Source organism: Paenibacillus sp. CF095 (assembly GCF_900101225.1).
In the GTDB taxonomy this organism is placed as follows: Bacteria; Bacillota; Bacilli; order Paenibacillales; family Paenibacillaceae; genus Paenibacillus.
Genome location: NZ_FMZN01000001.1, coordinates 1,384,114 through 1,614,799, shown reverse-complemented (window position 1 = coordinate 1,614,799; position 230,686 = coordinate 1,384,114). Strand labels below are relative to the sequence as shown.

The window sequence follows — 230,686 nt, the reverse complement described above, 5'->3', positions numbered from 1 at the left end:
AGCTGAGCCGGACCTCAAGTCCATTCACTTACATTGGGATGAAGTGCAAAGCGCTGACTCTTATTCAATGTATAGAGCAGATATACCTGGTGGGCCATACACGTTGCAGCAAGAGGGGATTACGACCATCACCTACACAGATCCCAATCTTACTGTAGGTAAAGCCTATTATTATGCAGTGAAGGCTACGAATGATCATGGCACAAGCTTCTATTCCAATGAGGCTAGTGCAGCAGCGGAAGGAGAGCCCGAGACCATCTATTACATGAATGATGACTTTGAGGATACCGAGATCAATACGACACCAGCAAGTTACACTGGACTACCTGACCCACAGACGAACGATCTTAAAGTTGTTGTTAACCAGATCCCCACAGGAACAACAGGAAACGCGTCTACTAAAGCGCTCATGCTATATGACAATGGAGCTGGGATCGCCCAATTCGTAAGATCATTTCCACCACAACGGGGAAGTTTTGTATTTGAGGCTGATATCATGTCTCAAGGCTGGCCTGGCACCTCAACCGTTCTGCAATTGCAAAATGGAACCGGGAGTCGCACGGCACTTTCCATTGAGCTACGCAAACCTTCTGCTCCGGTAGCAGAGGATCAATATACGCTAATATACAAAAAAGACGGCAAAGATCACAAATTAATGAATGCACCGGTCAATAATCAATGGTACAACTTCAAAATCGTTGGCAATGTAGCCTCGCAAAAAGCGGACATATACGTTGATGACGTGCGCGTCGCAGATGATGTCCCGTTCCAGGCCGATGTGACTGCCGATGGTGTTGGACGTTTGTTTGCCAGAACACCAGGCACGGGTAAAGGCACGTTGTTCTATGACAATGTCAAACTTTATGTTGAACAGGTTAGTTCTCCTAAAGGGCTTCGTACCGAACCAGGCAATGGTATGGTGAGATTACATTGGGAGGAAGCGGACGGGGTTTCTACGTACAATGTAAAGCGTAGTATTCAGTCCGCGAACGACTATGAGTTGATTGCTTCTGAGTTAACTGAGACAACTTACATTGACGAAGAGGTCACCAATGGAACGACTTACACATATGTCGTCACGGCCGTTGGTCCATTGGGCGAGAGCCGCAATTCCAACACGTCTTCAGTGACACCCTCGGAGGATGCTGTACGACCAGAAATGCCTGAGAATCTGAAGGCTGTTGCGAGAAACGCACAAGCAGATTTAACGTGGGATGAAGTCGAAGCAGCTAACTACTACACTGTAAAACGCAGTTTGCAGTCGGAAGGCCCGTATACAACTGTGTCGTCTCGTACAGCTGTTCCTACGTTTCGGGATGGGGGACTGGATAATGGAACGACCTACTATTACGTCGTATCTGCGACTGGTATTGGAGGAGAGGGAGCAGATTCTTCCCCGGTTGCTATAACACCAACCATGGCTCTATCTACTCCCCAAGTCACAGTAGACTCTCTTCCCGAATCCGTTTCTATTACATGGGAAGCGATAGAAGGCGCTTCGACTTATGTGATCAAGCGTGCAACGTCCGTGACTGGAACTTATGATGTCATTGCTGATCAGGAATCAGGAACTTCCTATGTGGATACAGGACTCGTGAACGGTAAGCCATATTATTATAAGGTATCCGCAATTGCTCAAGGTACACGAAGCCTTGACTCCGCAGCCGTTGGTACACGGCCAGCAGTGGATGATGGTAGACCTCAGACCCCGTCAGAGATTCGTGCTGAGCCAGGTGAAAGTACAATCACTCTTACTTGGCAAGAAGCCGACGGGGCTAAGGAATATGCAGTGAAACGAAGTGAATCACCCGAAGGGCCATTCGTTACTGTAGCTTCCAATACAAATGATACTTCATTCTCTGATACACAGTTAATCAATGGCACTGCCTATTATTATGTCATTACGGCATTAAATGAAGTTGGCGAGAGTATGTCGTCCGCTCCAATATCTGAAATTCCTGCACCAGTTCTAACCGTGTCACCTGATGGAAGTGCACAATATGAACAGGTTCAGGAAGCTATAGATGCTGTTCCGGACAATAACACGCTTCCTACCATCATACGAATCAAAGACGGGACTTACCGTGAGAAGCTAGACGTACCGTCCACCAAAAAACATCTGCGAATGATTGGAGAGAGCCGGGAGGGCACTGTGCTGATCTTTGGTGATTCTGCCAGCACATTGGATTCATCCGGCAATGCACTCGGTACCTCAGGTAGCTATAGCTTCCGGGTGCAGACAAACGATTTTACGGCTGAGCATCTGACGATACAAAATGATGCTGGCGACAATGCAGGTCAAGCGGTTGCTCTGCTCGCTCGTGGTGATCGTCTGGTATTCCGGGACGTCAGCCTGAAGGGCTGGCAGGACACACTTTATGTGAATGATGGAAGGCAATATTATGTGGACAGTTATATTGAAGGTGATGTCGACTTTATCTTTGGAAATGCAACGGCATTATTTGAGAACAGCGTCATTCACAGTTTAAGCAACGGTTACGTTACTGCAGCATCCACTGCGGAGGAGAAGTCTGGTTATGTATTCCTGAATAGCCGCATTACTGGCGATTCTAGTCTATCTGGAACTATACCTCTTGGCAGACCGTGGAGACCTTATGCCAATGTAGTCTATATCAACAGCTATATGGATAATCACATTAGTGCATCTGGATGGAATAACTGGAGTAACCCGGATAATGAACGTACAGCACGTTTTGCCGAATTTGCCAGTTACGGGCCTGGAGCGAATCCCAAAGCACGTTTTAACTGGACGACTCAGTTGACGACGGAAGAGGCAGAGAAATATTTGCCTGCCCAGCTCTTTGCCGGAGCGGATAATTGGAATCCGGCCGCAGAACTTTCACTCGTGCAAGAGAGCGCTGATTAATAATCCATAACATTTGAATGAAGGAGAACTTGACGTGAAAACATTTCGCAACCCCGTGTTGCCGGGATTCCATCCAGATCCGTCGGCCATTCGTGTAGGAGAAGACTATTATCTCGTTACGTCCAGTTTCGAATACTTTCCCGGCGTACCGTTATTCCACAGTAAAGATCTGGTTCATTGGCAGCAGCTAGGCCATGTTCTTGATCGTGCTTCACAGCTTAATTTGGATGGGATTATGCCTTCTCGGGGCATTTGGGCTCCAACAATTCGGTATCATAACGGCACATTCTATATGATTACTACATTCGTTGATAACGAAAAGAAGGAACATAACTTCTATGTAACCACTACTGATCCGTCAGGTGATTGGTCTGATCCCATCTGGTTGGACGATGCTCCAGGTATTGATCCATCGTTATTTTTCGACGAAGACGGCAGAGCATACTATACGGGAAACCGGATCCCACCTGAAGGTCAGGAATACCCGAAACATATGGATATCTGGCTTCAGGAGATCGATCTGGAGCAGGGTAAGCTAATTGGTGAGAAAGTAAGTATATGGCAGGGTGCACTTAAGGTGGCTCACGCTCAAGAAGGACCGCATATCTATAAGAAGGATGATTGGTATTACTTGTTGATTGCGGAGGGAGGAACTGGCCATACTCATGCCGTGACCATCGCGCGAAGCCGTAATATCACAGGGCCTTATGAAGGGCATCGCTCCAATCCAATTTTGACGCATCGACATCTTGGAAGAGCGTATCCGATTGTTAATGTAGGTCATGCGGAACTGATTGAAACACAACAAGGTGAGTGGTGGTTACTATGTCTTGCATCCAGAACAGCCGGAGGATACTACCGAAACCTGGGTCGGGAAACATTCATGGCACCCGTACAATGGGAACAGGAGTGGCCTGTTGTTAGTCCAGGGGTGGGCAGGTTGGAGCTGGAAACGAGATCACCTAACCTGCCTGAAGTGCGGTGGCCAAGTACGCCGATTCGGGACGATTTCGAAGAGAATTCTCTATCTCCGATATGGAATTTCCTGAGAACGCCGCGCGGAGAATTTTGGAGCGTGACAGAACGACCAGGGCATTTGCGCCTGCGATTGAAACAGGATCAGCTGACGGAACAGAGCAATCCTGCCTTTGTTGGTCGGAGGCAGCAGCACCTGATGTTCAATGCATCCACACACATGGAGTTTAATCCTCAAAATGAGGGTGAAACCGCAGGTCTGACCTTATTTCACAACCAGAATTACCACTTCCGAATGGAGCTGGCATTGGAGCAAGGAAAGCCTGTTATTCGTGTTGTTGAGAGGGAAGCAGGGGTAGATAAACTTCTGATCTCTCATCCATGGAGCGATCGTCATATTCAATTGAAGGTTGTTGGACATGAACAGGAGTACAGCTTTTACTATCGTGCCAATGAGTATGCTTCGTGGGACGTATTATTCGAAAAAGCCGATGGTCGATTGCTTAGTACTGATCGTGCTGGTGGTTTTACTGGAACCTACATCGGTCTGTACGGAAGTAAGCAAGCCAAACCAAATTCAAATGAAGCATTATATCAAGATGGTATCCATCATGATCTTCCATTTGTTGATTTTGATTGGTTCGATTATGATGAATTGCAAAAAAAGTAGAAATTTCAATTAATATATTAAACACAATATGAAAGCGAGCTAGAAGATGTTGGTCTGACAAAGATCGACATCTTTTTTTTATCTCTAATTCAAAGGTCATAGAGATAAACGCCGTAAAAGGATTGAAGTTTAAAAGCAAAATATAGGACTGAAATTAAATCCTCAGATCTCAGTTTAGCGCATTACAACAAACAATAAGACCTGATTTAAACATAAAAGCAAAGAGTTGAGTTTATATTTGTGTCAAGGGAAGATGAGTTCCACGGGGATGACGGCGTTCTTAGGAGAATAAATATCTTCCATCTGTTCACATAACAGCTTTACGGCTGTTCGTGCCATTTCCTGTTCATCCTGCTGCACATAAGCTACGCCTGAAAGATGTGGATTATCGAAAGATAGTAAATCGATATTTGAGTGATCGTTCAGAAGACTGATCGCGGCGGATGTAAGGCGTGCTGTTTCTTCAGTCAAGGAGAAGGCTGCCGAAATTCCACTGTGGTTCTGCAAGAAGTTGCTCACATAGTCCAATGCTTGCTCGCTGCGTAGAATGTCGAGAGGAATGTGACACCACAAGCTCTTGTCAATCGAGATGCCTTGATCTGTGTACGCCTGCTCGAAGCCGAGCGTGCGGTCCTCGACGGCTGTATTGGCATTTTCAGGTGAGATGAGCGCAATCTGCTGATGACTCTTGGATAACAAATGGGATATAGCCTTATACGCACCGCCATAATTGTCGGATGTAATGGTATACGTATCAATGTTGCGCAGATAGCGGTCGATGAACACACACGGGAATTTATCGAGCGACAGACGCAGTAATGATTCGTTGTACTTCTCATCTTCTGTTGGAAAAACGATCAGCCCCTTCACACCGAGCTCCGTTAGTGTACGAATGACGTTTGATTCGATAGAGGAGGACTCGCGCGTGATGCTTAGTACCATGCTGAGGCCGGCTTCTTGCAGGAAGTGTTCCGTGTAGTCAACGAGCTTCTGAATGACACGGGTTCTCATCGTCGGAATGATGAAGCCAATGAGCGGCATGGAGGACGCGCTGCATGGGGATGGCGAGAAATTGATACTAGAAACAACAAGACTAGAAGAGACGAATGAGCCTTTGCCTTGTACGCGTATAATTAATCCTTCGTCAGCTAGTAGGGTTAGGGCGTTCCTGACGGTAATTTTACTTACTCTGAATTCGTCCATTAGTTCTTGCTCAGAAGGAATGCGATCCGTTGGCCGAAGTTGCCCTGATTTAATTTTCTGTATAATGTTTTCTCGAATTTGTTTGTAGAGCGCCAGCTTTTTCAAAGAGTAGCATCTCCCCATAAACTTTATGATTTTATAATCAATTGGTTATATAAAGCTTATTTCATCTATATTATAATACGGCATGTAAAGCGCTTACAATACGGAATTTGAGAAATTGTTGCGAAGGGGTCTTTTCTTTGAAAGGTTAGAATTATGTTAAGGATGGTGGTGCCAAGGTGTATTGAAACCGCTTAAATTAACAGAACTAACTAGTCAACCGACTTTTCAAATGCATAACAAAAAAAGAGAGGATGACGAACAAATGAAAAAACGCAGTGCTTTAATCTCCATCGTTACACTCCTTATTATGTCACTTGTTTTTACTGCATGTGGTACTCCTTCCGGTTCAAAAACGGAAACGCAGCAATTAGGCGCTAATGCCGGTGAGAATGCAACAGAATTATCATTTTGGACATTCGTAGATTTGCACGGCAAGCATTTGGATAAAATGCTGGGATTATGGAACCAACAGAACCCAGACAAACAGATTAAGTTGAATGTAACGGTTATGCCTTACGATGATATGCACAACAAGCTCTTATTGGCAGTTACAAGCGGAAAAGGTGCTCCTGATATCGCGGATATTGAGCTTGGTCAATTTCCTAAATTCTTGGAAGGTGACAACGTTCCACTGGAATCTTTGAATGATGTATTTGCACCATACAAAGACGTTGTTGTTCCTTCACGTGTCGAGATTTATTCCAAAGCCGAACAGGTTTATGGATTCGATTATCACGTAGGTGCGACGCTTGCTTTCTACAATACTGAAATTCTCGAGCAAGCAGGTGTTGACTACAAGACAATTAAAACGTGGGAAGATTACAAACAAGCAGGTATCAAGGTTTATGAAAAGACTGGCAAGTACTTAGGTACTGCTGATACATCAGCTACGTGGCAAGCATCGCTGCTACTAGCTCAGCAAAACGCTGATTTTACAGATGAAAATGGTAATCCAAAAGTTAACTCGCCTGAAATGATTAAAGCGTATGAAATGTTAGTTGATCTGCAGAAGAACAATGTTATTCATACGATCCCTGGCGGACAACCCGACACAGAAGAAGCAAAAGGCGAATACAACAAAGGCAACTACGCAAGTGCATTGATGCCTGAATGGTACATGTCCCGCTTTGTAAACGAAATGAAAGACCTTAAAGGTAAGTATGCAATAGCTCCATTGCCTGTATTTGAAGAAGGTAATCCTCGTTCTGTTGGCTTAGGCGGTACTGGCACAGTTGTTACTAAGAATGGTAAAGACGTTCAGTTGGCAAAAGAATTTGTAGCCTTTGCTAAGCTTTCGAAAGAAGCTACTACTGAAATCTGGAATACACTTGGATTTGACCCAATTAACATGGAAGTATGGAAAGATGATGCAGTTACGAAAAACCCTGATAATGAATACGTCCAATACTTTAAAACAAATGCATTTGATACTTTGAATGAAATCAAGGACGAAATTAGAGCGATTAAGTCCGTTAAAGCCTCACCAACCATCGGCAATATATTCAATACGGTAACTTTGAATGCTATCTTTGAAGATGGCCAAGACGTGAAGGAAGCTTTGGATGAAGCACAAGCAGCAATTGAACAAGAATTGAAATAAATATAATAAGTAAATGATTTGGTTAAACCTGTCGGCAGGTATAGTAGTCGGCAGGTTTAACCTTAGTCAAGGGAGATTGAGAATATGATAAAGAAATTTGTATACTCTCAAAAAGTTGCGCCTTATGTTTTTGTATTGCCATTTATACTTATATTTTTGATATTCTGGTTTTTTCCACTTGTAAATTCATTCGTAATGAGCTTTCAAGATAGAATGTTAGGACAGGATCCTAAATGGATTGGTGAAGCGAATTATTCGAAATTACTTACTGATAAAGTGTTTTTGACATCTATTAAAAATAGCGTTGTGTACATGTTAGGAACCTTAGTGCTGTTAATTCCTTTTCCAATGTTATTCGCCGTTATGATCAACAGTAAGTTAATGAAGGGAAGAGAATTTTTCAAATCTTCGTTCTTTCTCCCTGCACTGACTTCTGTCGCAGTTGCGGGTACCATTTTCCGCCTTACATTCGGTGAAATGGAAGGTTCATTAATGAATAGTTTCCTAGGTCTATTTGGTATAGAGCCTATTAAATTTTTGAAAGACGGAAATTGGAGTATGGCAGCACTGTTAATCCTCGCATGTTGGAGATGGACAGGTGTTAATATGCTTTACTATCTATCCGGTTTAAAAAGCATTGACAATGAGTATTATGAGGCTGCTTCAATTGACGGGGCATCTGCTTGGCAGAAGTTTAGAACGATCACAATGCCATTATTGAAGCCGACCACGGTATATGTTACGACAATTAGTGTTTATGCAGGTTTAGCCATGTTTACCGAGAGCCTGATGATGTTTAACGGTAACAATTCACCCAAAAATATTGGCTTAACCATTGTTGGATACCTGTATAGACAAGGGATTGAGCAGAATAAGCTGGGTTACGCAGCTGCAGTTGGAATCGTTCTGTTAGTCATTGCTATGGTTATCAATTTAACGCAGTTGAAATTTAGTGGAATGTTCAAAAAGGAGGAGGATTAAAGTGGGCAGAAGTCAGACGAGGAGTGATTTCATCTCTAGAATAGTAATTATTTGTTTATTCATTATACTATTCGTTATAATTATGATCCCATTCTACGCAGTGGCCCTATCTTCCTTTAAACCCGGTGAATCATTAGTTAGATATGGTCTTAACCTAAGTTTGGATTTTGAAATCATGAGTTTTGATAATTTCATCTATCTGTTTACTGGACAACATGATTATTTTGTGTGGTTTTGGAACAGTATGATTTTAACAATCGTTCAAGTGGTTTTAACACTTTTTGTAAGCGCATTTGTTGCTTATGGTTTTGCAGCATATGATTTTAAAGGTAAGAACTTCCTCTTTATATGTGTTTTGCTCATTATGATGGTGCCTTTCGAAATACTGCTGGTTCCTTTGTACAGCCTAATTAATGATTTGGGAATGGTGAATAGCTATTCGGCAATCATTCTGCCCGGTATAGCCAATGCCGCGACGATATTTTTCTTCAGGCAGTATCTACGAAGCATACCCAAAGAGATTATTCAATCTGGGCGGGTTGATGGCGCAAACGAGTATGCGATTTATTTCAGACTAATTATGCCGATTATGAAGCCATCCTTTGCAGCAATGGCCATTCTGAATGGTATGAATAGCTGGAATAATCTATTGTGGCCATTCATGGTGCTCGGAGATCAGAGTAAATATACACTTCCAATCGGTTTAAAAACGTTGTTAACTCCTTATGGCAATAACTATGACCTATTGATTGTGGGCTCCTTCTTCTCCATCATTCCAATTTTCATACTATTTATTGCTTTCCAGAAATATTTCATAGACGGTATGACTGCAGGCGCTGTCAAAGGGTAGTGTATATTATGATGAAACAGGTGATAAGATGGAAATTCAACAACGAGCTTCACACGTCATTCAACCATTAATTGAGCAGAGAGCTGATCCTTTTATTTACCGACATTCGGACGGTTATTATTACTTCGTAGCATCCGTTCCGGAGTATGATCGGATTGAAATCCGTAGAGCCCAGAACCTTGAGGGGCTTGTTACATCAACTCCTGTAGTGATCTGGAGAAAGCGCGAGACTGGTATCCTTAGTGCCAATATTTGGGCACCCGAACTGCATTTTATTGATGACAAATGGTACGTGTATTTCGCTGCCGCACACACGACGGAAACGAATGAAGGCTTGTTCGACCATCGGATGTACGTGCTAGAGAATGAAAATGCCAATCCGCTCGAAGGCAGTTGGACGGAAAGAGGGCAGGTTCGTACCGAATGGGAAAGCTTCGCCCTCGATGCCACTACCTTTGAGCATAATGGCAGCCGTTATTACGTATGGGCACAAAAGGATCCGAATATCGAAGGTAATTCTAATCTGTATATATCCAAAATGAGCAATCCATGGACGCTGACTGGACCGCAAACGATGATTTCGCTGCCGGAATATGACTGGGAAATCATTGGTTATAAAGTGAACGAAGGCGCGGCATTTCTTCGCAAGGGTAATCGGGTATTCCTCTCTTACTCGGCTAGCGCCACCGATTTCAATTATTGCATGGGCCTGCTTGAAGCCGATGCGGATGCTGATTTGCTCGATGCCACCTCATGGCGCAAGTCGCAAACAGCGGTTCTCTCGACAGATGAGAGCATCTCAATGTATGGTCCCGGTCATAATTCCTTCACGGTGTCAGAGGTCGACGAAAAGACGCTATTTGTGTTCCACGCAAGAACGTACAAGAACATTATAGGAGATCCGCTGTACGATCCGAATCGCCATACATTTGTGACGGAGCTTTTGTGGACGGCTGACGGCAAACCCGATTTCCGCGGCTCTGTTGCAGCACTTGCACGTTCTGTACAGTGAACGAGTGTCCCAGCAAGGTTGGTTGATGGATTTAAGTTCGTTTATCCAACTTGCCAAAGAGAGAGAGTTAGAACATCGAAGGCACCTTACTGGGTGCCTTCGACTTCGTTCAATACATAATACGTCGAACCGTAATACAATTAGTGGTAAGTTGCCTTAAAACTTGCCGCTCCAGTTATCCCGGAAAATCATATCAAAAAAATAAAAAAAGTCGCTGATCAATAGGATCGGCGGCTTTTTTTATGTTATCGGTACGAGTTTTATTCCGTGCCAAGGACAAGAGCTTCTATCGATTGCCGGAATGGACAAGAACATTGTCCTATTACCGTTAAGAAGTACATCTAAAGAATAAGATGTAATTTAAATCTTAACAGGCAGCATAAATTCTGCACAGTATTCAAATTTCTTATGGGACAAACAACTCGATAAGATACAAAAACGGGCTTTGAGTCACTTATAGCGAGAGGAACTGTAACGGGCAAGTTTCTGATTTGTTACAAGGTCAGCATATGAACAAGGTTGTAATTATGTAAATTTCAGTTGGAAATGATGATTTCAACCTGATGTAATGATTTGTAAAATAAGCTTATCAAAAAAGAACTAGGAGAGGTTCCCATGACAAAGCCAGACGTCCCGCACCATCCACAGATATCAGGTTATAGCCATAAAATCAATGATCCATTCTGGTCGCATTATATTGAACTGGTCCGCAACGTAGTTGTTCCTTATCAATGGGAAGCGCTCAATGACCGTATCGAAGGAGCTGAACCAAGCCGGGCCATTCGGAATTTCCGCATTGCTGCTGGGGATGAAGAGGGCGTTCATTATGGCATGGTTTTTCAGGATAGCGATGTTGCGAAATGGATTGAAGCAGCTTCGTACCTGCTCTCCGCGAAGCCCGACCCGGAACTGGAAGTCCTCGTGGATTCTGTTATTGAGACCATAGCTCGGGCACAGCAAGCCGATGGTTATTTGAACACGTACTTCACCTTGCGTGAACCTGGGGCGCGATGGACGAACCTCGCCGAGTGTCATGAACTTTATTGTGCAGGACATATGATTGAGGCTGGTGTAGCGTACTATCATGCCACGGGCAAACGCACGCTGCTGGATGTGGTTATTCGCCTGGCGGATCATATAGGCACCGTGTTTGGTACAGAGCCGGGACAATTGCCAGGTTATGATGGACATCAGGAGATTGAACTTGCACTCTTCAAATTGTATGAGACGACAAAAGAAGAGAAATATCTGGAACTGAGCCGTTATTTTCTGGATCAGCGGGGAGCGAGTCCGCATTTTTTTGTAGAGGAATGGGAGAAAAGGGGCCGTACCATACATTTTGGAGAGTTGGATATGGTTCACCGACTCACGTACTCCCAGTCCCATCTGCCTATTAGGGAGCAGTCGACAGCAGAAGGCCATTCGGTTCGACTGGTGTACATGTGCGCCGCTATGGCAGATGTAGCTGCGAAGAAGGAGGATACATCGCTGAAAGAAGCCTGTGAACGGTTGTGGAGCAACATCGTAAGCAAGCGAATGTACATTACGGGAAGCATTGGTTCATCAGCCAAAGAAGAAGCATTTACAGGCGATTATGATCTGCCTGGAGATACCGCCTACGCAGAGACCTGTGCCTCAATTGGCCTGATCTTTTGGGCGAAGCGCATGCTGCAGATGGAGCAGGATAGCCGGTACGCAGACGTTATGGAGCGAGCCCTGTACAACACGGTGATTAGTGGAATGTCTCTGGATGGTCAACGTTTCTTCTATGTGAATCCGCTTGAAGTCGATCCGAAGATGCAACGTGTGAATCCTAATTATGCCCACGTGCGAACACGCCGGCAAGGGTGGTTTGGTTGTGCTTGCTGTCCGCCGAACATTGCGCGATTAATTGCCTCATTGGATCAATATGTATATACCCCGGCCGTGGAACAGGCTACGTTGTATGTACAATTGTACATCGGAGGGGATGGGGAATTCACACTTGAGGGTAGGAGAGCAGCCCTAACCATGGACTCTGACTATACCTCCACTGGAGATGTGAAGCTGATCGTTCGGCCCGATTCCCCAGAGGGAATGCAGTTTACGATAGCTCTGAGAAAGCCGGACTGGTGCAAGATTCCCGAGCTGTGGATTAATGGGGAGAAGAGCGAACAAGATGGTTTTACTTTTGAATACGGTTACATAAAGGTGACCCGTTTGTGGAAAGCCGGTGATGAGATTAAACTTCACTTCCCTATGGAGTTGCTGCGGATGAAAGGACATGATCACATCAAAGCCACTTTCGGAAAAGTAGCCATCCAGCGGGGACCGTTTATGTACTGTCTCGAAGAAGTCGACAATGCCCGCGGATTGCATCGCATTCAGCTGCCCCGGGATGCCAAGTTTCATATCGGTAGCGGGGAACAGATGCCTCTGGGGGTTCCGGCTCTTACAACCATTGGGCAGAGAATCGTATCCCAAGAAGACTGGGGAATACATCTGTATCGCAGTGATGTTCACTGGGATACACAGCCTGCCGAGCTTCGGTTCATTCCTTACTTCACTTGGGCCAATCGGGATGAAGGAGAAATGAGTGTTTGGATTCGCGAAAGCGAATAAAAAGAAGTCTACTAGTGCTGCTGTAAAAAGGTATGCAAAAGGAAAGCGCCCGATAGACCCAAAATACGCGCTGTAGGATAACGTGATCTTTGGTGAGCGTACACTTTTTTCACGGCATCAGTTCTGATTGAGTCAGTTTATTTATCTGAGTTGGTAAACTTGCTGCGGAAGTTGGAAGGAGAGATGCCCTCTTTTTTCGAGAAACAGGAAGAGAAGTAGGATACATGATTGAAGCCGATCTCTTCGGCGATGCGAGCAACGGACCAGGCGGTTTGCAACAGCAGCTTTTTGGCCTGTTCGATTCTGTAATGCAGCAGATATTCCATGGGTGTCATGCCATACACTTTCAGCATGCTGCGTGCGAGATAGTTTGGATGGTAGTTGAGTTCCTTTTGCAGCATCGGATTGGAAATGGGTAGCGGGTAATTGTGGCGGATGTAGAGTTCAACTTTCTCGGCAATCCGGATTGCGGCAACGTCTGACAGTGAAGACAGCCCAAGATCCAGATGCTGCATAAATTGCTGGAAGGTCGCCTGTCGTTTCCAATTGCGCATGGACTGAGGCTCCTGATCAAGCTGAGAGAAATGCTCCAGCAGTTCCATATCTTTGATTGCAATGTGCAAATGTTTGGGAATGAAGATGGAACAGACATCACAGTGGTTCAGATATGCGCTCACCTTATGTGTCTCAATTAGTTCGGCTTGATTGGCGAGACATTCGTCCATGTTGGCAGACTCTCTCCAGCTGCCAAAGGTTTGAAAATGAATCCAGATCATTTCCGTTTCCGCCTTACAGGCTGCGCTGCCGTAATGATGTCCATCCGGCTTAAGGATCAGTGCTTCTCCCTGATTCAGAAGCCACTCTGTCCCGTTCTCGCTAATGGCGAGCGAACCGCGTGTAACAACAATTAGATCAAAGACACCGATGTCACTGCGGCTAATGTGATATTCACCGGCTTCGTAACAAGCACGTCCGCAATCAATAAAATAGGGAATGGGCGGGGTGATGAAATGAAGGATGGGCGAGTCCAATCCGGCACCTCCGAACAGGTTGAAATATTTAAAATTCATGTTGGCATCGAGCATTTATTTTTTATGATACAGCAAGTAACATAGAAAATAAAGCGCTTACGAAATTCAGTTTTAACCTTCAACGGATTCAGGTTTAGAACCTTATCTTCACTCTTTAGAGATTCTACTTTAGACGAAAGAATGAACGTCATTTTCGATGGATCGGTCAAAGGTATTTCGTAGAAGAAACTATACTTGCCGGTTTAAGAGAATTAAACCCCTAATGGATATGATCACATATATACAGGAGGTTATAATGACAATGATTTCGAAGAAGTGGAAGCCGCTCATGATCGCGCTGCTCCTGGCTATTCCAAGTCTGCCGCTACAGGTTAGTGCTTTGCCTGAAGTTGCGGCGGCTGCAGTCAAGACCGCAATCTCCAATGCCAGCCTGTCGGCCAAAGTTGGCGACTTAGGCCAGATTGAAGAGCTCTATATCAACAACAATCCTACCAATAAACAGGGGGAGCCAATCAATTTCGTCCTGCCTAATACTACATCGCCGCAGAATGGTACTCAGCACCAATGGATGGGGGGAATGATCTTCTCTTACCGTACGGGTGCCAATGGACAATTCCCTGATAACAGGGACGGCTTTGTAGAAGTTGATACCAATAAAACATTGGCTGCCGGTGGATCTACACAATATTCGACCATTAATCCGGATAACCCCTATATGAACAAGACCGCATCAGCAGACGGCAAGAAGGTAGAAGTCAACTTTATTGGACAGAACCTAAATTCTACAGACCAGCGGGTAATGAAGGGCTTCGATGTGAAATCCGTTTTTGATATGGAGACCGATGATGGTTCAATGCTTTGGGAAATTACGGTGAAGAACAAAAGCAATCAGTATATCGAATTCGGGGATATCGGCTTGCCGATGCCTTGGAACAACAAATACCAGACCTTATCCGATACCTATGATGACCGTGTGACGGTGCATAATTTCGCAGGTGCTGACAGTGGGTATTCTTATGCCATCCGCACCAGTGGTGAGGGGAACTTCATGCTCTTCACTCCGGTGCCGGAGAGCGGCGCTCGAATCGAGTATGTAGATTATTGGATGCATGAAGCAGGAGAGCGGCGTGCTGCAGACACCTTTAAGAACTGGACAGGAGATAGTGGCGGCTGGTATCCGGGGCTGAACGTGCTCTATATTCACTCCAAAGAAATCCAAAAAACGGGACGCGGATACTTCACTGATGCTTCCAGCCTCGTCCTAGGACCGGATGAGTCCAAGACATATAAGTTCAAATTCTCAGCAGTCCGTGGAGGAGACAACACGCCGCAGGAAAGTGCCCAAAGCCCAAATAACAGTTCGACCTCGATGGAAGACCGTGAAGCCAATCTGCGGTCCATCCTATATAAATCAGGCATGATTGATGCAGTAGCGGTGCCGGGCTTCCAGACAGCGATCAATATGCCTGTCAAGCTAGACCTGCACTATGACGACAGTATCGTTGATGTACAAACCATCGATATTCAAAATTTGGCAGAGAATGATCCGTTTGACGAAGCGCATATTCCGGTTATCAAGCCTGGGAAGAGCAGAAAGGAAATGGTTGACAACTCGCGGGCTGGACGTGGACTGCCTGGCGGAAACCCTGACTACAACGAGTCGGTTGAGTTTGTGGAGACCAAGATCGTAAATGGTGAACAGCATCACATCTATTCGCTTCAGTTTGATTCGATCGGCAATAACAGCGTGCGTATCGAATATAAGCTGAAGGACGGCAACGAATGGGTGGATAAATTCACTCAATTTGAATTCAATGTCCTAGCCGACCTGGATGCAATCTCGGATGCCCATTCCGAATTTATGGTCCAGCAAACACAGGATAAGAATCCAGAAAGTCCAACTTATGGTAACTATTTCGACTGGTATCTTACAAGCGGCATGGATCTCAATACAAGCCATTGGGGAGATGACTGGAGCCATGACAACATCAACTTCATGACGATGAAGAACTATCTGGCTCCAAGTCCCGCTGAAATTCGCTCTATCGAGACATACCTGATCGACTTCATGTGGGAACGATACATGAAGAATACGCAGGATAGCTACATCGTTGCGAACTGGCTGAAAGATTCTGGAGCGTACACTGACAAAGATAAACCTTATACACGTACGTTCTCCGAAATCATGGAAGCTACCGGATTTTTCAACATGTACCGGATTCAGAAGGCTTATCCTAATCTGATCGAGTACCGGGAATCGCCTCAGTTTTATCTGGAGAAAGCTTATAACATCTACTATAAGCGTGTTTCAACCGGGGCCATCGGATTCTATGGCGAGCAGCAAATCCCGCATATGATTGAAGCACTGAAAGAAGAGGGGATGCAGACCGAGTCAGCCAATCTGCAGAAAAAGTTCGCCCTCGACAAGGGACGGAATATGACTAGAGCCACTTATCCTTACGGGTCGGAATTTGAATATGACAATACTGGCGAAGAAGGGGCTTATGCAGCAGCGAAGGCACTGCGCACGTACTATCCAGCAGACGCACTTACAGGTGCAGCTGAGAAAAGTATGGAAATGGCCGATTGGAAAACACGTGCCATGCGCGGGATTCAGCCTACCTGGTTCCATTATTCCGTGCCCGTTTTCCGCGGCGGTGAAGGCTGGTGGAATTTCCAATATACTGCGTCTTTGGCAGGATACATTATGGATGACTGGTTAAGGTATGAGAATGATGGCAGATCGGTGGAGCAGAAAGCCATTGCACAGCAACGAAATTATGCCGCGAAGATTTCGAACTTCAATGCCGTCAATATGGGACAGATTTCGGCTAATTCAGTTGGCAGTACCTCTTGGAGATATTCGATGTATAAGGGAGGCACAGGTACGAAGGACGTATACGATGGCGGCTCACGCGTCATGAGTAACGGCTGGAATGATTTTTCGGGCGAATCGGAAGAAGGCCTCTATGGTTCCCTTCTCAGCATCAGCTCTGATATTGTTACAGATCCGATATTCGGGTTGTTCGGTTATGGAGCGCTGGTGAGTGACGAAGGAGACAGCTACAACATTACGCCGAAAGACGGTTTCGGCAAACGGATCAATCTGATCGATGAGAAAATCTATTTGGAGCTGGAAAGTGATAAAGTAGAAAGCGCTCAAATTCAAAAAGATGGTAAGGGTTTTACACTTCAGCTCCTGAATCCATCAGGGAAAGAGCATACTTCACGGATTTTGTTCGATGGAGTGGGGATCGAGAATGGCTACTATACCATGAAGCTGAATGGTGCAGCTGCCGGACAGTTCTATGTTCAGAACAATGAAGGCGTTGCCATGTTTCAGATGGGTAGCGTGCAGCGTGCTGAATTGATCATTGAAAAGTCAGCCGGCGGCGAAAATGAAGCTCCGCAAATTACTGTAGAGCTGGCGACACAACATTCACAGGCGTTGATTCCATTTATGCTGAATGGGATTGTAACCGATGATGGCGCGCCGAAAGGGACTCTGTCTTATCAATGGGAAGTGGTCAGTGCCCCGGAAGGCGCCAAGCTAACCTTTACTCATCCAAAAGCAAGTATTACACAGGCTACGGGTACCAAAGCAGGCTCATATACAGTTAAGCTTAGCGCAAGTGATGGACAACTGACTGGCTCCGGCCAGGTAATCTTCGAACTGGCTTCACCGCCGGATAAACAGCCTCCAGCAATTGGCCAAGTAACAGCGATTCAGGATGTTGCCAATAACAGTATCGTAGTATTGTCCGGGGAGGCCATTCCTGACCCTGTGCATAGCGAGGCAGAAGAACCCAAGTTGAAGTACACTTGGGCCGTCAAGCAAAAGCCTGAAGGTTCAGCGGACATTTCATTTGTGGATGGTGACAAAGCAGCAGCCTATGCGCGTGTAAGCACGGCAGGCACCTACACGTTTACCTTCAGTGCGGCAGACGGAGACAAGAAGGCCAGCAAGGATATAACGATAGAGATTAAGGAAGATACCGTTGACGTTTACCGGGCACTCAGCGTTATCACCAAAAAGGATATTGAACCAGAACTTCCTAGACAAATGTATATTCTATCAGAGGAAGGGTATCTAGAGCAGGAAATCACTTGGGATGCTATAGATCCAAGCAGCTATGCTAGTGTAGGCCAATTTGAAGCCAGAGGAAAGGTCAATGGAAGTGCTTTGGAGGTTTGGGCTACCGTACATGTCGTGAATACTGAGCTACAAAATGCGGCGCTGACAGCCAAGGCTTCCGCTAGCTTCTCTGGTGGCGACGGATATCCGGAAGCGATGAATAACGGCATTGAACCTAAAAGCTCGGCAGATTTCTCGCCGAACCGCGGTGCCCCCAACAGTGCATGGCATAACTGGGGTAGAGAAGGAGATCCAGCATGGGTGATGTATGAATGGGATCAGCCATTCCTGGCCTCTTCTATGGATGTATATGTCTTCCAGGACGGCGGCGGGAACTTCCGTCCGAAGGATATGCAGCTAATGCTTCGCGACGAAGATGGGAAATGGTACACCCCACGGGCCATAAAGGGATTGGGCAATGAACTTAATAAATACAATACAACGACCTTTGAGCCCACCTATATTACAGGTGTTCGTATGGACATGAAGCCTTCCGTTAATGGCAGCGGTATTCTGGAATGGAAGGTATACGGCTATACCGGAGCGGTAGATAAGTCAGAACTGATCAAGGTCTATAACTATGTAAATACATTAAATGCTTCGAACCTTGCAGATCCTGGTCTTGCGCCAATCGAAGCAGCGAAGACAGAAGCATCTGCTGTGATCAAGAATATGAATGCCACAGACGAGGAAATTGCCCTAGCGCTCAAGAAGTTGCTGACGGATTTGCGTCTGCTGAGTCCGAATGACGGCAATATGGCTTTCCTCGCGAATGCTTCTTCCAGCTACACCTCACCTTGGGAGAGTTTGGCGGCAGTAAACGACGGAAAGAAAGATGGCAACAACATTTCGCATTGGGGAACCTGGGGTCATGAAGGCGCAGAGGAGTGGGTGCAATATGAATGGCCGCAGGGTGCATCTATCCGGAGTTCGAATCTGGTGCTGTGGTCAGATGGCGGCGGAATCAAGCCGCCTACCCAAATTGTATATTCCTACATCCCGGCGGATAGCGGAACTGATGAATGGATAACAGCGGGAACGGTTACGGAGGGAATCAAAGTGGTTGAACATACTCCAGCGGAATCCACCAATCCGTACACGTTTGACTCGGTGCTGAATGTAAAAGCACTGCGGGTTACCCTGACCAAACAATCGCGGGCAGGCGATAACGGTGTAGGCCTATGGGAATGGGAAGTTCACCAGGCCATACCCATTCCTAATCGTGAGGCTCCAGTAACACCGGCCGGTGTGGCACCGTCCATTCCTGATGGAGATGACGGCAAACTGATCGGTGTGACAACAGAAATGGAGTATAAGAAGGAAGGCGAAGAAGAATATATTGCAATTGCAGGAATTGAGGTCACAGGTCTCACCGCCGGTAAATATTATGTCCGGTATATGAAGACCGGTTCGCTGAGCGCCAGCCTGGATAAGGAAGTCGTTATTCCGGAAGGGCAGACACAGGAGCAGGCTGCACCCGATGCGAGTGGGTGGGTGATCTCACACGCCAATTCGGATACCGGCATAAAAGGCATAATTGAGGGTTTGAATGATACGATGGAATACCGGAAACTGGGCGAAGAGGACTACACACCTGTTTCAGGTTCAAGTATCAACGATCTGGAGCCTGGCAGCTATCAGATCCGGTATGCAGCCACAGACAGCCTAAAGGCAAGTACTCCGGTAACTGTGGACATTCGCAATGAAACCAAGGTAGACAGAGAGGCACCAACAGCAGAAGGACTCGTCATTACACCGCCTACAGCGGCAGGCGGGAATGATGGCAGAATTGAAAATGTGACTGTCGATATGGAGTACCGAAAGGCGGATCAAGGTGGTTACATGCCGGTTAGTGGATCCAGCATTGAAGGCCTCGAGGCCGGCAGATATGAGCTCCGGTACGTCGGAACGGATTTGAGCAATCCAAGTCCTGCTATCTTGATCGTTGTGCCTGACGGAACCAAGCAGGAGCAAAGTCCGCCGTCCAGTGCAGAGGTCAAGGCTGTAAATGTCAGTGCAGCTGGGACCAAGGATGGTAAGATCACAGGTGTAAGTCCTGCAATGGAATATCGGCTAGTAGGAATGGACGCTGGCAGCTGGAATGCGATCACAGGCACAGAGGTTGCAGGTCTTGGCAACGGAATCTATGAAGTAAGATATAAAGAGACGGCAACTCATTATGCGAGCCAATCCCTTACTGTCGTTATCAGCAATCCAGTCATCAATCCGAAGCCTACGGAAACACCCTCGTCAACGGATGCACCTGTGTCAGTCACCACACCTTCACCGGTTCCTGAAAACATCAAAGTCGAAGGGAATTGGATTAAGATTGTGGCACCAAAGACGGATACCAAAACCGGTAAAGCTAAAGGAGCACCCATCCGTCAGGAAGACCTTAATAAGGCTCTGGAGCATGTAAAGGCGAATAGCAGTAAAATTAAAACAATCATGGTGGACATTCCGAAAGCAGAGGGAGCCCATTCCTATGCGGTTGAGCTTCCTGCAGCTGCACTAACCGCAGCGCATGCCAACATCAAGATCGAGATTAATACGGAATTTGGAACCGTTGCAGTATCTTCTAATTTGCTGAAGTATGTATCAGGTGCCAAAAATGTGGAACTGTCACTGAGCCGGCTAGATACTGTAAAGCTTCATTCAGATGTAAAATCAGTGATAGCCAGCAGACCTGTTATTGCATTCTCTGTGCAATTAGATGGAGAAGAAATGGCAACCTTGAATGCACCGGTTGAAATCAGACTGCCTTATACTCCTGATGTTGAAGAATTGGCCAATTCCAAATACCTTACAGTTTCGTACGAGGCTGCAAATAGTACATTTGTTCAGCTACTGAATGGCAAATACGACAGTGCTCTACAAGCCATGGTTTTTCCAGCGGCAAATACAGGTCAATATGCAGTTGTTTATACGAAGAAGTTCTTCAATGATGTCATCAAGGATTCGTGGTACGCACCAGCGGTTGAAACAATGGCGTCCAAAGGATTCATCGACGGGACATCAGCAACAAGCTTTAGTCCCGAGCAAAAGGTCACAAGAGGTGAGTATCTAGCTTGGTTGGTAAGGACACTGGATCTCAAAACAGAGTTAAACACCACCTTCAGTGATATGAAGCGAACAGACCTCTATTATGAGGAAATCGGAATCGCCAAAGCACTCGGGATCGCCATGGGTTCAAACGGCAGCTTCTATCCGGAAATGGAAATTGCTAGACAAGATTTGGCTGTGCTGACCATGCGGGCTTTGCGGGCAGTTGGGAAAACCGAGCAGACCCGTACAGCTGAGGATCTCAAGAGATTTACAGATGCGGCAAATGTAGCAAAGTACGCAATTGATGACATGGCTGGAATGGTTAGAATGGGTTTCATAAACGGGCGAAGCAATGTCACCCTGAGTCCTGGCGGAACGACAACCAGAGCAGAAGCTGCTCAAGTTCTGTATAAGATTTTCTTGCAGCTATAATTAAAGAAACCGACCTTGATCCTGTTTTCTGCAGGAACAAGGTCGGTTTCTTTTTTAGGGAATGCTTCAAGCATGATGCCTTGCCAATGTTAAAAAAAAACGTTATTAACTATGTCAACCTGAGGATAATGTGAGCATATTATTGAAGTTTATCTGTTTCGTTAAGCTAACGGGCAGGTAAAAGTGGGTTATTCTTTAGGGAGTGGGTTGTGTAATCAAGTTTATGCGCGCTTTTCAATGTTAAACAACCATATGGATTTGGTTTGAATGACAGACTCATTCTTTAAAATAGGGAGTAATCCCTCTTGAATAAAGGTTCTCCACTAACTTAAAAAATTCTTCTGACGATAAATCCTTTTGACGCTGGAGCCAAAGACGAAATAAAGAAAGGGAAGTTGTCAGGTAAAACTCAATTAAGTATGGCGTTAAGGCATGGTTTTGTGGAACGTTTAGTTCCAATTGGTTCAAAGTGATTTCTTTTTTTAAACGTTTTAAAAAACGTGCATTTCCAAAATCACCCAAAAGGGCATTGAGAACCAGGAGATGTTCTCTACTGTCCAGACAATAGAGCGTATCTTGAACCGTATGCATCGATAGCTCTTTATTCGCCAATTCTTTTTTTATGTCATTTAACAACTCATTTTCAACAGAGTCTAGCAATTCATAAATATCAGTAAAGTATTGATAAAAGGTGCTGCGGTTAAATCCTGAATTATTCGCAATTTCCTGAACTGAGATTTTCTCAATTGGTTTTTGGCTATATAACTCACAAAAAACTTCAACAAATGTTTGTCTTGTTTTCTCCGTTATTTTGGGTTGCTTTTTCATGTTTTCCTCCTACTAGCGAGTAAGAATATCATCCGACAAATCATAAAAAACTGATGGTTGATCAATGAATAATGAAAATTTATAATCACATCATACAACATGTTGTCGGATAATCAAAAAGAAATGTTAATAAGTAGGAGTGTTTTTAATGTCAACAAAACAAGATCGAATTTTAATTTTTGGTGCAGGTGTCATCGGGAGTATGTACGCAATTAAGCTTATTGAAGCAGGTTTTGATGTTACTCTGTTTGCACGTTCTAATAAATATAAATCATTAAGAGAAAATGGCCTGCGATATAAGGGGAAAAGTACAGTTAGATCGATACAAGTGAATGTCATCGATACGCTCGAAAATGATGATATATACGATTTCATTTTCGTTACCGTTCGTTATGATCGGTCCGAATCAGCATTGTTAGCGCTAAAAGATAATCAAAGCAAAAATGTAGTTACGATGACTAGTAATTCAATGGGATTTTCTTCGTGGCTGGATATCGTGGGGGATAGACTTTTACCAGCTTTTCCTGGCTTCGGCGGACAGATTAAGGATGGAGTATTGCATGCTCGATTTCTACCAAAGATTATAGCGGCAACAGCATTTGGAGAAATTAATGGTGTAGTGACAGAACGCATAGAAAATCTCGCAAAAATATTTAAAACAGCAAAGCTTCCTTACGTTATTAAAAAGGATATGCAGTCGTATCTAATCACACATTCCGTATCAGACATTGCCATGCTGAGCGTTTTACAATCCGAGAATAAGATAATGGACAAAAAAACAGCCAGAACCAGAAGGACGGCACGCAAAATAACAGTCACTTTAAAAGCGTATCTGAGGGCAATACAAAAAGCTGGCGTTTCAATTGATCCACCAATGCTTAAAATGGTGCTTAATTTTCCAAACTTAATTTTGGATCTTTTCTTTATGACATGGCTACGAACGAATATGGTTAGGGATATGATGTTGCCGGATTATGCGAATAATGCTAACAATGAGATTGTTCTGCTGAGTAACGATTTAATGAAATTTTTAAATCAAAATGATATCAAATCGGAAATGATTTACTAAACTGATAGGAAATTATAATTAAACAGTCGAACAAGAGTAGCTAATCAATGATCGACTGCTTTTGTTCGACTATTGTGCAGGTTAGTTTAGAGTAAGTTGCCATACCCCGTAGGTGGAAAAGCTTAAAAAGCTACATTATCCCATTGAATCGGCGTAGTTAGGTTGAAATTTGCGGTTCATCTACAGGCTGTCTTCCACTTACCACAAGCATAATTACAGCAACAATAATAAGTATAAAGCAGAAGATAAATGAGTATCGGTAACCCACGATGCTGGCTACTCCACCACCAACAAGACTACCAATCAGCCTGCCGATTGTGGATGAATTCGAATAGAGTGTGGAAGCATATCCCGGCATACTAGGCAGCAGGTCCTGAATGTAGCTAATTCCAATCGCAGAAATGACGGCGACAAAAACAGCGAGCAAAATTTGTGCTGCAAGCATTTGCCACATCTCGTTCGAGATAAGGATAACGAAATAATAAGCTCCTCCAAAAATAGCCCCGCAAAACACCAAGATTCGATTACTATACTTTGCACTAAGTAGACCGAGTACAATCATAAAGGGAATTTCCAGCGCAGCACATATACTGCTGACTAAACCGACATGACTTGTCGTTCCCCCAAGATTTTTTGTAATAAAAAGAGCCGTGTTTATACTGCTCATCCAATGAGCCGTATACATGAGTATCATAATGAGAAAAGGAATTAAAATATCCCGGTTTTGAGCCAGTCGGAAACTTTTTATATTCGCTTCAGCATTACTGCTCTTCATTTCTGTGTTTGATTTGAGAAACAGGAAAACAAGCAGAGCAACGAGTAGGAAAGCTCCGATTGTTCCCAAAAAAATCCCCTTAAATCCAATAGCAGCGAGTAATAAAGTGCCGATTAAAGGACCTGTAATAAAGCCGAGAGAGAAAGCAGAACGCAAGGTAGAATTAGCAAACGCACGCTCCGTAAAATGACTCTTTATCACTGCTTCTCTAGAAATAGCGAACAACTGGGGCATTCCTGTTGCACCAAGGGCAGTAAACACAGTCATGTAAATGAACAAAATCGGAAAATCTTGAATAAACAAGTATCCACTAAAGGCCATAACATTGGAGAGAGTAGAAAAAAGATAAACGCTCTTCCTATTCAAGCCGAGGTCAGAACGTCTTCCCATTAGTGTACTGATCCATATTCCTGCAATTAGTGTAACGGCTAGATAAAGACCAAACATACCAATAGATACGCCAAGCTGTTCCGTGAAATAAATAGATAAAAAGGGGGTACTGAGTGAAATACCCATCCCCTGTAATGCCATACACATAAAGAGTAAAGCATACGAAGGAATGGAAAATAAGCTGATGAATCGATTGATCATAGTGTAAAATTACTCCTCAGAATTTGTTGTTGTGTAATCACCATACATGACCTTGCTTTATCTCGTCTAATTGCATTTTACTGGTGAATGCTTCACATCCACTTTGGGAAGCTAATAGACGCTCATATTCATGGCTGAATAGAATCAATCGTACATCTTTATTATGTACTAGATGACAACACAAACAATATAACATTCGTGCCAAATGCTTGCCTAAACCTACCATAGACTCGTGTGAGTATACAGTAAATCTTTTCACCGCCTGCGCGAGGTTGCTGAACTAGGTGGTGTTCAATATAACCTACTGTAAAGATTAAGCTAACGGGCAGGATAGTTTAAAGGAGCCGAACGCTGTTTTCTTAAAGTGAAAATGCCACCAAAAAAATTAATTCGTAAAATGGTTGCGATCCAGAGGAGAAGAAGTAATATGTGTGACAAGACAACGCAAAAAAGATCACTTCATTAAAGTAGTCTTATTTAGAATATAAGAATTATGAGATGGGCGGGAATTGTACATTTTTTCGGGGAAAGATCTTTATTATGTATATAGGAAAGAATAAGCGGTGCTTATACAATAACATTAGAGATTGTAAACGCTTGCTTCGAATACTGAGGATGCAATCAAAGAATTACCGTAAATCGCCGGATATTTGAGCGCTATTCCTGGACCGCAGACATACCTACATGCTGGACGATGAAGCGCCTCCCTTGTTCGCTTCCTCAGCCAGCTGCTTCACCGGCGTCTACCTGGGGCTGCGCGCCTTGGGCAACGGTACAGAGAACCCAGCCTTAATTATGAAGGATTCTATTATTCCAATACCAAAGGAGATGCCTTATGAATCAACAACAACTACCTAAGCCCCACCAGCCGCTCGTAACCCACATCTTCACTGCGGACCCGTCCGCCCATGTCTACGAGGGCAAAATTTACATCTATCCTTCCCATGACCTCGATCATGACGAGCCGAGCAACGATAACGGCGACCAGTATAAAATGGAAGACTATCATGTCCTCTCGATGAACAACTTCGATTCCCCGGTGGTCGATCACGGCGAAGCGTTGCATCTGAGAGATATTCCGTGGGCCTCGAAGCAGCTCTGGGCACCGGATGCCGCTTATAAGGACAATACCTATTACCTGTTCTTCCCGGCACGGGATCATGACGGCATCTTCCGTCTGGGTGTGGCAACATCAGAGTCTCCGGCAGGCCCGTTCAAGCCGCAACCAAATTATATGGAAGGCAGCTTTAGTATCGATCCGGCCGTACTGGTGGATGACGACAATCAGTCATACATCTATTTCGGCGGACTCTGGGGCGGCCAGCTGGAGAAATGGCAGACCGGCAGCTTCGTGCCAGATGCAGAAGGACCGGCTCCTGACCAGCCAGCGCTTGGACCGCAAGTTGCACTGCTTAGTGACGATATGCTGTCCTTCCAGGGCAAGCCTGCCGAGATATCAATTGTCGATGAAGACGGGAATCCGATTCTGGCCGGGGATGAGGAACGGAGATATTTTGAAGGCCCATGGATGCATAAATATAACGACTATTACTACCTGTCCTACTCTACAGGAACCACGCATAAGCTCGTATATGCGATAGGCAAGAACCCGATGGGACCATTCGCGTTCAAAGGCGAGATTCTCTCTCCGGTTATCGGCTGGACAACACACCACTCCATTGTGCAAGTTGAAGACAAGTGGTATCTGTTCTATCACGACAGCTCCCTGTCGGAAGGCGTCAACCACAAGCGCTGCGTTAAATATTCCGAGCTGAAATACAACGAAGACGGAACGATCCAGAAGATCAATCCTTATCCGGGTGCCGAGTAAGCTGGCGTGGTTAGCGGAAACAGATAAGATTACAAGATAAGGCATAACATGAGGCAGCTCCTGAAGGGGCTGCTTTTTTAATAGGAGGATCAGTTGTGTCACTCAAACCTTAATAAGATCAACATAACGAATAACTGTCTCCTACAGCACAGTCTGTGTTCCCTACAAAATTGTTTGACACCATATTACAATGCCCATAAAAGTAGATGCGATATATTGGAGTACCATTTTATTATATTGGGAAACGACGATTAGAGTCTGCACTCGAGCAGTTCGCCCATCCGAATGAAGTGGTTATTGAATATAAAAGCTTTGAACTTAATCCGCAAGGATCGATGTACTCAGGCAAAAATATGCATCAAATTCGTATAATATTGACCAAGTGAAGCCCACCAATACGTTGGATGCTCATCGTTTAACCCAATATGCCAAATCTATTGGTAAAGATAAGGAATTAGCAGAGAAGCTGTTCTATTCTTATTACACGGACGCCAAGCTAATTAGCGATCATGATACATTAGCAGATATTGCAGAATCAATCGGAATGAATAGGGACGAGTCAATGGAAGTTCTCTATGATCCATCCAAATACGCTAACGAAGTGCATTCAGATGAAGCTACACATTAAGTAAAGCCATTTGTAAGACAGAGATATTATGAAAGTATTGTCGAGAACAATTACAAAGTATTTTAGAACAGCGTGTAGACAGGCAGTTCAAACAAAAGGAAGGGCCGTCCTACAAAGGATGGCCTTTAAATTACATGGACATATATCGAGGGACAAGAACATAGTCCGATTTCTGAATGTTCCTTTTAGTGAAGGGACACTACTAATAATGTAATCAAAATAACGCAATATTTCATGGCGAGACTTTGGTTTTGAAAATTTTTTACTAATTCTAACTGTCAATTATGCTCTTGATATTTTTAATTGTTGCAAAGTGCATTGCTTCATGGTAAATCAGAAAACCCAGTAATTGTTCTACATTTGTAAAGATAAGTCCTGTAGAAGACTTGTAATGAGGATTGATTTCTTCTTTCAATTTGCTTAAAAGTACCGCTTCAACCCTTTCAATTTGTTCGGTTAACAAGTCGATTATCTGAGGCATCGTTGGAGGCTCTATATTCCAGTCAAGCGGTTTAGTTCCTGGAGCAAACAACTTACCAAAATTAGCAGGATATCTGGTTTCTTGCCCAGTAAGTTGGAAAGCGAACTTCTCATGTATAACATACATGTGGCCTAGATTCCATTTTATATTGTTTTTCAAACCTGTTGGAATTATTTCTGAGGCAGAGTCATTTATATTCCTCACATAATCAATTGTCTGACGGCGAACAAATCCCCATTGATCTGCGACAAAATTGCTCATGTTATTGACCTCCCATAAAGTCGCTAAAAGAAAAAATCACTTGTTTTTCGTGTGAAGAAATTCCGCCAGTTTACTAAAAACACTTTTGTGTCAGTGACCAGAGTTGCTTTCAGAAACATAAGTTGAGACTCGCTGTGACAGATTTGCCAACATACGTTCAAAATAGGATTCATCATGAATTGCTCTACTCAGAATTAATCCCCCTTGAATACTAGCAATGGTTTCCTCTGAAATTTGGTCAGCAGTCTCTTTAGAGATGCCTGTTCGAACTAGTGCCGCACTTAATGCTTCAATCCATCTTATAAAATATTGCTGAATTACAGCAGCGAATCGATCCCTTGTTTCGTCCAAAGCGAATGCCCCAACAAGGCATATCCGCTGACCGGATTGAAAATAAATATCGACCTCTTGCCACATATGATCAATGGCTGCCCGGGGTTCATTCTTTTCGAGCGGTTCAAAAATGTTCTTGATAAACCATTGATCAATATGAGTAAGAATTTCAGCAGCCATCTCATCTTTTCCACCCGGGAAGAAATAATATAAGCTACCTTTAGATAGACGCGTACGGGCTGTAATTTTACTCAAAGATGCGCCCTCATAACCTAATTCACGAAATACCTCAGTCACGAGAGGAATGACATCGGATTTTTCAAAGACAGTGCGCGTCATAGGTTTAACTCACTGAGGCTTGGGTGTTCAGCAGGGCGTGTGCCGAGAGGCCAATGAAATTTTCGTTCTTCTTCCTTAATCGGCATATCATTAATCGAAGCAAATCTACGCTTCATCAAGCCGTCGTCAGCAAATTCCCAATTCTCATTCCCATACGATCTGAACCAATTGCCACTATCATCATGCCATTCATATGCGAATCTAACAGCAATACGGTTATCCGTAAATGACCAAAGCTCCTTAATAAGGCGGTAGTCCAGTTCTTTGGCCCATTTTCGAGTTAGTAAAGACACAATTTCTTGGCGGCCTGTTATAAATTCGCTCCGATTTCTCCAATAACAATCCTCAGTATACACAAGGGAGACGCGCTGAGGGTCTCGGCTATTCCAGCTGTCTTCTGCCATACGTGTTTTTTGAATTGCTGTCTCACGAGTGAATGGGGGAGTTAAATTATTCATTAAATCTTCCTCACTTTCTATACCGTTTGTATTAATATAAACCGATCGGTTTATAAGTGCAAGTATACATCCGAAATTCAATACAAATGTCGAATCGGTTCAGACTCATAATGTACCAAGTAGCCATCAATCTTATGCGTAGTGGCTCTTTTTTTTGTACTACCAATGATCAAGAGGGTGTTCATTCTTCATATGCAAATCCTATGAAATAATGAAAAAGCAGGACGTCTCCTAATTTAGGAGGCGTTCTACTTTTTTCAATTTGTTCTTTTAGCTAAAATCATTAATCGAATTAAATTTAACCTTGCAAAAATTCGATCAATGCTGCGTTAAATTGTTCAGAATGGGTCGCATTAAATCCGTGTGGTCCACCTTCAACAACGACCAGACGGCTGCCAGGGATGGATTCATGAGTACGCTGTCCGCTTACCTCCAAAGGCACGATGGCATCTGAATCGCCATGGATAACCAGTGTTGGAATGTTGAACTTCTCCAGATCCTGACGGAAATCAGTAAGGGCAAAGGCAGCTATACAATCCAATGTGCCTTTAGGTGAAGCCAGAGCTGCAATATCCCGATTATAGATACGGAATGGTTCGCTCACTAGGTCTGTACGGTCTCCAGCAGCGAAAAAGTTGTTTGTGAAACCATCCAGGAAAGCTAAACGATCCGCTTTTACCCCGTTTTGGAATTCTGCAATCGTTGCATCATTCAATCCTCCTTGAGGGTTGTCTTCGGTTATATAGAGATAGGGAGGAACCGCTCCTGCAAATACAGCTTTAGAAACGCGATCAGTTCCGTAAGTTCCCACGTAGCGTGCAACTTCGCCGCCACCCATGGAGAATCCGACTAATGTGATATCGCGCAGATCAAGGTGCAGAATCAATTTATGCAAATCTGAAGCGAAAGTATCATAGTCATAACCATCCCAAGGTTGGGAAGACTGACCAAATCCACGACGGTCATATGTGATAACACGGTAACCCGCTTCAATCAGGGCAGGAACTTGCTTCTCCCAGGATCGTCCACTTAAAGGCCAGCCATGAATCAGAATAATTGGTTTTCCCGCACCATGATCTTCATAATACAGTTCAATTGGTTGTTCATTCTCAGAGCCTACATTTACTTTAGACATGGAAAATACCTCCATTAGTTAGTATATTTTTTGTTTATACATAAGCTATTTGGCTCAGAAACATGAATGGGGCTTGTTCATGGATCGCCTCACTTTCTATACCGTTTGCATCATTATAAACCGATCGGTATACACTTGCAAGTTCATATCTTAGCGCCGTGTCGACGCCTCCAAATTTTTAAGTTCAAACCTAATTAATAACAATCATATGGGAGATTAAACATACAGGTTTAAGCATCGAGGGACAAGAACATAGTCCGATTACTGATTGCCGAGAAGAGTTTCACCACAGGGATCAAAGGATGTATTATTTAATATTGGAAGATTAGATGTTGAATTTGCTCTTACAGTGTTTGAGTTTTGATTGGTATAGAGTATGGTTGAACAACAATCTAGAGACTTTTCTAAAAAATGTCCCTTTAGAACTACCTCGTTTGTTATACATATATAAACTTCATCGCGAATACCTGGGAGGTGCCTTAAAGAAACATGGATGAGGAAACTGAATACAGAATTAAAAGAGTACAAGCGGGCGAAATTCAGGACTACGTTTATATCGTTCAAAAATACCAAAAACAGATATTTATGTATTGCTGGAGACTTATATCAAACAAACAGGAAGCCGAGGATGCTGTTCAGGACGTTCTGGTTAAGGCCTATGAGAAAATAAATCTCTATAAGCCTGAGGTAAATTTCTCCGCTTGGCTCTACAAAATGGCTTATCATCACTGCATAAACATAATCCGTCAAAAAAAAATGCAACAGAAATGGAAATTCAGACTAATAGCTCAAGATCAATCTGCCATTAGTCCTGCAGAAATGCTGGATAGCCAACTCTTTAACGAACCACTAAGCCGCGCGCTTGCAAAACTAAATGTAGCTGAACGGAACCTACTGATTCTACGCGTTTTTGAAGAAAAATCGTTTGCAGAAATAGCTGAAATTTTGAATAAAAGTCCCGATGCCGTCAAGAAAAAATTTGCCAGAACCAAAATCAAACTCAAAAAATGGATGAGCCCAAAGGAGGAAGAACTATGCCAAAATTACAACGTACTTCTCAAAACGAAAATCTGAAAGAAATGGATCTCTTAATCGAAGAGGAGTTTCAGAATTTTGATGTCACTGACAAAGTCATGACTCGGGTCCATAAGTTGGCAGTTCACAAGCGAGGCTTGCATGCCAGAGCACGCGTTCGTCAAAGAGTCGTGGTTCCCGGGCTAACAGCAATGTTCGTTCTTGGAGTATCAGTGACAGGGTATGCGGCCTCACAATATATTGAATTCCTTAACCATAAAGGCGAGGTGGTACTAAACACTGCCGCCGCCAAAGAGCCTACTGACTTTGTTACAAATTACACAAAAAGACTGGGCTTTTACACAAATCAGATCAAAGAACAATTGCAACCTGGGGATTACGTAGCCTATTATGTCAAAGATGAGTTAATTAATAACGCGGATAAATCAAATCCCGTAAAATTTGAATATAAATGGATCAAATATTCTAATTTCAGCAGTTTACAAGCTGAAATTAAGCGGACGCAGGCTCCCGTTTTAAAATCAATAACGCACCTTCCTCAAGGGTACCAGTTTGACTACGGATACGTTTATCCTGCCGATCTGTATACAAATCATCTCGCAGATCCTGCTTACCTGAAGTTAACAGACGACCTGAAAAAACAAGCTGAATCTTCTTCGGATGGGCAACGGGTGTATATTCAAAAACTGAATTGGAACACGGCTGACTTCTCTTTGGCACGCTATGTCAATGGGAAGAACATTGTAACTGTAACGGCAACAAAAATACTCCCTGACTCCAAAGTGACCATATTCCAGAACGATGAGGCTAAATCCGAGAAGCTGAACATTCAAGGTAATGAGGTCTATTATATTCAATCCGATACCAGAGATAGAGAAACTAATTCCGTTACTTACCATCGGATTGGATGGAGGGACGATCACAATCATTTGTTATATGAAATATCCAATAATGCGGACAGCAATCTAAGTAAAGAGGATCTGATCAAAATAGCTGAAGAGATGGTTACATCTCATTAGTGTTCCAAACAACAAAGGAATAAACAAGGCTCTTTAGACATTAGTTCTGTTTTACTGAAGAACACAAGATATGCGGCAGCACTGATATGTGAAACTAAACTCCAGTTGTTAAGTACAAATACAATGATTGTTCACTACGCAAATATTAATGCTAGGACTGGTAGTTGCCGTCCACAACACGTGCAATAAGTATAGAAAAGAAACCCCTGAATTTCTCATTATGAGAGATTCAGGTTTTTTTTAAGTAAACTATAAAGAATGACCTGACCGAATTATTATGAAATCTTATTATCGTTGATGTAAGTGATTGGAGTTATTGATTCTTCAAGCCTTCAGGTGTCGATCAGCTGGACGTAACTACAATCTGAGGTCACTGTCTCTGTTAAATAATTTAGCACCATATAACTTGAATATTTGATGCAGGGTAGGGAGGCGTTACAGTGCCAAACTGCTGCCAAGTTCCATAAGGTAGTTCCATCCATCCTTCGAGATAGTATCCCATTCGGCTGCTGTAAAAGACGATTAAATTTGAACACAACTGGGGTAAGAGCAAATACGTTACCTATAAGAAGATTGACCCATTTTCCTTCACAGCCCAAGAGACTTGATATTGGTACGGAGCGCAAAGGAGGGACATCCAGTGGATCATCTGGTTGCTGTCCGTTCGCTACCTGATCAGCATAGTGCTTTAGCTCGCCCTGATTATAGCTCTTTAATATGGTATCACGCTGTCTTATATCTGCTGGTACATCTGTAAACTCAATCGGAAGTGGGGGAACTAAAGCTGAAGAGTTGTCTGATTGCAATACAGGACAGCTTATTATTATGCTTCCTAACTCTTCATACTCAAACATTGGGGGACACTCTTCATTAAGCGGTATCACCTTACAATAAAAAGCTCCTGTTATCAGATACCTGTAAATGCATAGCTTGCAAAGGTTTGAAGAAGAGTTTACATTCGTTTGCTCAGTAATCATGGTTTACCTTCTTAGTTATGCAGTCCAGTTTATGTAAGTTATTCTAATGGGTGTATGTCTAATAACTGATATTTTATTAGGCTAGGTCTACACAGCAAACAGAGTATCTGTAGGAATTTGTGGATTCGATCGATCATTGGACATAGAAACAGACCCATACCAATGTAGTGAATGAGCACATTTCGAACTTGGTAAGTGAATAGGGATTTATATGAAGAACAACGCCTACATTTTAGGTTACGCTCTTGGAGTTATAATTTTTAATCGTTACGTTAATTGTGTTTATCCTTCAAGTTCCCGACGTATTGAGTTTGAAGACATCAGTGCATCACTCATTCCCACAGTTGCAATACCGGTAGGTGTTCCATAGTACTCCTAATCCAGTAGTTTGAAATATGTGTTGCTGATCCTAAATCTGTCCGCTGATCATACGTAATTAGAATTTGATTTGCTGCACTCTGTTTTGCTTCCAAAAGAATTGGATGCGGTATCATCTGACGCTCATTCTGGAATTTAATCAATATTAAATGCCCCCTTAAGTAAACTTAGTCAACAGCCTTTACATTATATTAATGTTAAATTATTTATATACCATTGGGTGTCTTAGCATAAAAGCTAAAATGTACATAAATTCGATTGAATCTAATGAACTGTAATTATTGATAGATCTTTGTGTTATTAAATTATCGGAAAAGTAAGTCATAAGTCCAACTCCATTTTAATTCCGTGGAACAATTCAAAAAAACGGCCGCTGTTCGCATCGTTTGCGACAGGGCCGATTTTTGTTTTTCGTAGGCTAGCTTCAAATTGCTATTCATTCTTGCCAAACACTCATAGGGTCCCATGGCTTGATTTGATTACCATATTTTCCGGCCAAAAAAACTTTCATGTCTTCCAGTTTAGCAGGCACCTCGTTCCAAATTGGAAGGGGTGGTAACCCTAGTTTACTTTTCAATAGGATGTCCACTGTAACATACAAGCGTTCTGGCTGAATCCAATGAAGGAAGCGGGAAATATCAATTTGCTTGGTCAGGGACAAGGCATCAATTTCGTCATTGTAATGCTTGTTGAACTCGCTGATCAGGTTCAGGAGGTAGTCTCTCTGCTCCTTCACGAAGTCCAGGCCGCAAATGGCGCCATGTCCTGGAATAATGATTTCGGGTTTAATTTCATCAATAATGCGGTCAAGCACTTTAACCCAATTGAGGGTTCCCTCTTCGCTGTATGCCGTACACCCGTTAAACACGACATCGCCGGCGAACAGCACTTTTTCTTTTGGCATCCACAGCAGCAAGTCACTGTCAGAGTGGGCCGGAGCTACGTTGTAAATCATGACTTCCGTATCGCCAAGGCGGATGTTGATATCGTCTTTTATCTCAACATTCGGGAGCAACCATTCTACGCCTTCCAGGTCGAATCCTTCAAATTCCGCTGCAAAAAACCGCTCGCCCGAAGTAGAATCCGGAGAATCCTTTCCTCTTCTGATGACGCTGTCCATCCAGGCGATATTTTCGGTAAGACGCTCTCTGGACGCTTCCTTGTGCATAATAATGCAAGCATCTTCAAACACTTTGTTTCCCCAGGCATGGTCGCTATTATAGTGCGAGTTCACCACATATGCGGGAGAGCCGCCGTTGCTTACTTCCTTAAAAGCCTCCCGCATTTCCCGCGCATGGAACAAATCGAAAAACGTGTCATACACCAACCCCTCACCTTTGTTGATGAACCCGGCATTGGCCCAACTGATCCCGCGATACGGCGAAATACCAGCAAAGACGCCATGTGCGACTTCAAAAAATTTAACGCGAGGTTTTTGGATAATACGTCCATACTTCATAAAAATTCTCCTTTGCGTATATGTTTTTGGGTAAGTCATACTGACTATGTCCTCATTATAGAAAATGGAAAACAGAAATGCAAGCATGCACTTGCATGCATTAACTCCATACTGTATGCTACTAACAGAACAACATCACACTACATTGATGGAGGCGCTGCAACATGAAACTAGTAACCTTTCAAACCAATACATCGCAAGAACCTTTTTTTGGGCTTGTAATTAACGAGAAATTTGTCGTGTCTTTTGCTGAAATTATGAAAAAGCAGGGAACATTCGTTGATAGTCTTGAAAGTATGGACAGCTATCTTCATTATTTGCCGGAAAGTTATGATGCCGCTAAGGAATTGATGCAATATGCTGTCGAACAGTTACACCAATTCAATGAAAATGAAATCAGCCCGATTGCAGCGGTAAACCTGCTACCGCCGGTTCCTAATCCGGCTGCGCTTATCGATTTCGGGCTGACGCCAAGACATCTGAGAAATGCTGGCGTAAATCTGCTGCAAAGAGAATATACAGGGCCGGAAAGAGAAGAGCTCACACGTAAAATTCCCAAAAAATTCCAGCAAGATTTGAATAAAGTAACTTTCAGTTATTATAAGTGTAATCATAATGCATTAATTGGCGATGGGGATACGATTCATTGGCCTTCGTACTCTTCCTACCTGGATATCGAGCCGGAGCTGGCCTTTGTTACAGGAAAGGAGAACTGCATTGCAGGTTATGTTATTTTTAACGACAGTACTGTCCGCGATGTGCAGTGGCCGGATTTCCAGGCGATGACCGGACCGACGCGCTGCAAAGATTTCGATCGTAGCAAAGGAATAGGACCATTTCTGGTAACGCCGGATGAAATCGACAACCCGCTGGCATTGGATGTGGATGTACGCATCGGGGAGAGACTGCACTGGAAGGGAAGCACATCCGAGTATTCTGCACACCCTGCAAAAGTGATGGAGGAGGTTCTCAAAGTTTTCACGCCACTCCCTGGCACGATTATAGGAATGGGGACGATACCGGATTGCTGCGCAATCGAGACCGAAGAATGGCTGTTGCCCTCTGACCGAATCCAGATTACATTTGATAAATTAGGCACGCTCACGCAATTGGTGCCTGATCATGTCAAGATTACGGAACCAAGCCGCTGGGAAAGAAGAAGCGATTTACCTTAAATAAACGTTTATCAAAATGATGAACTCTGAATCTGCTTCATCTGCAAAACTTGTAGTAGAATAGGGTTAACATATGCAAAAGGAGAAATACAATGCAAACTTCAGACAGAATCATTGAAGCCGCGACACGGCTCATCAAAAAGAATGGCTATCGGGGAGTAAGCACCAAAACCATTGCAACGGAAGCTAAAGTCAATGAATCTACGATTTTCCGGCAATTCGGAAGTAAGCAAGGCATATTGGAAGCCATCATTGAAAGACATTCGGATATCCCGCAATTTGAGAAGCTGTTAAAAGAGGACGCGACCGACAATCCGGAAGTCGATCTGCTGAATGTAAGTCAGCAGTATCGATTGTTTTTTCATAAAAATGCGGACATCATTTTGATTGGCATCCGCGACAAAGGAATGTTTCCCGAATTGGACAGAGTGCTGTCCGATCCGCCGGTGAAGCTGCACTCCTTGCTGGTTGAATATTTTGAACGCCTGCAGAAGAAAAAAGTTATAGCCAGACAGGATGAGCGCCTTGCCGCCATGTCTTTTCTCTCGATGTGCTACGGATTTCAGATGAGCGAGCTGATTCACCGGCAATATCAGTCCCAACTCGTCACCGAGGAAGATTTTTACAAGCACAGTGTCTCATTGTTTGTAAAAGGAATTTTGTCTCAGTCATAAGCTTTGTTGATTTATTTAAATATGCCAAGTACCTGTCCTACTCTACAGGAACCACGCATAAGCTCGTATATGCGATCGGCAAGAACCCGATGGGACCATTCACGTTCAAGGGCGAGATTCTCTCTCCGGTTATCGGCTGGACAACCCACCACTCCATTGTGCAAGTTGAAGACAAGTGGTATCTGTTCTATCACGACAGCTCCCTGTCGGAAGGCGCAACCATAAGCGCTGCGTTAAATATTCCGAGCTGAAATACAACGAAGACGGAACGATCCAGAAGATCAATCCTTATCCAGGTGCCGAGTAGCTGGCGGGTTAGCCGTAACAGATAAGATTACAAGATAAGGCATAACATGAGACAGCTCCTGAAGGGGCTGCTTTTTTGATAGGAGGATCAATTGTGTCACTCAAACGTAAATTGGATCAACATAATTTTTTATTTAAAGAGGACCATTAAACATAAGAGATCACTTAGAATATTTTGCAGCCCAAATCGTTAGTCATCAAATGAGAAGTGAAGGGGGATTGATAAGAACGCATTATTCTGGATATTAGAAAAGATTGTAGCTCAATTTAGCGCAACCTTTTTTTTATTGATTGAGAATTGCAGGAGAAAGAAGTGTATAAGTAAGTGTACCTCAATGGAACGTAATTGAACAAATAAGAGATAACAGTTTCCCAAACATAGCAATAAAATATTTATGAAAAAATTCTTTATCAAGCTCAATTGAGTTTTATCATCTAGAAGAAAGTGTCGAGGGACAAGAACATATTCCCATTGAAGTCGCTATTTTAGCGGCTTTTTAATTTTATCGGTACAAGTTCGTGTCCCGCACCGAAGACAAGAACCTGTTCCCATTACTGATTAGTTGTGTATCTAATCGGCATGGATCGCAAACTACCGAGCAGCAAAAGATATAAGCAAAGCAAAGATTAAGTAGCGATTGCTTCCGGGAATGGGGGAATCAATCGCTATGTTTTTTTGCGGATATTTTTATTTTTTGTCCGCCACATGTGTACAAAAAATAAAAATGATGATACATTAAAATCAATCTAACCCTTTTTATAACAGGTTTTTCCCAGATAATTATATGTCTCCTGTACAAGGACATGCGTATGTTGAGGAGGGAATGGAATGTCAAGTCAAGCATTGGACCAATTTTTAAAATCGAACATCGAAGATCTAAAAACTAAAGGTCTATATAACGTCATCGATACGCTGCAGGGTGCAAATGGTCCTGTTATTCGTATCGACGGAAAATCCCTAATCAATTTGTCTTCCAATAACTATTTGGGACTGGCAACAGATTACCGCGTGATTGATGCTTCAGTTAAGGCGTCGCAGACATACGGGGCAGGCGCAGGGGCTGTGAGAACAATTAATGGTACGATGGATCTTCATATTGAGCTTGAAGAAAAACTGGCCCGTTTCAAAAAAACGGAAGCCGTTATCGTGTATCAATCGGGATTTAACTGCAATATGGCTGCTATATCCGCGGTAATGGACCAGCATGATGCGATTTTATCAGATGAGCTGAACCACGCTTCGATTATTGATGGCTGCCGCCTGTCGAGAGCCAAGGTGATTCGCTTTAAGCATTCGGATATGAATGATTTAAGACAGCAGGCGAAAGATGCCAAGGAATCCGGTCAGTACCATAAAATTATGGTCATCACCGACGGGGTTTTCTCCATGGATGGTGATATAGCAAAGCTGCCCGAAATCGTGAAAATAGCAGAAGAATTCGATCTGATTACTTATGTGGATGATGCCCACGGTTCGGGAGTTCTCGGAGCAGGTGCGGGAACCGTGAAGCATTTTGGATTGTCCGACCGCATTGACTTTCAAATTGGTACTCTTTCCAAGGCGATTGGCGTTGTCGGCGGTTATGTGGCGGGTAAAAAACAACTGATCGAATGGTTGAAGCTGAGAAGCCGTCCGTTTCTGTTCTCGACATCTCTACCTCCGGCTGCAATTGCTTCTTGCAGCGCTTCTGTCGACATTTTGATGAATGACAAAGAGCTGATCGAGAAGCTGTGGGAGAACGGCAATGATTTGAAAAATGGCTTGAGCCGGCTTGGATATGATGTAGGCCAAAGCGAAACGCCGATCACACCTTGCATCATTGGCGATGAGGTAACCACCCAACAGTTCAGCAAACGGCTTTATGAAGAAGGCGTTTACGCCAAGGCAATCCTGTTTCCGACGGTTCCGAAAGGAACTGGAAGAATACGCAACATGCCAACAGCTGCCCATACCAAGGAGATGCTCGACCAAGTGATCTCCGTATATGAGAAAGTTGGCAAGGAAATGAAGCTGATTTAGCTGCATTCGCGGGAGTACATTTCGGGAGGAATGTCTTATGAACAAGATTTTGGTGACCGGAGCACTAGGCCAAATCGGTTCTGAGTTAGTTGTTAAATTACGTGAAATTTATGGTGCGGATCATGTCGTTGCTACGGATCTCAGGTCATCAGCCCACGAAATTACCCGATCCGGGCCATTCGAGCTGCTGGATGTGACGAATGATAAGGCGATGTTCGAAATTGCCAAGAGGTACGACGTTGATACCGTCATCCATCTGGCTGCGCTGCTGTCGGCTACCGCAGAGGAGAAACCGCTGCTTGCCTGGAATTTGAATATGGGCGGATTGATGAATGCACTTGAAATATCCAGGGAACTCGACTGCCAATTTTTCACTCCAAGCTCCATTGGATCTTTTGGTCCTTTGACTCCGAAAGACAATACCCCTCAGGATACGATCCAGAGGCCCAATACGATGTACGGCGTGAACAAAGTGTCCGGCGAACTGCTTTGTGATTATTATTTTCACAAATACGGCCTGGATACTAGGGGGCTGCGATTCCCGGGTTTGATATCTTATATGACGCCTCCCGGCGGAGGAACGACGGATTACGCCGTGGAAATTTATTACGCAGCCGTGACGGCTGGCCGGTATACATCTTATATCGCCAAGGACTCAAACATGGACATGATGTATATGCCGGATGCCCTGAACGCTATCATCGATTTGATGGAAGCGGATTCATCCCGGTTGATACACCGAAATTCATTTAATGTCACCGCAATGAGCGTGGATCCGGAGGCGATCGCTGCAGCGATTCGGGATGAGCTTCCCGGCTTTATCCTCGATTATGACGTTGATCCGAAGAGACAGGCGATTGCCGATAGCTGGCCGCATTCCATTGATGCAACGGCAGCGAAAACAGAATGGGGATTTCATGCTTGCTACGACCTGAAGGCCATGACGAAGGATATGCTTTCACAGCTAAGCGAGAGACAAATGCTTCGCAAGGCTTAAAGTTATTATGAATTCGCTGTGCAAAGCGAGTAGATATACAAAAGAAGCTGCATCAAGAGGTTTGGCGTTACACGGACCTTTTGTTGCAGCTTCTATTTTCATCCTCCAGCCCAGACACTGATTTAATCTATACCCTGGGAAACAACAGACTCAAAGAAGAGCTTAAACTCAACAAAAAGCCGACAGGCAAAAAGTCAGTGATTTACTCCTTTGCCTTAACCCTAGGTAATCTGGATTATCGCCAGGAACAGGATGGCTCCGTTTCCTTGATTAACCCATCTACTGGCGATAATCATTGATAAACCATAAACAGTCGTCACTTATTATTGCTTATCGCCTAAATTTCCAGTGAATACGCAAGCACCTGTGATCGTGTCATTGATGTGCCTTTACTCCACAATTCCTGCAATTCCTGCTCAGAAAAAACATGCTGAAGATCAAAAATGACCTCTTCATGCTCTGCGGGAAAATTGGGCATGTCCTCCCCGCCAGAGTTTTGGCGGCCTTTCTCAGCAGCTCCGAGAAGGATCGCAGCTTCGGTGAAGGCTTTTTTAGCACACGACGCAATGGCTAATCCTTCAATACCGCGCGATAGAATCCAAGAACCTCTGTAGATCTGGCTTGCGGCGATGCATTTTTTGAAATATTCAATAGAAGCCGCAATCTGCTCAAGCTTCAGGGCGGAATACCCCAGACTTTCGTACGGACCGGATACTTCCCATTGATCCTGGACGGCTTCGAAGAAATGTACACTCTCATTCAGGAGCTTAGACGCTTCAAGATAATTATTCTGCACTAATCGGAGCTTCCCGTAAGCATGCAATGAGGAAGCTAAATTCCACAAATCGCCCGTGGTTCTGGCAATATCAACGCTCATCTGTACCAATGGCTCGGCTTCCCCAAGGCGTTTCTGTTTGATGTGAAGAAACGCGAGCAGCCGAAGGGAGGAGGCAAGGAGAGAGCTTTCTCCCAAATCGCGAGCGAGTTCAACGCTTCTGATCGCCGAATTCATGGCACCTTCAACATCTCCACGGATAAATTGAATGACACCACTTCCATGTAAGGCCTTTGCGGAATCGGTGCCAGGCTGTCCTTCGTGTGTTTCGTTATCCAGAAAGCGATCCAGCCAGAACATTCCTTCCTTCAGCCTGCCTTCGTGCAGCCAAAACCAATAGAGGTTCGAGACCATGTGAAGCCCGAATGAATGGGCATGCGGATTGGAGTATGACCATTCCAGGGCAGAACGAATATTCGCATATTCCCGCCGTACTTCATCAATACACGCTTCGCGTTCACGAGTCCTGAACTTGGGCTCCGCACGGACCAAACATTGACTGTAATAACGAACATGGCGTTCAGAAAGCTGGTGGCTCTTATGTTTGTCAGTTTCGTTCTGCAGCTTCTCGCCTGCGTATTCCTTGATAGCTTCCAGTATGAAATAGCGGATGAAGCGGTAATCCTCGCTGATCTCAATAGATACGAGAGACTTGTTGACCAGGCCGGATAACAGGTCGAGCACGTCTTCGCGGGCGATGCGATCTTGTTGCTCTGGCATTCCAGACTCACAGATGCAGATCTCTTCCACCGCCTCCAAAGTAAACCCTCCCGCAAATACGCTAAGCCGCCTCAACAGCAGACGTTCCTTGCCGGTCAGCAATTCATAACTCCAATTTATTGTGGATTTGAGCGTTTGCTGCCGGGTCGCAGCCGTTCGTTTGCCTGCTGTCAGCAAAGTCAACAGATTTCCCAGACGTTCCTTGATTTGTTCCAGTGTCAGCATGTTCATTCGGGCAACCGCTAACTCAATGGCTAACGGGATTCCCTCCAGCTTCTTGCAAATAGCGCCAACAAGCCTAAGATTGGGCAACGTGGGCTGAAACTGGGGCGCAGTACTATGCGCCCGCTCCAAAAACAGCTGCACAGATTCAAAGGCTATAATCTCCTGTTCAGGTATTTCCTCTAGTAAATGCTCATCCGCAGGAAAAGATAACGGAGGAAGCCGGTAGACAAGTTCCCCCGGGATATTGAGCGGTTCCCGGCTGGTGGTGAGGATTGTCAGCCCCGGCGCGAATGCAAGAAGTGATTCAACCAAAGACGCGCTTGCGTCAATGACATGTTCGCAGTTATCAAAAATAAAGAGCATTTTCTGGTCGGACAAGGCCTCCAGTATCGTTTGAAGGTCGGTCCGGTGTTCTTGGTTCTGCAGCCTTAGTGTCGACAGTAGCAACTGGCCCAAGTCTTGCGGTTCTTTGATAGAGCCGAACTCAATCATCCATATCCCTTGCGGGTACGTCCCCCCAAGCGTTGAAGCCACCTGAACAGCAAGAGACGTCTTGCCTATTCCTCCGGGGCCCACGACAGAGACCAAGGAGTGAGTATTCAGCCGTTCCTCCAAGTCAGCCATGGCCAGACTTCGTCCAACGAAGGGTGTAGGGAGCTTTGGCAGTTGTTGTGTTGCCGCGATTGAAGCACGTGGTGTGGTAATTGTTGGTTTCGGTGTTATCCCTTCCAAAGTAACCAATGTGTCGAACCAGGCACCGTCGAAATCCGGAAACTCCCGCGAGGTCGCTGATCGTGCTTCCGAGAAGCGCTTTACAGTATCCCAGAGATCCTCCGCCTCTTGACGCGGATCCGCTTCCAAGAGAAGTCCTTCTTCGCAAAACGCTTGGATCATTCCTTTGAGACTGCCCACACTTGGGAGCCGGTCTCCATTCTCCCATTGCTGCACGGTTCGCGGATCAACGCCGATCCGCCGTGCCAAGTCCACTTGCCGCATCCGCTTGGATAAGCCGTGCCTGGCAGGTCTTGAACGAATTTTTTTGATCCATTCATGAGGCCAATCTTTTGACAATTTCCCGTCTTCCATCCTATCACCTGAATTCCATAGTTTCCGCTTATTCACACGAACAAACCCGAACTCATGTACATTCGTGTTCTGGATTCTAACAGATATAATTAGCCATATCAACAACAACAGTAACAATAACAAGGAGGTAACATACATGCCATTGACTCGCATTACCACATTGAAAGGTCGCTCCAGCGAAGAGAAAGCCCTTATTGGCGAGGTCGTCTTGCAGACGATTGTAGACAAACTGCACGTCCCCCAGAACGATCGCTTTCTGATTACAGAAGAACTTGACCGCGAGAATTTAAGCTTTGATCCGAATTGCCTGGATATTGATAGAAGTGACGGTTTTCTAATCGTTCAGATCACTCTAAATGCCGGTCGGTCAGCCGAAGTGAAGAAAGAGTTCTATGAGGCTTTAGCCGAGCAGCTGCATCAGCAGTGCGACATTAGAATGGAAGATGTGTTCATCAATCTGGTTGAGGTTACCAAAGAAAACTGGTCTTACGGTAACGGCATCGCTCCGTTCATCGTGTAATACACAAACCATACTTATTTAGAGAGGAAGTTTTAATTATGTCAACTTTACTTTATATTACTGCCCATCCCGGCAACCTTCAGGCATCTTACAGCCTTTCCGTCGGAGAGCAATTCGTACAAGCTTACAAAGAGAGTAATCCGGGAGATGAAGTAGTCCATGTAGACTTGTATCAACGCGACATTCCCCACATTGACGTTGACGTATGGGAAGCATGGGGAACCCTTCAGAATGGTGGTTCGTTCGATCAATTAACTGCCGCACAACAACAAAAATTGACTCAGTTGAATACATTACTTGATGAATTCGTTGCTGCAGACAAGTATGTGTTCGTAACACCGATGTGGAACTTCTCCTACCCTCCGGTAATGAAGGCATACATTGATTCCTTCTGCGTCAGAGCTAAAACCTTCAAATACACAGAGAACGGTCCCGTTGGCCTGCTTGAAAACAAAAAAGCCTTCCATATCCAAGCTACCGGCGGAATTTACTCGGAAGGACCTGTGGCGGATCGGGAGAACAGCAGCCGTCATTTGAAAACCGTCCTGAACTTCGTAGGCATTACCGACTTCGATAATCTGTTTATAGAAGGCGTATCCACTGCAGGAGATCGAGCTCCACAAATCAAAGCGGATGCGATTGAGAAAGCACGCATAGCCGCCAAAAACTTTTAAGACTACATTTAGCTAACACACTGAATATGCTTCACAACATTCTGCCCATCCATAGCTTCCGAAATACGAGCATTGGATGGGCGCTCATGGAAGTGTTCATGTGCTTTCGTATCGAAGGCATATTTGGTGAATTCAAGGAGGGATAGAGCATGACTCAGCTTCAGCCACAAGCAGGGCTGAAGGCAGGTAAAAGAGCAGGGGCGGCGCTCATATTGGGTGCCTTGGCTTCGCTCGCCCCGTTCTCCCTGGACATGTATTTGCCCGCGCTGCCGGCACTAGCCAGCGATTTGCAGACATCACCTTCTATGGCCCAGATTAGCTTGACTGCATGCATGTTGGGACTCTCGTTCGGGCAATTGGCAGCCGGACCGCCGCAGTTATTTGTTACCTCACGTTAATCCGAAGAAACCCGACATCAGCAATTCGATCAAAGGGGGAATAAAAATGAAAGTATCCTATCATGGACATTCTGTTGTGAAAATCGAAACAAACGGCACTACCATCCTGATTGATCCCTTTATTACAGGCAACGCAAGTACCGATCTGGACGCGGCCAGTATACAAGCAGACGTAATCCTGTTGACCCACGGTCACGGGGATCATGTAGGAGATACGGTAGACATCGCGAAACGAAACAACGCATTGGTCGTTGCCTCGGCAGAGCTGGCAGATGTGCTCGGATGGGAAGGGGTAAGAACCCATGCCATGAGTATTGGCGGGGCGTACACCTTCGACTTTGGAAAAGTGAAGCTGACTCAGGCTTTCCATAGCTCTAGTTATATTAACCCGGAGACCCGAACCATCATCTACACGGGAATGCCTACCGGAATTCTGTTCACAGCCGAAGGGAAAACGATATACCATGCAGGTGACACGGGCCTTTTCTACGACATGAAAGTGATTGGGGAACGCAACGACATTGATCTGGCTTTTATCCCGATTGGAGACAACCATACGATGGGACCGGAAGACGCCGCCGTAGCCACAGATTGGCTTCAAGCCAAACAAGTTGTGCCGATCCACTTCAACTCGTTCCCGTTCATTCAACAAGACCCGCAGTACTTCGCCTCGCTCCTTAAGGAAGGAGTAGGGGTCGTCCTTAAACCTGGAGAAACCATCAACTTATCATCCTGAACATCAATAAGACATCGGAAGAAAGAAATGTACAGCCATCACCCTGTATGCTTTGGGAAATGGCTGCAGGATTTCTTCCTTTTGTGTTAATTCGAGAGGTTACATCGCATTATAAAATTAAGATACCAGTTCATCTTCATCTTGCCTTAAAAATAATTTACTCACATGACCAGTCTCTTGTGTGTTTCAATGTTATATCGATAAACTTTGATAGCGCGGGGGAGACCCACTTGTTTTTATGATAAACCATTTGGGCTGAGATCGGTTTATGATCACCTTCGCAAGGAATAACTTTTAATCTTCCATCCTTGATTTCATTATTTACAGTTATTAATGGTAAACAAGCAATACCCAGCCCACTCATTACGCAACGTTTTATCGCCTCAATACTCCAAAGTTCCATCGTGTTGGAAAGTACGATTCCTCTTTCTCGAAGATATCCTTCAAACATGGTTCGATAACTGCATTCTTTCTCATTCGTGATCAGACACTCGTTTAACTTTTGGTTTTCATAGCTTTGATCTAAAACATTCAGCGGGTTGTCATGACTTCCAACAAGGACAATAGGCTCGTCCATTAAAGAATGTACGATGAAATCTGAATCCTGAAACGTTGGCATCATAAGAAATGCAATATCTGCACTTCCATGAAGTATTGCTCTCTTGTTATCTCCGCAAGTAGCGTTACTTAAAATGATGCTCACATGGGGGAACTTATTTCTATATTCTCTTAATATAGGTTCAAGTCGATAAACCGTTAAAGATTCAGGAGCCGCAATCCTTAACTCGCCTCTTATATCATCACCATCATTTGTAATGCTTTCGATTTTCTCGTAAGTATCCAGAATTTCTTGAGTATAGTGCAATAATTTCTTGCCTATATCAGTCAATCTTACCTTTCGACCCATTCGATCAAATAGAGATGCACCCAAATGTTCTTCAAGTGCTTGAATATGAGAAGTGACAGTGGATTGAGTGTAACCTAAATGTTCTGCTGCTTGTGTAAAGCTGCCCAATTGAATAACTTTTCTAAATGTAATAAAATGACGTATTTCCATCAGTTCACCAACTTTCCATGCAATCTCACTCTATAGTATCAAAAAAATCAATGGATAACTTCTATAAATTCAATTTTACTAATCATTAGTTTCGGGTTAATCTTAAGGAAATTTGGCAAATACGGTCACTATAATAGCATTCATTTAATAAAACGGTTGGGGGAGTAAATAAATGATTACAGTTTACGATGATAGATATAAAGAAGAAGTCATTAAATTAATATTGCATGTACAGAATGTCGAATATGAAGTGGGTATTAGTGTTAAAGAACAACCAGACATTCTAGATATTCATTCAAATTATATAAATGATGGCGGTAATTTTTGGATAGCCTTAAATGATAACGGAGAGGTCGTAGGTTCAATTGGTTTGCAAAAGAAAAATAACGAGGTTGCTGTATTAAAGAAATTTTTTGTTTATAAAGACTATCGAGGCAAAGAATTTGGGATAGGAAAAAAGCTTTATGAAGTTTTGCTTGGTTTTGCTAAGGAACAAGGTTTTTCAAAGATCATTTTAGATACCCCATCTAAAGCCACTCGGTCACACGGTTTCTATAAAAAGGTTGGATTTAAAGAGATTGACAAAGAGGATTTGCCAATTAAATATGATTATCCTGACCGCAATTCAATCATATTTCTATTAGAACTATAACAAAAGGAAGAAGGTCTCATTTTTATGGAATAGTTAAATGGAGGGTCTGTCTTTGAAGAATAAGATTATATTGTTTTGTTTACTAAGCACTGTATTACTCGGAGTAATGAATTTGTTTTATTTTTTTATTAGCGACTGTGATTACAAAAGGATTCATGTCGAACAATATAAATACAGCAAAATGGTACTAATACTGAGTGAAACTGAAGGAATTTTCCGATAAATTGGTAAATGGCAGGTTAGTTAATCAACTTTCCAACATAACCTTTTATATTATTCCTTTGAAATAATATTGAACAATGGTAGGAGATAACGCATGATGGGCAGAATCGATGATTCGATTCAAACGATTTGAGAGATCGAACAACTCAAACGTAAAGCGGAGCTGGGGCCTTTACGTCAGCATTTTCTATATAATACGCTGGTGCTGATCTCATGGAATGCACGAAAGGAGAAGGCCCAGGAGACTGAACGAATCTCCAAATTGTCCGCACGTTATTATCGGCTAGCTCTGGACAAAGGTGAGACCTATAATGCATTGGATAAGGAAGTGGCGCTGCTTCATCATTACCTGAGTATCGAATGCTCCCGCTTCGTGATTCAACTAGATTATGACATCCTATCTTTTTAACATTAACTGAGTTTCATACAAAAAAAACAGAATATATCGCCCACAATGTAGAAAGAGTATGGAACCCTTTAATTCAATAATTGAACCGAAAATAAAAAAAGAATTGGGAGAATTATTTCATTCTCTATTATTAAAACAACAACATAATATGAGTTCGGAAGATTTGAAAATTGTTTCAACTATTTTTAGTTGGGGAATTTATGGAGCATCTGTGGATTGGAAAATAATAGTTCTCTTTCAGCAGAACAATATATAAAAAAGGGATTACCTTTTATAGTGTCGGAAAGAATAATTTTAAAGGATAATTAATACCCTCTTTTAATTTTTCACATGCAAAATTACCTCCTACTCGAATCTTTCACGGATGGAATCCATCCCGACAAGAGCGCTCCGCCGAGGTTACTGTTGTCGGCCACAAGTTCGCCCCCATGCCGCCGGATGATGCGTTCGGATATGGTCATGCCCAGACCCGCTGCCACCAGTCAAGCGGTTCCGGGACATCTCTCCTCGAAATAAAGGTTCGAATACCCTATCTATTTCATTCTCTGCAAATCCTGGACCGGTATCGCGGATTGCAAACCTAACTTGGTCGGTTACGCTGCTGCAATCTATTTTAATTTCTCCGAAATCAGGCGTGTATCTGACGGCATTATCCAACAAGTTGCTGATTGCACGTTCTAGCAGATGAGCATCTCCGCCGTGCCCGGTATGGATGGGATTGAACTGTTGAGAAATGCCCGGTCTAACGAGATGATAAGCCGGTTTGTTATGCTTAATTGTATGAATGAGTTCAAATATGCCCAGCAGGCGCTTGAGTACGGGGCAAGCGGATATATTCTCAAGTTATCCATGAGTATGCAATCCATGTAGGATATCCTTGCTAAGGTCGCCAAAGAACTGACTGCTGCTAACGAGCAGAGACAGCAGGTACTTTCGCAAAAATTCAATGTGTTCTATAAACAAATCCTCGATCGGATTAAGGCGGACAGACTGGAAGAGGAGGCTCTTCCGGGTGAGTTCACGGAGTACGAGACTGAATCCGGCTTATCCCGGCAGATCACTGTCCTCAAGGGTGCAACTGTCGCCAACCCGGTCCAACTGCCCTGTAGTCTTATCGCTTGCAGACTCTTTGCAATTGCCTTTAGCCGGTTTTAACTTCGTTTTTCTGGTATCTCTGATGGGAAACTATTCTTTGACTCTGGAGGAACTTTTGAAGCAGAATATGATTGAGGCTAAACTAGGGATGTGGACCGGTTCCTATACGTCAAGCAGCGTAACTTCTTTATTCTTCTGGTTTCCCAGTGAGCCTGCGCTTGATTTGGAGAAGCTTCGTCTCTCCTTGCCATTTAACCACTCACTGGAAGAGGCAGTTTAATCAGGTAAACCAACTATGGTAAAATAGAGATTATTAAGAGACCTATACAAGCAGCAGTAAATGTAAATAGAATTGGCAAAATAGTAAGGAGGTAAGGGCTCTAATGCCTTTACCTCCATTTTAGCTTTTGTCAAAATACAATACGTCTGATAAAGCGATTGCCCAAATTGTTGCTGAGAACCTGCCTGAATGACCCAACACCTTACGTATTTTGGAGCAATGGCTATGAGGGCGCGTCGTAAGGAAGCTGTCGAGGTTATCCTTCAGGATACGACCAGTATGTTATAATAGCATTATTTATATAGTAACGTAGACAAGACAAACAGGAGTTTAGCGGAGGGGATATAGTGGGAACGTCGACTAGTGAAGGTTTGACCCAACAGTTGATAGAACATTTAAATGGGTTGGATTTTATTACCCGAATAGATGTAATTGGAAGTTGTGTTGAACAAACCTCAGACGCTTACTCGGATGTAGATTTATTGCTAACAATTAAAGATGTCACTCCAGATATCGCATTGTTCGAAGTGACCGAAAGTGTAAAAGCGAAGTTCCAACCGGTGTGGTATGATTTTGCAAACAGCCTGATGCCTGATAAATTTTTAGTATCAACATTTATTGGAGGAGACAATCCCTTCGCATTTTATGATGTCAGTATCCTAAACAGTGATAAGAATTTGGTCTATGACAAAACACAGTTTGAAAATGACCAATGGATTCATTTGATGAAGCTCTGGGTGATGAATTTCAAGTATATGCTGCGTGATGCACCACAGTTTGAAAAACGCTTTGCAACAATGATGGAAAAAGCGAACATCTCCCACTATTCCGATTATAGAACAGGTTTTTATCAATTGTTTTTAAAACTAAAAGATAAGAAGACTATTAAGAGTGGTTATTTAAATATGCTTGAGGAGGTATTTAGAAACAGCTGATAACGTTCACTTGACCGGAATTTCCGGTGGTGTCCAACTCAGCATTTTCCCTTCTTAAGTGCGAATTCAATTAACCTGACCGTGTAATGCCCGTTGCCAGTCAACAACTTTAATTTTGACTAAATTATAATTGCTGGGTTCACTTCTATAGGAATGGGTCGTACACTGTACGTTGTACACAGTGCTAATACAACCTTGATACTATAAACTTGAACCCACACTTAGAAGGCTTATTCCACTTGTTGAAGATGGAATGAGCCCTTTTTGCATGCAAAAAATCTAAGGAGATGAACAGACAATGGCAAAACGTGAACAGGTAGAGAAAACGGTGCATTCAATTGCCCAGGCTCAAGCAGATTATGAGCAGTTGATGGAGGAAATAAGGGGCTACTGCCTGCAGGTAAAGCAATTAAGGGAGCAGGCGGTACACCATCGAAATACTATATTAGTGCCTTTACAGAAGGTCTTGCCAAAGATCAATAGATGTTGAACACTGCTAAAGAAATGGCTGGATTCATGGTGGATCTCATGAACATGATAACGTGTCGTAGAAATTTGATCGGTCAGTTCCAGAATAATGTTACATTAATTAAATCCAAACCCCCGAGTTAGCTGTCTATATAACAGGAGGTGAACGACAATGATCGATGTACAGCAACAAATCAACGCCGCACAAAACGGAGATCACGATGCCTTCGTTTCTCTTATAAAGGATCGAACGGATAAGCTGCACCGAGTGGCTCGCCATTATGTACGGGAGTCCAAAGATGCGGAGGATATCGTTCAGGATGCCCTGGTTAAGGCTTATGAGTCACTGCATACGCTGCAGCAAGCCGAAGCGTTTGAGAGCTGGCTTACCAGAATCGTGGTGAACCGGGCGCTCAATCATTTGGAGAAATCCAAGCGTGTTCACCTGAGCGAAGACCCGCAGGCGCAAGAGCCATTAGTCGTTAATGATATCGATCAAACCCTGGATCTGGAGCGTGCATTGGCCAGTCTGAATCCGAAGCTGCGTCAGCTCCTGTTCTTAAAATATAAGAAGGACCTGACCCAGCAGCAAATCGCCCATCTCCTGGATATGCCATTAGGTACTGTAAAAACACAATTACGGAAGGGGCTGGAACATTTGCGCAACGAAATGGCTCAAGATTTTCTCGAACGAGACCTGGATACATTACGCCTGCAGTTAAGACAACAAGCAGAGCACCAGTTTGCCGTTTCACCGGATTATGATCTGATCGTCAATGACTATCAAGAGAACACCATGAGGGGAACAGGGAAGGGAGAAGCGGGCTTCTTATGGGTTAAAACGGGGAGTGATGACGCTGTTTCTGCCACGCTCTCCAGGGACGGCAACTTGCTAGACTATGCCATTTCCTGGGCCTCATTGGACAACGAGACACGGCTATCTGAGGAGGAGCTCAAACAGCAGGCAGAGCAATTCCTGGAAGATCATTATCCCGGCGCACTGCGTGATTTTCCGTATTGTGAGATGGAGTGGATGGAAGGGATGTTTGGGTACACACGACAGCAGAAGGCGATGGGGCTGCCGCTTCCTGAGACGGGATGCCTGATTATGGTTCACCCCAGCGGTCGCGTGGTCGGATTTAGGTACTACGGAACCGTTCCAGGGCCAGCACTCCCAACCATGATCACACCAGAAGAGGAACAGATGGCGTGTATAAAGGCGAATTTTTTGCTACATGTGGAATATTGCGTATTGGACAAAGCCGTGTACACGGATGGTGACGATCAGGTCCATCTTGTTTACGCCCCCCGAAGTAGAGGACTAATCTATACTGCATCATCACAGGAGGAAGTTCCGACAGCCTATAGGGCAGAAGCTGTCCCCTCTGACCCAAGAACTCTGGACGAGTGGCCAGGTGAGTTCCCGCCCGCACGAAGCCTAGAAAAGTGGATTGGCGTAGACAACGACCAATTTCAGTTAGTACAAGACGACAATATTGGCTCGAACACCAAGTTGATGGTGTGGAAGCAACAGAATGAAGAGCGTCCAGCCAAGAATGACTGGTCTTGGAAGGCCTATTGGGCTGATCAGATGGAGGGAGCGGTCAAGGCGCGAGTAGACAGCCAAACCGGACAACTGATTGACTTTGTTTCGCATGGTAAGCCAGATCAACTAGCTCCATTAACCTGGGATCGAGACGCATGTATAAAAGTAGCTATGGACTATGTCCGAGGACTAGCAGCCGAAATGTTGCCGTATCTCAAGCTTCTAACTGAAGAGACCGACGACGAAGATCGTTTGGAAATCATTCGCTTTGGTGTATATGTTCAAGACGTATCTGTCAGGGATGAATGCTATCAACTAGCTGTTGACCGCTCTAATGGGAGGGTCAAAAGTTTGATGTCCCCCTCCATAAGGCCAGAACAGTTAAAGAAGCTGGAGACCGTGCGTTCATTTGATTCCCAGACAGCCATCCTCCGATGGACGGCACAGGCCAAGCTGCGTCTGCAATGGGAACGGATGCACAATGCTAGGGCGGAAGAGGCGAAGTACGAACTAGTGTATCGAATGATTGGTAGCGAGCACGAGCGGACGCCCGAAGTGCTTGATGCGCATACGGGGAAGTTATACGAAAATACTTTTTACTGACAAACAGAAACATCTAGCCCGAAACTAAGGGCTGGAAGGCATTCAAAAGCCTGCGGACGTAGAACAGCATTGGAAGGAAGTTGGTGTCCATTCCAGAATGCCCATCGATGGTTCCTTATGGAAGGACGATCCCATCCTTTCTTCCTATCCACCGTCCCGTGTATACAAGGTCATCGAGCGAGATCATGCAGGAAGAGCGATGGAGTTTTTGAGAAAGCCAGAGAAGCGGCCTTTGCGTTCAACCGTAATATTGCGCGGGGACAGCATGCTGCGAAAGTATTTGTTTTTGGCGTTGCTCCAGCTTGCGCGTCACCAACCGGACTTCAAGCGCTGGTATAAGCAGAATGTGAAAAAGGGGGATGGGCAAGATGCAATCTATGTTAAACTTATTGGACAGCTAGCTCGTATTCTCATTGGTATGGTTCAGCATGGAGAAACGTATCGCAGCCTAACCAGAGCACGCAGCAATAACAAAATAACAAAAACCGCACACATAGAGGTGAGTTCTCTGAAGCAAAAGTCGCTCTAAAAATACGGTGATAATCAATAAACCCTGATGGTTCTTCATTTCTACAAAGAATGTAAATAAACGAATACGAGGGAGTCTCATATTGGGAGATCTCTCGTATTCGTCTTTTTAGTCAGCATACTTGTTTATAATCGTATGAGCAGCCTCATCCGCTATTTGAAAAGCCTGCTCTCGTGAAATACTGAAATCAAGCAGCAACATTTTGGGCCATAGCACCTGCCCAGCAATTAGACTCATAAATTCATTGGCCGTTTTTGACGCATCCGGCAGATTTATATTACCCAATTGAACTTCATCTACTAAATATTGCGTCAATTTCTGATGCACGGCGCCTTCGCCCAGTTCATAATGAAAAAGACTGAGCTCGGGGAATTGCTTGGCTTCTGCAATGACGACCCGGAATAAAGGAGCCATTCCATCACGAGTCAGCACGCATGCGTAGTCTCGTCCGAACTTTATTAATCCTTGCAGGGGAGAGCCGAGCTCCGGTGGAAAGTCCCATTCGGGATCAAGCTCCCAAAAATGCTTGACGATGGTTTCAAAAATCAATTCCTTCGTCGGGAAATGATTGAAAAGTGTACCTGTAGAGAGACCAGCAAGTTTTGAAATCTGAGCTAAAGTAGTCCGCGCATACCCTTTTTCAAAAAACAGTTCTTGTGCAGCGGCAATCGCGCACGCCCTTTTTTCTTCCTTTATACGTTCATGGTAAGTTGATTTAGTTCCCATAATTCCACTCCAAAGTTGGATTTAAGTCTTATCAGAGGGATAGCACCCTCTTCTCTACTATACAACAGTTGATCGTGTTCTAAAAGAAAAAGCTGCCTAAGCACCCTCGGAGGGCTTAAGCAGCAATAGGGCTAACATATTAGAGAATCGTTTGAGCGCCATCCAGAACCAAGTCAACGCCAATGGTGAAGCGTGACTCATCCGAAGCCAGATAAACAACAGCTTTGGCAATCTCTTCGGCAGTACCCATGCGTCCAGCCGGAATCCCGTCACGAATGCGGTTAATAACCATCTCACGAATTTCGTCAGACACGCCTAGCTTGTTCTTATCGTAAAGCGGGGTATCAATCGGTCCAGGACTCACCGTATTGAAGCGAATTCCGTTAGACGATAATAAGTCGGAATTCCAGGCTTTGGTCAGGGTGGAAATGGCACCTTTAGTAGCCGCATAAGCGTTGGAATGTGCATATCCGGCATGAGAGCTGCTCGATCCCATTAAAACGACAGAAGAGGGGTTCGCCATAACAGAAGTTAGTGCCTGCATTAAGAAAAATGGAGCTTTTACGTTGATGGCAAACAATCGGTCAAAGGCTTCCTCATCGATTTGCTCGAATGGACGCCAGTCAGATACACCTGCGTTTAAAAAGGCAATATCCAGTTTGCCAAAATGTTGTTCAACTCGATCAGCCAGTTGACGTTGGGCATTGAGGTCTCGGGAATCTGCCTGAAGCACAAGGACTTGATTTCCAAGTTCCTTTTGCGTTTTTTCTACATTTGCCGGAGTTACTCCGGTGACAATCAATTCAGCACCTTCAGCCAGAAATTGTTTGGCTGTCTCCAAGCCAATTCCGCTGGTGCCACCCGTAATAAGTGCTCGTTTACCATTAAGTCTAGTCATGTTAAAACCTCCATCGCAAGATACTTACAAGGATAAATATAAGACGATAATAATCTAAAGTCAAGTAACTCAACTTTATTTATTTTTTCTTATGTGATAAAATCATTTTAAGGCTGTGAATACAGAGTTAAAAAAGTTTTTTTATTCGTTATAACACTGACAAAAATATGGATCAGGAAATAGGTTTGGGAATATTTATACAGAGTCTTGATCAAGAAATTCATATAGGTATATTATCAAGGTACAATATGGGGGGAGAGCAGAACACAATGAGCAATATGTTTTTGATTGGGGAAATATCAAAGCTTTTTCAAATCGACATCCGGACTTTACGTTATTATGATGAAATACATCTATTAAAGCCCGCCCTAGTAGATGAAAACACGGGCTATCGGTATTATTCTATTGAACAATTTGAAAGTTTGAACACCATTCTATATCTTAAAGCATTAAATATACCGCTTAAAGACATAAAACAGTTTGTGGATCGACGGGGCATCGATTATATATTAGCATTATTAAAGGAACAATTATTTAAAACAGAACAAAAACTTTTGGAGTTTGAACAGATCAAAAAGAAAATCAATCTCCGGATTCATCAGATTGAACATACATCGAAAATGAAAAATCTTTTTAAAATCCATAAAGAACAGCTTGCTGAACGAAAGATTGTCATGTTAAAACAAAGAATTCATCATAGTGATAATTTGGAAATGTGGATTCGTATATTAGAGAATAGTAGTAATTTGAAATCTAGCGTCTTTCTTGGTCAAGTTGGATTAACTTTATCCCTTACGAGCTTACAACAAAAGAAATTTAATGAGTATGATTCTATTTTCCTTTTTGTAGAGCCGGAGAAACACGCCTTTACTGAAACGGCAATGAAGACTCTTCCTCAGCAACAATACTTGATTATTCGATTTGTTGGTACACATGCAGAAGCATCTTACTATTATGAAGAACTATTGAAACATGCGGACGAACAAGGTCTCAACATTTCAGATGACGCGCTCGAAATTACTTATATCGATTATGGGCTAACACAAGACACCTCCAAATTCATCACTGAAATACAACTACCTATAAATGAATCTTGACCCTCCAGTCGCTGGAGGGTTTATTCTATTAAAAAAAGATATTAGGAGAGAAGATCATGATTGGAACAATTGTTAATGTAGCGACAATTATTATTGGTAGTGTAGCAGGAAGCGTATTTAAAAAAGGGCTGAAGGAGTCTTATCAAGATATTCTTATGCAGGCTATGGGTTTGGTAGCTGCTGCGTTGGGGATTAATGCAATAGCTAGTTATTTACCAGAAAGCAAATACCCAGTGTTGTTCATTGTTAGCCTTGCATTAGGCGGAGTTATCGGTCAAAAATTAAATATAGAGGAACGCTTTAAGAAATTGGTGTCCAGATTCTCAAAAGGAAATCTAGCCGAAGGCCTATCCACTGCGATATTGCTCTTCTGTGTAGGAACAATGTCCATTCTAGGCCCTATTGAGAGTGCAATGAGGGGAAATCATACGTATTTGTATACGAACGCGATTCTCGATGGGGTAACTTCAATTGTCTTTGCAGCTACCTTTGGTATTGGAATTATTTGGTCTGCAGTCTTCCTGTTTTTTTGGCAAGGATCAATATATCTAATGGCTAATATCTTATCCGATTTTCTCACGCCTGAACTCTTGAATGAAACATCGATTGTTGGGGGCATATTAATTTTGTGCGCAGGAATAAGCATTCTTGGGATTCGGAACTTCAAAACAATAAACCTAATTCCAGCTTTACTGATACCTGTTTTGTTCATAGGGATCAAGAATATATTCGGCATATAATCTTATTACACTAACATCATCATTGAACAGAAATTATGAAGGTCTGAGGGACCATTGGTATATGATATTACTTTCAATCTGTACTCCTGGATTAACCTCCAAAGTGAAGCAGCGTGGAAAGTATAAGTTTGAAACGATAAAAAGCGGATGTTGTCTTAGAAATCCGCTTTTTTGTCTTAACTATCAAATAATTCAGACAAGAGCAGGTTAGCCTGGAGATAAGGATTAATGACTATGATAACTATGTTATGGTCATTATTTGTCTCATCAATATACACAATAGGCAAAGGGCACACCATTACAAGTGCAGATAGGATGGTTGAAATTGAAAAAATGAGCTTTCGAATTAGGTAGCTATCTAAATAAAAGAGTGATGGGTTATTCATCTGGTTTAGGTATTCTGTTACTGACTTTATGGAGGAGAAGAAGATCTTATAGTAAAATCGATCTATATACATATGTACAAAATACGAGTTTTGTGAAACAGTATTAATAGTTAGTTAGTTAACTCACTGACTGTGCACTGTACTCTGACTGGGTATTAACTTCTTTTTTAACTTTGTCATCTTCTTTTTGATTACTACAATCAAACCGTTGTTCGATCCATTCATATGGATAAATGTAGCTTTTTAAATTTATAACCCCCGAGAACTTTTCAATTTCATATGGATAAATATGTGATCTGTATACAAATCACAATAACATATCTAATATCGCATCTTCACAATTCAGCTATCCAATCTATCCCAATATAATATGCACCCATTTTAGTTTTAAAATGAGCACATATTATATTCGATACTAAATCTGAATCGAATTCTTTTAATCTGATCCTACGTCATTTTTAATCCCCGTGCACCCAAAACTCAATTATGCTGTTCCAGGTGTTGGATTCATTTCCTTGCCCAATATAACGAATGAATTTGGCTTGAACCGGTTCAAATTCAAATGTATCATAGGCAGCCTGTTTTTGACTGGTGACGTTACTTAATACATTTTGGTAATTAGTACCATCTGTTGATATCTCCAAATCAAAATAATTGGATCGCGTATGCCCATTATAGAATTGAATACTTACCTGCCCTACTTGGGTTTGTTGCTCAAGCTCTAACTGCAGGTACTGTCCCTTTCCATCTGCAGACCATCTGGAGTCTGGATCGCGGTCGATCGTATGGATCGGCAGATTGCCATCATCTGCACTTGCCGTAACCTTGGTTACGACAGCGAACGGTCCTTCCGGCTCGGCCATAGGCTCCTTGACTTCAAATTTCTCCCGTGCCTCGACCGTTACTCCATTAAAGACGCAGCTCACGATGATGTCGACATTTCCAGCTTTTATTGCATGGAATGTAGTTCCTTCCGTATATCCGATCGTATCATCACTCGTTGTGTACGTGACAGGAACGTTCAATTCTGCAATGTTTACGATCTCCCCATTATCTAATGTTAGAAACGAAGATAATTCTCCGCTTCCTCCTGCGCTAATCGCATTACCTGCGACTCTCCAGCCGGGTACCGCTTTATTGGGACTTATGGAGATGTTCTCTGGAAGTACCGGTGTATCAGCTACCTTAAACTTCACTCGCACGTTCTGTTTGTGGTCCCGATATGATACAGTGATCTCTCCAGTTCCATTTGTCCCTTGCGGTTGCTTAATTTTAACCTTCCCATTCTTCGCAAAAGGTTTTGCAGAGATGATAGGCGTTTCGGTTGTGCCATAAGGCAAAGTGTGAACGTAATCCGTTCTTAAGAACTGCATACCCCCTATGACTTCGCCATTCACCAACAGGGATTGAAGCCCCAGATGAATATCTTTGATTCGCTTCTTGCTCTGATCCTGATATAAACTTTGCGGGGATAAACGATCGCCCTCCCCAATGCCTTCCGCCATATCAAATGGCTGCGTATCAGCATCCGGAATGGAACCAACAATGTTGACGTTCACGCCGGTGTCCTTTCCTTTTGTTCCAATGACATATCCATTCCCGAATTGTTCTGATTCTATAATAACACCGGATTTACTAGGGTGTGCCGCCTGACCGGTCGTATTCCAGAAGACACTTTCAGTGGTCACCACCCCATGACGATTCGTTTCTGATGATCCATAATCCCGTGTAATGGCAGAGATCCCGTCCCCATTAACTACCAGGTTGTCGATCAGGTTCGCCATGCTCAAATACATATGAAAATCAGTCAATAATGAAGGTTTCTCAGAATACGAACCTTGCAGGACATTTCCGTTCGCAGAGAAGTTGGCATATGTGAAGCTATGTCTAGCTCCTATAGCCTTACTATTCTTAATGAGATTATCATTACCTATAAATTGATATAAATAACCGTTCCCGTTCGCTCCACGATACTGCGGGTACTGCATGGTTACATGATCCACAGTGACGTTCTTCGTACGATCCAGAATAATACCCTTGGATAACAGATGATAATCTGTATTGCCAGCTGGTTTATAAGTGTTAATATTTCGAATCCAGCTGTTGGCCACTGCAATCACATTGACCGCTTTGGCATTATCGGCTTCATATCCAGCAGTCCCAACGACTTTGAAGTCATCCTCACCAAGCCCCGACTTCACATTTTGAATGTTTGCGATCGAAAAATCCTCTAAACCGACTTCGACAATTGGATCTGCAGTCTGACTAATCGTAATATCATCGCGCAGCTTCATTGGATAACGCGTCGGAATGTCTAATGTAATCGTTTTATTATCCGGATCTACGCCCACGATTTGGCGGTAGAATAACGGTTCTACTTTACCAAGACGTGATGACCACTTGTTTTGCATGCCAAGCTCACGTAAGAATCCTGGCGTCGTTTCGAATGAAATGACCACGTAATCATTCACTGCAAACCCGCTTGTATCCTCAACGGACAGCAGGACGGTTGGATCGGTAACGGATTTGCGAAGTTTCGTAGAAATCCCGGTTTTCTTCCAATCTCCGTTACCGATCCGGATAATATCCTTGTTTTTCATATTTTGCTGTGCATTATAGATATGAGTCTTGTTCATCCCGTCACCTTTCAGGACCATACGACTTGCAGGAATGTTTAGTGAATAATCCTTGCCGTCCTGAGGGTTAACCTGATATGTACCCTTGGGAAGATACACGACACCTCCACCCCGCGTCACAGCGGCATCAATTGCCTTTTGAATAGCCTGCGTTGCATCACGGCTCCCTGAAGGATCGGCAAAATACGGTGCTTTCGTAACGTCGATAAGTTTGTTTTTAGGCGTTTTAGGCAATTCTGTCTCCCCACGCCGATAACCGGCATAAGAAAAGTCATGCAGAAACCTTCCCTGTTCATCTTTAAATCCTGGATACCAATCGTTTGGATAGAGCCTGCTTCTGCCATCCGTACCCAGAGACAGATTCTCACCGGCACGATCAATAGATGGCTGTGAGTCGCCCTCTGACGCTCGAACCTCCTGGGTTCCAGGTACAGACAATCCAACAGTCAACGTAAATGCCAACAATAAAAAAGGCCACTTTCTCCGCATGCTTTCGTTCTCCTCCTTTTGGATTTCAGAGTATGTGAGCGGTTTCAAGAAACCCTATAGTCACCTCCAACCCTGCTCAAGCAAGAGTCATGTGCATGCCATCTCAGCATGTCATAACCGATTGTAGAGCACGAGGGAACGAAATTACATCAACAAAAACGACACTCCAATGCCTATTTTATACAATATAAGGATTTATTTAGAGGATATAGCGCGATTATACCGCTCTAACGCTTGCTGCTGAATCTCAATCGCACGATCAATCTGTAATGACTTGATTTGCTTGACGTACGTATCGAAAGCATCCACCGGCTCAATGCCAAAAATGATTTTAAGCGACATCTCGTCCGCCACTTTGTTCACTTCCTGCATGATGACTGACATCTCCGTGCTCTCTTTCTCGGTTTTGGGCAGGGTCGGTACCTGATGGAGAACAGCATCCGTGCTGGACCATAACTGCACCGCCTCTTTCTGTTCCGGTAAAATATAATATTGCTCCATGTATCGCGTATCCTGCACAAATGGACCGAAATAACTCGCTCTGGTGTACATCGCTAGTGCTTGAGCCGGCGACCACTTATCAGGGTTTTTCAAAATAGTCTCGGTATACGTCGGATACCCGTCCTTCATCTCAAAACTGACACCTTCAATGCCAAAGTTGAACAGCAAGTGTCCCTCAGGCCCATACCCGTAGTCCAGCATCCGTGCTGCTTCTTCTACATGATGACTGTTGTTGGATATGGCGACCCCACTGGAACCGATAGCGGGAGCAAGTTGACCAAATTTCGGACGATCTCCTTTGTTCATAACAGGATATGGCGCTGGCACAAGCTTTGCATGGGGATCCGTCTCCCGCAAGATGGGTAGCCATGTACCGATCCCCGCCCCAGCATTCCAGATACTCGCGCCGCTGCGTCCTGTTGTCATGTTTGTATCCTGAGTCTCCGAATCTACGGCAGCCAGATTCTTGTCAATGAGTCCCTCCGCATACCATTCACGAAATAAGGATAGAAATGCCTTATATTCAGGTTCCTGTGCCCCAAACTTAATTTGGCCATCTTCCACGTAAAACCCTTTTTTAATACCAAAAGCGCCAATAAAACCGCCGCCTTCGATACCAAACAACGGATTCGGAACACCTAGAAAAGTAAGCGGGGCGTCAGCTCCCTTTTTGTCCTTAAATGCCTGAAGCATCGTATGCCATTCGTCAATCGTGGTTGGCACATCAAGTCCAAGCTCGTCCAGCCAGTCCTTCCGGATAATCGGTCCTTGATAGGTTCGAAGCTTATCATCTCCTTGAATAAAAGGAAACGCGTAATAACTTCCGTTCGCTGTGCGAATCTGCATATCAATGTCTGGATGCTCGTTCAGGTACTGCTTCAGATGAGGTGTGTATTGATCAATAACATCGTTTAATCGCAGAATATATCCGTCTTTGATCGCTTTCTCCGGCCCACCGGGATAATTGCTCCACTCATATTCAATCATATCCGGCAGTTCCCCGGATGTAAGCAGCACATTAATCGCTTCTTTGGCCTGATTGGCGGGTGGCCGGATGAATTGAAGGTTGACTCCGGTTCTCCGCTGCCATTCCTGAAAAAAAGGCACTTCATTGAAGCTGGACTTAATGCTCGCTGCATTGCCATTCAATTCTGCCCAGTAGGTTAATTTCCCACCGTCATTGGGTGAAGCAATTGAGACGGTCTGGTACTCTGATGAGCCGGAACGTTCATCCAGCTTGGCATCCGAATCTGTCCCGTTCTGATCGCAAGCAGTCAGCATGCCAAGCAGCAGGATGAGCCCTGTCACCTTTGCTATGAATGCCAACTTCCTCTTTACGTTCATGTTCCGGTCTCCTTTCAAATCAACTGATTTCTTTATATTTACCAGGTGTAATGCCTTCGTATTTCTTGAATACCCGGATGAAAGTTGCTGCATCGTTATACCCGACCAATCGAGATATTTCTGTAATGGATTCCTGTTTATGCTCAATCATTTCTTTAGCCTGTCGGATACGGCACTTATGAATGCAGTCCAGCAGACCCTCACCGGTCTGATTCTTGAAGAGTTTGGACAAGTAACTGCCCTTAAGCTCAAAATGCTCACCAATTGCGTTGACGTTCAAATTCACGTCCGTATAGTTACTCTCAATATACTGTGTGACTTGGGTGCTGAGATGACGCAGGGAATCCTCACGTTCTTGTGATACATTCGTTGCGCGCTTGTCAGCGGCATAGGAACATACCTCCTCAAGCAAGTTCTGCAAAGCCTCCTGCATCTCCTGGATGGTATCCCCGGCAATAATGTCCTCAATCCGATGCGGGTATTGGATTAGCGTATGGTTATCCCTGTCCCCCAGATCATTAATAGCCTTTATCATCGTACCTACCAGGTTGAAAATCAGGCAACGTGCAAGTGTGAGCGACATAATCGGTTTATCAAAATTTCGCTCTGTAATCTCGTTCATATAAGCGCTGGCTTGGTCGGTATCTCCCGCTTTGATGAAATTAAGAAGTTGCTGTTCCACTTGAAGCGGATAGTAGTAGCCAAATGGGGCATCCGCCATCGCATCGCTGCGGACATCGCCATAGGTAATGATGCCTTTCTTGCCAAGCACCATTTTGTATTCCATCGCGTCTACTGCTTCCTGGTATGCTTCGGCGATGCCAATCCATGACGTGTGGCGTCCACTGATAGAGATCGTCAATTCCATATCATAGCTTTCCAGGAAGCGCTGCGCTTCTGCCGCAATGTGATGAAGATCATGATTCCAATCCGAAGAATCCGCTTTCATATTTACAAGGCAGACCATCATATCATCAACTTCTGCTACATATCCGACGTGCTGACGCTCTGAAGCCAGTTCTTCAACAACATTGGAAATAATGAGATGGATCAATTTGTTTCGTTCATTGATATCAATACCCGGCAGCTTTCCATAGAGATTCTCTTCATTTTCGATTACAAATAAGATAACAGCAAATTCACTTGAATAGAGCGGCATATGGAAGGAACGGAATGCATCTTCATAGGGCACGAGCGTATCCTGTTTGCCTTTCAGAAGCCGATTAATCATATTGGAGCGCAGTACCTGCTGATGTTTCTGCAGTTGCTGGGCAATCTCGTTCTTTTCTGATCGTGTGTTCATGATGACCTTCTGAATAAACCGAAGTTCGTTCCGATCAGCGGGTTCGTTCTGACTATTTTTGTCTTTTAGTGATTCCACGAGCTGTTGGATTGGGGAGTAATTCCGGCGCATGAAGAACCAAGTCAGTACACCCGCACTAATGAGACTCACCACGATACTGATATACGTAAAATTGCGGACATACACTGCCTTTTCCCAATAAAGGCTGCTGGGAATAATCAATGCGTACTTCAGATCGGATAACGCGGAGTCCATGTAGAACATCTCCGACTTGCCAACCCTGGCGTTATCCAACTGAACCTGATTGCCATTCATGAATGGCTTCAATTCCTCCGATCCGGGATGATTGCTCATCAGAATCTCGTTATTCTGGTTCAGAATCAGCAGCGTGGCATCACTAAAACCCGAAATGCTCTCAATGGCTTTCTGGAATCTTCGCGTATCCGCCATGACGACAACCGTACCGGTCTCCTGACCATTCAAATCATCAGGCAGACGTGTAATGTACGCAATGGAAGACTCCGCCGGAGCTGCATTCTGATGCGGCAGAATGACGAATTGATTCGTCTCTGCACCCAGAACTTGATCCCGCCACGTTTCGAAAGACATTGCACCTGTGTTATGTATGGTATGAAATGCCGTCCGCATATCCCGAATATTGCCTGAACGGAGAATGGATTGGTCTTTTTTCCACACGACGTAGAATTCATCGATGGACGCGTATGATGTTTTATAGAGACGAAGTTCCTTCACCAGTTGGTAGGCCGTATAAGGCGCCTCTTTGGCAGGTTGATTGGAGTACATCAGCGTTTGCAGATTCGGGCTCCACGTCATCTCCATGTTCAACCGTTTCATAAGATCAACTTGTGTATCGATCGTATAACGCATCTGCTTCAATAAGGAATCGTTCGCCCGATGTATTTCACTCTTCAATGTCTCATTCGCTTGCATGTAAATAACCAGACTGATCAGAATCGGCACAATTAAAACAGCACTGTAGGAGACAAGCCAGGTCACGATTATGCTTTCTCGTTTTTGCCACAAATATCGAATGTTTAGCAACAGTTCATCACCCAACTCTTCGTAGATTATCGATGTTTGGATCAGGAATTTATTATAACGTCAAGAGCGCGATTGGGATATAGATAAAAAGTTCAATTCAATTGACAAAAAGGTGCGCAAGCACCGATTTCCCCCGTTAAATCAAGCACAAATAGCCCGAATAGACAGCTTTTGTCTATCGGGCATTCGGTATCAAAACGCGTATTCATTTGAATTCATTTTTGAATAGATGAGAATGTTTTCGGAAATTTTCTCAGAGCATTTTTAGAAAATGCGATGCTTCCATCCGTTTAATTTGGCACTCGCCTCAACGTAAAAATAGTCACCGTATATGAGTGAGACGTTCACGTTCTGACCTGCCGGTTTATGACCGGTTCCCTCCAGGAGCATACCTTCGTGCTCAGGAAGATCCCATGTTCCATAATGATTCCGCAGGGAACTCAGGATACGTTTGGCAACGGTAGCATAGAGTCTGCCCTCCGGATCAGGAAGTACATCTGCAAGCTCAAGCAATCCGGAAGCTGCAATTGCACCAGCAGAGCTGTCACGTGGAACTTCCTCCTCTTCTTCGGACTCTGCACGGAAATCCCAATGCGGAACGTGATCCTCAGGCAGTCTGGAAATGAAGAAGTTCGCCACGCGCTGTGCAGCATCCAGATATGCCGGGTCCTCTGTATACCGATACGTATTCGTTAATCCATATAAAGCCCACGCCGCTCCCCGGCTCCATGCCGAATCCGGTCCCGCTCCCTGTCCACCTATCGCTTCTGCACGTTCACCTGTTTCGGGATCAAATCGAATGATATGATGCACCGAGCCATCTTCCCGGACAAATTGCTTCATGACCATATCCGCATGAGCTTTGGCGATATGGCCGAAACGTGGATCTCCGCTCTCCTCAGACGCCCAGAAGAGCAAGGACAGGTTCATCATGGTGTCGATGATCGACCAGCCCAGCATGTCGCCATTCCAGGCCCGGATGAAGCTGCCTTTGGTATTAAAGCGTCCAGCCAGGAAGTTCGCGGCAAATAAGGCACGCCTTGCGGCATCGGCATCTCCGGTGAGCCTGTATTTGATGACGGCCGTAGGCAGGAAATGAAAGCCCACATCGTGATCAAAGTAGTTGTTTTCGAGAAACCGTGCCGATAGCCGCTCATCCCAATTCCATGCAGCTTCTTTATATTTCTCATCACCCGTCATATCGTACACAATCCATAACATGCCCGGCCAGAATCCTGAGGTCCACCAATCGATTCTCATGTCGTCATAGATGCCATTTGCTCCAGCGACATGCGGAGACTTTTCACCTATGGCTGCTAGCATCTGATCGGCTTTACTTTTAATCTGATCCCACACGTCCTTGTTCACTTCATTTAATACGCTCATGTAACATCATACCTCCTTACCGTTCTTCAATTCTCTGGTTTAACCCTTCAATGAACCAACCATGACACCTTTCACGAAAAAGCGCTGCAAAAATGGATAGATGCACAGGATCGGTATCGTCGCTACCATAATCGTTGCATACTTGATGGTTTCCCCGATCTGGAAGCGATCCCCAGCCGATGCACCAGCCGACATGCTCTCGGTGGAATTGGCAATCAGAATCTCACGCAGCACCAATTGCAGTGGGAACAGCTCTCGGCTTTTGATAAACACCGATGCATAGAACCATCCATTCCACTTATCAACTGCGTAATACAGGATCATCACGGCAATGACTGGCATGGACAACGGGATAATAATACGGAACAAAATGGTGAAGTGATTCGCTCCATCAATCTTGGCCGACTCTTCCAGGCTGTCCGGAATGCCCATAAATGACGTTCGCATGATGATCAGGTTAAACGTGCTGATGGCAAAAGGCAGAATGGTCGACCACAGTGTATCTAACAGGCCAACGCCTTTTACAACCAGGTACAGTGGAATCAAGCCGCCGCCAAAGAACATCGTGAACACGATAAAGAACATGAACACCTTGTTCCACATCACGTTTTTACGGGATAGCACATACGCACCAAGCGCAGTCATGAACAGGTTGACGATAACGCCGAACACAAGAATAAATAATGTATTGCGGAAACCTGTGGCTATACCTGGATTGGCAAGTACGCTCTTGTAAGCTTCCAGACTAAAGCCGACCGGCTTCCACAGGAGCCCCTTGTTTGCTAACAGCTGCGCCGAATCACTTAAGGATGCAAATAACACGTAGAGCAGCGGGTACAATGTGACGATGACAAGCAGGATTAAAAATGTATAATTCAAAATCGTAAAGATTCGGTCAAACCAACCACTTTCCTTAATCAAAGTTACCACCTCACCATAAGCTGTTTTGACTCACTCTGCGGCTGATATAGTTCGCCGAAATCAGAAGAACGAGATTGATCACCGAGTTAAATAGACCGACTGCCGAGCTGTAACTCCATCCGAACTCCAACAATCCCTTTCGATATACGAAGGAAGAGATGACATCAGCTGTTTCATAGGTCACCGGATTATAAAGGAGAATGATTTTCTCGAAGCCGACATTCAGCATATTACCCATCCGGAGAATGAACATGATCGTAATAATTGGCAGCAATCCGGGCAGCGTAATGTGAAACATTTGCTTGAGACGGCTCGCTCCGTCTATCTTCGCCGCTTCATACTGCTCCAGGTCGATGCTCATCAACGCAGCGATATAGATAATGGATTCCCAACCGATCCGTTGCCATATTTCAGACAGAACATAGATCGGACGGAACAGCTCCGGCTTTTGCAGCATCGCCTGACCGTCATATCCAAGCATCATGATAAGGCGGTTGATTAAACCATCCGCGTTCGTGAAGTCCGTAATAATACCGCATATGACGACGAGAGAGATGAAATAAGGCATATACGTTATCGTCTGAACGACCCGCTTGAACGTGCGCTTGCGTACTTCATTGATGAGCAGCGCCAGAATAATCGGCGCAGGGAATTCAAAGACCAGCGTGTACAAACTGATAAGAAGGGTGTTCTTCAGCACACGTAAGAAATAATAACTGTTGAAAAACTCTTCAAAGTGCTTCAGCCCAACCCAATCACTACCCAAAATGCCCTTCATCGGAGAATAATCTTTAAAGGCAATAATTGCGCCGTACATCGGACCGTAATGAAATATTAAATAATATCCAATAACGGGAATCATCATGATATATAAATACTTGTTCATCATGAAGTCCCGCACGAACCGGCTTTTAAAGGATTGACGATTGCTCATGATGTACCTTTTCACCTCTTTTCAATCGGGAGGGTTAGCGCCCTCCCCTTTTACAATTACCGATTGTTGTAGCGTTCGAGTGCTGCGGTTTGGATTTCAATCGCTCGATCCAGATGTAACGATTTCATTTTCGCGACATAGCTCTCGAATTGATCCACCGGTTCGTTGCCCAGAATGATCTTGATGGTCATCTCATCGACGAGTGTGTTGATATCATTCATGATGGTCGCGTATTCGGAGCTCTCTTCAGGTGTAGGTGTGATTGAAGGCAGATTATATTTGGCGGCCTGTGTATTCTTCCATACATCAATGGCATCGCGCTGAGTCTGTAGTGCAAAGAACTGCTCGGCATACCGTTTGTCTTGAACAAATGGACCGTTATAGCTGCTGCGGGCATATAGTGAAATTGCTTGTGCAGGAGCGAGTTTATCCGGGTTCTTCAGCAGCAAATCTGTGAATTTCGGATAATCGCCTTCCATGTTATAGCTGACACCCTCTTCTCCGAAGTTGAAGAACATGTGCCCTTCCTCACTGTAGCCGTAATCCAGCATGCGAACGGCAAGTTCCGGGTCCTTGGCTGCTGTTGTGATGGCAACAGTGCCTTCCGAGGCATAACCCTGGTTAAGCTGGCCGAATTTAGGAATATCACCTTTTTTAAGCACCGGATATGGTGCGGCGACCAGAACGGCATCCGGATCATTTGCTTCTACGAGCGGTTGCCATTTGCCGATACCTCCGCCTGCGTTACCAACACTAGCGCCAGTAGCACCCGAAGCGATGTTACCGTCAACGGATTTGGTATCCGCTGTTGAGATGTTTTTATCAATCAAACCTTCTTTGTACCATTCCTGGAATAACTTCAAGTATTCTTTGAAGCCTTCTTCCGCAGGACCAAATTTGACCTGTCCTTCTTCCTGATAGAATCCACGGTTTACACCGAAGGCACCAAGGAAAGCACCATTACCGGAATCGTTAAAGAATCGGGGCTTACTTACAACAGAGAACGGAGCGGATGCGCCTTTTTTCTCTTTAAAAGCTCTCAGGGTTGTAGTCCACTCATCAATCGTTTCCGGAACCGGTAGTCCCAGCTCATCCAGCCAATCCTTACGAATGATTGGACCCTGGAAGACACGGAGATACTCATCTCCCCGAATGAACGGGAATACATAATAGCTGCCGCTATCCGTTTTGACCATCTTGTCGATGTCTGGATTGTCCTGCAGGTATTTCTTCAGATTCGGAGCATACTGGTCAATCAGATCGTTCAGCTTTAGGATGTAACCATCATTGATGGCTTTCTCCGGTCCACCGGGGAAATCTCCGATGAAATTGTATTCCAGCATGTCCGGCAAATCCCCGGATGCCAGCATCACGTTGAAGGATTCTCTGACCTGCCCTGTCGGTGGTGCCGTGAATTTGAGTGGTACGCCGGTTTTTTCCTGCCACTTTTGAAAGAATGGAATTTCGCTGTGCGAATTTTTGACCCCGATCAGGTTGCCGTTAATTTCACCCCAATACGTAAGCGTCTTATCCGTTTGAATCGGATAGGTTGTTGCTTCCGTTGATCCGCTTGGTGTCCCTTTATCAGCATCGCCCGTTTTACTTTCTCCGGACGAACACCCAAGGATCGTCGTACCTAATAACAGGATCATCAAACTCGTAGATAACACTTTTCTTCTCATGGACCTTATCCTCCACCTTTTGGGAATGTCTGTGCTCTACCTCAGATTAAGGGAGAGGGCACTGTAGCGATATTCGCAAAAGATGAAATGACATGTTGATTTCGTCAGAACAAAATGATCATTTAGCCAAAACGATAGACGAATTCTTTATATAATCAACTGCAATGCCTTGAATTTGCTGTGTTGGCGCGGGTTTGTGACTGTACTTCTGAGATCACAAAAAACAGACCATGAACACTGTTCATAGTCTGTAACGTGGGAGATATAATTGGGTTGGGATATAACGAATATATTGCCCCAGGGCTTACCTTCTCCTTTTTAGTCCCAAACGACTTCGGTACCTGCGATAAAATCATGTATTGCACGTTTGTCTTCTCGTACAGCAACCATGATGACACTTACAATGAAACCAATGCCAAAAGTTATAAAATACAAAAGTCCAACAACTCTCGTAGTAACATTGTACCCAGCCTTGGTGATTCATGTGAATCGTATTTCCGAATCCGAATCCCGCAGATGCGCTTACCGATTGTTCGACCATATCAACCCTGCAATAATTATTAAAGGAAATGTGATAATAATGCCATCCAACAATCCTGCCCCGAATCTGATCCAAAAACCTGCTTTATACAAAAAAATTTTCCTCCAAACTACGTTTTTAAACTAAACGGCTAATTTACTACCTGAGCTCCCTTCATAAAATATCTAACTCTATGTACGCAAATCAGGTAGTATATCAGAAAATTTTACTTATTCACGATATAACTCCTATTTCTTTTCACTTGTACCCTTTGTAAATTTTATAACAAACTATCGAATTAACTTAGTTCATGTTCATTACTTACTCTTACATAATCCTTTCTAATATTGTATTTAGCTTCTGAGTCTCCAATGAAAACACCATAATAATTATGTAAACCAAAAGAGCTACTCAACATTTGTTAAGTAGCTTTCTGTTCGTTCTGCATCTGCCCTCTTCGCCAAATCTTATTCTCCACAATGGCATAGACTAAACCGGCGATGGCAAATATCCATATCGATGTCATTCGGTTCAGATGGTATCCATTCACGAAATATGGATTGTACATGAGATCAAAAACCCACAGCCCGCCCCATCCAAACCCAACCATGTAGATGAAAATCCTCACCATAGGAGAACACACATATTTCCGCAGCAACCATGAGATCGGGCTTATAATAACAACATAAAAAGCGATTAAATAGTGACCGAATCCCAGGATGAGCGACAATATATATATCAAGCCCCCTAAATTACGTAAACCGTAATACTCTGTCGTTGTAATATGGTACCCTTCAACCCTGTCAAGAACGATGAGTGCTGTAAAGAAGATCCCGATAAATATAAATGCTAACACCATGTACCGTTAAACCGCGTTCACCAACATCAGATCACCCCAATGTCTAAACGCAGCCAGAGCCGCTCAAGTTACATGATTTCGAACAAATTACACAATTACAGATAGGCCTCCGTTAGGTTCTGTTAAAAGTTAAAGTTAATCCATCATGAATTGCTATAATTGAACATTACCTTTGCCCTTCCAGAATCATCGTACCCAGGCGGTCCATAAGCTCCATTCTTCCCATCGCTGTCCACTCGACAGCAGAATACCCACCGGAACGATGAAGGTAAACAACGAGATCATGATTACAAAAAACAGCCCGTAGGATGTTTTACACAAATCTGTTATTATCAACGAAATATCCCGATAACGCGTCACCGCCTGTTTAAACGTCAGAAACGAATCAGCTGTAATCCCAAATACTTTCACCGCTGGCATACCTCTCACGTATTCAACACCCGTCGCATTCATCTCTTCAACAGAAAGCTGAAAATCACGATAAGCCTGACGGCCGCGTTCACTGCGAAAGATACGACTTTGCAACCAGAACCCGATTCCGATCGGAACCAACAGCGTCAGCGCCATACGATAATCGAGCCAGAATAAATATCCCAGCAACATCACTTGAATCACGATCGCACTCACCAGATCCGGCAACTGATGGGCGATAAACTTCTCAATTTTCTCCACACTGACTTCAATGATTTTTTTCAGCTCACCGCTTGCCGCCCGGGTGTGATACCCCATCGGTACTTTGGCAACATGCTCAGCAAGTCTAACTCTGAGCTGGTACAAAATGTTGAACGCAGCGATGTGTGAGCACATCCCCCCGATATAGAGCGCAACAAGCCCTGCAATCAGGGCTACGAATGCGACGATCCCCCAATAGATCAACAGATCTTTGTCCATGGCAGATAGTTGGCTCGTATGCGTTAGCAGTTCCTCGACGATCTTATACACTCCGACAAAAGGAACAATCTGCAACAGTCTCGAAAGGGTCGAGAAGATACTTGCTGTAATCAGCAGACCTTTACGCTCCTTCGTCACTTGCATTAACCCGGACACTTCAGATGTGTTGTTCATCTCATAATCATTCTCAATATAGTGCAGTGCTATATACGCACATTAATATCTCACAGGTACGCGGGCAACCGCTACCCCAATCCGGAGCAAAAATACCTCAATACGGATTATAAGTGAATCTAATTCTCTGGAGATACTCTCGCATGTAGAAGATAAACTTGATCCTTTCATCCTGCCACAAGCTGCTTAGTCGTTGTCTGTTTTTCCAGCTTATTAAATAAAAAGAGAAGCCATATTGGACATATGGCCTCATACTCTGAATCTGTTCGATTGTAAGAAGACACTCACTCATGAAAAGCTCTCCAGAACGAACCTTCTGTATTAATGATATCCTTGATCTGAACAAACGGAATTGTAAACGTTGGAAACCCTGCCGCATAGGGCGCGATGTCATATGGATTGAAGTAGAGATGCAGAGCATCCGCTGTGACATAAAACGGCTGATCCGCACTAATCCCCGTATAGGTGTCCGGAAACACATACGAGTATTGAGGATCATTTTTGATCTGATCCCCCACAATCTGGCTTAACACTTTTACGTAGTCACTATCCGGTTTAAATAAATCCTTCAGCTCATACAACTGACCATTCGTCAGATTAATGATCGCATAGATCATCGTAGGCATACCATGCGCTGCACCTGCCGGGTAGTTATAACCTGTGAGTTGCAGTTGCAGCAATTGCTGCTGATAGAACGTAATATCAAAATCCCCTGTATACGTGTAATCCAGCTGTTGATCAGCAGGAATCGGTTTAACCTGGGAGAGTTGCTTCAACTTGGCATTCAGTGCAAGCTGCTCCGCTTGGTTCGTCAATCCCTCCACCTGCGGATAATATACGAGATAGTCCCTGTTTGGTTTGTACTTCACTTCGCGTACACGGTACGGTGGATGAAGCGGAACGATTGTATTTTGCCGCCAGATGATCTGTCCGGCCCGATTCACATAAGATAAGCGCTGGTCTAGATAGGCCTTAATCAGATCTGGTGCCACGACCTCCAGCGTACCCGAACCTTCTACATGCGGATACCCAGCGGCAGGTCTTCCACTCAGATCCAGCAGATAGGTTTGTCTTCCGTCCGATGCGGAAGCAAGGCCGTTTTTGTAATTACCTACTTCGCGATATAGGAACTCCGTAAGTCTTCTGCCATTGGTATCTGCAATCGCGTATACAGAGCCAATGTAAGGCTGCTCCGGATTAATTGCTTGCCCCAGCGCATAACGATGTTCGCCTAGTTCGCGGATGTCATTATACGAGGGTTGAATAACAAATGATCCTTGCGTGTTAATGACACCATAGATCGATTTGTAGTCCTCCGCTGTATTGACAATCGCTTGCCCGCCGCTAAAAGGAAATGCCGATGAAAATTTGGGCTGAATGCGAATATTACCCCGTTCGTCGATGTACCCATATTTGCCCGAGGTTTCTTTTTGAAAAGCAAGCAGTCCATCCCCCAGTGGTCCCACATAGGCATATGGATACGTTGCGAGCCGATGTCCATTGCGATTAATGAGCGCATATTCATTGTCCTTAATCTGCACAACCGCTTTGCCATCTTGAAAATCATTCGCAGAAGCGAACTGTGCAGGTATCACCTCATTGCCCGATGCATCCAGATAACCATACCGACTCACCGATCCATCTGCCTGACCAGGATTAGAATCGTAAAATAATGCTCGACCGTCGTTCATATTTGAGATATACGGGTACGCCCGTTTGGTCAGAACCGTACCTTGTTCATTAATCATCTTAAATCCTTGAGAATCAATGGTTATCGCCCGTTCTTCGGAAAAGGAGTTGATGGAATCGTATACAGGTTGAACGACATACTGCCCCTGAAGGTTAATAACGCCGGCACGACCATCCTTCACAACCACAGCCAATCCATTGGGCTGAAACTCTTGCGCGTCATCCAGTACCGGCTCAAGCCGAATGTGGCCTTGGGCATCCATATACCCCCAACGCGTCCCACTCGTAGTTCGAACGGAGATTGGATATAACCATGTCGTTACCCGGGCATGGCTTATAGGGACCATCGCCTGCTTTATTTTCTTTTCCAGCTCCTGTAGTACCTCTCTGGAAGGATACGCTTCCGGGAAACTGAGTGCCTTCTGAACTGAAGCAAGTGCTGCCGGATACTGGCCCGCATGGTACTGAGCATCCGCAAGGTAATACCAGTAAAAGATATAATCAGGATATTGCTGGGTTAGTTGCTCGTAATATTGCACCACTTTTGGATAATAGGTTGCATATACGTCCGGTGCAGGAACCCATTTCCCATTCTGCCATCGGATAATCTCCACACGATATGCTTCACCTGTGTCATGTATCCAGAGTGCAATCTCCACTTTCCCATCTCGACCATGCGGACCAGGCATATCTATAATCTCTGCATAGCTATAGTATAGATCGTCAGGCGCCAAATCTTTGAGCCCTGATTCCGTCCACTCATATACGGCAAGCTTAGACCAAATAGAACCAATCCGCCAACCGATAATGAGATTGTTCCTTGCCGTTGAAGTTACAGGGGCAGCAGTCATTAAAGTCACCCCATACCCCAATCCCTTAATTAGTGCCATCTTGATCCAGTGTCCTTGAACAAATTTCAGAATGAGCAAATACAGCTCACCGTTCAACTGATAGACTGCAGCAATCTCCGGCATACCGTCACCGGTAAGATCTGCCGCATAGATCGCTGGATGTTGAACAGGTTTATCAATATTGACGACCGTTGCACCAGCCGGAATATGTTGATTCACAATCTGCGTTAACAGCGGTTCGCTCATGGACATATCAGTTTCCTCCCTTATGACCGCATTCGCCTAATGGTATGCGTCATAAATCGGGATATGACATGTAATTCATTTTATATAAGTTGAACTAAAGAATATTCACACTTACCACTACGATGACAGAACAACCTTCTGATTGCACTTATCCCCCGATTCTTTGATTCACTTTTTATATTATCTATCTTGCAAAGTTACTTTCTCTCCATTGATTAGCAGGTAGCTCACATCATTCACCGGAATGGTCTTAGGGGATATCCACTTAATGAGATCCTGATCCAGCTGGAGGAAACCGGATGCGCCAGAAAACTTTGTACCATCCTTCAGGTGAACTTCAATACCCAAGTCCTCCACCCGAATCTTGCTCAGTGCCTCACCTGTAAGCGTGACGCCAACTGCGGAAAGGGTTACATTTGCCCGTGAGGCTCCATTTGCATCAAGCTGAACGTTTCCTGTTTTGCTCAAACCATTTTCACTCAAGTTAAAGGTCGTTTTCCAATTTCCCTTTACAACTTCACTAATACTCGTAAAACTGCCTTGAAGTCTCAGCTTATCTAAATCGTCAACAGCAGACAGATCATACACAAACTCCTCATAATCTCCTCCATACCCGACCCCATCTTTCATATAATGTCCATAGCTAACGGAATATTCAGGTATATCGCGCTTTCGACCTTGCTCATCGGTGAAGTAGAAGTATCCATGATTATACTCGCCAATCTCATTATCCGGATTAATCTGAATGTGTAACTTGCCATCCACAAAACCCATATTGGAAATATGCATCCAATCAATACCCTCAACAGGGATATTCGTTACATCCTGATGCAATACCGGAATTGGATCAGTATCCAATTGAATATCGGTTTTACCTCCCAAGCCACTTATACGATCTTGATCCAGAATATCATAGCTATTGATTTTTTTTTCTTGTAACAACTTCTCCCAGTCCACCTGTACGTTGTAACCATCTTGAAGGGTTGTACCCGACATCAGCGTATTAATCTGAACTGTAATTCGATTTTTGCTGACTTTTCCTTGAATAAGGAATCGGACAATAGCCGTTTTGTTAGCATCATCATAATGAATAATCTGAGCGTTGTTTGCATTACCACCGGTTACCCTGTAATCATATACATCCATTGTATCGTCAATGCGATGACCCGTCAGATCGGATAATGAAACATAGATTTCCGTTGTATCTCCGTCCCTGACAGCACCTATAACCTCCATTCGAATCCCTTGATCTTCACTCACCTGGTGAACAGGCTGAAGAATGCCAATCCGATCTGCACCTATAAAATGAAGAACAGTAGACAGATCAATGATCCCAACTGATGCAGCTGCCCCTGTAACCAGACATAACGATAACGCAGCGGTTACAGGAATATAGATGGCTTTGCGATACCTTTTTCTTTTATTCATGGACTTCTTGGTCTGTGCGGATGGATATAATACAGGTGGATAAAATGATGAATCTGATCTCGTAACGGTTGGTGGTTCATTCAGCGCCAATTTATCATAGAACAACTTTTTAATATTAAAGAGGTTCTGCTCAGTGAATTCTTTCTCGGATTTTCGCATTTGATCGCCTCCTTTATTTCCTGTTCATCCACCATGTCCTCAATCGTTGCCTGGAGCGATAAAGCTTGTTATGGACTTGCCTAACGTGTAGGGACAATGCTTCTGATATCTCATGTGGTCTCTGTCCTTCGTAAAACCGACGTTTCATAATCTCCCGTTCCGGTTCTGGAAAAGATTCAATCATTTGATTAAGTTCCGTATACATCTCTTTACTGATCACCTGAACCAACAAATCCTCCGTTTGCACCGAATGAATCTCCTCTTCATATGTAAGTTCAGTTCTTCGATTGAGTTTCCGGTAGCGATCAATCGCTTTATGTTTTGTGATTGTTGCAAGGTAATTTTTCAGGCTACTTCGCCCAGATTGGAACGCATCCGGATTTTGCCAAAAAGCAAAAAATGTATCTGCTACGCATTCTTCAATCTCTTCTGTCGATGCATGATGTAGGATGGAATAAGCAATCTTCCATAACAAGCCTGCGTAGTGATTCATCACCCATTCCATGGCCTCAGGATCACGATTCGCTACTGCCTTCCGTATCTGTTCTTCTTCCACGATTATGTATCCCTCCCTTCCATACTCATCTGAATCACGAATGCTCGTGTTGATCCGTGCTCCCTACCTATATTCGTTTGGTAGATGACATTTACTTACTCCACGATAAAAAAAGATTTGCAGTGACCTTATGGCCTTCTGCAAATCTTCTTATATTCTATACTACCATCTTATTTGTTACATCATATCGCTCTCATAGGCCTTCGCTTGGAATACTAACCAATATCAAGCCTCTTTTTGCACACTGAGCTGTACATATTGGGTGAGACGACAATACTGAAATAACAGCAACTCTTCATTACCTTGTCCAAGAGCCACGCTACGCCCTTCCTTGATGAGGTGATTCAACAACTCATCGAGGAAACTCATCTGCAACCGCAAGGATTCCGCTGCAAGCTGCTCAAGTACCTCAATATCCCGGGTCGTAAACTGAGATAACCCGCGCAGGAGCAACTCTTCTGACCAGCCGTTAATTCTCTGCATAAACTGATTATATTCTTCCAAGTCTGCCCATCCTTCCATTACCGATATCCAGTTTCAGACTGAGCACCGTTTGACCCTTCAGGAAACTGATTGGGCTAATCCGTTTTGGTTCCACACGCACAAAGGCATAGAAGTGTTCAAGTGATTGGGAACCATATCCTGACTCCAGTCTTTGGATCATCGTCTGCCAGTCTGTTGAATACGGGAGAGTGAGTGCCAATCGTTCTCCTTCGATACTCTCAACCGTCAGGACAAGCTCCTGTGTTTGTTTGACAAAGTTATGGTCCACGATTCGAGCAACTTTAATCACAGCCAATCGTTCTTTGGGAGCAGCAAACAAGTCGAATGTTCGCGATTCCTCTTGAAGTACAGACGTTACATTTTGCATGATTTTGCCCAGATTCAACGTTTCCACACCCGTTCGTGGCAAAATCGCAAGCTTGGCACCTTCGCCGGAAGAGATCCGGCGTTCTTCATTCACTTTAACGGAATGGAATTGAACTTCTTCACCCACGAACTGGCGAAAGGTCAGATTAGGCAGCCATGGTGTGAATGCACCATAATGCTCTGTATATGAGAACTGCTGATCATCGTAATATACAGCACGTACATCGCTATAGGTGTAGATTTCCTCATCATCGAAACAATAGAAATAATAGGTGATTCCACGGAAACCGGATCGTGTCTCCCACGCGTCAGCTCCCAGTCCATACAGATGAAGTGAAGGCACCGTATAGTATTTACTTCGAAAACTGCCAATGAGCTGACTCTGCTGAATGGCAGACACCTTTTCTTCTTCAAGAACCTGGAGTGCAAGATACAGCTTGCTTACCCGATCCAACATGGATTGCATGGAGAAACGTATATGTCTGTTGAAAAACAACTGTAGTTCTCCTTGAATCCCTCGTAAACTGCGTTCTATGTCAGGCAGGTTGCCACTATGAGCTGCAATTGCCAAAGTCTCCAGTTGTGCCATAAAGGACTGAGGAAGGCGGGCCAGTCCCGTCTTCAACAATCCTGCCAGCATAACCCGACATTCCTGTACTGTCTGAAGAGTGAACTTGGCTTCGTACACCCGTCCACTTAATGCATCCCTATCATCTAGGCCTTTTAGGTTCCGATACCGTAATAACGCTTCAAGCTTGGCCATTTTCCCAGCAGTCTGTTGCACCTTACATAGTGCTTTTGCAAGGTTCGGTTCCTCAGTAAAAGACACCTCGATATTCTGGGTGGTCAGATGAACCGTAAGAAGTGAATCTTCAATGATCTTAATTCCCTCTGGGTATCTCAATCGGAAAACAACTTCCTCAATCATGGAAGAACTATACGATTTAATTAACACGGGAAGGTCAGACTCCGTCAACCAGCGGAAGCGAGACTCGATCTCACGTGACACCGTATGCGGAATTTCGCTTGGATCGTCCACATTTGATACTAAGTTTGATGCTGATTCTGTTACTGATACGTTTTTTGGTACGTCCAACGGATCATTATCCGATATCCCTGAGTCCTTATCCAGCGCATGCTTCTCGTCTGCATTCATTGAATCCTCTGCCGTATATTCCCGTTGATCATACAGAATTGCAATCAGCACATGCTTGCAGATATGATCGGCCGGGCAGGAGCATTCCCAATGATCCAGTGTATCTTCAAGCGTACAGTGTGTCCCGTCACTTAACTGGCAACTCACAGATGATTCATTCCATGTGTACGTTACACTTACACCATTGTCCAACTCTTTCAAAGACCTTTTGTACAACCCCTTGTTGGCATACCGAATCAAATAATCCTCCGTACACAGCTTCGAAAAAATCCGGAATTTTTCCTTGAATCCACTCACGTCATCAACGCCCCGTTGCTCTCAGAATGTCGTAGATCGTTTCACTGAACACGCGACCTGGAACGTTGCCTAGAGCAATGGGTTTGTTGTCACCATAGTAATAATATTGCTTGTTATTCGGTTTGAAGAAATGAAGGGATTCCAGGGTAATGTCATCTAATCCCTCGTAATACGTGATGCTCGTACCGCTGAATTGCAATTCCGCAACAAGATCTCCGTACTCTTTATAAAATTCATGATACCAGCCGCCGTCCTGAGCCGGTCCTTTGATCCAACCGTATTTCTCCAGTGCTTTGGGGAAAGCCGTTGGTGAAAAGTCAGACTCGGGCAGATGATCGTATTCATTCTTCATCTTGTCCTCATCTTCTGGCTGGTAAATCTCACGATTCAATTGCTCAAATGGCTGCTTGATCTCGTAATCCTCCAACTGCGTTGTCCAACCTTCAAGCGTTGCCTGATCCAATTCCAGCGGGTGTATAAGTCCCACTTGTGCACCTGAAAGCAGATCAACCTCATCTTCATCCACAGAATTGAAGGTGCCATCCTCCATATAACGGAATGTGCTGATCAGAGCGCCATCCTCATACGTTCCCCAGATCAGACCAACAGCAAATTTCTGCATGATTACATTTTGTACAAACAATGCTTTCCACTCATCGGCAGACCACAGACGTTGCTTGGACAATGACTCTTCCAGACGCTGCGCCTGAATGTTAACCATGGATTTGAGATCTTTTTTCAGCTGTGTGAAACGTGCCCTGGACTGCGCTGCCAATTCAGGATCATCTTTCTGTGCAGGAGCAGGCAGACTCTTCACGGATTTGCCCGTTTCTTCATTGAGTACAACGACTTGTAAGTCTCCATTTACCTTAATCAGGAAGGAACGTTCTCCGTAACTCAGCTGCATGGTTCCTTTTTCATCAAAACCAAGCGTGGTGACTAACCGATCCTCCAATTGTTCCGGGGTAAGTCCCATATTATCCGCTGCAAGCTGCAACGCTTCTTCAGCAGCACCTTTCACCTGACGGTTCTTCACACCACGTTTAATCTTGTCAATCGCCATTAGAGCAGATGGATCTTTCAGATAAGCGAGCACTTTTACAGCATCTGCTGCAATCGCGCCGCGGCTGTTTTCTGTCCATTCCTTAATTTGCGGAGTCAGAATATTCACAATCTGAATATCGCCAAAGAGTGCTGAAACATACATCACCCACTTTTCTTTCGCGGGGGCACCTTCTTGAATCCAGACCTGAATCAATTCACTTGCAAAACGAGCGAGCGATGCCTCACTTACGTAATCCCGTAATTCATTCAACCGTTCATTAGGACCGGATGTATGATCCAATGATTGGACCAAAGCATACTGTTTAATCCGGTCATCTAAAGGCTGATTGTCTTCAATACGTATCAGTGAAGGGAGATCTTTCAAGGACAACCAGCTCAGTCTCGACAACTTTTTGGCATCCGCCTGATCAGCGAGTGCAGCATGGGCATACTCTGGACTTAGATCTGCGGTATCCAGCAGAATTTGGATCAAACTCTTCCACTCATCGGACTTCTCTTTCTTCAAAAGCTCACCATACAGCTCCTTGCTGTTTTCCAGACTGCGGATTGCGGTCAGAGCCATCTCTTTGATTCCCACTTTTTTCTCGGAGAGGTATACGAGCGTATACAAGTCCTGATCAGGAATTCGATTGAATTCCGCTAACGCCACGCCGTTGGCCTTCTTGGACGAATCCTGCAATCCGGCACGAATCGCTTCAGCCAATATTTTCTTCGATAACTCATCACGCTGTTCAAAGGTTATCTCCAGAATTAAAATGCGCGTATCCGTTGGCAGTTTCTTGTACTGTGTCAGTGCATAGTCCAGATTCTGCTGAATGATTCGGCGGTATTCGTCATGCGGCATGGATTTGTATCTATAGTCGGTCATGCCATTGAGTGAGATCAGGCTGGTTAGCAATTTCTCACGTTGCACCTCAGGATCTTGCCCATAACGTTGAAGCAGCTGCTCTCCACTAAACGCGTATGAATTGTACATGTCCGAGATAATATCCAGTGTCCAATCGGGATGAGTGGTCAGGATTGCGAACCTGCGCATTGCCTCCGAGTCCAAGGGCAGAAAACTAATACTGATGAGGTTGTGAACACGCTTCTTATCCCGATTCAGTTGATTAAACAACCCACGACTATTCGGGTCCTCCCAATATTCCTCCAGGGTGTTTTCCCCACCTAAGTATCTTGCAATCGCAAGTCCTTGACGTCCCCCGTCCAAAGGATGCCGAAGAGCGTTAAATACCGCTTGCTCCAGTGAGCCCTCCGCATTAGGCAATGTCATTCCTTGATCCTCCATGAATTTCTGAATGCAGAGTTTCAGGAATGGCGGTTTTATAATCTCGTATGCTCGAATCGCTTGTTCAGGACGATTCGCGATCGCGGATTGTAGCATGTTCCAAGATACCGTGTACGAATTAAGCTCGTCCCGCAACATTTCAACCAACTGATAAGGCTCATCCAGAGGCACAAGTCCAGCAAGCAGATCATTTGGACTTTTTGCTCTAGGGTCCATACTCAGCAAGTAACGGCGAACTTCAAGTGGATAAATCTCATGTAATTGATGTATTGTGTGAAGCAAAACATGTCCAATCTCACTATTCGTATCAAGGAACCGTTGTTTACCCCCACTAATGTTAATCAGGTACAACAAGGCACCACTCACAAGTACCATCGTTTGATGGAATACTGTGTTTGAACATTGCTCTTTTGAAGAGAAAGACGTATTGGGATACAGTTCAGCTATGAGCTGACTACGCTTCTCCTTGAGGAATTCATCTTTCAATTCTTGGGAAGATCCGTTATGTTTTCCTTGAATATTACTGACCACTACAGGTTCAATCAACGTATGTAGCTCATCCCGCAACTTATCTGCATCATTAGCCATTACATGTTGAAACAACACTGGTAACGATTGAACAGAAGATTGAACCTCTGCAAGATGAGAAGCCGTGTCACTTACTCTTGAATATAGTTGCAGCAGCATTAATGCATTAATTACATCCCGGTAATCCCCTTGACTGTCCGCTTTTTTGGAATCAAAAAGCCACTGGGCACGCTTTAATTTACTCTTTAATTCAGTCAAAATTTCGTTCTCGCCTGCAAACTGTTTGATCTTCTCCAACCGGGACAACAATCCATCCATGCGATCAGCGCTCTTGCTCTTCCCGCTTAATCCGTAGGCTTCGGAGTCATTTCCCATACAGACAGTAAAGGCATCCGTTCTCCATGAACTTCTTTTGGAATAATTGGATTCCAGATATATCACAATAGCCCCTGCACGGTAAAAGATATCTCCATCGTCTTTTTTAGCGAGCTTCATGAGCAGATCAATCGTTTGATACACATAATGACTCGAATTTCCCATCATATCCGGGAACTTGTCTGTCGTTCCCAAGACATAATCAATAATTTCGGAGCTTCGATCTGTTTTTAATGAGTACTCGTTTGAACAGGTTACTGCGAATTTCTCCACCAAAGTTTCAACTGCACGGTCTGCGGTAAGCATTACACATTCCTCCTTGAATTTAAGTGATGATCTCGCCAATCCAATCCGCGAGTTCGTTAGGCGTAATTGCTGCTACATGTGCCCCCATATTGGTTAATGTCTGTGCGGCATGTTTGTTATAGACTGAATCCCCGTTAAAATCGAGCGCGGTGAGGATCAGTAATTTGCATCCTGCATCGATAATATCTTTACAGGCTTTGTACATTTGCGCGATCGGGTACCCTTCCTCCAGATCACTGACCAGAATAAAGATGGTTTTGCCTGGATTATCGATTAACGTCTCGCCATATCGCAACGCTTTGGTAATATGTGTCCCCCCACCGAGCTGTACATTCATGAGCACGTCTACGGGGTCTTCCAGTCTGTCGCTCAGATCAACAACCTGCGTATCAAATATGAATAATTTCGTGCGCAACGCATTCAAGCGATAGAAGATGCTGGCCATCACCGAACTGTAGATGACTGAATCCAACATACTGCCACTTTCGTCTACACCAATAATGATGTTCCACTTGTTATGGGGCTGTATATTCCCGTCGAAATACAGACGATCAATCACAAACCTGCGCTTGTTTTTATCGTAATTCTTCAAATTCTTGGTGATGGTTCGCTTGAAATTCAGATTGCGCAAGGATCGTACTGAACTGGAAGTATAGCGACTGCGCTTGCCCATGATACTCGCTCGGGTCTGAGACTCCAGCTTGCTGCGTAGCTCTTCAACCACGGTTCGAACGATCTCCTTGGCGCTCTTTAACACCTCACCTTTCATCCGTCCTTTGAACTGCATAATGTTCTTGAGCAGATTCATGTTGGGTTCTAGGGATTCAAGCAACTTTTTGTCTGTTAACAATTCTGTCAGCCCATAGCGGTCAAGCGCCTGTTTCTCCAATATTTCTACCGTTGGTTTGGGGAATAGGTCCCTGACTTTGTGCAGCCATTTTGGTACAGTCAGGTTAGACGCACCGCGTCCTCCCTCTTTTCGGTAACCTTGTTCTTCACCGTATTCACGGTTATACAGATACCCCAGAATCTCATCGATTTCCGTATATTGAAATTCGCCCGAAGTATATTGCTCTGTATTGCACAGCCCCTCTTCAGCCGATTCACCGAGAATCAGACGCCAGCGATTTAAGGTTTCAGCAGAAGGTTGATCCCCTCGGTTGCTTCCATCCGGATTGGAACTTTCATTGATTTCTCTGATATCGTCCGTTCTCCGATTCGCTTCATTCATATTAGCTTCCATGCGGCAAACTCCTTTCGAAGCGCTTCGTCCCATGCTTTGGACTGAGTCAGCATCTGCTCATCAACCGCAGGCCTTAGCATCTCCTCTGGCTCAACCTGATGCAGACTCGCCACCCGTTCGGCAATCAAGCCCGTTTCCATTGGTGTAAAGTAGGTGAATGCCAACCGCAATTCCGGTACCATACTGATGAAGTCGTCGTATGAAAGCTGTTCAATCAGATAATTCAACTCGGACAACAGCTGATCTTCATATAAAAAAGCGTCACGTGCTACAGTGAATACTCCCTGTAAAAAAAGTGCGGTTTGACGGGTCTGATCCGGTGTACCATGGATATAACCACGAGCACGATCAACAATCTCATCTCTGGGCCTGTCACCGAGCCCTGAGGAAATAGCCACACATACACCCTCCAGCTGAGCCGGAAGCTGGTGATCCGACAGAAGCTCATTCAGCTGTATTCGGAATGTCTCATCCTGAAAATACCCCTCCGATGACTCTGCGAGCATGGCTAGCAGCTTCAATCCCTGAATAATGGCTTCATGTTCATCCGGGTTAGCTCTGGAGAGCTGTAACAACTTGTCCACGGCGTTCCTATAAGCTTCGGATACCAGGTCAGGGAGATGTTGCTCGTCAGATAATCCCAGCAACCTGCGGTGTTGATGAATTCGGTTCAAGACATGCAGGCTGTTACATAAGGATAGGAAATTCCCGTCGGTTCTCAGCGCCGAGCGCACCTGTTCATAGAGTTTCATCGCAGTGTCCTGAAGCCCCATGAGTAACGCTTGAAGCATGAGTCGGGCAAGTTCACCGCTATGATGATCCGGTATTTCTTGCATCTGTTCTTCCATTTTGCGTGTAGCCGCTCCAGCAAGCGTTCCGCCATAGAGAGAGTTCTCTATCAATCTGGCTTCAATACGGGATGAGTACATATAAACCCAGGTTTCGCGAACAAGATTCATGTCACGCTCTGCGATCCAGTCCGGCCCCGATTGCCGTTTCGCGAATTCCGGAACCAGATAGGTGATGCATTGAATCAATTGGCTTATCTGACGATGCTCCGGTTTCGCATACAGATCCAGAACTTTCTTGTGTTGACCTGTTGTACGAATCTGCAGTTTGTACTCTGTACAACGCGCCTTGAAGTCCTCCACGATGGGAATACTGAATGAATTGGGAGCCACGCTTCCAATGACGTCTCCAGTCAATAACTGCTGCAGCTCTTGCAGCGGTTTATCGGTCGCCAAGGTAAGCTCCCCCTTCACAAAGGAAGAGAGTGCTGCATCCATCAACTCATAGACGCCGCCTTCCCTTTTACCCCGAAGCCCGGCAAGACCTTGAATCATGCTGTACGCCTCAATCGCATCACTCGTTGATACATATTCGTGACCATCCCTTAATTGGCGCATCAGCCGGGATAACAAGTCCAGAGCCGTTAGATTATACGGTGTACTCTTTTTGCGAAGCAGCTGGTTCCAGATCTGATCGTAATAATTTACATAAGGCATGCCGCTCGCATATCCATTGAGCCGATCCGCTTCAGCAAAGGTATAGACCATCGGGTACATTTGTTGGTGAACCGTGTCTGGATTAACCGCACTTTGTTGAGACGTTCCTGGTTTACCTTGTCCATCCAAACGTCGGTCTGTATGCCGTTTATCCATTTCTGGCTGTTCCAATTCCGATTCATGTTTCTCTGACATCAACAGTCCATACGTATGAAATCCACCGGTAATGACAAGCACACGGTCATGCTCCCGCACCGCTTGATTAATATGTTGTTTCATATATGCTTCTCTTGCCAGATCACCTGAAGACTGTAATCGTTCCGTGGAATAACACATTCGGGATAAGGTACAATACGTGAATACATCCTGCACGAATTCCTCAGTAGACTTCTCCAGGCCACCGATCTCAAACACTTTTTCCCACAATTCATCAAAACTGCGGCAGTTTGTTTTTTGACACAAACGGTTAATGAAGTCAGAGCCCGCAAGCAAGGTTTCGTCCTGAATGGAGATCTCCTTTTGTTCTGTCTGGCCGGATTTGGATGCACGAGTGGAGAAGTGTTGATAGTCCAAATCAATAAACTTCGCCGGAATGTTCAGGCGTTTTGCTTCTTTCAAAGCTACATATTCAGGTGAATACCGAAGCATCGGATAATAGCAGGCTTCTCTCTCCAATTCACTCTCATAGGTATAGTACAGACTGACAGGAGGTAAGGTTGCCTCATCACTCAGCACCGAAATTAATGGATTACCGCTCTCCGGTCCTTCAATCAAAATGATATCTGGCTTGTACTCCTCAATTAATCGTAACAAGTGATACGAACATGCAGGGCTATGGTGTCTAATAGGATAATAGACCGTATGATTACTCAGGTTATATACCTGGGATTCGAACAAGGATTGTAACTGCTCAACATCAGGGTCCAGTACCGCTGTTAACCGATCCATTTTCTCTCCTCATAATAGTCCTTCCACATTCCCTCTTCTCTGGAACGCTCTTTTACGACCTTAGAGAAATAGGTTTTGAGAATGGACAGATCCTTGTCGTTTTCCTTTGCAATGGTCCCCAGCATGTTCTGCACCAACCGATCCAGCGCAATAGCCTTATCTTCGTAATAATAGGAAGTCATCGCACTCTGGACATAGACAGACACCGCTTCCGCCGTACTCATGGATGCTTGAGGGGTGTCAAGTTTGTAGCCTTCCCGTGTCATGCCGGTGCGCAGTTCCATGAATGTTGTAGCCAGCAATTCAACCACATCCGGGTTAATGTCAATATCAATTCCACTATGTAATAACAGGCTTCGTGCCTGGGATTCAATAATTTTGGCTTCCATCTTCACGTTATGAATGGGCTTGATTGTTTCGAAATTGAACCGGCGTGTCAATGCACCACTCATTTCGTTAACACCTTTATCGCGAATATTGGCTGTAGCAATGACGTTAAATCCCGGTTGGGCAAACAGCACACCGCCATCCAGTTCCGGGATGCTCATGACCTTGTCACTGAGAATACTGATCAGACTATCCTGCGCTTCAGCCGGACAACGTGTAATCTCTTCAAAACGGGTAAGAATTCCTTTCTTCATGCCGTTATATAACGGTGATGGCACAAGCGCAGCTTCCGAAGGGCCTTTATCAAGCAGCATGGCGTAATTCCATGAGTACTTGATCATGTCTTCCGTCGTGCCTGCTGTACCTTGAATCGTGTTTAGACTGGTACCGGAGATCGCTGCGGTCAGCAGTTCGCTAAGCATGGTCTTGGCTGTCCCGGGTTCTCCCACGAGCATTAATCCTCGATTGCCTGCCAGAGTAACCACGGCACGTTCAATTAACACGTCATTGCCATAGAATTTGCGGGTAATCGTGATCTCTTCTCCATTTAATAACGCAGGCTTATCCCTGCCTATAATAAAATCGCGCACATAGGCGGGAGATAACAGCCAGTTCGGGGGACGTTTCCCCTGATCTTCCTCTCGCAGCGCACGTAATTCAACCTCGTATAATGTCTCGGCGGGTGGTTTAAGCATCTCCATCGTCAAGGTGTCTCCTCTCACGTAAACAGATCGTATGTTCTTATTCCTATCATTTTATCACAGCCCTCGAACAACTACCCGGTAAAACGATAAAAATGGTTGAAACGTCCTTCTTATCAGCACTCTTCCTAAGTCCATGGACATAGCCTCTAGCACAAATATGAAGGTGAATTATCCTTACAACCGTGCCTAAACACTGTTTTCGGCTCCGAATCAGCATGCTTATTACCCATGCAAACGCATTGTAGGCCATATGACCTTAGGATTCATTACACTTTCGATCATGTGTTTCAACCAAATGAAGCCCATTATTACAAAGAAGACACAGGCCATCAGCAGCTTGTGTCTTCTTATATGTTCAAATTTCACCCAATATCTATGAATTTTGATCGAAACGAACCACTCTCTCAGAATTCCCTACTTACATTCTACGCCCGCATGAAGCGGAATACAGCTCGTACCACTCATAACGGGTAAGCTCAATATTTATTGCATCACGACAGGCCAGAATACGTTCTGGTCGAATCGAACCAATGACAGGTTGTATCCCTGCTGGATGCTTCATTAACCAAGCCAGTACAATAGACTCCGGTGTAACTCCACGCTCCTTAGCCATTCGATCAACCAATTGAGCCGTATGCTCAATTTCAGGACGCTGTCCCTCAACTACCCTGCCAGTAAAACGCCCCTGAGCAAGGGGACCCCAAGCTTGCAGTTGAATATGCTCTGCCTGACAATATTCCATCGTGCCATAGGGAAACACGTTATCTCTAGCTTGGGATCGATTCACCGTAACACCAGCTTCTACGAATCCGATTTTGTCCAGACTCATCTCCAGCTGATTCACAATCAGAGGTACTTTACTATGAAGCTGAAGAAAACGAATCTGTTCAGAACCCATGTTGGACACTCCAAAATGGCGCACTTTACCGGAATGATGCAGCTCAGCCAGTGCGTCTCCAATCTCTTGCGGATGGGCAAGTGGATCAGGACGATGTAACAGCAAAATATCCAAATAATCGATGCCGAGCCGTTCCAGGATACCGTCCACACTCGCCAGAATATGTGCACGTGAGGTGTCATAACGCTGCGGTCCTTCATCATCACCTACAAGACGTATACCACACTTCGACTGTATAATGATCTGCTCACGCAAGCCGGGAGTTTCGGATAAAACTCGCCCCAAGACATGCTCTGCCTTACCACGTGTGTAAATATCCGCCAGATCAAAGTGATTAATGCCGATTTCGATAGCTGCTTCTACCGCTCGATGACCTTCTACGACAAGATCGGAAGTAATGGGGAGCCCATCCCATTCACCCCCAAACCGCATACAGCCAAGAACCATTCGACTTGCCGGAATCTGGTGGTGATGCAAAGGAAGTTGTGCGTAAGACATGTCAGCGTTCACCTCATTTTCATTTTTAGCAAGCATAATAATCGATTCTCTCTACCATGTCTTCTTCCATCTTCCTCTATTTTCCTGCTCTATCATCCATATGAAGAAAAAACAAGGTTTCAAAAGCTTGTGTATTGAATATATAGAGGGTGCAGGTATTATGCAGGAATATGAGAGGAGATATTACATTTGAACCCGAATGAACTCAACGAGTCCTCAAAGCCAGCGTTTTTCACGAAAGAATTCACGCATAACCCTTACCCGGTGTATGAAAAGTTAAGAAAAGATGAGCCCGTTTTCAGAGTCATGTTTCCTCATGGGGAATTCGGCTGGATTATTACCCGATACGAGGATGCAGTCCAGATTCTGAAAGATACTCGATTCAGCAAAGACATGGTCCGACGTTACGGCGCTGACAATCAAAGCATCTTCTCGAATAATATGTTGTTCTCCGATCCGCCAGATCATAGACGTCTTCGGGGACTTGTGCAGAAAGCATTCACACCCAAACTGGTCGCAGACATGCGAAGCCATATTCGGGACATTGCTGATGAACTGCTGGACAACCTCCCGTCACAGGAAAAAATGAATCTGATCGATGACTTTGCCTTCCCGCTGCCTATCATTGTCATTAGTGAAATTCTGGGAGTACCTCTTGAGGATCGTGACAAATTCCGCTTGTGGTCCAATACGGTAATCGATGCTTCCACAGCCGAGAGCGCCGAGCTGTTTGAGCAGCATGCAAGGGAGTTTACGGATTACCTTACGGCCTGGTTTGCGAAAGTTCGCCGAGATCCCGGCACTGATCTGATCAGCCAGCTTGTCATTGCAGAAGAATCCGGGCAGCAGTTAACTGAACAAGAACTGCTTGGCGTGGTCTCCTTATTAATCATTGCCGGTCATGAAACAACTGTTAATCTCATCGGCAATGGGATTCTCGCCCTACTGGAGCATCCAGAGCAACGCGAACTGCTCATCAAGCAGCCTGAGCTTATTCACAATGCCATTGAAGAGATGCTTCGTTATAACGGGCCTTTGGAGTTCAGCACATCTCGCTGGGCTCTGGAAGATATTGAATTCCGTGGAGAGCATATCGCTCAAGGTGAACTTGTCATTGTTGCGCTTGGTTCCGCCAACCGGGACGAACAGCAGTTTAAGGATGCTGATATCTTCGACATTACCCGCGAAAAAAGTTCGCATCTGGCTTTTGGCAAAGGCATTCATCTCTGCCTGGGAGCACCGCTCGCTCGTCTGGAAGGTGAGATTGCAGTCAGCACACTTCTGAATCGTTTTCCAAATATACAGCTTCAGGCAGATGTGAATGAACTGGAATGGAGACCTGGCATGATTGTTCGTGGTGTCAAGGAAATCCCGGTTCAACTTAAATAATAGCTAAATATGAATAAATGAAAGCGAGGCACATGACATCATGGAAATGAACACCTTGGTATGGATCGTTCTGCTGCTTCTGATCCTTGTGTTACTGGTCAGAGTCACCAGTCTGCAACGCCAATTAAATGAGTTGAAAAGTGATGTGGAGCGTCTGGAGAACGGTTCAACAGTCAGCGCCCGCTCTGACTTCAATTACACATTGTCGCCGAAGGAAACATCTCCTTCCCACACAAGCCAACCAGCCCAATCGGATCTGGATCAGGAACTGCTTACACTTATACAACAAGGGAAAAAAATTATGGCGATCAAACGACTGCGTGAAGCCCGAGGTCTTTCGTTGAAGGAAGCCAAAGACTATGTTGATTCCCTAGATCGGTAATATACAACTCACATAACTCTCCGGGGAAGTTACTCCAGACTTTCGGCTGTTAACACAGACGCAGTAGAAAGTGTGGAATCTTCACCGAGAGTTTACTTTTCTAACGACATATGCTACTGTTATTTCTATATTACTAGAAATAAGAAATAAAGACGAAAGGACGGATCATGATGCAATCAAACTCGAATGAGATTGAACAAGTCGTCAAAATTCATAAAGCGCTGGGCGAGCAAACACGCTACAAAATCATTCAGATTTTATCGAGCGAAAGCAACCTGTGTCCCGCCGATCTGGAGAGCCGCCTTGTTACGGTTGCCCTATCGACTCTGTCTCATCATTTGAAACAGCTATCCGATTGTGGCCTGCTTACATCGCAGAAGAAAGGTACGTATATCTACTACAGCCTAAACACGGAGACTGCACAAAAGTTTGTTCCCTATCTGCTAAATAAATAAAAAATTTGAGTTATATTTCTATATAATTAGAAATATCGAAACAGTACCTCAACATTTATTAGTAGCACTAGGTCACCTAAGTTTACGCTTATATCAAATATTCATTATCTAGGTTGTAACATTACCATTCGCGCAGATAGGGTGCATTCAGAGCATTCATGTCTTGTTCTATCGTCTTTATTTCTATATTTCTAAAAATATAATAATTACAATTAGAAAGAGGTTATGTTTCCATGTCTTCTTCTACGCTCAAAATCTATGTTCTTGCCTTGGTCAGCTTCCTTGTAGGAACGTCCGAATATGTCATTGCCGGCATTTTGGATCGCATTGCAGATACCATGAATATCTCTTTAATCGCTGCCGGACAGCTCATTACGATTTTTTCACTCGTATATGCGCTAGGTACACCTGTCATTATTGCACTGACTTCGCGCTGGGACCGTCGCAAGCTGTTGCTATACTTCCTCGGTCTATTCGTTTTGGCTAATGTTCTTGCCTATCTGTTGCCGGGTTATGGACTGTTCGTCGCAGCACGCGTGTTGATGGCTTTAGGGGCGGGCGTTGTTGTTGTCACGGCATTAACGGTTGCTTCCCAAATAGCGGCTGAGGGCAAACAAGCTAGTGCAATCGCCACAGTAATCACTGGATTTACGGCTTCTTTGATTGTTGGCGTTCCGCTCGGAAGGCTTGTGGCTGCATCTTGGGATTGGAAGCTCGTTTTTGCCGGTATCGCCGTTCTTGGCATTCTCGCCATGCTGGTGATCGCGGCCGCCATTCCGCCTTCCAAAGCAGAAGCGCCTGTTCCGCTGAAGAATCAACTCTCTTTACTCAAACAGCCACGAATTGTACTGGCACTGCTGGTGACCTTTTTCTGGTTAGGTGGTTATTCCATTGCTTACACGTATATCTCACCTTATCTCGTAACCGTTGCAGGAATGAGCGAAGCACTACTCAGTTCAGCTTTACTCGCATTTGGTATTGCTAGTCTGATCGGTTCAAAAGTAGGAGGATTCGGTGCTGACAGATGGGGTGTCAAACGAACGTTGATCACAGGCATGACACTGCATATAATGAGTCTGGTCCTGCTGAATATAACGGCAAGCTCTCATCTCGCTGTCTTGCTTGTTCTGATTTTGTGGTCTTTTGCCGCGTGGTCCTCGGGTCCAACTCAGCAGTATAACCTCGTGACTATGGCTCCCGAATCCTCAGGTATTATGCTTAGTCTGAATAGTTCGGTCATGCAATTAGCTATGGCCGCCGGAGCAGGGATTGGTGGCATCGCAGTAAGCAGCGTCTCATTGTCATCCATCACCTGGATTGGGGCTGTCGGGGTCGTTATTGCCGTTATCATCGTCATAAGTTCGTACCGTTCAGCATCTACGAAAAGTAAACAAACCAATGCATCACACAACGTTGCCTGATATGGATTCGCAGTACTATGCGTAGTATAAAAGAGAAATTAAAAAGAGAGGCTCTGTACGCATACAGTGACCTCTCTTTAAACATTTTAACAGCTATTTTATTGCCGATAAGCTGAACTCTTATTGGGCCGTAACTGCACCATCGATCGGATATACTGCACCATTAATATACGGCGCTTCATCTCCAAGCAGGAAGGAAACCAGGTTAGCGATCTCTTCCGGTCTGCCAAGGCGTCCAGATGGAATGCTGTCAACCGTTGCCTTGAACACTTCAGGGTTGTCTTTACCAAACTGAACAACCATCGGCGTCTCAATAGTACCTGGTGCAATCGCATTTACACGAATGTTGTCCTTGCCATATTCAATTGCAGCTGTTCGGGTCAAACCCACCACGCCATGTTTGGTTGCTGCGTAAGGTGCAACCGCGGGTACACCAACAATACCGGCTGTGGAGGCTGTATTCAGAATGGAACCTCCACCTGTTTTGAGCATTTCAGTAATTACATACTTCAACCCGTAGAATACACTTCTCAGGTTAATATCAATAATCTGGTCAAACTGCTCAATCGTATGTTCAATCAGCTTGATCCCAGGACCTGCAATCCCTGCATTATTAAAGAACATGTCGATTCGTCCGAACTCTTCGACTGCTTTTTTCACATAATTCTCAACTTCAGGTGCTTTACTCACATCTGCTTGTACAAAAATAGCTTTACTTCCCAGCTTCTCAATCTGCTTAACGGTTTCAAGACCTGTCTCTTCGACAAGATCCACAACGACAATGGATGCGCCCTTCTCAGCCAGCTTTAGCGCTGCTGCTTGGCCCAATCCACTTCCTGCTCCAGTAATAATGGCTACTTTTCCTGCGTGACTCATGTTGATCTCCTCCATGTGTGTGTGTCATCTTGTGATTGGATCGATGAATACGATATGAAACGTACGTACATGCAATGATGCAATATGTAGGTCAAAAATGGCATAAAACCTTCCTGACTTTACCTATTCTAATAGACTTTCGACATAAAAACAAATCATATAATATGCATTCATACTATATTACATGTCACATTTTCAGCATTCTATTCAAGAAGCACGCAACGATAATGTCTTGTCACGTGCTCCTCTTTTACCTCTTTTACATAAACAATACTTTGAAAGTCGGTATCTCTACAACTTCACACGGTGCATTTCCGCTTTATCGAAACGGCTATCTTAGCAGATTGGTTTTTGCTAATTCAATAATTTCGTCCCCGCGTCCGTTCAGCACGGCTTTCATCATCCATAACGTGAATCCTTCAGCCTGTTTGATATCAATCTTCGGAGGTAAAGACAATTCCTGACGGTTCACCACCACATCAATCAGTACAGGACCATCATGCTGAAGCGCACGCTGCACAGCTCCTTCCAGTTCACCCGGATCTTCAACCCGAATACCTTCCATGCCCATGGCCTGAGCAACCATCGCAAAGTTAGGATTTACAAGTTCTGTCCCGGACTCCAGGAACCCTGCAGCCTTCATCTCCAGCTCAACAAAACCGAGTGCTCCATTATTAAACACCACAACTTTAATCGGCAAATTATGCTGTTTCAATGTCAATAGATCACCCATCAGCATCGTGATGCCACCATCACCCGACAACGAGATGACTTGTCTGCCTGGATCAGCGACCTGAGCACCAATCGCTTGTGGCAGGGCATTTGCCATCGTACCGTGACTGAATGAACCGAGCAGCCTGCGGTTGCGGCTCATCTCGATATAACGGGCCGCCCATACTGTCGGAGTACCAACATCACAGGTGAAGATGGCATTTTCTGCTGCGGCATCACTAATGATCTTGGTCAGGTACTGCGGATGGATAGGCTTTTTACCCGGTTTTCCAACGGCTAACTCGTCCAGTTCTTTACGTACTTTCACATAACGATCCACACTTTTACGCAGATGTTTGTCACTGTGTTCTTCTGTTAGATAAGGAAGCAAAGTTTCAATAGTCGCTTTCACATCCCCACATACGCCGTAATCCAGCTTCGTACGCCGACCCAGATGGGAAGATTGAATGTCGACCTGAAGGACTTTCGCATCTTCGGGATAGAATTGACGATATGGGAAATCCGTTCCGAGCATCAATAATACATCACAGTCCATCATGGCATGATAACCGGATGAATACCCGATTAGCCCGGTAAGGCCGACGGAATAGGGGTTCTCATACTCCAAATATTCCTTACCTCGTAGTGCAATAACCATCGGGGATTTCAACCGATCACAGAGCTGCATGAGGGATTCCCTAGCGCCCGCGCAGCCTGCACCGCACAACAACGTAATTTTTTTGCCTTGATTCAAATATTCCGCCAGTTTCACGAGTTCCTGCTCAGAAGGATGTACCACAGGGTTGGTCGCGTGATACACATGCTCAGGCACAGGCAGATCCGCCGCTTCAAGTCCAGCTACATCCCCCGGTAATACAACGACGGACACACCTGAACGTGCGACTGCTGTCTGGATGGCCATCGTAAGGGAACGAGGCATCTGCTTTGCTGTTGTAATGACTTCACAATAATCACTGCATTCCTGAAAGAGATATTCTGGATGTGTCGCCTGAAAATATTCGCTGCCAATCTCGTCACTTGGGATATGTGCAGCGATGGCGAGCACAGGCACACGATTGCGATGACAGTCGTACAGACCGTTAATCAGATGCATGTTACCAGGGCCACTGCTCCCTGCGCAGACAGCGATACTTCCACTGACCTCAGCGTCTGCCCCAGCAGCAAATGCAGCCACTTCTTCATGACGTACATGAATCCATTCGATCTTCCCAGAACGACGGATGGAGTCGAGTACCGCATTCAAGGAGTCTCCAACAATGCCATATATGCGTTTGATGCCAGCGTTCAATAAGGATTCAACCAGAACGTCCGCTACTGTTTTTTTCATAAGTGATGGGTCTCCTTTAATTGCTCATTTTGATTATGTTTCCACTCTGTTAATATACCTATTCTTATACCCCAATCTGCTGAAATCCGAACCAAATCATATGTATATATGGATATACAAAAACCTGCCCCTTAAAGCCAAATGCCAAAAAATCCGCTTGTCGAATGACAAACGGATTACGGTTAAACTAGATTTATTGTTATTTCATGTGAATTCCTGAATCCAAATCGGAAACTAGATGGCAGGCATCACATTGCCACCACTTACTGGGATATAGGCACCCGTGATAAATGAGGACAGATCCGAAGCGAGAAAAGCTACCGCATTGGCGATTTCTTGATCTTCACCCCTGCGCTTCAGCGGCACGGTACGAGTGTATGCCTCATCATGTCCAGGCTCACTGGATCGGTCACTTTCGCTTATCGTCCATCCAGGTGCAACCTGGTTTACGGTAATCTGATACTCGCCAACCTCCTTGGCAAGTACGCGATACACGCCATCCATTCCACGCTTACCAGCGGTGTAGGCCGATTGATGAGCAAAATTTTGCATCGCACATTCCGTATTGATACCAATGAACCGACCGGCTCTGATACTTTGCATATGTGGAATGAAAGCTTTGGCAAGATACACACTCTGCATGACACAGGATTCGAACTGGCTCAAGTAATCTTCAGGAGACTGTTCCAACACCGTTGTCCATTCATATTGAATGACCGCATTGGCAACAACGATATCCACTCCGCCGAGGACAGGCTGAATTTCATCACGCATCCGAAATGCCGTATCCTGCTTTGTAATATCTCCCTGTACAATTACAGCCTTACGACCGAGTGCTTCAATCTCACCCTGAAGCTCCCGAGCCATGGTATCATTATTTATGTAATGTAGAGCCAGATTGGCGCCACAGGCTGCCAACGTGCGGGCGATCACTCTCCCCAGTTGTCCGGTTGCGCCTGTAACCAGAGCCGTTTTTCCTGAGAGATCCAATTGCATAACAGCGAAAACCTCCTAGAATTCATTTGGTCGAAATAGTCGAAAACGATTTCGAAATGTGTTATTTTTGTTTATTAATTACGCATTATTCAGAGGGATATACAGCATTGTTCAATGCTGTATATGGTAGTTCAACCTTTTTCCTATATGTGGAGACTATTAATTATGATGTTGAATGAGATCAATTTCCTGGAAGCGACTGACTTCCTTTTCCCAACGATCTTCTACATATTGACGGTGAACCGGGTGATTGTTGTATGCATCATACGCAGCCTGATCTGCAAAGACCATCGAGAAGCTGTAGTCAAACTCATTCTTTTCACTTACCTGTCTCAGAACCTGAAATTGCTCTACCCCAGGAATGACAGCCAGTGCATCCGAACTTTCCTTTAAAAAGGCTTCTGCCTCCGGTGTATCTTTACCCGCGTAAAGTGTAAACGTTACCATATGTGTGATGCTGCTCATCTCTATTTCCTCCTCCAATATGTTCTTACTCTGTTTCCTAGTGTACATCCGAATGTGTTGTAAGCGCAATAATTGGTTGAATTAATTTTTATGAAATGGATATTTCTATATAAATTGAACTAAGGAATATTTACACTGGTCACTTCGATGACAGAACAACCTTCCGATCGCTGTTATCCCCAGATTTTTTCGATTCCTTCTATAAAGGTTAAATCCGGGGATAAAGGCGAGTTTATGCTTACGAAGTAGCTTTCCATAGAAAGCTTTTAGCTCCGCTTCTTCAGTTTCTTTCTGTCCTCTCCGTTTTGTGTAAATTTTATCTCAATTTATATAGTTACAAATATTAATTTCAAGTAAAATTCACTAGCCTTTACCCTGAATATATACACAAAAAAACCTCAGGACAAATCCCGAGGTTTTTTGTAATGTATGGACAAACTTATTTGTTGATGTTGTATTTACGGTTAAATTTATCAACACGGCCACCGATATCCACGTTTCTTTGTTTACCAGTGAAGAACGGGTGGGATGCGGAACTAGTGTCCACACGGATTACTGGGTAAGAGTTACCGTCTTCCCATTCCATAGTTTCGTTAGAGAACTTCGTGGAAGAACTCAGGAATTTGAAATCAGCACTTGCATCGTAAAAAATTACGAGTTGTGTCTTTGGATGGATGTCAACTTTTGGCATAATCTATTTACACTCCTTTAATATGGGTACTTCTTTAGAATCAAACTAAATTTTATTATACTCTTTTTTTGGACAAAGTACCAGCAGGATTTGAGGAATAGCTAAAAAAAATATGATATCTGTGATTTTGCACCTAATCAGGTGTTACGCCGTCCCTTTCTCCAGTACATTCAACATGTACTCCAAAGCCTCCAGTTCATCCCTGCCCCTTGTCTGTAATCTGACAACACTACCATATCGAATGGGAAGTAACGCCATTCCAAGCAGGCTTTTGACATCTACACGATGCTCATGCTCAGACTCCATATACGACAAAATAATATCCGAGGAAAAACGCGACGCTTGAGAAGATACCGACATCAGATCATCCCGATGAAAATCAGCGTGTATCATAAATTCATGTACTCTCACAACCTTCAGTTCCTTTCGCTAAGTACTTATTCACCAATATGGTGTGTATCCATTTATATATTAAAATCTTCATGAATTATACCATGTTATGGGAGCTTGACCCATACTTTTCGCAAAAAAAACAAAAAAGAGTCCTGAACCGCAGGACTCTTTCACGTTGCTCTTATCTGCCGTTTGGATATACCATGACCTTCAGACTGCCGCTTTTATTGTGTAATGCGCGCTCCATCGCTTGCTGTGTCTCTTCGAGTGAATAACGATCTGTAATCAGGGACATGACGTCATGCTGACCGGAGCTCAGAAATTCAATTCCTGCCGGATACGTATTGGCATAACGGAATATGCCATAGATATCAACTTCATTGTCCGCAATAAATGGAACATTAAGTGCGATCTCGTCCTGTGCAGGCAGGCCCACAATCGCAAGTTTGCCTCCACGTCGAAGTGAATACAGAGCAGATTGTAGCGCCTTTGGATTCCCCGCTGTTTCCCATGCGGTATCCACACCCACACCACCTGTTAACTCGCGAATCACAGCCAGCGCATCTTCATTACGCACATTAATGGTATGAGTGGCACCCATGCGGCGAGCGGCTTCCAGCCTAACTTCCTCCAGATCGGTTACAATGATCTTCTCTACACCGAAAGATTTGGCAGCAGCCACGGCCATGAGTCCAACGGGCCCCATACCCATAATCGCCAGGGTTGTACCCGGAGCCAGTTTGCTGCGGCGTGCAGCGTGAATACCAACAGAGAATGGCTCGTTCATAGCTGCTTCCTCATAAGACAGATGATCCGGGATCGGGAATACCATATCTTCACGTATCACCATGTATTGTACAAATGCCCCATCCACCGGAGGGGTCGCTAGAAATTGTACATCCGGACACAGGTTATAACGACCTTCCTTGCATGCCGAGCAACGCCCGCAAGTCACCCCAGGCTCAATAGCAACCCGATCCCCTGTTTTCAGACGTGATAAGTTCGAGCCAACAGCAGCAATGATCCCCGCACACTCATGACCCAGAATGATCGGTTTCTCCACCACAAATCTGCCAATACGTCCATGTTCAAAATAATGCACATCCGAGCCACACACCCCAACAGCCATCACCTGGATTAACACCTCATTTGCTGCCGGTTGCGGGACGGGTTGTTCCTCAATAATGATGTGTCCTGGCTCTGTCATGACAGCAGCTTTCATGGTCTCGGGCAGTTGATGTTGTCCCATACGGTTCTCCTCCTCATGTATGTCCATGCTGTCTATTCTACAACAAAGAAAACAAGGTATCTTCTATCTTCATATCACCAATCAATAGATTGTTCGACCTTGTTCATCCGCAATGCCGCTCTTCCGATAGAAGTACGTATTGATCATGTCTCGCCATTCCTTCGCATGTTCGGCCTGATTGTCCTGTAATGAAGCAACTTTACTGAAAATAACCGGGTCGATTTTACCCTCCAGCCCTCTCCATGTCTCGGCTAAGGCCTCTGCCTGCGCAACACCTTCAAAGTGTGTATCATAAATATGCTGAATGACCGTTTTACCCGAATGCAGAACATGGGTGTACGGCACGTGATGGAAAAATAAGATCAGCTCATCCGGACAGGTGTCTACGGACTCATAACGATCAGCATTCTCAGGGTGATACTGTGAAGTGTATCCTGTACCGCTGTTCACGGTTCGATCTACACCAATACCATGACAATCGGCAAAGTGATACGTTCCCCATTTGGAATACTCGTATCCATCTACATTCGGCCCGTAATGATGTTCCGGATTAACCATCCAACCTACACCGAGAGGCGCCGTATAATTCTCATAGATATCTAGTGAAGTCAAAAGCATGCCCGTAACCTGCCGCACAACTTCGTCTTCATGTCCAAATGTGAGTCTCACCCACTCATCGGCAATCTCTTCCGCGGACAGCTCCGGGTTCCACGCAAGTCTTCCGTATCCATATAGATTCGCCTGCGCGAGTGGATGTCCTGTCCAACAGGCATCTGCACCAATATTGGATACTGCGGCGAAGCCACTGTATGGTCGTTTATACAGAGAACCGTCCGCGATTCGCTTGATCTCTGAACCTTCGCCTTTGGCGTATGTGTCAAAGTCCAATACTTCTTTCCACTGGGGAACCAGATAACAGAGATGACGTTGTTGCCCGGTATACTCCTGTGTAATTTGAAATTCAATCACCTGATTGGTATTTTCCATGGCGCCGAACAGCGGGGATACCGCCTCTCTCACCTGAAAGTCCATCGGCCCGTTTTTGATCTGCAAAATGACATTGTCGGCAAAACGTCCATCCAGCGGCGTAAAGTGGTCATATGCTGCACGTGCTCGGTCAGTGGAACGATCCCGCCAGTCCTGCTTGCAGTTATAGACAAAGCAACGCCAGATGACCAATCCACCGAATGGCCGAAGGGCTTCAGCCAACATGTTCGCACCATCGGCATGATCACGGTTATACGTGAATGGTCCCGGACGATTCTCGGAGTCTGCTTTGATCAGGTAACCACCAAAATCCGGAATCGCTGCGTACACCTTGGCCGTTTGAATGTTCCACCATTCCCGTACCTGCGCATCCAGCGGATCAGCCGTACGTAATCCACCAATCTCAATCGGACTCGCGTAGTTGGCGCTCAGGAACAATCGAATGCCATATGCTCTGAATTCAGCGGCAACTTTCGCCACATCATTAAGATAACGTTCCGTCAGAAACAGACTCTCACGGCGGTGTACATTAACGTTGTTGATCGATATAGCATTGATTCCCGTGGAAGCGAGTAAACGTGCGTAATCCCGGATGCGTCCCAAGTCCAGCGTGAATTCCCCGTTATCATAGAAAATGGATTCTCCTGCGTAACCACGCTCAATGCTGCCGTCCACGTTATCCCACTGATTAATCATTCGCAGTGCATTGGTAGGCTGCTCTGTAATGAAGCTCCACTTACTCACAGCGTCATCCGCCTTACTTGCAATTCCTTGATCCATTGTCAGTTCCCGAAGCAGATGGAATGCACCATACAACACACCTTGGGGGGTCTCTGAACCAATGACCAGTACACCCTCGGTCTCGTTCTCACGAATGATGTACCCTTCTCCCTGAACAGTTGAACGCTCTTTCTCACTGAACGAACCAGCCACCGAATTGCTTCCTGTCCAAGTACCGATTCGTATCGCGGGAGCGGAAGCGTTATTGTCCCGCTCACTTTGCTGAGTATCAGACAGATGACTGACCGACGGTTTCACGCCATACAACTTCTCCAGTCCTCGTGAAAGTTCGGTCAGAGCTGTTGTGATTACTCCATGGTTCTCTTCCGCGAGTATCAGCTTGCTCCACGCAGGAGCCGTCTTTTGGGCAAGTCCATTCGCTCTTGGCAATTCGGAGTGATACCCCAGCCACGCATCGTACTGTGGACCTGACAAGGCAGTTTGAACGACGGATTGGTTCATTGTACCGCCTCCTTACTGGCATAGATCTGCGTAAGGCGATTCCCTTTTCCTTCGAGTAACCATAGAATCGACGTTACACCACGCGGATAGTACTTGCTGCCAACCGCCACACCTGACAGGATCTGGTCGCTCCAGCACCAGTAGGATTCCTCCGGATGCAGCAGCCAGTTGACATGCGCCGCGTCTGCTGCCTTGCCTGTCTCATCCCATTCCACATCTAGCAGCTCTCTAGCGATAAACTGGGACAAATAGATTTTGCTTAACCACGAGTTATTACTTGTTGAGGACAGTTTCCAGCCTCCATCTTCGAACAGGCATGTTCCCGGTACAAGAACCGTCTTCAGATGAGTTTGGAGTGCTTTCAGATAAGGTCCAAAACGACCATTCACATCCAGTGCTGCTTCACAGCCTGTAAAGTACGGGAACACCAGACCTTCAATTGCCGGAATGATTCGAGAATCATTATTTTCTGCAATAACAGCTGGAATGTAGCCGCCATCAGTCAACTGTGCAGCAATACTGGCAGCGCAGCGATCCGCTTGAAGACCTGCTTGATGTGACAGATCGGCCAACTTCTCCGTTGCGAACAACTTCTCCAATGCAACATAGACCGCCCAGCATTTGCCCGCCAGATAGATATTGTTGCGAGACTGTCCAAGTGACACATCCAGGCTGTCGTAGGTTGTAATCTCCGCTCCACCTTGAGTACGGCTGCTATCCAGACCCATCAGACCGTTACGCTGCTCAGCGTCGGGATGGTCACGATTAAGCATGCTTTCGAAGCAATCCTGGATAACAGGCAACATGTTTTTCACAAAAGCTTGATCCTGTGTCTGTTCAATGTACACTGTCGCGCAGCAGAGCCAGTTCACCAGTTCTTCGTGACTCATCTGTGAGAAGCAGTCGTCAATGCCAACCAGTTCATATGCCGAGTGTCCAGGGCGTGAGAACACATTGGCAACACCAATATCATGGGTAAAGGTAATTCCCCCCGGATATAACTTTTCTTCCCCCGGGAAACGAACCTGATCCGTATAACTGTATCGTTTCACAAACCACTCCAGCTCATTACGCACCGTCCATGGATTCAAGGCAAGCTCGAAGTACAACTGATCAGCTGTCAGATCAAGTGTGTTCATCATCCGATACTCCCCTTCGTTCACCACCCAGAGTGGCTCACCATCGGCATCCAGCAGTTGAGTACTGGCATAATAGCTGTGAATGGAATGAGCCAGCATGAATGATTGATCTTCGGTCAAAGCAGCCGATCCAAGTCGCTGTTCAACCTCTCCACAGGATGCGGTCAACTCACTGAAGCGTTGTAGTGCATACTCTCCTGCTGCCTGAATATCGGAGAAGTACCGCGTATACCAATACGTTGTGTCCATTCCAGTCGTCACAATGCCCCCACGATAGAAACATACTGCGAATTGATACGTACGTTTCTCTCCAGCCGGCACCTCCATCAGTAGTGCAGCGGTTGAGCCAAGTCCAAATGCCAAATTCTCCCGATGTTTCTCCTGCAAGAGCTTCTCCAACGTAAATCCGCGTGCGGGCCACAGTCCGTCATCTGCTGACATAATTGCTGTAAGTCGACCTTGTCCCACACCTGTGATGGAGCCACCTTCCGGTCCCCCAATCAGACGCATCGCAGAGTATGGATCATTGCCCTGATAGCCAAAGTAGGCTTTGCGTGGTTGTTGACCTTGCGTATTGTCAATCGTCATCTCAACCAATACGGCAGGTACGAGTGCATCCATTAATTCTTCGCGATCCCCATTCGTTGGATCAGGTACTGGACGTACAGGCGAGTAGATACGGAACGTCAGATCTCCAGCAGTCCACGTATCCGTACCTGAGGTGAATTCACGGGTAATATCTTCATCGCGAAAAGCTGTAATAAGAGGTTGTGGAACTTTGGATGCTGTTGTCGACGCTGGGTCCCCATTCTCCAACTTCTCTACATCATAGCGGCTGCTCTCATCCTCGGAAGCTTCATAAAAAGGAAGTGCCTGATAATTGTCTCCATCGCGAGATTGTAATCCAATATATACATTCTGGTCTGCCGGCTTGCCGAGTTCCAGACCCAGCCCGCCCTTGGCTCCTTTGTATCCCAGTGTAAAACTGGCAAAAGCACCAATCGGTGCGTGATGTGCATTATAAAAGATGGATTTGGATGTGCTCACGAATCATAACCCCTCTCAAAATGGTTTGCATGCGTTTTCATAGCCCCATCCTAACACGTGGTTCCACCTCAGACCATGATCAAATCAATCGGATATTTACCCAAATCAAGCTGATAGACTATAATGGATTAAAGCGGTTACACAAAACCATTCCATTTGATATAAGTGCGTGTTCAAAATCGCACTTTTTGAACAACCTCTAAATAAAGGGGGATCTTCCATGTCTTCAACGTATTTGCCTCCTACTTTGGGAGAAAGTGTCCATGAAGTTTTTTATCCAGATGTGCAAACAACGGTTAATCTGTTCGCCATTCATTTACGAAGTGTGGGTATGGACTGGGATTATCCGGCGCATGAGCACCCTCAATATGAATTGAATTATGTCACGGAAGGCGAGCAACGCATGATGGTGAATGGTACCCTATACATTCAAAAGGCTGGCGAACTACTCCTGATTCCTCCGGGAAGCATTCATTCCAGCCAGAGCCATAACGGCAAGGGATTCACGTATTTTTGCATGCATTTTGACATTGATGATCAGTTGTTCCTATCGTTGCTGGCACGCATCAAACAAGTGCGATTCAGTGCGGATAGTCCGGTTACACAGCAGATTGAGCCGGTTTTGCGCAAATTGATGTCATCTGCGGACGATGAAACAGCCAATACGATGGTACAGCGTATGCAGCTGCAATCTGCGGTATTTGAACTATTTGGCCATCTGTGGGAGGCGGTCTCGCAAGAGGCAGCGCAATGGTTTACCGACGGACACGAGAAGATTGAACTCGCCCACCAGATTCGTAATCGATTGCAAGGCCTGATGAGTCAGCAATTCAAACAGGGACACGAATCCAACGCTCACTATGGCATTGATGATATTGCAGCAGAGCTGGGCATCAGTTCTTCTCACTGTAATCGCGTGTTCAAGCAGGTATTCGGTCAGTCTCCCCGTGCTGTATTGTCCCAGTTGGTTTTGCATGAAGCGAAGCTTCTTCTAGGCAATCCGAAGCTGTCTGTTCAAAATATTGCCGTCATGCTTGGTTATAAGGATATTGCCCATTTCAGTCGTCAATTCAAGCGCTGGTCCGGCATGTCACCATCCCGTTACCGACAGGAACAGCCTGCTCTGGAATGAGTTCCAGTAGCAGGCTGTTCATCTTTCTTATTTATTTCAACAAACGCTTAATCAACTTGAGCTTGTTATCATACGGTGGATATAGAATCGGCAGATTCAACTTGGTGCTTTTTTTCAGTACACTTTTGAGATGAGAGAAGGTTTCGAAGCTGTACTGCCCATGATACGAGCCAACGCCAGAATGACCAACACCGCCAAACGGCAGACGTGGATTCGCTACATGCGTGATGGTATCGTTAATGCAGCCGCCTCCAAAAGAAACTTCGCGCAGCACTTTGTCCTGAACCCGGGTGTCGGAAGTAAACAGATACAAGGCGAGTGGTTTCGGCCGCTTTACGATCTCTACAATAGCTTCATCCAGGTTACGATAACTAATGATCGGCAGAATCGGTCCAAAAATCTCATCTTCCATCGTTGCTGCATCCCAGGACTCCGCATCAATCAGTGTAGGTTCAATAAAGCGATCTTCCTCATCCGAAGCTCCCCCATATATCACTTTGGCCTGATCCCGCTCAATCAAAGTCGTCAGCCGTTTAAAATGTCCCTTGTTCACGATTCGCCCATAGTCCTTGTTGTGCTGGATATCCGAACCAAAGAAGGATACGATCGCTGCTTTCATCTCTGTGATTAACTGTTCTTTCACGCGCTCATGCACGAGCAAATAATCGGGTGCGATACAGGTCTGTCCTGTATTGAGCAGTTTGCCCCATATAATTCGCTCAGCAGCTACTTTGATATCCGCCTGTTCATCAACGATGACAGGGCTCTTGCCGCCCAGTTCCAACGTAACGGGAACGAGATTTTTGGCAGCTGCCTCCATCACAATCTTGCCTACCGGTACACTGCCTGTAAAAAAGATATAGTCGAATGGCGCGTTAATCAGCGCTGTTGTTGTATCTTTAGCACCGTCAAGCACTTGTACGTATGCCGGTTCGAATACGCTCGCAATCATTTCACGTACAACAGCGGACACCGCAGGTGTATTCTCTGAGGCTTTGAGCACGGCTGTGTTGCCTGCCGCAATCGCACCTACCAATGGTTCGATTAAGAGTTGAAATGGATAATTGAACGGTCCGATGATGAGAACGGCTCCATAGGGTTCAGGTATAATATAACTTTTGGAACCCAGGAGTGCCATTTGCGTTTTCACTTTAACGGGCTTCACCCATTTATTCACTTTACGAATGGTGTGTGTGATGCTGTCCATCATAAATCCGATCTCGGTTGTGTAGGATTCAAACTCACTTTTGCCCAAATCCTGATAGAGAGCTTCAGTCAGTCTGGTCTCATACTTTTGAATCGCCTGCTTGAGTTGGTTCAGACGGGCAATTCGAGCTTCTGCCGATCGTGTGGCCCCGGAACGAAAGAATTGTCGTTGCTGCTCCAAAATCTGTTCAACTTCCTGACTGGTTACTTCCTGTATAGTCGTTGTCATATATACATACTCCTCTGTATATTATTGATCAAGCGTTTAAACTTACGAACCTATAAGGCACATGCAAAAGCATGTTTTATCACTATTAATCTACAGACACTCTTCTTCCAAAGCAGCTACCAGTTCCTTCAGCAGTTCCACCGATGCATTCAATGAAGCCGAATAATATCGCTGTGTACCCTTCTGTTCCACAGATATGAGCCCCTTCTCTAATAACAGCTTGAGATGATGAGATATGGCTGGCCGGGATAGGCTGGAGTGTTCGGTAATTTCATTCACCGTCATTCTGCCCTTCTCGGTAAGTGTCAGCAAAATAGATTGACGATGGTTGTCACTTAATACTTGAAATAACGGGATACAGGTTTGAAAAACGCTGATCGCTTTTTGTCCCATGATGTTCACCTCTATACTATTTCTTCTTCATTATTCTACGTATATTTTCTCTGTTTGATGTCTGTTGGTTTAAACATTCGAACCTAATAACTGAATTGTACTCTTCAATCACTTGAACTGCAAGTGAACCTTCAACTAAATTTAATATAATGCGGATAAAGCGCTTCCATACTACCATACAAGTATGGTAGTATATCAATGAAGGAGTTGAAGTTGTGGAATATACCCCAAAGTTATCATCCAAAGCCGGTTTGTTGCCTGTTGCGAGCAGTATGTCTTCCATGAATAATAAGCAATCTTACTCAACGCGAGATGTCGTTTACTTCACGCTGAAACAACTCATTTTGAGTCTAAAAATGCCTCCGGGAACATCTATTTCCGAGAAGGAAATTTCGCTTGAGTTCCAGGTCAGCCGGACACCTGTTCGAGAAAGTTTTGTAAGGCTTGCTCAGGAAGGTCTGCTGGAAGTGTATCCACAGCGTGGCACATACGTCTCTCTGATTCAAGTCGATCTCGTTGAGGAAGCACGGTTCATGCGTGAACAGCTCGAACGAGCCGTAATCAGGCTCGCCTGCGAGAACTTTCCGAACGAACATATGGTAGCTCTTGAACAGAACCTTGCGTGGCAACAGGAATGCAGGGTCAAACCGGATGATGAACGAATGTTTCAATTGGATGAGGAATTCCATAGCACTCTTTTTGCAGGCTGCAACAAAAGCAACACCTGGACTGTTATCCAGCAGATGAATGTGCATTTGAATCGAAGTCGCATGTTACGCCTGTCCTCGGACCACCAGTGGGATCACCTAATTGAACAGCACCGGTCTATGGTCAAGGCCATTCAGCAGCATGATGCCGACACAGCAGAGCGACTGATGCAGGAACATTTGCATTTAACTGTCACCGATTTGGCTGTCCTGCAGGATACATATCCTTCCTATTTTCAATGACTGAATTTTTCTTCCTACTATTCATGATGAGGTGAACGTGATGAGAATGGTTTTTCGCTGGTTCGGCGAAGGCAATGATACGGTAACGCTGGATCATATCCGGCAGATTCCGGGTGTTGAAGGTATTGTGTGGGCACTGCACGATGTTCCTGCTGGCGAGGAATGGCCGATGGACAAAATACTCGCTGTCAAAACAGCAGCGGACAAGGCCGGGTTACATCTGGATGTCGTTGAGAGTGTGAACATCCATGAGGATATCAAGTTGGGCCTGCCATCAAGGGATAAATACATTGCAAATTATATTAAGACAATGGAGAAACTGGCTCAGGTGGGTGTGAAGGTCATCTGTTATAACTTTATGCCCATCTTCGACTGGCTTCGCACGGATATGCACAAGGAAATGGAGGATGGCTCAACTGCCCTCTTCTATGAGCACAGTAAACTCGCAGATATAGAACCTCTAGAACTCGTTCGACGCATTACGGAAAACTCCGCACTCACCATGCCAGGTTGGGAACCGGAACGATTGCAGTATTTAACAGGTCTGTTCGAAGCCTACAAGGATGTAACCGAGGATCATATGTGGGAGCACGCACGTTATTTCCTGCAAGAGATTATTCCTACAGCCGAACGGCTGGGGATTCGAATGGCCATCCATCCGGATGACCCGCCATGGCCAATTTTTGGATTACCAAAGATTATTACAAGTCAGGAGAATGTTCGGAAATATTTGAATCTTTATGATAGCCCTTACAACAGCGTGACGTTATGCAGTGGCTCTTTGGGAGCAAATGCTGATAATGACATTATCGGGATGATACACGAGTTCAAGGATCGGATTCCATTTGCCCACATTCGTAATGTAAAAATATACGATAACGGCGACTTTATTGAAACCTCACATCGCAGTCAGGATGGCAGTGTTGATATTGCAGGGGTTGTTGAGGCTTATCACGATATCGGTTATGAAGGTTATGCAAGACCCGACCACGGTCGTCATCTCTGGGGAGAACAGTGCCGACCTGGCTATGGACTCTATGACCGGGCTTTGGGGATCATGTATCTCTGGGGCGTCTGGGATTCCCTGCAAAGGAGGGCAAAAGCATGAGTGAACGTCAATATGAACGCTCATCTCGTCTCGAAGGCAGAACGGCTGTAATCACCGGAGGTGCTGGAGTACTATGCCGCTCCATGGCGGAAGAACTCGCTCGGCACGGTGCAAGTGTAGCCATCCTGAACCGCACCGTGTCCAAGGGGCAGGAAGTTGTAGCTGCGATTGAAGCTGCCGGTGGCAGAGCGATTGCTATTGCCTGTGACGTAACCCAGGCCGATAGTGTACAAGCGGCGGCAGATGCTGTACTGGAACAGCTTGGACCATGCGACATTCTTATTAATGGCGCCGGTGGCAATAACGCCAGTGCCAACACCACCAATGAAATTTTTAGATTGGAAGATCTGGAAAAGAGTGATGTCACTACATTTTTCGATGTAAGTGTAGAGGGATTTCGTCAGGTGATGGATCTGAATTTTGTCGGTTCTCTCATCCCCACTCAGATCTTTGCAAAACATATGATAGAGCGCGATGTTCCCGCTACTGTCATAAACATTTCTTCCATGAGCGCCCCATCTCCCATGACGAAAGTTCCAGCTTACAGCGCTGCGAAGGCAGCCATTAACAACTTCACGCAGTGGCTCGCCGTTCATCTGGCCGAATCCGGTATTCGTGTCAACGCTATTGCACCCGGATTTTTCCTGACCGAGCAAAACCGTAATCTATTACTGCAACCAGATGGCTCACCAACGGAACGTTCCAGTAAAATTATTGCGCATACACCCATGCGCCGCTTTGGCAAACCGGAAGACCTGCTTGGCACATTAATGTGGCTTGCGGATGAAAGACAGTCCGGCTTTGTCACTGGCACAGTCATTCCGGTAGATGGCGGATTTATGGCGTATTCCGGTGTTTAACGATTTCTTACACAGACACTCCGATGAAAGAACAACCTTCCAATCGCTGTTATCCCCAGATTTTATCGATTCACTTCTCCGAAGGAGAAATCCGGGGATAAAGGCGAGCGCTTCGCTTTTTCAGGTTTTTTCTTTCCTCTCCGTTACGTGCAAATGAATCAGTTCAAGTAATATAGAGAATTTATAGAGACCGAAGCTTGGGATACATACCCAGGTTTCGGTTTTTTGCGTTCAAGCATAAGATCCTCCAGTGTAGGAAAAGCTTGATATAATACGTGTTCAAAAGCTAACTTTTTAAACAACCTCTTATAGAGCTATGGTGAAATAAAGGAAGGTGATACATATATGATGGAAGAAACATGGGTTGTTGCCGTACGGTCTATTATTGCCTTTCTGACCCTGATCATCTATACAAGGGTGCTGGGCAAACAGCAGATGGGTAACTTAACGTATTTTGATTACATTAACGGCATCACAATCGGTTCCATTGCGGGTACGTTTGCAACCGATCTCTCGTCCAAGGCCTGGATTCATTTTGTGGCCTTGACCATTTTCACAATCATTACGATCATCTTTCAGTATATTACGCTGAAGAATCGCACCATCTCCAAATTAATGGACTCAGATCCCACATTGATCATCCAGAACGGTAAAATTCTCGAACAGAACCTGAGTAAAATGCGAGTCAAATTTGACGAATTGACCATGATGCTGCGGCAAAAGGATGTATTTGATATTACAACGCTGGATTATGCGATTCTGGAACCAGATGGCAGCCTTTCGGTTGTTTTGAAACCTGAGAATCAACCGGTAACCGCAAAAGACATGCATATGCACCCGCCGAAGAGCAAGCTGATGACCGAGATTATCATTGATGGCCTGCTGATTAAGCAAAATCTTGAGGAAAGACACAAAGATATTAATTGGCTCAGTGAACAGCTGAAAAAGCAAAACATTACGATACAGGATATCGCTTTTGCCGCCATATTACCCAATGACAAATTGTATGTGGACCTGTTCAAGGATAAGATCACCGAAAAAATCGATATGGGCGATTATGAGGGGCCTTTCTAAACTCTTTACATGAAGGAGGCGGTTGAATGAAAACGCGTTTCTGGCTGCTATATGTGCTTCCGATCTTCCTCATTCTTGTATTCGTTGCGATTATGGCTAGCGGAGCCTTTCTCAAAAAGCCCTTTGGCAACGATGATCGCTTGCTTGAATCTATACAAACGTTAGAGAAACAGGTTGAGGGAAAACAATGGACTGAAGCCAAGTCTCAAGTTAATTACGCAATGCAAGCTTGGGATAAGGTCGTTAACCGCATTCAGTTCAGTGTGGAACGTGAAACGATATATGATATTCTGGGCACGCTTGCTCGGATCAAGGGCGGCGTTGCGGCAGAGGATGATAAGGCGATTATGGAAGAGATTTATTACTTTTATGTGTTATGGGATAATCTTGGAGATTAGGTTCAATATCTTTAATATCAGGCTTGAATATCAGATGTACGTCCAAAAGCAAAAGGCACTCTCCTTTCATGAAGAAAGGAAGTGCCTTTTTTTGCTTTGTATACCTTTATAACCATTACGCTCTTCGTAATCCCCGAGACCGTGACGATCGCGAAGTGCTTTCTTTGCGGAAAAAGAGACCGAGTGCTCCCTTGGCACACCACAGCGCAAATAGAGCAAACAGCGTTCCCCAGAACAGTGCGGGAAGGAATGTCTGTTGAGCGAGATTCGCTGCATCCCCTGCCCGTGAAGGCTGAGTCCAGGACATAAATCCAACGTATACCGCACTAACAACCGACTCTTCCAGTGTAAGAAACGCCAGTAACAGATAATAGAACTTCACGATCTTGGCGCCAAAAATCATAATGACCACATTCAGAACGATAAACCCGGTCAGCCATAACATACCGAACTCTCCTCTTACATATAACAGGAGCGACACCAGAGCGACAGCCGTCATAATACCGAGTCCCCACATGTGCAAGCCTTTGCGGTATAAGTAAAACAACAGCCAGGCGAACAGTGATGCACTGATATATCCCGCCAGAGAAACCAGGATCGATCTGCCTGGCGTCAGCATGGAAGAGTAAGTTACACCACTATGATCAGCGTACAATTCAATGCGCAACACTTTACCTGACAATACCAGTGTCATTAGTGCATGACCGAATTCATGGATCATCGTATCCAGGTTACGGAACAAGGACGAAAATGGGATGAATCGTGTAAGAAAGACGGAGCCTAGTAGGAACAGTATCGTTTTGACCCACTTATTCAATCGTGCCATACCTCCTTTACCTTCAAGTAAACATGCCTATCCTTTATACTACGCTTTTTTCACTCGATTCGTTTCGGCTTCCGAACTGTAAGGCGCAATGCTCTATCCACCAGCAGAAGCTTCGATTGTGACCAATGAAAAAAGAAGATAGATCATAGCGGCCCTTTTCGGTCTCTAGCGTAACGAGCAGTCGGTTCCGCATCCGACGGAGCGCATAGTGAACGAATTGATCTGCAACTTCACTTTGTATCAGGGTAACATAAGCATACAGGGAATGATCGACAGGTTCATCAAGCGGACTCACCCCTGCACATGAAAATTCCGTCCTCACGCCCGCACTCTGAAGTATGGACAATGCCTTCACAAGTTCGGCATCGACTTCAACACCGTTCCAAATCTCTGTTTTCTTCGCGGATACCGTATGTTTATCACGTTCCGTCCAGTGCATCAGCTCCAGCTTCCGCCGTCTCCATAGATGGGCAGGCTGTTCACTTAACAGCACTTCATGTTCCTCATTTAAATTCATCTAATGCGTCCTCCTGTTATCCTTGATCCGGTCCCTTATTCAACAAAGAGAGAGCACATCCCTGTGCTCTCTGCTTTGCAAAAAGGCAAAGGAATGGCGATCCATTCCTCAGCATGTTGTATTATTGTACCTTTTTCGGTGAAAGGCATCAAACTGATCTTTTATTATTCGTTCAGCGCCAGTTTCAGTGCCTCCAGATTCTGTCTCATCACGCTAATGTAGTCCATTCTCGCCGCGATCTCTTCCTCGGTGAGTCCCTCAATCGGATTCAATACAGCCGTCTTAGCCCCCACTTCACTTGCGATCGTCTCAGACACTTTGGATGAAACCAGTGTTTCGAAGAAAATTGTCTTCACTTGATGCTCTTTTGCAAAATCAATAACGGATGCCATCTGTGCTGCCGAAGGTTCTTGCTCAGGAGACAATCCTGCGATGGGCACCTGTTGCAATCCGTATTCCTGTGCAAGGTAGCCAAATGCAGCGTGTTGTGTGATGAAATCCTTTCGTTTGCTATCCGTCACAGCCGCCTTGAAGTCTTGATCCAGTGACTCCAGTTGAGCAACATAGGCATCTGCATTTTGCTTGAACTGTTCAGCGTGTTCTGGAGCAGCCTGCGCTAATCCCGCTTCAATATTACGTACTTCTTTGACAGCCAATGCAGGTGACAGCCATACGTGGGGATCGAGTCCACCGTGATCGTGATCATGTCCTGCTTCTGCCTCGGCGTCATGATCGTGGTCGTGTTCTGTTGCCTCTGAATCTTCATGATGGTGATCATGCTCTCCACCTTCAAGCAGGTTGATGCCCTTGCTTGCTTCCACCTGAATGAGTGAAGCGTTGCTTAGACTTCCGGTGACCTGATCCATCCATGATTCCATACCCGCACCGTTGTATACAAGCACATCCGCTTTTTCAATGCTGGCAATATCTTGTGGTGTGGGCTCCCAATCATGGGGCTCCATCCCCGCTGGAACGAGGGTATGCACCTCAGCGAGATCACCTGCCACATTTTTGGTGAACTCATACATCGGGTAGAAGCTGACCTGCACGTTTAATTTTGCCGTTTCCGTCTCGACTGGAACGGAAGTGCCTGTCGAAGCTGTATTTGCATCAGAAGCGGATTTTTGTCCGCAGCCTGCGACGATAAGTGTAAGACTAAACAACAATCCGAGCGTAGCTTTTTTACTGAATTTCATGTGATGTATTCCTCCTAGAATGGTTGACCAGAATGACGTGCTGTGATTTCGTTTCTTTGCGGTGACGCTTGCGGTTATATCGTGCAATCAGCTTTTGTGCTGATATTCCAGTCAATAGGATGACCAACAGGATGAGTGCAATTGTTCCTCCCGGTGGTGTATTTAGATGGTAAGATGTTATGAGTCCGCTAAAAATACCAATTAATCCTGTAATTACAGCGACAATAATCGCTGCTGTAAAACTGCGAGACACTCTTAGTGCCAAGGCAGCAGGCAATACAATGAGAGCAGACACCAGCAACACACCGACGATCGGCATGGCTGAAGCTACAGTCATTCCTGTCAGAATGGCAAATGCAAACGATAAACCTTTTACCTGAACGCCCCCAATGGAAGCTGTCTCTTCATCAAACGTAAAGCTATAGAGCGGTCTTCGGAGCAGGATGAAAAAAAGTAAACCCATGACACATACTCCTGCCATCATCCACAACTGTATATCGCTAACCGCAACAATAGATCCGAATAAGTATGAGCTGAATGTCTTGGACAGATTGGTTTTGAGACTCATCAACACTACAGCAAGAGCCAGCCCCGAAGTCATGATGATTGCCACAGGTACCTCGCTGTAGGTTCGGTAACTTCGACGCAGTTGTTCAACCAGTAATGCACCGATAATTGCAATGGCGAATCCGCAGATCACCGGGTTAAGATTCATGACCGAACCGAGCGCAACCCCTGCAAGTGAGACATGGGATAACGTGTCTGCCATTAGTACCTGCCGCCTGAGCATCAGATAGACCCCGAGAATTGGAGCGATGACTCCAATCAGTCCACCTGCCCAGAAGGCACGTTGCATGAATTCGTACTCAAACACTGCCATTCCTCACTTTCTTGCCGCTCCAGAGTAATCGTTCGGTCCAATCGATCTCCCATCTCTTCCAGTCCATGAGTAACCATAATAATAGTTATCCCATGAGCATCAACATAGTGGCGCATCAGATTGTAAAATCCTTCACGGCTGTGGCGGTCCATCCCCGTTGTTGGCTCATCCAGTACCAGAACCTGCGGTTGCCCAGCCATAGCTCTTGCAATACAGATCCGCTGCTTCTGTCCACCGGACAGCTCACCGACGCGTGTATTCCGATATTCCCACATGCCAACTTCCCGCAGACTGCGTTCAACGATGGCATCCTGCGTTGCTGTGAATCTGCGGAATAATCCCAACCTGGTGTAACACCCGGACCGGACCAGTTCATTCACCGTACTGGGAAATCCACTATTAAACGATGCCACCTGCTGGGGCACATAACCGATATTGGACTTGTTCCCACGTTTCAACTGCGGATTCATATGTATCGTGCCACTCCAGGGCTTCAATAGCCCCAGTAGCAGCTTTAATAGGGTCGTTTTGGCAGAACCGTTGGGACCTGTGATGCCTATGAACTCTCCCACATGGATATCCAGTGACAGTTGATCAATGACCGGCTCTTTGCCATATCCAAATACAACATCACGCATGGAGGATAGTATCATGCCTCTCCCTCTTTTCGTAAATATTACGATTTAAAAATAACAAAAAATTTTTATCTGGTTTCCCGGTGGATCGTCATTTTCTTCAAACGCGGGGAGTACTTCTTCATCTCAAGTCTCTCTGGATGGTTACGTTTGTTCTTGGTTGTTGTATAGTTGCGGTCCCCGCACTCGGTACAGGCTAAGGTTACAATGACTCTCATGGTTGTTGCCTCCTCTTATTTAATCGTAATTATTACTATTTAATGATATTAGCCTATGCTTTTTCGTTTGTCAACTCCACGCTGGAAAGGGATCTTTCAGTTCACGCCAGTTCATCAACATCTCTTCCTCCGTAAGAAGGGTCTCATCCAATGTACGTTCAATTTCCGCCCGGTCCATATCAATGCCGATAAATACTAATTTGGTTACCCGGTCACCCCACTCATCATCCCAGTCCGGTATGCTTGGCAGCGTGTCGCCAAAATGAAGTTGCCTTTCCTCCTCACTCATCGCACCTACCCATATTCCTGCTGGCGCAAGCTGCTTCGATGTGCCTGCATGACTGAAAGAGATCGCCATATGGTTCCTTGTTGCCAGCCACATCAGACCCTTGGATCGCACAATACTATCTGGATATTTCGCAATCCAACGCAGCAAGCGTTCCGGGTGGAATGGACGTTTACGATGATAGACAAACGAATGAATTCCATATTCTTCAGTCTCAGGAGTATGTTCTTCTTTCATTAATTCGCGGATCCAACCTGCGGACTGGCTAGCTTTTTCAAAATCAAAACGTCCTGTGTTTAATATCTCTCTCGGATCAATCTGCCCATGTGTTGTTCGAATGAGCTTGGCTTCCGGTTGCATGGCATGTAGTGCCTTCTCAAGCTTCGAAAGTTCTTCCTCCGATACCAGATCACATTTGTTCAGAATCAGCACATCACAGAATTCCACCTGATCCGTCAGCAGATGAACGATTCCGCGAACATCGTCCTCTCCCGCTTCCTGTCCACGATCCTTCAGTGTTTCTTTGGAATAAAAATCACGCCAGAACTGGGCAGCATCAACAACCGTAACCATCGTGTCGAGACGGGTGAATTTCGTCAAATCAATGCCGAGTTCCTCGTCGATATACGTAAACGTCTGCGCAACAGGTACCGGCTCACCAATACCCGTAGATTCAATCAGTATGTAGTCAAAAGAACCATCCAGCGCAAGCCGCTCGACTTCTTTCAGCAGATCCTCCCGTAAGGTGCAGCAGATGCAACCATTGGACATCTCTACCAGTTTCTCATCAATACGTGATAATCCTCCACCATCTCGTATTAAACCTGCATCGATGTTAACCTCACTGAGATCATTAACGATAACAGCAACCCGCATCCCCTCGCGGTTATGAAGCACATGATTGAGAAGTGTCGTTTTGCCTGCACCCAAATATCCACTAAGTACGGTTACTGGAACCCTCTGTTGAACCTGTTGATCTGACATTTCTGCTTCCTCCACTCTGTTTAAGTTTTAACTTTAATCGTAATAATTACTATTAAGGATGCAATCCGAACTATACCGCAGTTTTCTCTCGGTTGTCAACTCTAATATGATGAAAAATCTTGATTAATCGTAAAAATGTTGATTAGAACATAGGAATGATGTATGTTGCTGCACGTACAAGCATATATTTTAGCAAAGTCCTAGTTGTGGAGGTCTGTTTCATGAAAATGGCAGCCAATCTGAAGCTCCTGTCTTTCCTGATCCCTTGTGCATTTCTTGTTCCCGTGTTGATCACAATGGCTCCAGACTTGAAGGAAGCATGGAACAGTGAAGCTTTGCAAAATATGAAAACCGTATTCATAGGTATTTTCCTTGAAGCCGCACCTTTTCTGCTCATGGGTGTGTTATTGTCCTCGCTCATGCAGTGGTTCGTATCCGAAGAAATGGTCCGCAAACTCACGCCCAAGAATCCGATCGGTGGGGTGCTGGTTGCAGGGTTGCTCGGTATTATTTTTCCCATTTGTGAATGTGGCATGATCCCGGTAGTGAGAAGGTTGATGCACAAAGGCATGCCAGCCTATATCGCAGTTACGTTCATCTTGAGTGGTCCCGTAGTCAATCCCATCGTATTTACCGCAACTTTGCTCGCCTTTCCCTCCCATCCTGAGATTACCATTGCCCGCATGGGACTGGCCTTTGCTGTAGCTGCTTCCATAGGTATGCTCGTGTATCTGTTCGTTCGTCGAAATCCCCTTCGGATGCCAAAGGTCGCAGGGACAGAGGTCAAGACACATCCTGGGTTTAAAATGGCGCAACAACCTCATGCACATGCAAATGCACATGATCATAACCATGTAAAAAACTGGCGCAGCTTCTTCATTCACGCCGGAGATGAATTTGTCGATATGAGCAAATATCTGGTGATCGGTGCCCTGATTACAGCCTGCATCCAGACATTCATTAGCCGCAGCGATCTGATCTCACTTGGCAATGGTCCTGTTGCCTCCTATTTATTCATGATGGGATTTGCTTATGTATTGTCTCTCTGCTCCACTTCTGATGCTTTTGTGGCTTCTGCGTTCTCACATACGTTTGCACTGGGGCCGCTGGTATCCTTCCTCGTGCTTGGTCCAATGCTGGATTTCAAAAGCACCCTGATGCTGCTCTCGACCTTCCGTACCCGGTTTGTTATTGGTCTAAGTCTAGCCATTATTACGCTTGTCTTCGCTGGCTCATGGTTGATTAATCTGCTGGTATAAAGGTTGAGCAAAATACTTCATGACTTAAATGGTTAATCCTATGAACTTTCATCCTGATGAATAATAGAAATGAGGTGATGATATGAACCACACTATCTATACGATGACCAAACCTCCTGTTCCAAGGTCACACATCATTCAATGGCATAACCTGATCCGTGCGGTCTGGATCGGCGGTCTTGCGGTATACATTATTCATTTGAATTCAAGTGATTCGCTTCATTATTATTTGGCTCCTACCATGCAAAAACTGCTGTTATGCTGCCCTGTTCCCTTATTGTTTATTGCTGTTATCATGGCCTGGCATGGACTGTTCGGTAGAAACGAGGTTCATTGCGACTGTGAGCATCCTCCGCCTTCCGGGTTCCTTCGTAGTTCAATGGTATATGGTCTGATCGCTATACCCTTATTGCTGGGGTTTTTATTACCTGATCGGGCTCTCGGCAGCTCCATGGCCAGTCAGAAAGGCATGTCTCTCACCTATGCTCCTCCCGAGATTCGTCGGAAAGAACCGTTACCTGATCCGGCAACGCAATTGAATGTACAAGATCTTACACAACAACCTACGGCTGTTCAGTCTGCATCGGCCACCAAAGTACAATTCATTCCCCCAGACGAGTATAGCCGCGAATTCGCTGAACTGGCGGAGAAGTTGTATGCAGAACAGGTCATCCGAGTCTATCCCGAGATCTTCTCTGAAACCCTCGGCACGATTGATATGTTCCAGCGACAATTTGCAGGCAAAGATATCTCCTTAACCGGGTTCGTTTATCGGGACAAAAGCATGGATCATGAATCACATTTTGCACTGGGACGATTTCTCGTCATGTGTTGCCCCGCGGATGCCGCTCCCTTTGGCGTGATGATTCACATTCCAGAAGCAGATAGCTTTCCTACAGATAGCTGGGTGCAAATCGATGGCAGCATCGGCTCAGCACAGGTGAATGGTAAGGATACGATTGAAATTCGGGCAACAAAGGTGACACGTGTAGCTGAGCCATCCACGCCTTATATTTATACCAATGCGGACTCAGTGATGGCGTATGAGAAAATAAAGAGCCCGTAGTTGCTCGCAATAACTAACAGCGTACTTTTCAACGACAAAAAGCCCCAAAGCTATGGATTACATCGCTTTGGGGCTTTCATGTTCAGTCAGACATGAGATTACATCTCGTCTGCTCTGATTGTATTATTCCGTTACGATATCATGAACCAATACAGGAGCATCGGCATGATCCGCAATTGTAATGTTTTCTTTGATCTTCGCGATGACGTCTGCTACGTCTTCACGATTGGCATGGATCGTTACGAGGGACTCACCAGCTTTGACTGGGTCACCCACTTTTTTGTTCAGCATCAGACCAACAGCGAGATCGATCTCGGACTCTTTTGTTGCACGGCCTGCGCCGAGCAGCATTGCTGCAGTTCCGATTTCGTCAGCGACGATTCCGGCAACATAGCCGTCTTTGTCTGCTGGGACTTCAACCAGGTATTGTGCTTGTGGCAAACGATCTGGATGATCCACAACCGAAGCGTCTCCGCCTTGGTTTGCCAAGAAATCTTTGAATTTCTCCAGTGCTTTACCGTTCTGGATCACTTCTTTCAATTTCTCCTCAGCGTGCTCCAAGGAATCTGCCTTGCCAGCAAGGAATACCATCTGACGTCCAAGTGCCAGACACAGTTCTTCCAGATCTTTTGGACCTTTACCTTGCAGTGTGAGGATGGCTTCTTTCACTTCAAGCGCGTTACCAATCGCCAGACCCAGTGGTTGAGACATATCGGAGATAACAGCCATCGTTTTACGGCCAACATTGTTACCGATGCTTACCATGGCATGTGCCAATTCTTTAGCATCTTCCGTTGTTTTCATGAATGCACCAGCACCCGTTTTAACATCCAATACGATTGCATCAGCACCTGCTGCAATTTTCTTACTCATGATGGAGCTGGCGATCAGTGGAATGGAGTTAACGGTAGCTGTTACGTCACGCAGTGCATAGAGCTTTTTGTCTGCAGGCGTTAAGTTACCACTTTGTCCGATAACTGCAACCTTATGTTCGTTTACGAGACGAATGAACTCTTCTTTTTCAAGTTCTACGTGGAAACCAGCAACGGATTCCAGTTTGTCTGTTGTACCACCCGTATGACCAAGTCCACGTCCGGACATTTTGGCAACAGGGACATCCAATGCAGCAACGAGTGGAGCGAGTACCAGTGTTGTTGTATCGCCCACACCACCTGTGGAATGCTTGTCTACTTTGATGCCTTCGATAGCGGACAGATCGATCGTTTCACCGGAATTCACCATCGACATCGTCAGATCAGCGCGTTCCTTGTCTGTCATATCTTTGAAGAATACTGCCATCGCCCAAGCGCTGACTTGATAATCCGGGATTTCTCCTTGTGTGTATCCTTGAACAACAAAATCAATCTCAGCCGTTGTCAGTTCTTTTCCGTCGCGTTTCTTGGCAATAATGTCTACCATTCTCATGATGATCTCTCCTTGTGTGTGTATTGATTATATAGAACACTTTGTTGTTAGACCCTTGACCGTTACGGCTCCGGATCGTTCTTTTGATCGCGCTGTTGTCTCCAAGTTTTTTTGATCCATTTGGCAATGGGAAAACTCGGAGACAAAGGCGAACGCTTCGCTTCTTCAGAATCGATTCCGGTTCCTTCACTCCGTGCTTCAAACAAAAGTTTCGATTAAATCAAATGATTATGAATAACAATTACAGTGTGATTGCTGTGTCTAGGGCAACTACCATCATGTCGTTGAACGTTTTTTGGCGCTCTTCGGCAGATGTTTCTTCGCCTGTCAGCAAGTGGTCACTTACCGTCAGGATGGTCAGTGCGTTAACACCGAACTTAGCAGCGATGGTGTACAGTGCTGTTGTTTCCATCTCTACACCAAGTACGCCGTGCTTCATCAACTTCTCGGTTACGGAACGGTCATCACGGTAGAACGAATCGGAGCTGAACACGTTACCAACGTGAATCTTCATACCTTTAGCTGTTGCACGGTCATAGGCTTCTTTCAGCAGGGAGAACGTAGCGATTGGCGAGAAGTCATATCCACCGAATACGTGTTTGTTCATGCTGGAATCTGTACATGCTGCTTGTGCAAGGATGACGTCACGTACACGTACATGCTCCTGCATACCGCCACAAGTACCAACACGAATCAGGTTTTTCACGCCATATTCACTAATCAATTCGTTGGCATAGATGGCGAAAGACGGAATACCCATCCCTGAACCTTGAACCGAAATCCGGTGTCCTTGATATGTACCTGTGTAACCGAGCATTCCACGAACCTCGTTGTAACATACAACATCTTCAAGGTACGTATCTGCAATATACTTCGCGCGCAAAGGGTCTCCTGGCAAAAGGATCGTTTCTGCGATATCTCCGGGTTTTGCTCCAATATGTGTACTCATGAATGAATCTCCTCCAGTTATACATTTAGTCTATTATGATGGTAGTTACCGGAGCAGCCGTAGCTACTCCGACATCCCCTATCCCGTTTTAAAAAAAACTATTTCAAATCCTTCAGGAAGCTCGTGCCGTATTCCGGCATTTTCACTCCAAAGTTCTCGGCTACGGTTGCACCAAGGTCAGCAAAAGTGCTGCGCAGATCAAGCTTTTTGCCCTCGCTGAAGCGCGGAGAGTAGGCAAGCAGTGGTACATATTCACGTGTATGGTCCGTACCGCGGTATGTTGGATCGTTACCATGGTCAGCTGTGATCAGCAGCAGATCATCATTGGTCATTTTGGCAAAAATCTCTGGCAGCCGTGCATCATAGTCTTCAAGTGCCTGAGCATAACCTTGTGGATCACGACGGTGACCGTACAGGGCATCAAAATCAACCAGGTTCAGGAAGCTGAGTCCAGTGAACTCTTCATCCATCGTTTCGGACAACTTGTCCATACCATCCATGTTGGAGACGGTACGAACAGCCTTGGTCACACCTTCTCCATCATAGATATCTGCGATTTTACCCAAGGCAATCACATCAAATCCGCCATCTTGCAGTTCATTCATAACCGTACGACCAAAAGGTTTGAGTGCATAGTCATGACGATTCGCAGTACGTTTCCAGTTACCCGCTTCACCTACAAATGGACGTGCAATAATGCGGCCGAGCATGTACGGATCTTCTAGTGTAATTTCACGGCAGAACTCACAGATTTCATACAGTTCCTTCAATGGGACAACGTCCTCATGTGCTGCAATTTGTAGAACAGAATCCGCGGATGTGTACACGATGAGCGCGCCTGTTTCAACATGCTCTGCACCCAGCTCATCCAGAATTTCCGTGCCGCTGGCCGGTTTGTTACCAATTACTTTGCGGCCCGTTTTCTCTTCAATGCGCTGAATCAACTCATCGGGAAAACCATTCTCGAACACACGGAAAGGTGTATCAATGTAAAGACCCATCAGCTCCCAGTGACCTGTCATTGTGTCTTTGCCTCTGGATGCTTCCTGCATCTTGGTGTAATACGCTTTAGGTGCATCCGCTACAGGGACACCCTCGATTTCTTTGATGTTGGACAGTCCGAGACTGGCCATGTGAGGCATTTTCAGACCTCCGCGTTCACGTGCAATGTGACCGAAGGTATCTACATCAAAATCATCAAATTCTGCTGCATCCGGCGCTTCGCCGATCCCTACAGAATCCATAACGATCAGATGTACTCTTTTGAATGTTGACATAACCTAAGCACTCCTTCCAATAATCCGGTTTACAAGAACAGTCCGGCGATGATCGCTGACAATACACTGACAAGCGATGCACCGTAAAGCAGTTTCAGACCGAAGCGGGCTACCACATTACCTTGTTTCTCATGAAGTCCCTTCACCGCACCGGCAATGATACCGATGGAAGAGAAGTTAGCGAACGATACGAGGAAGACGGATACGATCCCTGTTGTTCTGGCAGACAATAAGGTCTCCTTCGCTAGAGCAAGCATGGCAACAAATTCGTTGGATACCATTTTGGTTGCCATAATACTTCCCGCCTGAATCGCTTCCTTCCAAGGAACACCCATAATAAAGGCTAATGGTGCAAACACATAACCAAGCAGCTCTTGGAACGAAATGCCAAGCACCGCGCTGAAAATTCCGTTAACAAGTGCAATCAAGGCAACAAAACCGATTAACATCGCAGCCACGATGATGGCAACTTTGAATCCATCAAGAATGTATTCGCCGAGCATTTCGAAGAAGGACTGTTTCTCCTCTTCCTGTACTTCCAATATATCTTCTTCCTCTTTAACCTCATAAGGATTCACAATGGAAGCAATGATAAAACCGCCAAACAGGTTCAGCACAAGTGCCGTAACCACATATTTCGGATCAATCATGGACATATAGGCACCGACAATCGACATCGATACCGTGGACATCGCCGAAGCACACAAGGTGTACAGCCGATGTTTTGGCAACAACCCAATTTGTTTTTTCACAGAAATGAACACTTCAGATTGCCCCAATACAGCCGAAGCAACCGCGTTATATGATTCCAGTTTGCCCATTCCGTTGATTTTGCTTAATACCAGACCAATATATTTTATAACAAAAGGTAAGATTCGGATATACTGCAATATCCCAATGAGTGCAGAGATGACAACAATCGGCATCAATACGCTGAGGAAAAACGGTGTCCCTACGGTATCTGCACCTACGGTGGTCAAATCGCCAAATACAAACGCAATTCCTTCATTCGCATAATCAAGCAAACTTTTAAATACGGACGCGAAGCCACCAATCAACCATGTCCCAACCCCTGTATTCAGCAAGGCATACGCCAGGATCACCTGTAAAACAACCATAACGACCAGTGGTCGGTAACGAATCTTCTTTTTACCGTTGCTTGCGATATAAGCCAGTCCAAAAACAACGAGTAAACCAAGAAGGGCAATTAGAAATTTCATTTGATCTCTCCTTTGAAGGTAGTTAAGCCGGATGTGGAAATTCAGCTCAAAGGGTTCTTAAGCATTCTTATCAGTAATCTTTCAGAAAACTTATGAAGCGCTTACAATAAGTCCCGTTAATTAAAATATAAGTGTAAATTGTATTCCCTGTACCTGAGTCGAACGCCCAAGTACAGAGAATATAACATTACTTTTATTTATTAAGCTTTTTCTTGATAAGAGGCTTTTGTTTAATAAGAAGATGTAGACTGACCACCCTGCATAATCTTCACGCCAGAACTTGCACCGATCCGAGTTGCACCCGCTTCGATCATTTTTTGCATATCTTCCAGGCTACGTACGCCACCGGAAGCTTTAACGCCAACATCAGGACCTACAGTACGACGCATCAAAGCGATATCTTCTGGCGTTGCCCCACCTGTGGAGAAACCTGTAGAAGTCTTAACAAAATCAGCTCCAGCTCGCACAGCTGCCTGACAAGCACGTACTTTCTCTTCATCCGTCAACAGACAAGTTTCAATAATAACTTTCACCAAAGCTTTACCCGCAGCCGCTTCAACAACAGCACGAATATCTTGTTCAACGAAATCATCTTTGCCATCTTTCAAAGCACTGATGTTGATGACCATATCGACTTCAGTTGCACCTTTAGCAATCGCATCTTTCGTTTCGAAAGCTTTTGTCTCCGATGTAGATGCTCCCAGAGGGAAACCAATAACGGTGCAGATATCTACGCCAGAACCCTGCAACTGCTCAGCAGCATAAGCAACCCAGCCTGGGTTAACACATACGGAAGCAAACTGATATTGCTTTGCTTCTTCGGTTAACTTGGCCATTTCACTTTGCGTTGCGTCCGCACGAAGCAACGTATGGTCGATCATTTTAGCTAATTGTGGTGTAGTCAATTGAATCTCTCCCTTATCTGAACTAGTTATTTTCTATACACTTACACTAACATGAACATATGTAAAAAGCAACTTGAACTTTTGTTCACGATTCAACTTACAGTTCTTGCTTCGTTCTATTTTCTGCCTAACAAAGCAAAACATCCGCCCTTTTTGCGTGGCAGATGTTGTCATCCATATCCATTTGAAATTAGAATCGCAGTAATGCCTGTGCTGTGTACTGATCCGTAACCAGAATATTGGCATAATGACCTTTAAGCGCGGCGTGAATGGCTTCAATTTTGCGTTGTCCCCCGGCAACAAGAATTGATTTTTCCTTATTTCTCAACTCGGCTAGATCAATTCCAACGGTTCTGCTGTTAATCTCTTCACTGATCAACTGACCTTCCGCGTCGAAAAAGCGTGAACAAATGTCACCTGCACCGGAGTTCATCAGCAATTGTTGCTCTTCTTCATTGAAGTAACCGAGCCTGAACAGTAACGCATCTTCCTTCACAGTACCCACGGTAAACAAAGCAATGTTGGCCTGTCTGCCAAGCTCTACGATTCTGCCAATATGCCGATCGGCTTCCACCATGTTCTTTACTTCAATGTTGTCGAAAATAACGGGCAGTGGCAAATACCTTGGTACCGTATGGAATGCCTCAGCGAACAAATGAACAATCTCAGCTGCATACGTATTGACATGGGAGTGGCTTACGCCCCCCTTCAATTGCACGACTTCGACACCTTTAACCTGCTTGGGACGAAGTTGGCGTGCTACAGCATGCATGGTTGTTCCCCAAGTTACCCCGATGATATCCGCATCCTGAACCGTCTCTTGAAGGTAGTCTGCTGCTCGTTTGCTGATATGCTTCTGTATTTCCTCATCACTCTTCAGTGGGGCAAAACACACAAGTGCCGTATCCAGATCATATTTCGACTTGAGTTCTCCGGCAATGATATCGATATCCTCCAGCGGGTCCATAATTTCAATCCGGACGTATCCGCGATCTTTGGCGTACTGAAGTAACCTTGATACGGTTGGACGCGACACGCCCAACCTTGCGGCGATATCCTGCTGGCTATAATCGGACTGATAATACAATTTCGCTGCTTCAATGCTTAATCGTTGCTTCTCCAGGTCCATTCCCATGTGCGCTCATCTCACTCATCCTATTGTCTTTGGAAAATAAATACTCGTCCTGTATATTATACATGGATTGAGTATCTGGTCACTACATAGCATCCAATTCAGTATCATGATCAATCCATTCATATCCCTTTCTGACGTATAAAACGGGGGAAATGATGCATACTACTGCGGTCGCTTCATCATTGCCAAGAATGCTTCACCCCATTAATCGCACAGAGAGGAAGAATTGTATGTCTACCTTATTGTATATTACTGCCCATCCTCATGATCATGAAACCTCCTTCAGCATGGCTACGGGCAAAGCATTTATTGATGCTTATCATGAAAGTCACCCTTCTGATGAGGTTGTTCACCTCGATCTGTATCGTTCGGATATTCCGCATATCGACGCGGATGTCTTCAGTGGTTGGGGCAAACTGCAATCGGGTAGTGACCTGACTGCCGAAGAACAGACCAAAGTTAGCCGTTTGAATGAACTGTCGGATCAATTTGCCTCAGCAGATAAATATGTTTTTGTAACCCCGATGTGGAACTTCTCGTTCCCTCCAATTCTGAAGGCTTATGTCGACTCGATCTGCGTAGCTGGCAAAACATTTCGTTATACCGAACAAGGTCCTGTTGGACTGTTGTCCGACAAAAAAGCATTGCATATTCAGGCTCGCGGTGGCATTTATTCCGAAGGCCCAGCGGCTCAGATGGAATCCGGTCATCGTTATCTGAGTATTATCATGTCTTTCCTTGGCGTGCCGAAGCTTGATGGCATTTTTGTAGAGGGGCATAATCAGTATAAAGATCGTGCGGATGAAATCAAGCAACAGGCTATAGAGCAAGCACGCACTTTCGCAAAACAGTTTTAAGAGAGGTAGTTCAAAAAGTCCGCTTTTGATTACGAATGATGCCTAGTGGCATCATTAGCAGTGTAGTAAACGATTAGAGAAAAAATAAAACCCGCGTGCGACCTTGGGGATAATCCCAGGAAACACGCGGGTTTTCAATGTATAGTCAACCTAGAGCTTATTGATGTCCAGCGCTGGCACGGCTCATGGTTTCAAGTTTACGTGTGATCGCATGACGGTCTACTTTTAATCCCCAGATCATTTCAATAATCTGCTCTTTCTCCTCAGGACTGTCGGCATGCTTCAGTTGCATTAACAGATCATGCATCTGTTCATTAATGCCTTCAAATTGAATCCATAAATCCTGTCTTACCTCTTTAGAATCCAGATGATGATTCGCATCGACTTCTTCCTTCAATGCTTGCAGAATAGCATCTTTCCATTCGTCATCACCTAGCTGTTTCGCAATGTTCAGGAGATCCAGATAATCGTCAACAAGAAGTGAGTTCAATTCAGCATGTGTTTTCATCGTTTATTGCATCCCCTTTTCGTCTATTTACCAAGTATTATACTCGGTATTTCAGGATATGCAATAGCTGTCGGAAAAAGTTGATTTATGTAACCTGTCCCTTCAACCTGTGAACAAGCAAATTACACAAGACAAAACCGATCAAAACATACACACCGATCATCCCCACAATGCCTATCCATCCAAGATGACTGTAAAGCAGTCCACCTCCTGTTCCACTTACGCTTGAACCAAGATAGTAGAAAAATAAATACAACGCATTGGCCTGGGATTTGTGCTGATTGGCCACGAGTCCAACCCAGCTGCTTGCGATGGAATGACCGCCAAAGAAACCGAAGGCAAACAGGGCGAGTCCGATAATTTTGACCCAAAGCGCTGGATGAACGGTACAGACTGCACCCGCCAGAATAATTCCCAGCGCGATTCCAAGCACATGTGACCTGCCGTACCGATCTGCCAGCCTGCCCATCCAGGTACTGCTGACTGTGCCCATCAGATATACCACAAAAAGACTTCCAACGATAGACTGGCTCAGATGATAGGGTTCACCCGTTAATTCAAAACCGATATAGTTGAACAGGGTCACGAATCCCCCCATCAGGAGAAAACCGAGTCCATACAGGCATAACAGCCTTGGATTGCGACATTGTGACCACAAAAAAGGTATTGGATTTTTGAATCCGGGTGCAGCTTTGACAAAATGACGGGATGGCGGGATGACAAGCCAAAAAATAACGGCTGCACACAGTCCAAGAATACCAATGAAACCCACTGCAGCGCGCCAACTGAACCAGTCTGTCACCACACCGCTGATGAAACGGCCGGCCATGCCACCTATCGAATTGCCACTGATATATAGGCCCATGGCATAACCAAGACTTCTAGGTTCAATTTCTTCTGACAGATATGTCATGGCTATCGCTGGCAACCCCGCGAGTGCCACCCCCTGAAGAATACGAAGCAGAAGAAGCTCCGTATATCCCAAGCTGAATGCGCTCAGTAAAGCAATAACAGAAGATATCACCAGTGCCGCTGTCATAATAAAGCGTCGGCCCACAGAATCAGACAAGGACCCGATGAACAGCATCGTCAGTGCCATGGCGATCGTTGTTACCGATAGCGTGAGACTGGCGTGTGCCGGCGTAATGGAGAATGCGTCGCTAATCTCAGGCATCAGGGGCTGGAGGCTGTAGAGCAAAGCAAAAGTGACAAAACCTCCGGCGAACAGTGCAAGGCTAATGTTACGAAACGTCTTAGTTCCCTGCTGAATCATGGATGTTCCAACTTTCTCAGTAAGAAAGCTTCTTGGATCGACTGTGGTCTGATCGCCGGTCAGTGAAGCCTTCCATTTATCGTTATTTAGTGAACAGTTTCCGCTCCATATGGGTTAGAAACTCATAACCATCTGGCGTTACAACAATTGTATCTTCGATTTGGAATCCACCAGCACCTAGCTCGTAATATGGTACCTCAACACATAACACCATACCGGGCTCCAGTATCCGCTGGTCCCCCGGGGAAAGGGTCATATCGTCGTACAGTTCCAACCCGATGGCATGTCCGACATGCTGACGTCGGTAATGCGGAATCCCCTCACGCTGTACGCGAGATACTGCCGCATGGAATACTTCCGACGCCCTGACGCCAGGGCGCACCGTTTCAAGTGCCGTCTCCCATCCACTTTTGACCGCAGCAAAATGCTTTATCATCCAGGCGGTAGGCTCCCCTGCAACAACCGTGCGGCCCGTATCTCCCCAGTAACCTTCCAGCTGTAGGCAAAGATCGAAACGGATCTGATCTCCGGTCTCAATCGTATGAAAATAATTTTCAATGAGTGGCAACGCACTGCGTGGCCCTGCCCCTACCGCTGTCATTGCTGGAGTTCCACCTGCTCGCATCACAGCCAGACGATAATGATCGGCAAGTTGCTTCTCATGAATACCTGCGGCAATCAGGTCAATTAGTTCCTGCTCAATCCGTTCATTTAATTGGGCAGCCTGACGAAGTTGTTCGATTTCAAAAGGTGTCTTGACCAGGCGGATTTCTCGGAACAACTTATATGCAGGAATTACCGGTCTGTCAGGAACCTCCTCCTTGATTCTCGTCAGAATATCGGGAGCGATCCGCATCTCATCGATTCCAATCGGCTGATCTTCGATCTCAAGCTGTTTTAACGCTGCCTTGAGTGCTTCAACAGGACCTGGATGAATAACCGTCGTTTGCAGGAGAGAATAAAAGAGATCAATGTCGTCAGTGGAAGGTTTGCCTTCAATTGAACCTTCCACGAAGAAATCACTGTAGGCAAATATATCTACCCCCGTAATACCGAACTGGGCCACAACGCCCAACCGATTCGTTGGAATGATGATACACGGCTTAGCAGATCTGTCGGCAGGCAGAACCGCATAAATCTGCATGGTCCAGTTGCTTGCACGCAGCTGGGACCCGATGACATAGTGAATGTTCTCCGGAGTAGTTGCGATCAGGGCGCTTAGCACCTTAGTTTTCATCACTTCTTCCGCCCGGTCCCGGTTCAGACCTGAGCTATGGGATAGATGCTGTGAATTATTCATTTTGATCCAGACCTCCTTTTATTTTCCTGCGAACGAACAAACTCTCAAGTCCTGGTACAGAGCGCAGCACTAGTTTAATCGTCATAAACAGAGCCAGCGCAAACGCGATCAATACAACAGACACCACGGCTATCGTTGGGTCCTGCCATTTCTCCATATACAGGAATAGCTGTATTGGCAGCGTGTAGCTGTCCTGACGGAGCAACAGCAGTGCAGCCTCAACCTGATCGAAAGTGAAGACAAAAGCGATTGACCCTGACAGAAGCAGGGATAGTCGGAGCTGTGGCAGCGTAATTGTGAAAAAAATGCGCATCGGCCCTGCGCCAAGGTCCGCGGCAGCTTCCCGATGAGCCGGGTGCAGATTGGCTAACGCACTGCCCACAAGAGTGAGCACAAATGGCAGCACAATGACCGCTTCACCCAAAATAAGTGCAAACAGTCCGCCTGCAATATGCATTTTCGAGAATAAAATCAGGTATGCGATACCCAGCGTAATTTTCGGCATAACCATCGGAGATACAAAAAATGCCCTTAAGATACCAGAGCCCGGGAAAGGGTATTGCACGATTGCTAGCGCAGCAAGCGTACCTATAATCAAAGCCAGCAGAACCGCCCCTGTAGAAGCAATGAGGCTGTTCTTGAATGCATCGAGAAACTGGGTCTGCTCACTCAGATTGGCATACCACTTCAAGGTCAGACCTTCTGGCGGGAATTTGCTGGCTGAACCTGAGCCTACAGATGTCAACATAATCATCAGCAGTGGCAGCAGCAAATAAATCGCTACGGCACCCACAAAGATATAGAGCAACAGCTTGGTGCCCCTGTTCGATTTAACCATAAGCCTGACCTCCCTTACGGGAACGACGGAACATCAACGTTTCTGCTCCTTTATTCACAAGCAACGAGACAACAATGGAAGACACAAGTAAAAACAGGCTGGCAACCGCAGCCATCGGCCAGTTGGTGTCCAAGGTTCGCTGATATATAAACACCGGAAGTGTCATGACTCTTCCCCCACCGATCAGTTGAGGTGTGGTGAATGCGGTGAGGCATAACGTGAACACAATCTGTACTCCGCTTACAAAACCTCTTGCCGATAAAGGCAGGGTAATGGTCAGGAATGTTCTCCAGCTGCCCGCCCCCAGATCCTGAGCAGCTGCCTTTAAGGAAGCGTCACTTTGGGACAGTACATTCAGGATCGGGAAGACCATAAATGGCAAGAAAATATGGACAAGGGCCACAACAACACCTGTCTCGTTGTATATCATGCTGAATCCTTCCTCGGTAAGCCCCAACCGGATGAACAACCAGTTCATGAAACCCTGTTTGGACAGCAACAGCTGCCATCCGTAAGAACGCACAACTGCACTGACCAGTAGCGGAAGAAACGTAAGCAGCAACAACAATTGCTTCATGCCAGGCTTCTTTAGACCCGCAATGCAATAGGCCAGCGGATATGCAAGAAGAAGACTCCATAACGTAACCTTGAAGGCAATGCGAAACGTTGTGCCAATCAGCTTCCAATAATAAGGGTCAGCCAGAAAAGCACGATAAGCTCCTAAATCCCAACCCCGAATAAGCTTTCCATTCTCATACATATCAAAGCTATATCTGCCAAAGATCATCAACCCGCCCAGATACACGATGCCCATCAGAGCAAGCGCAGGCAACAGAAGCAGTAACCGGGTTACCCATGTGCGGTTTCCAAAGGAATACAGATTCACGATCCGTTCCGCGATCCGGTTCATATTCTTGCCCCCTGTACACGGTCATCAATGGGTTCGGATAACAAGAGCGCGTCCTCTGGGTCAAAGCCGATTTGTATTGGCTCACCTGGACTGTAACGTGAAGCTCCCCGCTGATGCAGCATACTGGCCTGAACTAGAAAACCCTCAGCAATCTGCACACTGTATCGAATATTTGCTCCGCCATACACCGCTTCAATCACATGTCCATCCAGCTTGTTCAGGCAGTGAGTTGCATCTTCTCCAAGTCGTATATACTCATTACGGATCGATAAGGAATGTCGTGCTCCCGCTTTCGGTACAGCATTTCCATCACTGACTTTCACCAGTAATGGCTTGCCGAAGCATTCCACCCGAATTCCATTCACATCATGTCCCAACACTTCCGTCTCAAAGAGATTGGTATCTCCAATAAACTTGGCTACGAAGCTATCAGCCGGTCTTTCATAGATTTCATCAGGGGTTGCATATTGCAGCAGCTTTCCGGCGCGCATGACGCCAATTCGGTCAGACATATTCATGGCTTCGCTCTGATCATGCGTTACAAAGATAAACGTTCCGCCGAACTCACGCTGTATCCGTTTCAGTTCACGCTGCATATCGAGACGCAGCTGCATGTCCAATGCAGAGAGAGGTTCGTCAAGCAGCAGCACTTCAGGTCTGTTAATCAGTGCGCGAGCAATGGCGACGCGTTGGGCCTGCCCCCCGGACAGCTCAGATACCGCACGCCTGCCATAGTCTCCGAGCTGGACCAGATCAAGCATTTCACCTACCTGTCGTTGGATATCGGCTTTTGGTAACTTCCTCACCTTTAGTCCATAGGCAATGTTGTTGAATACATCCATATGAGGGAACAACGCAAGCTGCTGAAAAATCATGTTGCTGTTGCGTCCATAGGCCGGGATGCCGGTAACATCCCGGCCTCCCAGCATAATGGTGCCCTGATCCGGCTGCTCAAGTCCGCCAAGCATGCGCAGCAGTGTGGTTTTGCCACAGCCACTCGGACCAAGTAAGGAAACGAATTCACCCTTTTTCACTTGGAGTGTTACTTGATCAACGGCGGCTCGCTTACCATAAGTCTTCGTGACTTCCCTTGTTTCAATGGATATGGTCTCTTGTCCGCTGCTCATCTCTGATTCCCTCCCATCCATTCCAGGTTCATAACAGAACCCGGAATCGTTGTGTGCCTGGCAACAATCCTTTTATTGAAGCTTTATTTTCACGAGTCGATCCCATAGTTCTTTCCAGGAAGAACTGTTCTGTGCAAGCACATCCCAGTCCGGATTAATGCCGTTACTTTGCGTTTCGACGGAGAATGAAGGATCATCCTTGTACTTGTCCGGAACTGCAGCTGTCGTACTGGTTACTGGTGTACCCGTTGCTTCTGCGTATTGTGACAGCGCCTCTGCGCTCAACAATTCGTTAATAATTTCGTTTGCAACACGTGTCTGCTCTGGTGTTGAGCCTTTCACTACCTGAAGTGTATACGGGAAAGAGATGGCACCTTCACTCGGATATGCTACGGCGAGTGGAGAACCGCCATCAATCCATGTCTGTGCAACCTGTGCACTGAATGGGGCAATGAGAGCATCACCTGACTCCAGCAGTGCCTTCAGCTGATCATTGGATGAAACCAATGTGCCAATCTGGTCACTGCGATCTGCCCAGAACTGGAAGGCTGGCTCGGGATTATCATAGGATGCGCCAATCTCCTGACCTTTGGTAGCAATCAGTGGAGAGATATAGGAATAGAACATGTAGTCCCAAAGCGCAGTTTTTCCTTTGAACTCCTCGTTATCCCATAGATCGTTCCAGCTGGTAGGCGGCGTTTTCACCAGGTCTTTGTTATACACCAGGGCAAAGCTCGAAACGCCCCAGACCACACCTTTATTATCAGGCTTGTGGAAGGATTCCGGGATATCCTTGATATTGGTCACGATACTTGTATCCAGCGGCTCCCACATGTCATCATTCAATCCTTTTGCCGTCGCATCTGCATTGAAGTAACCGAAGTTAACCACCGGATTGTTTGCATCAGCCTGCTTGCCTGCGACCATTTTTGGGTACATTACCGAATTGGAGGATTCCTCAAAGGTGACTTCAACGTTGGGATGTTCTTTCACATACTCGGCAACCACTTCTTTGGGTACAACATCCTGATTGGAGCCAGCCCAGATAAACATCGTCAGCTTAACTTTGTCTCCGCTTGCTCCTGAAGAGTCGCTCTCTCCGGCAGTATTACTTGAGCTGCCTGCTCCACCGCAGGCCGAAAGCACCAATGTACCGGCCAGTGTCAGAGAGGCGAGGCTGAGAAAGCGTTTTTTATTGGATTTGAACATGCAAATTCCCCCATCCATGTAGTTGGTTTTACCGATATGACAGAACTAGATAGTCTCCATACACTTGATCAATGCAACCCTATTTGCTGGCGTAAACCTTCCATAATGTCGGATATCTCCCGTGGATCTACAGATAGGGAATCCTTATACTTCTCCTCTACAACGCCCATGGTCTGACGCTTCAGGTAGTCTCTCAGTGCCAGCGGAACATTCAGCAAGGCCTGATTCAGCGTTACCTGCATCTCATCGCTCCATATGTCTTCAAATTGCTCCCGCGCTTTGCCATAGGCGAATTCCTCCTGCTGCCGTGGTCGCTTGGCTCGCATTAGTTCGGTATCGCTCTCGTTCAGCTCCAGGCCGTCAATCACAACACCGTATAACTCAAGGGCTTTCTCCGGGGATACTAGCCCCCTTCTTACATCCTCCAGAACTAGGCGTGGGTCACGTTCAAGTGGATCACCATATCCGCCTCCGCCTTGCGACAAGAACGTAACCGTTTCTCCAGGTTGAAGCAACAGCTCATCAATTCTTCCCAGATGATCCTCACTTGCACGTCCAGCATTGAGAATCGCTTCTCCATGTGAACCTACGCCACCACCGAGCCTGCCCCAAGGCTGAAACTCCATACGTTCCATGTTTCTGGCCGTCATCACCGTATCCGGTGTTAGAATTCTGACACATAAATCAATCCCACTTCCACCGCGGAAGGTTCCTGCACCTGCCGAGTCGGCACGAAGACCATAATGTTCGATCAACACAGGCATCTCGGATTCCACCGTTTCCACAGGAATATTCCGAAGATGACCGACCGCAAAATCCATGCCATCAATGCCGTCTTTCATCGGCCTAGCTCCCGAACCTCCGCAGATCGGCTGAATCACACCAACCTTTTTCTTGCCATCGGATGCATCTGTCATCGCCATCATGACGATGCAGGCTTGTCCAGCTCCTGCCGCGGGAACCATACTGCCCTGAGCTTTTCCCAAAGCACCCGTGATGACGTCCATAAGCCGGATAAAGGTCGCAGCACGTGCCCCAACTGCTGCCATCGGCTCCGGGTTAAGTACGGAAGCAGGCGGCGCGTAATTTCGCACCATGCGAATCATGCCCGAATTCCAAGGAATGGTCGGATCGAGCGTACGGAAATAACGAATAAGTGCGGGCACCAGCATGTAATGCCCCTGTTGGTTGTGGGTGGGAATGTTGAATGAAGCCCTGACCTGAGGATCGGTGCCGCTAAAGTCCAGATGAATGTCACTGCCTGCGATCGTCATTTTGCAGCGTAACCGGATAGGATATCCCCCTGGTCCTTTCTCCAGGTAGTCCCAGAAGTCATAGGAACCGTCCGGGATATCCTGCACGATAGCACGTGCCTTCAACTCGGCGTATTCCAGCAATTGTTCGATGCCCTGCTGAATTTTTTTCATGCCATAACGTGCAATGAGTTCCTCAAGCCGCTGCTCTCCCCGATTCAATGCAGCCATAAGTGCTTTGAGATCACCGAGATTTTGCTCCGGAATTCGGCTGTTGTCCAGAAACATGCTCAGGATCTGCTCGTTCAGAACACCAGCTTCATACAGCTTGACTGGTGCGATTCGAATGCCTTCCATATGAATATCGTAGGCGCTGGGAGATACGCTCCCCGGTACCTTGCCGCCCACATCGGATGAATGAACAAAGCACATGCCGTAAGCGATGATTCGCCCTTCGTGAAAATAAGGCTTGATGAGATGAATGTCTGGAAGGTGTGTGACCATGCCTTTAGTGGAATAAGGATCATTACATATGACGAGATCCCCTTCTTTCCAGTCTTCTATGCTGTTAATGGTCGCAGCAGCAGGGATGCCCAGGGACAGATTGTAACCCGTCTCCAGCGGTGACCCGAACGTTTCCCCGGATGGAGATAAGAGGTAGGTTCCAAAATCGCCCGTTTCTTTGACAAAAGCGGTGAATCCTGTGCGCAGAACAACATTCGCCATTTCTTCCACGGCAGCTTGAATCCGGTTGTTAAAAATCTCAAGAAAGACCTTGTCGCCGATCATGCTTCCACCTCCCCAATCACGTTCCCGTGGCCATCCCGGTATACTTTATATCCAGGCGGGATAAAGATCGTTGTATCATATTCCTCCACAATAACGGGCCCAGGGATGGGAGCATCCACCGATGGAATCTGTCCCCTTTTCAGTACCTTGGCTGTCTGCTGTACATGGTCAAAGGTTATGATCCTTTCTTCTGCTGTACTCTCATCGAATGGCAAATCTGCCGGAGCTACCGTGTTATGGGTAGGCAAAACACCAACAATGGTCGCTCTGAGACTTACAAACATAACCTCTGCCTCTGGCTGACTAATGCCAAACACGTTTTGGTAAGACGTATGGAATTTAATCCCTGCCTTCTTGGGATCTTCAATTTCTTCCAATGTCAGCGTGACCTCGAGATCAAAGGCCTGTCCCTCATATCGCATATCCGCACTGTATAGGCAATAAATATTGTCCAGCTTGACACCACCACGGGCTTCCTCATCGACCCAGCTACGTCCCTGGTTTTCCAATTCAGTGAAAAGAGATCTTAATTCACCAGACTCCAGAGTCTGGGTACTTTTGTGTAACGTATGAACGAAATCATTGCGAAGATTGGCAACCGTGCAGCCCATGGCACACAATGTTCCCGGAGATGGCGGGATCAGTACTCTGCCGATACCTACCTCGCGTGCCATCAAAAAAGCATGCATCGGACCAGCTCCACCATATGCGAGCAACGTAAAATCGCGGGGATCAACACCCTTGCGAGCCATGAGGGGAGAAAACTGGGCGTACATATTGGCAGTTGCCACATCAAGAATGGCTTGTGCAGTCTGTTCGGCATTCAGTCCAAGCTTCTCTCCCAGATTGCCCAGAGTACGCTCTGCAAGTTCGGGATACAGACGCATTTGTCCCCCAAGGAAACGGTCAGCGTGCAGGATACCGAGCTGTAGATAAGCATCTGTGGTTGTCGGCTCTTCTCCCCCACGCTGATAACAGGCTGGACCGGGGTTGGCTCCCGCGCTGCGTGGCCCCACCTTGAGTACGCCTACGGAATCAAGCCAGGCAATTGAACCACCACCTGCTCCTATAGCCGTTACATCAACAGCAGGAATGATAACAGGAAAATCACCAACTTTGTTCTCGGATGAATAGGCTGGTTCTTTGTCAATGAGAGCAACATCCACGCTTGTCCCACCCATGTCAAATGTGATGACCTGATGAATCCCAGCTCGTTCAGCGATATGGGTCGCGGCGATTACACCGGAAGCAGGCCCGGATAGGAGCGTGCGTACCGGCTCATTGGCCGCTCTGGCAGCCGTCATAATTCCACCGTTGGACATGGTCGACAGCAAGTTGGCTTTGAGGCCGTATGCCTGAATCCCTTCTTGCAGACGCAGGAAGTAAGACCCCATTCGTTCACCTACATAAGCATTCATGGCCGTTGCGAGTGTTCGTTCGAACTCACGCTGTTGTGGCCAGATGGCGCTGCTTCGGCAGATGAACAGTTGCGGATAACGTTCCCTGATCAGATCTTCCGCAAGCTGCTCATGAGCAGGATTCACATAAGCATGTAAAAAACTGATCGCCAAAGCAGTAACGCCATCTTCTACCAGCTCATCCACCGCTTGCAGCAGCTGTTCCTGATTCAGTGGCTGAAGTATCCCCCCACTTGCAATCACCCGTTCATCAACTTCCTTGACACGATGTCTCGGTACTAACGCATCTGTCTTGTCACCGTACAGATTGGTTGTATCCTCAAGTCGCAACCGCCGGATTTCAAGAATATCGCGGAATCCTTTAGTGACCAGCAGACCTGTAACCGCACCATTTCGTTCGATTAACGTGTTGACGCCAAGTGTTGTTCCATGCACAAATAGATCAATCTCACGAATGTTCACACCATTCGCCTTGAGTTGATCAAGTGCGTTAAAAATCGCCTGTTCCGGAGCTGTTGCAATCGATGGCGTCTTGAGCGCCGCAATCACGCTGCCCTGATGGTCCATCACCAGCGCATCCGTGAAAGTACCTCCGATATCTATGCCTAAACGGTAGATTGTGTCCACAAGCTCAACTCCTTTATCACAGGGTCTCATTCTAAGGTAAGTTATTGATTTTGCATGGCGAAATAACGTTTGACATCATCGATCATTTGGTTGATATGATTCACCATTGCCGCTTCAGCCTGCTCCGGAGAGCCTGCTACTATAGCATCCAGAATCTGCTGATGATCCACAACTAATTCACTTCCTACTCTCCGGCGAATATACGCGGTTTCCAGAAAATCGCGGCTTGTCTCCCATACCAGTTCAACCGCGTGCAGAAGAATTTGGTTTTGCGCAGCATAAGCCAGCAATCTGTGAAACTCCCGGTCCTCCTCGTATGGTATAATATTCTTGGAAAGCAATTCATGCTGGTTGGCAATAGATGCTTGCAACAGTACTATGTATTCTTTCGAGGCACGTTGTGCTGCCAGGGAAGCGATCTCCCGCTCAAGTGCCCTTCTGGCAACGAGAACATCTAGCAGAGCCTTTTCCCCGGAATGGTTCAGCATCTGAATTAACTGTGAATTCACGCTTTGTTGCTGCAAATCTTTTTCCAACGTCTTCATTCGATCCAGACCCTGTTCGGTCAAAGTCCTTCCCTTGCGACCTTCCAGAACTGTAAAACCTTCAACATCCATCTCCATAAGTCTTCTTCCGATGGTTGCCTGACTCAGACCATACGTTTTGCCCAAAGTATGAACCAACGTACTGGCCCCGATGGGAGCATTAGCGTCTCGAAGCTGCTTTAGCAGTTCGTATTCCAACTCCATTTCGTTTAGCTCAGGACCCACTGATTTCACCCCTCTTAGATACTTAATTGTTTTTTAATCTTCTTCGTAGTTGTTACTCACTGATGATTAACGTTAGTATACCTTGCAGACATCACAATTTCAACAATTCTCATCAAATTAGTACGAATTATTTCCTCAGCTATACTCTGCGCTTTTTCAAATCAAAATTAAAATTAAAAAAGAGCATTTCACATCCTTTATTCCAGCGTTTAACTGAAGGATGCAATCTGCCCTTAACGTAGCAATATTTTAAAATCACGAATGTAATCATTAATACTCAAATCAGGTATCAGGACTTGAGTTGTTGCAGCAACTGCACACGATAGGCTTCACTTTCAAGGGATTGAATTTCCTTATATTCTTCAGCAGTTAACACCTTGGGTTCCCCGGCTGCCTTGGCGATCATATATACCTTCGCGCTTTCTTCCACGACCTGGGTGCGGTAATAGGCTTCACGGAGGTTTTTCCCCGTTGTGACCAATCCGTGATTGACGAGAATGAGTGCCGTATGTTCTTCTACCTTGGCTGAGACTGCATCGGCAAGTTGTTTCGTCGTTGGCAGAACATATGGAACAAACCCGATATCGCCCACCAATGCTGACTGATCAGGGAACAAGTGTGGCAATTCATCAAAAACAAGACTAAGTGCGATCGTATATGCCGGATGCGTATGCACAATGGCTTGGATATCAGGATTGACACGATAACTGTACAGATGCATCAATACTTCGGAAGACGGACGAGTTGATCCAGCGCTAGTCGCCCCTGTCTCGATATCAATGGCGATCCATTCGTCAGGCTCCAGATCCTCAAGTGCATAACCACTCGGAGACAACAACATCGTTCCCCCAGAGCGAGCGCTCAGATTCCCACCAGGTCCTACCACCAACCCTTGGGCAACTGCTCTGCGAGCATATTTCGTCAACTCTTCCCTTACTTGCTGTTCAGACATGTTGCTCACCACTCCTCATACTTTTCTTTTTAGCATTTTGAGTCAATGCTCATTGCATTGACTCTGTTCATTACCTTTTGATTTGATTCAGACTTTGGTAGTTTTCATAAGCTTCCTGCCACAGCTCTGTATCCTCAGGTTCGTAGGTCTCAGGGGAAAAGGAAGCAGCCATGACCTCCCGTACCTCGGCCAAGCTACTCACTTCACCATGTGCAAGGAATTGCAGCATGCAATTTCCCGCTGAAGTCGCCTCTGCCGGCCCTGCCACCACCGGTACACCGGCTGCATTGGCTGTAAACTGGCACAATAGTCGATTGTGCACACCGCCACCAACCATATGAATGACACGAGGTCTTGTACCTGTAATCAACTGCAGTTCATCCAGCGTTTGTCTGAATTCCAGTGCAAGACTTTCCAGAATGCAGCGTACAATCGCTCCAGTCGTTTTGGGTACAGTCTGTCCGGTGAGACTACATTGTTGCCGTATTCGTTCAGCCATATTTCCTGGCGCCAAATACACGCCATCTCCCGGCGATACATAACTTTGATGCGGCGTTGCCAAGGTAGCCAATTGAATCAGTTCTTCATGTGTAAAAAGTTGATTCTCCCGCTCCCACTGTCGTTTGCATTCCTGTAGCAGCCATAAGCCTGAACGATTTTTCAGGGTGCGTACTTTTCCACTTACCGTCCCTTCGTTGGTGAATCCCAATGCACGACTTCGGTCATCCAATACAGGTGTATCACGCTCCACCCCCATAAGAGACCAGGTACCACAGCTGATAAAAGCGAAATCCGAATCATTCGCAGGGATTGCTGCCAAGGCAGATGCCGTATCATGTGAGCCCACAGAGACTACCTGCATCGGTCCAGTCCGTAACTCGGCGCACAACTCATTCGTTAGATTGCCCAGCACGGTACCGGGTTGAACGAGTTTTGGAAATAATGTTTCCGGTATACCGAGACGCCCGATCAGGTTTTCATTCCAACGCATCTCGCCTGCATGCAACAGCCCGCTGGTACTTGCAATCGTATACTCACAAGCCTGCTGACCAGATAGATAATAGTGAAATAAATCCGGCATAAATAACATGCGTACATCCGGACGCAAACTTTCGGCCTGCTCTCGAACACTGCCTAGCAGTTGGAATACCGTATTGATCTGCTGCGGCAAAACCCCGGACATGGCATACAGTTCTTCTTCTTTCACCATGTACAGAACCTCTTCCATCCACTGCTCATTGCGTGCTTCCCGATAGTGACGTGGGTTCGAGCACAACCTTCCGTCACCATCCACCAGTCCATAGTCCACTCCCCACGTATCCACAGCTATAGAACGGACCGATGGAGAGACGCCTTGCGTCCCTTTCACAATGCCTTGTTTTAATTCATGAAAAAGTCGCAAGAAATCCCAATACAATCCGTCCCCCAGCTGCACGGGTTCATTGTTGAATCGATGCACTTCTTGTAACGAGAGTCTGCTTCCATCAAAAGAACCCCGGACTACGCGTCCACTCCCAGCGCCGTAATCAGAAGCAAGCACATGTGTTGCTTGATTGCCCATTCTACCAAGCCTCCTTAACTCTACGCGATAAGCCGTATTCGAGTTCTGAACACAGCTTTCAAGAGAACGCCATGTTACCTCATTTCACAAGGAACATGGCGTTTGACAGGAATGGAACTTTATTTTAACGATACAACGGGCCAAACACACTGCAAGCACGGTAGTCTGCACTCTCCGGCTCACTTGTGCCGAACAATCCCCATGCACGCGGACGGAAAATTTCCGTTTCAGGGACATTATGCATATTGACCGGTATGCGAAGCATGGAAGCAAGTGTAATCAGATCAGCACCGATGTGTCCGTACGAGATGGAGCCATGGTTGGCGCCCCATTGATTCATGACCTCGTATACGGAAGTAAACGCTCCCGATCCGGTTAGAACAGGAGCAAACCAGGTGGATGGCCAGGTTGGGTCTGTCCGCTGATCCAGCGTATCATGCACATCTTCAGGCAGATCGACCGTGAAACCCTGAGCGATTTGCAGCACGGGTCCCAGTCCTTTGACCAGATTCAGACGTGTCATCGTTACAGGCATGCCACCTTTGGTCAGGAAATCCGCTGAATAGCCGCCACCGCGGAAATACTCTACGGATGCCGGTCTCCACGATGTTGCTTTCAGGCAGCCCTGAACTTCCTCATCTGTAATTTCCCAGAAAGGCTTAAGGACAGGCTTCCCGTCTCTGGACTGTTGTCCTGTGCCATCCAAAGCTGCGGAACCGGAGTTAATCAGATGCAGAATGCCATCCTTCGCGTTTCCTTCCAACTGGTGCCCCGTCACACGCTGTACTGAATCCGGGCTCCAATACGTACGCACATCAGCGAAGATCTGTGCCGTATGTGTCAGCAGCGAACCGAATAACATCGATACCCCGTTCAGGCTGTCATTCTCCGTTGCAACCAGATAAGGCGCACGTTTGCCATTCCAGTCAAAGGAAGAATTTAATATCGACTCCAGAAAATCTCCGTTCGGAGAATGATCCGTCCACTGCCGTTGTCCCTGGAAGCCGGATACAATTGCGTGGTGACCCATCGATTCCTCTGTAAACCCAAGCTCTGCCAATCTTGGATTGCCAGCCATCAAGTCACGCACGATTTGGGTCATTTTCACAACCGTTTCCCATTCGTACTCTTTGCGTTTACGATCTGTTTGCAGATGGGCAGCGTTGTTGTCCGGACCTTCGCTACAATTCTCCTTCACCCAGGCCAGTGCGAGCTTATACTCCTCAGGATCGTAGATTTCTTCTTCGATCCGGCGAGTGAGTTCGCTCATATCCACGTATTCATTGCGCATGCCCAGATACTCCTGGAAAAATGAATCGTTCACAATCGAGCCTGCGATCCCCATGGATACCGATCCAATGGACAGATACGCTTGCCCTTTCAAGGTAGCGGCAGCAAGCCCCGCACGGCTGAACCGGAGCAATTTCTCACGCACATCATCGGGAATGGTTGTATCCCCTCCGTCTTGAACATCCTCTCCATAGATTCCAAAGGCAGGAATCCCCTTCTGTGCATGGGCAGAGAGAACTGCCGCCAGATATACAGCACCCGGACGTTCAGTTCCGTTAAAACCCCAGATAGCTGTTGGAGTGGATGGCGACATATCCATCGTTTCCGTACCATAACACCAGCACGGTGTCACGGTAATCGTTACGCCCACGTTGGAACGGCTGAATAGTTCTGATGCTGCGGCCGCTTCGGCCACTCCGCCAATACAAGTCTCGGCCACAACACATTCCACCGCGGACCCGTCAGGATAACGCAGTTCGGCTGCAAGCAGTTCCGCAACAGATGTCGCCATCCGCATCGTTTGCTCTTCCAGTGACTCCCGAACACCCTTGCGTCTTCCATCAATCGTGGGACGAATACCAATCTTGGGGAAAGCCTGCTTATAACGATAATCCTGATGTGTCATACTGGAATGTCCTCCTTCAATTCGTTTCATAGAATTTGGGTTGAATTGAGAAACCTTCTGTCTGATCCATATGCATTGATTGGAATGAGATAATGACGGAATTACAACCGATACCCGAGTGGCACACAAGAGCTACATACACAGATTATCAAGAGCACTACTTGAGTGTTGAATGCGTTTACATATTTTTAAAAATAACAATAAACCACTTCATCAATTAGCTATGTATGTAGTTCCTCTATTCAGAAAATGGAACGTGCATGAGCGAATTCAACGAAATGGTTTATGTAGTAAATACGTTTAGAACCCTTCAGGGTTATCGGTAACCCTAACATAGCATGAGCCTATCTTGCTGTCAATTGGCATTATCCTATAGAATGGTAAGACTATGTTGCGGAAAGGTTAGATTCTAATGATTACCATTTACGATATTGCCAAAAAAGCCAACGTCTCCGCCATGACGGTGTCCAAGGTCATTAATCATAAAGGCCGCATAAGTTCCGCGACACGTGAACGTGTGCAACAGGTGATCGACGAACTGGGTTACATCCCGAACTCCAATGCACGCAGCCTTGTGCTTCAACGAACCCAGATGCTCTCTCTGCTCATTACGGATATTACCAACCCTTTTTATACAACACTGGCGCGTGGTGCTGAAGATGCAGCCCATCTTCGTGGGTACCGTCTTTTATTCGGCAATAGTGACGAGGATTACAAGAAGGAAAAGGATTACGTTGATGCGATTCTGTCTACTCGTGTGGACGGTGTACTCTATGCCCCTGCGGGGGATCGTTCTCTTCCTCATCTGAAACAGCTGCAGGAACGTCACATTCCGTTTGTCTTTCTGGACCGCACCGTACCTGGCATTACGTCAGATATGATTGCCGGAGATAGCCGGGAAGGCGCGATTGAGCTGATCCGCTACCTGGTGCAATTGGGGCACCGGCGCATTGCACTGGTCAATGGTTCTTCTGAGGTTTCTACCGCCAGACTGCGGGAGGAAGGTTATGTAGCGGGTTTGCGTGAGGTCGGAGCTGATATCGATCCCGAGCTTATGCTTCGAACCGGGTACCGGGATTTCAGTGATGACGAAGGACTGGATCTACTACTCTCTCAACCGGAGCAACCAACAGCCATTTTTGCAGCCAACAACATGCTGGCGATTGGGGTCATTCGGCTTTTGCGTAAAAGGGGACTACGTGTGCCAGAAGACATCTCTGTTGTGTGCTTCGACGATCTGGATCTGGCTTCGGCCTTCGATCCTTTCCTGACCGTAGCTGCACAGCCCGCATATGAATTTGGGTTTCAGGGAGTACAGATGCTGATTGACCGGATTGAGGGCAAGGCTCCTTCCCAAGCCCAAACCGTCATTTTACCGTCAGAATTGCGCATACGTGCTTCAGCCACTGCTCCACGTGAGCAAGAATAGAGTTAAGCGCGTGAGTTGACTAAATATTATCGTGTAAATGATTAGTCCCACTTATCTAGATTAGGTCCCGTTCAAATTCGAAAAATGTACAACATAAACAGGGTGCACCGGAGATTACGCTCTGGTTGCACCCTGTTTGATGTTCATTCGTTAGAATGACCCGTTCGTCTGGACCGATTGGTTCGTCAGGTTCATTCAATTTCATTTTGGTTCCATCCAAGCCGATATTCTACCGCTCCGACTGTAATGCAAGAGCGACCTCACGAACGAGTCCCGGGAACCAGTCCATCAGAGGTTCGAACGTATAACCTGCTTGTTCTGCCTTGGTCGTCTCCATCGTCCATGATTGCTCAATTCCGAAGGGGGACATGTCCTCTTTTACGGTTTCCGTGAGGATCTGGGACTGCATACCCGTGACTGTCTCGATCAGATGTATCATGGCTGACAGCGTAATCGCACCCTTGGAAGCTGCATTCACCGGACCAGTAATGGACGAATGTCCAAGCCAAGCGAGAAATCTTGCCGCTTCGGTGGAATTGATAAATCCAATCTCCGCATCCGGATTTGGCATTCCAATCGGTTTTCCTTTTTGCACATGTTCAATATGAAAATGAAGTCTTCTCGTATAATCATCAATCCCGAGTACAATGGGAATGCGCATCGCCACAACCGGGAAATCCGCTTCCTGGAAAAATACAGCCTCCGCAAGCCGTTTGCCTTCTCCATACGAAAAATCCGCCGCACTCCCATACTGTAATGGATATGTATACGGGTCAAAATCCGTTTCCTTAAATCCAGGTCTGGGATCACCGTACACCGAGAGTGTGGATGTCAGAACGTATCTTTTGGTGCGACCTGCAAAAGCTTCACATGCCGCTTTCGCCCCATCCGGTGAATAACAGATATTGTCGTACACAACATCCCACATGTCTGTCTGCGCAACCTCTGCCAGAGATTCCGGGTCTTCACGATCCATCTTGATTCGGTTTACTTCGGGTCCGAAGTCAACATCCGTTTTACCACGAGTTGCGACTGTGATCTGAGACTTCCCTTCCCACAGCAAGTGATCCACCAGACGTTTACCAAAAAAACGTGTACCCCCAAGTATAAGAACTTTATTCATCCAAAAAACCTCCTATCTTGTTCAATTATGTTTAATAATTTGAAGCATGGTGTGAGCATTCCGTTGAAACTCATATGAAGTTGGTTCTTCGGATACCGTGCACCCACGCTCTTCGAGTATTAATTTTAATTCATCCATGTGTTTGTAACGTTCGCCAGACAGATCAACTGTTGGAAAAATGCGAACTTCTCGTTTGCTCACACGCAGTAGTTCCATCACGGTTGCAAGATGAAAATCAACATCCAATCGATCCGCATACGTAAACAGGAAATGGGCGGATAACGTCAGATCGAATTGTTCATCCGCAAAGGGTAGATCCGGGAGCACAGACGCCACATAACGGTCAGGAAACATTCTCATATCTGCGACGCAATCTGTAATGGCACGAGGTCGCTCTTCCTTTAACCCCTGGATTGATCCAAATTGATCCCACACATATATGCCTTGCACCGGTTCCATCTGTTTCATCGTATGCTCAATGTTTTGAAATCCCTTTACTTCAAGCTCGTCGATCTCGTATTTGTAGGCCATATCCACGGCCACGGGATTAGCACCCAACTTGCGCGCCTGGCTACTGAACGAACACGCTCCACCTGGACAATCCAGAATGGACTTGCCTGTAAGATCCTCCACAGTCAGGTTGAACATCTTCATATATTCCTCGAAGGTTCTTCCTATGAAAACAATTTGTTTCAGTTCCAAACCACCAGAATCATTGAACTCCTGATCTTCTCGGCTGTTCTTCTGACGCTCTCTACTGTTGCTCTGCTCATCTCTACTCATCTCGTCTCAGCTTCCTTTCCTGCGCTTGAATCAATCGTTAGGGAACACAAGCCCAATCTGCTTCCGAATCTGATCCATGACCTGCATCGTAACATAGGAGCGTTCATATGTGTTCATGTCAGACTCCTTTTTGCCTTCCTGAACCAGATTCACGAACTCCTCCACTTCATAATACATCGCCGGATGGTTTTGTTCGACTGTGAGCTGCTCCACCGTACCGTCATTGTATCGTATCTCTGCATGTTCCGGTGAGCCAATCTTGTCAATGATGATGCTGCCCAGTTCCCCCATAATTTCGCTTGGTACATGAGAGTTGGAGATTTTGGAGTATGTAACGACCGCATCCATCCCATCATAGTCCAGCAGCACACTGCCTTGTCCATCCACGCCGGATTCCAGCATCATCGCTTGGGACTGAACCCGGTTAGGTGCACCGAACAATGTAATCAATGGATAGAGACAATACACACCGAGATCCATTAACGCCCCATTAGCGAGTTCAGGTTTGAACGCGTTCAGGACGATGCCTTCTTTGTACTTGTCGTAACGCGAAGAATACTGAGAGTATCCTGCTACGTATTTGCGGACAGGACCGATTTTATGCAGGTTAGACTGCACCATTTTGAACTGGGGAACAAGAGTAGATTTCATCGCTTCCATGAGCAGAACCTGATGTTCTCGTGCTGTATCGATAATACTCCGAACTTCGGCGCTATTTGCAGCCAGAGGTTTCTCGCACAATACGTGTTTACCGTTTCTCAGAAAAAGCTCAGCCTGCTCTGCATGAACCGTATTCGGTGTTGCAATGTAGACTGCATCAATCACATCACTTGCCGCCAACTCTTCCAGATCGGTGAAGCGGTGTTCAACATCATATTTATCTGCGAATGCATTAGCCTTATCTTCAGTTCTTGAATACACGGCGGTTAATTTGAATCCTTCAACCTGTGCTGCGGCTTCAAGAAGCCTTTCTGTAATCCAGTTAGTACCCACTACGCCAAAACGAACCATGCCTACCTACCTCTTTCATCTATAAATTTCATTTGAGTTCTATATGAGTTCAACTAAAGAATATTTACACTTACTACTCCGATGACAGAATAACCTTCCGATCGCTGTTATCCCCAGATTTTTTTTTAATTCCCTTCTTCAAAGGGAAAATCCGGGGATAAAGGCGAACGCTTCTTCACGTTATTTCTGTCCTCTCCATTTTCGTGTAGAAAGTTTTAGTTGAACCTATATAACCTTTATACCATCCTGTATATTGTAGCTCATATTTCGTTCAGATTGAAGGAAGGTACTTTATCCCAGATATTGATATCTTGCTTTTTAAGTTGAAACTTCGTCAATCCCTTGGAATCAGGGGTATAATTAGAGATGAGGTGATCACCGTGGAAAGTCCAGATCAAGATACCATACTGCCCGAATCTATAGATAAAAAATACTGGCATGCCATCATCCACAACGATAATTCTTATGATGGAACGTTCTTTTACGGCGTGCAGACAACGGGCATTTTCTGCCGACCTTCCTGTAAGTCCAGAGCACCCAAAGCTGAAAATGTGCTGATATTTCAACATGTTGAAGAAGCGTTGGCACGAAAGTTCAGACCCTGTAAACGTTGCAAACCAACAGGCGAGCGGGTACCTGATCAGGAGTGGATATACGGGATCACGGATTACATCGAACATCATTATGCCGAACCTCTAACCTTGGATGTCCTTGCCACCGTAAGTCATGGCAGTCCTTATCATCTGCATCGTGTGTTCAAGCGGATTACAGGCCGCACACCGGTTCAATATATACAGGAAAAACGAATCACCGAAGCCCGGAAGTTGCTTGAACATACCGGACACACCGTCACCGAGATTGGTCGCCATGTCGGTATACCCAACTCAGCTTATTTCATTACTGTATTTCGCAAATATACAGGTCTCACACCTGCACATTACCGTGAAAGGCATGAGAACTTATGAAGACAAATCTTACTTACAAAGTACCCAAAACGTTACTCAACAAGGGGACAGGGTTCCTTAATGGCTATACACATACGCTGAATCCTTACACAGGCTGCGCCTTTGGTTGTTCCTATTGTTATGTCAGACAGATGCCTGTCTCCTTATTTCGTAAAGAGGATTGGGGAAGCTGGGTTGATGTGAAACAGGAGGCTTCCCGAGTGTTCGCCAAAGAATTACAGCGTGCCCTGAGGAAAGGGAAAGTCACTCTTTTCATGTCATCCAGTACCGACCCATATCAACCCGCCGAATACAAGGAGTGTATCACGCGTTCATTACTTGAAACGATGGTACAGTATCCACCCGATTTTGTATTAGTCCAGACCCGCAGTCCACTGGTTACACGGGATATAGATCTGCTACAGCAGTTAGGTGACCGGGTTCGGGTCAGCATGACGGTGGAAACGGATCTGGACGATATGCGCAAGCATTTCAGTCCTTCTGCTCCCCCGATTGCAGGCCGATTACGTGCATTGGAACAGTTGCGAGATGCCGGAATACCCACACAGGTTGCGATTGCTCCTGTATTACCCAGCAGTGAACAGTTTGCGGCCATATTGAGACCTCTGGTTCAACGTGTATGCATTGACGATTATTTCATGGGCGATGGCAGTGAGGGCAAGCGCACCCGTCGACTCGGTATGGAGTCGCTCTATCAGCAAGTGGGGATGGAGCATTGGTATCATCCAGATGCGTATCAGACTGTGGTTCAGCGGATGAAAGACTATTTTGCCGAGGATGAAATCTGGATCAGTCAGGCGGGATTTGAGCCCTAAATGGCTATATAAATTGAACTAAAGAATATTACACTGGACATTCCAATGACAGAACAACCTTCGATCCGCTGTTATCCCCAGATTTTTTGAATTAATAAAAAACAGCCCCTTTCCTTGTTCGAAGGAAAAGGGGCTGTTCGTCATGATATAAAGCATAATGGCTATCTTATTTATCCAATGTATACAATGGCAGGTCCACCGGCAACGCAGCCGGGCGCTGACATGAACTTTTCATCTGGTAGAATGTCTGTTCATCTGATGAATCATGGAATGCCCACATGGCCTCAAGAACATGGTATGCCAGTTCCCCACTTGCCCGGTGTGCACGTCCGCTATTAGCTGCATAGGCCATATCTGCCACACCAATCCCGCGTGTATTTTCCTGATACCCTGGGAGAAGCGGAACTTCCGTCCATTCATGTTCACCCAGCAAGCGGTAACGAACTGGACCACCAAAGGTATTGGGGTCAGGTACCTGCAATGTACCGTGCGTGCCATATATCTCAATCGGTGGCAATGCACTTCCGCCAAATACGTCAAAACTTGTAATCAGTGTGCCAATGGCTCCCTGTTCAAACTGTAACAGACCGGTAACGTGTGTTGGAATTTCAACGGAAACCGTTTGGCCTCTCTTTTTCTCACTTGTAATCGTCCGCTCTTCCATCGCTTTACCTGTCATACCCGCAATCGACTTGATCGGGCCCATCAGTTGAACCAATGCCGTGAGGTAGTACGGACCCATGTCAAACATTGGCCCACCACCAGAGGCGTAATAAAACTCCGGATCGGGATGCCAGTGCTCATGACCACGGCTCATCATAAATGCGGTCGCCGCCACCGGCTTGCCGATCACCCCTTCCTCCACCAATTGAAGTGAAGTCTGGATGCCTGAACCAAAGAACGTTTCTGGTGCACAGCCCACGAGCAATCCTTTACGCTTCGCTGTTTCGAGCACGGCCTGCCCTTCTTCACGGGTAACAGCGAGTGGTTTTTCTACATAAACATGTTTACCAGATTCAAGTGCCCGCAAGCATACATCCGCATGAACGGAAGGAATGGTCAGGTTGATGATCAGCTCAATCTCGGGATCAGCCAAGATTTCGTCGACGCTGTATACGTTAGGCACGTTATAGGCAGCAGCCTGCTCTTCGGCACGTTTCCGATCAAGATCCGCAACAGCAACAAGTTCCAGCACCTCGAACCGGTGACAGTTTTCCATATAAATACCGCTGATTTTACCGCAGCCAATAATGCCTACTTTCATTGTTTTCATGCCTGGGGCTCCCTTCGCCGTGGATCAGAAATGGTTTATCCATTGAGGATGAATGGTTAACACTGAAGTTACGTTTGCAATCAAACTACAATCTCATTAGTTCTGGTTGTCCGCCATACCTGTGTACACTTCGGTTGCTGAACTTACTCGACTCTTGGCAAGTTCTTTACCTGCTGCTGTCCATTTGAATCCACTGCGCATCATTTCAGTCACGGGTTTCATGTCTACAATGTCTGCATGGTGTCCCAGGGAGTTGTAGAATACCCGTCCTGCGCCCCAGCGTTTCGTCCAGACAACAGGCATATCTACGGGGCCATTCGCCGCATGCGGACCAGTCACCACTGGGAAACGAGTTGTTGCCAACACTTCCACTGCCGGGTCTACGTGCAGGTAGTACTGTTCACTTTTTACCTGAAAATCTTCAATATGATCCAATAACGGGCTAGAGCCACGCTTCATGTTTACCATGTACTCCACACCATCATTGCCTGGATGAGCAACCCATTGTCCACCCGTCATAAACTGCCAGTCTACGTTATTTCGGAAGGCATCACACATCCCGCCATGAAGACCAGCCAAGCCCACACCGCTCTGAACAGCCGCTGATACGTTATTGACGAGTTCTTGCTCAATCTGTCCCATTGTCCACAACGGCACGATCAGATCCAGACCCATCAGCTTCTCTGCATCCGCATAAGATTCCAACGTATTTGAGACTTCAACCTCGAACTGCTCTTCCTTCAAAATACGTTCAAAAATCGCTGCTACCTGCTCCGGTTCATGTCCATCCCAGCCGCCCCATACAATCAGTGCTTTACTCATCGTTTATTCACTCGCTCTCGCCTAGTTTAGTTGTGTTCAACCTTATTTCTGACGTCACTGTCTTGCTTGCTCACATCTCTTCAAGCGTCACCCAGCGCCGTTCTGTTACCGAACGTTCTACCGCTTCCAGTACAGCCTGACAAGCGACCCCATCGTGGAAACTCGGTGATGGTTGGCGTCCTTCAGAGATTGCTGTTACTAGCTCCAGCATTTCATGGGTGAACGTGTGCTCGAATCCAATCGTATGTCCGGCAGGCCACCAAGCTTCAGCATATTTATGTGCCGGATCGGTCGCCAGTACACGGCGGAATCCCTGTACGTCCTCTTCATCCTTTGTAAAATACACTTCCAGTTCGTTCATCCGTTCAAAATCAAATCGTACACTGCCGAGACTGCCGTTAATCTCAAACGAGTTTGTACTCCGATGCCCCGCTGCAAAACGTGTAGCCTCGAAGCTGCCCAGCGCACCTCCTGCGAATCGTGCCAGGAATAACGTAGCGTCGTCGACAGTCACTTCTCCTTTCGGTGCATCCGCATTCGAACTGCCCTTTGCACTCAGACCGGTCATCTCAGCTGCAAGCGGTCGTTCTTTGATAAATGTTTCGCTCATGCCGATGACTTCCTGGAATTCACCAACAAGGAAACGAGCCAGGTCGATTAAATGCGCGCCCAGATCCCCGTGGGAACCGGAGCCAGCCACTTCTTTTTGCAAACGCCATACCAGCGGGAACGAAGGGTCCATGATCCAGTCTTGAAGGAAAAACGCACGGAAATGATAGATTTTACCCAGTCGTCCACTCTCCACCAGATCTTTGGCCAACTGCACCGCTGGTGAGAAACGATAATTGAACCCGACCATATGTGCGACTCCAGCATCCTCCGCTGCCTGAAGCATCTCACGCGAATCCGCAAGCGACAGGGCCAGTGGTTTCTCACAAAACAGATGTTTACCCTGACGAGCTGCTTCCAACGCAATTTCCTTATGGGCATCACTTGGTGCATTAATATCAATCAGATCGATATCATCCCGCTTCACTAGTTCACGCCAATCAGTCACACTTTCGGACCAGCCGAACTGATTCGCTGCCTCCTGTACTCCCTGCTCGTTACGTCCGCAGATCACAGACATCTCAGGCTGCAGCGGAGCAGACGGGAAAAACATCGGCAGACAGCGATAGGCATTACTGTGGGCCTTCCCCATAAACTTGTATCCAACCATTCCGACACGAAGACGATTTGACATGGTCATTTCCTCCTTTGGAATAATAAAAAGTCTTTCAATATGTGTACCAATAAACTATTGACGGATAGAAGAAGCACGGATGATCAGTTCGGTAGGCAACAACGCTCTCGCTGATTCGGTTACCGCTACAACAGAGTTACTCGCTTTATGTGTGTCACCCACAGACCCATGCATAAGCTTCGATGCTGCAAGTTCACCCATTTCAAAAAATGGAACCCTGACGCTGCTCAGCGGCGGAACCGCCATCTCAGCGGCATCGGAGTCGTCATAACCCACAAATGCCGGAAAATCCTCCACCCGGATTCCCCGCTCACGCAAACCATGCATGACCCCAATAGCCATCCGGTCATTGGCCGCAAATACAGCATCAATCTCATGTAACCGATCTGCTACAAACGCTGCCGCCTCAATCCCACTTCGTCTACTATAATTCCCCTCAAGCAACAGACTCGGGTCCAGATCCATACCTGCTTCTTGCAGGCCAAGACGGACACCTTCCATTCGCTCCTGGCTGTTGGAATAGCTGTCTGGACCATTGAGAAAAGCGATTTTGCGATACCCTTGATCAGTAAGATGACGTATGGCAAGCCTGCTTCCTTCCACATGATCCGCATCCACTTCCGTGAACGATTGGCCCTCAAAATGCTGATTCATGACACAGAACGGGTGTCCTTCCCGGTGAAGCTGCTGCATGGCCGCCAGTTCTTCATGATCATCTCGGGCACCAAGGATAATGCAGGCGTCCACTTTCTGCCGCCGGAACAGATCCGTATAATTCATCACTTCACCGGGTGTCCGGAACATAACCAGCAGGTCCATGCCATTGTCTCTGGCTTTGCTTCCAATCCCACTCAGCATTTCCGAGAAAAAATACGCCGAGAACAGATGCGCCTTCGGAACATAAGGCAATACTACGCCAAGGTTCCCGCTTTTACTTCTGGCAAAACTGCGAGCAAGAGCGCTGGGCACATAGCCTAACTGTTCGGAAGCTTCAAGAACCTTGCGGCGTGTCTCTTCTTTAATAGGACCTACCCCATTAAGCACCCGGGAGACCGTCGCCTCGGAAACACCCGCAAGATCAGCCACTTCTTTACGAGATGCCATGAATTTCACCCCTTTCTAGCTCACCTATTAAAGATGTAATAATTAAAAATCAATATTTATGTACGCGCGTACATTTTCTCATGCCGTGTAACCGTTGTCAATGCTTTTAACACAAAAAAATAATGAGGGTTTGGATTAATCCAAGCCCTCATTATTATCTTACCAGAGATGGTACTTTCAATGATTCAAGCACCTGTAATCTTAGGGGTTCAAGTTACTTATCAAACTCAATAAAACGATTTCAGTTGATCCTATTTGTTCAATTATGGGGAGTGCAGCTCATAACGTCGTTGTAACGCCAAGATCAACGGAGGATTGACTAAATTCAGCCTGTTCCATTGTTTTCACATGACTCGGAATGCGATCCGAGGGTTCTGGCGTGGATTGGAGCTGTCTTACTTTGTGCAGAACTTCTTTGTTAGGAAGGAAGTGTTGGGAACGAATAAACCGAATTGTTTTGGTTTTGGCGCGCATGACAATCGAATCCGTCTCGGCACGATCATCCGCAAGATACCGTACCCCTCCCAAGATCTCACCTGGTGTCACACCTGTTGCAGCAAAAATGACGTCCTCTGTGCCAATCATATCCTGCATCGTTAACACTTTGTAAGGATTATCAATCCCCATCTGCAGGCAGCGCTGGAATTCGTCCGCGTTGGCAGGCATCAGGCGACCTTGAATCTCACCCCCAAGGCAAGATAGCGCTGCGGCAGCCAGCACACCTTCTGGCGCTCCTCCAGATCCGACATAGAGATCAATACCCGCCTCGGGGAAGGCCGGTGCCATCGCACCCGCAACATCACCGTCACTGAGGAACTTGATCCGCACGCCAACCTTGCGCAGGGTCTTAATTGTGCTCTCATGTCGTACACGATCCAGAATCATCACAGTGAGATCCGAGATGTTTTTGTTCAATGCGGCAGCGGCTTTCTCCAGTGTGACTTCAACCGGGTCTTCAATGCTAACTTTGCCTACAAGTGCAGGCCCTACCGCCAGTTTCTCCATATACATGTCCGGTGCGTGGAGCAGGTTACCTTTTCCCGCCACTGCAATAACCGATAGAGCGTTGTTTAGTCCTTTGGCTACGATTTCTGTACCTTCGAGCGGGTCTACAGCCACGTCAACCTCAGGCCCCTCAGCGTTGCCCACTTCCTCGCCGATGTACAACATGGGTGCTTCATCCATTTCTCCTTCACCGATTACCACCGTGCCGCGAATGGACACGGAATCGAACATGGCGCGCATGGCCAAAGTAGCCGCTTCATCTGCACTGTTCTTGTCGCCTCTTCCCATCCAGGGTGCTGAAGCTAACGCAGCCAATTCTGTTACTCTGACAATTTCCAACGCCAGTTCGCGTTCCATTTTTCCCACTTCCTTTCCAATTTCCAAAAGCATAACGTGAAAGCGGTACTAAATCCATCGCAAATCCATATGAAATTGATCTATAAAAGGCGTAGTAGCGCCTTTTGAACGATTTATACCTTATTTATCCAATTAATATTTTGATCAATTTCGCTTTTTTTTCGGCTGGTTTTAAGAGTCCAATCCTCCTGATTTATTACTTGAAATATTAATTTTATTTTCCATTTTCCGCTCTAAAACTAAATAATTCAACATGGTGGATTAACACGTCCGTTTCATGTGCAAAAAGTTCTTTTAACATGAGGTATATACAACTTATATACTGATTATTAAGAACGTAACGCTATCTAATAGCCTACAAACGAAAACGATTTTCGACTGGCGGCCCAAACGCAGAAATAAACTAATAAACTGCAATGATAATCCTTGAGATCAGCCTGCTCCCTTGACGGTTATTGAGCTAATTTATACAGTCAATTATGTATTAATCAGGCCTTTAACTTTTGCTAAAGCCATAGATGCAGATTATGAGGGGCATCGAAAATAATAAGTTTACATAATATTTATTATGTATTATTTTTCATCAATTTCTTCATTTTATGGCTCAACGGTTCTGATAAAACATAAAAAAGCCCGAAAGAATTCTGCTCAATAGCATGTTTCTCCCAAGCTTTTCCCTCAATGATCCAGTTACAGTAGCGTTTTGGTCATTATAAAATCAATCTGTTCCTCATCTCCCATGTAAAAAGCATGGGCACCTGTCTGTACAAACCCCATCTTTTCATAAAATGCGATGGCATTTTCATTTTTCTCCCACACGCCTAACCAAATATTCGTTTTGTGATGTTCTGTTGCCATCTCTATGGCTTTATGGAGTAGCACTTTACCAAGGCCATGTTTTTGGAACTCTTTCTTGATGTACACCCGCTCGATCTCAAGGGATTCCACGCCCATCTTCTCAGACTGAGCATCATTGTTGATATTTACCTTCATGTACCCTGCCACTTTATGGTTGACATAAATAAAAAGAAATTGTGAACCCGCAACGGACAGTTCCGTTTCCAATTGCTCCCGATTAAACGCCTTTTCCAGATAAGCTTTCATATTTTCGGGTGAATTTTGCGCTTTAAACGTTTCATTAAACGTCTCATAACTAATCTCCTGCAGTTCACATACATGTTCAATGGTACATATCTCTATACGAATCGTCATCTATATTCACATTCCTTTAACAAGTTAATCGTTTGTTGCAAATGTACTAAAAAAGGGTTACATTGAATTTAGCTCAATTTTGTTGTATTTGCAACATAATTTCTAAAAAAGAGGTCGAATGAATTGAAATATGTACTTTTTGTCGCAGGTATTCTAATCTTAACACTTGGCATTTCCCTTACCATCCAATCTGAACTGGGTACCTCTCCGTTTGATGCACTTCTGGTAGGGCTGTCACATCATGTAGGGCTTAGTGTAGGTAGCTGGGAGGTCATCATTGCTTTCCTATTAATTGGATGTAATTCGCTTTTGAAGCAGCAAAAACCCGAGTTTCTGGGGCTCATCACCGCATTCATTACTGGTGTGGGGATTGATATCTGGCTTTATGTATCTGATTCCTTGATCACACCCGAAGTTTGGTACAGCAAATTAATGACTTTTGTCATTGGTTTAGTGATCATAAGTATCGGCACGGCAATTTATTTACAGACCAATTTTGCACCCATTCCGATTGACCGCTTAACATTAATCTTGCTTGAAATCACTCGAACTCCCTTATTTGTATCGAGAACATTCATTTACCTTGTATTTTTAATTCTGGCGTTTCTGCTCAGTGGACCGATCGGGCTTGGAACGTTGATAACCGTATGTTGTGCAGGTGTGCTTCTTCAGTTCATTATGGGCCATACGAAAAGGATAATAGATCGCATATTAACAGACATGGATACATCGTCACATACTAAAAGTGAAAAAGAACATTCGGTCTAATCGGTGTACTCCTTCTACACCATAAAAAGGCTGGATCAGAGGTTCAATCCCTGATCCAGCCCATTAAACGTGCTATCTGCCTTTACGGCTCAATTCCCCATACCAGCTGACCGTTCACATACCCGGTAACCTTATCATGGTTTGCGAACTGACTACCGGATGCCTTGAACGAGTAATCATTAGTCTGTGTGTAATTCGTCCAATTGTTTTTGGAAAAGCGTGTTTGAATCTCTGCGCTCTGGCCCGCATTCAGTGATCCCGCCGCACTTGTAAAGCCCACTTCAAGATAATGATCCGCACCGGCAACTGGAGTCGCCAGTTTAACGAATTGGCTGGTTACATTCGCACTACCCATACTGGCCCAGTCGGACCAGAAACTCTGAGCTTCCTCCCCGTCAATTGTATAGTAATACCGGATTTTTACATCACTTAGCGGAATAGCCGAATTGCCTGAGTTGACCAACTTAAACTTGGGTGATACGCCGTTGGTCGATGCACTTGTATTGCCGTTAAAAGCTTGAATCGTCAAATCCCCTGCTGGCACAATAACCGTGCTGTCTACGACGTTCACCGTTAACACAGCGTCATTTCCTCCATTGAAGTGAAAGGTCAATACGTTCTGGCCCAGCGGAAGCGTGGCAAGATAGGATTTATTCAGAACAACAGCAGAGCTGGATGCTGTATAATTCTGACCCGCTACAAGCGTAACATTCCCCTTTGTGATGCTTGTAAGCTGACGGCCGTTTAAGGTGAGAGATACGGTAATATCCTGCGCGGGATTCGTCGCTTTATCAAATGTTGCATTCACAGGTGAAATCGCAGCATTTGTACTCGGTGTTGAATCCACAATTTTGACTTTTAACACAGGGTCCTGGCCTTGATTAAAATCTAGAACAATCGAATGCTCACCAACTGGCAGGGTTGCCAGATAAGCTTTTTTCAGCAGCAATGTGTTTCCGTTCAAGGTATAGTCTGTCGTTGCGGTCAATGCATTGTTGCCTGCCCGGAGAGCAGTTAGCGTATTGCCGTTTGCATTCACGGTTACTGTTTTATCGCTTTGATTGGGTGTGTATTTGTCAAATTCAACGTTTCCAGGTGTGATGGATGCACTGGGGTTGGGATTGTTAACCTTTAGATTTGGCAGCTCATCCAACGTAATGACATAATCACTTTGATAAAGCGTTTTCAATGTTGCCGGGTAATTAAAAGCTGAACTCATCAGATGCTCGCCATACCAAGGGCAGAAGTACAGCCATCCTGATTTCTCCTCGGTCAGATTTTTCACGCTTGGAATCGTGTCGTTCTCCGTCATGGCTACCATTTTCGTACCACCTGTCAACTCAACAAGCTTATAGAAAATCGAGGTAATCGCATCCTCATTCGGTACGCCAGACAAACCGTCATAACGGTTGTAGATCGTATTGTATTTATCATATCCCACCAGATCTACCTGATCATCACCCGGATACCAGGCAGGAGAAGTGCTGTATACGTAGCTGTTGTATGTCCAGATCAGATTATGCAAGCCATACGTCTCGGTCAATTCGGTATAAAGCAGATCCCATAGCTCTTTGTACACTTCTGCGCCTGCCGAAGCCCACCAGAACCATGCACCTTCCCCGTTCAGTCCGCCGTTGCCTTCTGCTTCATGATATGGACGGAACAGAACCGGCACGTTGTTGTCCTGCAAAATTAACAGTTGTTCTGCCAGATCCTCAATGGTCATCATCACGTATTGATACTCTTTCGTACCGGGAATTACCGCATTGGCTGTATTAAAATTCGTTTCTGTTGGCTTGTAGGTAGCCTCTTTCCAATCCACAAAGTCCCCGAGCTCATACGTATTGAAATTACGAGGCACATTGATATGCCAGGAAGCTGTTGCAATACCTTCACGGTTATTCACCCAATCAATCATGCGATCGGTTGTACCGTCCTCCCAACCATACAACGGATTATAGTTCATCAGATCAAAGCCACGGATTGCCGGATACTTTCCAGTCAGATCATGAATCCATTCGAATTCAAGCTCCGAATCTCCGTCATTCCCTCCTCCATAGATCTCTTGCTGACCAGAAATAATATTGTTTCCGTATACCTCCGTTAAATAATTCATCAAAATTTGAGTTTCCGGTGTAGCTTCAGGATCAGTGAGAACTGGCTGCACATTCAAGGGGTCCAGATCCGCATGATCCACTGTAAAAGTATCAAAATACGCGAAGCCCCAGCCAGCCTTTAGCTCAATCGTGTTGGTCCCCTGATTCAGCTTGTGAAAGCCAAAATCGAAGTCTGACCATGTTGTTGTGTAAGGCAGCATATACGCCCCTTTCGTAACACCATTCACGATTAAATTTTGTGACCTGCCATCTGCACTGAGCTCCTGCATATATCGTGTGGAGATCGCGTACATGCCGGTTTCCGGGACAGTAACTGTGAAGGTTAATGTGCCAGAGTTCTGCATCCAGACAAATCCGGCACCTGAGAATCCGGGCTTGGGTTGCCCATAGATTGAAGTAACCACTTGAAGATCCGGGGTGAGCTGCGCATCTTCGCTTTCGATGGTGAACAATGGTGTGTCTGCATGAACGGGCGCTGTCATTAATCCAATCAGTAGGGCCAATGCCAGCATCATTGCGGTTGCCTTTTTGAGCAAATTTTTCATCAATTCCATCTTCCTTCCCAAGTGAAATATGATAATGAAATGTCAATGAACCCATTCATGATGGCGCTTTCATTTTAAACATAGCATGCGCATCAATTTTTGTAAATATATGGTGAATGAGAATGTTTGAAATTCTTTTGTACCAGTACTTTGAACGCCATTTTTCCATCGTTCCACCAATATTGAAGACAATTCGAAAACGGTTCATTATCTAACCAGTTTCAGGCCTAAACTTCATCTCCCGTTAGATGAATGTACTTGGCAGAAAATCTACAAAAACAAAAAAAAGCATTCCTGGATCGGATGCTTTTTCAATGAATGATTCTTCAATTCTCCTTGTTTTTATGTCCACGTCCTGCGTCCCGGTTCAACAAACGGTTTCCTCGGCTGATGTTTCCTTTACCGCACAACGTTCCCTGCCTTGCGTACCGCCCGAATAATGCCACCGTAGCCGGTACAACGACACAGATTCCCGCACAATCCCGATTCAATCTGTTCTTGAGAAGGCTCAGGATGTGCATCCAGTAATGCCTTGGTTGAGATCACCATGCCCGGAGTACAGTAGCCGCACTGGAAGCCACCTTCCTCCACAAAAGCTTGTTGGATCGGATGCAGAGTGCCTTTCTCCTCGCCGTGCAGGCCTTCAATGGTCGTAATGTTACTGCCTGCACATTGATAAGCCATGACAAGACAGGAATTCACGGGCTCTCCATCCATCAGAACCATACATGCACCGCAGCGACCAACTTCGCAGGATACTTTGGTACCCGTTAGTTGCAAATGAGTCCGAAGCACATCGACAAGTCGGGTCGTTTGCGCGATCTCCAGATGTTTCTCTTCGCCATTCACAACGGCTGTCCAGTGATTCTCAAGTGGTTTACTCATGATGGACTCACTCCTTCCTGCAAAGGTACATTTAAAGGTCTGACCAGTTGTTCCCTCGGTACAGGAAGACGGTTAACCCATACACCTGTCGCCTGATGAATTGCGGCTGTAATGGCTGGCGCAAGCGCTACGGAACCAATCTCACCAATCCCCCTTGGTCCAAACGCATCACCTTCGGGTAAGTCTTCAATAGCTTCAACCTCCAGATTGGTATGAATATCCTGAATGGTTGGGATCAGATACGTATCGAGATTAGTGGTTACATAACGGCTGTCCTGCATGACCGCATCCTCGGTCAACGTGAATCCAAGCGCCATCACACTACCGCCTTCAATCTGTCCGATAAAGCCCATAGGGTTGATCACCGGGCCTGCCGCTACAACATGGCGTGTATCCAGCAGCTTGGTTTCTCCGGTCAAAGTATTCACTTCCACCTCTGCCGCAACCGCCGCATACGTATACAAATAATGCCCGCCTACCACATTGTCAGGCGTAGTTGGGTAATCAAACTTTGTATCGAAAATCCATTCAGCGGCTTTGCCCTGCGTCGCGAGTTCAGCATACGAAACTATAAAGCCTGATTCTGATTCTACTTCTGAAGTTTCGGCAGTAAGCTGGCCTTTACGCCATATACCACCAGGCCCTGTCACCAGTTCATCTGCCGGAATGCCCGACATTTCAGACGCAACAGTGAGAGCACGGGAACGAAATGGAGTCTGCAAACGTTGAAGAGCCATCCAGGCCATCGTTGTTGAACGTGAAGCTGTACTTGATCCGCTGTGTGGCACACGATCCGTATCTCCAATGATGATACTGAGATCCGATGTACTGCATTGGAATAGATCACATAACATAATTTCCAGCGTTGCAATAAGCCCCTGACCAAATTCCTCGTAGCTGAACGCAACCTCAATCTTGCCTTCGTTATTCAGGGACAGACGGCCTCCCGCAGGGTCCGGAATCCCGTATCCCAGCCCTGCACCGTGCATGGCGATGGCCGCTCCGACTCCGCGCTTGATCCACGGTGGTAGAGTAGGATCTGCCGGGGGACTCTGATGTTTTTGCCACAGTTCGGAGCGATCCAATGCCTCCCATACTTGGGACAGTCCATCCGTAACCAGAATGCGTTGATTCAACGGTCCGGGATCATTCTTTTCCCTCATATTACGTCTGCGGAACTCCCAAGGGTCCATCTTCATAATTTCTGCAAGCCGATCCATCTGGCCTTCCATGGCAAAAATCGCCTGGTTCCCGCCAAATCCGCGAAACTCACCCGACAATCCATTATTCGTATACACAGATATACCTTCCACATCCACATGAGGGATGGCGTATGGTCCTAGACAATGCTCGGTACAGAAATTCAGCACCGGTGCACCCAATGTGGCATACGCTCCCGTATCTGCTGTAATACGGACACGATGCGCTTGGATGATACCTTCCTGGCTCATACCGGTCTTCATTTCAATCTTCATTGGGTGCCGTTTCAATCCTGCACGTACAGATTCTTTACGTGAATTATGCATTTTTACAGGACGCCAGCATCTCAAGGCCAGTAATGCACCATAGGGCTGTACGTTGAGTTCATCTTTTCCGCCAAATGAACCACCAATCGGTGAAGACACCACCCGAATATCTTCTTCAGGACAGCCAATAATACGCGCAAGCTGCATCCGGTCTTTATAGCCATGTTGCGTTGCCGCGTATACATTCAGCCTTCCCTCTTCATCCGGGACAAACAGGCCACCTTCTGTCTCCATGTAAGCATGCATCTGGCGAGGCGTATAATACGTCTCAGTCACGATATGATCACAAGTGGCAAAAGCTTGCTCGGTATCTCCACGTTTGATCTCCGTGCGATGCAGCACATTACCTGGACCATGCTCATGCAACTCTGGTGCTCCGGGAGCCAAGGCAGCGTCTGTACTATTCAGTGGAGCGAGTTCCTCATACTCTACGCGTATCGCATCCAGCGCAAGTGCCGCACGTTCCGGAGAATCCGCAGCAACTGCTGCTATGGCATCCCCAACATAACGTACAATATCCTCGCAGAACACAGGCTGATCCGGGGTCGCTATGCCAAAACGATTCAGACCAGGTACATCTTTGGAAGTCAGAACCGCATAGACGCCATCCAACGCCTCAGCTTCCGAAGTATCTATAGACAATATGCGAGCATAAGGATATTCGCTTCGCAATACTCTGCCATGAATCATGTCAGGTAGCGTCATATCCGTCAGATATTGAAGCTGCCCTGTTACTTTGGGTGCCCCATCTGGCCGCAAGTGCCAGCGTTTCCCGCTCTGTTTCCGATTCAGCAGCATGATCCCTCTCCCCCTTTGCTTGATCCCATTCATTTATTCGTGAAGTGCCTCCCATAGCCCAGCGCCAAGCATATTGCCTGCGGTCTGTTTGCGATAATGTTCTGTTGCAAATGTATCGCCATAAGTCGTAAATTCGGCAGCCACAGCAGTTGCAAGAGTCGCCGCTTGCATGACAGTAGCTTCACTACCAAGAAGCTGTTGTTCCGACTCCAGAAGTCGCATCGCCATGCCTGAACCCCCGCCCGCAGCAATCGCAATCTTGGTCCAGCGGTTATCCGAATCAATCTCTCCATACAACGCAACCGTCACCAGCGATGCACTGAACGTCTCCCGTCGACCCAACTTGCGGTAAAAGGAAACTTCTCGTACAGCAGGCCTATGCCCACTGTCCACATTAAGCAGAGAGGACGGTCTCATCGGGATATGAATAGAGATTAATACATCCCCGGGATTACGGCTGCCATCCCGTCCACCCTGAAGCCAGGAAGACACACTGCGGATCTCAATTCCGCTGTCCGTCAACCAGTGCAGCTTCGCATCATATACAAGCAAAGCAGGCAGCGTATCGCCTACTCCGGACACAATATTTCCGCCAATGGTTGCCACATTACGAATGGAAGGGGCAGCAATTGCATTCACCGCTTCTTGCAAGATCGGCAGTTGATGCAACAACGCTTGTGAAGCACATTTCTTTAATCGGGTCATTGCGCCAATGACTATCTCATTTCCACGATTAGATATACCACTCATTTCAGGAATACAAGCCAGACTAATCATGTGTTCAGGCGCTTGAACCAAGCCACCCTCCCACTGGGTTCGCAGCAATGTTCCGCCTGCCGTAAAACAACATATTCCCTTGAGTCTACTTCTTAACGCTTGGAGTTCTTGCAGGTTCTCAGGCTGCCATACCGATGGCAATGCTCCAGAACCGTATGCCGGTGTGACCATCGCTGCATCCCCTTTCTCTCTCTTCCTTGGGCAGGAAATTCAACCGTCTGATCCAGATAATTCTTCAAATCATATGAGAGTTCGGCAGCAACGTCAATTACCTTTACATCGTTTTGGATAAATGTATAAAACCTGCGTTCCATTTGTGCTTGATGCATCATGATCTATCGAAAGCTAACACAGACTCTCTTTCATCACATGATAAAAGAAGACAAACAGGCCAACCAGACTGCCTGGCTGACCTGTTCATGTCATTAAATTAAACATAATTTTTCATCTTCTCCTGTTCATGAGTCTGTCTGCTCCGATTCATATACATGATTCAAAATGCGTTCCAATTCCGGTTCCGTATCCGCATCCCAGAAACTAGTCTCAGACAGTGGTACATGTACACCTGAATAGTTAGCGCTGCGCATAATCTTGCGTGCCCCCTCATCTCCATGCAAGGACAACAGAGGTCCGAACATATGGGAGCGAAAAGCAACGGGCGGCTTGCCTCCCTCACCGTCGGTAGCTGCGACATAGTCACACAGCTTGTGGGTAGCCAGTGCTGTCGTCACCCGATTAATATCCTGCGTTTTTAACAAAGGCTGATCACCCAGTAACATGAGAATGCCCTCCGGTTTGTACTCCATGGCCGACAATACGCCAGAATGAAGAGAATTGGCCATACCGCAAGCATAGTCAGCACAGGCCACAATTCGAAGTCGCGCTGTGGGATGATAAGCATACGTGGCTGAATCAACCCATTTTACAGGCAGCCATGCCAATGAATCTTCCGGTTTGACTACACAGACCACTTGATCCAGATCCGAATTCAGCGCAGCTTCCAGTGACCATGCAGCCAGTGACCTCCCGTCTGGCATGACAACCGAGAGTTTATCCCGACCAAGGCGACAACTCTTACCTGCTGCCAGAACTATGCCCGTCATTCGCATGTGCAACGCTCCCCTTCTGCACCTCAGAACTCAAGGAAGAAACCTTATGTTTACATGCGATCAATTCCGCTGCAATACTGATGGCGATCTGTTCGGGACCGTCTGCTCCGATGCTCAAACCAACGGGAGAATGTACATATTTCAACGGTGGTAAGCCATCCAGCAGACGGGCTGTTCGTGTTTTGGAACCCATGATGCCAAGATACGTATACTCACAGTCCACTAACATCTCCAGCAGTTCACGTTCGCGAGGAAAGTTGTGACTCATCAAAATCAAATAATCTCCTTTGTGCACGTTTAACAAAGGCATAATCTCACGCGGGAAACCCATTACCAGTTCAGCTTCAGGGAACCTTTCCGTGGTGCATAAGGACTCTCGCCAATCGGCTATCACAACACGGAATCCTGCGGATTGGGCGAGTTTTGCAACAGGAATAACATCATTCCCGGCTCCGATGATAATCAGACGTGGTTTAGGTGTGTACAGCGAAGTAAGTTGCTGCGGGAGGTCCCAGGAATTCGTTGAAAACTTATCGTTTGTCAATATTTCAGCATCAGACTCAGAGATATGTTGTGAATCACCAGATAAATGGGAAGAATGAGATCCGTTTGACGTAACAGGTGCCACTTCAGGCACAAGCGTAAGGCGAGGTATATCGGGAGAATGTTGTGTTGATGCCGTATGTTCATGCTTGATATCCCCACTGCTGTGCTGGACATCAACCTGCAATGAAGCTGGATTATTGTTCGTCACGCGATCATGAGGAGGGACGAGCGAAGGACGCAAGATCGGCTCGCGCCGGGTATCTGTTGGCTCAATCCGTTTCCAGTCATATCGAACCCTCGTATACTCATCCTGAAATGTTCGGGTTAACACTATCGCAGAGCCGGATTGCAAACACGCATGCATTTTCTGCAAAGTAGATCGGAGTTCACCACACACAGGTTCAAGCAGCACAACAACGAGTCCACCGCAGCCAACCGTCTCACCCCAGGACAGATCATCCTCGGGTCGCATGTCGTACTCCGCAAATTCCATTTGCATTGTATCCAGCACATGGCTCACCCGGGCCTGAAGATCACTCTCCAGGCATCCCGGACTGATACTGCCATACATTTTGCCATCCTCGGTCAACAGCATAGAGACTCCTTGCTTACGGTAAGCATGACCCTCTACCTTAATCGCTGTTGCGAGCACGCAGCGCGTTTCACGGGCTACGATTGCACACAGATCATGCATTTCCATATCGGTCTCCATCCTTTCTGGAATCGCATAAGCTTCCTTCGATCAGATGCGCTTCATCAATCTCGCAATACTCTTATCCGACTCACGCAGCACAATGCCACGATCAATCGTCTGAATCTTGCGATTTTTGAGTACAATGCTGCCATCGATAATAACGGTGTCCACACAGCTACGTGTTGCCGAATAGACCACGCGGGAATAGACATCTGTTTCATAGGAAGGGTACGTGTGGAAATCATCCAGATCCAGCAGCAGCATATCTGCCTTTTTGCCCACTTCGAGACTGCCAATTTCCTTCGACAAGCCGAGCACCTCTGCACCACCCATGGTAGCCATGCGCAATACGGTCCGGGCATCCATCACCGTTGGACCATGAGGAATCTTCTGCATCAGAGCGGTGAGGCGCATTTCCTGAAACATATCCAGATTGTTGTTGCACGCGGCACCATCGGCCCCGATTCCAACCGCGATCTGACGATTCAGCAGATCCGGAATATCCGCTACCCCAGAGGAAAGTTTCATATTTGATCCTGGACAGTGAGTGACTTTGACACCACGTTTGCGAATGATCTCTTTCTCTTCCTCACTTAGCCATACACAGTGGGCCAGCACCAATCTTGGGGTAGCCAGACCGATATGATCAAGGTATACAATGTTACGCATCCCGCGTTCGTGTTCGACCAGTTCGATCTCTCCGCGATTCTCGGAGGCATGGGTGTGGACTTTGACATGATATTTATTAGATAAGTCGCGCACCTCTATCAGCAATTCTTCGGTACAAGATACAACGAAGCGTGGGCAGAAAGCATATTGAATGCGACCTCCGCCAAACCCGTTCCATTTCTCCAGTAGATCCACACTCTGTTGCAGCGAAGTTGCTGTATCCTCACGCAGGGGTTCCGGAACCTCGTCCCCATGATCCATCATCACCTTGCCGGAGATGACCCGGATGCCGCTCTGTGCCATCGCCTGAAACGCTGAGTCCGTGTGATGTACCGTCTCCATATCCAGAATGGTCGTGGTTCCACTGGAGATCAATTCGCCCAATCCAAGCATTGCAGAATAATAGACGGACTCCTCGTCATGTGCTGCTTCCAGCGGCCAGATACGTTGACGGAGCCAATCCATCAGTTCCAGATCGTCCGCACGTCCACGGAATAAGGTCTGACACAGATGAATATGCGTCTGGATAAAGCCTGGCAACAACACTTTGCCGCGAGCATCAATGACCTGGTCAGCCTGAACGTCAATGTGAGCTGCAATCTCCTTAATTTTGTTATCCTCGATTAACAGATCTCCAATGAACACTTCCTCTTCTGCATTCATCGTCACAAGCTGTGCGCCCTTCAGCAGGATCGTTCCCATACCAATCTCCCCTATCTGTGTCTGTCTATATCGTTCAACTCATACCTATTTACACCTGCACTCCGATGACAGACTAACCTTCCGACCGCTGTTATCGTGTAAATATCTAGTTGAGTTTATAAGTGTTCTTATAGCTGTTACCACCCAATAGCCATGCCATCGCCTCTCGGATCTGCCGCGCCGCTAATCATACCGTCCTCACGAATGACAATGCCTTGCGACTGTCCCATAATCCCGTCCCACGGTGCTCTGGCTTCAACGTTATGTCCCCACTGGGCAAGGGTTGCACATACGTCATCATGATATCGGTTCTCCACACGCATCGTATCACCTTCTTCGCCCCAGGTACGTCCGTACACCCAACGCGGCAGGCTGATCGCTTCCTGAATGTTCAGCCCGTAATCTAGCACTCCGGTAAGCACCGATAATTGTGTCTGCGGCTGGCCTTCTCCTCCCTGTGTTCCCACGAGCATATATGGTTTACCATCTCGTGTAACAAGGCCCGGCATGAGGGTGTGGAATGAGCGTTTATTCGGTTCCAGTACGTTGGCATCTCTCGGATCTAAGGAGAAAAAAGATCCCCGGTTCTGCATGATAACCCCCGTATCCCCCGGAACATACGCTGCACCAAAGTCAAAATACAGGCTCTGAATGAAGGAAACGGCATTGCCTTCGCTATCAACAACCGCAGCATACGCCGTGTCCTGGCCTATTGTTTTAGACAAAAACGGTTGTGCCACAGGTGGAGCAGACTGAATCTCATTCCACAATTGGTCTCCGTAACTCTTGGATAACAGAAGATCCAGCGGAATGTCCCTGAAATCCGGGTCCGTCAGATAACGGTCACGATCACGAAACGCCTTTTTCACCACTTCCGCCATCAGATGATAGAATTCCGGTGAGGTACGTGCTACAGAGGACAGATCCGTATGCTCCAGCATATTTAACATCATCAGCATCGAGAATCCCTGCGAGTTGGGCGGCATCTGATGAACTTCATAGCCACGATACTCCGTGCTAACGGGTTTCACCCACTCGCCCCGATGCCCTGCAAAGTCTGCTGGTGCAAGCATGCCCCCATCCTCACGAATAGCCGAAGTCAGACGATCCGCAAGTTCTCCTGTATAAAAAGTATCTCGCCCTCCCGTCTGAATCAGACGAATGGAGGCAGCAAGATCAGGTTGGATCAGCAGCTCGCCCTCCTGCAAAAGTCTACCCAAAGGCGCAAATACCGCTCGCAGCGGTGTATGCCCCATAATGAAATCTTCATCCCTTTCCATCCACAGGCGGAGATTCCGGGATACAGGGCATCCTTTTTCCGCATACTGCGCGGCAGGTTCAAGCAGTTGCTCCCACGGTAACTTCCCGTATCGGGACCATACTTCCCACCAGGCATCCACCATTCCCGGAACCGTGATGGCACTAAGCACACCACGCTGAGGGATCGCACTCATGCCCATCGCTTTGAACGTCTCCGCATGAATGCCTGCGGCTGATCGACCACTTCCGTTATAGGCGGTAATCTCACCGCTGGCTCCGTCATGAATCAGGAAGAAGGCATCCCCTCCAAGTCCGGTCATATGCGGATATACCACACCTAGTGCTGCACTGACCGCAACAGCAGCGTCATAAGCATTCCCTCCCTGCTGGAGGATGGAGCTTCCCACAGCACTTGCCAGATAATGAGGAGAGGTGACCATGACCTCCCTTGAGATTGGCATCTGGTTTAACATACAGCGCCCTCCTTCCCTGCATACACATCCAATGCGGCCTGCACCGCTTCACCGGCTGGTAACACGTGACGATGACGGAGAAGAACAGCTTCCAGCGCTCCCAGCACATGAAGTACGTTTTTGCGTTGGCAACTGAATCCCATTGTACCGATCCGCCAGATCTGCCCTTTCAACGGGCCGAATGAACTGGCAATCTCAATGCTGAAATCGTTCAGCAACATGCTGCGCACCGACTCACCATCAATCCCCTCCGGAATCGTGATACAAGTGACCACCGGAAGTTTACTGGACATATCCCCATACAACTGCAATCCCATTCCCTGAATTCCAGCGACCAACGCACGTTCATTGACCAGATGTCTCTTGAACCTGGCCTCCAACCCTTCTTGCAGCAGTATGCGCAGGCCTTCGTGAAGACCATAGAGCATGGAGGTTGCCTCCGTATGGTGGTTCAACCGTGCTGAACTCCAGTAATCCTGCAATTGGCTCAGGTCAAAATAATTGCTGGCAATGGTGCGGCCTTCTGCCCGCGCACTGGTTGCATCTCGGAGTCCGCGTTCAACTGTTTTGCGGCTCATCAGTTTCTGTTCCACACGACTGTTGTACGTGAGAGGTGCCATCCCTGAAGGAACGGACAGGCATTTCTGCGTGCCACCCATCACCGCATCCAGATGCCAGGCATCCGTCTCCACCGGAGTCCCGCCAATGGTTGCTACAGCATCCACGACGAGTAAAATATCAAGGTCACGACAAGCTTTGCCAATCTCGGCAAGGGGCTGCATCTGTCCGGTGGAAGTTTCACCGTGAACCATCGCAACCAGACTTGGTTTATGGGTATGAATTGCCTTGATCACCTCTTCCGGATCAAATACCGTTCCCCATTCTGTTTCAAAAAAGACAACCTCTGCACCGCAGCGTTCCGAGATCTCAACCAGCAGATGTCCAAATCGTCCGTAGATCGGAACGAGAACTTTGTCACCGGGCTGGATCAGACTAACCAACACAGCTTCAATGCCTGAACGGGATGTACCATCGACTGGATAACACCACTCGTTATCTGTCATATATAACTCACGCAGCATCGCCATCGTCTCGTTCATTAAGGATGTGAACTCCGGGTCAAACTGCCCCAGGATCGGAAAGGATAATGCTCTGAGAACACGAGGATCAACTTCAACCGGTCCCGGGGTCATAATGGTCCGCAAGGACGGAGATAACTCTTTATAGGTGGACATCTTCATTCAACTCCCGTAACCGTATTTATAGAGTAGCCGTACCAGAACCCGAAAACCGTGCATCAGGTCTGCTTCAGCTGTATATTCAAGTGGATTATGACTGATACCGTCCTGACTCGGCACAAATATCATGGCTGTTGGACAAGCCGGCTGAAAAATCTGCGAATCATGTCCCGCGCCGCTTGGCATTAGCCAATAGGACAACTGCTCCTGCTCACAGGTATCCTGAATGTCTGAGATCATCTCTGCATTCATAGGAATAGGCGTTACCGACAGATGTTCTTCCCAGTCCAGTCCGAGCTGCTGCTCGGCTGCGATTCGACTAAAAGCCTGAAGCATATCCTGCCAGCACCGATCAATACTCTCCTGCCGGATATGGCGGATATCCAATGAAAACACCGCCCGTGCTGCAACCACATTTCCAACACCCGGATCGGCTGTGATTCGCCCAACCGTGGCTACCAGCGGTTCTCCTGCTTCCAATGCGATATTCCTTACTGCAGTAATCATCTCGGCTGCTCCTGCAAGTGCGTCTTTGCGCCAAGACATCGGTGTCGTTCCTGCGTGATTCGCTTCTCCACTTACGGTAATACTGAACCGCTTCTGACCTACAATGTCGGATACAACTCCAATCGAATGTCCGAGACGTTCCAGAACCTGACCTTGCTCAATGTGAAGCTCAATAAAGGCACCGTAATTTTTCGCGGCGGGTCTATATGCACTACCGGGTCCAAAACCCGCATCGCGGATCGCTTGTGCAAAGGTAACGCCGTCTTGATCCTTCAAATGCTCTACAGCTTCCAGAGCTGTCATTCCTGTTATACTGCGTGAACCCCAATACGCAAAAGGGAATCGGCTTCCCTCTTCCTCACATAGGGATACCACTTGAAGTGTTCGCTTTGGTGCTCCAAAATGCTTCTGCAAATACTCCAAAGCAAGAACACCCGCCACCACACCGTAAGCACCATCATATTTGCCACCATACACCACGGTATCCATATGTGATCCGGTCACTACCGGTAATTCTTCAACACCAGTCGCTGATTCCTCACCCTCACCCTTGAGTGTGCCATACAGATTACCGGACTGGTCGAACTCGGGAGACAGCCCTTTCTCCTGCATTTTGGCAGCAAGGGCACCTTGTGCTTCACACCAAGCCGAGTCATATAACAGTCGTGTGACGCCACCCTGTGCATCCGCACCATAGGTCGACAGCCAGTCAAGCATGGCTTGCAGCTCCACCTGTTCCACATTTGGCAAAGGAAGAGGTGCGTTATTTGTACCGGATGACCGGTATACTCCAGACTCATTCATGACGTCTCCTCCGTTCCCGCTTCGATGGGACTAGAAGAGTAAGCCGCAATGTGTTGCCCGATAGTCACGGGAGATAACCCGGATTCCGAGTTATATACCCGTTGCCCACGACAGAATACTTCTGCAATGCGACAGTTAAATGTACGTCCCACATAAGGGCTCTGTTGATGCGTATAGAGAAGATCCTCCGTGTTCAGGATTGTGTTTTTCTCCCAATCAATCAGGACCAGATCTGCATCCTTGCCAACGGCAATCTCTCCTTTGCTCTCCAGACCAAGCCTTCTGGCAGGTTGCAGGGAGAGCACTCTTCCGAGCAACGGGAGGTCGATATTACGCTGTAGATGTCCGTCCTCCAGCATGATCAGCAGTGTGCTTTGCGCTCCGGATATACCGCCCCAGATTTCAAAGAAGTTATCAGATTGTTTCATGGATGGCGGACATGGAGAATGATCTGAGGCAATAACATCAATCAATCCCGAAGTCAGTGCATCCCATAACTGCTCCTGCTCGGAAGAGCTTCGAAGAGGTGGAGCGCATTTCGCTATAGCACCCAATTGGACAACATCCTGATCGGTCAGCGTCAGATAATGAGGGCATGTCTCCGAAGTCACATCCTGCCCACGCTGTTTTGCATCTGCAATTAGATCCAGGGCTTCCCGGGTACTAATATGCACAAAATGCAGCGCACACCCGGTCTGTTCACCGTATGTCAATGCCCGCGCAACCGCGACGACTTCGGCTTCCACAGGACGCGACCGGACATAGTCCATCGGTTCCGTCTTACCCTCCGTAATGCTTTTCGCACCGAGTTCGGCAACCATGCTTTCGTCTTCTGCATGAAGTGCCAGCACACGGTTTAATTTTGCAATTGCATGCATCCCGTCCAACAGTGTATGGTCATCAGCTCTGGCAAAGATGTCTTCCCCTTCGCCTCCCGGCTCGGACATAAATGCCTTGAATCCGGCAGCACCCAACCCTGCCAGTGGAGCAAGTTCCTCACGGTTACCGGGAACCAAGCCTCCCCAGAAGGCATAATCAACATAGGATTGGTCTGCAGCTGCTTTCTTTTTCATCTCCCATGCTTCCGGCCTTGTGGTTGGTGGTACGCCGTTAAGTGGCATATCGACATAGGTGGTGATTCCCCCTGCGGCAAGAGCTGCCGAACCCGATCGAAATCCCTCCCAACTGGCGAGTCCAGGTTCATTGAAGTGTACATGAATGTCCACGACACCCGGCATCACTGTAAGCCCCTCAGCTTCTATGATGCAAGTCGCTTCACCAGCAGTCAGCCGCGTGGATAGTTCCGTTATTTTCTCACCAGTAATGCCAATATCCAGTTGTTCTACCCGATCTCTCAGCACCACCCGGGCCCCCCGGATGATGGTATCAAATGTTGTCATGTGGATGACCCTCCCCCTGAATCAGAACCGGATGTGTGCATATTCAGCTTCCCCGGTATGTACTGTAACCTCCTGGAGCAATTAATAATGGAATATGGTAATGGCTTGAGGCATCAGATACGGCAAAACGAATCGGAACAATCGTCCATAATGCCTGCCCCAGCTCCTCCAACGAACGCTGTGCGTAATAACTCTCGACATGGAATTGAAGCTCATATATGGCTGGCTCCAACTTGCCTTCATCCAGCAGCGGTGCATCCAAACGCCCATCCGCATTGGTCAACGACTCAGCCACTTTTATCTTGCTTTCCTGTTCTCCATTCCTCTTCAGGGTATACAGTTCGATCCGAACACCCGCAGCTGGGACACCTTTGGATGTATCCAGCACATGTGTTGTAATTCGTCCACCAGATATCGACATCAGACGTCACCTTCTTTCCCGGAGTCACGGCCGTCTGTTGCCAGATCATCCCTTGTCATCGAGAAACCCTGGAATCCATAAGGTGGTCTCGGCTCAGTAAAGACTTTGCCTTCTCCCTCGTTCACTTCCTCCAGCACTGTCTCCCACGTCCGATTGTTGGATTCAAATGAAACCTCACTCATTTGCTCAAATCGGCTTAACAACCTTCGTCCAATCTGGTAGATCAGATGTTGAATGGAAGCGGATCGACACTCATGAAATACCGCAGCAGCCAAATCTCTGACCTGTTCCGCCGCCACATACCGTCCACGCTGATCATCCATGCCATCTCTCGGATCTTCATAACGCCAATTGATGTTCAGGAAAATAAATAACGGTCGATCCCATGTCTCTGGAAGAGTGGTATATTCATCCTGCATAAATCCGGCAAATTCACTGCCTTTGACCTTGATCAGTCTCAGATCGGCTACACCACTGAAATGGTTGCTTAGTTCAATCGAGTCTCCTGTTCGTTCTGCTTCCACGGCAGCTGTTGCACGATCATTCTGCGAATAACGAAATACGAGCGCACTCGGTCGATAACTTCCTTCCAATCCAATCGGTATATCTTCAAACGGAATCTGGTCCGCTGTCATCTGAACCTTGCACATCTGGGGATACGTCTCCAGGAAACGCCGACTTACCAGCGCAAGAAATCCTTCCACCGTCGCCCCTGTGTAATCCGCTGCATGTTTAAGAATGAAATTTTTCATCGAATTGGTTGCAACCACCAGCGAATTATCTCCTTCTGCAAAAGAAGGCAAGAATTCATCGCCCTGCACAGCGACCTTAATGTTCAATCCAAACAGAATATTGCTGCGTCCCATAAAAGGAGATTCCGGAATGGACTGAATACCCGTCAGCGGTTTGGCGTAGGATCGGTACATCCACACATCCCCTTTGCCGTAATACATCGTCCGCTGCTGCACTGCGGCTGGTTTGCTCACGAACTCATGTTCATGACCGATCTGTGCGAGCCACTGCTCCAAACGAATGCCCGCTATCTTGAATACTTCCTTCAATGCAGTCTCAAATTCTTCTTCCCTGCCTCGGCGATGACGTTGCCTCATGGACTCGAGGATGGAGCTTGCGGTATGGCCTTTTACAGCCAATATGAAAGGAAAGCCCAATTGGCTTGTATATGCTTTGTTTAATTGTTGAAGTTCGTTGTATTGCTCTTGTGAGAGTGAATCAAGCCCTGCACCAGCCTGCTCCTGAACGGAGTTGCTGCTCATGCTGATTCGCGCTCCAAGATCCGGGTGATTTCGAAGTAACTGTAACTTCACCTGGTCATCCGATGCCTGAACCACGTTTTTCATCACTTTCATCATCTGTTCAAATGAATCAAAAGGTCGTAAAAGCCCGGCCCGCTCAGCCACCCATGGTGATTCCTCAAATAAGCCGCCAAACGTATGCACAAACTGTGTGATAGACCAGTTGTTAACAAGTTTAATTAAGTCGCTCATGTTAAAACCTCCGGTCTGTTGTGGATTATTGTTCTTCATTCTAAGTGTCGTTCAATGTCGCGACAACAATATTTACGCAATTTTGTAATATAACATAACATCAGAGTTGCGATTTGTTTGCTGTGCACGGGAAATTCAGTTTTTGTGGTCCTTAAACATTAAAAAACCGCACTCCATCAGGGAATGCGGTTCTTGGGGGTATGACCCGGTAACATTGTCATGTTGCACAATGTGCGGTCTAGAGTTGGACATTGTGCGGTCTTGAAGCTGTTTTGTCCCGAACAAACTTGCGGAAGGTGAATACCAGCTTTAATTTGAGCAGATCATTCGTTTTCTTAAAGTCCATTTGCAGCAAGCTGCCGACTTTCTCCATCCGATAAGTGACCGTGTTACGATGCACAAACAGCTGCTTGGCAGCTTCATTGATCAGTCCGTCATTCTCGATAAAGGACTCCAATGTATTCATCAGCACTTGATTGGGATCACCATCCCTGGCAAGTAACGGTTCAAGTACTTTATTGCAGTAATTCTCCATAATGTTATCCGGTACATGTTGAAAAACGTAAGCAAATTCGAGCATTTCAAATTGCAAAGCACGGTCTTTCATACCGAATCGACGAGCCAGTTGTCGAGTATCGAGACACTCCTGGTATGCTTCACGGAGCGATTTGGGTTCATGTTTCATTTTGCTGATCCAGAAACGCGGAGCCGGTGCCCCTTTTGCTTCTTGCGCTGCAAGAACATCACCGAACCGGTTCAACAGAAAACCTGACAGTTCCTCTCCATAATCTCGCCCTGTTGGACAGGTATAGATGGACAGAATGCCATCTTCGATCTGAAAATGCTGTGAGGCCGTGAATTGCATCAGCGGATTGTATTGCAACTCGCGATGAATCTGTTTAAGCAGCTTTCCCTCGGCAAACAGAGTTGGTTCAAGTGTAATCAATACGCACTGATAGGTGCCCTGGAACAGATGTACACCTTTGTTTTCACTCAAAGTGGTCAATTCCTGGATGGTCATTTTGTTATCCAGATACTGTGAAAGCAATGTACGCATCTCATCTTGCACAGTCGGATTAATATGCTCGCGATAAGTCATATCCATATAAAATGCCAGTACATCCGCAGCCTGTTGGAACAACTCTTCCTCCGCTCGAAGGGATAAGGCTGAATCGGTAAACACAAGCAACGATCCGTATTCTTCATCATTCTGCTTGATGGGAACGCGATGACAACTTCCCTGATTCCATTTCACTCGGTGCATGACGGATTTCCACGGCCAGCCTTGGGTTACAGCATCCCCTGCAATGCCTTCACTCCCATAGAGCACATGCCCACGCGAACCAATGACGGCAAGCGGATAGTTCAGCACCGTGGCAAGCTCGGCAAACACATTCCGATGTGGCTGCTGTTGCAGTGCAAACTGCATTAATTTTTTCTGTTTCTGCACAACCTCATGCAGCAATCGGTTACTACGTTCATGTTCAGCCTTGAACAAGGCATTCATCTGGTCGGAAAAGGTGAATTGGAAGGGGAGCTCAAGCAGCGGTAAACGAAGCCGATCAGCTTCCTCGACAATACCTTGGGGAATGGACTGCCAGAAACGTCCCAGTTTGATGCCGAGTCCTGCACAGCCGCGTTCATTCAAACGTCGCATCAAACGCAGTGCATCCGTTTCACTGTCTTTCATAATAAAAGCGGTGGTGAACAACATTTCTCCGGATTTGATCCAATCCGCGATATCAGGAGCGTCCATGACGTTAACGGATTTCATCATCCGTGAAGTCCCTTCTCCACCCGCAACCAGTTTGGCCTCTGACAACGGGTATACCTGTAAAGCCTCTTTAACCGTAAGTTGCATGGACACTACCTCCCATATATATAACACAATATTATGTCATTCTGGTTACCGAAACTAAATTTCGCATTATTTTTCTAATTAAATCCATATTCATGCGTTCAACTTTTATTTGTTGTTAAGTATTATAACATCAATTTTCTAAATAAAGCTTACACGGCAAAAAAATAAAACCTATGACCTAATTACAGCGCACTTTCCTGTAATCGGCATAGGTTTTATAAGTTACTATGATCCACATAATGTTGAAGTAATCCATTTACACGATAACGGAGAGGGCAGAAAAAACCTGAAAAAGCGAAGCGTTCGCCTTTATCCCCGGATTTTCCCCTTTGAAAAAGGGAATCGAAAAAATCTGGGGATAACAGCGATTGGAGGGTTGTTCTGTCATCGTAGTGTCCGTGTAAATAATCTTTAGTTCAACTACAATCAGATTTCCATGGTTTCGTGATTCATCCATAATTTCATACGGGATAATACATCTTTGATATTCAGCGGTTTGCTGAGATAGTCCGAAGCTCCTGCTGCAATACATTTCTCCCGATCCTCTTTCATGGCCTTGGCTGTCAGTGCAATAATCGGAAGCTGGGTCATGCCAAGCCGTTCACGGATCTGGCGAGTCGTCTCATAACCATCCAGTTCCGGCATCATAATATCCATCATGATGATATCAGGCTTGACTCCTCCACGCTCCAACAATTCCAGACATTCGTACCCATTCTGAGCTGAAATGACATTCATGCCGTATCGCTCAAGAGCGTTAGCCAGCGCATATACATTTCGTATATCATCATCAACGACAAGCACTTGACGACCACTGAGCAGAGATTCTTCCAGAGGTGTCAATAAAACATCAGATTGTTCGGAAGTCATTGAAGGAAGCTTATTGACCTCAGGTGTAGTGGTAGCCACCTCATTCAGGAACAACCGCGATGCATTCATAGTCTCAGGTTCATCTCTTCGCAGTGGCAGGAACAGCGTGAACACACTGCCATGTCCTTCACGACTTGTTGCCGAGATTGAACCACCCAGCAAAGTCGCAAGTGATTGAGAGATCGACAGGCCAAGTCCTGTCCCGCCATATTTACGTGCCGTAGCCCCATCCGCCTGTTTGAATGCATCAAAGATCTGTAGAAGTTTGTTTTCCGCAATACCAATCCCTGTATCACTGACGGAGAAAGCAATCACGTCGGTCTCTTGATCTTTCAATTCAGGATGAGCCAGACTCATTTTGGAGATGGTTAAGGCAACTTCACCCTCACTCGTGAACTTGAATGCGTTCGAGAGCAGATTTAGGAGAATCTGGTGCAATCTCATCTCATCCGTCACGATGGTTTCCGGTAAAGGACTTTGGAGCTGAATCCGGAAATCTATTTTTTTCTGTTCCACTGTTTTCAGGAAATACTGGTTCATGACTTCAGGAACACTGCCCAGATAGACATCATCGAAATCCACTTCCATCTGCCCGGCCTCTACCTTGGATAGATCCAGAATATCATTGATCAGATTCAGCAGGTCTTTACCTGATTTGTGAATGACTGAAGCATAGTTCTGCTCTTCACTATTCAAGTGTTGATTTTTATTTTCAGACAAGATTTCAGATAAGATCAACATGCTGTTGAGCGGTGTCCGCAGTTCATGGGACATGTTCGCCAAGAATTCGGATTTGTACCCCGAGCTTGTTCGTAACTGATCTGCCACAACTGCAAGTTCATTGGCTGATGTCTCAGCAGCACTCTTCTGTATTTCCAAGCGATCATTAAGCATATGAAGCTCTTCGGTCTGCATTTGCAGTTCCTCCGTCTGAGACAGCATCTCTTCGGTCTGAGCCTGAAGTTTCTCCGATTGTGCCTGTAATTCTTCATTCAGAACTTGTGACTCATCATATAATTGCTGTAATTCCATGCGAGTGACGGTCGAGTGTAGTGAAACACCAAAAATGTCCGTCAGTTCTTTCATCAGCTTCATATCATTCTCTTGCAACGGCTTCATTGAAGCAAGCTCGATTACCGCAATCGTTCTGCCTTCGAACAAGACCGGGACTACAGTAAGTGATGTGGCAGATGTATACCCGAGACCCGAAGAGATTCGGATATAGTTCTGGGGCAGATCATTCATGCGTAGAACTCGCTTCTCCACAGCACTTTGACCTACAAGTCCCTCACCCGGGGCAAGCGACACTTTACCGAGCGAACGTTCTTTCTCTCCATCCCCAGCATATGCAGCCACGCGCAACAGTCGATTGTCTTTCCAGTAATATAAGACGCTATATGGAACTTCAAACAACATGGCAATCTCGTTCAGGAACAAGCGGGACAATCCCTCCAGATTGGTCGGGTTCTGTAAGAGTGTGGCAATCCCTGTGATCTGGTCCTTGACCCGATTCTGTTCCTGTACTTCATCCAGTAATTTGTTGGTTTCGTGGCCCAGGTCTCCCACTTCATCATGTGTCCGCACCTGAATCCGCTGCTTCAGGTTTCCACCTTTGGAGATATCACTAATGGTTTGCATAACATCTCGCAACGTTTTGACGATATTTCCTGATATCACAATCGCGGCTGCAATGGATAATGCTGCAATAATACCCCACAGCGTGTACATAATCGTCAGCAGTGTGGAACTGCGTCTGGCAAGTTCAGTCACCCTCGCCTCGGTCAGAGCGATCTCTGTGTTACGGAAGGTTGTAAGTTGAGAGCGCAGTAGATCAATTTCAGTTTTACCCGGATCAGATTGAAAGAATGCTACTACTTTCGCTTGATCCCCTTGCTTTTTCAAGTCCACCGACGGCTCCCCAGCAATCTCAATCCAGCGTGTAATATGAGCTTTGATGCTTTGCAGACTCTGCTGCTGTGAAGGATTATCGCTAATGAGAGCATTCAACTGATCATAGTTGGAACTCCACTGGGAGAGGCCTTGGGAATAAGGCTCCAAGTAACTTTCATTGCCTGTAATCATGAATCCACGCTGTCCTGTCTCCATGTTCAAGACATTTTTTTCAATCGCGTTGGTCAGATTATGTACTTCCAGATCATGATGGGAGATAAAATCATTTTCCTTCTGTAACACATTAATTTGGGCCGTAAGCACTAGCAGAACAGCTCCAAACAAAAGCACAACCACAAGATAGCCCAATAAAATTTTGGAGCGTATCGTAAATCTTCTCGTTTTTGACAACGCGGAAACCTCCAAATATATGCGAATCCCATTCAATTAAATTAAAACTGGTGCATATGTAGTTTATATGTATACGTATAGTCTGACAAGCTTTAAGTTCATCGGTAATCATAAGAAAAACGACCTGCTTGTGCAGGTCGTCCTCTTCAGTGATCTATATTGCTCATTATGGCTGATTTTAGGCCTTTGGAGCGATCATTTTGGCCGGATCGACATATTGATCAAATTGCTCTTCGGTAAGCAGACCCGTTTGTAACGTCGCTTGTTTCAAAGACAAACCTTCTTTATGTGCAAGCTTCGCAATTTTTGCTGCATTCTCATAACCAATATGCGGGTTAAGCGCTGTAACCAGCATAAGCGAATTGTTCAGATTATGTTCAATCTGATCCAGGTTAGGCTCAATGCCTACGGCACACTTGTCATTAAACGCAATAATGGAGTCCGCCAGCAGTTGCACGGATTGCAAGAAGTTATAGATGATAACCGGTTTGAATACATTCAGTTCAAAATTACCCTGACTTGCCGCGAAACCAATCGCTGCATCATTACCCATGACCTGCGTAACCACCATAGTAATGGCCTCGCTCTGAGTTGGGTTGACTTTACCTGGCATAATGGAGCTGCCTGGCTCATTCTCCGGAATACGGATCTCGCCCAATCCACTGCGAGGGCCACTGGCCAACCAGCGGACATCATTGGCAATTTTCATCAAATCAGCTGCAAGCGCTTTAACGGCACCGTGCGCATACACAACTTCATCATGACTTGTAAGTGCGTGGAATTTGTTTGGTGCAGATACAAAATCTTTCCCCGTATGTTTGCCAATCTCCTTGGCAGTGAAGTCCCCAAAGTCCGGATGCGCATTAATGCCCGTTCCGACAGCTGTACCGCCGATTGCAAGCTCCTTCAGATACTGTACACTTTCACGGATCATACGCTCACTCTTGCCCAGCATGGCTTCCCAACCACTGATCTCTTGGCCAAGCGTAATTGGTGTTGCATCCTGAAGGTGGGTACGTCCAATCTTGATAATATCTTTGAATGCCTCCGACTTGTCTGCAAAAGTGGCTTTTAATACCGCAATGGCCGGCAAGAGTTGATCCTCAACAGCCAGAACACCTGCGACATGCAGAGCCGTTGGGAATGTATCGTTGGAACTCTGGGACATATTCACGTCATCATTCGGATGCAGACGCTCTTCCTTGCCCTTTTGCTCCAGCAGTTGGTTCCCCAGATTCGCAATCACTTCGTTCACGTTCATATTGGATTGTGTTCCGCTACCAGTCTGCCACACTACCAATGGGAAATGGTCATCAATTCGGCCTGCAATAATCTCGTCTGCTGCATAAGCAATAGCATCGGACTTAGCCGCAGATAATTTACCTAATTTATGGTTACTGACCGCAGCACTTTTTTTCAAAATGGCAAGAGCACGGATCACTTCCATCGGCATATGTTCACTGCCAATCGGGAAATTCTCCTTGCTTCGCTGCGTCTGAGCTCCCCACAGCCTGTCGGCTGGTACTTTCATTTCGCCTAACGTATCTCTCTCAATGCGGTATTCCACTTACTTGTCCTCCTCCAAAAAGATGGTTTGGGTCTCTACAAAGCTTGTGTATCTCGTCATATTATACATGATTTACGAGCAGGTTTTCACCTTTTCGACAAAATTGTAAGCGTAGCGCAAAATGAGCGTGAATTATTTTTGTGACGCAATTGGATACAATCGGCTGCTCTGTTCGAATAGTTCACCTGGTTCCAAACCGATCAATCCGATTTCTTCTGCCGGAATGCCTTCAACATTAGGAGCATTAACCAGGTTCATCTGTGGTTCAGGACAGAAGAATTCGCCACCCATGTTATTGTTCCAGATCATCCAGTGTTTGTACGAAGTACCCACATCGTATACCAGTTTGTCTCCAGTACGGTGATCCGTAAGTTCCATATAGTTACGTCCATTCTGCGGCTCCGCAGTGTAATGATTATCCATGGCTGCAAAAAACGGACTAACCCCGTCTTTTTTCAATTGTTCTTCCTCAGGTGTAAGCGGTTGAAATTGTCCTGTTGGCAGAGAACGCTCATTCAATTCACGACGTTGTCCAATCGTAACTTTGGCCGTGTAATCCGAGGCCTGACTGTCCGGTGCAAAAGGTACTGCAATCGCCGTGTGGAATGCAAACAAATTCGGCATATATTCAGTCCCGTTGTTGCGGACGATCAATTGCTGCTGAAGTCCTTGGCTGCTCAAAGAATAACGGAGCGTCACTGTGAACGTAAACGGCAGGTACTGATGGAATGTATGCCCTTCTTTCACGTCCTGGCTAAGCAACACATAGCTCTCCAGCTGATCAGAACCGTATCCCTCGACCTTCCATTCGGCATCATGTAAAAATCCATGCAAATGGTTACCTGTAGCCGGTTCGTTCACAGGCAACTGATAGACTTTACCATTCCACGGGAAACGTCCATCCTCATATCGGTTCGGTGGAGAAAGAATCGGAATTCCATAGACCGCAGGTGCAGCCATAAACTCATCCATCTGATCCTGATTCGGCTCTCTCAAATAACGGAAACCCTTTTCTGTATCACGGAAAGCAACGAGGTTGGCACCCACGCTTGGAATAACTGCCGCTTCAAACTGATTAAAACGAAGCCAAATGGCTGGAATCCCTCCAAATTGTTCTTCAAATGCTGCATTTTGCTGTGTCATCGTTATATGTACCTCCTGCATACTAAGGTTATATTATACGGCTCGACTATATCATGCCCGAGCGCAAAATACCAATCTATGATAGAGAACAAATTCATAATAGAAAGACAAAAAAGACAGGAAAAAGACAGCTGCAATACGTTACGGCTGTCTCTGCTGTCTTTCATATGATGGTTCAATTAATCCACATATTTGCCGTGATCCGGCACAGCGTTCTCTTCAAAGTCCAGATCAAGCCGCTTCAAGGATTCACTCAGCATATCTCCGCTCAAGGCATGCCCATGCCCGGTAATCGCAAGTTTCGGCTCCAGATGCCTTATATGCTGTACAGATTGATGAGCAGCCTGCCAATCGGTTGTAAAATAGGAAGGCGGGCCATGCAACTGTTTGTCCTGAAGCAACACACTCCACAGCGACTCCTGCTTCACTGTAATGATCGCGTCTCCCGCAATTAACAAACGGTCTGCTTCCCGAAACAGCGACACATGTCCAGGCGTATGACCTGGCGTGTGCACCCACTCCCATTCTGATAGACCTGGAACGGAATGATCTTTGGGTAAACTGAATATCCGATCATCCAGATTGATTGCCTCATTAGGATAAGCGAATGACAACCTGGACATTAAACCTCCACCTACAGAAGGGTCCGCTGGGGGGTAATCTTTTAATCCCGTTAAATACGGAATTTCAAGCGGATGAGCATACACTGGCACACCCCAGAATTGTTCCAGCTCAATAACGGTTCCTACATGGTCGAAGTGACCATGCGTCAATATGATCGCAGACGGCGGACCTTGAAATCGTTCTGTTGCAACCTGAACAATATGATTTGTGAACCTCGCCATTCCGGTGTCCACGAGGACCCAGTTCCTGCTTCCTGGCTCTCCGATGAACACGACATTAACGAATAGTGTACGTAGACTGAGAATATCGGGCGCGACTTCTTCAAGTCCCGTCAACCCTTCTGTAATCAGATTGTCAGATGCCATTCACGGTTACCTCCCATTAGGCGGATTGTCTCTCTGGTTCCATTCATCTCGTAGACTTCCCTTTTCTGGATCATCTATTCAACAATTCCAATAAAACAGACGGCATACACCCTGTTTCGGGCATACACCGTCTAGTATAGTCATCGACACAACACAATAGAACAAGAACATCTCGGCCAGTTAAGCCGGAAATGCCTCCAAGGCAGCATCGAGCAATTGATTGTACAGATCGTCATCATTCTCAAGCAACTCGTCCATACGAAGTAACTCTTCTTCATCACCGGATTGCTCCGTGAAATGCAAGCTATAGTCCCAATCTTTTCCATTCTTGCTCATGAAGGTAATCTCATATACTGACTTTTCGCCTTCTGTGCGGTAAACGGTATTTCCTACGTATCCTTTTTCACCTTCACGGCGCATTTCAGCACTTATAATTTCAATATTCACAATCATTCTCTCCTTTAATCTTTCATTTACAGCAGGTCTCCAACATTTCTGGTAAACCTAGTTTGGTAATTATTATTGGTTAATTGTACAATATATAACGTAGCAACGTATACCTTATTCAATGAAGGAACCATTCTGAGTCCTTACATAGTTGTAATGAGGATTATAATACGTGTTTGAACAACATCTATATTAGCCAACAAGCTACGATATTATTATCACATTGGAGGAAAAAATAGCATGAATACTTTTGAAACGAATCTTCAGCAATATGCTGAACTGGCTGTACAAGTCGGTGTCAATGTCCATCCTGGGCAGACACTCGTGGTTAACGCTCCAATCTCGGCAGCACATTTTGTACGACTGATTGTCAAAGCAGCTTACGGTAAAGGTGCCAAATTGGTCAAAGTAAACTGGAGTGATGAAACCGTTACACGTCTTCATTACGATCTTGCACCTGATGAAGCCTTCTCCATTGAACCGAAATGGTTTGCAGCTGAAATGACTGAACTCGTTGAAGAAGGTGCCGCTATTCTGCACGTCATCGCTGAAAATCCGGATCTGCTGAACGGTGTAGCTCAGGAACGGATTGTTACTAGCCAAAAAGTGCGCGGCAAAGCGCTCGAAAAATATCGTTCTTATCAGATGGCTGACAAATTCAGCTGGTCTATCGTGGCCGTTCCTTCTCCAGAATGGGCAGCTAAAGTGTTCCCGGATCTTCCAGAAGCACAACAAGTGGATCGCCTGTGGGACGTCATTTTCAAAACAGTACGGATCGGTGAGCAGGATGCTGTTGCCGAATGGAAAACCCATTTGCAAAACCTTGATTCCCGCGCTGATCTGCTGAACAACAAAAAATACAAGAAGCTTCACTATACAGCTCCAGGCACAGACTTGACCATTGAACTTCCAGAAGGCCATATCTGGGTATCCGGTGGAAGTGTGAATGAGCAAGGACATGTCTTTATTGCCAATATGCCTACCGAAGAAGTATTCACGGCTCCGCTGAAAACGGGTGTTAACGGTACAGTGCACAGCACGAAACCACTGAGCTACGGCGGCAACCTGATTGACGGATTCTCCCTTACATTTGAGAACGGTCGAATCGTAGATTACACCGCTGAGCAGGGACTGGATGCACTCAAAAACCTGATCGAGATGGATGAAGGTGCACACTACCTGGGTGAAGTTGCTCTCGTTCCACATCAGTCACCAATTTCGGATACGAATATTTTGTTCTACAATACACTCTTTGACGAAAATGCCTCCAACCATTTGGCGATTGGTAATGCCTATGCCTTCTGTCTGGAAGGTGGTAAAACGATGTCCAAAGAAGAGCTGATTGAACGTGGCATGAACTCCAGTCTCACTCATGTAGACTTCATGATTGGATCCGGAGAAATGAACATTCACGGCGTGACCTCCGAAGGTGCGGAAGAGCCGATCTTCCTGCAAGGAAACTGGGCATTTTAATCCCGTTTGATGTGATTTAGGAGAGAGGAGATTACTCCTCTCTTTTCCTGTGTCAACAGGTCAACAATTCAACAATTGGAGGGAACTCATATGTTAAGTTTTGAACAAAAACTGGATCGTTACGCTGAACTTGCTGTAAAAGTAGGTGCTAACGTACAACCAGGGCAAGTATTTGTTATCAGTGCGATGATTGATACCGCTGAATTCGTACGTTTGCTGGTACGCAAGGGATATGAAGCTGGCGCCAAGCAGGTGATTGTAAAATACGGAGATGAAACCGTCAATCGATTGCGGTTTGAGATGGCCCCAGAGGAATCCTTCCAAGAGCCGCCGAAATGGCATGCAGCGGAGCTTGAAGAACTAGCGGCCAATAATGCAGCCTTTCTGACCGTATTGTCATCCAGTCCAGACCTGATGAAAGGTATTGACCCTGAGCGGATCTCGACCCATCAGCGTACATTTGGCCAGGCGATGGCCAAGTACCGTCAGTATCAACAGGCGGATAAAATGAGCTGGACGGGTGTGGCTTATCCTTCCCCCGATTGGGCAGCCAAAGTATTCCCGGATCTCCCGGCAGCCGAGCAGGTTAGCCAGCTGTGGGAAGCCATTTTTGCTGCGGTGAGAGCCGATCTGGAGGACCCTGTAGCGGCTTGGGAACAGCATATTGAACGACTGGAGACCAAAGCCGTTGCCCTGAACAACAAGAAGTATCAAGCATTACATTTCCTCTCACCGGGGACGGATCTTACTGTCGAGCTTCCAGAAGGTCATATCTGGGCGCAGGCAGGTAGCGTGAATGAGCAAGGCACCCCTTTTGTCGCGAATATCCCGACAGAGGAAGTATTCACCGCTCCAGCCAAACATGGCGTGAATGGCAAAGTGTCCAGCACCAAACCGCTCAGCTATGGCGGCAGTATCATTGATCGTTTTTCACTCACATTTGAGAACGGACGTATCATTGATTTTCATGCCGAAGAAGGTCAAGATACGCTGGAAAGACTCATTTCCATGGATGAAGGATCTCATTACCTCGGCGAAGTCGCTTTGGTCCCCTTCCATTCACCGATCTCTGAGAGTGGTATCCTGTATTACACTACATTGTATGATGAGAATGCGTCGTGCCATCTTGCGATCGGCAGTTCCTATGCATTTAATATCGAAGGTGGCAAAACGATGTCTCCTGAAGAGCTTGCAGCCCGTGGCATGAACAGCAGTATCACCCATGTGGACTTCATGATGGGCTCGCCTGAGACGGACATTTACGGTATTACGGCAAACGGCGAACGTGAAGCCATCTTCCTTAAGGGAGATTGGGCATTCTAACTGATCACGGAGAGTTATCTCCCGTAATGTATTTTCACTGAACAGTAGAAAAGGCTGTCTTGCAACCATGTATTCATGGTTGGTGAGACGGCCTTTTATTAATTTTCAGCAAACTTTCCCGCATGTTATACACACTTCCCTCATCTGGTTTTTCCCGGACCAACCTCCCATTGTATCGTTTCCATATTATGTTGTAAAATGTAATGATACCAATGTTTGTGGATTGTTCACCAGAAAGGAGAACATCATGGCCAATCGGCTCCAGTTATTACTAGCCTCAGATTTCCATAATTTAGGCTCTGCACTTCAGGAAGAAGTGTATTATGAATATTATAATATGGTACATGGTCTTATCGTTTATATCATCAAGGAGCGTGCTGCAGCAGAAGATATTATTCAGGAAGCTTTTATCAAAATCATTAAAAACAAACCTATCTTTGAAGACGAGGTCAAACTGAAAGCCTGGCTCAAGGTCGTCACACGGAACACAGCTATTAATTATCTGAGAAAAAATAAAAATAACCGTAACCAATTGGATACGGATAGTGTTTTTATAGATATGGAGACGATGAATCAGACGGCAGCTTCCGTGGAAAGCATGGTAGAAACGCAGATGATGGAAGAGTCCATTGAATATTATCTCGGACAGCTCAAACCGGAATATCGTGTACTGGTGGAGTTACGGTGGAAAAAAGGTCTCTCCTACCGAGAGATGGCCGAACTGCTGGATACCTCCGAAGACATTGTGAAGCAACGTTTGTTCAGAGCCCGTGGCAGTATCAAGAAGAAATTACATAAGGAATGGGGTGGAAGCATTGAGCAAAGGCAAGTCCGATAAGCACGCGGAGCGATTCGATTCAGAGATGGAAGACGAATATTTCGACGCTGCGTTTGACCTGGCTTTTGATGAAGCTTTCCATCAGGCCGTCTCTGCCCCTTCCGCCTCCCATACCGAATCCATGCAGCAATCCTGGCAGAAGGTACACAGGGAAATTAACAGAATCGGTTTACGTAAAAAAAGAATACGTACCTTGCGACTTTCAGTTGTCGTAGCTGCGTCCGTGACCATCGGGGCCGTTATTTTCAGCCTGCCGTCCGGTACGCAAGCGGTATCCCCTTTTGTGCAATCCATCAAGGATTGGGGCAATGGCATGAAATCCATTATCATCGAGGATCGCACGACCCATCTGGGGGCTGATCCGTCAACGGCCAAAACGCCTCCACCACCGGAAACCAGCTTAGACGACATTCTTAAAGTACAAGAAGAAGAGGCTCTTAATACACCTTCGTATGAGTTATCGAGCCACCTGCTTCGTCCAGTGCTTGTTACGGAAGAGATCGCACGCGAAGGGTTCATGGGTGACTTTCTGTTGTCCAATGCCATTCCCGAGAGATTCAACAAGGTCAAATTCGAACTCGTGCTTGATACTGAAAACCCTGTGAATCCAGACGATTATTATGAGTCCACACAAATGAGAGTTCAATATACCAGTGAAGGCAAGAGCATAGAGGATGAGATCATCCAGTTTGATTATGTCTATGTCATGCCTGGGGAGAAAATTGAAGGGGCCATGCTTCGTGATATGAGCACCGTAAAGCTGGCGGATGGCTCGGAAGCACTGATGTATATCGGCCCACCCTATAACTCCTTTCAGTGGATGATGGGTTCCAACAATATGAGTCTGTTTGGCACCCTTTCGGAAGAAGAAATGACTGCTATTGCCAACGATTTTCAAGAGCAGAAGTTTCCCGGCAGCACCCGCTGATAAGATCAAAATAACACGGTGCCAGAGACATGTTTGCTTGTATCCGTGGTACTTCCATCATACGCTGTATGAATACTCGTAACGCGATAATAATATCCTGGCATAACGGTCCAATCCGATGTGGCATTCAGTAAGTTTGTATTCGTTGCATTGTTGGAATTGGTTTTGAAAGTTACCCATGCTGTTCCTGTCCAGCGCTCAAGTCGATAATCTACGGAAAGTGTCTTCATTGTTATATATGTCATGGTCTTGGTATTGACGATAGCCGATAGTCCACCCCCAGGGATGACTGCACCGACCGCTTGATAAATATGTCCACGTTCGGAAATGGTAGCAAGTGAATGGATGAATGGTTCCGGCGGTGGCGGGGGTGTAAGAGCACCAGAGGACACATTGATCATTGGGCTTGCAACGGCCGGTTCGGACGTAGGTAAAGCCAGGATTGTTGGCACCATTAACAAGGCAACAAGGGTTATTTTTAGTATAGATGCTGCACTCTTCGTTTTCATTTTCCGCATATTGATCCATCCTCCGCTTCCATACTTGATTTTGTGTAAGGGTATAAACGGACGGATCGGGTGACAGGTTTCAAAAAAAATTAGACGCTCCGATGTTTCAGTCGGCAGCGTCTTTTGTCTTGCTTGCATCTCCAGCATGATTGAAACCTAAATTATTCCAGCCCGTATGTATTGGGTAATGGATACACGAAATCATATTAACCAACAAGATTTGCAAATGAGGTGTATAACTTGAGTAAACTTCAATCCAAATCCAAAAGGCATCGTCAAAGCTCCAATCCGAATGAACTACACATCGAAGTTTCCGGCTCGTTCAAACGTTGGCTTGTTATCTTGGTGAGTGCGCTTACCGCAGGGACCTTAATATATTTATTGGCTACAGCCCGTGAAAGCTGGATAAGCATGGGGATAGACCGCTATGTATTGCCCTTTATGATCTGGGGACTTGTACTGTCCCCCATCCTTGCTTTTCTTTTTCTCAAGCAGAGTGGCCGAACCCTTTCCCATGTCAAATTTTTACGTGTTTTCGGAATTGCTTTCTGCCTTCTGCCTCTGGTACTTCTGTTTTATGTGTTACCTGTAACATTTGGCATGGTGAATGATCACCTAACCCAGTATAAGCAAAATCCGGTGTTATCCACCACTAAGGTGGGGGATTACAATTCTTACGAGGTTACTTTCGTCGATATGTACGACATCATCACCATTAAAACACCGACAACAACCCAATCCACTCGAAAAAAGCTGAATATCCAGCATGACCTCGCTCCTGGAGAGAATGTTTATGTCACTTATAAGCGAATTTATATCAAAAATAGCTTGGTCACGGAGAACCGTTACGCTGATGTTGTCCTTCATGCACCCAAAGAATCATGAGCATGCAAAGAAGCTGTACGATGACATTACGTCACCATACAGCTTCATTCGTTACAATTTCGATCCGGCTACGCGCCTTCTTCTTCAACCAACAGTTCTAGCTTAATCACATTTACTCGGGAAATCCGCTTATGCTCTGTCTCTTGAATGACAAATACATAACCCCCATACTCAACCGATTGACCGACCTCAGGTGGTATGGCATCTACTCTGGAGTATAGCCAGCCCCCGATGGTATCGTAATCGGCACGATCCATATCCAGTCCAAATCGTTCACTGACTTCTTCAATCAGCATCAATCCATCAATAGAGTATTCCATCTCATCCACTTGCTCAATGGCAGGACGCTCTTGGTCGAATTCATCCTGAATCTCGCCTACGATCTCTTCCATGATATCTTCAAGCGTGACAAGCCCGGAGGTTCCCCCGTATTCATCAATCAGAATCGCAATCTGTGTCTTGCTACGCTGCATACGCTTGAGCAGATCACTGATCAGTGTGGTATCTGGCACAGCCAGGATGGGCCGGATTACGGAGATGGTATCCGTAAGTTGGGATCGCATCAGATCCTTAATGTGAATAAAGCCGATAATATGATCCTTGTCTCCGTTATACACCGGATACCTCGTTCGCATACTTTCGCTGGCAATCTCCAGATTCTCCAGCATGGACTCATTGGCATTCAGACAGATCATTTCCGTCCGCGGAATCATAATTTCACGGGCAGTTGTATCCGTAAAATCAAATATATTATCAACAAGTGCTAATTCAGTGTTATCAATTAAACCGCTCTTATTGCTTTCTTTCATGAGAATACGTAATTCATCTTCACTATGCGCGTCGTCCATCTCCGAAGCTGGTGCCATTCGGAACAGTCTCAACAAGCCGTTAGCCATACCGTTCAGTGCCCATATGAATGGATACATTAACTTGTAGAAGAACGTTAGCAAAGCCGCAGACCACAACGTGATCGTCTCAGACTTTCGAATCGCCATCGTTTTGGGAGCAAGTTCTCCCAGTACAATGTGCAAGATCGTAATAATCACAAATGCAATGGCAATAGAAATTCCATGAACGTAGACTGGTCCCAGTCCAAATGCGGTAAACACGGGCTCTAACAGATGTGCAATTGCCGGTTCTCCCAGCCACCCGAGTCCCAGTGAAGCCAAAGTTATACCTAGTTGGCAAGCTGACAGATATGCATCCAGATTACGTACGATATTGGAAGCATAGATGGCATTTTTGTTGCCTGTTTCCACCAAAGCCTCAATCCGGCTTCCACGAACTTTCACCATCGCAAATTCCGCCGACACAAAGAAACCATTCATTAATACAAGTAAACCAATTAATACTAAATTTAAAATACTCGGTAAGGGGTCACTCAAATTTTCATCCTATTCGCCGTCATTCTTCGGCAAATAGGTCCACCTCCTTCGAAAATGTAGGATATTAGCCATTCTGCCGTTCATATGCAATTTCAACTTCCCAATGCTTCCACCTCCACCTTGTTCTGTCGAATAACAAAGATATGCTTCTTTTATTATATAATTCTACACTACACAGTCAATCCGTGTCCTATGACAACGAAATGGCACAAACGCCTTTTTTCTTTAACAAAAGTCTCGATTACGCTGTTTTCACGGAAATAATTTTTACTAAATACGCCGTTATGCTTCTTATTTTTACACTAGTTGAATCCTCTGCAACGTGTGTATTTGTATTGATAAATGATTAAATTCCAGATCATCAGATAGTTATTCCTTTTCATTTTCTGTAATACGTGTGACTGCTCGAACTACAACATCAGGGTAGTTATTTTGAATGATAATTTTAGCTTCAGCTATACTTTCAGCTCTCAATTCTCGAGTGTATATGATTCCATAAGAATCTTGGAATTCTACGGAAAATTCGATTGCCTCTCGGTCCATTTTTAATCACCTGCCCATTGTTATTGTGCTTTACAATCACATTATCAATAAGTTTACGCATTCGTAAAATACGTTGAGCGCTCTCTTCCACTAGTAGTTTATTCGATAGTCCTTTTCAAGATAAGCATATTCACTGTCTCTTGTTTGATACGTTCTTGGTCTGATAACTAATAATTCCTTATCTGAGCCAGCTTTGCTAGACGAATTAATTTCGAGTCTCATCACTCGTTCAATGACTTGATGATCGATATGCTCATCATCTACATCTTCCTCGTCTACAAAGCGAACTGTTATGTCCTGTTTTATTCCTTTCCAATTTAGATGACTACTTTGATAACATAATTCCACATTAATCAATGCCTCATCACAATCTATTCTGGACTGTGTATAAAACTCAATAAATACGTCTTTATCTTGTGACACTAATTTTATTTCACCTGTTTCTGTTTCAAAATTCCCATTCAAATTTAATCCTCGATAAAGACCATTTGGGAGGTGAATACGTAATATTGCATTTTCAAATAATTTATTGGTATAGGTGAGCTCAATCCATAAATGATTCATTCCTTCTTCTTTTTCCATCTTTTTTTTAGCCAGCCGTAAATTAAGCATCATTAAATTCCCCCCTTCAAAACCTGTGAAACAGAATCAATTACCTTCTGTTTTAATTCGGCTGAAACTCGAGGACTTAATGTAATTGAAACATCATCTGTTATTGTTAGAGTTTCGTTTTCCAAGACACGGTCTGGACTATATAAACTCATCAATTGGCCGATTTTTTCCACTTCCTCTAAAGAAAGAGAATTTAATTTTTCTTGGATGGATGCTAAGTTCTCACCAGTTCTAGATAAAGTTATAATTGCTCGAAAATAATGAATGTGTTTATCGGTGTATACTCTTTTATTTCCTACCAACTCTAACGGAGGAATCATGCCTATTTGTGTATAGTACCGAACCGTCCTCAGATTCATCTTAGTATCATCTTCTTGAAGAATTTCTGAGATACGCTTTGCAGTGTACTGATTCATAAACTCACTCCTTTAAACTTTAGTTTATACCTATACAGTAAACTGTAATATGTACAGTTTACTGTATAGGTATGCATCTAGTCAAACAACTATTAAAAAAGGAAAAATCATTTTGAGAATCACAACTAATTCTTAACTAACCAAAGAGAGCATCCTCGCTCATGTTTACGCATGGCTGGATACTCTCTTTTTGTAATACTGTTATTTTCTCAGATTCTATCCGCTAATTACGATGTCGACTCAATCTCCACTACGGTTTCCGAAGCGGGGTTCCAGCGCCACTTGGCTTGTTTCCCGCTTGCGTTATGCAATCCACCGATCCAGAATTCATCCTGCTTCAGCAGTGCCCAATCGACTTCTTCATTCAACACCTTAATTCCGAGTCCCGTTAGCGACAGGACACCGTCACGGAATTTTTCATCATGCTGCTTGAAATTAGGGAAAGTGGTTGCACCGCTCATCTGAAGCAGGGCATGAGGTCCTTCTGTCATCCGCTTCAGATGTGCCCAGTATTCAAGATCACCCATCCCGAGAATATGCAACTTGTCCCCTACCTCGCGAAATAATGGATACGGATGCTCCACACCTGCTCTAATGGTCTCTAGTGTTGTCTGCTCAATGAGCCCCAGACCGTTCGATACAGATGGCAGACGGGACAAATGTGCCTTAAAGGCAGCTTTTGCAAAGGGTAGCGCAGAAGTGTCTGCCTGCAAGTAATCCAGATGATGCCGGAAATCAGTCGACGTATAGGCTTCCCAGAACTGTGCACCGGCTTGTAACTCGTTTTTCTCAATCACATGCCAACTGCCTGACAGCCGTTCAATCTGTGTGGAGGTAAGCTGTCCCAGTCCTCTAAAGTGCTCAATCTCTGGATACGAGTCAATACAGAGCAGATTCAGTTTCGTATTCTGGAGTGCTTGTCCTTTGAAATAATGTAACAGATACGATAACATCGTCTGATCATAGAGATCGTATTCGAACCATAAGACAATTTCCTTGTATTGTTGAAACGAATGCAACTTGCGTTCAAGCTCCTCAATCTTCAAGTATTCCGCCTGTGGAATGCCCAACTGCTGCTCTAACACGGATGCCCGATTCTGCCGCTCCTGCGTATCTCCCATCTCTTTGGCTACCGGGCCGAACGTATACAACTCTCTCCATACCAGGATGTCTCCCTGAATTCCACTCTCTCTTAAACGATTAGCAGCGTGATCCCCATTCATAATGTGTAACAATCCTTTTCCCCCTTCATACAAGTCACTGAATACAGAGACCAGATCCCTTACAGGCATAGAGCGCTTGAGTTTGGATCGGGCATCGAACAATCTTTTCTTTAATGCAGGTACTTTGACCCCGAGAAAATCCGATATTTCCTTGAGCGAGTATCCTTCCAAATAAAACAGTTCAACAGCAATCCGCATCGATGATGGCAGTATTGCAATGGAATCACGAAGCGTACGATGCATTTCATTTTGCACCGCTTGTTTTTCCGGATTATGCGCCTGATCCTCTTCATAGAATACATGCTCCAGCTCCTGAACTGGAATCATGGTATGCTGCTTGCGTCTTAGCCAGCGATAACACTGCCTCTCCACGATCACCTTGAACCACCCGGGAAAAGCCTCAGGAGTTTCCAGCTTGGACAGATTGCCAAAGGCTTCAGTAAACGCCTCCTGCACGACATCTTCTGCCCAAAATGTATCCCCCAGTCGGTGGTAGGCAACAGCAAGTGCCATCCCGCGATATTGAGACATCAGTTGTGCGTAAGCTTCGGGTTCGCCCTTCATCGCTCCTTCAATCCATGAATTCAATGCTATGGACTCCCTTCATATAAGCATGCTGCTTGTTCTATTCATGTATAAGTGCCATGTTATCGCCAAAAGGTTACGTATGACTCTAAACCTATAGTAACCTTCGTATATATGTTTATGTAAAAAGCTGTCCTGTCTGCGGATTACCTCCACATTCAGGACAGCGAAGTAAATCAGTATGTGTTAGACATGTCAGTTATCAATCAAAATGATGAGGGCCAATGATTATCTGCTTGGAGCTTGCGGGTAATTGCCTACCACTCCTGGATATTGATACAACAACGGCTCATCAAATGTAGCATAGTCAAAGTTGACCATCAACAGCATGATCCGTCTTCCTGTCTTCGGGTCACTGATGATAATATGGTCACGTCCCGCTGCTTCAATAATACCTTGGAATATGCGAGCGTTCCATTCTTTATTTCCTTCATATGTCATGTAGAACGTACCGAATTTACCAAGATTCAGACGTAAAATATTCTCAATGTATGACTGCTCAAACTGTGGAGCCGTTGTTGTAATCACTGCACCCGTTGGTGTCATTGGGCTTCCACTGGATACGAGTGGGGGTACACTTGTCGAGCTTGGTGATACCATCCCTGGCGTTGGTGACATGGCAGGCATTCCGTTACCAATTTTGTAAGACGTACCTTGAACCTGAGAATTGGCTTGTTGACCCAACACAGAATTGGCTTGCTGACCCAGTGTTTGAGTCGTTGGTTGATAAGGCTGATTAATCATAGTGATTCCTCCCAAAATTTAATATACTTCCGGACAGTCATCGCCTGTCGGACTGAAGAAACAATGCGCTTTGAAACGTCCTGTATTTTGCTGGTCATACCATGTTGGTGGGCAGTCGCCCACAGGTCGGAAAAACCACAATGAATTGCTCGCTGGCCAGATGCGCTCTCCATTGATCACCCGTTGTGCGAGACGAATCTCGGACTGTCTTGCCCGTTGGTAAAAGTACCCCTTCTGTGTTGACTCGTAGCCTCCTGGATTCTGGAATACCATACGATTGATATCGCGAATATCCTTGAAGTCCAGACAATCCACCAGCACCCGGTTCACACCTACATTGCCCACAAGCAACATACCCTGTTCGCCGTCACCTTCAGCCTCTGCCCTCATGAGCCTAGCCAGCAGCTTGACGTCCTCTGAGTTGGCTTTAATAACAGCCATAGTCTGTTTCCTCCCTTGTTTCAGCTGTTCATCACCGTACATCGTATTGTGCAGGAGCCCATTCGGTGACACGATTCCATCTTTTTTCCACAAAAAAAAGCCCGGAACCTCACCCAAGGTGAAGTCCCGAAGCAACTCGTTTCTTATAATACTCGCTTGTTTAAGGCTTGGCTTCAATCCAATAATCGTAAGCATGAACAATGTTGCCTTGGTAAGCCTGATGTTCGGCCAGCAGATCCGGAAGCTTGGCAAGCTGAAGTTCCATCTCCGCTGCCCCTTTTTCATAAAAAGAAATATGAGGACCTTCGTGGTTCTGCTTCATTTCTACCGAAATCATTAACCTTTTTTCCAAACGATCCGCGATCTCCATCTCCTGGCTCACAACAGCAGCAATCCCATTGGAACCTTCGGCGTTGTTACGGAAAGCCATCAGCGACACATGATCGAGTGTACGGATCATAAATTCAGCCACAGATGTATCCTTTCCTGGCAACGCGAAGCTATCCAGCCATACAGCAAGGTCTGCGCTTGTTTCGAGATCACTGTCCTTCTTCGTTTCTTCCTGGAAAAATGTAATGTTGGCAGTCCATTCGATCAACAGGGTGTCCCGACTATTCTCCCACTCTGGCAAAGTGTACGGCTCAATATCCAGATGGATGCCTTCAAATCGTTCATCCGGCTCGGATTCAGCATTATAGTTTTTCACATAATCAATCAATCGCTTAATGCGTGGACGATTCTCCTTTTTGCCCCAGATGGGGTGTCCACCCATCGCATGGATCTCAATGCCCTGCGCTTTTGCCCGTTTCACAAAACTGCGGTAACTGGAATAGGGTTGATCCAGGTCCAAACGGACATACAACCAGTTAATATTCTGCTCTCTAGCAAACGCTAGTATGTGCTCTCCCCCGTCATTTGTCACCTGAGAGGCCTCCCAGATATACGTTCCCCGAATCTCTGGTTGATTGGATGGAATCTCCGGTGATGGCAGTTCTGATGGCTCCAGTTGTCCCCAGTATACGATGTCATGTACAGCAGAACCTGCGTAGGAACTATGTTCGCTGAATGCGGAGGCAACTTCTTCAATAACGCTTTCCAGTTGTGCTGCACCTTTACCGGCAAATGTCGTGAACTCCTCGCCAGGCATTGGCTTGGTGTTCAACCCAACCGTAACGCTCACATTGCTAGTATCGGCCCAGTTCATTTCCTGTTCAATTAAACGTATAATACCATTGTTCCCTTGCGCGTTATCACGGTAAGCGAGTAAAGTGACATGCTCCACTCGTTCAATGAACCAACGTGACAATGGTTCGTTATCTGCATCCTCAGAAACTCTATTTCCTGTGACGGTGTAGGAATCCAGCCAAAATGGCAGGTCAATATTCACTGCAACTGCGCCATCCTGTCTCACTTGCTCAAATAACAGATTCATATTGGCTACCCAGGATTGTACCAGTGGCTTAGCATCTTCTTTCCAGGCTGGTAACACATAGGGCTTGATATCCAGATGTATGGCATCAAATTGCTCGTTGGTCTCAGCAGCTTGATTGTAATCACTTACCCACGAGGCTAATCTGAGCATGGGACCTTCACGACCACTGATTGCCCAGGATGGATCGCCTCCCAAAGCTTCAACCGCAATACCCGCACGGCTGGCTTTGGCTATAAACGTCTGGTATACCTCCTTGGGCATCGTCATGTCTACATTCACGTACAGTCTGTTTATCTTATGTTTAGCTGCATTGGCCAACAGCTCATCTCCGTTGCTAACAGACTGTGCCTGCCATACCCAGGCCGCCCGTATATCTGCGCCGTCAGCTTCAGCAGGTGACTCATTCCCTATCATTATCATCCCTCCGATCAGCAGTAACAGCCAAAATACCTTCCGGGATTGTTTCCCGAACATATACTCCCTCCATTCCTCTACTGTTGTAAAATCACATTTATTATAGCAACCGAGTTATTAAAAACAAATAAGCCCAAGTGCTTAACTTGGGCTTATTGCTCTTAAGTTGGCACAGCTTAGGGCTCGTTCGGCTCAATCCCGGTTCTAGTCCTCATATATCATTTTTCGGGTCATGCCTCCATCAATAACGAGGTTGGTCCCTGTGACAAAGGTATTGCTTGGATCAGATAAATATAGACAAGCACGGGAGATATCCGAAGGAACACCCACACGACCGGAGGGATGCTGTTCATGATCCTCCTTTTTCAATTTCTGCACGTCACCTGTCTCAATCCATCCCGGACTGATACAATTGACCCGAATTTGGTCCTTGCCCAGTGAGACCGCCAGCGCATGCGTTAGAGCTACAATCGCTCCTTTGGATGCGGCATAAGCTTCGGTATCCGGCTCAGACATCAGCGCACGGGTAGAAGCCATGTTGATAATGGCACCCCCGTGTTCATTGCTTTTCATATGTTTGGCTGCTTCCCGACTCGCCAAAAAGCAACTTCTCACATTGGTATTGAGTACATCGTCCCATTCTTCCAGCGTTAGCTCATAGGGTGACTTCCACTTGGCGAGTCCTGCATTATTCACTAGAACATCGATTTGCTTGAATTCTTCCACGGTTGTACGAAAAAGATTCGTAATATCCTGCTCGCTCCGAACATCACATTGAACAAAGATGGCTTCTCCGCCTTCATTACGAATGGAAGCTGCTGCTGCCGCCCCCTCCGCTTCCTTGTAGTCAGCAAGTACAACTTTGGCCCCAGCGACCGCATAAGCCTCAGCCACACTCCGTCCGATTCCCTGAGCGGCACCAGTTACAACAACAACCTGATCTGTAAATGACATATTCATTGCCTCCTCTATGATAATGATCCTTTGATCATAATTTCATTATGCCTCTTCTTATATAAATACACGTCAGGGCCATTAAGAAACGCTTGTCCAGTAAATAATCAAAAAAAGCTCACGCCATCTTGGCGCAAGCTGCTCAGTTTAACCACGTAGGCGTTCAGAATATACGCGATTATATCGCTCGAAGCCTACATAACGTGTTCCTTTGAACGAGAGCCGTCCTTCATCCCCCTCAGCGCACAAACCATACTCTTCGCCATTGACTTTGAATTCAAGCCGATCTCCACTTTCTACTTCAAAGGTGACGTAGTATAACGTTCGTGCTGTACTGCCCGGTTCAGATTGCGACTGACTCATCTTCATCCGTCTGCTGGTGATTCGTGAAGGCACGGTCAATAGCGGCTCCGAGTTGTTGCGTCCCCACCTCCATACCTCCTTTCCCATCGACAGAAGGACTATACCTATAATCAGAACAAATACAACCGGAAAGACGGTTCCAAACAAATCAAACATCCAGGATGATTCAATGCCCATGTCTCTCCCTCCGTTCATACAACTTAGGACAGCCGGAGTCTTGACCCGTCTCCTGTAATGTATATGCGGACGAACACGGAACTTGTTAATCCGATTAAATATTTGAGCAATAAAATCAAAGAATGAGTGAATAAATATGTTGCGCTTCATTGAATGACTTTCGTCCGCTACCGAAACATTGCCGATATTATTTCTGGTCATCATATATAACCAAGCTATGTACAACATCAGCTCCAACTGAGATAACAGCCTTGAGTAAAGCACTGCTATCTCAGTTCAAGCAAACCAATGTTACCATTGTGGATGCATATTTAATAAAGCATTGGACAATTAGCCTAGGTTAATAACGTACTCATGCTAATTGTGTGATCACAAGATGTGCGGATACAGGTCTAGTTCCGCCCGCAAGTGGCGTGATTGTTAATGCTGTAGCATTACCAGCCGGGTTCCGCACGGTCAGAATAGAATTAATCACGGTTGTCTGCACCAAAGCCATACCAACAATCTGAGACGTTCCCGTTGCTCGCCCAACTACAGTAGGAGCCAAATCTGCCCCATTGAGAGTTAAGATTAGTTGACCTGCTTCATTGATGCTCACCTGGAATAAAATCTGATACGTACCAATGGCTGCTAGATTGAATGCACTAGGCCCCGTGCGGGCGATAGTTGTTCCACTTGTTGGCCCATCCTGAGGAAAGCTTACATCTGTACCGGGAGCAACCGTTGCTGCATTATCAGGTGGCATCAGTGCGAAAAAGTCAGCGAATCCCAGTACGCTTCCGGCTACTCCTGTTGCACCTGTAGATCCTGTTGCCCCAGCGGGACCCGCTACTCCCGTTGCACCTGTCGGACCTACTGCTCCAGCAGGACCCACGGCTCCTGTTGCACCAGCTGGGCCTGCCGGGCCTACTGCTCCAGCGGGGCCTACAGCTCCTACTGCTCCTGCAGGACCTACAGCTCCTGCTGCACCGGCTGGGCCTGCCGGGCCTACAGCTCCTGCAGCTCCTGTCGCACCCGTCGGCCCAACAGCTCCGGGAAAACCTTGAGGTCCAATCGCTCCGGCAGGTCCGGGATTACCCTGCGGACCTTGTGGTCCTACAGCCCCTGCTTCTCCCGGAATCCCCTGTGCTCCCACGGGGCCAGCAGGTCCCACCGGACCTTGAGCGCCTACCGCTCCAGCAGGACCTGGCTGTCCCTGAGGTCCTTGTGGTCCAGGTGGCCCTCCTGCTGGTCCTTGAGCTCCAGGTGGCCCTTCTACCCCTTGTTTACCTGGAATACCTTGTAAGCCTTGTACGCCTTGTATACCTTGTGGTCCTGTTGGGCCAACAACAGTAGGGTTAGATATGTTCACTTCTGGAGGCGGACATTTTACTTGAACGAATTTTTTAACCACTTTCAGTCGGCGGTCTTTTCTTTTAACTTTACATGGATGTAATGTTGCCTTTTTTCTCTTCATACGTTTCTTCACTTCTGAATAACTCACAGTGTGGACACCTCCCTATAGACATAGTTTAACGTACGTATGCAGATGAATAGATGCGTGGACGAACAACCAATTTAATTAAAAAACTCCGCTGATTATCAGGTAAAACAATAAAATCGGTAGCAACTGCCTATATGTTTAATCTATTTTGTTTATAACCATCGATTAAAGTGAACTGGTTTACGTGAGGAGATTGGTTCACCAAAAAACTCATGCCATTTGGGCATGAGTTTCATGATTTAACCACACAGACGTTCCGAATAATACCGATTAGTTCGTTCAAAGCCAATATATCCTGTCCCTTGAAAGAGGGCCGTCTTACATCTGCGTCGGGTGTACAACGATATATGAGTTTTGACAAAAGGGCAACCATGACCTCCATAACGTGTTGAGTTCACTTATGCTGATTTTTCGATTGTAATATTCTTCATCACAATTGATCTTGTGTTCTAACGATTCTGCCAAGTAAAAATGCGTTTCATCATAACCAACGACGGGAACAAAATGCAAATAACGTTGTTTGGGATGTACTCTAATAAATAATATAACAGGCACCCCTTGGCTGATCTGTTTCTTCAACGTATTCACATTTCCACGTAAGTACATTGCCTGATATCCTAGCTTCCTGAAAAAAACAACGACCGCTTTGGGATATACTGTCCCATCCAGTAATTTGCGAGGATAGGTTTCATAAATCTTTGTTCCGTTGGACTCCAAACCGAAATGTCTCAAGACAAAAGCACTGGAAAATGCAGCGCATTCGTAGTTTTTCTGAATATCCAACCGATTTGAAGATTGAATGTAATATGTACTTGGCATATTGACTGTGTACATGCGATCTTTCTTAGGAAAACTGAAATAAAGGGAGATCACCCAGAGGATAATCAACCAAAGTAATACATTGAGAAACAATACGTGACCTCCTTCGTCTCATCAAGATGATATACTCTACCTTTTAAGTAGCCATTCACTAGACAACAAACTATACGTCACTATATTCTCGTAATGATCGTAAACCCATTGAGCTTCTCTGGATGTGCCCTCATTTGAAAATCCGATTTTCTCAGGTATAGCCCTGCTTTTAAAGTTGTTTTCTGCACATTGAATAATGACACGATTTAACTTCAACTCGTTAAAGAGATATTTAAGCAATTGTTCTATTGATTTGGTAATGATTCCTTTGCTCTGTGCTGACTCAGCTAAAAAATATCCAATGCTCGTTGCTCTATTGTTCCAATCAATATAATGCAATCCTAACATCCCAACCAATTGTTCATTGAACCATATTCCGGAATCAAAACCGTTCCTCTCTTCATAATTATGTGTCCATACATCTATTACAGAATCTAAATCGCTGGGCGATTGTCGTTTATCAACCCAGAGTAACCACGCTCTCAAGTACTTTCTATTCTCATCAATTAACGCATACAACTCATCTCTATCTCGAGATTGGATCAGCTTTAATACAATAGATTCATTCACTTGAAAAGGCAGCATCATGTTCCTCCACTCAATCTAACTATCAGGTTATTTTAGGTGTTCATTCCTCGCACCAGTTCTTTAAAACCCATTCTTTAACTTGTTCAGCTACTCCCACTGCTGTAAGTTCTGTCGTATCAATTGTTTGCATTGGCGGGTCAAATGCAGTTTTCGAATTTTGGAGTAGCCAATTTGCAAAATTCTTGTGATCTTCTATCAGGTTCTCGTCCCACCCACGAACTCTTAAACGCGTCTCGCGAGTAACATTGTCACAATGCAAATTCATATATAGAATTCGATCAAATCGATCTATGTAATCGGACGATGCAATGTTTTCCGGCACCATCGTTCCACATAAAACAGTCCCTCGTCCACTTAGGGATATGCTATACGCAATCCTCAACCAATTCTCTTTGGCAATCTGCCAATCCACGTTATCGATGATATCCATATCAAAGACGTCAAATTCGGGAAGTTGCTTGCGAACATGTGAAGAGATCGTTGTTTTTCCTGTTCCACTTGCGCCTGTCACTACAAAAAGCGGTAATTTTCTCATAACTAGCTCCTTTAGTTAAAATAAAATTTGATTTATTACGTTCTCCATTGATCTGCTTTCAAACCATAAATAATCCTGTTTAAATATGCACCGTTAATATATTCGTAATCTCTTAATTCACCTTCACGTTGAAAGCCTAATTTTTCAGGAATTGCGCGGCTTTTGAAGTTGTCTGTTGCTATGCCAATTTCAACTTTATTTAATTTAAGTTCATTAAATGCGTAATCAATTAGAACTTTAATCGATTTTGTAATAAGTCCTCTACCCTCATATTCCTGACCTAGCCAATATCCTATTTCGGTCTTCTTGTTTTCTTGATCAATGTATAAGTATCCAATAGAGCCAGCAAGCTCGTCTCCACACCAGATTCCTAACCAATAACCATCATCTTGAGCATATCGTATACGAGTTCTCTTGATGAAAGTGCTTGAATCCTCTTCTGTTAATGTCATATTGGGGAACTTTAACCACGCTCCTATATGATCCCTGTTTCGATCAATCAAATTATATAATTGGGGTGCATCTTTCATCGCCAATAGCGATATATGGGTAGCGGCATCCATTTGATATTTAAATATAGTCCACTCTCCGATTCATTTCATTAAATAATCGTTTTCTTGCTTTAATCACAACACTACATCCAGAACATTACTTGTTACCTTCGTTGAAATATGTAATCTCATTGCCATTAAGTAAGCTTTTAAAGCCGTTCTTGTAGTAAGGCATAAGCTCATCTACCTGTGTTATATCCAACCATGCAGTCTCAGAGATTTCGTCTGGTCTTGATATTTCTTCTCTCCCTCCGACGATTTCCGCTCTGAATGTGATAAAAATGGCATGTTCTTTAATTTCTTCAAATTTACACTCGTTTATTGCTACAATACCGTGGACGCCAACATCAAGTCCTGTTTCTTCTTTGGCTTCCCTGATTGCTGCTTGTTCCCATGATTCATCGGCTTCAACAGCTCCGCCAGGCAGCGACCAGCTTGAACGCCCTACATTTCTTACGGCAAGCACTTTAGATTTGGATGGATTGGTTAGTAGTGAGTAAACTACATCGACTCGTTTCATAGATTGAACTTCCTTTCCGGAATTGACCTTCCTATGTTTTTGATATAAAGTTCATAACCTCAAGATACATAAACTGGCACACCCATGTATATCACCTAAACTGGTCTATACTCTCCTTGAAAATTAAATTGATAGCTGTCATCTACACGGATATATCCGAGAATACAATGTCCTCTTTCTCTGTATAAAATGCTAGAGTAGTTTTTATTGTCTGTGTTCCCTTCTGCAACCAATAATTGATCACCGTCACAGGCCAAAACAATTCCAATGTGATCGTGAGAATTATCGGTTAAGAGCTTCTCATAAATGACTATATCACCACGCTCTGGTTCAAACCCTTCTTGCATATCCCTATAAAAGAATACTGTTTCAGCAAGCTGAGCCCAGTCTAACCAAGCACCTACCCCAGCTAATCGATACATTCGATTAGGATATCGAATAGGGAGTTTTATTCCAACTTTCATACAACAATGATATACAAATGCGGCACACCAGTTGGCTTCAAGTACTTTATAGATATCAGAATCCGGCCAATACCTGCAAATTTCCTGATATCGTTTATCCCCTGGAGTACCAATAATATTTTGCCTTGCCAACGTTTCTGCTAAATCAGCTAACTTGGAACGCCGATCTTCAATATTTATGTTAACAGTTTGCACATTAACATTAACGTCTGCTTTTATTTTCTCCTTCGATATCCCCAATTCAGTAAATACATTCTCTAATCTACTTATCTCTATCTTTGATAGGCTTCTACCTGGATTCTGGAAGTACATCTGAAACAGTATGGCATCTTTAATAATCTCTTCATATGGGCCATGAACTAGATGTGTATCTTCCTGATAAAAGATTGATTTAAGTATGATAGACAGTTCCTCCCTTTCCTGAATAGGCCATATTCGGCTTTATTCCTAGACCCATGTCTATGATGAATCTGCGATCAAAAGTAATAATAGAGGATACGCTGTAATATGTGCTACGCTTCTGGGAAAGTTTTAAATATTATTCTTATCACTGAATTCAATGCAAAAAGGTTGCATCTCAGGGTTTAAGCAATACTCTATTCTTTCTCTGAAGTTTTTCCATTCGACTTTTAAAATGGCTTCTTCGATCGGAAAGAAACCAGACTCTAAGCTCTCCGTTGATGTGATTAATTCTCCTCCTATTGGTCTGGCTAGAAATAATGTGTTACATATTGAATTCTCGATATTTTGAAATATTCCACAGAATTTGATGATTTCGATGTCGATTCCGGACTCCTCTTTTGTTTCTCTGATCGCAGCTTGACTTAGAGATTCTCCTTCTTCCACTTGACCACCTGGCATTTCCCATCCTCTTCGGGGTCCTCTAATAAGTAATAATTCATTTTTGTCGTTTATCACGATTGCAGCGGCAGATAAGATATGTTTTGGAGGGCTCATTTGTTTTACTCCTTCTAAAGAGATTGGATATGCATTTGAAGAACAATTTATAGCCAGACTAAAAGAAGTTATATATCCCGTCTTCAAAATAATTATATTCTTCATCCGTTATTCTTAACTTTCCATACCCTTTATAAAATATTTCTCTATCTCTTTTATTATCAAACGCATTATGTTTCGGTCTAATGGCTAATGCTACATCATATCTTGGATCGCCATAAGCGGCACCTGCCCAGTCAATAACTCCAACAATATTGCAATCATTAACTAGCACATTATCTATAGTAAAATCTCCATGAATGAAAGTGTTTTCTATTGGTTTTGGTTTTGCTTCTTTTAACTGTTGAAGTAGTTCTGCTGATCCGTCTACAGCAAAGTGAGTTAGATTATATTCTGCTTTATTAAGCATTGTATCTAACCAAGGAGTGTCATTGTTCAATAATTCAACAGGACAAGAGCATTCATGTATTTTCTTTAGACAAAGCCCAAAGTTAAAAATCGCTTTTTCTTTACTCTGGAGGTCAGGCATCTTAGAAAGAAATTCTCTTAAACTTATTCCATCAATATAATCCATCAGAAGCCATCTTGATGTCTCCTCAGTATGAAATAAATATACCTTTGGAACAGGGAGTCCCGTTTGGTAAAGGTATTGAAGCACCTTATATTCATCGGATAACCATTCATTATAAAGATCGTTTTCTGTCTTTTTGATGATGTACTTTTGGTCGAACGTATCCAGAATAGCCACAGTAGAAGTATGACCTTGCTTAGGAAAAGTGATTTTCTGAACTTTCCCTATATGTTCTTTTATTTCAATTGGAAGATCCTGAATATTCATGGTTTCATCCTTTCTACTGCTCTAAAAGTACAAATCCCATCCCATAATAAAAGCAGCAAATAGGAAAGCAGACATGCCAGACATGATGTATACCGCCTTTTGCTTTTTACTATAGCTTCTTTTCAGCAGTTTGTAGAACAACAAGACAAGATACGCCACAGCTAGAATCACATAAACCAGGTTGAAGATGAGATGGATGCGTAATGAAGAATAGGGGGAAAAGCCTAAGGCGCGCATGAACAATAGGATCGTATTCAAAATCAATGCTACACTGGCAATATTAATAGCAATATGATATTTATCAAATCCTGTACCCGGTCTTTCCCAGTTTTTTATTTTGTATTTGGATAACCGAATAAAATAACCAATTATCGCTCTCAAACTGAGTAGGATGGCTACTGGAAGAGCAGTACAAGATGCTTTGATCAAGTTTATCGTTAAATTGGATACGGGCAAAAAGTCATTATAAGAAATGGAGACCTTCTCAACTGTTCCGTTACGCTCAACAACATTTGCAAAGTTACTAAGGTCAAATGTTGTATACTTCTGCAGACTTAACATTGAATATGCCTTCGTAAAACCGGAAACGACCCGACGCGCAGGCATATAATATCCTCCACTCTCAGATTCAACTGAATTCGTGCTGAAACTACTTCCAAACACCTTCTGGACAAGACCAACGTTATAAATCATTTCATTGGACTGGTTTGTCATGACCACGAACCCAAAATTAGACTCCGGATCAAAAACAAATTTACTTGTAAATCCAGCCGTACTTCCAGCGTGTTCCAGTGCAGGCACCCAGTACTCTACTTCAAAGAAACCATGTGCAATACGAGGAGTTGAAGTCCCATCGTAATATAGACTTGTTGACAGCATCTCTTCTAACGTGTCCTTGTTCGTGAATAATAAATTGCTACGATCCACCGGCATTAAAGCTGCGAGAAATTTAGCTGCATCCTCTGCTGTGCCAATGGCCCCTGCCGCAGGGTACAAGCTTATGTATGCTCTGTTCTTAGGAATTAGTTTCAGATTTGTAGTGTAACCTTGAATCTCATTTCTTCGTTTCAAGACGTTTAGATCATCATATTGTGATGGGTGAATCGATGTGTCTTTCATGTTCAGTGGTTTAAATATATGTTCGTTGACATATTTATAAAAGGGTTGTCCGCTTTGCACTTCAACGATGTAAGCAGCCATAGCCGTACCATAGTTTGAATAAGCAACGACACTACCAGGTTTATCGATCTGCCTTGGTTCAAATTTTTGTAAAGCTTCACCTAATTCCACAATATCACTCTCGGATGAATACCATAAATCGATCAATCTATCCTCCCATCCTGCGTTATGATGCATAAGGTTCATTAGGGTAATGGGAGCATCGTATTCAAGCTTCTTTAGAAATCCTTCCGGCAAATAGTCCTGAATATCGGTATCCAAATTAAGCTTTCCCTGTTCTACAAGCTGCATAACACTCGTCCAGACCAATAGTTTAGAAGTTGAACCCCATTCAAATACAGTAGAGGTGTCTGCCTTTCTCTGTTGCTCAAGATCTGCGTATCCATAGGCCTTATTCACAATGGCCTCACCGTTCTTGATAGCTACAACCGAAACGGCAGCGGTGTTCTTCTGATTAGTAGCAACATATGAATCTATCGTTTCCTCTAGAGAAGACAACTCAATTCTGGAGGGTGTTGTCTCCATCTGCTCTACCTCAGCGTGCACAGGTACCGCACACGTCATTATGATGAATGCATGTACCAGAACACAACCGATTACTTTATTAACATAATAATATTTTCGATTCATCTTCATTGGCTATCCCCTTATCGTTCTACTATAGTTTTCGTGCCTTTATCACAAAGGTTACAGGGAGCATTTTTGCTTTATTGGCAAAATCATCATTTTGCAGTTGCATTAATTCATCATCAGATTCCTCAATGATTTGCTCAATGAATTGCTCAATGGCAAATCCCGCTTTTGCTAACGCATTTACATAAGTTGATAGTTTACGATCCGACAATGCTAAAACAAGTCTCTCCTCTTCTGCAGCAACACATTTGTGGATGACAAAAGTTGTTTTGTTTTTTCAATTTGATTCTCCGATAGATCCGTCCTCCATAAAGCGGAAGTGCTGTCGCTCCTAAAACATCATTTCCTTTTGTATCCCAGGACAGGCTATTGGTTTCATGAATACTACGTTTATCCATGTCACCTTCCTCCAAACTAAGAGTCAATAAAACAATTCCACATTTTGAGTAATTTACCTTAATTATTTCTATAATAACCCATGCTGCAATATTTGCGAAGTGAATTTAAAAGCGCATACATTTATCAACAAATCAAAAAGAACCCTCCCGCAGGAGCGTTCTCCGTGATTGATCTTTGTATCATTAGCCTAAGCGTACATCAAGTCCATAAACCCGCGAGTTACTTCTCCACCTTCGGCTGGTTCGGGCTGGTCTGCCTGTGCGTGTTCTGCCATGCAAGCCTTCACCGCTTCCTCTGTCGTACAACGATTCGCATCGTCACATGTGTAGCATAATTGAAGCATATATCTGGTTAATTCATCCGCCTGCGTGAATTGAGTTTGACCGTTGGTTCTCATCTTCATCACTCCTTCTCTTGTTGAGTTAAATATATCACCTTCTAGAGGATTTATTTGTGATTTATTTCACAAACTAAGTGAAAAAAAAAAGGAACCCTCAGGCTCCTCTAATTTCCCTATCTATTTACATCTATTACATATTGCACTTATAGTACTTTCCAATGTACACCGCCATCTACCGTTTGCAATAACAACGATCTTTTGGCATCTGTATTTTCAACCAATATCCAGCCAAGATTGGGGTTAACCATCTGAATCTTCACAATTTCCGGATAATCTTCGAGAATTTTCTCCAGTACACTGCTTGCAGGAAGAGCGCTCCACGTTTTGCCCGCATCCTTGGTGTGGTAGGTTATGCCCTTTTGCATCGCCCAACCTTCCGATGCGTTTAGAAATACCGGTGAAAGGTTACGATTCGGACCCTTTTGTTTGTTTAAAGTGAAATTGGACAGCTTCCAGCTCTTTCCGCCATCGGTGGTAAAGAATCCATTGAATGTCGTGCTCTCGCCTTGAGAACAGGACATTGACATCCAGGCTGATTGCGCTTCACGTCCAAAAAATTGTGGTGAACTAACACTGAAATTACCACACCCGTTGAATTTGTTTCGATCAAAGAAAGATGGTCCAGTATTCCAGTTCTCTCCGCCGTCTGATGTTACATACAACTTCGGTGTGCCGAACTCCAGCGCTGTTAAGAAACCATGCTTTGGATCCGAGAAAGTCATCCCCGTGGTGTATCCACGTTTGGAAATCTCTTCTGCTTCCTGTTTACCATCTTCATCACTGGATGACATCCGATTCCAGGTAATTCCACCGTCCTCGGTGAAGTAAAGTTTCTTGTCCTGTTTACCAATAGCGGTATCAACCGTGGTGAGAATCCAGCCTTTTTCAGGAGATACAAATGAGATCGCAGTCACTTTATCCGTCTTGGACAGAGAAGACAGGCTCCAAGTTACGCCCCCATTGTTGGTGCGAAGCACCATGGTATCTGTTCCACCCATGCCTTCACGAACAATCCAACCATGTGCACGATCTACAAAATAAATGCTTTGTCCATATTTAGGGTTAGCCGGAAACTGTACATTTTCCGAAGGTGAAATATTAGTCCAGGTCTTTCCCTGATCCTGAGTGTAGTACAGGCGCAGCGCATTCCGCGTCACACCCCACGCCAATCCTCCGTTGTCATTGAGCAACTGAAAATCGGTCAAACGAGTCTGTATCTGGTACTTGGCCATATCTGCAGATTCTGTACTGTTCACAGGGGGAACGACAGTTAATGTCTGCCCTGTATTCCCGGCGTCCTCCTGCTGCTGCGGAGGTTCTGCTACCGGAGGTTGATCTGAGTCGGTGCATGCAGCCAATACAGCTGCTATACCTATAGACAGCAATGCTGTCTGCGCGATTTTAATCCATTGCGAACGCAAGTGGGTTCCACCTCTCTCATCCAATATACAGGCGCGCATGCCTGTCCTATGGCGTTTTATTTACGATTCATCAGAATCCACTGCTCCTATTCTACCACAAACCTTATGTAAAAGGCTCATAGCCCACTCACGGACAGCCCATTCCTTGTTCCATCTTATGCTCAGGCTAATATGTCGCACATTTATTACCATTAATTTCATCCTAAACTGTTTTTCGACGGAATAATTGGTAAAAAGACATGAAATGTGAACTATTTTATAGACAACACTCGCTTTATATTCTCTAATCCCTTAATATGGATGGGAGTATAACCCAAAAAGGAGAGGATATGAACATGACAAATAGTGCAGCTCTGAAACCAAGTCGTGTCGTGATTGTAGGCATGGGTGCGGTGGGAACAACAACGGGATACACGCTAATGTTGAGACAGCGTTCGTCCGAGTTGGTATTTGTGGATGTGAATCATGATAAAGCAACCGGCGAAATGCTGGATATGAACCACGGTCTTCCATTTACGGGAGGCGTGAAAGTATGGGCTGGCGATTATTCCGACTGCAAAGATGCAGATATCATTATTATTACAGCGGGTGCTTCCCAGAAACCGGGCGAAACTCGGATTGATCTGCTGAAGAAAAATGCAAGCATTTTCAAAGATATTATCGAGCGTATTACTGAAGTGAATTCTCATGGTATTTTGCTGATTGCAACCAATCCTGTAGATATTTTGTCCTATACTTCATGGAAACAAAGTGGATGGCCTGCTTCCCGTGTTATCGGTTCAGGTACATTGCTCGATAGCGCACGTTTCCGTTACTTGATTGGTAAAAATAAAGGAATCGACCCGCGTAGTATTCACGCACACATTATTGGTGAGCACGGAGATTCCGAAGTACCGGTATGGAGCCTGGCTAACGTTGCAGGAACAGATCTGGAATTGGATGAAGAAACACAACAGGATATCTTCGACCGTACCAAAAATGCAGCGTATGAGATTATTAATGCCAAAGGAGCGACTTCCTATGCAATCGCCCTCGCTCTGGACCGCATTGTAGCTGCAATTCTCGGCAACGAGGGCTCCGTTCTGAACGTGTCCACATTGCTTGAAGATTACAATGGCGTATCGGATGTTTACCTAGGCGTTCCATGCGTTGTTGATCGCAACGGTGTGCGCGAGATTCTGCCTCTTCCGTTGAATGAAACCGAGAAAGTGGCTTTCCAAGCATCTGCTAACAAATTAAAAGAACAGATCGCTGGATTGGAATAATCTAAGTCACGCAGACATTCATATCGTGAACGATTTAGGATGTTAAACGTTGTGAATTAAGATATCTGTGCTACTAAAAGAACCATTTGTTTCTTCCAGAGAGAAGGAGCGAATGGTTCTTTGGTTTGACTTCTATTTTATATGAGTATTTAGATACCAGATATTAGTTTACATAATATTAATTATGTTTAAATCTCCTTCATCAAATCAATAACAAAAAAAGCCTGTCACTTGGACAGACTCCTTTTTGGATTAAATATTGGCTTTTTTTTCTAATATGATGGAAGTTTAACGTCCAGCAAAGCCATAGCCTCTTCTTTCTCCCGGCTGGTTACGTGAGTGTACACGGTTGTCGTTTGTATCGACGCGTGACCAAGCAGCTCCTGCACGGTACGCAGATCGGCTCCACGCCGTAACATCATGGTCGCGAAGGAGTGACGCAGCTTATGACTGGAGTAGTTTTGACGTTGATTGGCTGGTGATTCCTGCTGGAAGCGTTCAAAAGTTTCCGTAGATATGAGCTGGATGCTGCGAATCGACAGTCTTTTCCCTTTTTGCGAGACAAATAACGCTTCCTCTTTTGGCCTCCAAGGATCGAGACGCTCAGCCATCGCTTGAGACAGTACTTTTGCCACAGTCTCCGGTACAGGGAGCGAGCGCCATTTACGACCTTTACCAAATACATCCAATGTACGCCGCTCCGCATTATAGTCTTTGCAATCCAACGCGTGCACTTCTCCCACCCGTAATCCCATATATCCCATCAGTAGAAAAACAGCCAGATTACGTGTGCGATACTTGCCTTCTACCGACTCCAGAAAACGTGTCAGCCCACTTTCATCAAGGAAAACGGGCGCACGGTTTTTTTCGGTTTTGGATTTCTTGATCCCAAACGCCGGATTATTGGTTAACAATTCGAGTTCAATGAGGGACTTGTAAAAACAGTTCACCGCCGCATGTTTGCGATTTCTCGTGGCATCACTAACCCCACGCTCCCGAGCGCGGGACAGAAATGACAACACATGCAGCTTTTTGACCTGCTCCAATGACTTTCCTTGAATGGAGACCAGGAATTCCACCACGTCACCCGTGTATGATTTTACCGTATGGCCTGTATATCCGGCATCCTTCATCCATATGTGAAAAGCTTCTAGCTCGTCCGCATATTGCTCCTGGATCTCCTCAGTCATCATCTGTCTACGTCACCTCGATTCGGTTCTTTAAAATTGACTAAGATTATTTACGCTGATACTACGATGACAGAACAACCTTCCAATCGCTGTTACCCCCAGATTTTTCTGATTCCCTTTTCTAAAGGGGAAAATCCGTGGATAAAGGCGAAGCGTATGCTTCCGAAGTAGCTTTCTTGCAGAAAGCTTTTAGCTTCGCTTTTTCAGGTTCTTTCTGTCCTCTCCGTTATCGTGTAAATGAATAGTTCAATTTATATATTTATTATAGTCTAAGCTAAGCAGTGCTCCTACGCTTCATCCACAATGACAACGTCAATCAGCGGAATGATCGCTTCGGGTTTGCCTTGACTACGGGTAAGCACAAACGATGGCAATGGATTCTCGTGCAGCCCATTCACGGATTCACAGATCTGAGTATACAAATCCATATGCAACGTCTCGCCTTCACCCGCCACATCTATAACAGGCCAATCGTTCTGAACGCAGGCAGGCCAGTAAGCCAGCTCATTCGCAGGTACGATACTTAATTGTTGAATGGAAGGATCAAGCTGGTAAATCCCTTGCCGTTCAGGTTCATCGCCCAGCTTGTCCACGGCAAGTATTCCAGCAGACTGCTCATCTGGAGCGGAATAGAGTGAATAACACCAAGGAGTCACGCCCCAGGCGATCGCCATCAACCCCTCTTCCAGCAACGTATCCGACAGTTCCCCTTCCGCAAATTGTTCGATCAGATTATGGTTACCTGGTCCAATCAGTTCCTCCACACGCTTAGCGAGTCGAGGCAGGTCAGCGAGAATAAATCCTCCTCTCCCGTAGGAGTCAAACACATGATGGTTTCTGCTCCACACAGCTTGAGATGGTGAACTCAACGACGCTGCTTCTGCCGGGAAAAGCGATATATATACGGTGATAACTTGCGCATACTTAACCATTGCAAGTTGTTCAGGTTCGAGTGTACCTTCAGCAATACGAGGTGTTTTCATATGCAGGGAGATTCGAAGTTCGTATTCCCCCTCCTGAAATGCTGCCCAACCAAGATTAACAGACTGTTCAACGCCTTCAATAGAAGCAATGGAGATCGAGCTATCCGGTTTCAGGTTAACAGCATACTGCACGTATGCTAACTCCTGACCATAGATGATATTGGCATCCTGACGATTGACGGGTGAATCCAATTGTTGTGCAATGACAGATACCTTACGTCCATCCTTCAGAAGACGCTGTGGATCAATATCCAACTGCAATCCGTCTTCACCTCCTAATTGTGAAACAATTAATTGCGCCTCTGCAAGTACAGCTGAGTCAGCCAGTGCAAATCCAAAAGCTGCATTTTGATGATCTGAATTCGTATGTAATGGTGTGTTCATGATACATCCCCTCTCTTATGTCTGATGGCATGTCACATCCCCAAATATATTTCATATTTGGCTTAGCCGCAACCCCGCCCCCGTGATTAAGTTCGTCACGTCCCTAATTACTTACCCATATATAAAGAAAATTCCAACCTTTCCCTGCTGTTATCTTCCTTTATCTTTCTATATAAAAAAATCCCCATCCCGCTTCGCCTAAGCGATACGAAATGAGGAAAAATGAAGATGTTCTCGGTTAAAGACGTTCTCGACTAATCTATTTATCCTTCGCTCTGAAAGCACTGGAGATCCGGCGTGCCGGATTCAGATGACTGTAATGCCGTCCATACGCAAAGTAGATAATCAGTCCGATGATCAACCAAGCAAAAAACGTAATCCATGTCAGAGCCGCAAGGCGTGTCATCAAGTATACACAACCCAAGGCACTCAGAATCGGAATCAGTGGCACAAGTGGAACGCGGAAGCCGCGTTTGAGATCAGGATTATTTTTACGCAACACGATAATGCCCAGACTTACGACTGCAAAAGCAAACAACGTTCCGATGTTCGTAAGCTCCGCCAAATGTCCCAACGAGATGAACCCAGAGAACAAAGCCACGATAATGCCTGCAACCCATGTCCCTACCGCTGGTGTCTGACTCTTGCCACTAACCTTGGAAAAGACCGGAGACAGCAGTCCGTCACGAGACATGGAATAGAGCAAACGTGTCTGACCATACATCATGACCAGCAATACGGTCGTAATGCCGGCAATCGCTCCAAGAGATACAATCCAGGACAATCCCTTCAATTGAACAAATTCAAATGCAAACGCAACCGGATCACTTACATTCAACATGTTATAAGGCACGATCCCTGTGAGGATCAACGATACAACAATGTAGAGAACAGTACAGATCGCCAGTGACGCAATAATTCCAATCGGCAAATCCCGTTGTGGCCGCTTGACCTCTTCTGCCGCTGTGGAGACCGCATCAAATCCGATGTAAGCAAAGAATACGGTTGCTGCTCCCGCAGTTACGCCTGAGATACCAAAGGGCAAGAATGGTTGCCAGTTTGTTGGCTCTACATAAAAGACACCTACACCAATAAAGATCAGCACGACAATAATCTTAATCGCAACCATAATTCCGTTCGCACGAGCAGCTTCCTTCACTCCTCGGGTAAGCAGGAAAGTAATAATTAACGTTATGACCGCAGCCGTGATGTCAAAATAGGTTCCCTTTTCCGGGCTGAACGCACTCGTAAGCGCATGGGGTAACTCCAATCCAAATCCAGACAATAACGTCTGGAAATATCCAGACCATCCGCTGGCTACCGCTGCACTCGCGAATCCATACTCCAATATCAAATCCCATCCCAGAATCCAGGCAATCACTTCACCAAAAGCCGTATAGCTATACGTGTACGCACTACCCGATGCCGGTATGCTTGAGGCAAATTCCGAGTAACACAATGCCGCGAATGCACATATGATACCTGCCAGCAAAAATGACAGTACAAGGCCAGGGCCAGCATACGTTGCGGCAGCTACACCGGTCAGCACAAAAATCCCGGTACCAATAATAGCTCCTACGCCAAGTGTGGTTAAGTCCAATGGACCAAGCGCCCGTTTCAATGCACTGTTGTTATCGCCCCCGTAGGCAATTGGTTTTTTACGAAATAATGAAGATCGTTGTTCGTTCTCACGCATAGTCATGTTCCTCTCGTCATGAATCTTGAATGTGCAATATGTGCTATGGATGTAGCAGCGATTGGATGGCTTCCCATCTGTTCTATGAAAAAGTCATTTGTTCTATCTTATCGATCACCTATAAAAACCTATCGAATTCTACACGTTATCGCGTTGCTTGGTTAAATTTATTTTTAAGGATCACTTATTTTGTTCTTTTTTCGCGAAAATTATCATGAACTGTTGCACGTGGACAAATATGAAAATCGATTTAAAACAAAACTGCGTATAATTTATATTATGCGCAGTTTTTATGAGCCTTAATTTTCGTGAAAAACACCTTATATCCCTTGTTATCTGAAGTTAAAAAAATGAGAGCTCTTTTCGTCTTTTTCCGCTGTCCCTTCCTCCCTTATCCTGTCTAATTCGACGATATGAAGGCATGTAAAAGAGCCACATATCATTATGCGGCCCTTTCTTTCTTACTATGGGTTCACGAGAAAGCAATTCTCTCTGCATCTGACATCCGGTATTGGGATAACAAATACTCTTTGCTCTGCATCGCCATATGACGAATCGCATCCAAATCAACATGCAACAGCTTACCCTCTCGCTTCACGAGTCTACCTGCCACAAAGACCGTATCCACATTGGATGGATTGGCAAATTGCACGACAGCGCCGATTGGATCATGGATGGGGAACAGATTCAGATCGGTGGTACGAATCATGATCAGATCTGCTTCCTTCCCTGGGGTCAACGTACCCACCTTCTTCTCCAATCCCAATGCTTGGGCACCAGCCGAAGTTGCAAATCTCAGTACTTGGCTGGACTGCAAGTTCAACTCACCAGGCATCTCACCCTGCTGCAAAAGTTGTTCGTTGGCTCTGGATCGTTCAGCTTGAAGTGCAAACTTCATCTGCGAGAACATATCTCCGCCTGTGGAAGTCACCACATCTACACCAAGTGTAGGGGTTCCCCCATGTTCAAGAAAATAGCCGGTGGCCGGATATCCATGACCCATCATCATCTCAACCTCAGGTGTGACCGACAAGGAAGCACCGCTATCTGCCAGCATTTTGTATTCATCCATGCCCATGGTATTACCATGAACGATATTCACTCGTGGACTTAACAGTCCCGCTTCGTACAAGTGACTAATCGAACGATCCACAGATCCCCAACTGCCAAATCCGGCATGCATGGAACAGATCACATCCAGCTCTTGAGCAAGTTCGATCTCCTTCACGGTTGTATCCCAATGACTGAACTCTGGACCACGAATGGCAAGCCCATAGGTAAGTAATTGATCCCGTGATGAAAAATAACGTTCTTTGACTCTTCTCACATCATTATTCGAATACGTGAGTTGGCTATCCCGATTCCAGTAGTTCGTCTCACCAGGGACTCCGTGAGCAAATACCGCCCGAATGCCAGCATCCTGAAGTCCACGAATCAGTTCATCCGTATGGTCAGGTGAATACGGCATGCTCCAATCCAACACCGTTGTCACTCCTGCATTAAGCGCTTCCAAGGAACCGAGTAAGTTGGCAATATAACTATCTTCTGGACGGAGCTTGCTTCCCATCGCACCATAATAGAGATTTTGCAAATAGACTGGCAAGGACCAGTTGGTTCCCGCTGTTTTGACCAGTGATTCCCACACATGCCGATGTGTGTCCACCAGCCCAGGCATAATAATCATCGATGAAGCATCAATGATCTCCGCATCTGGAATATCCAGGTCGGGCTGGATCGCCATGATCAGTGAATCCTGAATCAGAACGTCCGCCCTCTTATACTGTCCAATTCGAGCATCCATCGACAACACACAGCCATTTTTCAACAGATAACTTGTCCGCACAAGACACATCTCCCATCTGATTTGGTTTGAAAGACGATCATATCCTGCTTACGAATCCGTACTGCTTTTGACTATTGTTTCGCTAGTATATATATATTATATAGTTATTGTTAGTATTTATCAATTTTGGGATTTACGTTTCGCCCGAAATCTTCTGACCTTCATCAGATTTCCACACATCTTATCATCACAGTACTTCTGTGTTCTGCTTCGGGTATCATCATAAAACATCCAGCGACAATCCGAATTATCACAGATCCGAATCCTGCCGCCTTCTCCCGCTACCAAAGTCGTAGCAAAATCAGCAGCTACCTCAGCCATAACCTGATGCCAACCCGTTTCTACAGCTACCAGTTGGAGTTTCAGTCCCTGATCAATTGTAGTCAATTTTCTTCTCACATGCCCTGCTTCCATAACGCCATTCAACCATTGTTTTTCTTTATCCGTTAATGATTCTCCAGAAGACAAGCGGGCTCCAAGATCCATCAATTCATTCCTGAAATTTCTCATCGACAACTCATCTTCTGGAGATGAAGGGACAGAAGCGTTAAGTTGCCATCGTTCCAGAAAATCTTGCTGCCAGCTCGCCTTCCCTAGTCTGTCCTCCGATCGATCTCCCCCACGCCAGTCGTGATAATCGCTGTTTACAAAATCGGTCCATAACCTGTCCATATATACCTCCGTTTATCGTAACCATCTAAGTAAATAAAGAAGGTTACAACTCATCTTTGATGTGTTATATTAAGTGTAACCTCATTAATCAGTTTTAGCTAGTTACATCACAAATCACAATTATACGCAAGGAGGAAAAGGCAATGACAAAAACAACAGCACTAGATGTGTTACTTATTCAAAAGGATGATACTTGGGATCAATGTAATTGGATTGTACCTTTGTCGAAATCCTTGGAGGGTCTTACAGCAGAACAAGCAGCCTGGATTCCACCCTCAGGGGGATTAAGCATCTGGCAGTTGGTTAACCATATGTATTATTACAACCATCGCTTATTATGTCGCATGCAAGGTAAGGAGCCTACCCTTCCTGCTGTAGACTCCAATGAATACACGTTTGGGAATTCCGGAGATCCGACGGATGCAGCTGGATGGAATACACTGCTACAGGGTACAACTCGATTAGCCCAGCAGTTGCGAGATCAATTGGCTGCACTACAAGAGTCAGATCTTGAAGCCGCATATATGGACTCCGAAGAGAAATGGGCACACGAACTAGCTCGCTGGGTACTCCATGATGCGTATCACGCAGGTCAGATCGTGCTCCTTCGCAGACAGCAAGGAAGCTGGAAAATCGTTTTCTAAAAAAAATGCTTGAACTGCTAGCGCTTACAGGAATAAGATGAACTTATTAATGTTACAGCTTGTTCAACACACTATATAATTGAATAGGATCTTCGGGGTAGGGTGCAATTCCCAACCGGCGGTGATGTTCTTCGGAACCAGCCCGCGACTCGCTATTAGTTCTTAACGAAGGACATCTAGCGACTGACTTGGTGTGAATCCAAGGCCGACGGTACAGTCCGGATGAGAGAAGATCAACACATTGACATGCCGTTCTCGGGAAGGCCTCTTTCCTGACGCATGTCTTTGGATGAGCCCCCGTTTATTTGGTATATACCAAAACGGGGGCTTTTGTCGATTTTGCCAACTGAAGATTCCGTGTTCTGACGAAGGAGTCCTGAATATGGAAAAGACATCAGCAGCATCACCTGTTTACCGCAAGGAACGAAGTAATACTGGATTCTGGCTTGTAGTTCTCGGCGCCGCCTTATGGGGTGTCGACCCACTCTTCCGCATTATTTTGCTAAACACGATGACATCCACGCAGATTGTACTGGTGGAACACATCATCGTCAGTCTTATTGCCATACCCGTGCTGTGGAAATTTCGGGCTGATCTGAAAAACCTACGCGCTCGCCACTGGATTGCCGTGATTTTTATTTCATGGGGAGGATCAGCACTCGCAACGGTATTGTTCACCATGGCACTAACACATAACGATCCGAATACGGTGCTTTTATTGCAAAAAATGCAACCACTCTTCGCTATCGTTCTGGCTAAACTGTTACTGAAAGAAACGTTGCCTCGTCGCTTCGGTGGATTGTTCTTCATTGCATTAGCAGGAACCTACCTGCTTACATTTGGCTTCACATTGCCATTAGGTAACTGGGACAACTGGATTCATGCTGGAAGCTTGTTATCCCTTGGGGCTGCTGCCTTATGGGGAGGTTCAACCGTTATGGGCCGATTGATGCTGGGACAGGCGCGTTATGAAACGGTCACCTCCCTTCGCTTTGTCGTTGCTCTCCCGCTCCTGATTTTTATGACGTGGAACGAAGGTGCGGCATGGACATTTCCGTCCGGAACGGGTGAACAGACTGCTGTCATCCTCAATATTCTCGGTCAGGCATTGTTACCAGGTTTGCTAAGTCTTCTGTTGTATTACAAAGGTCTGTCGTCAACCAAAGCATCTGTTGCAACACTCGCGGAACTTAGCTTCCCGATGGCGGGTGTGTTGGTGAACTGGATTGCTTTCCGTACACTGATTACATGGGAGCAGCTGCTTGGTTTTATCCTGATCTGGGTGGCCCTCTTCGCCATTTCCAGACAGCAGGAAAGATCATCAACTGCGGCCGATGCTGCACCGAAGCTGCGTACAGATTAAGTAGATATATCTGAGGTTCACATATAAACAAATAGTCAAATATAAAATAAAACCATTGCACATCAAATTAGATGAGCAGTGGTTTTTTATTTCCATTACTCAATTTACTCGATATTACTCGATCATTTTCTCAATTTGCAATATGAGCTATTAACCCTGTGCTTTATTTCTATATCGCAAATGCCCCTCTATTCTCTCCTCTCATACCGAATATCAAAATCATCGCGCTAAGTCTCTTCTATGTTTTGTCTTTTATCCAATCCGGTGGTACGATGACATATGGAATAAACAGATAATTATATTCAGAGAGGAACGATCATGATGTCTTCATTCTCATATACCTCCTACGACGCCGTAGGTTTGGCTGAACTGATCCGATCCCGGGAGGTATCCCCGGTTGAAATGCTGGAAGCGGCGTTTGCACGCCTTGAAGAAGTGAATCCGCAACTTAATGCGGTTATTCGTACATATGAAAATCGCGCACGTGAGGAAGCCGGTTTGGTTCGCCCTGGAGAACAACCTTTTGCCGGTGTTCCCCTGCTCCTGAAAGATATCTCGCAATCCTTGGAAGGCGAATTTCTGACTTCAGGCTCACGTTTGTTCAGCGAGCATCGTGCATTACGCAATTCCAATTTTGTCACTCGACTCCGTGATGCAGGCTTTATCTTCATAGGACATACCAATACGCCTGAATTTGGCTTGAAAAATATCACAGAGCCCCGCCTCCATGGTCCAACTCGCAATCCATGGAATATAAATCACACTCCAGGTGGTTCAAGCGGTGGAGCTGCCGCGGCTGTAGCTTCGGGTATTGTTCCTCTCGCTGGAGCCAGTGACGGAGGTGGTTCGATTCGTATCCCGGCTTCCTTTAGCGGATTGTTTGGATTGAAGCCAACACGCGGGCGCACACCTGTAGGACCGGGAGTTGGTCGTCAATGGCAAGGCGCATCGATTGATTTTGCCCTCTCTCGCTCGGTTCGGGACAGTGCTGCATTGCTTGATACGTTACAAGTCATTCAGCCCGAAGCTGCGTTCCATGCTCCACTCTTTCCAGGCAGTTACTTGGCAGATATGAGCTATCCACATCAACGCAAACTGAAAATTGCATACACAACGGATTCGCCCGTGGGTACACCTGTCTGCGCAGAAGCCAAAGAGTCTGTATACAAGCTCGTTCGCTGGTTGGAAGATCAAGGTCATCATGTTGAGGAAAAACTGAGTCCAGTCAATGGAGTTCGGTTGATGGAGAACTATTACATGATGAACAGTGGTGAGATGGCCGCGATGATCTCTTCCATGGAACGGTCCATGGGCCGGGCTCTGACCTCCGATGATATGGAGATTGAATCCTGGGTTCTGGCTGAAGCAGGCAAAAAGGTGTCCGCTGCGGAATTTGTACATAGCTTAGCTGAATGGGATGTAGCTGCAGCTCAGATGTCCACCTTATTTGAGCGTTATGACTTCTACGTCACACCTGTTAATGCTTTTCCTGCGCCTAAGATTGGGGAATTAACACCTCATGACGAACAGATCCGTAATCTGATGCGAATCAGTGAATTGGACAAGACCCAGCAGCAGCAACTCATCTATGAAATGTTTGAGCCAAGTCTTACGTATACACCGTTCACCCAGCTTGCAAATCTGACAGGCCAGCCTGCGATAAGTGTACCTCTGCATGTGACACCTGAAGGTTTGCCAATGGGCGTTCAAGTGATGGCAACCAAGGGACGCGAAGATTGGTTGTTACATCTGGCTGGACAGCTTGAACAATCAGACCTCTGGATTGGGATGAAAGGTAATCCGCTGTTCCCAGCATAAACGCAATATTTCACACGTTTTTGATGAGTAATCTTTCATGCACCCTATTCTTATTCTTCATATTCGCATGCCTACATTACTTGCTATAGTGCATGAAAGCAATGTCATCTCCGCATACTGAAGTAAAAAGACCTCGGAGGAGACAGTGATGAATTCAACGGAATCTCATAAGCAATCTATTCACATTCCTGCCAAGACAGGCTACGCTCTTAAAGTGAAAAAAGGCTCACTGATCCGTATAACTGATCTGGAGGGGCAGCAAGTGGTTGACTTTGTCGCTTATGATGCACAGAATATTAATAATCGGCTTGATCCCGGGGTAACCCTCGATGTCCTGCGCAATTACAGAATTAAACCGGGGCAATGCCTGTATTCCAACCGTTATAAACCTCTCATTTCCATTGTCAGTGAAACTGTAGGCATTCATGATTTTTTCAATTCGGCCTGTCGTCCGGAAATGTATGAGGTCTTATATGATAAAAAGGACCATCCCAGTTGTTATAATAATCTGAATACTGCTCTTGAACCTTTCGGTATCTCTCCCCCTGATCAACATTATCCTTTCAATCTGTTTATGAATTCCGTAGTAGATGGTGAAGGCAAAATTGATGTTATCGCTCCCGAATCATGTGCAGGGGATTATGTTGAAATGGAAGCTTTGATGGATCTGATCATCGGTTTATCAGCTTGTCCATGCGAGGAAAGTTCTTGCAATGGCTATCATTGTACACCTGTTCAACTCGATGTGGAGTCGCCTGCTGTTTAAAGTGTTATATCCTCACAGTTTGTTCTAATTCACTCCTTGCGGGAATACGATGACTTGTACCCATTTTATGTGACTACTGGTACAATTCGTCGAACCCGTTAAGGAGTGAACGTGTTTATGTCTGTACTGTTCAGTTATATTATTCTGGGAATATCATTGTCAGCTCCAATCGGTCCGATTAATGCAGCTCAACTGGACCGTGGAGCTCGACATGGATTCATGCATGCCTGGATTCTAGGACTCGGAGCTATGTTTGCAGACTTGGTGTATATGCTGCTGATTTATTTTGGAGTTGCCCATTTTCTGGACACGCCGTTCATGCGCTCTTTTCTCTGGTCATTTGGCAGTTTTATTCTGATTTACACGGGAGTGGAAACGCTCTCGAAGCTGAAACAGGGGATTCAAGGTACATCTACTGCGGAAGCGACTGTTCGAAAATCCTTTATTTCCGGCTTTTTAATGGCCCTGTCCAATCCACTGAACATTTTATTTTGGCTTGGGATCTATGGCTCTATTCTCGCGACAACTGTGAAGCACACGGACATGGCTCATTTGCTGCTCTACAGTTCAGGCATATTCATTGGTATCCTGGTGTGGGATGTCATTATGGCTGGAATGGCCAGTCGATTCCACAAACATAGCAGTGAAAATGTATTACGCTGGATCTCCATCATTTCGGGAATCTGCCTGATCGGATTTGGTTTGTATTTTGGGTACGAAGCTGTACGTTCCATTTTTTTCTGACAATAAAATCAGACTGGACAGTCACCCAACTTCCCCCACATTAATACTGTAACGGTATCATGTGGAATGGAGTTGGGAATCAATGGCGGAGCTGTATAGTGCCGACGAAATAAACACCTTGTTTGAGCGTCTTCCATGTTGGCAGCAGGACGCTTATTCGCAATTTGGTAAAATGATCGCCGATGAAGATAATACGTATCCATGTGTACCTGGACGAATGGGATTTCTGTCAGGACATTTGAGGTACGGCTTTACGTGTGACCCCCGATCAGAACAGGCTGCCGAAGATATGGCCGATCTGCTTAGACAATATGGTCCTGTCTCCAGAGACACTGGCCATTACGCTTCCATGGTTGTGATCTGTGAGACGCCAAGTGATCTGAAAGATCATACAACGGTAGAGCAATATCAGACGTTATTCTGGCAAATGCTTAATCGGGTAAGTTCACACGATACCGAGCCGTGGCCGGAACATATATCAACCGATCCTCATGATTCATCATGGGAGTTTTGCTTTGGCGGAGAGCCTTACTTTTGTTTCTGTGCAACTCCTGCACATGAACTCCGAGCCAGCCGGCATTTTCCTTATCTCATGTTTGCTTTTCAACCGCGGTGGGTATTCGAATCCATTAATGACAACACCCCTCTTGGCCGTAAAATGAAAACCTTAATTCGCAAACGTCTCGCTTCGTATGATGCTGTCCCTGCTCACCCTTCGCTGATGTGGTATGGTCAGCAGGATAATCTGGAATGGAAACAGTATTTTCTGCCTGATGATGAGCAGACACCTTCCAAATGTCCCTTTATGCGGATGAAGCAAGCCCTAGGCAAGTTGACGAAATAATTTTAAAGCACTCATTAATTCGTTGTGCAACTTCCACGAAAGTTGCTGAAACTTGCTTATGGTTTGGATGGTGCTGACTGCGGTGGTTTCGAGCCACGTACCTTATGAACAACATATGTGATAATCCCAAGGAACACCACAAGTCCCACACTTGCCAGCAGACCTGTTCTGCTGGCTTTTTCCATCGCTGTCCCAGCCACAGCAGCCACAATGAATACTATGGCAATCCATACTTTTATGCGATTCCACTTCACGGGCTTCATTTTCTTAATGTACGTGATGCAGATGAGCAGCCATGTATACATTAATACCAGACTACCTGCTGTCGTCACATATTCAAACAAACTCTTGGGCATCCATAATGCCATCAACGTAGACAGGACTAATCCAGCCGCTGTGCAACACAATGCCTGAATTGGCATGTCCTTTTTACCCCAGGTCTTTGTGAACAGCTTTGGTGCATCTCCATCTTCTGCGAGTTTCACCAACATGGACGTAATGGCATATAACGAAGCCACCATCGTCGAAAATCCGGCTATAATCAGAATTCCGTTGAGAATGTGGACCACAACGGTTAATCCAATGGTTGACATGGCTTTGACAAGCGGACTTTCATCTGGAGTTAACTGAGCTGAAGGCACAAGCAACAGGATCAACGCAATTGAAATCACATAGAGTGTACTCACCGATAATAACATTACTCGACCTGATTTCACTGCATCTTTTGGCTCTTTCAGATTGGCTGCCATCAAGCCCATGACCTCGATCCCGGCAAAGGCAAAGAATGCATAGATGAAACCGGTCCATACCCCTTTACCTCCATGCGGGAACCATTCATTCTTCAATTGCTCTGGTGTCACTTTTACAGGTAACCAACCCAGACAAGCCGCTCCTGCTATAGCTATAAATGCAACCGTTGCAGCAAGTTTGATTACAGCAAGAATATTCTCCGTTTTGGTTAATCCCTTCGCTCCCAATGCAGCAATGAACAAACCTATAGCGGCATAGATCGCAACAAATGCCCAAAGCGGAAACTTGGGAAACCAGAATTGAGAGAACAGCCCAAGTGCCGTTAATGAGCTGCCCATGATGAGCATTTCAGAGAACCAGTACATCCATCCACTACCAAAACCAGCCCAAGGTCCGAATGCTTCGCCTGCATACGTTCGAAAAGCACCTTCCTTTGGATCTTCTGCGGTCATCTGTGCCAGTGCACCAAATACAAAGTAAGTACCTGCCGCCGCCAGCACCAACAATATAAGTACGGATATCCCAGCCCAATGAATCGCCAGACTGGTCCCTAGAAAAAATCCCGTTCCCAGTGTGCAACCCGCGCCAAACAAGGATAGGCTGACCCAACTTAGTTTTTCGTCGTCGTTTTTACGGTGTTGCTGACTTTTCATGAAGCTCCTCCTTCTACCTTATCCCCTTACGATTTACAGGTCATGGAGGTTTTATGTCTGTATTGCCAAAAGAATTATTATTAGTTTACATAATAATTAATATGTTTAATTCATTCTGATGATAAATTTAAGCTGTATGCTTTTTAAGCATCAGAATAAAGATATATTTTCAATTCTATTTAAATCCGTAAAAAAAGTGGTTGACTTCAATCGCTTAGAATGGTTTTCCTTTTAAACTTGGTGGTGCGTCAATGTAGCTATATGAGAGATGGTAACTAAGGTGAGAAAATGATTTTTCTATTGTGAATTTTTCATATGCTGAAATATTATAAAATAAGTCGTTATTTCTTTTAAATGAACGTAGACTGCCTCTTTTTCGTATTTTCTTAATAGCTTCGTCGTTTTTTATAAATTTAGTTGTTTATAAGAAGGGCTACTTCCTGGGATTTTTCCTTTTTATCCTTTTTCACCGGTTTTCGGGCTAAGCTGACGTATAGGCATTATCCCCTAAAATTTCTCGCAGCCTCTGTTCCGAATACTATTATGAATTTTTCATATATTGAAAATATTTTATGTTGGTCATAAAAAAAGCCGCCATATGGCGGCTCCGCTAATATTCTTCATTTTTTAAGTCCGCCCAGTCCAATCTGCTCCGGCGATTTCTTTCCATCGCGCTCTAATCTCATCATACAGTTCCTGCGGAAGTGGCCCTTTAGCCACAAGATCAGCATTTTGCTGCCAGCGATTTGGCTTAGCTGTTCCTACAATAGCTGTGTCTACACCTTTGGTACTTAGCGTAAATCGCAGTGCTGTTTCCACCGCTGCCTGGGCATCTTCACCCAGAAAACCATAGTTTAGTTCACTTAAGCGCTTCCAGTATATAAATGGATAAGCCTCTTCCGAAAGTGTTTCATACGTCCAGGCCGCATTGGCAATTGGTCTTTTCGCGATTACACCCATGTTTCTTTTTCTTGCCTCAGGCAACGTAAGTTCAATTGCTTCCTGATCTGCGATATTTAATGAAGTCTCCAGGCTGTCAAATACTCCGGTCTGAATCGCATATAGCGCATCTGTTGTATCCCCACTGTATCCGATAAATCTGGTCTTTCCTGCTTCCTTGGCACGCTGTAGCACTTCGATTACTGCTCCTTGGCGGAGTACTTCTTCAGAGCAGCTATGCAAATGGATAACATCCACATAGTCCGTTTTCAGCCTTTTCAGACTGCGGTCAATCGTTTGCTCCAGTACTTTGGCATCCCAATCTGGACCTTCGATCCCGGCAGCATGTCCACATTTGGTGAACAAATAGTAGTCATCACGCCGATGTGACAGCACCTCACCGATTAATTCCTCGCTGTCCCCGTAACATTCAGCCGTGTCAATTACGTTTAATCCTGCATCGAGGGCACTATTCAGCAATGTCGCTACATCCGTTTTGGATACATTTTTGCCTATTTCCGCTCCGCCAAATCCAAGTGTACTTACGTTCATGCCAGTATTACCGTACTTGCGCGTTTCCATGGTTATCTTCCTCCAAGTTCAGTGAATTGGGTACAGATAAATAGAAATGATTAACTTTCCCTATGTTATTACCCATGAGTTGGTTATGCCACCCACTTTTCTAAACTACAACCAACTTCATTTATTTAGAAGCCATAAATGGACATTCCACCGTCAACCAATAACGTCTGACCCGTTATGTATCCCGCTGCATCTGATGCCAGGAATACAACTGGCCCTACCACTTCTTCCAGTTCTCCCACTCGCTGTAGCGGTGTACGACTTACAATTTCCTGCAAATACTGGGGATCATCCAGCAGTTTTTCGGTCAGAGGTGTTCGGAAATACCATGGTCCTACTGAATTGACACGGATTCCATATTTCCCCCATTCCAATGCGAGAACTTTGGTCATATGAATTAATGCAGCTTTGGTCGCACCATATACAACCCCTGTCCGCAAAGCCGTATGCCCACCTACCGAAGAGATGTTGATGATCTTCCCAGTCCCACGTTCTTTCATATGCTGACCCGCCAACTGCGAAGCGAAGAAAGCCGATTTTAAGTTTGTCTGCATGATGGTCTCCCACTGCTCGTCCGTTACTTCAAGTGCTGGAGTCCGTATGTTCATACCTGCGTTATTCACCAGAATGTCCAGACTACCCATCTCCGAGATTGCCTCTTGAAACGTCTCTTCCAGTTGTCCTTTTGATGTCACATCCGCAGTCAGAGCGAGCGCTTTACGCCCTGTCTGTTCATAGATGTAGGTGGCTGTCTCCTCAATTTCTTTCATCGTTCGGGATACAAGTACAACGTCACTGCCTGACTGGGCAAGTCCAATCGCAATTGCTTTTCCGATCCCTCTCCCTGCACCTGTCACCAGTGCTGTCTGTCCATCAAGATGGAATGTGGGTACGTTCATGTTACTCACCCCTTCATTAGTTTTTTAATTTCTGCATTCAAACAGAATGCTTTATATGTAAGTGAAGTCCCGATTGGAATCAGGTTACAAAATATTGGCTTGGATTGCCCAGTTCCGGATGGAACTTCTCTCGAAAGCGGCCTCCAGTATACTCCCCTATAATTTTTCGCCAGAACGCCTGCGCAATAACATTGTTACGAACCTGGGTCACTTTCCATCTTCCTGGAAAACGTTTGAACAGCTCATAGGCTGCCCGAGTGCCCACTCCACTGCGCCGATATTTTTGCATCACAAAAAACTCAGTCAAATAGTAGTCGTTATCCTTACTTCCAGGCTCCAACTTCTCCACCAGAGCAAACCCTGCAGGTGCCCCATCACTTGTAATCAAAAAAGGAAACTTACGGTCCTCTTCTGTCCAGAATGCTTCCAGACCCGGATACTCCGGAAAAATGCCGTTACTGTCCACATCAATATTCAGATATTTGGTAAAATCATATAGATAAAATTGCATTAAATGCCGAATCACCTGACTGCGTTCCCGGGGAACCAGTTCTATTTTCATATTCATCCGGTTCACCTCCTCTGCTTTACGTATACTAATTACTTTAATGGTTTACGCGCCGAAGGGCAAGGAAGCATCCTCTACTTACTGCCTGCTTTGGTGAACAAGCTGTGAGCATGTAAATTATGGTACACTAGAGCATAGAATACTATTAAATTGAATATTAATCTTATATGTTTTTCACATGGAGGTGTCGAACTTGACCAACGTGCAAAAAGAGATTGATCGACGCAAGCTGGATGACAAACTACCTTCCATGCCTTGGTTCGTTCAGCAATTCATGGACTACAAGCTACCTGACCTGTCCCCCTCTACCCTGCTCGAATATCTGAGAGATTACGAAGCTTTCTTCGGATGGTTGCGAGCAGAAGGGCTGTCCGAGGCAAGCTCTAATAAAGAAGTAACTTTGAATGAACTGGAAGTCCTTCGCATGGATTCGGTTACCGCCTATCGGTTATTTCTCACAACCAAACGGGAAGGAACCAATTCCAGAATTACCGTATCTCGCAAACTCTCTTCCCTTCGTTCCCTTTTCCATTATTTGAGCCAGATTGCGGAAGATGAAGACTTTTATCCTTTGCTGAAGCGGAACATTATGGCCAAAATCGAGATCAAACGAACCCATAAACCCAAGGACACCGCTGCCAAACTCAAAGGTAAAATTCTGGAGGAAGAGGAACTGCTGGAATTTATCGGCTATATCCTTGAAGGGTACGCTGTTGATATGGAAAAGAACAAACAGGCACTGTATTCCCATGAGCTCAACAAAGAACGGGACGCCTGCATTGCCAGCCTGATCCTCAATTCAGGTTTACGGGTGTCGGAGGTCGTGAACCTGAACGTTGATGATCTCGATCTGAACAACAAACTCTTGTATGTTTATCGCAAAGGTAACAATGATGAGACGTACAAAACACCCGTTTATTTCAGGGAACAGGCCAAGGATGAACTCGCAACTTATATGAACCTGCGGCAATCACGTTACCGTACGCCCAAGCGTGAGAAAGGTCTGTTCATTGCTTTGCGTAACGGAGATTCAGAAGGAAGTCGAATGACCAAAAGAGCGATCCAGGCCATGATTATGAAATACGCCAAGCGCTTTGGCAAACCATACTTGACTGTGCACAAATTACGCCATTCATTCGCAACCGACTATTATTTGCAAAATGATATTTACAAAACGAAAGAGCAGCTTGGACACGCTTCTACGGAAACGACCGAGATCTATGCTCACCTTACCGACAAAACGATGTCCGAAGCCATCGAACGTCGTACTGATGACGGGATGTAACATCCCGAACAGAATAAAAGCAGCAAGCCACATCAAGGATTTCGATCCGAGAAAGGTCTGCTGCTTTTTTGTTTTTTTGCATCATTCAAGAAGAAGAGCATAAGTAGAAATAATTATAGTTTACATAATAAATATTACGTTATATTTAAAAAAGAATCAATCACGCTCTCTGTACATTCAATCATGTGAAGCCACCATAATATCCCACTTCTTGACGTTTCCACGATTCGAATTCACCATTCTGTCTTCACTTGCTCTCAACCATCTGTAACAACGCTTTGGCTATATCCTCCGTTTCATGAACCGAGTACCATGTTATATCTCTGCTTACGGTGCTCCGCTCTATAAACTGCTCTGAAGGTAACCATGAGATCATACCAACTACCCCTTTAAGCTGATCAACCAAGGTCAGATCTTCCTCTTCTCGAACCATCACGAATTTGGGATAAGAAGCATCCTTGAATCCTTCAATGACAATCCAATCATAACCGGACAGATGACTTAACATATCCTCCAACTTGGTTGCCTGTCGCTCCATAATCGCAGTACGT

The 230,686-nt window shown here is 45.5% G+C and carries 192 protein-coding genes, 4 pseudogenes and 1 riboswitch (2 of these 197 running past the window's edge); of the genes and pseudogenes, 61 read left to right on the top strand and 135 right to left on the bottom strand.

Annotated features, from left to right (window positions below; translation table 11 throughout):
* Both BLS69_RS07130 and BLS69_RS07125 read left to right on the top strand, forming a co-directional pair.
* A protein-coding gene (locus BLS69_RS07130; RefSeq protein WP_256332336.1) for a pectinesterase family protein crosses the window boundary here: on the top strand, nucleotides 1-2,887 show its 3' portion. 2,198 nt of this gene lie to the left of the window's left edge; 2,887 of the gene's 5,085 nt are visible here — the last part of the coding sequence; the start codon falls outside the window, past its left edge; it ends in the stop codon at nucleotides 2,885-2,887.
* 34 nt (nucleotides 2,888-2,921) lie between these two features.
* Nucleotides 2,922-4,532, top strand: coding sequence for a glycoside hydrolase family 43 protein (locus BLS69_RS07125; RefSeq protein ID WP_091029808.1), 1,611 nt, complete (start codon nucleotides 2,922-2,924; stop codon nucleotides 4,530-4,532).
* Between the two features lie 243 nt (nucleotides 4,533-4,775).
* On the opposite strand, the gene BLS69_RS07120 is transcribed toward BLS69_RS07125, so the two are convergent.
* Nucleotides 4,776-5,840, bottom strand: a complete 1,065-nt coding sequence (locus BLS69_RS07120; protein WP_091029806.1) for a GntR family transcriptional regulator — start codon at nucleotides 5,838-5,840, stop codon at nucleotides 4,776-4,778.
* Between the two features lie 262 nt (nucleotides 5,841-6,102).
* Here BLS69_RS07120 and BLS69_RS07115 point away from each other — a divergent pair, with 262 nt between their 5' ends.
* The 5 genes from BLS69_RS07115 (at nucleotide 6,103) to BLS69_RS07095 (ending at nucleotide 12,884) form a co-directional block, all read left to right on the top strand.
* Entirely contained in the window at nucleotides 6,103-7,440 is a 1,338-nt protein-coding gene (locus BLS69_RS07115) for an ABC transporter substrate-binding protein (RefSeq protein WP_091029804.1), read from the top strand.
* 84 nt (nucleotides 7,441-7,524) lie between these two features.
* Complete coding sequence (locus BLS69_RS07110; RefSeq protein WP_062834705.1) at nucleotides 7,525-8,421, top strand: carbohydrate ABC transporter permease; 897 nt, start codon at nucleotides 7,525-7,527, stop codon at nucleotides 8,419-8,421.
* Nucleotides 8,422-8,452: 31 nt separating this feature from the next.
* Nucleotides 8,453-9,271, top strand: coding sequence for a carbohydrate ABC transporter permease (locus BLS69_RS07105; RefSeq protein WP_371129064.1), 819 nt, complete (start codon nucleotides 8,453-8,455; stop codon nucleotides 9,269-9,271).
* A 28-nt stretch (nucleotides 9,272-9,299) separates the two neighbouring features.
* Nucleotides 9,300-10,283, top strand: coding sequence for a glycoside hydrolase family 43 protein (locus BLS69_RS07100; protein ID WP_091029800.1), 984 nt, complete (start codon nucleotides 9,300-9,302; stop codon nucleotides 10,281-10,283).
* Nucleotides 10,284-10,898: 615 nt separating this feature from the next.
* On the top strand, nucleotides 10,899-12,884 hold the full coding sequence (locus tag BLS69_RS07095) for a glycoside hydrolase family 127 protein (RefSeq protein WP_091029797.1): 1,986 nt from the start codon (nucleotides 10,899-10,901) through the stop codon (nucleotides 12,882-12,884).
* A gap of 137 nt (nucleotides 12,885-13,021) precedes the next feature.
* Here the strand turns inward: BLS69_RS07095 and BLS69_RS07090 are convergent, their stop codons facing one another.
* A complete protein-coding gene (locus BLS69_RS07090) occupies nucleotides 13,022-13,915 on the bottom strand; it encodes a helix-turn-helix transcriptional regulator (RefSeq protein ID WP_091029796.1) in 894 nt (297 codons plus the stop codon).
* Nucleotides 13,916-14,210: 295 nt separating this feature from the next.
* Between BLS69_RS07090 and BLS69_RS07085 the strand changes: the two genes are divergently transcribed.
* The gene (locus BLS69_RS07085; RefSeq protein WP_176872628.1) at nucleotides 14,211-21,527 is read left to right on the top strand and encodes a DUF5695 domain-containing protein; all 7,317 of its coding nucleotides are present in this window, start codon (nucleotides 14,211-14,213) and stop codon (nucleotides 21,525-21,527) included.
* 276 nt (nucleotides 21,528-21,803) lie between these two features.
* Here BLS69_RS07085 and BLS69_RS07080 read toward each other — a convergent pair whose 3' ends face one another.
* On the bottom strand, nucleotides 21,804-22,355 hold the full coding sequence (locus BLS69_RS07080; protein WP_091029790.1) for a TetR/AcrR family transcriptional regulator: 552 nt from the start codon (nucleotides 22,353-22,355) through the stop codon (nucleotides 21,804-21,806).
* 148 nt (nucleotides 22,356-22,503) lie between these two features.
* Here BLS69_RS07080 and BLS69_RS07075 point away from each other — a divergent pair, with 148 nt between their 5' ends.
* Nucleotides 22,504-23,424 (top strand): ketopantoate reductase family protein, encoded by a 921-nt coding sequence (locus tag BLS69_RS07075; RefSeq protein WP_091029789.1) that lies wholly within the window; start codon nucleotides 22,504-22,506, stop codon nucleotides 23,422-23,424.
* Nucleotides 23,425-23,581: 157 nt separating this feature from the next.
* On the opposite strand, the gene BLS69_RS07070 is transcribed toward BLS69_RS07075, so the two are convergent.
* The gene (locus BLS69_RS07070; protein ID WP_091029786.1) at nucleotides 23,582-24,790 is read right to left on the bottom strand and encodes a sugar efflux transporter; all 1,209 of its coding nucleotides are present in this window, start codon (nucleotides 24,788-24,790) and stop codon (nucleotides 23,582-23,584) included.
* An 835-nt stretch (nucleotides 24,791-25,625) separates the two neighbouring features.
* Between BLS69_RS07070 and BLS69_RS07065 the strand changes: the two genes are divergently transcribed.
* Both BLS69_RS07065 and BLS69_RS07060 read left to right on the top strand, forming a co-directional pair.
* Nucleotides 25,626-26,621 carry a glycoside hydrolase family 43 protein gene (locus BLS69_RS07065; protein WP_091029783.1) on the top strand — a complete coding sequence of 332 codons (996 nt, stop codon included), beginning with the start codon at nucleotides 25,626-25,628 and terminating at the stop codon, nucleotides 26,619-26,621.
* A gap of 331 nt (nucleotides 26,622-26,952) precedes the next feature.
* Complete coding sequence (locus BLS69_RS07060; protein WP_091029781.1) at nucleotides 26,953-27,249, top strand: DsbA family protein; 297 nt, start codon at nucleotides 26,953-26,955, stop codon at nucleotides 27,247-27,249.
* 271 nt (nucleotides 27,250-27,520) lie between these two features.
* On the opposite strand, the gene BLS69_RS07055 is transcribed toward BLS69_RS07060, so the two are convergent.
* The 4 genes from BLS69_RS07055 to BLS69_RS07040 all read right to left on the bottom strand — a co-directional run bounded on the left by BLS69_RS07055 (nucleotide 27,521) and on the right by BLS69_RS07040 (nucleotide 30,256).
* The gene (locus tag BLS69_RS07055; RefSeq protein ID WP_091029778.1) at nucleotides 27,521-27,991 is read right to left on the bottom strand and encodes a DinB family protein; all 471 of its coding nucleotides are present in this window, start codon (nucleotides 27,989-27,991) and stop codon (nucleotides 27,521-27,523) included.
* A gap of 90 nt (nucleotides 27,992-28,081) precedes the next feature.
* Nucleotides 28,082-28,663 carry a TetR/AcrR family transcriptional regulator gene (locus BLS69_RS07050; protein WP_091029776.1) on the bottom strand — a complete coding sequence of 194 codons (582 nt, stop codon included), beginning with the start codon at nucleotides 28,661-28,663 and terminating at the stop codon, nucleotides 28,082-28,084.
* Nucleotides 28,660-29,121, bottom strand: a complete 462-nt coding sequence (locus BLS69_RS07045) for a nuclear transport factor 2 family protein (protein WP_091029774.1) — start codon at nucleotides 29,119-29,121, stop codon at nucleotides 28,660-28,662. Before BLS69_RS07045 ends, BLS69_RS07050 begins: the two co-directional genes overlap by 4 nt.
* Nucleotides 29,122-29,419: 298 nt before the next feature.
* Nucleotides 29,420-30,256, bottom strand: coding sequence for an alpha/beta fold hydrolase (locus tag BLS69_RS07040; protein WP_091029771.1), 837 nt, complete (start codon nucleotides 30,254-30,256; stop codon nucleotides 29,420-29,422).
* Nucleotides 30,257-30,745: 489 nt separating this feature from the next.
* On the opposite strand from BLS69_RS07040, the gene BLS69_RS07035 reads away from it, so the two are divergent.
* Together BLS69_RS07035 and BLS69_RS07030 are read left to right on the top strand one after the other, a co-directional pair.
* The gene (locus BLS69_RS07035; protein WP_091029769.1) at nucleotides 30,746-31,330 is read left to right on the top strand and encodes an RNA polymerase sigma factor; all 585 of its coding nucleotides are present in this window, start codon (nucleotides 30,746-30,748) and stop codon (nucleotides 31,328-31,330) included.
* Entirely contained in the window at nucleotides 31,291-32,310 is a 1,020-nt protein-coding gene (locus BLS69_RS07030) for a DUF4367 domain-containing protein (RefSeq protein ID WP_176872624.1), read from the top strand. Before BLS69_RS07035 ends, BLS69_RS07030 begins: the two co-directional genes overlap by 40 nt.
* A 332-nt stretch (nucleotides 32,311-32,642) precedes the next feature.
* Here BLS69_RS07030 and BLS69_RS07025 read toward each other — a convergent pair whose 3' ends face one another.
* Together BLS69_RS07025 and BLS69_RS07015 are read right to left on the bottom strand one after the other, a co-directional pair.
* The gene (locus BLS69_RS07025; protein WP_143023560.1) at nucleotides 32,643-33,164 is read right to left on the bottom strand and encodes a hypothetical protein; all 522 of its coding nucleotides are present in this window, start codon (nucleotides 33,162-33,164) and stop codon (nucleotides 32,643-32,645) included.
* Between the two features lie 937 nt (nucleotides 33,165-34,101).
* Nucleotides 34,102-35,124 carry an MBL fold metallo-hydrolase gene (locus BLS69_RS07015; RefSeq protein ID WP_091029759.1) on the bottom strand — a complete coding sequence of 341 codons (1,023 nt, stop codon included), beginning with the start codon at nucleotides 35,122-35,124 and terminating at the stop codon, nucleotides 34,102-34,104.
* Nucleotides 35,125-35,288: 164 nt separating this feature from the next.
* Here BLS69_RS07015 and BLS69_RS07010 point away from each other — a divergent pair, with 164 nt between their 5' ends.
* From BLS69_RS07010 to BLS69_RS06990, 5 genes and pseudogenes are all read left to right on the top strand, one after another.
* On the top strand, nucleotides 35,289-36,299 hold the full coding sequence (locus BLS69_RS07010; protein WP_091029757.1) for a fumarylacetoacetate hydrolase family protein: 1,011 nt from the start codon (nucleotides 35,289-35,291) through the stop codon (nucleotides 36,297-36,299).
* 92 nt (nucleotides 36,300-36,391) lie between these two features.
* Nucleotides 36,392-36,973, top strand: coding sequence for a TetR/AcrR family transcriptional regulator (locus BLS69_RS07005; RefSeq protein WP_091029755.1), 582 nt, complete (start codon nucleotides 36,392-36,394; stop codon nucleotides 36,971-36,973).
* 29 nt (nucleotides 36,974-37,002) lie between these two features.
* Nucleotides 37,003-37,280 (top strand): annotated as a pseudogene (locus BLS69_RS07000) (alpha-N-arabinofuranosidase); the annotation flags it as partial.
* 828 nt (nucleotides 37,281-38,108) lie between these two features.
* Nucleotides 38,109-39,299 carry a glycine C-acetyltransferase gene (locus BLS69_RS06995; protein WP_091029752.1) on the top strand — a complete coding sequence of 397 codons (1,191 nt, stop codon included), beginning with the start codon at nucleotides 38,109-38,111 and terminating at the stop codon, nucleotides 39,297-39,299.
* A 37-nt stretch (nucleotides 39,300-39,336) separates the two neighbouring features.
* Entirely contained in the window at nucleotides 39,337-40,296 is a 960-nt protein-coding gene (locus BLS69_RS06990) for an NAD-dependent epimerase/dehydratase family protein (protein ID WP_091029750.1), read from the top strand.
* A 337-nt stretch (nucleotides 40,297-40,633) separates the two neighbouring features.
* Here BLS69_RS06990 and BLS69_RS06980 read toward each other — a convergent pair whose 3' ends face one another.
* On the bottom strand, nucleotides 40,634-43,300 hold the full coding sequence (locus BLS69_RS06980) for a helix-turn-helix domain-containing protein (RefSeq protein WP_256332248.1): 2,667 nt from the start codon (nucleotides 43,298-43,300) through the stop codon (nucleotides 40,634-40,636).
* On the opposite strand from BLS69_RS06980, the gene BLS69_RS06975 reads away from it, so the two are divergent.
* The 4 genes and pseudogenes from BLS69_RS06975 to BLS69_RS06960 all read left to right on the top strand — a co-directional run bounded on the left by BLS69_RS06975 (nucleotide 43,299) and on the right by BLS69_RS06960 (nucleotide 45,490).
* The gene (locus BLS69_RS06975) at nucleotides 43,299-43,682 is read left to right on the top strand and encodes a tautomerase family protein (RefSeq protein ID WP_091029744.1); all 384 of its coding nucleotides are present in this window, start codon (nucleotides 43,299-43,301) and stop codon (nucleotides 43,680-43,682) included. The genes BLS69_RS06980 and BLS69_RS06975 overlap by 2 nt on opposite strands.
* A 38-nt stretch (nucleotides 43,683-43,720) precedes the next feature.
* Complete coding sequence (locus BLS69_RS06970) at nucleotides 43,721-44,356, top strand: FMN-dependent NADH-azoreductase (protein WP_091029742.1); 636 nt, start codon at nucleotides 43,721-43,723, stop codon at nucleotides 44,354-44,356.
* 149 nt (nucleotides 44,357-44,505) lie between these two features.
* Nucleotides 44,506-44,727, top strand: a pseudogene (locus BLS69_RS06965) (MFS transporter); the annotation flags it as partial.
* Nucleotides 44,728-44,800: 73 nt separating this feature from the next.
* The gene (locus BLS69_RS06960) at nucleotides 44,801-45,490 is read left to right on the top strand and encodes a metal-dependent hydrolase (RefSeq protein ID WP_091029739.1); all 690 of its coding nucleotides are present in this window, start codon (nucleotides 44,801-44,803) and stop codon (nucleotides 45,488-45,490) included.
* 157 nt (nucleotides 45,491-45,647) lie between these two features.
* Here BLS69_RS06960 and BLS69_RS06955 read toward each other — a convergent pair whose 3' ends face one another.
* Nucleotides 45,648-46,547 carry a LysR family transcriptional regulator gene (locus BLS69_RS06955; RefSeq protein ID WP_165980187.1) on the bottom strand — a complete coding sequence of 300 codons (900 nt, stop codon included), beginning with the start codon at nucleotides 46,545-46,547 and terminating at the stop codon, nucleotides 45,648-45,650.
* Nucleotides 46,548-46,719: 172 nt separating this feature from the next.
* On the opposite strand from BLS69_RS06955, the gene BLS69_RS06950 reads away from it, so the two are divergent.
* Nucleotides 46,720-47,199: a GNAT family N-acetyltransferase gene (locus tag BLS69_RS06950; protein WP_091029735.1), complete on the top strand. Its 480-nt coding sequence runs from the start codon at nucleotides 46,720-46,722 to the stop codon at nucleotides 47,197-47,199.
* A gap of 358 nt (nucleotides 47,200-47,557) precedes the next feature.
* Nucleotides 47,558-47,830, top strand: coding sequence for a sensor histidine kinase (locus BLS69_RS32900; protein ID WP_091029732.1), 273 nt, complete (start codon nucleotides 47,558-47,560; stop codon nucleotides 47,828-47,830).
* 338 nt (nucleotides 47,831-48,168) lie between these two features.
* On the opposite strand, the pseudogene BLS69_RS06940 reads toward BLS69_RS32900, so the two are convergent.
* Nucleotides 48,169-48,526: pseudogene (locus BLS69_RS06940) on the bottom strand (sensor histidine kinase); the annotation flags it as partial.
* Between the two features lie 316 nt (nucleotides 48,527-48,842).
* Between BLS69_RS06940 and BLS69_RS06930 the strand changes: the two are divergent.
* The 5 genes from BLS69_RS06930 (at nucleotide 48,843) to BLS69_RS31860 (ending at nucleotide 53,286) form a co-directional block, all read left to right on the top strand.
* A complete protein-coding gene (locus BLS69_RS06930) occupies nucleotides 48,843-49,205 on the top strand; it encodes a hypothetical protein (RefSeq protein ID WP_091029726.1) in 363 nt (120 codons plus the stop codon).
* A 347-nt stretch (nucleotides 49,206-49,552) separates the two neighbouring features.
* Nucleotides 49,553-50,140 carry a hypothetical protein gene (locus BLS69_RS06925; protein ID WP_091029724.1) on the top strand — a complete coding sequence of 196 codons (588 nt, stop codon included), beginning with the start codon at nucleotides 49,553-49,555 and terminating at the stop codon, nucleotides 50,138-50,140.
* A 298-nt stretch (nucleotides 50,141-50,438) separates the two neighbouring features.
* Complete coding sequence (locus BLS69_RS06920; protein ID WP_091029722.1) at nucleotides 50,439-50,630, top strand: hypothetical protein; 192 nt, start codon at nucleotides 50,439-50,441, stop codon at nucleotides 50,628-50,630.
* Between the two features lie 150 nt (nucleotides 50,631-50,780).
* Nucleotides 50,781-52,757 carry a sigma-70 family RNA polymerase sigma factor gene (locus BLS69_RS06915; RefSeq protein WP_091029720.1) on the top strand — a complete coding sequence of 659 codons (1,977 nt, stop codon included), beginning with the start codon at nucleotides 50,781-50,783 and terminating at the stop codon, nucleotides 52,755-52,757.
* Between the two features lie 97 nt (nucleotides 52,758-52,854).
* The gene (locus BLS69_RS31860) at nucleotides 52,855-53,286 is read left to right on the top strand and encodes a thioredoxin domain-containing protein (protein WP_176872620.1); all 432 of its coding nucleotides are present in this window, start codon (nucleotides 52,855-52,857) and stop codon (nucleotides 53,284-53,286) included.
* 108 nt (nucleotides 53,287-53,394) lie between these two features.
* Here the strand turns inward: BLS69_RS31860 and BLS69_RS06905 are convergent, their stop codons facing one another.
* Complete coding sequence (locus BLS69_RS06905; RefSeq protein WP_091029717.1) at nucleotides 53,395-54,012, bottom strand: TetR/AcrR family transcriptional regulator; 618 nt, start codon at nucleotides 54,010-54,012, stop codon at nucleotides 53,395-53,397.
* A gap of 139 nt (nucleotides 54,013-54,151) precedes the next feature.
* Complete coding sequence (locus BLS69_RS06900) at nucleotides 54,152-54,910, bottom strand: SDR family oxidoreductase (protein WP_091029713.1); 759 nt, start codon at nucleotides 54,908-54,910, stop codon at nucleotides 54,152-54,154.
* 269 nt (nucleotides 54,911-55,179) lie between these two features.
* On the opposite strand from BLS69_RS06900, the gene BLS69_RS06895 reads away from it, so the two are divergent.
* Together BLS69_RS06895 and BLS69_RS06890 are read left to right on the top strand one after the other, a co-directional pair.
* Nucleotides 55,180-56,007: a MerR family transcriptional regulator gene (locus BLS69_RS06895; protein ID WP_091029711.1), complete on the top strand. Its 828-nt coding sequence runs from the start codon at nucleotides 55,180-55,182 to the stop codon at nucleotides 56,005-56,007.
* Nucleotides 56,008-56,063: 56 nt separating this feature from the next.
* Entirely contained in the window at nucleotides 56,064-56,747 is a 684-nt protein-coding gene (locus BLS69_RS06890; RefSeq protein WP_091029708.1) for a DUF554 domain-containing protein, read from the top strand.
* 844 nt (nucleotides 56,748-57,591) lie between these two features.
* Here BLS69_RS06890 and BLS69_RS06885 read toward each other — a convergent pair.
* The 20 genes and pseudogenes from BLS69_RS06885 to BLS69_RS06785 all read right to left on the bottom strand — a co-directional run bounded on the left by BLS69_RS06885 (nucleotide 57,592) and on the right by BLS69_RS06785 (nucleotide 88,832).
* Nucleotides 57,592-60,258 carry a discoidin domain-containing protein gene (locus tag BLS69_RS06885; RefSeq protein ID WP_091029706.1) on the bottom strand — a complete coding sequence of 889 codons (2,667 nt, stop codon included), beginning with the start codon at nucleotides 60,256-60,258 and terminating at the stop codon, nucleotides 57,592-57,594.
* 195 nt (nucleotides 60,259-60,453) lie between these two features.
* Nucleotides 60,454-62,103: an extracellular solute-binding protein gene (locus BLS69_RS06880; protein WP_091029704.1), complete on the bottom strand. Its 1,650-nt coding sequence runs from the start codon at nucleotides 62,101-62,103 to the stop codon at nucleotides 60,454-60,456.
* A 19-nt stretch (nucleotides 62,104-62,122) separates the two neighbouring features.
* Nucleotides 62,123-64,423, bottom strand: a complete 2,301-nt coding sequence (locus BLS69_RS06875; RefSeq protein ID WP_256332247.1) for a helix-turn-helix domain-containing protein — start codon at nucleotides 64,421-64,423, stop codon at nucleotides 62,123-62,125.
* 309 nt (nucleotides 64,424-64,732) lie between these two features.
* On the bottom strand, nucleotides 64,733-65,791 hold the full coding sequence (locus tag BLS69_RS06870; protein ID WP_371129063.1) for a glycoside hydrolase family 88 protein: 1,059 nt from the start codon (nucleotides 65,789-65,791) through the stop codon (nucleotides 64,733-64,735).
* Between the two features lie 102 nt (nucleotides 65,792-65,893).
* Nucleotides 65,894-66,775 carry a carbohydrate ABC transporter permease gene (locus BLS69_RS06865; protein WP_024631936.1) on the bottom strand — a complete coding sequence of 294 codons (882 nt, stop codon included), beginning with the start codon at nucleotides 66,773-66,775 and terminating at the stop codon, nucleotides 65,894-65,896.
* Between the two features lie 10 nt (nucleotides 66,776-66,785).
* Nucleotides 66,786-67,709: an ABC transporter permease gene (locus BLS69_RS06860; protein ID WP_091029693.1), complete on the bottom strand. Its 924-nt coding sequence runs from the start codon at nucleotides 67,707-67,709 to the stop codon at nucleotides 66,786-66,788.
* 56 nt (nucleotides 67,710-67,765) lie between these two features.
* Nucleotides 67,766-69,391, bottom strand: a complete 1,626-nt coding sequence (locus BLS69_RS06855) for a type 2 periplasmic-binding domain-containing protein (protein ID WP_091029690.1) — start codon at nucleotides 69,389-69,391, stop codon at nucleotides 67,766-67,768.
* Between the two features lie 318 nt (nucleotides 69,392-69,709).
* Nucleotides 69,710-70,024, bottom strand: a pseudogene (locus BLS69_RS06850) (RDD family protein).
* A 308-nt stretch (nucleotides 70,025-70,332) separates the two neighbouring features.
* Nucleotides 70,333-70,521 (bottom strand): hypothetical protein, encoded by a 189-nt coding sequence (locus BLS69_RS31855; protein WP_143023558.1) that lies wholly within the window; start codon nucleotides 70,519-70,521, stop codon nucleotides 70,333-70,335.
* 435 nt (nucleotides 70,522-70,956) lie between these two features.
* On the bottom strand, nucleotides 70,957-71,835 hold the full coding sequence (locus BLS69_RS06840; RefSeq protein ID WP_256332246.1) for an ABC transporter ATP-binding protein: 879 nt from the start codon (nucleotides 71,833-71,835) through the stop codon (nucleotides 70,957-70,959).
* A 284-nt stretch (nucleotides 71,836-72,119) separates the two neighbouring features.
* Complete coding sequence (locus tag BLS69_RS06830; protein WP_091029684.1) at nucleotides 72,120-74,627, bottom strand: WG repeat-containing protein; 2,508 nt, start codon at nucleotides 74,625-74,627, stop codon at nucleotides 72,120-72,122.
* A gap of 174 nt (nucleotides 74,628-74,801) precedes the next feature.
* Complete coding sequence (locus tag BLS69_RS06825) at nucleotides 74,802-76,208, bottom strand: DUF4179 domain-containing protein (RefSeq protein ID WP_091029682.1); 1,407 nt, start codon at nucleotides 76,206-76,208, stop codon at nucleotides 74,802-74,804.
* 13 nt (nucleotides 76,209-76,221) lie between these two features.
* On the bottom strand, nucleotides 76,222-76,764 hold the full coding sequence (locus BLS69_RS06820) for a sigma-70 family RNA polymerase sigma factor (protein ID WP_091029680.1): 543 nt from the start codon (nucleotides 76,762-76,764) through the stop codon (nucleotides 76,222-76,224).
* 225 nt (nucleotides 76,765-76,989) lie between these two features.
* Nucleotides 76,990-77,268 (bottom strand): hypothetical protein, encoded by a 279-nt coding sequence (locus tag BLS69_RS06815; protein WP_091029678.1) that lies wholly within the window; start codon nucleotides 77,266-77,268, stop codon nucleotides 76,990-76,992.
* The gene (locus tag BLS69_RS06810) at nucleotides 77,255-79,087 is read right to left on the bottom strand and encodes a hypothetical protein (protein WP_091029675.1); all 1,833 of its coding nucleotides are present in this window, start codon (nucleotides 79,085-79,087) and stop codon (nucleotides 77,255-77,257) included. Before BLS69_RS06810 ends, BLS69_RS06815 begins: the two co-directional genes overlap by 14 nt.
* A gap of 4 nt (nucleotides 79,088-79,091) precedes the next feature.
* Nucleotides 79,092-82,649, bottom strand: coding sequence for a DUF4132 domain-containing protein (locus BLS69_RS06805; RefSeq protein ID WP_091029673.1), 3,558 nt, complete (start codon nucleotides 82,647-82,649; stop codon nucleotides 79,092-79,094).
* Nucleotides 82,650-82,668: 19 nt separating this feature from the next.
* The gene (locus BLS69_RS06800; protein ID WP_256332245.1) at nucleotides 82,669-83,892 is read right to left on the bottom strand and encodes a VWA domain-containing protein; all 1,224 of its coding nucleotides are present in this window, start codon (nucleotides 83,890-83,892) and stop codon (nucleotides 82,669-82,671) included.
* On the bottom strand, nucleotides 83,877-86,345 hold the full coding sequence (locus BLS69_RS06795) for a DUF5682 family protein (protein WP_091029670.1): 2,469 nt from the start codon (nucleotides 86,343-86,345) through the stop codon (nucleotides 83,877-83,879). Before BLS69_RS06795 ends, BLS69_RS06800 begins: the two co-directional genes overlap by 16 nt.
* The gene (locus BLS69_RS06790) at nucleotides 86,333-87,433 is read right to left on the bottom strand and encodes an ATP-binding protein (RefSeq protein ID WP_091029667.1); all 1,101 of its coding nucleotides are present in this window, start codon (nucleotides 87,431-87,433) and stop codon (nucleotides 86,333-86,335) included. Before BLS69_RS06790 ends, BLS69_RS06795 begins: the two co-directional genes overlap by 13 nt.
* Nucleotides 87,434-87,854: 421 nt before the next feature.
* The gene (locus BLS69_RS06785) at nucleotides 87,855-88,832 is read right to left on the bottom strand and encodes an aldo/keto reductase (protein ID WP_091029665.1); all 978 of its coding nucleotides are present in this window, start codon (nucleotides 88,830-88,832) and stop codon (nucleotides 87,855-87,857) included.
* A 189-nt stretch (nucleotides 88,833-89,021) separates the two neighbouring features.
* Between BLS69_RS06785 and BLS69_RS06775 the strand changes: the two genes are divergently transcribed.
* The 4 genes from BLS69_RS06775 (at nucleotide 89,022) to BLS69_RS06760 (ending at nucleotide 92,479) form a co-directional block, all read left to right on the top strand.
* Nucleotides 89,022-90,221 carry a cytochrome P450 family protein gene (locus tag BLS69_RS06775; RefSeq protein WP_091029661.1) on the top strand — a complete coding sequence of 400 codons (1,200 nt, stop codon included), beginning with the start codon at nucleotides 89,022-89,024 and terminating at the stop codon, nucleotides 90,219-90,221.
* 40 nt (nucleotides 90,222-90,261) lie between these two features.
* Nucleotides 90,262-90,603 carry a ribosomal protein L7/L12 gene (locus tag BLS69_RS06770; protein ID WP_256332244.1) on the top strand — a complete coding sequence of 114 codons (342 nt, stop codon included), beginning with the start codon at nucleotides 90,262-90,264 and terminating at the stop codon, nucleotides 90,601-90,603.
* A 170-nt stretch (nucleotides 90,604-90,773) separates the two neighbouring features.
* Nucleotides 90,774-91,058: an ArsR/SmtB family transcription factor gene (locus BLS69_RS06765; protein ID WP_176872808.1), complete on the top strand. Its 285-nt coding sequence runs from the start codon at nucleotides 90,774-90,776 to the stop codon at nucleotides 91,056-91,058.
* A gap of 233 nt (nucleotides 91,059-91,291) precedes the next feature.
* Nucleotides 91,292-92,479 carry an MFS transporter gene (locus BLS69_RS06760; protein ID WP_091029658.1) on the top strand — a complete coding sequence of 396 codons (1,188 nt, stop codon included), beginning with the start codon at nucleotides 91,292-91,294 and terminating at the stop codon, nucleotides 92,477-92,479.
* Between the two features lie 120 nt (nucleotides 92,480-92,599).
* On the opposite strand, the gene BLS69_RS06755 is transcribed toward BLS69_RS06760, so the two are convergent.
* From BLS69_RS06755 to BLS69_RS06715, 9 genes are all read right to left on the bottom strand, one after another.
* Nucleotides 92,600-93,355, bottom strand: coding sequence for an SDR family NAD(P)-dependent oxidoreductase (locus BLS69_RS06755; RefSeq protein ID WP_062834752.1), 756 nt, complete (start codon nucleotides 93,353-93,355; stop codon nucleotides 92,600-92,602).
* A 331-nt stretch (nucleotides 93,356-93,686) separates the two neighbouring features.
* A complete protein-coding gene (gene poxB, locus BLS69_RS06750; protein ID WP_091029656.1) occupies nucleotides 93,687-95,414 on the bottom strand; it encodes a ubiquinone-dependent pyruvate dehydrogenase in 1,728 nt (575 codons plus the stop codon).
* Nucleotides 95,415-95,648: 234 nt separating this feature from the next.
* On the bottom strand, nucleotides 95,649-96,410 hold the full coding sequence (locus tag BLS69_RS06745) for an SDR family NAD(P)-dependent oxidoreductase (RefSeq protein ID WP_091029654.1): 762 nt from the start codon (nucleotides 96,408-96,410) through the stop codon (nucleotides 95,649-95,651).
* 159 nt (nucleotides 96,411-96,569) lie between these two features.
* Nucleotides 96,570-96,875, bottom strand: coding sequence for a Dabb family protein (locus tag BLS69_RS06740; protein WP_091029652.1), 306 nt, complete (start codon nucleotides 96,873-96,875; stop codon nucleotides 96,570-96,572).
* A gap of 439 nt (nucleotides 96,876-97,314) precedes the next feature.
* Nucleotides 97,315-97,566 (bottom strand): type B 50S ribosomal protein L31, encoded by a 252-nt coding sequence (locus BLS69_RS06735; protein WP_062834756.1) that lies wholly within the window; start codon nucleotides 97,564-97,566, stop codon nucleotides 97,315-97,317.
* Between the two features lie 144 nt (nucleotides 97,567-97,710).
* On the bottom strand, nucleotides 97,711-97,977 hold the full coding sequence (locus BLS69_RS06730; RefSeq protein ID WP_026081056.1) for an HPr family phosphocarrier protein: 267 nt from the start codon (nucleotides 97,975-97,977) through the stop codon (nucleotides 97,711-97,713).
* 163 nt (nucleotides 97,978-98,140) lie between these two features.
* Nucleotides 98,141-99,208, bottom strand: coding sequence for an NAD(P)-dependent alcohol dehydrogenase (locus BLS69_RS06725; RefSeq protein ID WP_091029650.1), 1,068 nt, complete (start codon nucleotides 99,206-99,208; stop codon nucleotides 98,141-98,143).
* 81 nt (nucleotides 99,209-99,289) lie between these two features.
* On the bottom strand, nucleotides 99,290-101,437 hold the full coding sequence (locus tag BLS69_RS06720) for an alpha-glucuronidase family glycosyl hydrolase (RefSeq protein WP_091029648.1): 2,148 nt from the start codon (nucleotides 101,435-101,437) through the stop codon (nucleotides 99,290-99,292).
* Nucleotides 101,434-103,623, bottom strand: coding sequence for a glycoside hydrolase family 52 protein (locus tag BLS69_RS06715; RefSeq protein ID WP_091029646.1), 2,190 nt, complete (start codon nucleotides 103,621-103,623; stop codon nucleotides 101,434-101,436). The genes BLS69_RS06720 and BLS69_RS06715 overlap by 4 nt, the downstream gene beginning before the upstream one ends.
* Nucleotides 103,624-103,843: 220 nt before the next feature.
* On the opposite strand from BLS69_RS06715, the gene BLS69_RS06710 reads away from it, so the two are divergent.
* Nucleotides 103,844-104,755, top strand: a complete 912-nt coding sequence (locus tag BLS69_RS06710) for an AraC family transcriptional regulator (RefSeq protein WP_091029642.1) — start codon at nucleotides 103,844-103,846, stop codon at nucleotides 104,753-104,755.
* A 31-nt stretch (nucleotides 104,756-104,786) separates the two neighbouring features.
* Here BLS69_RS06710 and BLS69_RS06705 read toward each other — a convergent pair whose 3' ends face one another.
* Nucleotides 104,787-106,190, bottom strand: coding sequence for an aldehyde dehydrogenase (locus BLS69_RS06705; protein WP_091029639.1), 1,404 nt, complete (start codon nucleotides 106,188-106,190; stop codon nucleotides 104,787-104,789).
* 90 nt (nucleotides 106,191-106,280) lie between these two features.
* Nucleotides 106,281-106,583, bottom strand: a complete 303-nt coding sequence (locus BLS69_RS06700) for an ArsR/SmtB family transcription factor (protein WP_091029636.1) — start codon at nucleotides 106,581-106,583, stop codon at nucleotides 106,281-106,283.
* Nucleotides 106,584-106,855: 272 nt separating this feature from the next.
* Here BLS69_RS06700 and BLS69_RS06695 point away from each other — a divergent pair, with 272 nt between their 5' ends.
* The 5 genes from BLS69_RS06695 to BLS69_RS06675 all read left to right on the top strand — a co-directional run bounded on the left by BLS69_RS06695 (nucleotide 106,856) and on the right by BLS69_RS06675 (nucleotide 110,973).
* Nucleotides 106,856-107,533: a GntR family transcriptional regulator gene (locus BLS69_RS06695; protein WP_091034859.1), complete on the top strand. Its 678-nt coding sequence runs from the start codon at nucleotides 106,856-106,858 to the stop codon at nucleotides 107,531-107,533.
* A 40-nt stretch (nucleotides 107,534-107,573) separates the two neighbouring features.
* Entirely contained in the window at nucleotides 107,574-108,641 is a 1,068-nt protein-coding gene (gene uxuA, locus BLS69_RS06690; protein WP_091029633.1) for a mannonate dehydratase, read from the top strand.
* Nucleotides 108,638-109,501, top strand: a complete 864-nt coding sequence (locus tag BLS69_RS06685; RefSeq protein ID WP_091029632.1) for an SDR family oxidoreductase — start codon at nucleotides 108,638-108,640, stop codon at nucleotides 109,499-109,501. Before uxuA ends, BLS69_RS06685 begins: the two co-directional genes overlap by 4 nt.
* A 345-nt stretch (nucleotides 109,502-109,846) precedes the next feature.
* Complete coding sequence (locus BLS69_RS06680; protein ID WP_091029630.1) at nucleotides 109,847-110,575, top strand: DUF421 domain-containing protein; 729 nt, start codon at nucleotides 109,847-109,849, stop codon at nucleotides 110,573-110,575.
* 26 nt (nucleotides 110,576-110,601) lie between these two features.
* Complete coding sequence (locus BLS69_RS06675; RefSeq protein WP_091029627.1) at nucleotides 110,602-110,973, top strand: DUF4363 family protein; 372 nt, start codon at nucleotides 110,602-110,604, stop codon at nucleotides 110,971-110,973.
* Between the two features lie 115 nt (nucleotides 110,974-111,088).
* On the opposite strand, the gene BLS69_RS06670 is transcribed toward BLS69_RS06675, so the two are convergent.
* The 7 genes from BLS69_RS06670 to BLS69_RS06640 all read right to left on the bottom strand — a co-directional run bounded on the left by BLS69_RS06670 (nucleotide 111,089) and on the right by BLS69_RS06640 (nucleotide 116,515).
* On the bottom strand, nucleotides 111,089-111,790 hold the full coding sequence (locus tag BLS69_RS06670; RefSeq protein WP_091029626.1) for a M50 family metallopeptidase: 702 nt from the start codon (nucleotides 111,788-111,790) through the stop codon (nucleotides 111,089-111,091).
* Between the two features lie 43 nt (nucleotides 111,791-111,833).
* Nucleotides 111,834-112,316 carry a hypothetical protein gene (locus BLS69_RS06665; protein ID WP_091029623.1) on the bottom strand — a complete coding sequence of 161 codons (483 nt, stop codon included), beginning with the start codon at nucleotides 112,314-112,316 and terminating at the stop codon, nucleotides 111,834-111,836.
* A 164-nt stretch (nucleotides 112,317-112,480) separates the two neighbouring features.
* Nucleotides 112,481-113,512: a metal ABC transporter substrate-binding protein gene (locus BLS69_RS06660; RefSeq protein WP_091029620.1), complete on the bottom strand. Its 1,032-nt coding sequence runs from the start codon at nucleotides 113,510-113,512 to the stop codon at nucleotides 112,481-112,483.
* Nucleotides 113,499-114,392, bottom strand: coding sequence for a metal ABC transporter permease (locus BLS69_RS06655; protein WP_091034857.1), 894 nt, complete (start codon nucleotides 114,390-114,392; stop codon nucleotides 113,499-113,501). Before BLS69_RS06655 ends, BLS69_RS06660 begins: the two co-directional genes overlap by 14 nt.
* A complete protein-coding gene (locus tag BLS69_RS06650) occupies nucleotides 114,338-115,045 on the bottom strand; it encodes a metal ABC transporter ATP-binding protein (protein WP_091029617.1) in 708 nt (235 codons plus the stop codon). Before BLS69_RS06650 ends, BLS69_RS06655 begins: the two co-directional genes overlap by 55 nt.
* Before the next feature lie 50 nt (nucleotides 115,046-115,095).
* Nucleotides 115,096-115,245: a 50S ribosomal protein L33 gene (gene rpmG / locus BLS69_RS06645; protein WP_036613813.1), complete on the bottom strand. Its 150-nt coding sequence runs from the start codon at nucleotides 115,243-115,245 to the stop codon at nucleotides 115,096-115,098.
* A gap of 70 nt (nucleotides 115,246-115,315) precedes the next feature.
* Nucleotides 115,316-116,515 (bottom strand): GTP-binding protein, encoded by a 1,200-nt coding sequence (locus tag BLS69_RS06640; RefSeq protein WP_091029615.1) that lies wholly within the window; start codon nucleotides 116,513-116,515, stop codon nucleotides 115,316-115,318.
* A 221-nt stretch (nucleotides 116,516-116,736) separates the two neighbouring features.
* Between BLS69_RS06640 and BLS69_RS06635 the strand changes: the two genes are divergently transcribed.
* Together BLS69_RS06635 and BLS69_RS06630 are read left to right on the top strand one after the other, a co-directional pair.
* Nucleotides 116,737-117,774: a permease gene (locus tag BLS69_RS06635; RefSeq protein ID WP_091029612.1), complete on the top strand. Its 1,038-nt coding sequence runs from the start codon at nucleotides 116,737-116,739 to the stop codon at nucleotides 117,772-117,774.
* Between the two features lie 82 nt (nucleotides 117,775-117,856).
* Nucleotides 117,857-118,840: a TIGR03943 family putative permease subunit gene (locus BLS69_RS06630; protein ID WP_091029611.1), complete on the top strand. Its 984-nt coding sequence runs from the start codon at nucleotides 117,857-117,859 to the stop codon at nucleotides 118,838-118,840.
* Between the two features lie 123 nt (nucleotides 118,841-118,963).
* Here BLS69_RS06630 and BLS69_RS06625 read toward each other — a convergent pair whose 3' ends face one another.
* From BLS69_RS06625 to BLS69_RS06600, 6 genes are all read right to left on the bottom strand, one after another.
* Nucleotides 118,964-120,265, bottom strand: a complete 1,302-nt coding sequence (locus BLS69_RS06625) for a pyrimidine-nucleoside phosphorylase (protein WP_036613808.1) — start codon at nucleotides 120,263-120,265, stop codon at nucleotides 118,964-118,966.
* 241 nt (nucleotides 120,266-120,506) lie between these two features.
* Nucleotides 120,507-121,214, bottom strand: a complete 708-nt coding sequence (deoD, locus tag BLS69_RS06620) for a purine-nucleoside phosphorylase (protein ID WP_017688193.1) — start codon at nucleotides 121,212-121,214, stop codon at nucleotides 120,507-120,509.
* A gap of 98 nt (nucleotides 121,215-121,312) precedes the next feature.
* Entirely contained in the window at nucleotides 121,313-122,491 is a 1,179-nt protein-coding gene (gene deoB / locus BLS69_RS06615; RefSeq protein WP_017688192.1) for a phosphopentomutase, read from the bottom strand.
* A 29-nt stretch (nucleotides 122,492-122,520) separates the two neighbouring features.
* Nucleotides 122,521-123,711, bottom strand: coding sequence for a NupC/NupG family nucleoside CNT transporter (locus BLS69_RS06610; RefSeq protein ID WP_091029608.1), 1,191 nt, complete (start codon nucleotides 123,709-123,711; stop codon nucleotides 122,521-122,523).
* Between the two features lie 230 nt (nucleotides 123,712-123,941).
* A complete protein-coding gene (gene deoC, locus BLS69_RS06605) occupies nucleotides 123,942-124,592 on the bottom strand; it encodes a deoxyribose-phosphate aldolase (protein WP_076215422.1) in 651 nt (216 codons plus the stop codon).
* 214 nt (nucleotides 124,593-124,806) lie between these two features.
* Entirely contained in the window at nucleotides 124,807-125,745 is a 939-nt protein-coding gene (locus BLS69_RS06600) for a sugar-binding transcriptional regulator (RefSeq protein ID WP_062836066.1), read from the bottom strand.
* A 236-nt stretch (nucleotides 125,746-125,981) separates the two neighbouring features.
* On the opposite strand from BLS69_RS06600, the gene BLS69_RS06595 reads away from it, so the two are divergent.
* Nucleotides 125,982-126,608 carry an FMN-dependent NADH-azoreductase gene (locus tag BLS69_RS06595; protein ID WP_091029605.1) on the top strand — a complete coding sequence of 209 codons (627 nt, stop codon included), beginning with the start codon at nucleotides 125,982-125,984 and terminating at the stop codon, nucleotides 126,606-126,608.
* A gap of 157 nt (nucleotides 126,609-126,765) precedes the next feature.
* Here BLS69_RS06595 and BLS69_RS06590 read toward each other — a convergent pair whose 3' ends face one another.
* The 13 genes from BLS69_RS06590 to BLS69_RS06530 form a co-directional block, all read right to left on the bottom strand.
* A complete protein-coding gene (locus BLS69_RS06590) occupies nucleotides 126,766-127,116 on the bottom strand; it encodes a hypothetical protein (protein ID WP_036613800.1) in 351 nt (116 codons plus the stop codon).
* 85 nt (nucleotides 127,117-127,201) lie between these two features.
* A complete protein-coding gene (locus BLS69_RS06585; protein WP_091029602.1) occupies nucleotides 127,202-128,389 on the bottom strand; it encodes an MFS transporter in 1,188 nt (395 codons plus the stop codon).
* 82 nt (nucleotides 128,390-128,471) lie between these two features.
* A complete protein-coding gene (locus BLS69_RS06580) occupies nucleotides 128,472-129,689 on the bottom strand; it encodes a M24 family metallopeptidase (RefSeq protein ID WP_091029599.1) in 1,218 nt (405 codons plus the stop codon).
* Nucleotides 129,682-130,527 (bottom strand): ABC transporter permease, encoded by an 846-nt coding sequence (locus BLS69_RS06575; protein WP_091029596.1) that lies wholly within the window; start codon nucleotides 130,525-130,527, stop codon nucleotides 129,682-129,684. The genes BLS69_RS06580 and BLS69_RS06575 overlap by 8 nt, the downstream gene beginning before the upstream one ends.
* Nucleotides 130,520-131,437, bottom strand: a complete 918-nt coding sequence (locus BLS69_RS06570) for an ABC transporter permease (protein WP_091029594.1) — start codon at nucleotides 131,435-131,437, stop codon at nucleotides 130,520-130,522. Before BLS69_RS06570 ends, BLS69_RS06575 begins: the two co-directional genes overlap by 8 nt.
* Nucleotides 131,434-132,564 carry an ABC transporter ATP-binding protein gene (locus tag BLS69_RS06565; RefSeq protein ID WP_091029591.1) on the bottom strand — a complete coding sequence of 377 codons (1,131 nt, stop codon included), beginning with the start codon at nucleotides 132,562-132,564 and terminating at the stop codon, nucleotides 131,434-131,436. The genes BLS69_RS06570 and BLS69_RS06565 overlap by 4 nt, the downstream gene beginning before the upstream one ends.
* 72 nt (nucleotides 132,565-132,636) lie before the next feature.
* Nucleotides 132,637-133,773, bottom strand: coding sequence for an ABC transporter substrate-binding protein (locus tag BLS69_RS06560; protein ID WP_091029589.1), 1,137 nt, complete (start codon nucleotides 133,771-133,773; stop codon nucleotides 132,637-132,639).
* A 68-nt stretch (nucleotides 133,774-133,841) separates the two neighbouring features.
* On the bottom strand, nucleotides 133,842-135,815 hold the full coding sequence (locus BLS69_RS06555) for a hydantoinase B/oxoprolinase family protein (protein WP_091029586.1): 1,974 nt from the start codon (nucleotides 135,813-135,815) through the stop codon (nucleotides 133,842-133,844).
* Entirely contained in the window at nucleotides 135,812-137,860 is a 2,049-nt protein-coding gene (locus BLS69_RS06550) for a hydantoinase/oxoprolinase family protein (RefSeq protein WP_091029585.1), read from the bottom strand. Before BLS69_RS06550 ends, BLS69_RS06555 begins: the two co-directional genes overlap by 4 nt.
* A gap of 41 nt (nucleotides 137,861-137,901) precedes the next feature.
* Nucleotides 137,902-138,630: an FCD domain-containing protein gene (locus BLS69_RS06545; RefSeq protein WP_245838229.1), complete on the bottom strand. Its 729-nt coding sequence runs from the start codon at nucleotides 138,628-138,630 to the stop codon at nucleotides 137,902-137,904.
* 289 nt (nucleotides 138,631-138,919) lie between these two features.
* Nucleotides 138,920-139,582 (bottom strand): class II aldolase/adducin family protein, encoded by a 663-nt coding sequence (locus BLS69_RS06540; RefSeq protein WP_091029583.1) that lies wholly within the window; start codon nucleotides 139,580-139,582, stop codon nucleotides 138,920-138,922.
* 70 nt (nucleotides 139,583-139,652) lie between these two features.
* Nucleotides 139,653-141,143, bottom strand: coding sequence for a rhamnulokinase (locus tag BLS69_RS06535; RefSeq protein ID WP_091029580.1), 1,491 nt, complete (start codon nucleotides 141,141-141,143; stop codon nucleotides 139,653-139,655).
* A gap of 124 nt (nucleotides 141,144-141,267) precedes the next feature.
* Nucleotides 141,268-143,058: an L-fucose isomerase gene (locus tag BLS69_RS06530; protein WP_091029578.1), complete on the bottom strand. Its 1,791-nt coding sequence runs from the start codon at nucleotides 143,056-143,058 to the stop codon at nucleotides 141,268-141,270.
* Between the two features lie 412 nt (nucleotides 143,059-143,470).
* Between BLS69_RS06530 and BLS69_RS06525 the strand changes: the two genes are divergently transcribed.
* Nucleotides 143,471-144,487, top strand: coding sequence for a LacI family DNA-binding transcriptional regulator (locus tag BLS69_RS06525; RefSeq protein ID WP_091029576.1), 1,017 nt, complete (start codon nucleotides 143,471-143,473; stop codon nucleotides 144,485-144,487).
* A 229-nt stretch (nucleotides 144,488-144,716) separates the two neighbouring features.
* Here the strand turns inward: BLS69_RS06525 and BLS69_RS06520 are convergent, their stop codons facing one another.
* Genes BLS69_RS06520 through BLS69_RS06510 form a run of 3 tightly spaced genes read right to left on the bottom strand, consistent with a single transcriptional unit; the run spans nucleotide 144,717 to nucleotide 147,404 of the window.
* Complete coding sequence (locus tag BLS69_RS06520; RefSeq protein WP_091029575.1) at nucleotides 144,717-145,610, bottom strand: NAD-dependent epimerase/dehydratase family protein; 894 nt, start codon at nucleotides 145,608-145,610, stop codon at nucleotides 144,717-144,719.
* A 21-nt stretch (nucleotides 145,611-145,631) separates the two neighbouring features.
* Nucleotides 145,632-146,393 (bottom strand): SAM-dependent methyltransferase, encoded by a 762-nt coding sequence (locus BLS69_RS06515; protein ID WP_256332242.1) that lies wholly within the window; start codon nucleotides 146,391-146,393, stop codon nucleotides 145,632-145,634.
* Nucleotides 146,394-146,423: 30 nt separating this feature from the next.
* Nucleotides 146,424-147,404 (bottom strand): Gfo/Idh/MocA family protein, encoded by a 981-nt coding sequence (locus BLS69_RS06510; RefSeq protein WP_091029572.1) that lies wholly within the window; start codon nucleotides 147,402-147,404, stop codon nucleotides 146,424-146,426.
* Nucleotides 147,405-147,784: 380 nt separating this feature from the next.
* Here BLS69_RS06510 and BLS69_RS06505 point away from each other — a divergent pair, with 380 nt between their 5' ends.
* The gene (locus BLS69_RS06505; RefSeq protein ID WP_256332241.1) at nucleotides 147,785-148,369 is read left to right on the top strand and encodes a bifunctional transcriptional activator/DNA repair enzyme AdaA; all 585 of its coding nucleotides are present in this window, start codon (nucleotides 147,785-147,787) and stop codon (nucleotides 148,367-148,369) included.
* Nucleotides 148,366-149,184 (top strand): SPL family radical SAM protein, encoded by an 819-nt coding sequence (locus tag BLS69_RS06500; protein ID WP_091029571.1) that lies wholly within the window; start codon nucleotides 148,366-148,368, stop codon nucleotides 149,182-149,184. The genes BLS69_RS06505 and BLS69_RS06500 overlap by 4 nt, the downstream gene beginning before the upstream one ends.
* Nucleotides 149,185-149,350: 166 nt before the next feature.
* On the opposite strand, the gene BLS69_RS06495 is transcribed toward BLS69_RS06500, so the two are convergent.
* From BLS69_RS06495 to BLS69_RS06470, 6 genes are all read right to left on the bottom strand, one after another.
* The gene (locus tag BLS69_RS06495; protein ID WP_091029568.1) at nucleotides 149,351-150,457 is read right to left on the bottom strand and encodes a Gfo/Idh/MocA family protein; all 1,107 of its coding nucleotides are present in this window, start codon (nucleotides 150,455-150,457) and stop codon (nucleotides 149,351-149,353) included.
* Nucleotides 150,458-150,553: 96 nt separating this feature from the next.
* Nucleotides 150,554-151,279, bottom strand: a complete 726-nt coding sequence (locus tag BLS69_RS06490; protein WP_076217226.1) for a ThuA domain-containing protein — start codon at nucleotides 151,277-151,279, stop codon at nucleotides 150,554-150,556.
* A gap of 70 nt (nucleotides 151,280-151,349) precedes the next feature.
* Complete coding sequence (locus tag BLS69_RS06485; protein WP_091029566.1) at nucleotides 151,350-152,522, bottom strand: Gfo/Idh/MocA family protein; 1,173 nt, start codon at nucleotides 152,520-152,522, stop codon at nucleotides 151,350-151,352.
* Between the two features lie 54 nt (nucleotides 152,523-152,576).
* Complete coding sequence (locus BLS69_RS06480) at nucleotides 152,577-153,626, bottom strand: LacI family DNA-binding transcriptional regulator (protein WP_091029564.1); 1,050 nt, start codon at nucleotides 153,624-153,626, stop codon at nucleotides 152,577-152,579.
* A gap of 279 nt (nucleotides 153,627-153,905) precedes the next feature.
* Entirely contained in the window at nucleotides 153,906-154,988 is a 1,083-nt protein-coding gene (gene glpX, locus BLS69_RS06475; RefSeq protein ID WP_091029562.1) for a class II fructose-bisphosphatase, read from the bottom strand.
* Nucleotides 154,989-155,678: 690 nt separating this feature from the next.
* The gene (locus BLS69_RS06470) at nucleotides 155,679-156,200 is read right to left on the bottom strand and encodes a spermidine/spermine N(1)-acetyltransferase (protein ID WP_091029559.1); all 522 of its coding nucleotides are present in this window, start codon (nucleotides 156,198-156,200) and stop codon (nucleotides 155,679-155,681) included.
* A 123-nt stretch (nucleotides 156,201-156,323) separates the two neighbouring features.
* Between BLS69_RS06470 and BLS69_RS06465 the strand changes: the two genes are divergently transcribed.
* On the top strand, nucleotides 156,324-156,968 hold the full coding sequence (locus tag BLS69_RS06465; RefSeq protein WP_091029556.1) for a YczE/YyaS/YitT family protein: 645 nt from the start codon (nucleotides 156,324-156,326) through the stop codon (nucleotides 156,966-156,968).
* An 82-nt stretch (nucleotides 156,969-157,050) separates the two neighbouring features.
* On the opposite strand, the gene BLS69_RS06460 is transcribed toward BLS69_RS06465, so the two are convergent.
* From BLS69_RS06460 to BLS69_RS06370, 19 genes are all read right to left on the bottom strand, one after another.
* On the bottom strand, nucleotides 157,051-159,630 hold the full coding sequence (locus BLS69_RS06460; protein WP_091029554.1) for a X2-like carbohydrate binding domain-containing protein: 2,580 nt from the start codon (nucleotides 159,628-159,630) through the stop codon (nucleotides 157,051-157,053).
* A 399-nt stretch (nucleotides 159,631-160,029) separates the two neighbouring features.
* Nucleotides 160,030-160,515, bottom strand: coding sequence for a (2Fe-2S)-binding protein (locus BLS69_RS06455; protein ID WP_091029552.1), 486 nt, complete (start codon nucleotides 160,513-160,515; stop codon nucleotides 160,030-160,032).
* The gene (gene pucD / locus BLS69_RS06450; RefSeq protein ID WP_091029550.1) at nucleotides 160,512-162,839 is read right to left on the bottom strand and encodes a xanthine dehydrogenase subunit D; all 2,328 of its coding nucleotides are present in this window, start codon (nucleotides 162,837-162,839) and stop codon (nucleotides 160,512-160,514) included. The genes BLS69_RS06455 and pucD overlap by 4 nt, the downstream gene beginning before the upstream one ends.
* Nucleotides 162,840-162,872: 33 nt before the next feature.
* Nucleotides 162,873-163,787: an FAD binding domain-containing protein gene (locus tag BLS69_RS06445; RefSeq protein WP_091029548.1), complete on the bottom strand. Its 915-nt coding sequence runs from the start codon at nucleotides 163,785-163,787 to the stop codon at nucleotides 162,873-162,875.
* Nucleotides 163,788-164,074: 287 nt separating this feature from the next.
* Complete coding sequence (locus tag BLS69_RS06440; RefSeq protein ID WP_091029545.1) at nucleotides 164,075-164,725, bottom strand: nucleotidyltransferase family protein; 651 nt, start codon at nucleotides 164,723-164,725, stop codon at nucleotides 164,075-164,077.
* Nucleotides 164,691-165,971: an XdhC family protein gene (locus BLS69_RS32080; RefSeq protein ID WP_176872616.1), complete on the bottom strand. Its 1,281-nt coding sequence runs from the start codon at nucleotides 165,969-165,971 to the stop codon at nucleotides 164,691-164,693. Before BLS69_RS32080 ends, BLS69_RS06440 begins: the two co-directional genes overlap by 35 nt.
* A gap of 42 nt (nucleotides 165,972-166,013) precedes the next feature.
* Nucleotides 166,014-167,336: a 5'-deoxyadenosine deaminase gene (locus BLS69_RS06430; RefSeq protein WP_091029542.1), complete on the bottom strand. Its 1,323-nt coding sequence runs from the start codon at nucleotides 167,334-167,336 to the stop codon at nucleotides 166,014-166,016.
* Between the two features lie 137 nt (nucleotides 167,337-167,473).
* Nucleotides 167,474-169,069 (bottom strand): gamma-glutamyltransferase, encoded by a 1,596-nt coding sequence (gene ggt / locus BLS69_RS06425; RefSeq protein WP_091029540.1) that lies wholly within the window; start codon nucleotides 169,067-169,069, stop codon nucleotides 167,474-167,476.
* Nucleotides 169,063-170,304 carry a pyridoxal-phosphate-dependent aminotransferase family protein gene (locus BLS69_RS06420; protein WP_091029537.1) on the bottom strand — a complete coding sequence of 414 codons (1,242 nt, stop codon included), beginning with the start codon at nucleotides 170,302-170,304 and terminating at the stop codon, nucleotides 169,063-169,065. Before BLS69_RS06420 ends, ggt begins: the two co-directional genes overlap by 7 nt.
* A gap of 6 nt (nucleotides 170,305-170,310) precedes the next feature.
* Nucleotides 170,311-171,618 (bottom strand): M20 family metallo-hydrolase, encoded by a 1,308-nt coding sequence (locus BLS69_RS06415; protein WP_091029535.1) that lies wholly within the window; start codon nucleotides 171,616-171,618, stop codon nucleotides 170,311-170,313.
* Nucleotides 171,615-173,018 carry an allantoinase AllB gene (gene allB / locus BLS69_RS06410; RefSeq protein ID WP_091029533.1) on the bottom strand — a complete coding sequence of 468 codons (1,404 nt, stop codon included), beginning with the start codon at nucleotides 173,016-173,018 and terminating at the stop codon, nucleotides 171,615-171,617. Before allB ends, BLS69_RS06415 begins: the two co-directional genes overlap by 4 nt.
* 43 nt (nucleotides 173,019-173,061) lie before the next feature.
* A complete protein-coding gene (uraH, locus tag BLS69_RS06405; RefSeq protein WP_091029530.1) occupies nucleotides 173,062-173,439 on the bottom strand; it encodes a hydroxyisourate hydrolase in 378 nt (125 codons plus the stop codon).
* Nucleotides 173,439-174,944, bottom strand: a complete 1,506-nt coding sequence (pucL, locus tag BLS69_RS06400) for a factor-independent urate hydroxylase (RefSeq protein WP_091029528.1) — start codon at nucleotides 174,942-174,944, stop codon at nucleotides 173,439-173,441. Before pucL ends, uraH begins: the two co-directional genes overlap by 1 nt.
* A 238-nt stretch (nucleotides 174,945-175,182) precedes the next feature.
* Entirely contained in the window at nucleotides 175,183-176,805 is a 1,623-nt protein-coding gene (locus BLS69_RS06395; protein ID WP_091029525.1) for a PucR family transcriptional regulator, read from the bottom strand.
* Between the two features lie 426 nt (nucleotides 176,806-177,231).
* Entirely contained in the window at nucleotides 177,232-179,976 is a 2,745-nt protein-coding gene (locus BLS69_RS06390) for a CHASE3 domain-containing protein (protein WP_256332240.1), read from the bottom strand.
* Nucleotides 179,977-180,154: 178 nt separating this feature from the next.
* Nucleotides 180,155-181,543 carry a class II fumarate hydratase gene (gene fumC, locus BLS69_RS06385; RefSeq protein ID WP_091029522.1) on the bottom strand — a complete coding sequence of 463 codons (1,389 nt, stop codon included), beginning with the start codon at nucleotides 181,541-181,543 and terminating at the stop codon, nucleotides 180,155-180,157.
* Nucleotides 181,544-181,675: 132 nt separating this feature from the next.
* The gene (locus BLS69_RS06380; protein ID WP_074095412.1) at nucleotides 181,676-182,686 is read right to left on the bottom strand and encodes an aldose 1-epimerase; all 1,011 of its coding nucleotides are present in this window, start codon (nucleotides 182,684-182,686) and stop codon (nucleotides 181,676-181,678) included.
* Between the two features lie 179 nt (nucleotides 182,687-182,865).
* Complete coding sequence (locus tag BLS69_RS06375) at nucleotides 182,866-183,675, bottom strand: MBL fold metallo-hydrolase (protein ID WP_091029520.1); 810 nt, start codon at nucleotides 183,673-183,675, stop codon at nucleotides 182,866-182,868.
* Nucleotides 183,676-183,855: 180 nt separating this feature from the next.
* On the bottom strand, nucleotides 183,856-184,128 hold the full coding sequence (locus tag BLS69_RS06370; protein WP_047843332.1) for a hypothetical protein: 273 nt from the start codon (nucleotides 184,126-184,128) through the stop codon (nucleotides 183,856-183,858).
* A 234-nt stretch (nucleotides 184,129-184,362) separates the two neighbouring features.
* On the opposite strand from BLS69_RS06370, the gene BLS69_RS06365 reads away from it, so the two are divergent.
* From BLS69_RS06365 to BLS69_RS06350, 4 genes are all read left to right on the top strand, one after another.
* Nucleotides 184,363-185,595, top strand: a complete 1,233-nt coding sequence (locus BLS69_RS06365) for an aminopeptidase (RefSeq protein ID WP_091029517.1) — start codon at nucleotides 184,363-184,365, stop codon at nucleotides 185,593-185,595.
* A 90-nt stretch (nucleotides 185,596-185,685) separates the two neighbouring features.
* A complete protein-coding gene (locus BLS69_RS06360) occupies nucleotides 185,686-186,918 on the top strand; it encodes an aminopeptidase (RefSeq protein ID WP_091029515.1) in 1,233 nt (410 codons plus the stop codon).
* 247 nt (nucleotides 186,919-187,165) lie between these two features.
* On the top strand, nucleotides 187,166-187,756 hold the full coding sequence (locus BLS69_RS06355) for an RNA polymerase sigma factor (RefSeq protein WP_074095416.1): 591 nt from the start codon (nucleotides 187,166-187,168) through the stop codon (nucleotides 187,754-187,756).
* Complete coding sequence (locus tag BLS69_RS06350) at nucleotides 187,734-188,684, top strand: hypothetical protein (protein WP_091029513.1); 951 nt, start codon at nucleotides 187,734-187,736, stop codon at nucleotides 188,682-188,684. Before BLS69_RS06355 ends, BLS69_RS06350 begins: the two co-directional genes overlap by 23 nt.
* A gap of 5 nt (nucleotides 188,685-188,689) precedes the next feature.
* On the opposite strand, the gene BLS69_RS06345 is transcribed toward BLS69_RS06350, so the two are convergent.
* Nucleotides 188,690-189,202 (bottom strand): hypothetical protein, encoded by a 513-nt coding sequence (locus tag BLS69_RS06345; RefSeq protein WP_091029511.1) that lies wholly within the window; start codon nucleotides 189,200-189,202, stop codon nucleotides 188,690-188,692.
* 231 nt (nucleotides 189,203-189,433) lie between these two features.
* Between BLS69_RS06345 and BLS69_RS06340 the strand changes: the two genes are divergently transcribed.
* Complete coding sequence (locus BLS69_RS06340; protein ID WP_091029508.1) at nucleotides 189,434-190,078, top strand: hypothetical protein; 645 nt, start codon at nucleotides 189,434-189,436, stop codon at nucleotides 190,076-190,078.
* Between the two features lie 68 nt (nucleotides 190,079-190,146).
* Here the strand turns inward: BLS69_RS06340 and BLS69_RS06335 are convergent, their stop codons facing one another.
* The 24 genes from BLS69_RS06335 to BLS69_RS06230 all read right to left on the bottom strand — a co-directional run bounded on the left by BLS69_RS06335 (nucleotide 190,147) and on the right by BLS69_RS06230 (nucleotide 210,247).
* Complete coding sequence (locus BLS69_RS06335) at nucleotides 190,147-191,463, bottom strand: hemolysin family protein (protein ID WP_091029506.1); 1,317 nt, start codon at nucleotides 191,461-191,463, stop codon at nucleotides 190,147-190,149.
* 369 nt (nucleotides 191,464-191,832) lie between these two features.
* Nucleotides 191,833-192,006, bottom strand: a complete 174-nt coding sequence (locus BLS69_RS32075) for a hypothetical protein (RefSeq protein ID WP_176872614.1) — start codon at nucleotides 192,004-192,006, stop codon at nucleotides 191,833-191,835.
* Nucleotides 192,007-192,096: 90 nt separating this feature from the next.
* Entirely contained in the window at nucleotides 192,097-192,621 is a 525-nt protein-coding gene (locus BLS69_RS06330; RefSeq protein ID WP_091029504.1) for a hypothetical protein, read from the bottom strand.
* A complete protein-coding gene (locus BLS69_RS06325; protein WP_091029501.1) occupies nucleotides 192,621-193,034 on the bottom strand; it encodes a MerR family transcriptional regulator in 414 nt (137 codons plus the stop codon). Before BLS69_RS06325 ends, BLS69_RS06330 begins: the two co-directional genes overlap by 1 nt.
* A 227-nt stretch (nucleotides 193,035-193,261) precedes the next feature.
* Entirely contained in the window at nucleotides 193,262-194,845 is a 1,584-nt protein-coding gene (locus BLS69_RS06320) for a sigma-70 family RNA polymerase sigma factor (protein WP_091029500.1), read from the bottom strand.
* A 225-nt stretch (nucleotides 194,846-195,070) separates the two neighbouring features.
* Nucleotides 195,071-195,529, bottom strand: a complete 459-nt coding sequence (gerQ, locus tag BLS69_RS06315) for a spore coat protein GerQ (protein WP_036613981.1) — start codon at nucleotides 195,527-195,529, stop codon at nucleotides 195,071-195,073.
* Between the two features lie 75 nt (nucleotides 195,530-195,604).
* On the bottom strand, nucleotides 195,605-196,027 hold the full coding sequence (locus BLS69_RS06310; protein ID WP_074095421.1) for a cell wall hydrolase: 423 nt from the start codon (nucleotides 196,025-196,027) through the stop codon (nucleotides 195,605-195,607).
* Nucleotides 196,028-196,187: 160 nt separating this feature from the next.
* Nucleotides 196,188-197,873 carry a hypothetical protein gene (locus BLS69_RS06305; RefSeq protein ID WP_143023557.1) on the bottom strand — a complete coding sequence of 562 codons (1,686 nt, stop codon included), beginning with the start codon at nucleotides 197,871-197,873 and terminating at the stop codon, nucleotides 196,188-196,190.
* 204 nt (nucleotides 197,874-198,077) lie between these two features.
* On the bottom strand, nucleotides 198,078-198,827 hold the full coding sequence (locus BLS69_RS06300; protein WP_091029493.1) for a glucose 1-dehydrogenase: 750 nt from the start codon (nucleotides 198,825-198,827) through the stop codon (nucleotides 198,078-198,080).
* Nucleotides 198,828-198,974: 147 nt separating this feature from the next.
* A complete protein-coding gene (locus BLS69_RS06295) occupies nucleotides 198,975-199,367 on the bottom strand; it encodes a DUF2500 domain-containing protein (RefSeq protein ID WP_017688132.1) in 393 nt (130 codons plus the stop codon).
* Nucleotides 199,368-199,719: 352 nt separating this feature from the next.
* On the bottom strand, nucleotides 199,720-200,850 hold the full coding sequence (locus BLS69_RS06290) for a collagen-like protein (RefSeq protein WP_091029491.1): 1,131 nt from the start codon (nucleotides 200,848-200,850) through the stop codon (nucleotides 199,720-199,722).
* Between the two features lie 318 nt (nucleotides 200,851-201,168).
* Entirely contained in the window at nucleotides 201,169-201,669 is a 501-nt protein-coding gene (locus BLS69_RS06285) for a C39 family peptidase (protein WP_256332334.1), read from the bottom strand.
* A 129-nt stretch (nucleotides 201,670-201,798) separates the two neighbouring features.
* Entirely contained in the window at nucleotides 201,799-202,350 is a 552-nt protein-coding gene (locus tag BLS69_RS06280) for a GNAT family N-acetyltransferase (protein WP_256332239.1), read from the bottom strand.
* Nucleotides 202,351-202,390: 40 nt separating this feature from the next.
* Nucleotides 202,391-202,885: an AAA family ATPase gene (locus BLS69_RS06275; RefSeq protein WP_091029483.1), complete on the bottom strand. Its 495-nt coding sequence runs from the start codon at nucleotides 202,883-202,885 to the stop codon at nucleotides 202,391-202,393.
* Between the two features lie 35 nt (nucleotides 202,886-202,920).
* On the bottom strand, nucleotides 202,921-203,415 hold the full coding sequence (locus BLS69_RS06270; RefSeq protein ID WP_256332238.1) for a GNAT family N-acetyltransferase: 495 nt from the start codon (nucleotides 203,413-203,415) through the stop codon (nucleotides 202,921-202,923).
* A 118-nt stretch (nucleotides 203,416-203,533) separates the two neighbouring features.
* Nucleotides 203,534-203,956: an NUDIX hydrolase gene (locus BLS69_RS06265; RefSeq protein ID WP_091029477.1), complete on the bottom strand. Its 423-nt coding sequence runs from the start codon at nucleotides 203,954-203,956 to the stop codon at nucleotides 203,534-203,536.
* Between the two features lie 95 nt (nucleotides 203,957-204,051).
* Nucleotides 204,052-204,732, bottom strand: coding sequence for a CHAP domain-containing protein (locus BLS69_RS06260; protein ID WP_256332237.1), 681 nt, complete (start codon nucleotides 204,730-204,732; stop codon nucleotides 204,052-204,054).
* Nucleotides 204,733-204,951: 219 nt separating this feature from the next.
* Entirely contained in the window at nucleotides 204,952-205,377 is a 426-nt protein-coding gene (locus tag BLS69_RS06255) for an NUDIX hydrolase (protein ID WP_091029472.1), read from the bottom strand.
* 58 nt (nucleotides 205,378-205,435) lie between these two features.
* Nucleotides 205,436-206,215 (bottom strand): phosphotransferase family protein, encoded by a 780-nt coding sequence (locus BLS69_RS06250; protein WP_091029470.1) that lies wholly within the window; start codon nucleotides 206,213-206,215, stop codon nucleotides 205,436-205,438.
* Nucleotides 206,216-206,236: 21 nt separating this feature from the next.
* Nucleotides 206,237-208,030, bottom strand: coding sequence for a serine hydrolase domain-containing protein (locus tag BLS69_RS06245; RefSeq protein ID WP_091029467.1), 1,794 nt, complete (start codon nucleotides 208,028-208,030; stop codon nucleotides 206,237-206,239).
* A gap of 22 nt (nucleotides 208,031-208,052) precedes the next feature.
* On the bottom strand, nucleotides 208,053-208,238 hold the full coding sequence (locus tag BLS69_RS32530; protein ID WP_256332236.1) for a hypothetical protein: 186 nt from the start codon (nucleotides 208,236-208,238) through the stop codon (nucleotides 208,053-208,055).
* Nucleotides 208,225-208,425: a hypothetical protein gene (locus BLS69_RS32525; RefSeq protein ID WP_256332235.1), complete on the bottom strand. Its 201-nt coding sequence runs from the start codon at nucleotides 208,423-208,425 to the stop codon at nucleotides 208,225-208,227. The genes BLS69_RS32530 and BLS69_RS32525 overlap by 14 nt, the downstream gene beginning before the upstream one ends.
* 188 nt (nucleotides 208,426-208,613) lie before the next feature.
* On the bottom strand, nucleotides 208,614-208,823 hold the full coding sequence (locus BLS69_RS06235) for a hypothetical protein (protein WP_091029464.1): 210 nt from the start codon (nucleotides 208,821-208,823) through the stop codon (nucleotides 208,614-208,616).
* 146 nt (nucleotides 208,824-208,969) lie between these two features.
* Complete coding sequence (locus tag BLS69_RS06230) at nucleotides 208,970-210,247, bottom strand: WD40/YVTN/BNR-like repeat-containing protein (protein WP_176872612.1); 1,278 nt, start codon at nucleotides 210,245-210,247, stop codon at nucleotides 208,970-208,972.
* Between the two features lie 335 nt (nucleotides 210,248-210,582).
* Between BLS69_RS06230 and BLS69_RS06225 the strand changes: the two genes are divergently transcribed.
* A complete protein-coding gene (locus BLS69_RS06225) occupies nucleotides 210,583-211,512 on the top strand; it encodes an L-lactate dehydrogenase (protein ID WP_091029459.1) in 930 nt (309 codons plus the stop codon).
* A gap of 272 nt (nucleotides 211,513-211,784) precedes the next feature.
* Here BLS69_RS06225 and BLS69_RS06220 read toward each other — a convergent pair whose 3' ends face one another.
* The 5 genes from BLS69_RS06220 to BLS69_RS06200 form a co-directional block, all read right to left on the bottom strand.
* Nucleotides 211,785-212,705, bottom strand: a complete 921-nt coding sequence (locus BLS69_RS06220; RefSeq protein WP_091029457.1) for a tyrosine-type recombinase/integrase — start codon at nucleotides 212,703-212,705, stop codon at nucleotides 211,785-211,787.
* Between the two features lie 284 nt (nucleotides 212,706-212,989).
* On the bottom strand, nucleotides 212,990-214,069 hold the full coding sequence (locus BLS69_RS06215; protein WP_091029454.1) for a hypothetical protein: 1,080 nt from the start codon (nucleotides 214,067-214,069) through the stop codon (nucleotides 212,990-212,992).
* A 259-nt stretch (nucleotides 214,070-214,328) separates the two neighbouring features.
* Nucleotides 214,329-215,765, bottom strand: coding sequence for a branched-chain amino acid transporter BcaP (locus BLS69_RS06210; protein WP_256332234.1), 1,437 nt, complete (start codon nucleotides 215,763-215,765; stop codon nucleotides 214,329-214,331).
* Between the two features lie 472 nt (nucleotides 215,766-216,237).
* Entirely contained in the window at nucleotides 216,238-217,617 is a 1,380-nt protein-coding gene (locus tag BLS69_RS06205) for an amidohydrolase family protein (RefSeq protein ID WP_091029451.1), read from the bottom strand.
* 111 nt (nucleotides 217,618-217,728) lie between these two features.
* Entirely contained in the window at nucleotides 217,729-218,280 is a 552-nt protein-coding gene (locus tag BLS69_RS06200; protein WP_091029449.1) for a CGNR zinc finger domain-containing protein, read from the bottom strand.
* A 143-nt stretch (nucleotides 218,281-218,423) separates the two neighbouring features.
* Between BLS69_RS06200 and BLS69_RS06195 the strand changes: the two genes are divergently transcribed.
* The 6 genes from BLS69_RS06195 to BLS69_RS06170 all read left to right on the top strand — a co-directional run bounded on the left by BLS69_RS06195 (nucleotide 218,424) and on the right by BLS69_RS06170 (nucleotide 224,459).
* Nucleotides 218,424-218,924, top strand: coding sequence for a DinB family protein (locus BLS69_RS06195; protein WP_091029446.1), 501 nt, complete (start codon nucleotides 218,424-218,426; stop codon nucleotides 218,922-218,924).
* 84 nt (nucleotides 218,925-219,008) lie between these two features.
* Nucleotides 219,009-219,162: riboswitch (FMN riboswitch) on the top strand.
* 144 nt (nucleotides 219,163-219,306) lie between these two features.
* Nucleotides 219,307-220,287, top strand: a complete 981-nt coding sequence (locus tag BLS69_RS06190) for a DMT family transporter (protein WP_091029445.1) — start codon at nucleotides 219,307-219,309, stop codon at nucleotides 220,285-220,287.
* 321 nt (nucleotides 220,288-220,608) lie between these two features.
* Nucleotides 220,609-222,105: an amidase gene (locus tag BLS69_RS06185; protein ID WP_176872806.1), complete on the top strand. Its 1,497-nt coding sequence runs from the start codon at nucleotides 220,609-220,611 to the stop codon at nucleotides 222,103-222,105.
* A 148-nt stretch (nucleotides 222,106-222,253) separates the two neighbouring features.
* On the top strand, nucleotides 222,254-222,871 hold the full coding sequence (locus BLS69_RS06180; protein ID WP_091029441.1) for a DUF1989 domain-containing protein: 618 nt from the start codon (nucleotides 222,254-222,256) through the stop codon (nucleotides 222,869-222,871).
* Between the two features lie 117 nt (nucleotides 222,872-222,988).
* A complete protein-coding gene (locus tag BLS69_RS06175; RefSeq protein ID WP_091029439.1) occupies nucleotides 222,989-223,615 on the top strand; it encodes a LysE family translocator in 627 nt (208 codons plus the stop codon).
* An 82-nt stretch (nucleotides 223,616-223,697) separates the two neighbouring features.
* Nucleotides 223,698-224,459, top strand: coding sequence for a YqcI/YcgG family protein (locus BLS69_RS06170; protein ID WP_091029437.1), 762 nt, complete (start codon nucleotides 223,698-223,700; stop codon nucleotides 224,457-224,459).
* A gap of 56 nt (nucleotides 224,460-224,515) precedes the next feature.
* Here BLS69_RS06170 and BLS69_RS06165 read toward each other — a convergent pair whose 3' ends face one another.
* From BLS69_RS06165 to BLS69_RS06150, 4 genes are all read right to left on the bottom strand, one after another.
* Nucleotides 224,516-225,862 carry an amino acid permease gene (locus BLS69_RS06165; protein WP_091029434.1) on the bottom strand — a complete coding sequence of 449 codons (1,347 nt, stop codon included), beginning with the start codon at nucleotides 225,860-225,862 and terminating at the stop codon, nucleotides 224,516-224,518.
* A gap of 627 nt (nucleotides 225,863-226,489) precedes the next feature.
* The gene (locus BLS69_RS06160; protein WP_091029431.1) at nucleotides 226,490-227,383 is read right to left on the bottom strand and encodes an aldo/keto reductase; all 894 of its coding nucleotides are present in this window, start codon (nucleotides 227,381-227,383) and stop codon (nucleotides 226,490-226,492) included.
* A gap of 125 nt (nucleotides 227,384-227,508) precedes the next feature.
* Nucleotides 227,509-228,282: an SDR family NAD(P)-dependent oxidoreductase gene (locus BLS69_RS06155; RefSeq protein ID WP_091029430.1), complete on the bottom strand. Its 774-nt coding sequence runs from the start codon at nucleotides 228,280-228,282 to the stop codon at nucleotides 227,509-227,511.
* A 79-nt stretch (nucleotides 228,283-228,361) separates the two neighbouring features.
* Nucleotides 228,362-228,850, bottom strand: a complete 489-nt coding sequence (locus BLS69_RS06150; RefSeq protein WP_076210139.1) for a GNAT family N-acetyltransferase — start codon at nucleotides 228,848-228,850, stop codon at nucleotides 228,362-228,364.
* Nucleotides 228,851-229,043: 193 nt separating this feature from the next.
* Between BLS69_RS06150 and xerS the strand changes: the two genes are divergently transcribed.
* Nucleotides 229,044-230,135, top strand: a complete 1,092-nt coding sequence (xerS, locus tag BLS69_RS06145) for a tyrosine recombinase XerS (protein ID WP_256332233.1) — start codon at nucleotides 229,044-229,046, stop codon at nucleotides 230,133-230,135.
* A 247-nt stretch (nucleotides 230,136-230,382) separates the two neighbouring features.
* Here xerS and mobB read toward each other — a convergent pair whose 3' ends face one another.
* A protein-coding gene (mobB, locus tag BLS69_RS06140; RefSeq protein ID WP_091029424.1) for a molybdopterin-guanine dinucleotide biosynthesis protein B crosses the window boundary here: on the bottom strand, nucleotides 230,383-230,686 show its 3' portion. It continues 230 nt past the right edge of the window; the window shows 304 of its 534 coding nt (coding positions 231-534); the start codon falls outside the window, past its right edge; the stop codon is at nucleotides 230,383-230,385.

What these genes read in the sequence shown, in the direction of transcription:
- BLS69_RS06330 (WP_091029504.1), bottom strand. Translation starts at nt 192,621, where the DNA reads ATGATGCTTAATTTACGGCTGGCTAAAAAAAAGATGGAAAAAGAAGAA.
- BLS69_RS06960 (WP_091029739.1), top strand. Translation starts at nt 44,801, where the DNA reads ATGAAAGTATCCTATCATGGACATTCTGTTGTGAAAATCGAAACAAAC.
- BLS69_RS07025 (WP_143023560.1), bottom strand. Translation starts at nt 33,164, where the DNA reads ATGTTTGAGTATGAAGAGTTAGGAAGCATAATAATAAGCTGTCCTGTA.
- BLS69_RS06480 (WP_091029564.1), bottom strand. Translation starts at nt 153,626, where the DNA reads ATGGCATCTCGTAAAGAAGTGGCTGATCTTGCGGGTGTTTCCGAGGCG.
- BLS69_RS07050 (WP_091029776.1), bottom strand. Translation starts at nt 28,663, where the DNA reads ATGACGCGCACTGTCTTTGAAAAATCCGATGTCATTCCTCTCGTGACT.
- BLS69_RS06160 (WP_091029431.1), bottom strand. Translation starts at nt 227,383, where the DNA reads ATGGAAACGCGCAAGTACGGTAATACTGGCATGAACGTAAGTACACTT.
- BLS69_RS06370 (WP_047843332.1), bottom strand. Translation starts at nt 184,128, where the DNA reads ATGATTGTGAATATTGAAATTATAAGTGCTGAAATGCGCCGTGAAGGT.
- BLS69_RS06310 (WP_074095421.1), bottom strand. Translation starts at nt 196,027, where the DNA reads ATGGCTGTTATTAAAGCCAACTCAGAGGACGTCAAGCTGCTGGCTAGG.
- BLS69_RS06980 (WP_256332248.1), bottom strand. Translation starts at nt 43,300, where the DNA reads ATGTATGTTACCTCCTTGTTATTGTTACTGTTGTTGTTGATATGGCTA.
- BLS69_RS06800 (WP_256332245.1), bottom strand. Translation starts at nt 83,892, where the DNA reads ATGGAAGCTAATATGAATGAAGCGAATCGGAGAACGGACGATATCAGA.
- BLS69_RS06675 (WP_091029627.1), top strand. Translation starts at nt 110,602, where the DNA reads ATGAAAACGCGTTTCTGGCTGCTATATGTGCTTCCGATCTTCCTCATT.
- BLS69_RS06680 (WP_091029630.1), top strand. Translation starts at nt 109,847, where the DNA reads ATGATGGAAGAAACATGGGTTGTTGCCGTACGGTCTATTATTGCCTTT.
- BLS69_RS06470 (WP_091029559.1), bottom strand. Translation starts at nt 156,200, where the DNA reads ATGACGATTCGTATAGAGATATGTACCATTGAACATGTATGTGAACTG.
- BLS69_RS06890 (WP_091029708.1), top strand. Translation starts at nt 56,064, where the DNA reads ATGATTGGAACAATTGTTAATGTAGCGACAATTATTATTGGTAGTGTA.
- BLS69_RS07055 (WP_091029778.1), bottom strand. Translation starts at nt 27,991, where the DNA reads ATGAGCAATTTTGTCGCAGATCAATGGGGATTTGTTCGCCGTCAGACA.
- BLS69_RS06380 (WP_074095412.1), bottom strand. Translation starts at nt 182,686, where the DNA reads ATGACACAGCAAAATGCAGCATTTGAAGAACAATTTGGAGGGATTCCA.
- uxuA (WP_091029633.1), top strand. Translation starts at nt 107,574, where the DNA reads ATGAGAATGGTTTTTCGCTGGTTCGGCGAAGGCAATGATACGGTAACG.
- BLS69_RS06995 (WP_091029752.1), top strand. Translation starts at nt 38,109, where the DNA reads ATGTCAAGTCAAGCATTGGACCAATTTTTAAAATCGAACATCGAAGAT.
- BLS69_RS06795 (WP_091029670.1), bottom strand. Translation starts at nt 86,345, where the DNA reads ATGGATCGGTTAACAGCGGTACTGGACCCTGATGTTGAGCAGTTACAA.
- BLS69_RS06275 (WP_091029483.1), bottom strand. Translation starts at nt 202,885, where the DNA reads ATGAGAAAATTACCGCTTTTTGTAGTGACAGGCGCAAGTGGAACAGGA.
- BLS69_RS06185 (WP_176872806.1), top strand. Translation starts at nt 220,609, where the DNA reads ATGTCTTCATTCTCATATACCTCCTACGACGCCGTAGGTTTGGCTGAA.
- BLS69_RS06950 (WP_091029735.1), top strand. Translation starts at nt 46,720, where the DNA reads ATGATTACAGTTTACGATGATAGATATAAAGAAGAAGTCATTAAATTA.
- BLS69_RS06655 (WP_091034857.1), bottom strand. Translation starts at nt 114,392, where the DNA reads ATGGCAGTGTTTGAGTACGAATTCATGCAACGTGCCTTCTGGGCAGGT.
- BLS69_RS06805 (WP_091029673.1), bottom strand. Translation starts at nt 82,649, where the DNA reads ATGCTTACCGCAGACCGTGCAGTTGAAACTTTGGTGGAGAAATTCGCA.
- BLS69_RS06200 (WP_091029449.1), bottom strand. Translation starts at nt 218,280, where the DNA reads ATGGACAGGTTATGGACCGATTTTGTAAACAGCGATTATCACGACTGG.
- BLS69_RS06665 (WP_091029623.1), bottom strand. Translation starts at nt 112,316, where the DNA reads ATGAATTTAAATGAGGAACATGAAGTGCTGTTAAGTGAACAGCCTGCC.
- glpX (WP_091029562.1), bottom strand. Translation starts at nt 154,988, where the DNA reads ATGGAACGCGAACTGGCGTTGGAAATTGTCAGAGTAACAGAATTGGCT.
- BLS69_RS06895 (WP_091029711.1), top strand. Translation starts at nt 55,180, where the DNA reads ATGAGCAATATGTTTTTGATTGGGGAAATATCAAAGCTTTTTCAAATC.
- BLS69_RS06770 (WP_256332244.1), top strand. Translation starts at nt 90,262, where the DNA reads ATGGAAATGAACACCTTGGTATGGATCGTTCTGCTGCTTCTGATCCTT.
- BLS69_RS07080 (WP_091029790.1), bottom strand. Translation starts at nt 22,355, where the DNA reads ATGAAAAAGCAACCCAAAATAACGGAGAAAACAAGACAAACATTTGTT.
- BLS69_RS06325 (WP_091029501.1), bottom strand. Translation starts at nt 193,034, where the DNA reads ATGAATCAGTACACTGCAAAGCGTATCTCAGAAATTCTTCAAGAAGAT.
- BLS69_RS06245 (WP_091029467.1), bottom strand. Translation starts at nt 208,030, where the DNA reads ATGAAGATGAATCGAAAATATTATTATGTTAATAAAGTAATCGGTTGT.
- BLS69_RS06600 (WP_062836066.1), bottom strand. Translation starts at nt 125,745, where the DNA reads ATGGACCTGGAGAAGCAACGATTAAGCATTGAAGCAGCGAAATTGTAT.
- BLS69_RS07010 (WP_091029757.1), top strand. Translation starts at nt 35,289, where the DNA reads ATGAAACTAGTAACCTTTCAAACCAATACATCGCAAGAACCTTTTTTT.
- BLS69_RS07085 (WP_176872628.1), top strand. Translation starts at nt 14,211, where the DNA reads ATGACAATGATTTCGAAGAAGTGGAAGCCGCTCATGATCGCGCTGCTC.
- BLS69_RS06700 (WP_091029636.1), bottom strand. Translation starts at nt 106,583, where the DNA reads ATGGGACAAAAAGCGATCAGCGTTTTTCAAACCTGTATCCCGTTATTT.
- BLS69_RS06905 (WP_091029717.1), bottom strand. Translation starts at nt 54,012, where the DNA reads ATGGGAACTAAATCAACTTACCATGAACGTATAAAGGAAGAAAAAAGG.
- BLS69_RS06515 (WP_256332242.1), bottom strand. Translation starts at nt 146,393, where the DNA reads ATGAGTAGAGATGAGCAGAGCAACAGTAGAGAGCGTCAGAAGAACAGC.
- BLS69_RS06840 (WP_256332246.1), bottom strand. Translation starts at nt 71,835, where the DNA reads ATGAACAACACATCTGAAGTGTCCGGGTTAATGCAAGTGACGAAGGAG.
- BLS69_RS06260 (WP_256332237.1), bottom strand. Translation starts at nt 204,732, where the DNA reads ATGTACTTCCAGAATCCAGGTAGAAGCCTATCAAAGATAGAGATAAGT.
- BLS69_RS06355 (WP_074095416.1), top strand. Translation starts at nt 187,166, where the DNA reads ATGGCCAATCGGCTCCAGTTATTACTAGCCTCAGATTTCCATAATTTA.
- BLS69_RS06855 (WP_091029690.1), bottom strand. Translation starts at nt 69,391, where the DNA reads ATGAGAAGAAAAGTGTTATCTACGAGTTTGATGATCCTGTTATTAGGT.
- BLS69_RS06685 (WP_091029632.1), top strand. Translation starts at nt 108,638, where the DNA reads ATGAGTGAACGTCAATATGAACGCTCATCTCGTCTCGAAGGCAGAACG.
- BLS69_RS06445 (WP_091029548.1), bottom strand. Translation starts at nt 163,787, where the DNA reads ATGGTCACACCGGCATACGGTTCTGGAGCATTGCCATCGGTATGGCAG.
- BLS69_RS06220 (WP_091029457.1), bottom strand. Translation starts at nt 212,705, where the DNA reads ATGATGACTGAGGAGATCCAGGAGCAATATGCGGACGAGCTAGAAGCT.
- BLS69_RS06495 (WP_091029568.1), bottom strand. Translation starts at nt 150,457, where the DNA reads ATGAAAACAATGAAAGTAGGCATTATTGGCTGCGGTAAAATCAGCGGT.
- BLS69_RS06560 (WP_091029589.1), bottom strand. Translation starts at nt 133,773, where the DNA reads ATGTTCAAATCCAATAAAAAACGCTTTCTCAGCCTCGCCTCTCTGACA.
- BLS69_RS06555 (WP_091029586.1), bottom strand. Translation starts at nt 135,815, where the DNA reads ATGATCGGCGACAAGGTCTTTCTTGAGATTTTTAACAACCGGATTCAA.
- BLS69_RS06860 (WP_091029693.1), bottom strand. Translation starts at nt 67,709, where the DNA reads ATGAGCAATCGTCAATCCTTTAAAAGCCGGTTCGTGCGGGACTTCATG.
- BLS69_RS06225 (WP_091029459.1), top strand. Translation starts at nt 210,583, where the DNA reads ATGACAAATAGTGCAGCTCTGAAACCAAGTCGTGTCGTGATTGTAGGC.
- BLS69_RS06165 (WP_091029434.1), bottom strand. Translation starts at nt 225,862, where the DNA reads ATGAAAAGTCAGCAACACCGTAAAAACGACGACGAAAAACTAAGTTGG.
- BLS69_RS06210 (WP_256332234.1), bottom strand. Translation starts at nt 215,765, where the DNA reads ATGCGTGAGAACGAACAACGATCTTCATTATTTCGTAAAAAACCAATT.
- BLS69_RS06650 (WP_091029617.1), bottom strand. Translation starts at nt 115,045, where the DNA reads ATGATACTATCCTCCATGCGTGATGTTGTATTTGGATATGGCAAAGAG.
- BLS69_RS06880 (WP_091029704.1), bottom strand. Translation starts at nt 62,103, where the DNA reads ATGAACGTAAAGAGGAAGTTGGCATTCATAGCAAAGGTGACAGGGCTC.
- BLS69_RS06345 (WP_091029511.1), bottom strand. Translation starts at nt 189,202, where the DNA reads ATGCGGAAAATGAAAACGAAGAGTGCAGCATCTATACTAAAAATAACC.
- BLS69_RS06150 (WP_076210139.1), bottom strand. Translation starts at nt 228,850, where the DNA reads ATGAATATGAAAATAGAACTGGTTCCCCGGGAACGCAGTCAGGTGATT.
- BLS69_RS06915 (WP_091029720.1), top strand. Translation starts at nt 50,781, where the DNA reads ATGATCGATGTACAGCAACAAATCAACGCCGCACAAAACGGAGATCAC.
- BLS69_RS06595 (WP_091029605.1), top strand. Translation starts at nt 125,982, where the DNA reads ATGTCTACCTTATTGTATATTACTGCCCATCCTCATGATCATGAAACC.
- BLS69_RS06825 (WP_091029682.1), bottom strand. Translation starts at nt 76,208, where the DNA reads ATGCGAAAATCCGAGAAAGAATTCACTGAGCAGAACCTCTTTAATATT.
- BLS69_RS06190 (WP_091029445.1), top strand. Translation starts at nt 219,307, where the DNA reads ATGGAAAAGACATCAGCAGCATCACCTGTTTACCGCAAGGAACGAAGT.
- BLS69_RS31860 (WP_176872620.1), top strand. Translation starts at nt 52,855, where the DNA reads ATGCCCATCGATGGTTCCTTATGGAAGGACGATCCCATCCTTTCTTCC.
- BLS69_RS07100 (WP_091029800.1), top strand. Translation starts at nt 9,300, where the DNA reads ATGGAAATTCAACAACGAGCTTCACACGTCATTCAACCATTAATTGAG.
- pucD (WP_091029550.1), bottom strand. Translation starts at nt 162,839, where the DNA reads ATGCTGCTGAATCGGAAACAGAGCGGGAAACGCTGGCACTTGCGGCCA.
- BLS69_RS06430 (WP_091029542.1), bottom strand. Translation starts at nt 167,336, where the DNA reads ATGGGAACGATCCTGCTGAAGGGCGCACAGCTTGTGACGATGAATGCA.
- BLS69_RS06610 (WP_091029608.1), bottom strand. Translation starts at nt 123,711, where the DNA reads ATGAAATTTCTAATTGCCCTTCTTGGTTTACTCGTTGTTTTTGGACTG.
- BLS69_RS06955 (WP_165980187.1), bottom strand. Translation starts at nt 46,547, where the DNA reads ATGGAAATACGTCATTTTATTACATTTAGAAAAGTTATTCAATTGGGC.
- BLS69_RS06420 (WP_091029537.1), bottom strand. Translation starts at nt 170,304, where the DNA reads ATGTCCACCTATAAAGAGTTATCTCCGTCCTTGCGGACCATTATGACC.
- BLS69_RS06660 (WP_091029620.1), bottom strand. Translation starts at nt 113,512, where the DNA reads ATGAAATTCAGTAAAAAAGCTACGCTCGGATTGTTGTTTAGTCTTACA.
- BLS69_RS06975 (WP_091029744.1), top strand. Translation starts at nt 43,299, where the DNA reads ATGCCATTGACTCGCATTACCACATTGAAAGGTCGCTCCAGCGAAGAG.
- BLS69_RS07115 (WP_091029804.1), top strand. Translation starts at nt 6,103, where the DNA reads ATGAAAAAACGCAGTGCTTTAATCTCCATCGTTACACTCCTTATTATG.
- BLS69_RS06530 (WP_091029578.1), bottom strand. Translation starts at nt 143,058, where the DNA reads ATGACACATCAGGATTATCGTTATAAGCAGGCTTTCCCCAAGATTGGT.
- BLS69_RS06870 (WP_371129063.1), bottom strand. Translation starts at nt 65,791, where the DNA reads ATGCTAGCAGCCATAGGTGAAAAGTCTCCGCATGTCGCTGGAGCAAAT.
- deoB (WP_017688192.1), bottom strand. Translation starts at nt 122,491, where the DNA reads ATGTCAACATTCAAAAGAGTACATCTGATCGTTATGGATTCTGTAGGG.
- BLS69_RS32525 (WP_256332235.1), bottom strand. Translation starts at nt 208,425, where the DNA reads ATGGATAAACGTAGTATTCATGAAACCAATAGCCTGTCCTGGGATACA.
- BLS69_RS06520 (WP_091029575.1), bottom strand. Translation starts at nt 145,610, where the DNA reads ATGAATAAAGTTCTTATACTTGGGGGTACACGTTTTTTTGGTAAACGT.
- BLS69_RS06580 (WP_091029599.1), bottom strand. Translation starts at nt 129,689, where the DNA reads ATGAATAATTCACAGCATCTATCCCATAGCTCAGGTCTGAACCGGGAC.
- BLS69_RS07095 (WP_091029797.1), top strand. Translation starts at nt 10,899, where the DNA reads ATGACAAAGCCAGACGTCCCGCACCATCCACAGATATCAGGTTATAGC.
- BLS69_RS06970 (WP_091029742.1), top strand. Translation starts at nt 43,721, where the DNA reads ATGTCAACTTTACTTTATATTACTGCCCATCCCGGCAACCTTCAGGCA.
- BLS69_RS06170 (WP_091029437.1), top strand. Translation starts at nt 223,698, where the DNA reads ATGGCGGAGCTGTATAGTGCCGACGAAATAAACACCTTGTTTGAGCGT.
- BLS69_RS06725 (WP_091029650.1), bottom strand. Translation starts at nt 99,208, where the DNA reads ATGGGACAACATCAACTGCCCGAGACCATGAAAGCTGCTGTCATGACA.
- BLS69_RS06510 (WP_091029572.1), bottom strand. Translation starts at nt 147,404, where the DNA reads ATGGTTCGTTTTGGCGTAGTGGGTACTAACTGGATTACAGAAAGGCTT.
- deoC (WP_076215422.1), bottom strand. Translation starts at nt 124,592, where the DNA reads ATGATCGACCATACGTTGCTTCGTGCGGACGCAACGCAAAGTGAAATG.
- BLS69_RS06270 (WP_256332238.1), bottom strand. Translation starts at nt 203,415, where the DNA reads ATGAAAGATGCACCCCAATTATATAATTTGATTGATCGAAACAGGGAT.
- BLS69_RS06900 (WP_091029713.1), bottom strand. Translation starts at nt 54,910, where the DNA reads ATGACTAGACTTAATGGTAAACGAGCACTTATTACGGGTGGCACCAGC.
- BLS69_RS06785 (WP_091029665.1), bottom strand. Translation starts at nt 88,832, where the DNA reads ATGTCTTACGCACAACTTCCTTTGCATCACCACCAGATTCCGGCAAGT.
- BLS69_RS06360 (WP_091029515.1), top strand. Translation starts at nt 185,686, where the DNA reads ATGTTAAGTTTTGAACAAAAACTGGATCGTTACGCTGAACTTGCTGTA.
- BLS69_RS06885 (WP_091029706.1), bottom strand. Translation starts at nt 60,258, where the DNA reads ATGCGGAGAAAGTGGCCTTTTTTATTGTTGGCATTTACGTTGACTGTT.
- BLS69_RS06485 (WP_091029566.1), bottom strand. Translation starts at nt 152,522, where the DNA reads ATGTCAAATCGTCTTCGTGTCGGAATGGTTGGATACAAGTTTATGGGG.
- BLS69_RS06295 (WP_017688132.1), bottom strand. Translation starts at nt 199,367, where the DNA reads ATGGGCATTGAATCATCCTGGATGTTTGATTTGTTTGGAACCGTCTTT.
- BLS69_RS06235 (WP_091029464.1), bottom strand. Translation starts at nt 208,823, where the DNA reads ATGAGAACCAACGGTCAAACTCAATTCACGCAGGCGGATGAATTAACC.
- BLS69_RS06455 (WP_091029552.1), bottom strand. Translation starts at nt 160,515, where the DNA reads ATGAGTAAACCACTTGAGAATCACTGGACAGCCGTTGTGAATGGCGAA.
- BLS69_RS07045 (WP_091029774.1), bottom strand. Translation starts at nt 29,121, where the DNA reads ATGAATAATTTAACTCCCCCATTCACTCGTGAGACAGCAATTCAAAAA.
- ggt (WP_091029540.1), bottom strand. Translation starts at nt 169,069, where the DNA reads ATGTTAAACCAGATGCCAATCTCAAGGGAGGTCATGGTCACCTCTCCT.
- poxB (WP_091029656.1), bottom strand. Translation starts at nt 95,414, where the DNA reads ATGAAAAAAACAGTAGCGGACGTTCTGGTTGAATCCTTATTGAACGCT.
- BLS69_RS06395 (WP_091029525.1), bottom strand. Translation starts at nt 176,805, where the DNA reads ATGCAACTTACGGTTAAAGAGGCTTTACAGGTATACCCGTTGTCAGAG.
- BLS69_RS06625 (WP_036613808.1), bottom strand. Translation starts at nt 120,265, where the DNA reads ATGAGAATGGTAGACATTATTGCCAAGAAACGCGACGGAAAAGAACTG.
- BLS69_RS07070 (WP_091029786.1), bottom strand. Translation starts at nt 24,790, where the DNA reads ATGATCAATCGATTCATCAGCTTATTTTCCATTCCTTCGTATGCTTTA.
- BLS69_RS06575 (WP_091029596.1), bottom strand. Translation starts at nt 130,527, where the DNA reads ATGGTTAAATCGAACAGGGGCACCAAGCTGTTGCTCTATATCTTTGTG.
- BLS69_RS06250 (WP_091029470.1), bottom strand. Translation starts at nt 206,215, where the DNA reads ATGAATATTCAGGATCTTCCAATTGAAATAAAAGAACATATAGGGAAA.
- BLS69_RS06760 (WP_091029658.1), top strand. Translation starts at nt 91,292, where the DNA reads ATGTCTTCTTCTACGCTCAAAATCTATGTTCTTGCCTTGGTCAGCTTC.
- BLS69_RS06720 (WP_091029648.1), bottom strand. Translation starts at nt 101,437, where the DNA reads ATGAACCAATCCGTCGTTCAAACTGCCTTGTCAGGTCCACAGTACGAT.
- BLS69_RS06705 (WP_091029639.1), bottom strand. Translation starts at nt 106,190, where the DNA reads ATGACAACGACTATACAGGAAGTAACCAGTCAGGAAGTTGAACAGATT.
- BLS69_RS06570 (WP_091029594.1), bottom strand. Translation starts at nt 131,437, where the DNA reads ATGAACCGGATCGCGGAACGGATCGTGAATCTGTATTCCTTTGGAAAC.
- BLS69_RS06710 (WP_091029642.1), top strand. Translation starts at nt 103,844, where the DNA reads ATGTCTTCAACGTATTTGCCTCCTACTTTGGGAGAAAGTGTCCATGAA.
- BLS69_RS31855 (WP_143023558.1), bottom strand. Translation starts at nt 70,521, where the DNA reads ATGGTTGGGTTTGGATGGGGCGGGCTGTGGGTTTTTGATCTCATGTAC.
- BLS69_RS07040 (WP_091029771.1), bottom strand. Translation starts at nt 30,256, where the DNA reads ATGTCTAAAGTAAATGTAGGCTCTGAGAATGAACAACCAATTGAACTG.
- BLS69_RS06375 (WP_091029520.1), bottom strand. Translation starts at nt 183,675, where the DNA reads ATGGCATCTGACAATCTGATTACAGAAGGGTTGACGGGACTTGAAGAA.
- BLS69_RS06830 (WP_091029684.1), bottom strand. Translation starts at nt 74,627, where the DNA reads ATGTCCATGAGCGAACCGCTGTTAACGCAGATTGTGAATCAACATATT.
- BLS69_RS32075 (WP_176872614.1), bottom strand. Translation starts at nt 192,006, where the DNA reads ATGGACCGAGAGGCAATCGAATTTTCCGTAGAATTCCAAGATTCTTAT.
- BLS69_RS06755 (WP_062834752.1), bottom strand. Translation starts at nt 93,355, where the DNA reads ATGAGTCACGCAGGAAAAGTAGCCATTATTACTGGAGCAGGAAGTGGA.
- BLS69_RS06585 (WP_091029602.1), bottom strand. Translation starts at nt 128,389, where the DNA reads ATGATTCAGCAGGGAACTAAGACGTTTCGTAACATTAGCCTTGCACTG.
- BLS69_RS06300 (WP_091029493.1), bottom strand. Translation starts at nt 198,827, where the DNA reads ATGTCATTTACAGATCAGGTTGTTGTTGTAACTGGTGCCGCTCAGGGA.
- BLS69_RS06630 (WP_091029611.1), top strand. Translation starts at nt 117,857, where the DNA reads ATGAACCACACTATCTATACGATGACCAAACCTCCTGTTCCAAGGTCA.
- BLS69_RS06280 (WP_256332239.1), bottom strand. Translation starts at nt 202,350, where the DNA reads ATGATGCTGCCTTTTCAAGTGAATGAATCTATTGTATTAAAGCTGATC.
- allB (WP_091029533.1), bottom strand. Translation starts at nt 173,018, where the DNA reads ATGACAACATTTGATACCATCATCCGGGGGGCCCGGGTGGTGCTGAGA.
- BLS69_RS06635 (WP_091029612.1), top strand. Translation starts at nt 116,737, where the DNA reads ATGAAAATGGCAGCCAATCTGAAGCTCCTGTCTTTCCTGATCCCTTGT.
- BLS69_RS06920 (WP_091029722.1), top strand. Translation starts at nt 50,439, where the DNA reads ATGGCAAAACGTGAACAGGTAGAGAAAACGGTGCATTCAATTGCCCAG.
- deoD (WP_017688193.1), bottom strand. Translation starts at nt 121,214, where the DNA reads ATGAGTACACATATTGGAGCAAAACCCGGAGATATCGCAGAAACGATC.
- BLS69_RS06175 (WP_091029439.1), top strand. Translation starts at nt 222,989, where the DNA reads ATGTCTGTACTGTTCAGTTATATTATTCTGGGAATATCATTGTCAGCT.
- BLS69_RS07075 (WP_091029789.1), top strand. Translation starts at nt 22,504, where the DNA reads ATGTCAACAAAACAAGATCGAATTTTAATTTTTGGTGCAGGTGTCATC.
- BLS69_RS07035 (WP_091029769.1), top strand. Translation starts at nt 30,746, where the DNA reads ATGGATGAGGAAACTGAATACAGAATTAAAAGAGTACAAGCGGGCGAA.
- BLS69_RS06765 (WP_176872808.1), top strand. Translation starts at nt 90,774, where the DNA reads ATGCAATCAAACTCGAATGAGATTGAACAAGTCGTCAAAATTCATAAA.
- BLS69_RS06195 (WP_091029446.1), top strand. Translation starts at nt 218,424, where the DNA reads ATGACAAAAACAACAGCACTAGATGTGTTACTTATTCAAAAGGATGAT.
- BLS69_RS06180 (WP_091029441.1), top strand. Translation starts at nt 222,254, where the DNA reads ATGAATTCAACGGAATCTCATAAGCAATCTATTCACATTCCTGCCAAG.
- BLS69_RS06490 (WP_076217226.1), bottom strand. Translation starts at nt 151,279, where the DNA reads ATGAGTAAAGCACTGATTGTATGGGGCGGCTGGGATGGACATGAACCG.
- BLS69_RS07015 (WP_091029759.1), bottom strand. Translation starts at nt 35,124, where the DNA reads ATGAAGTATGGACGTATTATCCAAAAACCTCGCGTTAAATTTTTTGAA.
- BLS69_RS06440 (WP_091029545.1), bottom strand. Translation starts at nt 164,725, where the DNA reads ATGCGAATGACGGGCATAGTTCTGGCAGCAGGTAAGAGTTGTCGCCTT.
- BLS69_RS06640 (WP_091029615.1), bottom strand. Translation starts at nt 116,515, where the DNA reads ATGTCAGATCAACAGGTTCAACAGAGGGTTCCAGTAACCGTACTTAGT.
- BLS69_RS07110 (WP_062834705.1), top strand. Translation starts at nt 7,525, where the DNA reads ATGATAAAGAAATTTGTATACTCTCAAAAAGTTGCGCCTTATGTTTTT.
- BLS69_RS06255 (WP_091029472.1), bottom strand. Translation starts at nt 205,377, where the DNA reads ATGAGCCCTCCAAAACATATCTTATCTGCCGCTGCAATCGTGATAAAC.
- rpmG (WP_036613813.1), bottom strand. Translation starts at nt 115,245, where the DNA reads ATGAGAGTCATTGTAACCTTAGCCTGTACCGAGTGCGGGGACCGCAAC.
- BLS69_RS07005 (WP_091029755.1), top strand. Translation starts at nt 36,392, where the DNA reads ATGCAAACTTCAGACAGAATCATTGAAGCCGCGACACGGCTCATCAAA.
- BLS69_RS06155 (WP_091029430.1), bottom strand. Translation starts at nt 228,282, where the DNA reads ATGAACGTACCCACATTCCATCTTGATGGACAGACAGCACTGGTGACA.
- BLS69_RS06205 (WP_091029451.1), bottom strand. Translation starts at nt 217,617, where the DNA reads ATGTGTCTTGTGCGGACAAGTTATCTGTTGAAAAATGGCTGTGTGTTG.
- BLS69_RS06540 (WP_091029583.1), bottom strand. Translation starts at nt 139,582, where the DNA reads ATGTCTGAACAGCAAGTAAGGGAAGAGTTGACGAAATATGCTCGCAGA.
- BLS69_RS32080 (WP_176872616.1), bottom strand. Translation starts at nt 165,971, where the DNA reads ATGGAAATGCATGATCTGTGTGCAATCGTAGCCCGTGAAACGCGCTGC.
- BLS69_RS06415 (WP_091029535.1), bottom strand. Translation starts at nt 171,618, where the DNA reads ATGAATGAGTCTGGAGTATACCGGTCATCCGGTACAAATAACGCACCT.
- BLS69_RS07030 (WP_176872624.1), top strand. Translation starts at nt 31,291, where the DNA reads ATGCCAAAATTACAACGTACTTCTCAAAACGAAAATCTGAAAGAAATG.
- BLS69_RS06265 (WP_091029477.1), bottom strand. Translation starts at nt 203,956, where the DNA reads ATGAAACGAGTCGATGTAGTTTACTCACTACTAACCAATCCATCCAAA.
- BLS69_RS06735 (WP_062834756.1), bottom strand. Translation starts at nt 97,566, where the DNA reads ATGCCAAAAGTTGACATCCATCCAAAGACACAACTCGTAATTTTTTAC.
- BLS69_RS06215 (WP_091029454.1), bottom strand. Translation starts at nt 214,069, where the DNA reads ATGAACACACCATTACATACGAATTCAGATCATCAAAATGCAGCTTTT.
- BLS69_RS06590 (WP_036613800.1), bottom strand. Translation starts at nt 127,116, where the DNA reads ATGAAAACACATGCTGAATTGAACTCACTTCTTGTTGACGATTATCTG.
- uraH (WP_091029530.1), bottom strand. Translation starts at nt 173,439, where the DNA reads ATGTCGATATCTGGTGGACGAATTACAACACATGTGCTGGATACATCC.
- BLS69_RS06745 (WP_091029654.1), bottom strand. Translation starts at nt 96,410, where the DNA reads ATGCAATTGGATCTCTCAGGAAAAACGGCTCTGGTTACAGGCGCAACC.
- BLS69_RS06365 (WP_091029517.1), top strand. Translation starts at nt 184,363, where the DNA reads ATGAATACTTTTGAAACGAATCTTCAGCAATATGCTGAACTGGCTGTA.
- BLS69_RS06565 (WP_091029591.1), bottom strand. Translation starts at nt 132,564, where the DNA reads ATGAGCAGCGGACAAGAGACCATATCCATTGAAACAAGGGAAGTCACG.
- BLS69_RS06500 (WP_091029571.1), top strand. Translation starts at nt 148,366, where the DNA reads ATGAAGACAAATCTTACTTACAAAGTACCCAAAACGTTACTCAACAAG.
- BLS69_RS06535 (WP_091029580.1), bottom strand. Translation starts at nt 141,143, where the DNA reads ATGGGCAATCAAGCAACACATGTGCTTGCTTCTGATTACGGCGCTGGG.
- pucL (WP_091029528.1), bottom strand. Translation starts at nt 174,944, where the DNA reads ATGAGCGACTTAATTAAACTTGTTAACAACTGGTCTATCACACAGTTT.
- BLS69_RS06695 (WP_091034859.1), top strand. Translation starts at nt 106,856, where the DNA reads ATGTCTTCCATGAATAATAAGCAATCTTACTCAACGCGAGATGTCGTT.
- BLS69_RS06790 (WP_091029667.1), bottom strand. Translation starts at nt 87,433, where the DNA reads ATGGAGATGCTTAAACCACCCGCCGAGACATTATACGAGGTTGAATTA.
- BLS69_RS06285 (WP_256332334.1), bottom strand. Translation starts at nt 201,669, where the DNA reads ATGCCAAGTACATATTACATTCAATCTTCAAATCGGTTGGATATTCAG.
- BLS69_RS06740 (WP_091029652.1), bottom strand. Translation starts at nt 96,875, where the DNA reads ATGAGCAGCATCACACATATGGTAACGTTTACACTTTACGCGGGTAAA.
- BLS69_RS06305 (WP_143023557.1), bottom strand. Translation starts at nt 197,873, where the DNA reads ATGATAGGGAATGAGTCACCTGCTGAAGCTGACGGCGCAGATATACGG.
- BLS69_RS06460 (WP_091029554.1), bottom strand. Translation starts at nt 159,630, where the DNA reads ATGAAAAATTTGCTCAAAAAGGCAACCGCAATGATGCTGGCATTGGCC.
- BLS69_RS07065 (WP_091029783.1), top strand. Translation starts at nt 25,626, where the DNA reads ATGAATCAACAACAACTACCTAAGCCCCACCAGCCGCTCGTAACCCAC.
- BLS69_RS06525 (WP_091029576.1), top strand. Translation starts at nt 143,471, where the DNA reads ATGATTACCATTTACGATATTGCCAAAAAAGCCAACGTCTCCGCCATG.
- BLS69_RS06990 (WP_091029750.1), top strand. Translation starts at nt 39,337, where the DNA reads ATGAACAAGATTTTGGTGACCGGAGCACTAGGCCAAATCGGTTCTGAG.